General features: G+C 49.1%; 212 protein-coding genes, 2 pseudogenes and 1 riboswitch (1 of these 215 cut by a window edge). Of the genes and pseudogenes, 102 read left to right on the top strand and 112 right to left on the bottom strand.

Translation table 11 applies throughout. The features are described from left to right. The 5 genes from AC0KH7_RS01070 to AC0KH7_RS01050 form a co-directional block, all read left to right on the top strand. Positions 1 to 1,628 carry the 3' portion of a hypothetical protein gene (locus AC0KH7_RS01070; protein WP_472369930.1) on the top strand. The gene continues 130 nt to the left of window position 1, outside the view, so only the last 1,628 of its 1,758 coding nucleotides appear in the window; its start codon lies off the left edge, out of view; the stop codon is at positions 1,626 to 1,628. 2 nt (positions 1,629 to 1,630) lie between these two features. Beyond that, positions 1,631 to 2,188: a thioredoxin family protein gene (locus tag AC0KH7_RS01065; RefSeq protein ID WP_472369929.1), complete on the top strand. Its 558-nt coding sequence runs from the start codon at positions 1,631 to 1,633 to the stop codon at positions 2,186 to 2,188. Between the two features lie 97 nt (positions 2,189 to 2,285). Beyond that, the gene (locus AC0KH7_RS01060; RefSeq protein ID WP_472369927.1) at positions 2,286 to 2,510 is read left to right on the top strand and encodes a thioredoxin domain-containing protein; all 225 of its coding nucleotides are present in this window, start codon (positions 2,286 to 2,288) and stop codon (positions 2,508 to 2,510) included. A 27-nt stretch (positions 2,511 to 2,537) separates the two neighbouring features. Continuing rightward, positions 2,538 to 3,251, top strand: a complete 714-nt coding sequence (locus tag AC0KH7_RS01055) for a DUF6597 domain-containing transcriptional factor (RefSeq protein WP_472369925.1) — start codon at positions 2,538 to 2,540, stop codon at positions 3,249 to 3,251. A 92-nt stretch (positions 3,252 to 3,343) separates the two neighbouring features. Then, entirely contained in the window at positions 3,344 to 3,736 is a 393-nt protein-coding gene (locus AC0KH7_RS01050) for a VOC family protein (RefSeq protein ID WP_472369923.1), read from the top strand. A 44-nt stretch (positions 3,737 to 3,780) separates the two neighbouring features. On the opposite strand, the gene AC0KH7_RS01045 is transcribed toward AC0KH7_RS01050, so the two are convergent. Further along, the gene (locus tag AC0KH7_RS01045) at positions 3,781 to 4,248 is read right to left on the bottom strand and encodes a methylated-DNA--[protein]-cysteine S-methyltransferase (protein ID WP_472369921.1); all 468 of its coding nucleotides are present in this window, start codon (positions 4,246 to 4,248) and stop codon (positions 3,781 to 3,783) included. A gap of 126 nt (positions 4,249 to 4,374) precedes the next feature. On the opposite strand from AC0KH7_RS01045, the gene AC0KH7_RS01040 reads away from it, so the two are divergent. The 6 genes from AC0KH7_RS01040 to AC0KH7_RS01015 all read left to right on the top strand — a co-directional run bounded on the left by AC0KH7_RS01040 (position 4,375) and on the right by AC0KH7_RS01015 (position 8,378). Beyond that, the gene (locus AC0KH7_RS01040) at positions 4,375 to 4,980 is read left to right on the top strand and encodes a Crp/Fnr family transcriptional regulator (RefSeq protein ID WP_472369919.1); all 606 of its coding nucleotides are present in this window, start codon (positions 4,375 to 4,377) and stop codon (positions 4,978 to 4,980) included. Positions 4,981 to 5,051: 71 nt separating this feature from the next. Further along, the gene (locus AC0KH7_RS01035; RefSeq protein ID WP_472369918.1) at positions 5,052 to 5,495 is read left to right on the top strand and encodes a DMT family transporter; all 444 of its coding nucleotides are present in this window, start codon (positions 5,052 to 5,054) and stop codon (positions 5,493 to 5,495) included. A gap of 3 nt (positions 5,496 to 5,498) precedes the next feature. Further along, on the top strand, positions 5,499 to 6,242 hold the full coding sequence (locus AC0KH7_RS01030) for a GNAT family N-acetyltransferase (protein WP_472369916.1): 744 nt from the start codon (positions 5,499 to 5,501) through the stop codon (positions 6,240 to 6,242). A gap of 1 nt (position 6,243) precedes the next feature. Then, the gene (locus AC0KH7_RS01025; RefSeq protein WP_472369914.1) at positions 6,244 to 6,678 is read left to right on the top strand and encodes a methyltransferase family protein; all 435 of its coding nucleotides are present in this window, start codon (positions 6,244 to 6,246) and stop codon (positions 6,676 to 6,678) included. 108 nt (positions 6,679 to 6,786) lie between these two features. Next, positions 6,787 to 7,926, top strand: coding sequence for a PQQ-dependent sugar dehydrogenase (locus AC0KH7_RS01020; protein ID WP_472369912.1), 1,140 nt, complete (start codon positions 6,787 to 6,789; stop codon positions 7,924 to 7,926). A 20-nt stretch (positions 7,927 to 7,946) separates the two neighbouring features. After that, positions 7,947 to 8,378 carry a YqaA family protein gene (locus AC0KH7_RS01015; protein ID WP_472369910.1) on the top strand — a complete coding sequence of 144 codons (432 nt, stop codon included), beginning with the start codon at positions 7,947 to 7,949 and terminating at the stop codon, positions 8,376 to 8,378. Here AC0KH7_RS01015 and AC0KH7_RS01010 read toward each other — a convergent pair. Further along, positions 8,333 to 8,506, bottom strand: coding sequence for a hypothetical protein (locus AC0KH7_RS01010; RefSeq protein ID WP_472369908.1), 174 nt, complete (start codon positions 8,504 to 8,506; stop codon positions 8,333 to 8,335). The genes AC0KH7_RS01015 and AC0KH7_RS01010 overlap by 46 nt on opposite strands. Before the next feature lie 161 nt (positions 8,507 to 8,667). Beyond that, the gene (locus AC0KH7_RS01005) at positions 8,668 to 9,774 is read right to left on the bottom strand and encodes an MBL fold metallo-hydrolase (RefSeq protein WP_472369906.1); all 1,107 of its coding nucleotides are present in this window, start codon (positions 9,772 to 9,774) and stop codon (positions 8,668 to 8,670) included. Between the two features lie 292 nt (positions 9,775 to 10,066). Here AC0KH7_RS01005 and AC0KH7_RS01000 point away from each other — a divergent pair, with 292 nt between their 5' ends. After that, a complete protein-coding gene (locus AC0KH7_RS01000; RefSeq protein ID WP_472369904.1) occupies positions 10,067 to 11,323 on the top strand; it encodes a BtaA family protein in 1,257 nt (418 codons plus the stop codon). A gap of 23 nt (positions 11,324 to 11,346) precedes the next feature. After that, entirely contained in the window at positions 11,347 to 12,546 is a 1,200-nt protein-coding gene (locus tag AC0KH7_RS00995; RefSeq protein WP_472369902.1) for a GNAT family N-acetyltransferase, read from the top strand. Positions 12,547 to 12,567: 21 nt separating this feature from the next. On the opposite strand, the gene AC0KH7_RS00990 is transcribed toward AC0KH7_RS00995, so the two are convergent. From AC0KH7_RS00990 to doeB2, 4 genes are all read right to left on the bottom strand, one after another. Beyond that, positions 12,568 to 13,941, bottom strand: coding sequence for an NAD-dependent succinate-semialdehyde dehydrogenase (locus AC0KH7_RS00990; protein WP_472369900.1), 1,374 nt, complete (start codon positions 13,939 to 13,941; stop codon positions 12,568 to 12,570). Between the two features lie 11 nt (positions 13,942 to 13,952). Continuing rightward, the gene (gene doeA, locus AC0KH7_RS00985) at positions 13,953 to 15,227 is read right to left on the bottom strand and encodes an ectoine hydrolase (protein WP_472369898.1); all 1,275 of its coding nucleotides are present in this window, start codon (positions 15,225 to 15,227) and stop codon (positions 13,953 to 13,955) included. Beyond that, positions 15,224 to 16,477 carry a diaminobutyrate--2-oxoglutarate transaminase gene (gene ectB, locus AC0KH7_RS00980; RefSeq protein WP_472369897.1) on the bottom strand — a complete coding sequence of 418 codons (1,254 nt, stop codon included), beginning with the start codon at positions 16,475 to 16,477 and terminating at the stop codon, positions 15,224 to 15,226. The genes doeA and ectB overlap by 4 nt, the downstream gene beginning before the upstream one ends. An 81-nt stretch (positions 16,478 to 16,558) precedes the next feature. Beyond that, positions 16,559 to 17,731: a N(2)-acetyl-L-2,4-diaminobutanoate deacetylase DoeB2 gene (doeB2, locus tag AC0KH7_RS00975; protein ID WP_472369895.1), complete on the bottom strand. Its 1,173-nt coding sequence runs from the start codon at positions 17,729 to 17,731 to the stop codon at positions 16,559 to 16,561. 346 nt (positions 17,732 to 18,077) lie between these two features. Between doeB2 and AC0KH7_RS00970 the strand changes: the two genes are divergently transcribed. Together AC0KH7_RS00970 and hisI are read left to right on the top strand one after the other, a co-directional pair. After that, positions 18,078 to 19,157, top strand: a complete 1,080-nt coding sequence (locus AC0KH7_RS00970; RefSeq protein WP_472369893.1) for a 3'-5' exonuclease — start codon at positions 18,078 to 18,080, stop codon at positions 19,155 to 19,157. A gap of 12 nt (positions 19,158 to 19,169) precedes the next feature. Beyond that, on the top strand, positions 19,170 to 19,643 hold the full coding sequence (hisI, locus tag AC0KH7_RS00965) for a phosphoribosyl-AMP cyclohydrolase (protein WP_472369891.1): 474 nt from the start codon (positions 19,170 to 19,172) through the stop codon (positions 19,641 to 19,643). A 66-nt stretch (positions 19,644 to 19,709) separates the two neighbouring features. Here the strand turns inward: hisI and truD are convergent, their stop codons facing one another. From truD to AC0KH7_RS00945, 4 genes are all read right to left on the bottom strand, one after another. Beyond that, positions 19,710 to 20,777: a tRNA pseudouridine(13) synthase TruD gene (gene truD, locus AC0KH7_RS00960; protein WP_472369889.1), complete on the bottom strand. Its 1,068-nt coding sequence runs from the start codon at positions 20,775 to 20,777 to the stop codon at positions 19,710 to 19,712. A gap of 71 nt (positions 20,778 to 20,848) precedes the next feature. Continuing rightward, complete coding sequence (locus AC0KH7_RS00955; protein WP_472369887.1) at positions 20,849 to 21,307, bottom strand: hypothetical protein; 459 nt, start codon at positions 21,305 to 21,307, stop codon at positions 20,849 to 20,851. A gap of 95 nt (positions 21,308 to 21,402) precedes the next feature. Further along, positions 21,403 to 22,323 carry a Tim44 domain-containing protein gene (locus AC0KH7_RS00950; RefSeq protein WP_472369885.1) on the bottom strand — a complete coding sequence of 307 codons (921 nt, stop codon included), beginning with the start codon at positions 22,321 to 22,323 and terminating at the stop codon, positions 21,403 to 21,405. 107 nt (positions 22,324 to 22,430) lie between these two features. After that, positions 22,431 to 23,012, bottom strand: coding sequence for a class I SAM-dependent methyltransferase (locus AC0KH7_RS00945; RefSeq protein ID WP_472369883.1), 582 nt, complete (start codon positions 23,010 to 23,012; stop codon positions 22,431 to 22,433). A 166-nt stretch (positions 23,013 to 23,178) separates the two neighbouring features. Between AC0KH7_RS00945 and rep the strand changes: the two genes are divergently transcribed. The 9 genes from rep (at position 23,179) to AC0KH7_RS00900 (ending at position 35,893) form a co-directional block, all read left to right on the top strand. Next, complete coding sequence (rep, locus tag AC0KH7_RS00940; protein WP_472369882.1) at positions 23,179 to 25,212, top strand: DNA helicase Rep; 2,034 nt, start codon at positions 23,179 to 23,181, stop codon at positions 25,210 to 25,212. A 13-nt stretch (positions 25,213 to 25,225) separates the two neighbouring features. Beyond that, on the top strand, positions 25,226 to 26,413 hold the full coding sequence (locus AC0KH7_RS00935) for an iron-containing alcohol dehydrogenase (protein WP_472369880.1): 1,188 nt from the start codon (positions 25,226 to 25,228) through the stop codon (positions 26,411 to 26,413). A 128-nt stretch (positions 26,414 to 26,541) separates the two neighbouring features. Beyond that, on the top strand, positions 26,542 to 27,489 hold the full coding sequence (locus tag AC0KH7_RS00930; RefSeq protein ID WP_472369878.1) for an OmpA family protein: 948 nt from the start codon (positions 26,542 to 26,544) through the stop codon (positions 27,487 to 27,489). 73 nt (positions 27,490 to 27,562) lie between these two features. Further along, positions 27,563 to 28,168 carry a transglutaminase-like cysteine peptidase gene (locus tag AC0KH7_RS00925; protein ID WP_472369876.1) on the top strand — a complete coding sequence of 202 codons (606 nt, stop codon included), beginning with the start codon at positions 27,563 to 27,565 and terminating at the stop codon, positions 28,166 to 28,168. A 64-nt stretch (positions 28,169 to 28,232) separates the two neighbouring features. After that, on the top strand, positions 28,233 to 30,170 hold the full coding sequence (locus tag AC0KH7_RS00920; protein ID WP_472369874.1) for a bifunctional diguanylate cyclase/phosphodiesterase: 1,938 nt from the start codon (positions 28,233 to 28,235) through the stop codon (positions 30,168 to 30,170). 105 nt (positions 30,171 to 30,275) lie between these two features. Continuing rightward, on the top strand, positions 30,276 to 32,495 hold the full coding sequence (locus AC0KH7_RS00915) for a type I secretion system permease/ATPase (protein WP_472369872.1): 2,220 nt from the start codon (positions 30,276 to 30,278) through the stop codon (positions 32,493 to 32,495). A gap of 3 nt (positions 32,496 to 32,498) precedes the next feature. Next, on the top strand, positions 32,499 to 33,860 hold the full coding sequence (locus tag AC0KH7_RS00910; RefSeq protein WP_472369870.1) for an HlyD family type I secretion periplasmic adaptor subunit: 1,362 nt from the start codon (positions 32,499 to 32,501) through the stop codon (positions 33,858 to 33,860). A gap of 48 nt (positions 33,861 to 33,908) precedes the next feature. Continuing rightward, a complete protein-coding gene (locus tag AC0KH7_RS00905; RefSeq protein ID WP_472369868.1) occupies positions 33,909 to 34,517 on the top strand; it encodes a response regulator transcription factor in 609 nt (202 codons plus the stop codon). Positions 34,518 to 34,549: 32 nt separating this feature from the next. Next, on the top strand, positions 34,550 to 35,893 hold the full coding sequence (locus tag AC0KH7_RS00900; protein ID WP_472369866.1) for a TolC family outer membrane protein: 1,344 nt from the start codon (positions 34,550 to 34,552) through the stop codon (positions 35,891 to 35,893). A 48-nt stretch (positions 35,894 to 35,941) separates the two neighbouring features. On the opposite strand, the gene AC0KH7_RS00895 is transcribed toward AC0KH7_RS00900, so the two are convergent. Beyond that, complete coding sequence (locus AC0KH7_RS00895) at positions 35,942 to 36,607, bottom strand: sulfite exporter TauE/SafE family protein (protein ID WP_472369864.1); 666 nt, start codon at positions 36,605 to 36,607, stop codon at positions 35,942 to 35,944. A 26-nt stretch (positions 36,608 to 36,633) separates the two neighbouring features. After that, a complete protein-coding gene (locus AC0KH7_RS00890; protein WP_472369862.1) occupies positions 36,634 to 37,113 on the bottom strand; it encodes a magnesium chelatase subunit ChlI family protein in 480 nt (159 codons plus the stop codon). Positions 37,114 to 37,187: 74 nt separating this feature from the next. Here AC0KH7_RS00890 and AC0KH7_RS00885 point away from each other — a divergent pair, with 74 nt between their 5' ends. The 7 genes from AC0KH7_RS00885 to AC0KH7_RS00855 all read left to right on the top strand — a co-directional run bounded on the left by AC0KH7_RS00885 (position 37,188) and on the right by AC0KH7_RS00855 (position 45,422). After that, the gene (locus AC0KH7_RS00885; protein WP_472369860.1) at positions 37,188 to 37,862 is read left to right on the top strand and encodes a TnsA endonuclease N-terminal domain-containing protein; all 675 of its coding nucleotides are present in this window, start codon (positions 37,188 to 37,190) and stop codon (positions 37,860 to 37,862) included. After that, positions 37,855 to 39,783 carry a Mu transposase C-terminal domain-containing protein gene (locus AC0KH7_RS00880; RefSeq protein WP_472369858.1) on the top strand — a complete coding sequence of 643 codons (1,929 nt, stop codon included), beginning with the start codon at positions 37,855 to 37,857 and terminating at the stop codon, positions 39,781 to 39,783. The genes AC0KH7_RS00885 and AC0KH7_RS00880 overlap by 8 nt, the downstream gene beginning before the upstream one ends. Next, positions 39,780 to 40,691 carry a TniB family NTP-binding protein gene (locus tag AC0KH7_RS00875; RefSeq protein ID WP_472369856.1) on the top strand — a complete coding sequence of 304 codons (912 nt, stop codon included), beginning with the start codon at positions 39,780 to 39,782 and terminating at the stop codon, positions 40,689 to 40,691. The genes AC0KH7_RS00880 and AC0KH7_RS00875 overlap by 4 nt, the downstream gene beginning before the upstream one ends. A 2-nt stretch (positions 40,692 to 40,693) precedes the next feature. Further along, complete coding sequence (locus AC0KH7_RS00870; protein ID WP_472369854.1) at positions 40,694 to 41,827, top strand: TniQ family protein; 1,134 nt, start codon at positions 40,694 to 40,696, stop codon at positions 41,825 to 41,827. A gap of 186 nt (positions 41,828 to 42,013) precedes the next feature. Then, the gene (locus AC0KH7_RS00865) at positions 42,014 to 43,507 is read left to right on the top strand and encodes a PDDEXK family nuclease (protein WP_472369852.1); all 1,494 of its coding nucleotides are present in this window, start codon (positions 42,014 to 42,016) and stop codon (positions 43,505 to 43,507) included. Positions 43,508 to 43,944: 437 nt separating this feature from the next. After that, positions 43,945 to 44,718, top strand: coding sequence for a hypothetical protein (locus AC0KH7_RS00860; protein WP_472369850.1), 774 nt, complete (start codon positions 43,945 to 43,947; stop codon positions 44,716 to 44,718). Continuing rightward, positions 44,715 to 45,422 (top strand): hypothetical protein, encoded by a 708-nt coding sequence (locus AC0KH7_RS00855; protein WP_128384244.1) that lies wholly within the window; start codon positions 44,715 to 44,717, stop codon positions 45,420 to 45,422. The genes AC0KH7_RS00860 and AC0KH7_RS00855 overlap by 4 nt, the downstream gene beginning before the upstream one ends. 75 nt (positions 45,423 to 45,497) lie before the next feature. Here AC0KH7_RS00855 and AC0KH7_RS00850 read toward each other — a convergent pair whose 3' ends face one another. The 4 genes and pseudogenes from AC0KH7_RS00850 to AC0KH7_RS00835 form a co-directional block, all read right to left on the bottom strand. Then, the gene (locus AC0KH7_RS00850) at positions 45,498 to 45,776 is read right to left on the bottom strand and encodes a DNA-processing protein DprA (protein ID WP_472369848.1); all 279 of its coding nucleotides are present in this window, start codon (positions 45,774 to 45,776) and stop codon (positions 45,498 to 45,500) included. Next, complete coding sequence (locus AC0KH7_RS00845) at positions 45,751 to 46,389, bottom strand: DNA-processing protein DprA (RefSeq protein ID WP_472369846.1); 639 nt, start codon at positions 46,387 to 46,389, stop codon at positions 45,751 to 45,753. The genes AC0KH7_RS00850 and AC0KH7_RS00845 overlap by 26 nt, the downstream gene beginning before the upstream one ends. Positions 46,390 to 46,391: 2 nt before the next feature. Next, the gene (locus AC0KH7_RS00840; protein ID WP_128384242.1) at positions 46,392 to 47,855 is read right to left on the bottom strand and encodes an HAD-IA family hydrolase; all 1,464 of its coding nucleotides are present in this window, start codon (positions 47,853 to 47,855) and stop codon (positions 46,392 to 46,394) included. Between the two features lie 475 nt (positions 47,856 to 48,330). Next, positions 48,331 to 48,459: pseudogene (locus AC0KH7_RS00835) on the bottom strand (transposase); the annotation flags it as partial. A gap of 74 nt (positions 48,460 to 48,533) precedes the next feature. On the opposite strand from AC0KH7_RS00835, the gene AC0KH7_RS00830 reads away from it, so the two are divergent. Next, complete coding sequence (locus tag AC0KH7_RS00830; RefSeq protein ID WP_128384241.1) at positions 48,534 to 48,818, top strand: hypothetical protein; 285 nt, start codon at positions 48,534 to 48,536, stop codon at positions 48,816 to 48,818. Between the two features lie 195 nt (positions 48,819 to 49,013). Here the strand turns inward: AC0KH7_RS00830 and AC0KH7_RS00825 are convergent, their stop codons facing one another. From AC0KH7_RS00825 to AC0KH7_RS00810, 4 genes are read right to left on the bottom strand one after another with little or no spacing between them, the layout of a single operon-like run. Further along, positions 49,014 to 50,213, bottom strand: coding sequence for a Wadjet anti-phage system protein JetD domain-containing protein (locus tag AC0KH7_RS00825; protein ID WP_225972362.1), 1,200 nt, complete (start codon positions 50,211 to 50,213; stop codon positions 49,014 to 49,016). 35 nt (positions 50,214 to 50,248) lie between these two features. Then, complete coding sequence (locus AC0KH7_RS00820; protein ID WP_472369844.1) at positions 50,249 to 53,671, bottom strand: SbcC/MukB-like Walker B domain-containing protein; 3,423 nt, start codon at positions 53,669 to 53,671, stop codon at positions 50,249 to 50,251. Further along, positions 53,668 to 54,306: a DUF4194 domain-containing protein gene (locus AC0KH7_RS00815; RefSeq protein ID WP_128384239.1), complete on the bottom strand. Its 639-nt coding sequence runs from the start codon at positions 54,304 to 54,306 to the stop codon at positions 53,668 to 53,670. The genes AC0KH7_RS00820 and AC0KH7_RS00815 overlap by 4 nt, the downstream gene beginning before the upstream one ends. Continuing rightward, positions 54,296 to 55,786 carry a Wadjet anti-phage system protein JetA family protein gene (locus AC0KH7_RS00810; RefSeq protein ID WP_128384238.1) on the bottom strand — a complete coding sequence of 497 codons (1,491 nt, stop codon included), beginning with the start codon at positions 55,784 to 55,786 and terminating at the stop codon, positions 54,296 to 54,298. Before AC0KH7_RS00810 ends, AC0KH7_RS00815 begins: the two co-directional genes overlap by 11 nt. 81 nt (positions 55,787 to 55,867) lie before the next feature. Here AC0KH7_RS00810 and AC0KH7_RS00805 point away from each other — a divergent pair, with 81 nt between their 5' ends. Continuing rightward, on the top strand, positions 55,868 to 56,677 hold the full coding sequence (locus tag AC0KH7_RS00805; RefSeq protein WP_128384237.1) for a BrxR family helix-turn-helix transcriptional regulator: 810 nt from the start codon (positions 55,868 to 55,870) through the stop codon (positions 56,675 to 56,677). A 53-nt stretch (positions 56,678 to 56,730) separates the two neighbouring features. Here AC0KH7_RS00805 and AC0KH7_RS00800 read toward each other — a convergent pair whose 3' ends face one another. The 8 genes and pseudogenes from AC0KH7_RS00800 to AC0KH7_RS00765 form a co-directional block, all read right to left on the bottom strand. Then, positions 56,731 to 57,936 (bottom strand): hypothetical protein, encoded by a 1,206-nt coding sequence (locus AC0KH7_RS00800; protein WP_128384236.1) that lies wholly within the window; start codon positions 57,934 to 57,936, stop codon positions 56,731 to 56,733. Between the two features lie 7 nt (positions 57,937 to 57,943). Beyond that, on the bottom strand, positions 57,944 to 58,951 hold the full coding sequence (locus AC0KH7_RS00795; RefSeq protein WP_128384235.1) for a nucleoid-associated protein: 1,008 nt from the start codon (positions 58,949 to 58,951) through the stop codon (positions 57,944 to 57,946). A gap of 293 nt (positions 58,952 to 59,244) precedes the next feature. Then, positions 59,245 to 59,421 carry a hypothetical protein gene (locus AC0KH7_RS00790; RefSeq protein ID WP_472369841.1) on the bottom strand — a complete coding sequence of 59 codons (177 nt, stop codon included), beginning with the start codon at positions 59,419 to 59,421 and terminating at the stop codon, positions 59,245 to 59,247. Positions 59,422 to 59,488: 67 nt separating this feature from the next. Further along, a pseudogene (locus tag AC0KH7_RS00785) lies at positions 59,489 to 59,611 on the bottom strand (DUF2188 domain-containing protein); the annotation flags it as partial. A 74-nt stretch (positions 59,612 to 59,685) separates the two neighbouring features. Then, positions 59,686 to 59,997 carry a hypothetical protein gene (locus AC0KH7_RS00780; protein WP_128384234.1) on the bottom strand — a complete coding sequence of 104 codons (312 nt, stop codon included), beginning with the start codon at positions 59,995 to 59,997 and terminating at the stop codon, positions 59,686 to 59,688. 21 nt (positions 59,998 to 60,018) lie between these two features. After that, complete coding sequence (locus AC0KH7_RS00775) at positions 60,019 to 61,839, bottom strand: hypothetical protein (RefSeq protein WP_472369839.1); 1,821 nt, start codon at positions 61,837 to 61,839, stop codon at positions 60,019 to 60,021. A gap of 333 nt (positions 61,840 to 62,172) precedes the next feature. Next, positions 62,173 to 63,282, bottom strand: a complete 1,110-nt coding sequence (locus AC0KH7_RS00770) for a YifB family Mg chelatase-like AAA ATPase (protein ID WP_472369837.1) — start codon at positions 63,280 to 63,282, stop codon at positions 62,173 to 62,175. Positions 63,283 to 63,286: 4 nt separating this feature from the next. Beyond that, positions 63,287 to 63,541 carry an accessory factor UbiK family protein gene (locus AC0KH7_RS00765; protein WP_472369835.1) on the bottom strand — a complete coding sequence of 85 codons (255 nt, stop codon included), beginning with the start codon at positions 63,539 to 63,541 and terminating at the stop codon, positions 63,287 to 63,289. Positions 63,542 to 63,699: 158 nt separating this feature from the next. Here AC0KH7_RS00765 and AC0KH7_RS00760 point away from each other — a divergent pair, with 158 nt between their 5' ends. After that, positions 63,700 to 64,764, top strand: a complete 1,065-nt coding sequence (locus AC0KH7_RS00760) for a GGDEF domain-containing protein (RefSeq protein ID WP_472369833.1) — start codon at positions 63,700 to 63,702, stop codon at positions 64,762 to 64,764. A 41-nt stretch (positions 64,765 to 64,805) separates the two neighbouring features. Here AC0KH7_RS00760 and AC0KH7_RS00755 read toward each other — a convergent pair whose 3' ends face one another. The 3 genes from AC0KH7_RS00755 to topA form a co-directional block, all read right to left on the bottom strand. Beyond that, entirely contained in the window at positions 64,806 to 65,510 is a 705-nt protein-coding gene (locus AC0KH7_RS00755; RefSeq protein WP_472369831.1) for an SPOR domain-containing protein, read from the bottom strand. A gap of 44 nt (positions 65,511 to 65,554) precedes the next feature. Next, positions 65,555 to 67,321: an arginine--tRNA ligase gene (argS, locus tag AC0KH7_RS00750; protein ID WP_472369829.1), complete on the bottom strand. Its 1,767-nt coding sequence runs from the start codon at positions 67,319 to 67,321 to the stop codon at positions 65,555 to 65,557. Between the two features lie 187 nt (positions 67,322 to 67,508). After that, the gene (gene topA / locus AC0KH7_RS00745; protein WP_472369827.1) at positions 67,509 to 69,935 is read right to left on the bottom strand and encodes a type I DNA topoisomerase; all 2,427 of its coding nucleotides are present in this window, start codon (positions 69,933 to 69,935) and stop codon (positions 67,509 to 67,511) included. 225 nt (positions 69,936 to 70,160) lie between these two features. Here topA and AC0KH7_RS00740 point away from each other — a divergent pair, with 225 nt between their 5' ends. Continuing rightward, positions 70,161 to 71,069: a response regulator gene (locus AC0KH7_RS00740; RefSeq protein WP_472369825.1), complete on the top strand. Its 909-nt coding sequence runs from the start codon at positions 70,161 to 70,163 to the stop codon at positions 71,067 to 71,069. Here the strand turns inward: AC0KH7_RS00740 and dprA are convergent. Further along, complete coding sequence (gene dprA, locus AC0KH7_RS00735; RefSeq protein WP_472369823.1) at positions 71,066 to 72,187, bottom strand: DNA-processing protein DprA; 1,122 nt, start codon at positions 72,185 to 72,187, stop codon at positions 71,066 to 71,068. The two genes, AC0KH7_RS00740 and dprA, sit on opposite strands and share 4 nt — an antisense overlap. Positions 72,188 to 72,251: 64 nt before the next feature. Between dprA and def the strand changes: the two genes are divergently transcribed. The 11 genes from def to AC0KH7_RS00680 all read left to right on the top strand — a co-directional run bounded on the left by def (position 72,252) and on the right by AC0KH7_RS00680 (position 83,914). Beyond that, positions 72,252 to 72,764 (top strand): peptide deformylase, encoded by a 513-nt coding sequence (gene def / locus AC0KH7_RS00730; protein WP_472369821.1) that lies wholly within the window; start codon positions 72,252 to 72,254, stop codon positions 72,762 to 72,764. Further along, positions 72,761 to 73,732: a methionyl-tRNA formyltransferase gene (fmt, locus tag AC0KH7_RS00725; RefSeq protein ID WP_472369819.1), complete on the top strand. Its 972-nt coding sequence runs from the start codon at positions 72,761 to 72,763 to the stop codon at positions 73,730 to 73,732. The genes def and fmt overlap by 4 nt, the downstream gene beginning before the upstream one ends. 3 nt (positions 73,733 to 73,735) lie before the next feature. Beyond that, complete coding sequence (rsmB, locus tag AC0KH7_RS00720; RefSeq protein WP_472369817.1) at positions 73,736 to 75,055, top strand: 16S rRNA (cytosine(967)-C(5))-methyltransferase RsmB; 1,320 nt, start codon at positions 73,736 to 73,738, stop codon at positions 75,053 to 75,055. 58 nt (positions 75,056 to 75,113) lie between these two features. Beyond that, positions 75,114 to 75,710, top strand: coding sequence for a DUF4390 domain-containing protein (locus AC0KH7_RS00715; protein ID WP_472369815.1), 597 nt, complete (start codon positions 75,114 to 75,116; stop codon positions 75,708 to 75,710). 39 nt (positions 75,711 to 75,749) lie between these two features. After that, positions 75,750 to 76,067: a hypothetical protein gene (locus AC0KH7_RS00710; protein ID WP_472369813.1), complete on the top strand. Its 318-nt coding sequence runs from the start codon at positions 75,750 to 75,752 to the stop codon at positions 76,065 to 76,067. 5 nt (positions 76,068 to 76,072) lie between these two features. After that, positions 76,073 to 77,971, top strand: coding sequence for an ATP-binding protein (locus tag AC0KH7_RS00705; protein ID WP_472369811.1), 1,899 nt, complete (start codon positions 76,073 to 76,075; stop codon positions 77,969 to 77,971). Positions 77,972 to 77,984: 13 nt separating this feature from the next. Next, positions 77,985 to 79,343 (top strand): sigma-54-dependent transcriptional regulator, encoded by a 1,359-nt coding sequence (locus AC0KH7_RS00700; protein WP_472369809.1) that lies wholly within the window; start codon positions 77,985 to 77,987, stop codon positions 79,341 to 79,343. Positions 79,344 to 79,519: 176 nt separating this feature from the next. Further along, complete coding sequence (gene trkA / locus AC0KH7_RS00695) at positions 79,520 to 80,917, top strand: Trk system potassium transporter TrkA (RefSeq protein WP_472369807.1); 1,398 nt, start codon at positions 79,520 to 79,522, stop codon at positions 80,915 to 80,917. Positions 80,918 to 80,937: 20 nt separating this feature from the next. After that, complete coding sequence (locus AC0KH7_RS00690) at positions 80,938 to 82,389, top strand: TrkH family potassium uptake protein (RefSeq protein ID WP_472369805.1); 1,452 nt, start codon at positions 80,938 to 80,940, stop codon at positions 82,387 to 82,389. Continuing rightward, on the top strand, positions 82,389 to 82,982 hold the full coding sequence (locus AC0KH7_RS00685; protein ID WP_472369803.1) for a class I SAM-dependent methyltransferase: 594 nt from the start codon (positions 82,389 to 82,391) through the stop codon (positions 82,980 to 82,982). Before AC0KH7_RS00690 ends, AC0KH7_RS00685 begins: the two co-directional genes overlap by 1 nt. Further along, positions 82,979 to 83,914, top strand: a complete 936-nt coding sequence (locus AC0KH7_RS00680) for a DMT family transporter (protein ID WP_472369802.1) — start codon at positions 82,979 to 82,981, stop codon at positions 83,912 to 83,914. Before AC0KH7_RS00685 ends, AC0KH7_RS00680 begins: the two co-directional genes overlap by 4 nt. Positions 83,915 to 83,961: 47 nt before the next feature. Here the strand turns inward: AC0KH7_RS00680 and thpR are convergent, their stop codons facing one another. The 3 genes from thpR to AC0KH7_RS00665 form a co-directional block, all read right to left on the bottom strand. After that, the gene (gene thpR, locus AC0KH7_RS00675) at positions 83,962 to 84,519 is read right to left on the bottom strand and encodes an RNA 2',3'-cyclic phosphodiesterase (protein ID WP_472369800.1); all 558 of its coding nucleotides are present in this window, start codon (positions 84,517 to 84,519) and stop codon (positions 83,962 to 83,964) included. 61 nt (positions 84,520 to 84,580) lie between these two features. Beyond that, entirely contained in the window at positions 84,581 to 85,492 is a 912-nt protein-coding gene (locus AC0KH7_RS00670) for a lysophospholipid acyltransferase family protein (protein WP_472369798.1), read from the bottom strand. After that, positions 85,489 to 86,310, bottom strand: a complete 822-nt coding sequence (locus AC0KH7_RS00665) for a tRNA 2-thiocytidine biosynthesis TtcA family protein (RefSeq protein ID WP_472369796.1) — start codon at positions 86,308 to 86,310, stop codon at positions 85,489 to 85,491. Before AC0KH7_RS00665 ends, AC0KH7_RS00670 begins: the two co-directional genes overlap by 4 nt. 247 nt (positions 86,311 to 86,557) lie before the next feature. On the opposite strand from AC0KH7_RS00665, the gene AC0KH7_RS00660 reads away from it, so the two are divergent. The 3 genes from AC0KH7_RS00660 (at position 86,558) to AC0KH7_RS00650 (ending at position 90,721) form a co-directional block, all read left to right on the top strand. Beyond that, positions 86,558 to 88,579, top strand: a complete 2,022-nt coding sequence (locus AC0KH7_RS00660) for an EAL domain-containing protein (protein ID WP_472369794.1) — start codon at positions 86,558 to 86,560, stop codon at positions 88,577 to 88,579. A gap of 961 nt (positions 88,580 to 89,540) precedes the next feature. After that, complete coding sequence (locus AC0KH7_RS00655) at positions 89,541 to 89,984, top strand: plastocyanin/azurin family copper-binding protein (RefSeq protein WP_472369792.1); 444 nt, start codon at positions 89,541 to 89,543, stop codon at positions 89,982 to 89,984. A gap of 248 nt (positions 89,985 to 90,232) precedes the next feature. Then, positions 90,233 to 90,721 carry a hypothetical protein gene (locus AC0KH7_RS00650; protein WP_472369790.1) on the top strand — a complete coding sequence of 163 codons (489 nt, stop codon included), beginning with the start codon at positions 90,233 to 90,235 and terminating at the stop codon, positions 90,719 to 90,721. 37 nt (positions 90,722 to 90,758) lie between these two features. Here the strand turns inward: AC0KH7_RS00650 and AC0KH7_RS00645 are convergent, their stop codons facing one another. Both AC0KH7_RS00645 and AC0KH7_RS00640 read right to left on the bottom strand, forming a co-directional pair. Next, entirely contained in the window at positions 90,759 to 91,766 is a 1,008-nt protein-coding gene (locus tag AC0KH7_RS00645; protein WP_472369788.1) for an ABC transporter substrate-binding protein, read from the bottom strand. Between the two features lie 66 nt (positions 91,767 to 91,832). Next, on the bottom strand, positions 91,833 to 94,004 hold the full coding sequence (locus AC0KH7_RS00640) for a TonB-dependent receptor plug domain-containing protein (protein ID WP_472369786.1): 2,172 nt from the start codon (positions 94,002 to 94,004) through the stop codon (positions 91,833 to 91,835). Positions 94,005 to 94,280: 276 nt separating this feature from the next. On the opposite strand from AC0KH7_RS00640, the gene AC0KH7_RS00635 reads away from it, so the two are divergent. Genes AC0KH7_RS00635 through AC0KH7_RS00625 form a run of 3 tightly spaced genes read left to right on the top strand, consistent with a single transcriptional unit; the run spans position 94,281 to position 97,053 of the window. Then, positions 94,281 to 95,063: an ABC transporter permease gene (locus tag AC0KH7_RS00635; protein WP_472369784.1), complete on the top strand. Its 783-nt coding sequence runs from the start codon at positions 94,281 to 94,283 to the stop codon at positions 95,061 to 95,063. Continuing rightward, on the top strand, positions 95,051 to 95,809 hold the full coding sequence (locus AC0KH7_RS00630) for an ABC transporter ATP-binding protein (RefSeq protein WP_472369782.1): 759 nt from the start codon (positions 95,051 to 95,053) through the stop codon (positions 95,807 to 95,809). Before AC0KH7_RS00635 ends, AC0KH7_RS00630 begins: the two co-directional genes overlap by 13 nt. After that, on the top strand, positions 95,806 to 97,053 hold the full coding sequence (locus AC0KH7_RS00625) for an NnrS family protein (RefSeq protein ID WP_472369781.1): 1,248 nt from the start codon (positions 95,806 to 95,808) through the stop codon (positions 97,051 to 97,053). Before AC0KH7_RS00630 ends, AC0KH7_RS00625 begins: the two co-directional genes overlap by 4 nt. A gap of 48 nt (positions 97,054 to 97,101) precedes the next feature. On the opposite strand, the gene AC0KH7_RS00620 is transcribed toward AC0KH7_RS00625, so the two are convergent. The 7 genes from AC0KH7_RS00620 to AC0KH7_RS00590 form a co-directional block, all read right to left on the bottom strand. Further along, positions 97,102 to 97,914, bottom strand: coding sequence for a phytanoyl-CoA dioxygenase family protein (locus AC0KH7_RS00620; protein WP_472369779.1), 813 nt, complete (start codon positions 97,912 to 97,914; stop codon positions 97,102 to 97,104). Further along, positions 97,911 to 98,681, bottom strand: a complete 771-nt coding sequence (locus tag AC0KH7_RS00615; RefSeq protein ID WP_472369777.1) for a heme ABC transporter ATP-binding protein — start codon at positions 98,679 to 98,681, stop codon at positions 97,911 to 97,913. Before AC0KH7_RS00615 ends, AC0KH7_RS00620 begins: the two co-directional genes overlap by 4 nt. 9 nt (positions 98,682 to 98,690) lie before the next feature. Further along, the gene (locus AC0KH7_RS00610) at positions 98,691 to 99,713 is read right to left on the bottom strand and encodes a FecCD family ABC transporter permease (protein ID WP_472369776.1); all 1,023 of its coding nucleotides are present in this window, start codon (positions 99,711 to 99,713) and stop codon (positions 98,691 to 98,693) included. A gap of 275 nt (positions 99,714 to 99,988) precedes the next feature. Continuing rightward, positions 99,989 to 100,918, bottom strand: coding sequence for a heme/hemin ABC transporter substrate-binding protein (locus AC0KH7_RS00605; protein WP_472369774.1), 930 nt, complete (start codon positions 100,916 to 100,918; stop codon positions 99,989 to 99,991). Next, the gene (locus AC0KH7_RS00600) at positions 100,915 to 101,952 is read right to left on the bottom strand and encodes a ChuX/HutX family heme-like substrate-binding protein (protein WP_472369772.1); all 1,038 of its coding nucleotides are present in this window, start codon (positions 101,950 to 101,952) and stop codon (positions 100,915 to 100,917) included. Before AC0KH7_RS00600 ends, AC0KH7_RS00605 begins: the two co-directional genes overlap by 4 nt. Further along, positions 101,952 to 103,052, bottom strand: a complete 1,101-nt coding sequence (locus AC0KH7_RS00595; protein WP_472369770.1) for an HmuY family protein — start codon at positions 103,050 to 103,052, stop codon at positions 101,952 to 101,954. The genes AC0KH7_RS00600 and AC0KH7_RS00595 overlap by 1 nt, the downstream gene beginning before the upstream one ends. A gap of 41 nt (positions 103,053 to 103,093) precedes the next feature. Continuing rightward, entirely contained in the window at positions 103,094 to 105,118 is a 2,025-nt protein-coding gene (locus tag AC0KH7_RS00590) for a TonB-dependent receptor plug domain-containing protein (protein WP_472369769.1), read from the bottom strand. Between the two features lie 211 nt (positions 105,119 to 105,329). On the opposite strand from AC0KH7_RS00590, the gene AC0KH7_RS00585 reads away from it, so the two are divergent. From AC0KH7_RS00585 to AC0KH7_RS00565, 5 genes are all read left to right on the top strand, one after another. Beyond that, the gene (locus tag AC0KH7_RS00585) at positions 105,330 to 105,869 is read left to right on the top strand and encodes a HugZ family pyridoxamine 5'-phosphate oxidase (protein WP_472369767.1); all 540 of its coding nucleotides are present in this window, start codon (positions 105,330 to 105,332) and stop codon (positions 105,867 to 105,869) included. A gap of 124 nt (positions 105,870 to 105,993) precedes the next feature. Continuing rightward, the gene (locus tag AC0KH7_RS00580; protein ID WP_472369765.1) at positions 105,994 to 106,494 is read left to right on the top strand and encodes a ferritin; all 501 of its coding nucleotides are present in this window, start codon (positions 105,994 to 105,996) and stop codon (positions 106,492 to 106,494) included. A 135-nt stretch (positions 106,495 to 106,629) separates the two neighbouring features. Continuing rightward, the gene (locus AC0KH7_RS00575) at positions 106,630 to 107,514 is read left to right on the top strand and encodes a cupin-like domain-containing protein (protein WP_472369763.1); all 885 of its coding nucleotides are present in this window, start codon (positions 106,630 to 106,632) and stop codon (positions 107,512 to 107,514) included. A gap of 4 nt (positions 107,515 to 107,518) precedes the next feature. Further along, positions 107,519 to 108,334 carry a DUF3616 domain-containing protein gene (locus AC0KH7_RS00570; protein WP_472369761.1) on the top strand — a complete coding sequence of 272 codons (816 nt, stop codon included), beginning with the start codon at positions 107,519 to 107,521 and terminating at the stop codon, positions 108,332 to 108,334. Beyond that, the gene (locus tag AC0KH7_RS00565) at positions 108,292 to 108,471 is read left to right on the top strand and encodes a hypothetical protein (protein WP_472369759.1); all 180 of its coding nucleotides are present in this window, start codon (positions 108,292 to 108,294) and stop codon (positions 108,469 to 108,471) included. Before AC0KH7_RS00570 ends, AC0KH7_RS00565 begins: the two co-directional genes overlap by 43 nt. Positions 108,472 to 108,481: 10 nt before the next feature. Here AC0KH7_RS00565 and AC0KH7_RS00560 read toward each other — a convergent pair whose 3' ends face one another. From AC0KH7_RS00560 to trmA, 3 genes are all read right to left on the bottom strand, one after another. Beyond that, positions 108,482 to 109,495, bottom strand: a complete 1,014-nt coding sequence (locus AC0KH7_RS00560; protein ID WP_472369757.1) for a lipid A deacylase LpxR family protein — start codon at positions 109,493 to 109,495, stop codon at positions 108,482 to 108,484. A gap of 91 nt (positions 109,496 to 109,586) precedes the next feature. After that, the gene (locus AC0KH7_RS00555) at positions 109,587 to 110,351 is read right to left on the bottom strand and encodes a sulfite exporter TauE/SafE family protein (protein WP_472369755.1); all 765 of its coding nucleotides are present in this window, start codon (positions 110,349 to 110,351) and stop codon (positions 109,587 to 109,589) included. Further along, positions 110,348 to 111,475 (bottom strand): tRNA (uridine(54)-C5)-methyltransferase TrmA, encoded by a 1,128-nt coding sequence (gene trmA / locus AC0KH7_RS00550; protein WP_472369753.1) that lies wholly within the window; start codon positions 111,473 to 111,475, stop codon positions 110,348 to 110,350. The genes AC0KH7_RS00555 and trmA overlap by 4 nt, the downstream gene beginning before the upstream one ends. Positions 111,476 to 111,747: 272 nt before the next feature. On the opposite strand from trmA, the gene AC0KH7_RS00545 reads away from it, so the two are divergent. Together AC0KH7_RS00545 and AC0KH7_RS00540 are read left to right on the top strand one after the other, a co-directional pair. Then, positions 111,748 to 113,001 carry a diguanylate cyclase gene (locus AC0KH7_RS00545; RefSeq protein WP_472369751.1) on the top strand — a complete coding sequence of 418 codons (1,254 nt, stop codon included), beginning with the start codon at positions 111,748 to 111,750 and terminating at the stop codon, positions 112,999 to 113,001. Between the two features lie 150 nt (positions 113,002 to 113,151). After that, positions 113,152 to 114,282, top strand: coding sequence for a hypothetical protein (locus AC0KH7_RS00540; protein ID WP_472369749.1), 1,131 nt, complete (start codon positions 113,152 to 113,154; stop codon positions 114,280 to 114,282). A 123-nt stretch (positions 114,283 to 114,405) separates the two neighbouring features. Here the strand turns inward: AC0KH7_RS00540 and gluQRS are convergent, their stop codons facing one another. Continuing rightward, positions 114,406 to 115,350 carry a tRNA glutamyl-Q(34) synthetase GluQRS gene (gluQRS, locus tag AC0KH7_RS00535; protein ID WP_472369747.1) on the bottom strand — a complete coding sequence of 315 codons (945 nt, stop codon included), beginning with the start codon at positions 115,348 to 115,350 and terminating at the stop codon, positions 114,406 to 114,408. A 199-nt stretch (positions 115,351 to 115,549) separates the two neighbouring features. Between gluQRS and metH the strand changes: the two genes are divergently transcribed. Further along, positions 115,550 to 119,260, top strand: coding sequence for a methionine synthase (gene metH, locus AC0KH7_RS00530; RefSeq protein ID WP_472369745.1), 3,711 nt, complete (start codon positions 115,550 to 115,552; stop codon positions 119,258 to 119,260). 139 nt (positions 119,261 to 119,399) lie between these two features. Here metH and AC0KH7_RS00525 read toward each other — a convergent pair whose 3' ends face one another. Then, on the bottom strand, positions 119,400 to 120,119 hold the full coding sequence (locus tag AC0KH7_RS00525) for a hypothetical protein (RefSeq protein ID WP_472369743.1): 720 nt from the start codon (positions 120,117 to 120,119) through the stop codon (positions 119,400 to 119,402). Positions 120,120 to 120,756: 637 nt separating this feature from the next. Between AC0KH7_RS00525 and AC0KH7_RS00520 the strand changes: the two genes are divergently transcribed. Then, on the top strand, positions 120,757 to 121,035 hold the full coding sequence (locus AC0KH7_RS00520) for a hypothetical protein (protein WP_472369741.1): 279 nt from the start codon (positions 120,757 to 120,759) through the stop codon (positions 121,033 to 121,035). Between the two features lie 351 nt (positions 121,036 to 121,386). On the opposite strand, the gene AC0KH7_RS00515 is transcribed toward AC0KH7_RS00520, so the two are convergent. Both AC0KH7_RS00515 and AC0KH7_RS00510 read right to left on the bottom strand, forming a co-directional pair. After that, complete coding sequence (locus tag AC0KH7_RS00515) at positions 121,387 to 121,683, bottom strand: type II toxin-antitoxin system RelE/ParE family toxin (protein ID WP_472369739.1); 297 nt, start codon at positions 121,681 to 121,683, stop codon at positions 121,387 to 121,389. 2 nt (positions 121,684 to 121,685) lie between these two features. Further along, positions 121,686 to 121,937: a type II toxin-antitoxin system ParD family antitoxin gene (locus tag AC0KH7_RS00510; protein ID WP_472369738.1), complete on the bottom strand. Its 252-nt coding sequence runs from the start codon at positions 121,935 to 121,937 to the stop codon at positions 121,686 to 121,688. Between the two features lie 130 nt (positions 121,938 to 122,067). On the opposite strand from AC0KH7_RS00510, the gene AC0KH7_RS00505 reads away from it, so the two are divergent. After that, positions 122,068 to 122,364, top strand: coding sequence for a hypothetical protein (locus AC0KH7_RS00505; protein ID WP_472369736.1), 297 nt, complete (start codon positions 122,068 to 122,070; stop codon positions 122,362 to 122,364). 70 nt (positions 122,365 to 122,434) lie between these two features. Here the strand turns inward: AC0KH7_RS00505 and AC0KH7_RS00500 are convergent, their stop codons facing one another. Further along, positions 122,435 to 123,067 carry a CBS domain-containing protein gene (locus tag AC0KH7_RS00500; protein WP_472369734.1) on the bottom strand — a complete coding sequence of 211 codons (633 nt, stop codon included), beginning with the start codon at positions 123,065 to 123,067 and terminating at the stop codon, positions 122,435 to 122,437. Positions 123,068 to 123,170: 103 nt separating this feature from the next. Between AC0KH7_RS00500 and AC0KH7_RS00495 the strand changes: the two genes are divergently transcribed. Then, complete coding sequence (locus AC0KH7_RS00495) at positions 123,171 to 124,250, top strand: acyl-CoA dehydrogenase family protein (protein ID WP_472369732.1); 1,080 nt, start codon at positions 123,171 to 123,173, stop codon at positions 124,248 to 124,250. A 28-nt stretch (positions 124,251 to 124,278) separates the two neighbouring features. Here AC0KH7_RS00495 and AC0KH7_RS00490 read toward each other — a convergent pair whose 3' ends face one another. The 3 genes from AC0KH7_RS00490 to AC0KH7_RS00480 all read right to left on the bottom strand — a co-directional run bounded on the left by AC0KH7_RS00490 (position 124,279) and on the right by AC0KH7_RS00480 (position 126,027). Next, the gene (locus AC0KH7_RS00490) at positions 124,279 to 124,839 is read right to left on the bottom strand and encodes a carboxymuconolactone decarboxylase family protein (protein WP_472369730.1); all 561 of its coding nucleotides are present in this window, start codon (positions 124,837 to 124,839) and stop codon (positions 124,279 to 124,281) included. 123 nt (positions 124,840 to 124,962) lie between these two features. Continuing rightward, on the bottom strand, positions 124,963 to 125,319 hold the full coding sequence (locus tag AC0KH7_RS00485; RefSeq protein ID WP_472369728.1) for a MerR family transcriptional regulator: 357 nt from the start codon (positions 125,317 to 125,319) through the stop codon (positions 124,963 to 124,965). 114 nt (positions 125,320 to 125,433) lie between these two features. Next, entirely contained in the window at positions 125,434 to 126,027 is a 594-nt protein-coding gene (locus AC0KH7_RS00480; RefSeq protein WP_472369726.1) for a cytochrome b, read from the bottom strand. Positions 126,028 to 126,146: 119 nt separating this feature from the next. Here AC0KH7_RS00480 and AC0KH7_RS00475 point away from each other — a divergent pair, with 119 nt between their 5' ends. The 11 genes from AC0KH7_RS00475 (at position 126,147) to AC0KH7_RS00425 (ending at position 136,383) form a co-directional block, all read left to right on the top strand. Further along, positions 126,147 to 126,752 (top strand): DNA-3-methyladenine glycosylase I, encoded by a 606-nt coding sequence (locus AC0KH7_RS00475; RefSeq protein WP_472369724.1) that lies wholly within the window; start codon positions 126,147 to 126,149, stop codon positions 126,750 to 126,752. A 159-nt stretch (positions 126,753 to 126,911) separates the two neighbouring features. Next, on the top strand, positions 126,912 to 127,373 hold the full coding sequence (locus AC0KH7_RS00470) for a DUF2628 domain-containing protein (RefSeq protein WP_472369722.1): 462 nt from the start codon (positions 126,912 to 126,914) through the stop codon (positions 127,371 to 127,373). Positions 127,374 to 127,641: 268 nt separating this feature from the next. After that, positions 127,642 to 128,130, top strand: coding sequence for a YeeE/YedE family protein (locus AC0KH7_RS00465; RefSeq protein WP_068646985.1), 489 nt, complete (start codon positions 127,642 to 127,644; stop codon positions 128,128 to 128,130). A gap of 7 nt (positions 128,131 to 128,137) precedes the next feature. Next, entirely contained in the window at positions 128,138 to 128,671 is a 534-nt protein-coding gene (locus tag AC0KH7_RS00460; protein ID WP_472369720.1) for a DUF6691 family protein, read from the top strand. 196 nt (positions 128,672 to 128,867) lie between these two features. Further along, positions 128,868 to 130,691 (top strand): translational GTPase TypA, encoded by a 1,824-nt coding sequence (gene typA / locus AC0KH7_RS00455; protein ID WP_472369718.1) that lies wholly within the window; start codon positions 128,868 to 128,870, stop codon positions 130,689 to 130,691. 356 nt (positions 130,692 to 131,047) lie between these two features. Further along, positions 131,048 to 132,016, top strand: coding sequence for a prolyl aminopeptidase (gene pip / locus AC0KH7_RS00450; RefSeq protein WP_472369716.1), 969 nt, complete (start codon positions 131,048 to 131,050; stop codon positions 132,014 to 132,016). Positions 132,017 to 132,034: 18 nt separating this feature from the next. Next, positions 132,035 to 132,484, top strand: coding sequence for a D-aminoacyl-tRNA deacylase (gene dtd, locus AC0KH7_RS00445; RefSeq protein WP_472369714.1), 450 nt, complete (start codon positions 132,035 to 132,037; stop codon positions 132,482 to 132,484). Positions 132,485 to 132,603: 119 nt separating this feature from the next. Then, positions 132,604 to 134,694, top strand: coding sequence for a two-component system response regulator (locus AC0KH7_RS00440; RefSeq protein ID WP_472369712.1), 2,091 nt, complete (start codon positions 132,604 to 132,606; stop codon positions 134,692 to 134,694). A 34-nt stretch (positions 134,695 to 134,728) separates the two neighbouring features. Beyond that, positions 134,729 to 135,073: an Hpt domain-containing protein gene (locus AC0KH7_RS00435; protein WP_472369710.1), complete on the top strand. Its 345-nt coding sequence runs from the start codon at positions 134,729 to 134,731 to the stop codon at positions 135,071 to 135,073. A gap of 54 nt (positions 135,074 to 135,127) precedes the next feature. Next, entirely contained in the window at positions 135,128 to 135,739 is a 612-nt protein-coding gene (locus tag AC0KH7_RS00430) for a hypothetical protein (protein ID WP_472369708.1), read from the top strand. Beyond that, positions 135,736 to 136,383: a hypothetical protein gene (locus AC0KH7_RS00425; protein WP_472369706.1), complete on the top strand. Its 648-nt coding sequence runs from the start codon at positions 135,736 to 135,738 to the stop codon at positions 136,381 to 136,383. The genes AC0KH7_RS00430 and AC0KH7_RS00425 overlap by 4 nt, the downstream gene beginning before the upstream one ends. A gap of 52 nt (positions 136,384 to 136,435) precedes the next feature. On the opposite strand, the gene moaC is transcribed toward AC0KH7_RS00425, so the two are convergent. The 8 genes from moaC to AC0KH7_RS00385 form a co-directional block, all read right to left on the bottom strand. Continuing rightward, on the bottom strand, positions 136,436 to 136,924 hold the full coding sequence (gene moaC, locus AC0KH7_RS00420; protein WP_472369704.1) for a cyclic pyranopterin monophosphate synthase MoaC: 489 nt from the start codon (positions 136,922 to 136,924) through the stop codon (positions 136,436 to 136,438). A 20-nt stretch (positions 136,925 to 136,944) separates the two neighbouring features. Then, positions 136,945 to 138,150 (bottom strand): molybdopterin molybdotransferase MoeA, encoded by a 1,206-nt coding sequence (locus tag AC0KH7_RS00415; protein ID WP_472369702.1) that lies wholly within the window; start codon positions 138,148 to 138,150, stop codon positions 136,945 to 136,947. Positions 138,151 to 138,218: 68 nt separating this feature from the next. Next, complete coding sequence (gene moaE, locus AC0KH7_RS00410) at positions 138,219 to 138,686, bottom strand: molybdopterin synthase catalytic subunit MoaE (protein WP_472369700.1); 468 nt, start codon at positions 138,684 to 138,686, stop codon at positions 138,219 to 138,221. Position 138,687: 1 nt separating this feature from the next. Then, on the bottom strand, positions 138,688 to 138,939 hold the full coding sequence (moaD, locus tag AC0KH7_RS00405) for a molybdopterin converting factor subunit 1 (RefSeq protein WP_472369698.1): 252 nt from the start codon (positions 138,937 to 138,939) through the stop codon (positions 138,688 to 138,690). Positions 138,940 to 138,965: 26 nt separating this feature from the next. Next, entirely contained in the window at positions 138,966 to 139,961 is a 996-nt protein-coding gene (gene moaA / locus AC0KH7_RS00400; protein ID WP_472369696.1) for a GTP 3',8-cyclase MoaA, read from the bottom strand. Positions 139,962 to 140,155: 194 nt separating this feature from the next. After that, positions 140,156 to 141,238 carry a c-type cytochrome gene (locus AC0KH7_RS00395; protein WP_472373775.1) on the bottom strand — a complete coding sequence of 361 codons (1,083 nt, stop codon included), beginning with the start codon at positions 141,236 to 141,238 and terminating at the stop codon, positions 140,156 to 140,158. After that, positions 141,225 to 142,586: a sulfite dehydrogenase gene (gene soxC, locus AC0KH7_RS00390; protein WP_472369694.1), complete on the bottom strand. Its 1,362-nt coding sequence runs from the start codon at positions 142,584 to 142,586 to the stop codon at positions 141,225 to 141,227. Before soxC ends, AC0KH7_RS00395 begins: the two co-directional genes overlap by 14 nt. Before the next feature lie 227 nt (positions 142,587 to 142,813). Next, a complete protein-coding gene (locus AC0KH7_RS00385; protein WP_472369692.1) occupies positions 142,814 to 143,260 on the bottom strand; it encodes a hypothetical protein in 447 nt (148 codons plus the stop codon). 123 nt (positions 143,261 to 143,383) lie between these two features. Here AC0KH7_RS00385 and hemB point away from each other — a divergent pair, with 123 nt between their 5' ends. After that, a complete protein-coding gene (hemB, locus tag AC0KH7_RS00380; protein ID WP_472369690.1) occupies positions 143,384 to 144,385 on the top strand; it encodes a porphobilinogen synthase in 1,002 nt (333 codons plus the stop codon). A gap of 40 nt (positions 144,386 to 144,425) precedes the next feature. Further along, positions 144,426 to 145,265, top strand: a complete 840-nt coding sequence (aroE, locus tag AC0KH7_RS00375) for a shikimate dehydrogenase (RefSeq protein ID WP_472373774.1) — start codon at positions 144,426 to 144,428, stop codon at positions 145,263 to 145,265. Here the strand turns inward: aroE and AC0KH7_RS00370 are convergent. The 3 genes from AC0KH7_RS00370 to AC0KH7_RS00360 all read right to left on the bottom strand — a co-directional run bounded on the left by AC0KH7_RS00370 (position 145,262) and on the right by AC0KH7_RS00360 (position 148,387). Further along, complete coding sequence (locus AC0KH7_RS00370) at positions 145,262 to 147,178, bottom strand: putative bifunctional diguanylate cyclase/phosphodiesterase (RefSeq protein ID WP_472369688.1); 1,917 nt, start codon at positions 147,176 to 147,178, stop codon at positions 145,262 to 145,264. The genes aroE and AC0KH7_RS00370 overlap by 4 nt on opposite strands. Before the next feature lie 3 nt (positions 147,179 to 147,181). Continuing rightward, positions 147,182 to 147,724, bottom strand: coding sequence for a gamma carbonic anhydrase family protein (locus tag AC0KH7_RS00365; RefSeq protein ID WP_472369686.1), 543 nt, complete (start codon positions 147,722 to 147,724; stop codon positions 147,182 to 147,184). 198 nt (positions 147,725 to 147,922) lie between these two features. Beyond that, entirely contained in the window at positions 147,923 to 148,387 is a 465-nt protein-coding gene (locus tag AC0KH7_RS00360; RefSeq protein ID WP_472369684.1) for a CopD family protein, read from the bottom strand. Between the two features lie 163 nt (positions 148,388 to 148,550). Next, a riboswitch (TPP riboswitch) is annotated at positions 148,551 to 148,681 on the top strand. 237 nt (positions 148,682 to 148,918) lie between these two features. Here AC0KH7_RS00360 and thiC point away from each other — a divergent pair. Genes thiC through thiD form a run of 6 tightly spaced genes read left to right on the top strand, consistent with a single transcriptional unit; the run spans position 148,919 to position 154,562 of the window. Beyond that, complete coding sequence (gene thiC / locus AC0KH7_RS00355; protein ID WP_472369682.1) at positions 148,919 to 150,808, top strand: phosphomethylpyrimidine synthase ThiC; 1,890 nt, start codon at positions 148,919 to 148,921, stop codon at positions 150,806 to 150,808. 13 nt (positions 150,809 to 150,821) lie between these two features. Further along, positions 150,822 to 151,904, top strand: a complete 1,083-nt coding sequence (locus AC0KH7_RS00350; protein ID WP_472369680.1) for an FAD-dependent oxidoreductase — start codon at positions 150,822 to 150,824, stop codon at positions 151,902 to 151,904. Positions 151,905 to 151,943: 39 nt separating this feature from the next. Beyond that, positions 151,944 to 152,144: a sulfur carrier protein ThiS gene (thiS, locus tag AC0KH7_RS00345; RefSeq protein ID WP_472369678.1), complete on the top strand. Its 201-nt coding sequence runs from the start codon at positions 151,944 to 151,946 to the stop codon at positions 152,142 to 152,144. Between the two features lies 1 nt (position 152,145). Continuing rightward, positions 152,146 to 152,982, top strand: a complete 837-nt coding sequence (locus AC0KH7_RS00340) for a thiazole synthase (RefSeq protein WP_472369676.1) — start codon at positions 152,146 to 152,148, stop codon at positions 152,980 to 152,982. Positions 152,983 to 153,019: 37 nt separating this feature from the next. Next, positions 153,020 to 153,694 carry a thiamine phosphate synthase gene (gene thiE / locus AC0KH7_RS00335; RefSeq protein WP_472369674.1) on the top strand — a complete coding sequence of 225 codons (675 nt, stop codon included), beginning with the start codon at positions 153,020 to 153,022 and terminating at the stop codon, positions 153,692 to 153,694. Between the two features lie 13 nt (positions 153,695 to 153,707). Continuing rightward, entirely contained in the window at positions 153,708 to 154,562 is an 855-nt protein-coding gene (thiD, locus tag AC0KH7_RS00330) for a bifunctional hydroxymethylpyrimidine kinase/phosphomethylpyrimidine kinase (protein ID WP_472369672.1), read from the top strand. On the opposite strand, the gene rrtA is transcribed toward thiD, so the two are convergent. The 5 genes from rrtA to cfa all read right to left on the bottom strand — a co-directional run bounded on the left by rrtA (position 154,528) and on the right by cfa (position 160,055). Continuing rightward, on the bottom strand, positions 154,528 to 155,115 hold the full coding sequence (gene rrtA, locus AC0KH7_RS00325; RefSeq protein ID WP_472369670.1) for a rhombosortase: 588 nt from the start codon (positions 155,113 to 155,115) through the stop codon (positions 154,528 to 154,530). The two genes, thiD and rrtA, sit on opposite strands and share 35 nt — an antisense overlap. An 11-nt stretch (positions 155,116 to 155,126) precedes the next feature. Next, on the bottom strand, positions 155,127 to 155,594 hold the full coding sequence (locus AC0KH7_RS00320; RefSeq protein ID WP_472369668.1) for a YbaN family protein: 468 nt from the start codon (positions 155,592 to 155,594) through the stop codon (positions 155,127 to 155,129). 21 nt (positions 155,595 to 155,615) lie between these two features. After that, positions 155,616 to 156,965: an HlyD family type I secretion periplasmic adaptor subunit gene (locus AC0KH7_RS00315; RefSeq protein WP_472369666.1), complete on the bottom strand. Its 1,350-nt coding sequence runs from the start codon at positions 156,963 to 156,965 to the stop codon at positions 155,616 to 155,618. Positions 156,966 to 156,978: 13 nt separating this feature from the next. Beyond that, entirely contained in the window at positions 156,979 to 158,718 is a 1,740-nt protein-coding gene (locus tag AC0KH7_RS00310) for a type I secretion system permease/ATPase (RefSeq protein ID WP_472369664.1), read from the bottom strand. 155 nt (positions 158,719 to 158,873) lie between these two features. Beyond that, positions 158,874 to 160,055, bottom strand: a complete 1,182-nt coding sequence (cfa, locus tag AC0KH7_RS00305) for a cyclopropane fatty acyl phospholipid synthase (RefSeq protein ID WP_472369662.1) — start codon at positions 160,053 to 160,055, stop codon at positions 158,874 to 158,876. Positions 160,056 to 160,312: 257 nt separating this feature from the next. Here cfa and AC0KH7_RS00300 point away from each other — a divergent pair, with 257 nt between their 5' ends. Further along, the gene (locus tag AC0KH7_RS00300) at positions 160,313 to 161,074 is read left to right on the top strand and encodes a TIGR01458 family HAD-type hydrolase (protein ID WP_472369660.1); all 762 of its coding nucleotides are present in this window, start codon (positions 160,313 to 160,315) and stop codon (positions 161,072 to 161,074) included. 348 nt (positions 161,075 to 161,422) lie between these two features. Here the strand turns inward: AC0KH7_RS00300 and AC0KH7_RS00295 are convergent, their stop codons facing one another. From AC0KH7_RS00295 to AC0KH7_RS00255, 9 genes are all read right to left on the bottom strand, one after another. Next, complete coding sequence (locus AC0KH7_RS00295; protein WP_472369658.1) at positions 161,423 to 162,304, bottom strand: hypothetical protein; 882 nt, start codon at positions 162,302 to 162,304, stop codon at positions 161,423 to 161,425. A 164-nt stretch (positions 162,305 to 162,468) separates the two neighbouring features. Further along, a complete protein-coding gene (locus AC0KH7_RS00290; protein ID WP_472369656.1) occupies positions 162,469 to 163,473 on the bottom strand; it encodes a nucleotidyl transferase AbiEii/AbiGii toxin family protein in 1,005 nt (334 codons plus the stop codon). Further along, positions 163,466 to 164,071, bottom strand: coding sequence for a DUF6088 family protein (locus tag AC0KH7_RS00285; protein ID WP_472369654.1), 606 nt, complete (start codon positions 164,069 to 164,071; stop codon positions 163,466 to 163,468). Before AC0KH7_RS00285 ends, AC0KH7_RS00290 begins: the two co-directional genes overlap by 8 nt. A 146-nt stretch (positions 164,072 to 164,217) precedes the next feature. Beyond that, positions 164,218 to 164,388: a type II toxin-antitoxin system prevent-host-death family antitoxin gene (locus AC0KH7_RS00280; protein ID WP_472369652.1), complete on the bottom strand. Its 171-nt coding sequence runs from the start codon at positions 164,386 to 164,388 to the stop codon at positions 164,218 to 164,220. A 93-nt stretch (positions 164,389 to 164,481) separates the two neighbouring features. After that, entirely contained in the window at positions 164,482 to 166,428 is a 1,947-nt protein-coding gene (locus AC0KH7_RS00275; protein ID WP_472369650.1) for a choice-of-anchor tandem repeat GloVer-containing protein, read from the bottom strand. Between the two features lie 57 nt (positions 166,429 to 166,485). Next, on the bottom strand, positions 166,486 to 167,484 hold the full coding sequence (locus AC0KH7_RS00270; protein WP_472369648.1) for a heme acquisition protein HasA: 999 nt from the start codon (positions 167,482 to 167,484) through the stop codon (positions 166,486 to 166,488). 195 nt (positions 167,485 to 167,679) lie between these two features. Continuing rightward, positions 167,680 to 170,268, bottom strand: coding sequence for a TonB-dependent receptor (locus AC0KH7_RS00265; RefSeq protein WP_472369647.1), 2,589 nt, complete (start codon positions 170,266 to 170,268; stop codon positions 167,680 to 167,682). Between the two features lie 137 nt (positions 170,269 to 170,405). Beyond that, on the bottom strand, positions 170,406 to 171,401 hold the full coding sequence (locus AC0KH7_RS00260; protein ID WP_472369645.1) for a FecR family protein: 996 nt from the start codon (positions 171,399 to 171,401) through the stop codon (positions 170,406 to 170,408). 105 nt (positions 171,402 to 171,506) lie between these two features. After that, the gene (locus tag AC0KH7_RS00255) at positions 171,507 to 172,013 is read right to left on the bottom strand and encodes a sigma-70 family RNA polymerase sigma factor (protein WP_472369644.1); all 507 of its coding nucleotides are present in this window, start codon (positions 172,011 to 172,013) and stop codon (positions 171,507 to 171,509) included. A 212-nt stretch (positions 172,014 to 172,225) separates the two neighbouring features. Here AC0KH7_RS00255 and AC0KH7_RS00250 point away from each other — a divergent pair, with 212 nt between their 5' ends. Together AC0KH7_RS00250 and AC0KH7_RS00245 are read left to right on the top strand one after the other, a co-directional pair. Beyond that, positions 172,226 to 172,747 carry a DsrE family protein gene (locus AC0KH7_RS00250; RefSeq protein WP_472369642.1) on the top strand — a complete coding sequence of 174 codons (522 nt, stop codon included), beginning with the start codon at positions 172,226 to 172,228 and terminating at the stop codon, positions 172,745 to 172,747. 1 nt (position 172,748) lies between these two features. Continuing rightward, a complete protein-coding gene (locus tag AC0KH7_RS00245) occupies positions 172,749 to 173,111 on the top strand; it encodes a hypothetical protein (RefSeq protein ID WP_221173935.1) in 363 nt (120 codons plus the stop codon). 239 nt (positions 173,112 to 173,350) lie between these two features. Here the strand turns inward: AC0KH7_RS00245 and AC0KH7_RS00240 are convergent, their stop codons facing one another. The 14 genes from AC0KH7_RS00240 to mnmC all read right to left on the bottom strand — a co-directional run bounded on the left by AC0KH7_RS00240 (position 173,351) and on the right by mnmC (position 188,458). Next, positions 173,351 to 174,565, bottom strand: coding sequence for an MFS transporter (locus AC0KH7_RS00240; protein ID WP_472369640.1), 1,215 nt, complete (start codon positions 174,563 to 174,565; stop codon positions 173,351 to 173,353). Positions 174,566 to 174,686: 121 nt separating this feature from the next. Beyond that, on the bottom strand, positions 174,687 to 174,830 hold the full coding sequence (locus AC0KH7_RS00235) for a helix-turn-helix transcriptional regulator (protein WP_472369638.1): 144 nt from the start codon (positions 174,828 to 174,830) through the stop codon (positions 174,687 to 174,689). After that, on the bottom strand, positions 174,806 to 175,450 hold the full coding sequence (locus tag AC0KH7_RS00230; protein WP_472369636.1) for a hypothetical protein: 645 nt from the start codon (positions 175,448 to 175,450) through the stop codon (positions 174,806 to 174,808). Before AC0KH7_RS00230 ends, AC0KH7_RS00235 begins: the two co-directional genes overlap by 25 nt. A 386-nt stretch (positions 175,451 to 175,836) precedes the next feature. Further along, a complete protein-coding gene (gorA, locus tag AC0KH7_RS00225; RefSeq protein WP_472369634.1) occupies positions 175,837 to 177,207 on the bottom strand; it encodes a glutathione-disulfide reductase in 1,371 nt (456 codons plus the stop codon). 147 nt (positions 177,208 to 177,354) lie between these two features. Further along, positions 177,355 to 178,098, bottom strand: coding sequence for a glutathione peroxidase (locus AC0KH7_RS00220; RefSeq protein ID WP_472369632.1), 744 nt, complete (start codon positions 178,096 to 178,098; stop codon positions 177,355 to 177,357). A gap of 208 nt (positions 178,099 to 178,306) precedes the next feature. Then, a complete protein-coding gene (locus AC0KH7_RS00215; RefSeq protein ID WP_472369630.1) occupies positions 178,307 to 178,945 on the bottom strand; it encodes an OmpA family protein in 639 nt (212 codons plus the stop codon). Between the two features lie 109 nt (positions 178,946 to 179,054). Further along, on the bottom strand, positions 179,055 to 179,504 hold the full coding sequence (locus tag AC0KH7_RS00210) for a hypothetical protein (RefSeq protein WP_472369628.1): 450 nt from the start codon (positions 179,502 to 179,504) through the stop codon (positions 179,055 to 179,057). Between the two features lie 68 nt (positions 179,505 to 179,572). Continuing rightward, positions 179,573 to 180,772 (bottom strand): BaiN/RdsA family NAD(P)/FAD-dependent oxidoreductase, encoded by a 1,200-nt coding sequence (locus AC0KH7_RS00205; protein ID WP_472369626.1) that lies wholly within the window; start codon positions 180,770 to 180,772, stop codon positions 179,573 to 179,575. Further along, a complete protein-coding gene (locus AC0KH7_RS00200; RefSeq protein ID WP_472369624.1) occupies positions 180,769 to 181,533 on the bottom strand; it encodes a competence/damage-inducible protein A in 765 nt (254 codons plus the stop codon). The genes AC0KH7_RS00205 and AC0KH7_RS00200 overlap by 4 nt, the downstream gene beginning before the upstream one ends. Before the next feature lie 26 nt (positions 181,534 to 181,559). Next, on the bottom strand, positions 181,560 to 184,370 hold the full coding sequence (locus AC0KH7_RS00195) for a PAS domain S-box protein (protein WP_472369622.1): 2,811 nt from the start codon (positions 184,368 to 184,370) through the stop codon (positions 181,560 to 181,562). 138 nt (positions 184,371 to 184,508) lie between these two features. Further along, the gene (locus tag AC0KH7_RS00190) at positions 184,509 to 185,108 is read right to left on the bottom strand and encodes a YfaZ family outer membrane protein (RefSeq protein ID WP_472369621.1); all 600 of its coding nucleotides are present in this window, start codon (positions 185,106 to 185,108) and stop codon (positions 184,509 to 184,511) included. Beyond that, a complete protein-coding gene (locus AC0KH7_RS00185) occupies positions 185,109 to 185,306 on the bottom strand; it encodes a hypothetical protein (protein WP_472369619.1) in 198 nt (65 codons plus the stop codon). Positions 185,307 to 185,318: 12 nt separating this feature from the next. Beyond that, on the bottom strand, positions 185,319 to 186,371 hold the full coding sequence (locus AC0KH7_RS00180; RefSeq protein WP_472369617.1) for a hypothetical protein: 1,053 nt from the start codon (positions 186,369 to 186,371) through the stop codon (positions 185,319 to 185,321). Positions 186,372 to 186,460: 89 nt separating this feature from the next. Then, the gene (mnmC, locus tag AC0KH7_RS00175; RefSeq protein ID WP_472369616.1) at positions 186,461 to 188,458 is read right to left on the bottom strand and encodes a bifunctional tRNA (5-methylaminomethyl-2-thiouridine)(34)-methyltransferase MnmC2/FAD-dependent 5-carboxymethylaminomethyl-2-thiouridine(34) oxidoreductase MnmC1; all 1,998 of its coding nucleotides are present in this window, start codon (positions 188,456 to 188,458) and stop codon (positions 186,461 to 186,463) included. 175 nt (positions 188,459 to 188,633) lie between these two features. Between mnmC and AC0KH7_RS00170 the strand changes: the two genes are divergently transcribed. Then, positions 188,634 to 188,963, top strand: coding sequence for a carboxymuconolactone decarboxylase family protein (locus AC0KH7_RS00170; RefSeq protein ID WP_472369614.1), 330 nt, complete (start codon positions 188,634 to 188,636; stop codon positions 188,961 to 188,963). Positions 188,964 to 189,054: 91 nt separating this feature from the next. Here the strand turns inward: AC0KH7_RS00170 and AC0KH7_RS00165 are convergent, their stop codons facing one another. Then, positions 189,055 to 189,663 carry an ABC transporter ATP-binding protein gene (locus tag AC0KH7_RS00165; protein ID WP_472373773.1) on the bottom strand — a complete coding sequence of 203 codons (609 nt, stop codon included), beginning with the start codon at positions 189,661 to 189,663 and terminating at the stop codon, positions 189,055 to 189,057. Further along, on the bottom strand, positions 189,663 to 191,888 hold the full coding sequence (uvrD, locus tag AC0KH7_RS00160; RefSeq protein WP_472369612.1) for a DNA helicase II: 2,226 nt from the start codon (positions 191,886 to 191,888) through the stop codon (positions 189,663 to 189,665). The genes AC0KH7_RS00165 and uvrD overlap by 1 nt, the downstream gene beginning before the upstream one ends. A 363-nt stretch (positions 191,889 to 192,251) precedes the next feature. Between uvrD and trxA the strand changes: the two genes are divergently transcribed. From trxA to AC0KH7_RS00130, 6 genes are all read left to right on the top strand, one after another. After that, entirely contained in the window at positions 192,252 to 192,578 is a 327-nt protein-coding gene (trxA, locus tag AC0KH7_RS00155) for a thioredoxin TrxA (protein WP_011369549.1), read from the top strand. 130 nt (positions 192,579 to 192,708) lie between these two features. Beyond that, positions 192,709 to 193,968, top strand: a complete 1,260-nt coding sequence (rho, locus tag AC0KH7_RS00150; protein WP_472369610.1) for a transcription termination factor Rho — start codon at positions 192,709 to 192,711, stop codon at positions 193,966 to 193,968. 256 nt (positions 193,969 to 194,224) lie between these two features. Continuing rightward, positions 194,225 to 194,476 carry a type B 50S ribosomal protein L31 gene (locus tag AC0KH7_RS00145; RefSeq protein ID WP_011369547.1) on the top strand — a complete coding sequence of 84 codons (252 nt, stop codon included), beginning with the start codon at positions 194,225 to 194,227 and terminating at the stop codon, positions 194,474 to 194,476. A 170-nt stretch (positions 194,477 to 194,646) separates the two neighbouring features. Continuing rightward, entirely contained in the window at positions 194,647 to 195,480 is an 834-nt protein-coding gene (locus AC0KH7_RS00140; protein WP_472369608.1) for a thermonuclease family protein, read from the top strand. Positions 195,481 to 195,647: 167 nt separating this feature from the next. Continuing rightward, positions 195,648 to 196,712 carry a uroporphyrinogen decarboxylase gene (hemE, locus tag AC0KH7_RS00135; RefSeq protein WP_472369607.1) on the top strand — a complete coding sequence of 355 codons (1,065 nt, stop codon included), beginning with the start codon at positions 195,648 to 195,650 and terminating at the stop codon, positions 196,710 to 196,712. A 35-nt stretch (positions 196,713 to 196,747) separates the two neighbouring features. Next, positions 196,748 to 197,095, top strand: a complete 348-nt coding sequence (locus AC0KH7_RS00130) for a putative quinol monooxygenase (RefSeq protein ID WP_472369605.1) — start codon at positions 196,748 to 196,750, stop codon at positions 197,093 to 197,095. A gap of 73 nt (positions 197,096 to 197,168) precedes the next feature. On the opposite strand, the gene AC0KH7_RS00125 is transcribed toward AC0KH7_RS00130, so the two are convergent. From AC0KH7_RS00125 to mutY, 3 genes are all read right to left on the bottom strand, one after another. Then, complete coding sequence (locus AC0KH7_RS00125; protein WP_472369603.1) at positions 197,169 to 198,371, bottom strand: EAL and HDOD domain-containing protein; 1,203 nt, start codon at positions 198,369 to 198,371, stop codon at positions 197,169 to 197,171. A gap of 207 nt (positions 198,372 to 198,578) precedes the next feature. Then, positions 198,579 to 198,851, bottom strand: a complete 273-nt coding sequence (locus tag AC0KH7_RS00120; protein WP_472369601.1) for an oxidative damage protection protein — start codon at positions 198,849 to 198,851, stop codon at positions 198,579 to 198,581. Then, positions 198,835 to 199,911, bottom strand: coding sequence for an A/G-specific adenine glycosylase (gene mutY, locus AC0KH7_RS00115; RefSeq protein ID WP_472369599.1), 1,077 nt, complete (start codon positions 199,909 to 199,911; stop codon positions 198,835 to 198,837). The genes AC0KH7_RS00120 and mutY overlap by 17 nt, the downstream gene beginning before the upstream one ends. Before the next feature lie 96 nt (positions 199,912 to 200,007). Here mutY and trmB point away from each other — a divergent pair, with 96 nt between their 5' ends. Next, positions 200,008 to 200,763 carry a tRNA (guanosine(46)-N7)-methyltransferase TrmB gene (gene trmB, locus AC0KH7_RS00110; protein WP_472369597.1) on the top strand — a complete coding sequence of 252 codons (756 nt, stop codon included), beginning with the start codon at positions 200,008 to 200,010 and terminating at the stop codon, positions 200,761 to 200,763. A 112-nt stretch (positions 200,764 to 200,875) separates the two neighbouring features. Here the strand turns inward: trmB and AC0KH7_RS00105 are convergent, their stop codons facing one another. Beyond that, positions 200,876 to 201,742 (bottom strand): LysR family transcriptional regulator, encoded by an 867-nt coding sequence (locus AC0KH7_RS00105; protein ID WP_472369595.1) that lies wholly within the window; start codon positions 201,740 to 201,742, stop codon positions 200,876 to 200,878. Positions 201,743 to 201,850: 108 nt separating this feature from the next. Between AC0KH7_RS00105 and AC0KH7_RS00100 the strand changes: the two genes are divergently transcribed. Further along, entirely contained in the window at positions 201,851 to 202,882 is a 1,032-nt protein-coding gene (locus AC0KH7_RS00100) for a YeiH family protein (RefSeq protein ID WP_472369594.1), read from the top strand. Between the two features lie 54 nt (positions 202,883 to 202,936). Here AC0KH7_RS00100 and AC0KH7_RS00095 read toward each other — a convergent pair whose 3' ends face one another. Both AC0KH7_RS00095 and hemW read right to left on the bottom strand, forming a co-directional pair. Then, a complete protein-coding gene (locus tag AC0KH7_RS00095) occupies positions 202,937 to 205,213 on the bottom strand; it encodes an AsmA family protein (protein ID WP_472369592.1) in 2,277 nt (758 codons plus the stop codon). 34 nt (positions 205,214 to 205,247) lie between these two features. After that, on the bottom strand, positions 205,248 to 206,402 hold the full coding sequence (hemW, locus tag AC0KH7_RS00090) for a radical SAM family heme chaperone HemW (RefSeq protein ID WP_472369590.1): 1,155 nt from the start codon (positions 206,400 to 206,402) through the stop codon (positions 205,248 to 205,250). Between the two features lie 104 nt (positions 206,403 to 206,506). Here hemW and pta point away from each other — a divergent pair, with 104 nt between their 5' ends. The 4 genes from pta (at position 206,507) to AC0KH7_RS00070 (ending at position 211,170) form a co-directional block, all read left to right on the top strand. After that, positions 206,507 to 208,600 carry a phosphate acetyltransferase gene (gene pta, locus AC0KH7_RS00085; RefSeq protein WP_472369588.1) on the top strand — a complete coding sequence of 698 codons (2,094 nt, stop codon included), beginning with the start codon at positions 206,507 to 206,509 and terminating at the stop codon, positions 208,598 to 208,600. A gap of 4 nt (positions 208,601 to 208,604) precedes the next feature. Further along, positions 208,605 to 209,744: an acetate/propionate family kinase gene (locus AC0KH7_RS00080; RefSeq protein ID WP_472369586.1), complete on the top strand. Its 1,140-nt coding sequence runs from the start codon at positions 208,605 to 208,607 to the stop codon at positions 209,742 to 209,744. A 107-nt stretch (positions 209,745 to 209,851) separates the two neighbouring features. Beyond that, positions 209,852 to 210,214 (top strand): DUF3302 domain-containing protein, encoded by a 363-nt coding sequence (locus AC0KH7_RS00075; protein ID WP_472369584.1) that lies wholly within the window; start codon positions 209,852 to 209,854, stop codon positions 210,212 to 210,214. After that, a complete protein-coding gene (locus tag AC0KH7_RS00070) occupies positions 210,214 to 211,170 on the top strand; it encodes an HlyD family secretion protein (protein ID WP_472369582.1) in 957 nt (318 codons plus the stop codon). Before AC0KH7_RS00075 ends, AC0KH7_RS00070 begins: the two co-directional genes overlap by 1 nt. A 96-nt stretch (positions 211,171 to 211,266) precedes the next feature. On the opposite strand, the gene AC0KH7_RS00065 is transcribed toward AC0KH7_RS00070, so the two are convergent. Together AC0KH7_RS00065 and AC0KH7_RS00060 are read right to left on the bottom strand one after the other, a co-directional pair. Beyond that, positions 211,267 to 211,476, bottom strand: coding sequence for a YjfB family protein (locus tag AC0KH7_RS00065; RefSeq protein WP_068646893.1), 210 nt, complete (start codon positions 211,474 to 211,476; stop codon positions 211,267 to 211,269). Positions 211,477 to 211,557: 81 nt separating this feature from the next. After that, entirely contained in the window at positions 211,558 to 213,876 is a 2,319-nt protein-coding gene (locus AC0KH7_RS00060; RefSeq protein ID WP_472369580.1) for a fatty acid cis/trans isomerase, read from the bottom strand. Positions 213,877 to 214,020: 144 nt separating this feature from the next. Between AC0KH7_RS00060 and AC0KH7_RS00055 the strand changes: the two genes are divergently transcribed. Continuing rightward, positions 214,021 to 215,322 carry a GGDEF domain-containing protein gene (locus AC0KH7_RS00055; RefSeq protein ID WP_472369578.1) on the top strand — a complete coding sequence of 434 codons (1,302 nt, stop codon included), beginning with the start codon at positions 214,021 to 214,023 and terminating at the stop codon, positions 215,320 to 215,322. On the opposite strand, the gene AC0KH7_RS00050 is transcribed toward AC0KH7_RS00055, so the two are convergent. From AC0KH7_RS00050 to hemC, 4 genes are read right to left on the bottom strand one after another with little or no spacing between them, the layout of a single operon-like run. Next, positions 215,323 to 216,501: a heme biosynthesis HemY N-terminal domain-containing protein gene (locus AC0KH7_RS00050; protein WP_472369576.1), complete on the bottom strand. Its 1,179-nt coding sequence runs from the start codon at positions 216,499 to 216,501 to the stop codon at positions 215,323 to 215,325. A 3-nt stretch (positions 216,502 to 216,504) separates the two neighbouring features. Beyond that, complete coding sequence (locus tag AC0KH7_RS00045) at positions 216,505 to 217,890, bottom strand: hypothetical protein (RefSeq protein ID WP_472369574.1); 1,386 nt, start codon at positions 217,888 to 217,890, stop codon at positions 216,505 to 216,507. Between the two features lie 28 nt (positions 217,891 to 217,918). Then, positions 217,919 to 218,692, bottom strand: a complete 774-nt coding sequence (locus AC0KH7_RS00040) for a uroporphyrinogen-III synthase (protein WP_472369572.1) — start codon at positions 218,690 to 218,692, stop codon at positions 217,919 to 217,921. Then, a complete protein-coding gene (gene hemC, locus AC0KH7_RS00035; protein WP_472369570.1) occupies positions 218,679 to 219,608 on the bottom strand; it encodes a hydroxymethylbilane synthase in 930 nt (309 codons plus the stop codon). The genes AC0KH7_RS00040 and hemC overlap by 14 nt, the downstream gene beginning before the upstream one ends. Positions 219,609 to 219,788: 180 nt before the next feature. On the opposite strand from hemC, the gene AC0KH7_RS00030 reads away from it, so the two are divergent. Continuing rightward, on the top strand, positions 219,789 to 220,319 hold the full coding sequence (locus AC0KH7_RS00030; RefSeq protein WP_472369568.1) for a thioredoxin family protein: 531 nt from the start codon (positions 219,789 to 219,791) through the stop codon (positions 220,317 to 220,319). A gap of 179 nt (positions 220,320 to 220,498) precedes the next feature. After that, positions 220,499 to 221,887, top strand: coding sequence for an argininosuccinate lyase (gene argH, locus AC0KH7_RS00025; protein ID WP_472369566.1), 1,389 nt, complete (start codon positions 220,499 to 220,501; stop codon positions 221,885 to 221,887). Between the two features lie 85 nt (positions 221,888 to 221,972). Here argH and AC0KH7_RS00020 read toward each other — a convergent pair whose 3' ends face one another. Next, positions 221,973 to 222,491 (bottom strand): adenine phosphoribosyltransferase, encoded by a 519-nt coding sequence (locus AC0KH7_RS00020; protein WP_029939369.1) that lies wholly within the window; start codon positions 222,489 to 222,491, stop codon positions 221,973 to 221,975. 138 nt (positions 222,492 to 222,629) lie between these two features. Here AC0KH7_RS00020 and AC0KH7_RS00015 point away from each other — a divergent pair, with 138 nt between their 5' ends. Then, positions 222,630 to 223,076, top strand: a complete 447-nt coding sequence (locus AC0KH7_RS00015) for a hypothetical protein (RefSeq protein WP_472358680.1) — start codon at positions 222,630 to 222,632, stop codon at positions 223,074 to 223,076. A 34-nt stretch (positions 223,077 to 223,110) separates the two neighbouring features. Here the strand turns inward: AC0KH7_RS00015 and AC0KH7_RS00010 are convergent, their stop codons facing one another. Both AC0KH7_RS00010 and AC0KH7_RS00005 read right to left on the bottom strand, forming a co-directional pair. Next, entirely contained in the window at positions 223,111 to 224,484 is a 1,374-nt protein-coding gene (locus tag AC0KH7_RS00010; protein WP_472369564.1) for a protein kinase domain-containing protein, read from the bottom strand. Between the two features lie 126 nt (positions 224,485 to 224,610). Further along, positions 224,611 to 230,538, bottom strand: a complete 5,928-nt coding sequence (locus tag AC0KH7_RS00005; RefSeq protein ID WP_472369562.1) for an Ig-like domain-containing protein — start codon at positions 230,536 to 230,538, stop codon at positions 224,611 to 224,613. Positions 230,539 to 230,686: the final 148 nt, after the last annotated feature.

The following is a 230,686-nucleotide window of genomic DNA, read 5'->3' as shown; positions in this document are numbered from 1 at the left end:
TTTTTGGCTGTGGGTCAGTAGCATTTCCGCCAGAACAACACGAAATTGCTAATAACCTTAGCTGGGGAGATATTGGAATTGGTCACAATGTGGAGCCATACGCTTATGAAGATGGATATTATGCGTCAATTGAACAGTATCAGCGTAATGATAAAGAACCTATAGGTATCAATCTAGTTTTTGAACACTACCAACCCGTGGTTGGCAAAAGAGTATGGATTCTTAATCCAGATTTAATTGTTGCCCTTGGTCTAATCAAAGAAGGTTCCGGCTGGGTAAGACCTGAAGAAGATTTTGCTGTTGTCGCCCGTGAGATAATTGATGACGAAGGAAATCATCAATTAATCGAAATTAAACGTTCATTTCTAATTGATTATTTAGCGGCAAGAAACCTTTCTCTTCGACTCTCTTATTACCGTCAACGAGTAGAGAATGTCGATTCACTTGAAGATAGCCCTTATGAGAGCTTAGAAGAAGTTCAAGAACAACGAGATGATGGGCAATTTGAATTACGGATTAGAACCCTAGAACAAATTTACGGTGGAAACTGGTCTGCCATGCGAATCTGGCGTACTGACGTTGATGAAGAAGACGATGCTCCAGTCATGGGTGTAGAAAACGACGTTAATACTGATTATGAAAAATCATCAGGCTATCATGAAGGTTACTCTGGTACTCGAATAGAAGGAGAGTTTTGGCGTGACGAATGGATTAACCATCAAGGAAAAAGCATTCGTGTTAGACGTGATAACGATGACACCCTTCCTCAGTTTATAGTCGAAACTGATGGGACTCGATTACCTTCTGCAAATTTAAATAATGAAGATGTTGGGCGATGGCTTTGGTTTAACTCTAGCATAGTAACTGAATTGCTGAACCATCGAGGCTTCTACTTAGAGTGGTATACATCTAAAACAGGCAGCATTAAATCCACATCGGGATATCAAATTCATTTTGGGTTAAATGATTCAGATTTAATTACCGTTTATGCCTGTGATATAACCCGCCTTAATGCGTGGGAGCAGCATATCTGGGCTGCCCACAACCTCGTACCCGACGGTAAAGTTTCAAAAGAACTATTAGCGTCTCAAGTTGAAGCCAAGCCTGCATCAACTGAAGCTGTTGAGGTATTGTTACTCGAAGTTATGAAAATGCTGGAAAAAGGTTTCAAAAGAAGATTCAAGGTTGAGCTTTTCTCACACAAGACAAATGAAGTGGAAATAACTCAAAAAATTTCTCGCTTCGTTAGTAAAGATCAACCTTCTTTACTTTCCTTGGCTAAGGAACTTGTTCGCGTGTTTTCAGACCGCTTAAATAAGACTGAACTACGTAAACTAGCAACTCATGAAAAGAAAAAAGAACTGGGTTCAAATAAACTTCTTGAAGATATATTAGCCAATGAAATAGGAGCTGAAAAAGCTCGTGAAGTCTTTGGCATAATTGCTGGTGTTTATGACATGAGGCTTGGAGATGCCCACCCAACAAGCTCTAGAATTGGAGATGCTTTAAAACTTGCTGGTATTGATAGTAGCAAGTCATTTCTAGGTCAAGGAGAGCAACTTATTTCAAACTATGGTCAATCAATTTGGTTGATTGGCAAATTGCTTTTTGAACAAAAGAAGGAATAAATATGGTCAGCCTTACAACACCAGTCTGCGCCTTTGATACGCCAGCAATCGATTTTGAACTACCAGACGTTTACGGGGAAAATTGGACTCTCGAAAAGGCAAAAGGTGCGAATGGCACGCTAGTCATGTTCATCTGTAATCATTGTCCCTACATCAAAGCGATTCTTCCAAGGCTCGTAGAAGACACTACAAAACTGAAAGAAAAATATGGCGTCAACACCATAGCCATTATGTCTAACGATCAGTCTTTGTATGATGAAGATTCGACTGAAAATATGATTCGCATTTCTGAGGAAATGAGCTTTTCGTTTCCCTATCTAATTGACGAATCACAGGCTGTTGCAAAAGCATACGGGGCAGTCTGCACACCTGACTTTTTCGGGCTTTCAAAAGATATGACCTTGCAATACCGAGGACGTTTTGATGCATCAAGAAAAGAAACGGCACCAGAAGGTACGCGCCGAGATTTATTTGAGGCAATGAAGCAAGTTGCTCAAACAGGAAAAGGTCCACTTGAACAAATTCCATCAATGGGCTGTTCGATTAAATGGAAAGAATAACTTCCAAAAAAGTATAGACAAAATTGCAGGTGTAATTAATCTAAAAACGGAAAAAGGCATAGACATTCATCAAAGTCATGGAAAGCCTTATTATTCAATGCCCACAACCATTGTCTATAACCCTGTCTGTTTACCGTGTAGTGTTTACAACGCCGACTTAGGGCTGCAATATCGGGGTCGTCTGGATGCATCACGCAAAGAAACCGCGCCGGAAGACGTAAAACGAGACCTGTTGGACGCAATGATTCAAGTCGCCGAAACCGGACAAGGTCCCGCCGAACAAATTCCCAGCATGGGCTGTTCGATCAAATGGAAAGATTAATTTTCCGCTGATTCAAAGGCATCAAACATGTATCAAGAACTCTCACCACCGCTCGCCTTATCTCAAGTGGTGGATTGCTTCTGGCAAGCGGAAATGCACGCCCAAACCCAGTTGATTGTGCCGGATGGTTGCCAAGACTGGGTTTTTGAACATACAGAACACGCCACCGACGCCTTTCTGATCGGCAGCATGACCGAGGCACAAAGTGTTCAGGTGCAAGGAAGCAAGAGCTTCTTCGGCGTCCGCTTCCGTCCCGGTGCTTTGAGTTTATTGACGGCCATGCCCATGCAGTCGCTCACCAACCAACGTTGTGATTTAAACGACCTGTTCCCGTTCTCTCATTCTCTGAAAGCACTGTTTTCCGCTCCGGAACTTGACTTACCCGCCTTTGCAGAGCGGCTTTCCATCGAGCTGTTAAACAACGTTTCTCGTTTAACCCCAGACAACCATCGCCGTTTGACCTATTTTGCGCAAGCCACCGAAGGTAATATTCAACAGATCGCCGACCATCTCCACATTTCCAGACGCCACTTCCACCGCCTGTTCACACATGCTTTCGGTTACTCACCACGCTTTTACGGCAAGGTACAACGTTTCAACCGTTTGAATGAACGTTTACAACAGGGCAACGCCTTACTTGAAGCAACGCTGGAAGCCGGTTATTACGACCAAGCTCACATGAATCGAGACGTCAAGCAGCTGACCGGACTCACACCAAGAGATTGGCTAAACCTGACCTAAACCAGACGTGAAATGATGACATGTCCCAAACGTACAATTCTTTCTTTTCGGGATGACGTACACTCCATTTGAACTCAACACAGGAGAGACACATGAAATTAAGCTATAGCATTTTGTACGTCAAAGACGTCAAACGTTCGATGGATTTCTATCAAAAAGCTTTTGGCATTGAACCGCGCTTTTTACACGAAGGCGGCGATTATGCCGAAATGGAAACCGGAGATACCACACTGGCTTTTTGCGCCCATGAACTTGCCGAACAAATTATCAGACAACCTTATCAGCACGCCCAGCCGCACCAGCCCATTGCCAGTCAGATTACTCTGGAACCGGATTCGGTCAAACCCGCTTTCGAAGCGGCGGTGGCCGCAGGTGCCACCATTTGTGCCGAACCGGAGGTCAAACCGTGGAATTTCGAAGTCGCCATTCTACAAGACCCGGACGGCCACTTGATTGAACTGGCCAAAAATCTGGCGAAGGGTTAAAAAGCACCTGAACTCAGACGCCTGCTGAAAGCCATTCGCGTCGGCTAAATGCCTTCCAGTGCCAACAACCGTTTTTTCAGCGGTAACCCCGAGCCGAAACCGGTCAGGGAACCGTCGGCGCCGATGACGCGGTGGCACGGCACAATCACCGGAATCGGGTTTTTGCCGTTGGCACCGCCGACGGCTCGAACCGCTTTCGGATTACCGATGGCCATGGCGATGTCTTTATAAGAGCGCACTTCTCCGAACGGAATCTCCGACAGAGCCTGCCAAACCCGTTTCTGAAAATCGGTCCCCTCTGGGTTGAGCCGAACATCAAATTGCTGCCGCTTTCCGTCGGCATAAGCCTGTAATTGCTGCACCGCATCCAGCAGCCATTCATCGCTCTCACGCCAATCTTGCGGCGGCACAAACGGCGTTTCGTCCGCTTTCAAATGCAACGCTCGTATGCCCTGCGCATCACCGATCAAGCGCATTCGACCCAAAGCCGTATCAAATTCAACATAGTTCATATTCATCTCTCCCAAAAGAGTCGTTTACAGAATAAACTCTAGCACGAATGAAAAAACATTTTTTTCATTTGAGGTTCGTATAATAAATTCAACTGGCTTTTGGCGACAACGAAAAAAGGACGCATCGTGACCTCACATCACAATGACATCGAACCCAAACTGGCGGCTTTAAAAGCCCGGCTGGAAAGTTATGCGCCGATTTCAGAAGCGACCTGGCAGCGGTTGCGAGCGCTCTGCACGACACGAACGCTTGGCAAAGGCGAAACCCTCTATGCCACCGGTGAACATCCGACCTCGTTTGCTTTCGTCTATAAAGGGCTATTTCGGGTCTATGCACTCGATGCCGACGGCCGGGAATACAACAAAAACTTTTTCGACGAAGGTATGTTCCCCGGTTCCATGGCCGCGTTATTGACCAATACACCGTCTCAATTCGCCTTCGAAGCGCTGGAAGCTTCCGACGTGCTGTTAATTGATTTTGCGGCCTATCGAAAACTGTTGTTCCAATCCCAAGATTTGATGATTTTCCAAATCGCTTATCTGGAAAAAAACTGGTTGCTGGCCAAAGACGCCCGCGAGGTGGAAATCGTCCAGGAAAACGCCACCCAACGCTATCAACGCTTCCTCGCCGATTTTGCCGACATGAGCGAACGCATCCCGCAATATCACATTGCCTCCCATTTGGGCATCACCCCCACTCAATTGAGCCGCATCCGCAAAAAACTGAATTAATTCGTCTTAAATCCAGATTTCATCAACCTATGTAAATGAAATCGAAGGGCCAAGTACTTTATGCTTGGCTCATGAACAGTTTATCGCTCATCGCATTTTTTTCCGGCGCGGCCATTGCCGCTCAAGCGGGCTTGAACGCCCAGCTCGGTGTTTGGCTGAAAAATCCGTTTCTGGCCACGGTGGTCGCGTTCGCCGCCAGTTTAATGGTCATCGGCCTGTCGGTGCTGCTGACCACTCGGGAATATCCGAGTTGGGAAGCCGTCCGCGCCGTACCGTGGTATTTGTGGTTTTCCGGTGGCGTACTGAGCGCCTTTGCCATCTCAATGTTCTATTTTCTGATTCCGAAAATGGGCATCGGCCAGATGATGGCCTTCGCCTTGAGCGGCCAATTACTCATGGCGGTCATCGCCAGCCATTTCGGCTGGTTTGATATGCCGCAAAAACCGTTAACGCCGAGCCGGTGGCTGGGCATCGTCGCCTTATTGGTTGGCGTGATTCTCATCAACAAGGAATAAACCATGTCCGACATTAAGTTCGCCTCGCAAATCAATTTACAGAACCTAACCGAGCTTTGGCAGTGCATGGGAGCCAAACTCGACAAACGGCCAGGCCTGGCGGGTTTTAAGGTTTGTGATCAATGGCCTTATCGGGCCTGGACGAATCAGCCCCTGGACGATATTTCGCCGGACACTACGGCCGAAGCGCTGACCGCGCTCAATACGCCCGCTATCGTGCCAATTTGGAACGCCGTTCATCAAGACACACACCCATTGGAAAGCGCGCTGATGGCGAATGGATTCGAAATGAAATTTCCGCAAACCGCCATGAACCTGGATTTAACCCAAACGCCCGACGTCACTCTGGACGAAACGGTCGTCATCCGACAAGTCACCTCCGACCAGGATGTGCAGCATTGGGTGGCCGTGGCCTCCACCGCGTTTCAATACGAAATTGACCACTCGGTCATCCAGCGTTTAATGCCGAATCACCGGATTGAACTTTGGCTCGCCTGGCAAGGTCGGCACGCCGCAGCCTCCGCTTTGACATTAAGCACCGACACCACCGTCGGCGTCCATCAAATGGGGGTTCAGCCCTGCTTTCGCGGACGCGGCTTGGCACGTCAAATGATGCAATTTTTAATCCAACGCCATCACCGTAACCACCGACATATGGTGCTACAAGCCTCGTCGATGGGCGAACCGCTATACCGGCAACTCGGTTTCCAACCCGTGTTTGCGATTCGAAATTACCAAAGGAGCTGATATGCCCATCACGCTGTTAGCCGCTTTCACGACCGTGGCCGGTTTAATAGCCGTGTCGCATATTTACTTCTCCCCAGCCTTGTCTCCCTATGCCGGGGCCGGTTTCATTCCGCTGGTCATCGGCCTGGGACTGGTGAGTTGCGGCGCCCGTTTTTACAAGCAAAGCACCGGTCGTTCCTGGTTCAACCAACACGACGGCGAACTGGTGACACTGGGCGTATTCAAACATGTTCGCCACCCGTTTCATCTCGGCGGCACATTGATTCTGGTGGGTGAAGCCTGGCTGACCGGAAGTCACTGGAGCGCCTGGTTACTGGTTGCCGCCTTTGTGCTGTGGCTGGATCGTTGCCACCTTCAAGCGCTGGAGAAACGTTTTCTGGAGCGCTTCGGTCAACGCTATCAGCGCTACCAACAACGCGTCCGGCGCTGGGTTTAAACCACTTACAAACCGATTTCACAAAAAATGTTGAAACGGGCTCGAACCGTTGCAAAGCCGTGACAAGGGTTCTAAACTGATCGGACGAAAACGGTTGGAGACCCGCTTATGAGGTTACGAAAAATACGGACACTATGGCTGAACGGGTTACTGGTATTCTGCCTTGGGTGGAACAGTTTGCCCGCGCAGGCCGATTCGACGGAGTTTAACGTCACCGAAGTGGTCAGCGGTTTGGGCATTCCGTGGGGCATGGCGTTTCTGGACGACAACCGATTGATTTTCACCCAACGCGCCGGCAAGGCGGGCCTATTGGATGTCCGCACCGGGGACATTACCTGGTTAAGGGGCGTGCCATTTGTGTACGACACTGGCCAAGGCGGTTTGCTAGACGTCAAACCCGCGCCCGATTTCAAGCAAAACGGCTGGATTTATTTTACTTACAGCAAGCCCCGGCCGACCACCGCCATCACGGCGTTGGCGCGCGCCAAAATCCAAGGTGACGAACTGGTGGACTGGGAAGACTTGCTGGTCACCAAATCCGAATCTTACCGCAACATCCATTTCGGCAGCCGCATCGCTTTTGACCACCGCGGCCACGTATTCTTCAGCGTCGGCGACCGCGGGCGTCGTCATAAAGCACAACAACAAGACAACCACGCCGGTTCCATTCTGCGCCTGACACTCGATGGCGGCATTCCGAAGGACAACCCGTTTGTCGGCCAAGCCGGCACCTTGCCGGAAATCTGGAGTTATGGCCACCGCAACCCGCAGGGTTTGGCCTATGACGTCCGACATCAGCGCCTTTGGGAAATCGAACACGGCCCGCGCGGCGGCGATGAAATTAACCTCATCCAAAAAGGCGAAAATTACGGCTGGCCGATTGTCTCCCGCGGCAAAGAATACGGCAGCGACGAACCGGTCGGCAAGCCGCATCAAGCCGGGATGATTGAACCGGTGAAAGTCTATATTCCGTCCATCGCGCCGAGCAGCCTGTTGCTGTACGATGGCGAGACATTTCCGCAATGGCGCGGCAACCTGTTTGCCGGCTCGTTGGTGCTGCGACATTTGAACCAGGTGGTGCTGTCCCCGCAAGGCAAAGCCATCGCGGAGCACCGCTTATTGAAAGACTTGAACCAACGCATCCGCAGCCTGGCACAAGATCCCCAAGGCCACCTGTACGTGGCGACGGATTCGGGCAAAATCTACCGCCTCAGCCCGGCCTCCAGCTCCGATTCCTTGCTTGAATAGAGCCCGCTTGCCCGCTCTCTATGGACGCTTATTTATCGCTCTTTGCCTTATCGTTTCTGGCCGCGACCTTATTTCCGGCCGGATCGGAAGTGCTGCTGGTCGGGTTGGCCGCCGCCGGAAAAGACCCTTTCACCCTATGGTTATGGGCCACGGCCGGTAACAGTTTGGGCTCTATGGTGAATTACGGTTTAGGGCGCTACTTATTGCATTTTCAAGACCGCCGCTGGTTTCCGGTCAAACCCGATGCCTTAGCCGAAACCCAGCATTGGTTTCAGCGCTACGGCACCTGGTCACTGTTGCTGGCGTGGGCGCCGATTTTTGGCGATGCCTTGACCTTGGTCGCCGGAGTGATGCGGGTTAAATTCGTTTGGTTTGCGGTATTGGTGGTGACGGGAAAAGGCGTACGTTACGCCATTTTATTGGGGCTGATGGGCTGGCTTGGCTGGGCGTAATTCGCCACGGAATCGCCCACGCTTTCGGCGGCAATGGCCGGACGAGCCACCAGCAAGCACGCGAAGAAAAGTAACCAATAACGTTTCAGGCCGTACGGCTTCAAATGAGCGTGTGTCGCGGGTTTCATCTTCGCCTCCTCAGGGGGTTTGGTGTCATGCTAAGGATTTTCGTCCATAGGTAAAGCACGGAAAGCGGAAAACTTATCCGACATCAATTTTTGCGCCCTGAAAACGCAAAAACCGCCAGGCCTGGCGGTTTTGAGTGTTTTTTTTAAACCGGAAAACCGATTCAGTTTTTCGATTTTTCCAATATCATCTCTTCATACATATGACGGGCATTGGGCTTGGCCAACTGTTCGAAGACCGGGCGATCCTGATATTGCGATTGGTCGATGGCATCCACCTCTTCCAGAGAACCGCCTGCGTCGACAATGGCACGCACCTGTTCTTCCAGATACGCAAAGTAATCGTAGGTTTGGCGTTTTAACGTCGCCAGGTCAGTCGGCGTTCCGTGACCGGGCACCACCACCACATCGTCCGGCACCATCGACACCATCTTATCGAACGATTCCATCCAGTCTTTGTAATGACTGTCGTGCAGCAGTCCCGGCAGGCGCTCGTTGAAGCCGAGGTCACCCGTAAACAGCAGATTTTTCGACGGCACATACATCCCCGTCATGCTCGGCGTATGACCACCACCGAAATTAATCAATTCCACGGTTTCACCGCCACCGACATCCACGATTTTTTGGCCTTCAAAAGTGGTGAAATGTTCGGTGACATCGTAAGCCGGCTCGGTAATGGCTCGCCCACGCCCAGCGGCATAGCGTTCTTTATTGCCAGAAAATTTACCGTGCCACCGTTCATTGGCGGTTTTTTCCGAGTAGAGGTTTTTCACGCCCACACCCCACCAATAACTGGCACCCAAATAGGCATGACCTTGGTCATTTTCCACCGCAAGCCATTTCACCGGCTTATCGGTCAGCCGTTTAATTTGCTGATGAAAGCTGTAAGCCACAGCCTCGTTCGGCCCGGCGTTATACACAAAAACACCATCCGGGAAGATGATTGCGCTGAGGTTATTGTTCAATCCGAAATTGGTCGGAGTACCCCAAATAAAGCTGCCCACCACCGTGTAGACACCGTCCATGACTTTGGTGGCTTTGGGAATCGGCAATTCATCGCCGATGTAACCGGCCTGCTTTTCAACTTTGGCCACTTCTTGAGCGTAAGCTTGAATGGCGTTATCGGCCGAATGATCGCCTTGCAAGGCTTGCACTTCTTTGGCGTAGGTTTCAAAACTGGCGCTGTATGCGTCCTGCGCGTCTGACGCGAAAGCGGTTGATGCGGCCATCGACAAGGCGGCCGTCAGCCAGAGGGAAGGTTTGCGTTTCATAAAATGTCAACGACTCCTTAAGTTCGTTTTATTCAAGCGGATTCTAATGCTCCGTTGAATGAAATTTTAACAAAGCGGTTCCGCCACACTATGCAATAAAATAGGAGTTACCTTACCATCCAGAACCTTGAAAAACGGCCAGGCCTGGGCATTTTTAAAACACCGACAACGGATTAAAACCATTTGAAAATCGGTCATATTTTCATCAAATAAGTTTTACATTACGGTCACTCAAGCGTCATTTTTTCAGGCTAGCATAGCCGAAATATTCAAAAAATGAGCACACGAGACCATGACCACACCTGCGACCACTCAACCGGCCACCAAAGATTTACTCAACTCCGCCGTCAACAACACCCACCTGTTCACCCGCAAAGGCTTTCTCGACCGCCTGTTCACCAAATGGTTCGACCGCTTGGTGTATCCGCAAATCTGGGAAGACCCGGAAGTCGATATTCGCGCACTGGAACTGGACCAAAATTCTCGCATATTCACCATTTCGTCCGGTGGTTGCAATGCCTTAAATTACCTGACGGTGGAACCCAACGCCATTACGGTGGTGGATTTGAACGAAGCGCACATCGCCCTCATCAAACTGAAAAAAGCCGCCCTGAAACACCTGCCGGACCACGAATCCTTTTTCGATTTTTTCGGCCGCGCCGACCGCACTAAAAACCTGGATGCCTATGAAATCCACATCAAGCCGCATCTCGACGACAAAACCATTGATTACTGGGAAAGCCGCGAAACTTTCTGGGGACCGCGCCGCATTGAATACTTCACCGACGGCTTTTACCGTCACGGGTTGCTGGGGCGCTTTATCGGGTCGATTCACTGGGTCAGCAAACGTCTCGGTTACAACATCCGTCAGGTCATGCTGGCCCGCACGCCCGAGGAACAGCAACGCTTGTTCGACGAGCACGTCGCACCGGTGTTCGACACCCGTTTGATGAAATTTCTCTGCAACCGTGCCGTGGTCATGTACAGCTTGGGCATTCCCCCGGCGCAGTTCGACGAAATGGACAAGGAATCCAAACAGGCGCAGCACGGCATGCACGACCTGCTGAAAGAACGCGCCCGACGACTGGCTTGCGATTTCCCGTTGGAAGACAACTATTTCGCCTGGCAGGCCTTCAATCGCGAATACGACATCAAACACCGTCAGGCGGTGCCACGCTATCTTAAGCAAACCTATTTCAACGCCTTAAAGCAGAACATCGACCGCATTCAGGTGCATCACCAATCCATGACCGAACGCCTGAAAGCCATGCCCGCCAACAGTTTGAACGCTTACCTGTTCCTGGATGCACAGGATTGGATGAACGAAACCCAACTGGCGGAACTCTGGAATGAGGTGAATCGCACCGCCATGCCGGGTGCCAAAGTGGTGTTCCGCACCGCTGGCGAAACCTCTCCGTTGGAAGATAAGTTGCCGGAAAGTGTTTTGGCTACTTGGCAGACGGACGACGATGCCAACCGAAACTGGACACGCCAGGATCGTTCCGCCATCTACGGCGGGGTGCATGTTTACAGTCGCCACGCCGAATAATGACTCCATAAGGAACGGATGCCTTGACCTATCGCCTGACATACCCCACAGATTTCATTACCGGACAAAACGCGGCTGATCGCTCAACCGAACCATCAAGTCACCCAATACAGACCCCTTCCAGACACCTTAACCACCCCGTATCGGCGGCGCATCGTTACCTCGAAGCGGTACAAGCCGCCGGAGGCGTGCATCAAGCGATTCGCAACGTCACCACCCGCTTGATGCTGGAACAGATTGAAGATGATTGGGTGCCCGTCACCGTCAACCAAGCAGAATACGACAACAGCTACGTCTGCTCGCCCTACACCGCTTACATTTCCTATGCGCGGGATGAACTGGGTTTACTGAATAATGTGTTTCTGGAAACGGTTCTGAAAGGTGCCATCGGATTGGGCAGCCTGGCACTGAAACAGGCCAGAATCAACCAAACGGTGTCGTTGAATAACTGGCTGGTGTCCACCAATCTGGTGCCCGATTGGTCGACCGCCACCTTGCAAACGCTGGTCGCCGACCTGACCCAACGCTACCCCGACCACAGCATAAGCCTGCGCTCGCTGAACGCCCGCACCGACGGCGATATGATGGCTCGTTTGCAAGCCCAAGGCTGGTTATTGATTCCAGCTCGACAGGTGTATCTGTTCGACAACGAAAACACCGACTGGTGGAAGCGCAACAATTGCAAAAACGACCAACGCCTGTTGCGCAAAACCATCTTGCAATACGCACCGGCCTCCGAACTGGAATACGAGGATTTTGCTGACGTCGAACGGATTTTCACCCAACTGTTCATCGACAAGCATTCGATGCACAACCCGCAGTTCAGTGCCGACTTTCTTTACCATCTGCACAAGTCAGGCCTGGTGGATTTTCACACGTTTCGCGATTCCACCGGGAAAGTGGTGGCCGCCATCGGATTGTTCACGCAACGCGACATTATCACCACGCCGATTCTCGGCTACGACACCCGTTTACCGAAGTCGCTCGGCTTGTATCGTTTGTTGATGGCGGTGCTGTTAAAACACACCTACGAAAGTGGCAAAATGATGAACCTCAGTTCCGGCGCGGCGCAATTCAAACGCATGCGCGGTGGCCAGCCGCACATCGAATACACCGCCTTTTACGTTGAACACCTTCCCAACAAACGACGTCGTCTGATGCAAGGGTTTGCCGCCTTAGTGAATCGAACAGCGCCAAAGCTGTTTGAAAAACATCAACTTTAAGGCGCAATATATCCGCCCCTTTTAGGTTTTGGCTGGCCCCACCCAAACCTGCTGCACATTGACGAATTCCAAAATGCCATGCGGCCCCAGCTCGCGCCCGTAACCGGAACGCTTGATGCCGCCGCTCGGCAAACGCGGATCGGTTTTCACAATGCCGTTGATTGCCACTTGCCCGGCCTCGATGTCCGAGGCCATGCGTTGCGCTTTCGCGGCATCCGCCGTCCAAATCGACGCCGCCAAGCCATATTGGGTGTCGTTGGCGATCCGCATCGCGTCGGCTTCCGATTCCGCTTTCATTACCACCGCAATCGGTCCGAAGGTTTCTTCACAGGACGCCTGCATTTCCGGCGTCACATCCACCAATAAAGTCACCGGGTAGAAAAAGCCCTTTCCTACCGGCATTTCGCCGCCCAATAAACAGCGCCCGCCCTGTTCGACGGTGGTGGTGACTTGACGATGCAAGCCTTCTCGCAAATCTTCCCGTGCAATCGGCCCCACCTGCGTGCTTTCGTCGGCCGGGTCGCCCATTTTCAATTTGGCGAGATGCTGATGAAAGGCGTCGATAAACGCTTCATAGACCGGCGCTTCGACGATGATTCGTTTGGCGGCGATGCAGGATTGTCCGGCATTGATAATGCGTGACAGCGCCAACACTTCCGCGGCTTTTTCAATATCGGCGTCCGCCAGCACCAGACTCGGGTCGGAACCACCCAGCTCCAGCACCGCCGGTTTGATGTGTTGGGCGGCCAAAGACGCGACCTGACTGCCGGCAAAACTGGACCCGGTCAAAGACACCGCCTGCACCGCCGGATGGGTAATCACCTGCGCCACCTGATCGTTGTGCAATCGTAAGTTTTGCATCAGCCCTTTCGGCGCGCCCGCCTTGACGAACAGTTCGCCGATGGCCTCGGCGCAGGCCGGGACATGCGAATCGTGTTTCATCAAACAGGTGTTGCCCGCCATCAAGGCCGGAGCACAAAAACGAAACGCCAACCAAAAGGGCGCGTTCCACGGCAAAATCCCCAACAAAGGCCCCAATGGTAAGTGTTGCACATAACTCAAGCTGGCATCCGACGCCAGCTCTTGAGGCGCGAGATAGCCTTCGGCCTGCTCGGCATAATGACGCGCACACCAAGCGGCTTTTTGCACTTCGCCGTAGGCTTCGCGAATCGGCTTGCCCATTTCCACGGTCATCAAACGCGCCAGGCGTTCTTCGTCTTCGGCCATTAAATCGGCCACTTTATTCAGCAAGGCCGCGCGTTCGGCAAAAGGGGTTTTTCGCCAGGCCTGGAAAGCCGCTTGGGCATCTTCAATGGCCGTCGAAACCGCTTCCGAAGTGTGTGTTGGGTATTGATGAATCACTTCGCCCGTCGTCGGGTTGGTTGCAGTAAACATAATCCTTCTCCTTAGCTGTCTCCGGACGCTTTGTGTTTTTTGACTTTTTTATCTTTCTTACCGCCGACGGGTGCGGGCGGCGCCGGAATCTTTTCATTGGCGGCCTGCACTTTGCCCTGGTCCGGTTTAACGGTGAAATCTTGCGGCACGTCGTCAAAGAAAGACCCGCAGCCGTCTTCGGTAATGTAGAAGGTATCGGAAATCCCGCAGGTTTTATCGCCGTCGATGCCCCACATCCATGGAATGACGTGGAACGTCATGCCCGGCTCCAGCACCGAACTGTCACCCTGGAACAGGCTGAGAATATAGCCTTCATCCCAACTCGGCGGGAAAGCGATGCCGATGGAGTAACCGGAACGGGTAATCAACTTGGCACCGATCTCGTTGTCGGAAATAATATTTCGAATCATGTTATCCACATCCGACACCGTCATACCGGGCCGCAGCATTTTGCGGGTGTGCAACAAGGCCGTTTTCATAATTTCCTGCGCCTTATACATGCTGTCCGGCAAATCGCCGCACATCACGGTGCGCATCATGGCCGTGTGATAGCGTCGGTAAGAACCGGCCACTTCCATAAAGACGTGTTCGCCCGGTTGAACTTCGCGCCCTTCCCAGGAGGCATGACCAATCATGGTCCGCGGCCCGGAAGTGACGTATGGCATGACCGCCGGAATCTCCCCCCCCGCCGCAAACATGCCTTGGCTGATGGCCGCGCCGATTTCGTTTTCGGTCACACCCGGCGCACAGGCCTCAATTCCGGCTTGCATCCCGGCTTTAGTGGCTAAGGCGGCTTTGCGCATCACATCCAGTTCATAACTGGATTTGCACACCCGTCCTTGCTCGACAATACCAAAACAGTCCATTAAGCGACTTTTGGTAAAGGTGGTGTGAAAGGTATCCTGATGATAGGCGGGGAAGAAATAGGAATTTCGTTCGTAACCGATGGATTTGCCCGCCAACCCGAATTCAACCAAGGCCGAAATCAGCATCTGAATCGCATCGCCGGTGTCGGGATAGGGTCGGGTAATTTCCACCCAAGTCCGTGCGATGACGTTGGATTCCTCCAATTTACGTGTCACCATAAAGGGTTCCGATTCCAACGGCACCACCAGCGCTTGGAAAAAGGAATAACCGGTGGTTTGGTAATCGGTCAAATACATCAGATTTTCAGGATCGGAAATAATCACCGCATCCAGCAGGCGTTTTTCCATCCGCTGTCTCAATTCATGAATCCGGCGCTCGTACTCCGAAAAAGGAAAAGTCATGTCATCGCGTTCTCTCATTGCATCGCCTCCACTTGGCGGTCAACCGCCTGAGTCAAGATGTCCAGTCCCGCGTCCAGCTCCTCCGTTGGAATGGTCAAAGGTGGAATCATTTTTAATACCTGGCCCCCGACACCACAGGGACCGAATAACATACCGTGCTCAAAACAATCCTGCGCAATGGCTTTCGCCAAAGCCCCATTCTGAACGTCCAACGCCTGCATCATACCTTTGCCGCGCACGCTGAAATGCGTGTACTTCGCCGCAATCGATTCCAGCGCACGACGCATGACCTCACCCTTTTCCCGAGTTTGCGACATCAACGCATCGTCTTCAAAAAAGCGCAAGGCTTCACGCCCGGCGACAAAGGACAAATTCTGTCCACGGAAGGTGCCGGTATGCTCACCGGGCTTCCAGTGTTTATCATGCTCCGGCTTCACCAGGTTCATGGCCATCGGCGTGCCCAAGCCGCCAATGCCCTTGGCAAGCGTGACAATGTCCGGCTCCAACCCCATGCCTTCGAAGCTGAAATACTGCCCGGTCCGGCCACAGCCGGCTTGAATGTCATCGAGGATCAATAAAGCGCCGGTTTCTTTCGCCAGCGCCTGCAAGCCTTGCAGCCATTCTTCACTGGCGACATTGACACCGCCTTCCGCCTGAATCGGTTCAACGATAAAGGCCGCCGGTTTATCCAACCCGCTGGAAGTATTGCGATACATGGCGGCCAGCGTTTCCAAACTGTCGAGCCCGCCCCCTTCATGGTTTTCAAACGGCCAGTGCATCACATTATCCAGAGACACGCCGGAGACATTGCGGAACACTTCATTGGCCGTGCAGGCCAGCGCGCCCAATGTCATACCGTGGAACCCCTGCGTGAAAGCCACCACTTGGCTGCGCCCTGTCACTTTACGTGCCAGCTTGAGCGCTGCTTCCACCGCATTGGTGCCGGTCGGCCCCATGAACTGCAGTTTGTAATCCATACCGCGCGGTTGCAGAATGGTTTCCACAAAGCCTTGAATGAATTCCCGCTTGGCGGCGGTCATCATGTCCAAGCTGTGCAACACGCCATCCGATTCGATGTACTTCAAAATGGCCGCTTTGAGTTTCGGATGATTATGTCCAAAATTCAGTACCCCCGCCCCGGCATAAAAATCAATGTATCCCTTGCCGTTTTCATCCGTCTGGATAGCATTTTCCGCCTTGACGAACACGGCGGGATAGGCGCGAGCATAGGCACGAATATCCGATTCATAACGTTCAAACCAATCCATCTTTCTCTCCTTCAATAACCAAGAGGTCTTTGCGCAAATCCATGTTTCTGATCCGCACAAGGCCTCAAAACACTTCCGGCCTTAACCGGGGACGGGAACGCCCGCCAAACGACTGAACACTTTAACGACCGTTTCCAAAACACGGTCATTAAACACATATTTGGGGCTGTGACATGGCTGATTAAAACGCCGCGTGTCTTCCGCCCCTTCGGCCATACCAATCAAGGCAAACGCCCCTGGAATTTCATTCAGGTAATAGCTAAAGTCTTCCGATGCCATGAGCGGCATCAGTATGTTTTGGGCTGGGTAATCCGTACCCAATTCGCTTTCAAGCGCTTGACGCACCGCACGGGCTTGCGCGGTATGATTCAGGGTGGCTTCATAGCGTGGTCGGGTTGTCACGTCGGCGACAACACCGTAGCTCGCGGCGGTCTGCTCGGCGATTTCCCGAATCGCTTGATTAATCGGTTGCCGCCATTGCGGGCTGGACAAGCGGATACTGCCCGCTAGAGTGACCTTTTCCGGAATCACGGTGACGTTACTGATGGCGTCAATGGACGTGACGCTGACCACGGCATCGGCTTGTGGCGGCAAGCGACGGCTGACAATTTGTTGCAAATTCAAGGTCACGGCGGCGGCGGCGAGTACCGGGTCTCGTGCCGCTTCGGGTTGCGAGGCGTGTCCGCCACGGCCTTTCAAATGGATTTCAAAGGTGCCGTTACCGGACATCACGGCGCCGTCCGGACAGCAGGCCTGGCCAAATTCGATGGCCGGCCAGTTATGCCAGCCGAAAATTTCATCCACCCCGTCCAAGGCACCGTCTTCAATCATTTTTTTGGCGCCGTGCCCGCCCTCTTCCGCCGGTTGAAACACCAGCGAGATCGGGCCGGACAAAGACGTTTCATGTTGCTTGAACCATTCCGCGCACGCCAGGAGCGCCGCGGTGTGGCCGTCGTGGCCGCAGGCGTGCATTTTGCCGGTTTGACAGGAAACATATTCCACGCCCGATGCCTCTTCAATGGGCAGAGCGTCCATATCGGCACGGAAAGCGCGGTGCGGGCCATCCGCCTGACTTGCCAAGGTGGCGACCGTGCCGTGGGTGGCGCAAACACGCCAAGGAATCTTTAAGGTCGAGAGACGTTCTCGAATGAAGCGAGCGGTATTTTCTTCCTCCCAGGTCAACTCCGGGTTGCGATGCAACCAATGGCGCGTTTCGATGGTGCCTGTCAGGATATCCTGCCAACTACGAGTCATAACCGCTCCTGTTTGGATGTTTTGGGTTGCAAACATTTGCCCCAAAAAAGAACGCCTTTAAAAAGAGGCTCTATAGATACACCCTAAGAGAAAACAACACCAACATACAATAAATATTTTACTTTCAAGTAATTAATTCCATTTATCCCAATCAAACCCATTTGCTAAATGCCCGCCATCTTTCATCAAAATCACCAAAAAGTTTCAAATCGCACCAAAAAAACATGAATTTACGTCACACTTTGTTTTCAAGCAAAATCCGGTAAAGCCAACCACTTTTCATCCACCCCGAGCCACAACCTGATAAAATGACGGTCATTTTTTAAAAAACGCCTACTTTCACATTATGAGCAACGCCCAACTGATCTTCATCGATAAACGCAATCAGCCGATTAAAGAATACATTGTCGCCGTCGCGGCTTCCGACGGACTCGACATCAAAGGCATTCAAGTCATCGCCTCTCCTGCTAAAGGAGAAAAAGCCCTGATCAGCGCGACTTTGCGCATTCCGCCTTTGGAAGATCACCAATTCGACACCGCCAAAATCGTCGACGTCATTCTTGACCAAATGGTGGTGGGCAATGAGACCTTCACCGTCAAACAGCTGATTGAAAAAGCCAGCGACGATGAAGAAGTGCGCAAGGCGTTGAGCAAATCGGTCAAGAAACTGCGCACCAAATTGACGGATCTCATTAATGAATTCACCCGCTCCGAAGTCATTAACCTGATTCAAGAACGTCGTAACGATGCCTTGTTCAAGCTAAAAGAACACGATCAAGCCATCAAAGGCCGCAAGGTAGTGTGCATCGACATCGAAGCCACCGACATTTGCACCAAAGACAACGCCGACATCATTCAGGTGTCCATCTGTGATTTGGACGGCAACGAAGTGATGAACCAACTGATTAACCCGGGTTACGACATTCCGGAAAACGATAAGCACAACATCTGTACCGAAATGGTTCAGGACGCGCCTTATCTGACCGAAGCCTGGGAACAGATTCATACCGCCCTGGCGGAAGCCGACACGGTTCTGGCTTACAGCACCGAATCCGACTTTGCGTATCTGCAAAAAAGCGCGGAAAAGAAAATGCTGACATTTGAGCTGGACTACAACGATTGGCTGGACGTCGCGGAATTGTCCAAAGATTTGGTCGGCGCCCTGCGTTGGCAGTCGGAAAAAATGTACTGGTTCTACAAAACCCCGAAACTGACCGACGCTTATGAAAAAATCATGGGGAAACCCTTTCCGGGTGACGCGCACGATGCCTTGGCCGACGCCCAAGCCACCGCCGAACTTTTCCAGGCCATGCTGTTGCGGGGTCGTAAATCACAAGTAAAAGTGAAAAAACCGGAACCGGTCAAAGAAGAAATTTCCAACAACCCGTTCGCCCAGGCCTTTGCCGCGGCGAAACGTAAGCGCTAATAAGGACTCGTCATGGACTCCACCAAAGCACCGAACACAACCCCCAGTAATGCGCCCACTTTTAAGCAATTAGAGAACGCACACCAAGGCGATACGTTCGACTGGGAGGCCGTTAAAAACCAAGTCAAATACAATGAAGACGGCTTGATTCCGGCCATTGCCCAACAGTTCGACAGCAAAGACGTGTTGATGATGGCGTGGATGAACGAAGCGTCCTTGCAGGAAACCTTAAAAACCGGTCGTGTCTGTTATTGGTCGCGTTCACGTCAGGCTTACTGGCGCAAAGGCGAAGAGTCCGGCCAGATTCAGACCTTGAAAGAACTGCGTTTCGATTGTGACGGCGATGCCATTTTACTGTTGGTCGATCAAACCGGACCGGCATGCCACACCGGTCGCAAAAGCTGTTTTTACGTCGAGGTACACGACGATAAAGCGGAAATACTCACCAATCCGCTCATCGACCCAAACGACTTATACAAAAAATAAGCCCGCACTCATTCAGCCGCCATTCAGTGATTTTCACCAGGCCTGGTGAAATCGTTTATGAGTCTTTTATTCCGACGATTTTGCCAGCTGGACCAGTTCCCGAACCACTATGGTGGCGTAACTGCCGGCCGGCAAATCGAACGACACCGCCAGCGTTTCCGCCTCCGGCCATTGCCAAGTCAATTCTTTGGGCCACACCCGCAAAGCACGGCGCTCTTGCTTCAACCCCAGTTTTTCCAAACCGGCCTGCCAAATCGGATGTTGCGAAATCACCGTTTGTTCCAGCTGAAAGGCTTCACTTTGCGTCGGCAAAACACCTCGCCCGGTCAAAGCCCCGGTGGGGTGCAAATCTAACTGCTCAACGCGCCCTGCCAAGGCCGGATCGCCATCATCGGCAAACCATTTTTGCGACCCTTGTAACTGAAACACGTCGCCCGGCATGGCTTGATTCCAGGATTGTTGCTCAATTCGTTGGCTAAGAATTTCATTGAAGATCCAAGAGCGCGCCGCCGAGATGTAAAGGCTTTTTTGATGACGCTTCGGAGCTTTCAATTGCCCTTGAAACAATTGCGTCGCTTTTGGCAGGTTCTGAAACCCATTGCCAAAGCGTTGTTCACCAAAATAATTCGGCACGCCCTGCTCACGAATGCGTTGCAAACGTGCCTCCAACGCCGCTTTATCGCCCGCCACCTGTCGCAGTGTCAGCGTAAAACGATTACCCGACAGGCCGCCGGTTTGCAGTTTACGGTGATGGCGCTGCTGTTTCAAAATGCGCACGCCGGGAACCGACAAGGCGTCAAGCGCCGGGTCGGCTTGCCCCGGCAGATGCAAACTCATCCATTGATAGGTCACGGCTTGGCGGTCTTTCTTCCCGGCCACACCGATGTTTTTCGGCGCAATACCGGCCCATTTCGCCAACTGCTTCGCCACCCAATCCGTGTTCTGACCGGTTTTTTCCACCCACACCCAGAGATGCTCGCCTTCGCCACTCAAAGTATAAGCCAGTTGTTCTTCCACCACGAAATCGGCCGGGTCGGCTTTCAAAAAAGCCGTCGCCTCCGGTTGGCCATAGGCATAAGCCAGTGCAGACAGGTCGGAAGGGTAAAACTCGGCAGGGTCAGTTGAATTGGGCATTGGGTTCTCTCAAAAACAAAAAACCGCCAGGCCTGGCGGTTTTACAAGCTAGGCTTCCAAACGGGAGGCCATTAAATATTTCGGAATAATTTTTCTTCAATCGGCAACTCGTTACCGGTCGGTTTTTCATCATAAATCTGGATTAACACCTGATTCACATTGCCCGGCACCATGAATTCTTTAATCATCTCACGCACGCCCGGCGGCGAATCCTTTCCGACGTAATTATAGAGGTTGCGCAATTGGCACTTATTATCCGGATCGGACGCCAAAGGGCGCAACATACTGCCACCCTCAATTTTGAACCCCTGATTGGAAATCAGCACCGCATGGTGATAATAATCGGCGCGTAACGGTTCGGTAAAACAAATCTGCAACATGCGGTCGAAGTTGCCTGAACCGCGATCCAGATTATCGACGATCTTCACCGAAGTCAGTTCCACCGGCGGCTTGGAGCAAGCGCTCAATAGCAGCACCAATAACCCGATTACCACCAGGCCTGGGCGTTTTACAAGATTCCATCCCGACACCTTATTTTCCTCCTCAATAAGATTCCGTGCCACTATACTCAATGGCGCCATTTTTGGCAAACCCATTAATTTTTCAAGGGGTTACGCTACGGCATTTAAAGATCGTTCTGTTGAATCCCAGCGATTTGCCAAGGCCCACGCCCTTCCGCCAGACGGCGAATGTGCCAGATTTCATTGAAGGCATGGGCAAAGCCGTCGGCCTCTTCTTTGATAAAGCCGCTGAAGCGTACGCTGACGATGAAGTAATCGCCATCAATCGCCAAATCGGCGATATCGGCATTCAACTCATCCACTTCGGTATGGTTTGTGCCCACTTGCAACTGCGCCATTTCCACCTTCAGGGCGTTATAGAGTTCCGGCGTGCAGTAATCCTGCAATTCTTTGGCGTCCAAGGCATCCCAAGCCTTTTGCACTGCAACGAAATGCGACCGGGCGTCTTCGATAAAACGCGCTTCGTCGAACCAGTCCGGCTTCACCTGCACCGGCTCGGCATCATCCGACAGCCCGGAACCGATGATGCTTTCACCGGTTTGATGGGTGTGCGACGAATAATCCATAGTGGCGGCTTCACGGGTTTGGTAGGGCGACGAAGTTGCGTCATAAGACGACGGTTCTTGTCCGCGGTGACCGGAATAAGCGGTTTGATGCGCGCCGGCACGGCGGCGAAACAGGCTAAACAAAATAAAGGCCAGGAACGCAATCAGCAAAATATCCAATAACTGAATCCCCTCGAAGCCGTCACCGAACAACATGGCCGCTAACAAGCCACCCGCTGCAATGCCGGCCAACGGCCCTAAAAAGCGCGAAGCGCCGGACGTTTTCGCCCCCGCAGCCGTCGTCGTATTGGCCGCCGAGGGGTTAGACGCCGGTTTGGACGTGGAATTGTATTGCTTCGGCGCCACTTTCTTGGAATACCCAAAACTGCTACCACCACCGAAGCGCTTAGCTTCCGCGGTCTGCATGGTGGCAAAAAAGGTAAAGGTCATCATCGACAACCAAAGAGTAATTTTTTTCATGGTAAAACCTATTTTCGTTAAGTCTGCTGTTGATTGTATCGGTAATGCATTAAAAATAAAGCCATCAAACCAAGGGATATTAGCAGAGCGCCGGTGGTATTAATGAATTAGGACGATTTCACGCAACGCGAAATGGTGTAATCCTTACCTTGCTTGACCTTGTCGTAATTGCCGAACACCTCCATGAAATTGCGCTTCATGTATTGTCGCAAGCCGTTGATGGTCACCACCACAAATTGGCCGCCCGGCGCCAGTTGCCGATGCACGTCGTGCAACAGAATGCTGAGCATTTCCTTACCGACTTTAGCCGGAATATTCGACACCACCGTGGTGAACTGCAAGTCCTTCGGCACGGCGCTCAAGCCGTTCGACAAATAAGCCTTGGCGTGCGTTAAACCATTACGCTTCGCGTTTTGATTCGCGTAGTCCACGGCGACAAAATCCTTGTCCACCATATGCACCTCACCGCTGGCATTAGCGGCAATGGCCAATCCAATCGGGCCGTAACCGCAACCGATGTCCAACGCGGTTTCCTGCGGTTGCAAATCGAGGTGCTTTAAAAGCAACAAGGTCCCGGCATCAATTTCCCGCGGGCTGAAAATGCCCCAAGTGGTGTGAAACGTCAGGGGCTTGCCTTTCAATTCCGTTTCAAAAACAATGTCTTGCTTGAGCTGTTCGATGCTACTCATTCCGGTTATCCATCTTTGTCCCGATTTCAGCGCTCGCCACGGCGATGACTTTCGGAAACGCTTTGCATAAAATTATCCGCGCCGAGCGCATTTCTCACCCGAGCACGCGGCGGCATTCTGGTATCATATTGTATCTTTTTTACGGCACGAGAATCGATTTTCCCCGATGTTTGGATTGAACGACAGACAATTAAAAGGCGTCATGCACGTGGAGACTCCAGCGTTGGTTTTGGCTGGGGCCGGTTCCGGCAAAACACGCGTCATCACCGAGAAAATCGCGCACTTGATTCGCAAGCACGATGTTCAGCCACACCACATCTACGCGCTCACCTTTACCAACAAGGCGGCCAAAGAGATGAAGGAGCGGGTCAGCAAACTGTTGAAAAACGACCCGAGCAAAGGCTTGAACGTATCGACCTTCCATAACCTCGGCTTAAACATCATTCGCCAGGAATACAAAGCGCTGGGGTACAAATCGAATTTTTCGATCATGGACGCCACCGACACCAAGCAAATTCTCAAAGAGCTGATGAAAAAACAACAGCTCACCGAGGAAGAACTGGATGGCGTGCAATGGGACATTTCCAATTGGAAAAACGCCCACATCAACCCGCAACAGGCACTGGAGTTGGCGGAAGACAACCTGCAACAAGCGCGCGCCATTCTCTACGACTATTACCAAAAGCAATTGCATGCCTATAACTCGGTGGATTTCGATGACTTGATCGGGCTGCCGGTACGGTTGTTCAATGACAACCCGCACATTCTCGACAAATGGCAAAACCGCGTACGTTACTTGCTGGTGGACGAGTATCAGGACACCAACGCCGCGCAATACGAACTGGTGAAACAGTTAGTTGGCGTGCGCGCCAAATTCACGGTGGTGGGCGACGACGACCAATCCATCTACGCTTGGCGCGGCGCCCAGCCGGAAAACCTGGTGTTATTGAAAGAAGACTTTCCCAGTCTGGAAGTCATCAAACTGGAACAAAATTACCGCTCCAGCAACCGCATTCTGCAAGCCGCCAACGCCTTGATTGCCAATAACCCGCACGTGTTCGAAAAATCGCTGTGGTCGGAAATGGGCATGGGTGACATGCTGCGCGTGCTGGCCTGCAACGATGAAAACCATGAAGCGGAAAGGGTTATTTCCGAAATCATCGTGCACAAATTCAAGCACAAAACCCAATTCAAGGATTACGCCATCCTTTATCGCGGCAATTTCCAATCACGCCTGTTTGAACGCGCCCTGCGGGAACAGAACATTCCCTATAAACTCTCCGGCGGACAATCCTTTTTCGACAAGGCGGAAATCAAGGATGTCATGAGTTACCTGAAACTCATCGTCAATCCGGATGACGATGCCGCCTTCCTGCGCATCGTCAATACGCCACGCCGTGAAATCGGCGCTTCCACCTTGGAAAAGCTCGCCGGTTACGCCACCAAGCGCGACGTCAGCCTATTTGACGCCACTCAGGAACTCGGGCTCAGCACCGTCTTGAGCGACAAAGCTTTGCAACGGGTGCAACATTTTGGCAATTTGCTATTGTCTTGGGCGCAGGAAGCCGATTCGTTGCAAGGCAAGGAAGTGACTTCTTTTGTGCGCCAATTGATCGAAAAACTGGAATACGACAACTGGCTGCACGAAACCAGCAATACGCCGCGCGCCGCCGAAAAGCGCATCGAAAACGTTCGCGACCTGCTGCTGTGGATTGAACGTATCATCGACAAGGCGCTGGAAGAAGACGGCGACGAACTCAAGCTGGAAAAAATCGTCGCCCACATGACCTTGATGGACATGATGGAGCGCAACGAGGAAGACACCGAACCCAATATGGTCACCTTAATGACCCTGCACGCTTCCAAGGGGCTGGAGTTTCCACACGTCTTTCTCATCGGCATGGAAGAAGAGTTGCTGCCCCACAAACAGAACCTGGAATCGCCCGGTTTGGAAGAAGAACGTCGCCTGGCCTACGTCGGCATCACCCGAGCGAAACGTAGCCTAACCATGACCTACGCCAAGAAGCGCAAAAAATACGGCGAACAAACCAAGTGCGAACCGAGCCGCTTTCTGGAAGAACTACCACCGGAACTGTTACAGTGGGAAGGCAAGCCCGGTGTGGAATTATCGCCCGAAGAGCAGAAAATCACCGGCAACGCCCATTTGGACAACCTTAAAGCCATGCTAAACCCCGGATAAACAGGACAACACCATGATCGCCGACTTTCAAATCGCCAACCTACCGAAAATTCGTTTTGGCTGGAGCCTGCGCGACCAATTCGCCGCCGCCATCGCCGAACAGGGCTTCCAATCAGTGGTGTTGATCTCCGGGCGATTTTTGGCCAGGCCTGGCGAATATGCGGATGACCTGATTCAACAATTGCAGGCCGAAAACATCCGCGTATCGGCCTTCACCGTCTCCGGCGAACCCTCTCCGGAGCTGGTGGACGAAATCGTCCAGGCCTGCCCGAGCAACGCGCAAGCGGTATTGGGAGTGGGCGGCGGCAGCGTGCTCGACGCCGCCAAGGCAGTGGCTGGACTCATTCCCAGCCGCACTTCGGTGATAGATTATCTGGAAGGCGTGGGTAAAGGCCTGGCTTTGGAAGGCGATACCTTACCGTTCATCGCCATGCCTACCACCGCTGGCACCGGCAGCGAAACCACCAAAAATGCGGTTTTGTCACGACTGGGCGAATTCAAAAAATCCTTTCGCAGTGAAAAACTACTCGCCCAAGACGTTTGGCTGGATCCAAGCTTTTTGGAAACCTGCCCAAAAAACGTCCTCTACACCACCGGGCTGGACGCTTTCACGCAGCTACTGGAATCCTACACCACGCTGAAAGCCAATCCCATTACCGATGCATTGGCCTGGCAGGGCATGACCTTATTCAAAGGTGCTTTCGAAGCCCTCGAAAAAGGTTCCGAAGCCGAACGCCAAACTGCTTACGGAAACCTGATGTTGGCCGCCAGCTTGTCCGGCCTCACCTTGGCAAATGCCGGACTCGGTGCCGTGCACGGCCTGGCCGGACCGACCGGCGCTTTCTTCGAAGCACCGCACGGCGCCGTCTGCGCCCTGTTACTCGCCCCCATCACCCGAGCCAATATCGATGCCTTGCAGCAATCAAACGAACCGCATGCCAAACCAACACTGGCCAAATATGCCGACATTGCTATCTTGTTCGGCTCCAAAGCACCCCATCAAGCCGAACAATTACAAGATTTAGTCGACCACTTACAACAACTGGCAGGCACCTATATTCCAAACGGCTTGAGCCACTATGGCCTGAACACGGCCAACCTTGGGCCTATTTTAGATAATTGCCGTTCGGGCAGCATGCTGGGCAACCCGTTAACGTTATCGGACAGCGCTCTAAATGCGGCCTTAAATGCCGCCCTTTAACCCAAAATTGACTTGTAACAACCTAAGCTTTTTTGAATTTCTTTTACCCTTTTTTTTACGCAGGCTTTAAGATAGAATCCTGAAAAATACGAAAAAATAAAAAATTTATTAAAAGGTTGCACAACACCATGAAACTCCACATTTCCACCGCGTTCTATCTAGCGTTGACCTCGACACTCTGGGCCTCTCATGTTCATGCAAAAGAGACAACTCAATCCGACGAACCGCCACATGCCATCACCACAATCCAACAGGATGAAGACGCTTCCAAACAAGTTAAAACTTATTACAAAGACCTGGATCAAGACGGTGTGCCGGACCAACTCGACCAATGCCCGAATACCGAATTCGGTTATAAGGTCAATGAACTGGGATGCGAACTCGATTCCGACGGTGACGGCATTTATGACCGCACGGACCAATGTCCAAATACACCGAAAGGCGTTAAGGTCAACTTCCTTGGTTGTGAGGGGGATGCCGATAAAGATAAAGTGCTGGACAGCCAAGACCAATGCCCGGGAACCCCTTTGGGCACGAAAGTTGACAAGGTCGGCTGCAAGCTGAACAACGATGCCGACGGTGACGGCGTCATTGACCAGGAGGATCAGTGCCCGAATTCACCACCCGGCGGCATCGTCAACAAATACGGCTGTAAACCGGAAACACTGGTAGTCACTAACATCGTGTTCAACACCGGCTCTTATGAAATCCGTGCCGACCAGAAACCGATTCTCGACAAGGACATCAGCCGTTTGCGCGCGCTGGACAGCAATGAAATCGTTTTGATTACCGGTTACACCGACAGCCAGGGCAGCGCGGCCAGCAACATCAAATTATCCTGGAACCGAGCCAACTCGACCAAACACTATTTGGTGAAGAGCTTTAATTACCCGGAAAATGTGATTCTCATTGACGGCCAAGGCGAGGCCAGTCCTGTGGCCTCCAATGCCACCGCGGCCGGTCGTCAGAAAAACCGTCGCATCGAGTTCAAGATTATGGATAAGCGCTTAATTCCAAGCGGTGCCAAGCTTGAACTTCCGGAAAAAATGAAGCACTATAACCGCTATCAACAATAGCTTCCGTTTTCCGGACGATAGGATTGCAATGCTGCCCAGATTTAAGCTGATAATACCCATTGTATTTGGCATTATGAGCTTGTCTTGGGCGGCGCCCTCCACATCCCCAACCGTTATCACCCCGGCGGAAATCGAAAAAGCCAAAGAAAAATACGGACTCTTGGCTGCACGCCGCTTAGAGGCCTGGCAAAAACTGGTGGAACACAACATCAACAAGCCTGAACGCCTCAAATTGCAACGTGTAAACGATTTTTTCAACGGGGCCACCTTCACCACCGATAAAAAACATTGGAAACAAGACGACTACTGGGCCACGCCCACCGAGTTTCTGGGAACCGATGCCGGTGACTGTGAAGATTTTGTCATCGCCAAGTATTTCACCCTTCGAGCCATGGGCGTTCCCGAAGAAAAGCTCTACCTGACTTACGTCAAAGCCATTCGCTTAAAGCAGGCTCACATGGTGTTGACTTATTTCAAAACTCCGAAATCGGAACCCTTAGTGCTCGATAACATCAATGACCGCATCATGAAAGCCAGCCAACGTCGGGATTTGATTCCGATTTACAGCTTCAACGGTGATGGCCTTTGGTTATCAAAACAGCGTGGTAAAGGGAAAGCCGTGGATGGCGGAACCGACAAATTGAAAAACTGGAATTCTCTATTGGAAAAGATGCGATGACTCGATTACTCCCATCTTACAAAAACGAATCGAATGCAAATGGCCTTCAAAAAAGGAAAGACTCATGAGCTTAAGTAAACAGATGATTATTTTTATAGCCTCCATGTTGGTGATTGTCTTGCTGGGCACCTTTTTACTCAACTTGAACAATACCCGTTCCTTTTTGGAAGCCCAGCTGCAATCGCACGCACAAGATACCGCGACGTCACTCGGTTTATCCCTCAGCTCCGTCGCCGACCCCGAAGACCCATCCAGCATGGAAACCATGATCAACGCCGTGTTTGACCGTGGGTATTACTCCCACATCACCCTAATTGATGTTGACGACCAACTCATTTACGAACGCGCTAACCCACAAAAAATTGAAGGCATTCCCAACTGGTTCATTCAGTTAATTTCCATCAAAGCGCCCGATGCCACCGCTCTGATTCAATCGGGCTGGATTCCGGTGGGCACACTCACGGTACAAAGCCACCCAGGTTACGCTTACATTGAGCTATGGAAAACCGCCATCAACCTGCTGATTTGGTTTTCGCTGGCTGCGCTGATTGCCATCGGCCTGGCCATTTATGCCCTGAAAGTCATGCTAAAACCCCTGAAAAAAATGGAAACACAGGCCGAAGCCATTGTCCGCAAAGAATATTTATTACAGGACACCTTACCGTCCACCATCGAATTCAAACGGGTCGTATCCGCCATGAACGCGATGGTTCATAAGATGAAAGACGTCTTCGAACGTGACGCCCAAAATGCAGAAAAACTGCAAAAAATGGCCTACCAGGATAGCGTCACCGGCCTGAGTAACCGCTTGCACTTTGAAATGAACGTGGATGCGTTACTGGACGACCAAACTGAAGCCACAGCCGGCGCTATTTTCCTGATCCGCATTGAAGGCTTAAAAGAACTGAATGACCGCTTCGGCTACATGATCGGCGACAAACTGGTCAAAATGCTGGCCGATAAAATGCGTTCGGAACTGCACAGCAAAGATGCTCTATACGCCCGTTTGAACGGTACAGAATTGATTGCGGTCCTACCTTCGTTATCCGGTAAAAGCGTCAAAGCCCCGGCGGAGGCGGTGCAAGCCAGCTTGCCGAATATTTTGGCCGAGCTGAAAGCGGACGAAGCACCCGTCACACTGCTGGCGGCACTGACGGATTATCAACCGGGGGACCGCCGCGGCCAACTCCTGTCCACCTTGGATTTCGTTATTGCGGAACATTGTGGCAAAGAAACCGGTGTTTGCTTCCATGACCAGACCGATAAAAACACCCACAAACACGATGTGGCTTGGCAAGAAATTTTAACGTCAGCGATTGATGAACAGCGTTTCGTGCTCTTCCAACAATCGGCTTATGATGTGAACCGCCAAGTGCACGATCAGGAATTACTGATTCGTCTGAAAGACACCAACGACCACATCCATTCAGCCGGTTATTTTATGCCCGCTGTCGCGGAATTAAACCTCATGGAAAGCATTGACCGCCTGGTCATCGAATTGGCCCTGCAGCATTTACAAAAAAGCACTCAGGCCACCCAAAACTGTTTGGCCATCAATTTAACCGAGTCGGTGATCGAAAACGATCACTTCCAGCAATGGCTTTTAACGGTTTTGAAAGGCGTGCGCCCGAACACCCTATCGTTTGAGATGCCCGAAAACATGATCAGTCACAATAAAGCCCAGACCTGGCCTCTGATTGAGAAACTGAAAGCGCTGTCTTTCTCGTTCGGGATCGACCATTTCGGCAGCCACTTCACCAACATGAATTATTTGCAGGAATTGAGACCCAATTACATCAAACTGGATGCCGCTTTCACGAAAGCCATCGAACGGGACGAACAAACCCGAAACTATGTGTCCAGTCTGTATGAAATGTGCCACAGCCTGGATATCCAGATCATTGCCATGTCGGTGGAAAACGAAGCCCAAATTGCCGCATTCCATGAATTGGGAATCCAACATTTCCAAGGCTACTACTATGGCGCACCAAAACCTTTATAATCAACGATTTTGATGGCAAATTAAGTAAAAAAGCTATACTCTATTCAAATAAAATAAGTTATCTATAATCCGAACGATACCCAGGCACAGGAACTCGAAAATAACGTGGTCGAAAAAACCTCACAACCAACAACGGACATACCGGCAAATGACGAAGGTCTGGCACCCGAAGAGCGCCAGACATCGCAGACGGCCAACGGTACGGATTTTAAAGATCCGTTGCTGGACTGCTTGGTGCTTTACACCAAGCTGAACCGCCGACCGTTTTCCAAAGATGCCCTGCTATCCGGATTGCCGATTGCTGACAAGGAACGCCTGACACCGGAACTATTTATCCGCGCTGCGGAACGCGCGAACATTGTGGCCAGCTTCAAACAGCGCGCGCTGGCGGATATTCCGAACCTGGTGCTTCCGTGTATTCTGACACTGAAAAACGACCAGGCCTGCCTGCTGGAAAAGATTGACTACGAAACCGGTCAGGCGACCATTATTCTGTCGGAATCTCCGGACGGTCGCCGGCACGTCGATATGGACAAGCTTAACGAAGATTACTTGGGCTACGCAGTCTATTTCACCGAAAAATTTCAGCAGGCCTCCAAAAAAGAAAACTTGGTTCATGCCAACAAAGGCCACTGGTTCTGGCATACCTTCTGGGAAAACAAAGGCATCTATCGCGACGTCCTGATTGCCTCCGTCATTATCAATCTGTTCGTGCTGGCCAATCCATTATTCGTCATGAACGTATACGACCGTATTGTGCCCAATAACGCCGTGGAATCTCTATGGGTGCTGGCCATCGGAATCAGCGTCGTCTATATGTTCGATATTTTGCTGAAATTCCTACGGTCGTACTTTCTGGAAATGGCCGGCAAGAAAAGCGATGTCATCATGTCATCCAAGCTGTTCGAACAAACGCTGGGCTTAACCATGGCCAACCGGCAAGGCTCGATCGGTGCCTTCGCAAACAACCTGAAAGAATTCGACAGCATTCGAAATTTTTTCACCTCCGGCACCATCGCCTCCCTGGTAGATTTGCCTTTTGTCATCATCTTCTTACTGGTGATTTTCTACATCGCAGGCGCAATCGTACTGGTCCCGATCATCATCATTGCCTTTATCCTGCTCTACAGCCTGTTAATGAAAGGTCCGATTCGCAAAAGCGTCGAAGCCACTTATGAAGCCTCCGCTCAAAAAAACGCTGTCCTCATCGAAACGCTGACGGCCATCGAAACCATTAAATCCTTAGGGGTTGAAGCCCATTCCCAGTGGAAATGGGAGCAAGCCGTTGGGGAAATTGCTCGCGCTAGCCTGAAATCCAAGATGTTGCAAAGTTCCATCGGACGCATGACCGGGTTCATGCAGCAAATGAGTACCGTCCTGGTGATTCTAGCCGGCGTATACCTCATCAAAGATGGCGACATGACCATGGGCGGGTTGATTGCGGCGGTCATGCTCAGCCAACGCGCGATTGGCCCGATGGGACAATTCGCCAATTTAACGTCCTCTTATCATCAAACCAAAACGGCGTTGGATTCGCTCAATGAGTTGATGAAAAAAGAAGTCGAACGTCCATTAGACAAACGTTTTATTCAGCACCCTGTGTTTGACGGCAGCATAGAATTCGTCGATGTCACCTTTACCTATCCCGGCGAAAGCAAACAAGCGCTGACCAACGTTTCGTTTAAAATCGAACCGGGTGAAAAAGTCGGCATCATCGGTCGCATCGGTTCCGGTAAATCGACCATTGAAAAACTGATTTTAGGTTTTTACCACCCGGATTCCGGTTCCATACTGATTGACGGCATCGACATCACCCAACTCGATCCGGCCGAATTGCGCCGCAACATCAACTATGTGCCACAGGACGTAACATTGTTCAGCGGGGATGTCCGTGAAAACATTGCTTACCGTGCGCCTTACGTGGAAGACGACAAAATCCTGAAAGCGGCACGTCTGGCGGGCGTCGATGATTTCATCAAAACCCACCCTTCCGGCTACAGTTTAAAAATCAACGAAGGCGGCAGCTCCTTATCCGGCGGTCAGCGCCAAAGCATCGGCGTCGCTCGCGCTTTATTGCTGAACAGCCCGATTTACCTATTTGACGAACCGACCAACGCCATGGATGCCAAAACGGAACAAGCGATGATTGACCGGTTGAAAAAAGGCACCATTAAAAACACCAGTATCGTTGTGACCCATAAAATGAGCCTATTGCAACTGGTGGATCGCTTGATCGTAATGGATAATGGCAAAATCATCGCCGACGGTTCGAAGGCGAGCGTACTGGAAGCCCTCAAAACCGGGCGTATCAACAAACAAAGTTAACCCATGACAGAAAAGCAACGTAACCATTCACACAATCATCCACCGCAGGTATCCGATGCGGATTTGGCTTATATGTCGAGCTTAAGTCAGGCCGCCCTGGAAAAGCCGACCATCAAGTCGCAGTTGATTGTCTGGGTCATGTTCCTAGTCATTATCTGGCTGATTATCTGGGCCAATTACGCCGAACTGGACAAAATCGTCCGTGGCGAAGGTAAGGTGGTGCCATCGAGCAAAATTCAGGTCGTACAAAACCTGGAAGGCGGCATCGTCGAAAAGATTTTTGCACACTCCGGCGATAAGGTTAAAAAAGGACAAGTCCTTCTCAAACTCGACAATACCCAGTTTGCCAGTTCTTACGGTGAAACGGAGTCGCAATTATCCGATTTACAAGCGCAAGCGGCTCGTTTGTCCGCGCAGGCATTCGGAAAAGAGTTCAAACTGAACCCGCCATCGGATGACCCGGATGTCATGAGAATGTTTAAGCGTGAACAACAATTATACGAAAACCAGCTCAAACAACTGGAAACCACGAAGCATATCCTGGCCGAAAAAATTAAACAAAATCGTTCCGATTTGAAGGAAGCCTACAACCAGTTTACACAACTTTCCAAATCCTACGAGTTACTGAAGAAAGAAATTGAAATCATGCAACCGCTGGTAAAAGATGGCATTGCCTCAGAAGTGGACTTGCTTAAAACGCAACGTGAAGCGACGGATGCTTACTCGAAACTCCAAACCACGGAAAATTCAATCCCGCGACTCAAGTCGATTATTGAAGAATCCATCAACAAACGAAAAGAAGCCGAACAAAAGTTCCGCAACGACGCACAAAAAGAACTGAACAGCGTCATGGCCAAACTGGAGCAACTCGATAACTCGAAAGCCGCTTTGGAAGACCGCGTGCGCCGAACCAACATCACCTCGCCGGTCAACGGAACCATCAGCGAGCTTTTGGTCACCACCATCGGCGAAGTTGTGCAACCGGGAAGCGATATTGTCAAAATCGTACCGTTGGATGACTCCCTGGTTCTGGAAACCAAAATTCTGCCTTCTGATATCGGTTTCGTCTACCCTGGGTTGAAAGCGAAAGTGAAATTCACCGCCTATGACTTTGCCATTTATGGCGGGCTGGAAGGCGTGGTGGAAAAAATTTCCGCCGACACCATTCAGGATGAAGAAGGCAACAGTTTTTACATCGCTCGGATCAAAACCGACAGAAACTACTTAGGCACCGAACAGGACCCTTTGTCTTTATTGCCGGGCATGACGGCCACCGTGGATATTGTGGTGGGCAAACATACGATTTTGGAATACCTGATGAAGCCGATTATCAAGGCAAAAGACTTGGCGTTACGAGAATCTTAAAAAAGCCAACACATAAATATAAGAATGAATGAGGCCAGAGACACGCTCATGAAACAGTTGCTACTCTATGTACAAGATCCACATGCGTTAAAGAATTGGTCCCAGGCCACAGACCTGACCAAAAAAATTCTTTACACACTGGATATCAACCAAGAGGAATTTGAAACCAATTCAAACCTTTTGCTGATCCAGCTTACGGAGTCGGAAGAAGAACGACAAAAGATTGAAACCATGCTTAATCATGGCTTTCAAATCATCTTGTTTTCCAACATGCCGTCACCGAAAGAAGGGGTTCAATGGTTTCAAAAAGGTATCAAAGGCTACCTGAACACCTTTGCCCAGACTGAACGCATCAACCAAGCTATCGATACGGTTTTAGCGGGTAACATCTGGTTAGGACAAGGCGTGATGCAATCTTTGATTCAAGCCGTTTCCACCCAGAAAAATGCGCCCGACAACTCGTGGAAAGCGTTATTATCTGAACGGGAAATCGAAACCATGGAATCGGTTTTACTCGGTAAAACCAATCAGGAAATCGCCGAACTCATGCATATCAGCGAACGCACGGTCAAAGCGCATATGCACAGTATTCTTGAAAAACTAGAGGCCAAAGATCGCTTAAACTTAGTGATTAAAATTCAAAATTGGCCCAATTAAAAATGCACTTTAAACTTTAAAAATACAAAGAAATGACAATTATGATTCAGAAATACAAACACTCCATCCGGATATCCGCTCTCAGTGTGGTACTTATGAGCTTATCCCCACAAATTCAGGCCATTACCATCAAAGAGGCTATTGAAGACGCCATCATTCACAACCCGGACTTCCGCCAAGAAGTCAAAGGCTACCGAGCGATTGAAGCCGAAGTCAGGGGAGCCCAAAGCGGGTATTATCCAAAGCTTGATATTTACGCGGGATACGGCTATGAAGAAGTCGACAAACCGGGCCTGAACAACCAAGGCGACGGCCTCATGCGTCGCGAGGCACAGATTTTATTGACACAAAACCTGTTTGAAGGCTTTGGCACGCAAGATGAGGTGGCCCGTCAGAAATACCGCTTGGATGCACAAGCCTACAAGGCCATTGCCAAGGCCAACGACATCGCCTTGGAAATGGCGCAATCCTATGTCAATCTGCTCAAAGAGCAGGAATTGTTGCAGTTGGCGCAGAGCAATCTGGACACCCATTTGAAAATTTTCGACCAGATTAAAAAACGCGCCGAAGCGGGTATCGGCAACCAGGTTGAAGTCGACCAAGCACAGGCCCGTCTTGCCTTAGCACAATCCAATTATGGTGCCGCCGAAAATAATTACTATGATGCACGCGCTAAATTTCGACGCATTTTAGGCCGCCAACCGGATAACGACTTAATTAAACCTCAATTCCACGCCAAGATGCCGAAAAACATCGACGAAGCTACGAATACAGCCTTACTGGATCATCCAACGCTGAAATCGGCCAATGCCGATATTGGCGAAGCGCGCATGCAATATGAAGCGTCCGGGAAAAATTATTACCCGAAAATCGACTTGGAAGTGGGGCAACGGCTCGATCACAACATCGACGGCATTGAAGGGGAAAACAACAACCTTCAAGCCATGGTTGTCATGTCTTACAACCTCTATAACGGTGGTCGAGATGCCGCCACGCGTAAACAAACGTCCAGTCAGTATCACCAAGCCACGGAAATTCGCAATAACACACGCCGTCAGGTAATCGAGAATTTACGTTACGCTTGGAACGCCAACGAATACATCGGCGACCAATTGGAATACGTCAATCAGCACATCAAGCTGACGCATGAAACCCTGCTTGGCTATCGTAAGCAGTTCAGCCTAGGGCGCCGTTCCTTACTGGATTTGCTCAACACCGAGAACGAATACATCAGTGCGATGCGAACGCTGATCACCAACGAAGCGGATCAACTCAACGCTAAATACCGAATTCTGGCGGGAACAGGACATCTGCTCGATCAGTTGGGAATCAAATACAGCTTTATTGAAGCGGAAGAAAAACATACCGAAGAATAAAAAAAGCCCCTTTCGGGGCTTTTTACTTTTCCTGTCACACAAAAGCGCCTAGGCGACTTGCACACTGTAGGCCAAATACAACTGCCCCAAGCCCATCAAAACAACCAACCCACCGGCCACTTTACGCACTTTGTCATTTCGAGCCAAACGCGTGAAGAAAAATACAAACGTCCCCATCAGCAAGAGATTTGGCAAAGTTCCCAGGCCGAACGCCAACATGACTAATCCCCCTTGCAACGCCCCGCCAGCACTCAACGCCATAATCAACATACTGTACACCAAACCGCAAGGTAACCAACCCCAAACCATTCCATACAGCCAGGCCTGGCCAATTGTGCGAATGGGCATCATCTTTTGCGTTAAAGGCGCTAAACGCTTCCAAATGCCTTGGCCGCCTTTTTCAATGACCACCAAACCATTCCACCATCCGCCCAAATACAACCCAAGCACCACCATAAAAACTCCGGCGACCACCTGTAAGGACTGTTGCAATGGCAAAAAGCTCGCCAGAGACACCAACGAACTGCCTAAAAACCCGAATAGCGCGCCAATCAGAACATAGCTACTGATGCGTCCCAGATTATAGCTTAACTGGTACGGCAACATACGCCACCAGCTCAGCTGAACTTCCGGTCTCAAGTTAAAGGTCAAGGCACCAACCACTCCGCCACACATCCCCAAGCAGTGAACACCGCCCAGCAGACCGACAATCAAGGCCGTTAAATAAATCGATTCGTCATTTACAAGGATTTGTCCATACTGCGGTAGGAAATAGCTTCGGCCAGATGCGACGCTTCGACGTCGGTCTGTCCTTTCATATCAGCCAGGGTTCTGGCCACTCTTAAAATTCGGTGATACCCTCGGGCCGAAAGGCCCAAACGGTTCATGGCTTGTTCCAAAAGCTGTTTAGAAGCCGAATCCAACACCACCAAGCCTTCAAGCTGCTTCGACGTCAAAGCGGTATTTAAACAGTCCTGACGCTCATACTGCAAAGCCTGGCATTGCTGCACTCGCGCTCGAATTTGCGCGCTGGTTTCAGCGCCCGCTTCCGGCTGGCCGCTCAAAGCCTCAAAGTCCACCGGTGGCACTTCCAAATGACAATCAATGCGGTCCAACAAAGGCCCGGAAATTTTCTGCCGATACCGACTGATTTGCTCCGGAGTGTCGGAACAGCTGTCAAATACAAAATTAAATGATAATATCGGGAGTAAAAATGCCATTTTCTACAAAATTAATTGATAATCTGAGTTAAAAGATAGTACAGAAACCAAAAATCCTACAATAATAAATGAGAATGCTTGCCATGCCAGCCAGAAAAATTCCATTAAGTTATCGTAACATTACCGGCCATGTACACAGTAATAAAAGTGATGAATATACTCACTTTGAATCTGGCCTTGAACGCAAAGCACTTCTGCTATGTGAGTTTGATGACCAAATTGAAAAATTCAAAACTCAGCCAAGGCGATTTGAATTCATTCATGATGGTAAAAAAAGACATTATACGCCTGATATTTTGATTAAGTTTAAAGATGGAAGATTGCTGTATATCGAGGTGAAATACAGGAGCGACCTCAAAAAAGACTGGGAAAAACTAAAACCAAAGTTTAAAGCTGCTATACGGGAATTAAAATCAGAACCCAACACACGATTTAGGATATGGACTGAACAAGAGATTCTCTCCCCATTCTTACAAAACGTCACCTTTCTCCTCCCCTACAAAAACCGCCCATTCGAAAAATACCAACTTGCAACCATTCAAAAGATTTTATCCAGAGGTCAACCAACCCCAATTAACGAACTATTAGCTCTTTGTTCAACCGATGAAATGGAGCAAGCAGAGTTCCTAAATACACTCTGGTATGCCGTCTCAAACCAACTAGTCACCACCGACTTATCAACCCCGCTCAACATGAATCAATTAATCTGGGTAAAACCTGAATATTCCAAGGATGAAAACAATGAGTGAAACCCATTTTGAAATCGGCGCCGAAGTATTTCATGGTAACTCACGCTACAGGGTAATCGGAGTGCTTGACCTGGAACACGTATCTGTCCGCAGCTCGTTTACAGGTACCGTTAAAAAGTTACATGTTTCTGAATTATCATCTCAACCGGCAGACCCCGAAAAGCCTATTGAAGTTATCCCCGCAACAGAACTGTTAACCATTCCGGACGAAGATTGGATTAAGGCCAACAATAAAGCCATGCTGTTTAATCAAGTCATGCAGGTTAACGATGAAGTTGAAAGACGGGCAAAACTCCAAGAAGTCGCCGGCAAACTAGGCATCTCCGAACCGACGGCTTACAAACAGTTACAAAAATACAAAAAATCAAACGGAAATCCGTTATCCCTACTCAGAAAAAAACGAAAAGAATATGGCCGTTTGCAGCCCGAAGTTGAAGAGTTAATACAGAAATACATTGGAATTTATCTAAGCCCGATTCAACCCAGAGTGACGAATATTTATCGTGACTTAGCATTAGAGATTTTTGAAATTAACAAAGAACGAAAACTACCTGGTCTCGAACTACTTTCTACACCTCATATCAACACTCTTAGAGTTCGTATCTCACAACTTAGTGCATCGGAAGTCGCCACCAAAAGAGAAGGCCGAAAAGGTCGTGAAAACTTCAGGCCTATAACCGGAAAGTTTCCAAGAATAGACAAGCCTCTTGCTGTAGTACAAATTGACCACACACCTATGGACTTAACTATTGTCGATGACGAGTACCGTCTTGATATAGGGCGCCCAATCATAACCTTGGCAATCGATGTTTACAGTCGAATGGTCGTAGGCTTCTATATTTCATTGGAAAAACCAAACACCCTTCTGACTGGACTTTGCTTAGCTCATGCTATTCTCGATAAAAAGCAATGGCTACTTGATCATGACGTTAAAGGAGATTGGCCAGCCTTCGGAATTATGGATGTCATCCATACCGATAACGGTAAAGAATTCCACAGTAATTCACTAAAAAAAGCATGTGATACCTATCAGATCAGCATGACCAAAAGGCCGTCAAGAACACCCCGTTATGGGCCTCATGTTGAACGATCATTCAAGACATTTAATGATGCTGAGCTTCATACGTTACCAGGCACCACTAAATCCAACATTCAAGACAAAAAGGAATACGATTCTGCTGGAAATGCTATTTTTACATTATCAGAATTTGAACAATACTTCACCGAATTTTTAGTGAATCATTACCATCTCGAGAGGCATTCCGAAATCGGCATGTCACCTCTCCAAAAGTATAAACAAGGCATTCTCGGCGATGGTAAACAGTTAGGAAGGGGCATCCCGCCAAAAGTCGACAATCCACTTAAGTTGAAGATTGATTTTCTGCCCTACGTAGAAAGAAGTGTCCAGAAATATGGCATCCAGTTATTCGGCATTGACTACTTTCATGATGTATTACGTAAATGGATTAAGCAACCGGACAAAACGCGAAAGAACGTTCAAAAGTTCATTGTGCGCTATGACCCGCGGGATTTGAGCTCGGTTTTCTTTTACGATCCAGATATGGAGTCCTATGTCGTGGTACCGTACCGTGACACCAGTCACCCGGCGATTTCACTTTGGGAGTTGAGAGAGCTGAAACGCCGTGCGAAAGAAGCTAATCCTTCACAAAAAGCGGATGAAGAGGCTATATTCGAAGCCCGAGCCCGATTGAAACGGCTGACTGAGCAGGCCAAAAAAGAAACCAAGCATGTCCGGCGCGCCAAACAAAAAGAAGCCATCCGACAAAAAGAGTCCATTCCTTCTCTAGCAACCCAAGCTGGAGATGATTACAGCATAGGTTCAATACTGACTCCTTCAATTGAGAGTATTGACGATGAGGATTTTGACGACATCCAACCATTTGAGGACATTGAACAATGAGTCAATACAATCACTTGTTAGACAAGGCCTTTGATTTATTAGGTGCGCCAAAAGAGGAACGCATCGAATACATCAATCTCGACAAATGGATTGGGTACCCAAGAGCACAACAAATTCTTGAACGGATAGAAGATTTCATCTCTTATCCAAAAGTCGAAAGAATGCCGAACCTATTAATTGTCGGTGACAGCAATAATGGCAAGACACAAATTCTGAAGCGCTTTGCCAACCGCTACCCTTTGACGACGGATGAAGAAGACTATACAAATCGCCAGCCGGTTGTCTTTATCTCAGCTCCGGCCAAACCGGATGAAAACGCTTTTCTAATCCGGGTGTTAGAAGAAATGATTGTGCCTTACGCGAAGAACGACAGCCTGGAGGTCAAGCGCCAGAAAATTATTCGAGCTATGAACGCACGGGAAACCCGGATGTTGATTATTGATGAAATCCAACACATCATCGCCGGCTCCTACAATGCTCAAAAAGGCTTCCTCAATAGCATTAAGGACTTGAGTAACGCTTTAAGAATTCCAATTGTCGGTGCCGGCATTGAGGATGCTTTTCACGCAATACAGGTAGACTCACAAATGGCGAACCGGTTTCAGGTAGAAGTGCTGGAACGATGGGCGTTTGATTCCAAAGAAAACCGTAAGGCTTTCGCCCAATTAATTGCTACCATTGAAACAAGGCTTCCTCTGCCGGAACCATCCTTTCTATACAAAAAGCCATTTATTGAACAGCTGCATTATTTAAGTGAAGGCTTGATTGGCGAGTTGATTTTAATCATCAAACGTTTGGCCGTATACGCAATTCGTCATGACTTGCCTTCCATTGATGAATCGGTTTTCGGAGACTTGAACTTGGTACCGGCGTCGAAACGAAAGGACTTGCTCAAACGGATGCGTTAGATATGAGACGGTACATTCTTGACCCACCATTTAAAGATGAACTGATGACATCTTGGATTGCCCGAAATGCTTTGTTGTATGGAATGAAGCCAACTCAATTAGCGACCCTGATTACCAAAGATGTGGAGTCTTGGAAAAGTGATCTTGATGTATTCTTAAACGAGAAAAGAATGTCGTCCATTCTTGAAAGAACAGGACTGAATGAAACACAAATCCGGCGCTTACCGTTTTATGGCTCCTGCGAGTATTTTTACAACCAGACTGGGAAGACAAACCAGGTCAAATGGGTAATGCCCCTTGGCATAAGACAGACAGGGAAAAAGTTATTTAGCTTGCAATACTGCCCTTGCTGTCTGGCAGAAGACGGTGACAGGCCTTATTTTCGAAAGCACTGGCGATTAGGGTTTATGACAGCCTGCCCATACCATTCCGTACAGTTACATGATCGATGCCCTAAGTGCCGTAACCCGATTGATCTGAAACGACTGCAAAAACATGAAGAGGAAGTTCTTTACCAGCCGCTCGATATCGTTCACTGCTCAAAATGTGGTTTTGATTTGCGCGAGACCGAATTTGTTCCGACCATTGGCGATGAATATGAAATCAATTGCATCAATTTTTTGCAGTCCTCTCTCGGGTATGGCCATGCCGGAGATCTGGAGTTTAACTATTCAAATCTGTATTTTGAGGGCATCCGGCGTTTGTTGTCGTTTTTGGTGTGCAGCCCAAAGGGCGAAGAACTGTTTATGCACTTGCGTCAAAACTTGGGTTTGGAGCAAATATACCATCGAGAATTGATTGGCCACAATGTTGAACCAGAAAGGCTTAATATTAGTTTACGGCGCACCGGATTAATCATGATTTATTGCTTATTACAGGACTGGCCAGAGGGCTTTATAAAAGCATGCAAAGCAACTAATACGTCAACTCACTTGATTAAAACTCCCTATTTAGAATTTCCGTTTTGGGTAACTGATACGCTGTTTTTTCATATCAAGCAATACAAATATTTCGCGTGCGACGAGGAAAAATCGAATATCGTTAATTTTTTCAAGAGACGGTTAAAGAAAAAGATTAAGCCAACACAGATACAACGTTACTTAGAATACTATTTTAGAGGTATCCGCAAAAGTTAAAACAGCTTTTCTTAACGCCAGCTCTAAAGAAAAACTGTGACAACCAATATTATAAAAAACATGTTTAATTCAATATAACACGTTGATTTATAATAACTTAATTTTAGACATGAAAAACATCCTCTCAACATTATAGTAATATTATAAATAGCGCAGTGTGACAATAGGGATCTGGAGGTCTAATTTATGTCAACTTTATCCATACCATACCTACTAAAAAAACATGGGCCATTACCATCTTCAAAAATCAAGGCGTACTTAATAAAGTCAGGTGTAAGTGATGCATCAGCTAGACAGAGAATTTCTAGAGCATCTATGGGAAAAATAAACAAATTCACCTCTATTCAATTACCGAGACGAGAATCATTTTTATATCTGGAAGACCAATTTGGAACCCCTGAGTTTTGGAATAACCTATACAAGGCACACATAGAATCAAACACGGCTTACGGCCTTGCCATTAGCTCTGTGATTTCAAAGGGGGGCTGGATTCCTAAAAATCATTTTGAAATCATTAGCGGAGCTCCAGAAAGGTTAAAAAAACATTTATCAAGCGATAAAGTTATGGAGCAACTAATCAAATCAAAAATATTACTGGAAGAAATAGATCCAAGCTACGGTTCAATCTTAAAATTAACTCCCTTTTTCTTTGAATACAACAATGACATCAACAAAAATCAGAAAATCCTAGATGACATACTAGTAGATGCAATAGCAGATTGGGTCCAAAAAACCGGCTTCGGCAGTTACAATGCAATCAAGAAGAGAACTATTGATGACATTCCTAAATTTGGTCAATTTGGTTGGGATATTACAGCGCCATGCTACTTACACCCCTTCAGACACTTCAACTCAGGAAAGCTTACTCCAGGATTTGTAGTAATTGATGCCACATACTCTGCCATAGATGAAAATGCTGCAAAGTATTTTATTAAGAAGTGTGAAGCCAATCGATCTATAAAACAAATCAGGCCTTTCTTAAGCATCTTAATGGCCGAGAGGTTTACTAAAGAAGCATTTATATTAGGCAAATCTTCAGGCCTTGTATTTACAACACCTGAAATCATGTTCGGTTCTGAGGTTGCTAAAAGCTTGCATTCTTTGGCAAACACCCTTGAAAACGCTAGTGCATTAGCAGCTACAAACCCTGATCAATTGTATAAATTACTGAACTCTTTAAGCAAAATTGAAGGGGCAGCCATAAATGTTCGAGGAGCTTTATTTGAGCTACTTGTAGGGCACATTGTTCTAAAGGCGGAAGGAGATACCATCGATATTGGAGTGAAGGTTCATAATTTAGATAACCAAAAAGCTGAAATTGATGTCCGAAGAATAAAAGGTGACCACGAGGTCGCTATTTATGAATGCAAAGGATACCAGCCAAACAGAGAAATTCAGATTGCCGAAATACAAACATGGTTTAAAAAAATAGGCATCATTTACAAAAGCTTAAAAGAACAACCTTTCTTTGAGCATAGGGCAATAATCTTTGAATACTGGACAAGTGGAACCTTCTCTTCAGAAGCTAAAGAATATTTAAAGACTCGACAAGAAAAAATAAAAAAATACAAAATCGACTGGAAAGATGGTGCACAAATTATAAATTATGCAAAATCCAAAAGGCTAACCAGCATGGTTGATACACTTAACGAGCACTATGCAAATCATCCTTTATGTTAAGGAGTTAACTTATTTTGTAATTTTATGAATTCCATTTAAAATCCCGTAACTCCTCCCCTAAAAATAAATCCTTAATAGTTCCACCCCGAACAATTCTTAAGAAGAACAATAATCCTGAAACCGACATAATGGGAAAATACCTTTTTCTCTAACACCTCATACTACACAATAATCACTTGCAGTAAAAAAACTTTTCAGACCCAACATTTACATATCGCAGGCCAAAAGCTTTACATCCCTAACGATATTTTTACCTTTATGGATTAACTCTAAATTTAATTTAAAAAAACTCAATAAGATTTGTGCAATATGCTCAAAACAATATTTAAATTTTTAATAAAAACAGAAAATTAGTCGATAAAGACATAGTGAGTTGCAGTACGTTTTTTGTTAAAGTAAAATCCTTCAAATTTTTAATTTTAAAGGTCTAAAAAACTTTGTCGTATAACGAAAAGAATATAGATTTAATAATCCAATATGCCTTATTAACTGCTGGGCAGGGTGATGATTATCTCTCTCGAAGACTGGGACCTATACATTTAATTAAGTATGTATATCTTGCAGACCTTTATTATGCCCAAAAACACAATGGAACCTCATTTACAGGAATTAATTGGCAATTCTTTCACTTTGGGCCATGGTCATTCCAAGTAAACAATAGAATAGATGCTGCGACTTCAGCAATACTAGCTAATAGACACTCATTTGATTCTCACTTTAAAGATGAAGACGTAGTCCGTTGGGAGATATCCGACGATGACTTATTAAAAAGAATGTCTAGAGAGGTTCCTTCTGAAATTACCATCAAATTAAAAAACAATATTAGAAAATATTCTTCTGATACTGAGGGGCTTCTTGGTTTCGTTTATCAAACTGAACCTATGTTAAACACTGCTCCAAATGACTATATCGACTTTTCCATTTACACTGACCAAGATAAGGTTCCTATAGAAAAGGTCATGCTAAGATTTGAACAAATTTCAAATAAAAAAAAGAAAGCTTTTAGTCAGAAAATAAAAGCACTAAAGTTAGCTAGAACATTCGGCAAGAAAAAATTAATTCCGGTCACAACACCAAGGCATGATGAAATTTATAATGATGGAATAAACTGGCTAGATACTTTAGCTGGAGAAGAGTTCCCTACAGGCAGACTAAAAGCTCAGTTTTCTACAGATGTCTGGGGTTCAGATACGAGAAAAGGGAAGCAATGACTTATCCTGATGACTGTATACAAAATCTATCAAACAACTGGTGGATTGATCACCCAGAGAAAAATTTAGTTAGGGGGGCACTAATCAAGGCTTTCATCCCTCATGTAGATCATAGACCATACTCCTTTGAACCCATTGGAAGAACAAACGCTACTGATCACAGTGGGGCTGACATTGTTATTAAGCCCTTATCTGTAGGACAAAAATTTAAAGCTTCCTCTTTACCTGTTGCTGCAATGACAAAACCTGACTCAGAGATTTGGGCTGCATATAGAGCTAAAAGAAGGTATTGTTTGGTTATAGGAAATGCCAATCCAGTAGATATTGATAAAAAACTAACACAAGGCAAGCCAAACCATTCCACCTCTCCAACCGTTTTAGTTTCACCGTATTATGGTGCCTCAAAAAAAGACTCAAGGGCTGGCTATTCAGAAGCATTTGTAGAAAGAGTTAAGCATTGCGAATATCCACAGTTTCAGTGGGATCACCTTCCGATAAAAAATGGGGAATCATCGATTTTAAGACTGGATCACACCCAAGCAATCGGTGCTCACTCAATGTCGTATGAATTTACGGGATACAAACTATCAGATGAAGCTTTGGAAATACTGGATGATCATTTCAGTTGGCTTGTTTATGGAGGAGCACCTGAAAATAGTCTCCTACATGATTTCAGGTCTTTGATAGAAGAAACAATAACTTAAACAATAAATAATAAGTTTTTACTTTGAAATATCTTCCTCGCAACCTAAACTCTATTCCCTAAAAAAGCTCTTTATTCAAATATTGAGACTCAACGCCGTACTCACCATAAAGAGGCCTTTTAACCTTTGACTTTTTTCCCCATTTATCAGTAATTCATTAGCCATAATATTTGGTTCTTGATTAGCAACATCGGTTTTTGACTGCCCAACTACAACTAAATATCTACCATAATTAATTATCGATCTTGAGGCATGCAAACTCCCACCATTTAAACCGGACTGAACAAGCAGAACTGCTTTTGCTAGGGCAGCTTGGATACGATCTCTCTCAAACAAAATTGGATTTGCCAACATACGAGTTATACCCGTATTCCGTTACTAAAAGTCCATTTGACGAAATAATTTCTTCAGCTAACGCTCTGTTTTCTGCTGGATATATTTTTTCCAAACCATGAGCTAACACTGAAATTGTCTTTCCGCCTCGTTCTAAGCATGATTTATGCGCAATTGTGTCTATCCCTTTCGCAAGCCCACTAGCAATTACCCAGTTATTTTCTACAAACCAATCAGTCACTTTTTTTGCAATATATTTCCCATGTTCGGTAGGAGACCTCGTTCCAATAACAGTGACAATATTTTCTTTTAGGATAGATAAATTTCCTGCACAAAATAATACAGGTGGAGCATCTGACAACTCTTTCAGTGAATCTGGATACACATCATCAAGCTTAGATATAATGTTGTGCCCCATTTCCTCTGCTATACGTATCTGCTCTTTAGCTTTCTCATAAGCCTCTTGCACTTCAGTAGCATCAAATTTACCTTGCCCCAATTTACTGGAAAAAAAAGCGCTTTCTACTGAAATGCCTGCTATCTCAGCCGATAAAGATATCTGATTTAGATACTTTTTCCCAACGCCCTTCAAAAACCGCAATGCGAGGAGGGATTCCGTATTTTTTGAAGCCATATTTACCTATAACTCTCAACATATGAACACGGGTTTGTTTTGTCCCTAAATCCCTCGCACCCAAGAAACACCTTGTTTTCTTTTGAGTTATATTGTTTGGCCATCTTCCTTCCACAACTGGGACAATCTTTAACCTTTATGGACTCTGTGTGACTACACTTATTTTCTGCTTCAAAATAGCCAGTACAACCATAAAAATGAATACCAGATCCATCTTTGCGCTTTCTAACTCGCATCTGCCTGCCGCACTTCGGACAAATAGGAGCGTCTTCATATGTACTAACCGTCTTTGCTAAACATGCTCCGAAGGTAAAACTTACCCCTGCCCCTTCAAGAAGAGAAAATATATGGCTAAATGTAGCGCCAGTTGTAATAACATCGTCAATAATCAGAATAGATTTTCCATTCACCAAACCAATATGCTTTTGTTTTATGCTTAGCGTTTCGTGAAGTGCTCTTTCTCGATTTGCTTTTGCTCCCAAAGTTTTTAAACTCGGTGCACCTTTCGAAAACTCAAATAAATCCTCAATAAAAATCGATTCTGAGCTATTCAATTTAGCAACCCTTTTGAGCATATTTTCAAGCCTAGGATTCTTTTCTTTTTTGGCTGGTACAACTGTAACTATATCAAAAACTTTTCCCGTTCCCCTGAACAAATACAATGGTAATTGCTCTACCACCCTTGCAATTAAATTCACATAATATTGAGGAATAACATATGTCTCACTTTCTTCCTTTGCAACAATATCCTTTGATAACTGATGACTTTCATGTAATTTTGCGGTTAAGGCTGATTTTTGGCTGAAGTACCTTCCAAAGGTAATAAGCTTGATTTTATTTTTTTCAATTGGCACAAGATTACCATCTTCATTTAACGGCATGAAATTCATTTGTTTCTTAGGGAAATCAAACGCCTTGTGCTTCGCTGTTCTATCGGCAATCAGCTTTAATTCTTCATAATCGCTTAAATTATCAATGAGAGTAGAAGAGCTAATAATCACCGCCGGTATTTTTGAAATTGGATTTCTTTTTGCCCATGAAGGGGCCAGGGGTTTTATTCCAGCTTCGTAAGCGGCCACGAAGTCATTATCGTGGTCTCCTATATAGACAGCCCTATCTCCATGCTCAAAACCTAATTTTTCTAAAGCTAACTTAATTCCATTAGGTGATGGTTTCATGCCAACCTGACCAACATCGTCATAGCAAACCACTGCATCAAAAATATCAATCTCATGATACCTTAATAACTTTTCTGCATACCATCTAGGAGAGTTAGTGACCAGTCCTAAAGGTAAACCACGGTCTTTTATTGCTTGAAGCATTCCTTTCACTGGCTTAAATAATACAGATTTATGTATATTTGCATCTAAGCCCTGCCTATCGCCTTTTACTCTATAGTCCTCCAGTGTGCTAGTAGCTACTAAAGTATCATCTAAATCAAATATTACGGCTCCGATGCTTCTCATAAAATTAACCTTATATGCCTTTTAAAAAACCAGACTTTAAATCACTCATCTTCAAAACTTTTCAAATCGCACCATTTAATTATAAAAGTATTTGGGAGCATTAATTTCTTTTCTCCGGGCTCTACTAGGTTATTTCGTACATAATTCTAATGTCCAAAGCTATTAATTTTTAATAAACTTTGACATAACCGAATAGAGTATTGTCGCCATTTTTTTTGAGTAGTAAAAATTTTCATAACGGAGGTGTATTTTTGCAATTCCTCCAGTGAACTTACTAAATTAGTAGCAATTCAGATGCTTCAGCTCTTCATTAACATCAACCTTTAACTGAATAGCCGCTTTAAAAAAAGGTTCGTGATACTCACTAAACAGATTTAATATGCTGGCGTCACTTCCGGAAGCAATAAAAAAGGAATGTTGTTGGTTTTGAAGAAAAGACCTTAGCCTTTTCAAAAATACTTTACCTGGAGTTAATCGCTTTCCAGTTGTAGTAGGTGGCGTCCGAGATACCATAATCCCGACAAACCTCTTTGACCAGCCGTCCGGCTTCGACCTCTTTAAGAATCTTGACGATCTGTGTTTCGCTATAACGTGACTTTTTCATGATGCTCTCCGTTTTGCTCAGTATAAACCGGAGAACTCTAATTTAATATGCCCCTATTTTAAGGGAGGGTCACAATGCTTTATCATTTATTGCAGGGCTGGCCGGAAATCTTTGTGAAGGCCTGTCAAGTCACTAATACGTTTAGCTATATGATTAAAACGCCTTATTTGGAGTTTCCGTATTGGGTGGAGGATGCGTTATTCTTTCGAATTCAAAAGTACAAATATTCTGCTTGTGATAAAGAGAAATCGAATATTGTTAATTTTTTCGATAAGCGATTGCAGAAAAAGATCAGGCCGGAGCAGGTACGGCGATACTTGGCTTATTATTTTGAGGAGAGGAGTCGGGCACTTGATTAAAATATCTAGATGAAACCAACAATAAGGTATTCCACGAAAAGACAAAGACGTACATTTTCTATTAAGTTTAAACATGAAGCAGCCGAACTGGTTTTTGGGAAGGATTGAACATTCTTACTGTTCAATCTATCTTGAATGAAACAACAATATAAAGGGGATCAATCGAGAGTGCTCAGAATCTTCACACCCTCCCATTTAATCATTCGGAGAAACCCAGTCGATGAATTCTTGCTCCTGAAAAACTGGGGAATTCTGCAGTCCTTCGGCTTCCTTGCTCCATCCGTAGTTCTTACATATTGTTGATACTTCTTCGATTTTCTTTTGTGGAGCGGTTTTTTGCTGGCCTGTAACTACCTCTAAGGGATTCATTCGCCAAAGATCAAGAGTGTAGCCCATAGTTTTGACGCTATCGGCCAACCTTGCCGCAATCCTAAACCCTCCTAGGTCAATGTCGCCCCAGTGCAGTATTTTCGTGGGTTCTAACGATCCAAGTATTCGATTGTATGCAGCAAGAAAAGATGGTGTAGGGTTACCAGCAAGATAAACGATCAGCAAATCCTTCGCGTTTTCTGAGCTGTCAGCTGCTTCGTTGAAGCTAGCAAGATTCTCAATGGTAAGAACACGCCGAATACGATCACTTGAACAAATCAGACCTCTAATATTGTCCGGCCTGACGCCTAGATAAGGGTACGCCAGTGGAATGGCCTCCCCATCAATTTGAATTTTGCAACCCGTTGGACCACTCAGAAGCATAGGTTGAGGATGTTTTACCAAACCCAACCTTGCAAAAACATCCTCTTGTTCGCTTTCTGTAGGTTCTCCAAGAAGAAAAGCAAGCTGACGAGAGAGCGCTTCTATCCTTTTACTATCGTGGAATAGTCTGGCGCTCAGCTTCCGGAGCAAAACATCTTGTCCACCTTCAGAAAGTTTCTGCGCCGCATCAATGATATTCATGCTATCGACCAGTTGATTCGCACGCTCGGCTGCCACTCCGGCAGGGGCCTTCCCACGACGCCAGTCATCAACAATCCGGTCAACATTAGGAAGCCCTTCTCTAGCGACAGATTCTATTTTTGCAATGGCCCGCGATGCGACTTCCCAAGGTAATTCTTCACCAAGGATATTCACTACTGCTTTAGGGTCGAGTAGCGTTACTCTAGCAAGCTGGCCTCTATCTCCTGCACCGAGGTCCCAATCTACCGCTATCGCTTTTACCTTTGAGTAGATCTGAAGTCGCGCGTGATACTCCTCTCTATCTGCAAAGCGCTCAAGACGATAGTACTCCTGCAAGCTCGATTTCGTTGCTGGCAAACTCACCGAAAACTTTTCCACTGATGGTTCCAGTGCGCCATCTGCGAAAATAGCACGCGCAGCCTTTTTGATAAGACGACGCATACTCTTATCACATGCATCCCCTCCTGAGCCCAACATCATTGTCCACCATCATTGGAAAGTGCATATTCTGTTGGCTGTTCAAGTCCGAGTTGCTGATACGCACCTTTCATAATTTCAGGGTTCTCGTCAGGCATATCACTTACCATCAGCTTGTTGGCTGCCTCCTTGAACTTGGTCCGTTCCATTTGTAGATCCAAACCTTCTCGATCCAGGTCATAGATAGTCTGAGTTACAGGTGCCAGCTTAGTGCGTTCAAGCTCCGGCCCCGCCATAATGAGCTGCAAGCCAATGCTTTGTAGGAAACGTGCTGTAGCTATAGCGTTGATTGTGTCCATGCCATGAAAAGCCTCATCAAGGCAAATAAGTCCAATACCGCGTTGCTTCCCTTTGTTACTGTGGAGCCGATAAGCCTTTGCAAGAGCTGCGCCCGCAGCAACATACATAGGTGCTATATGTTCACCATTGGATCCCGCCCCTTGCCGGTTACTCATTCGATCGACTCTTTTACCATCGACTAGGATGTCTAAATCAAAAGTATAAAACTGTCGATAATCTAGAACCCCACTTGCGTTACCTGAGTCAGCCGCGGCTTCTACGAGATCGCGAAGTGTTTCATTAATCTCATCGGGATTTTCTGCAAACAAAGAAAAATTGTTGTCGTCTTGAGCAATTTGGTTGATATATCGCACCAATGCTTCATATTGTGGCACAACCTTAGCCGTAAACTTGTAACGTTCTCCGCCAGTGAATGAAGGACAAGACTCAAGTATTTTGTTTCTCTCCCGGCGCTCCAACTCCATTTCTTTGAATCTATCATGGAGAGACATGGCGATGTCCGAGCGCAGCGTTTCCTCAGACGCCTGACGGGCTAGCTCAGCTTCCTCTTCGTACCGATGCAATTCCGTATCAAAAAGCTTCATTTTCTCCTCTAGAACCCAGTCGTAACGTTCATGCCATTCCATATCTGCAACTTGAACATCTAGACGCTCGTCCTGAACATAACGGGCAAGCTCAAGAGAGGCTTTTTCCTCGGCATTCCTCAAGCGAGGAGTGTGATAGTCAAGTTTCCTATCCACCTCTTTAAGTCGCAAATCATAGCTGGTTTCGGCGCGCTCAATCTCGTCTTTCATACTGTCCAGCCACTCTTTATTGACCAAAGCGTTGGTTACAGCTTCATGTTCAGCTTGGCGTATTGCTGGGAACTGTCGTTCCTGTTGCTTTTTCCGTTCCCAACATTGCCCTATTTGCTCTTTTAATCCTGCCGCAAGTCGATCGTGCTCCGTATATTGTTTGTCATACTCTGAATGTTTCGAGACAGCAGTATTAAGAAGAGACTTCAACTCGTCTAGGTGTGAAACATCTAGACTCTTGAGTTTCTGGTTTGCCAGGTTAATCACCTCATTAGCTTCAGCAAGTTTCTCAGTGACACCTTGTCCGTCATCGTTGGCGTTGGTAAAAAGAGCTTGTTCGAGCCCTTCCACACGTTTCCTGTGCTTTTCAAACTGTTCCAGCTCTCCCTGGAGCTCCGATGCATGTCTCGTTAACAGAGATGTGTCCTGGACTTCCTTACCTATACGAAGATCACTAATAGGTACGATACGGATGGATTTGGTCAAACCTCCCTGACTCAGCATTCCGTCACGGGTAATTGCTCTTGGATGAGTTTCGAGCTCCAGTTCCGTATCGACTAAACGCATGCTTCCGAACTTCTGCCAAACGAAACGGCGCGCCGTTTCGTCATCTGTCTCAAAAACACCCAATGCGAATTCCTCACCTTTAGCGGAAGTGTCAATATTGCGGAGATGAAATGGCTGGATGATTGCCGCACCGCTTACCTGAATGCCACTCTGCCTCGCCTGGCGTAAGAGTTTGACCGCCTCACGGGTATTTCCTTCCGTGATAATCAGAGCATCACGGTCGCCACCTAAATAAGCCTCCAATGCCGGAGCCCAGCTTGGATCCGAAATACGTAGTAACGCCGACAGAGGCTTAGCCTCCATACCGGCGTGATTAAGTATATCTAGTAACCGCGCTGCACCATCATTCAACAAGCGTCCTGTTTGAGCTGCCGCTGAAATCCGACGTCGAATTGCATCACGTTCCTCGGTCAGTTCATTTTGCTTTTTTTGGATCGTAGTCAGATTAGACTGGGAAAAGATGCGAATTTGTGAAAGGTTTCCGTCGTGCTTCCAAATTGATTTGCTCAACGCGCTTCCCGGGTCTTCGCTTCCCCGAGCCTCTACCAACGCATCAACCACTGTACTCATAAGACTGCGAATAGCAGAAAAACTCGGTTCGTCGATCAATTCTCTTAACGAACTGATAAGGCGGTTGGCCCGAGATATCTCCGGATGTTGGTAGGCAGTGATTAGTTCGCGCTGGGAGCTAATCTGATCTTCAAGACGTTGCCGAAGTTGCTCTTTGTGGTCGCTCTCCAAGCGAACCTTCAGTTGGGTAATTTCATCTTGTTTGAGATCTCGCTGTTCCTTCGCATAAGCTGCAAGGCCTTCTGCAGTTTTTATCTGGAATTTGAGTGTATCAATCTGGGTTTCAATATTGTCAATCTTCTCTCCTAACCATTCGACATTGAAGACCGCCTTTATGGCTTCAAGAGTTGCGATTCGACATTCTGCCTGCTGTGCTCTATCAAAGTCAGTAATGATACCTTCAAGCTGTGAAATTCTTGCCTTTGTTCTCATGATCAGATCACGTAAAGCGATAAATTGCTCGACCTGCTTGCGAAACGTCGCAATATCAACTGGATTAGATTCAACGACGTAATCTCGGACAAATTGATCAATCGAATCGACATTCTTCAGAGTCATCGACTTCACAAAAGACGACATAAACTGTCGGGAATTGGGCATTCTTTCGCCATTCAGCGAATATAGCAACTCCTGGACATATTCACTCGACTTATCCGTAAAGATAGGAGTTCGCCCGCTCTTCCGAGCTTGCTCGCGTGCATTTTCTCGAAAGTCTGCAAATGGAATAGGGCGCTGATCACTACCATCATAAACAATACAGTCGTCAGCCTTCAGAGCTATCCCCGGAAGTACAAAAAGGCCTTTAACCTCATGCTCATCAGTTTCTGAATCAGCTTCAATGCAGATTCCAGCAGAAACCCATTCAGTCTCCATATCGTTGCCAAAGACTAAAACGATGTAGGTCCTAGCCTCGTCACGCGCCCGTCCAATCACTTCACTATCTTTCTCTGGATTGCGAAGCATACCAAGGCAGTATCCAGCTAAGCTACGCCGCTGCTTCGCTGATACTGACTGAGTATTAAACCGGATATACTGCTGATTGCCTCCAAGCATAGCGATCTGTATAGCATCAAGTGTCGACGATTTACCTGAGCCATTTGGTCCCAAGAAGGCAGTTGCTCCTTCTACCTCGATATCAACTGCTTCATGGAGATAGAATTGAACCAATGAGATGCGTTTGAGCTGTTTCATAAAGAGCTCTCCTTTTGTTGTTCTTTATCATCCAAACCATCAGGCTCATACAGAAATTCGGCATGTGATTTCAGCATGACGAGAGTTCTCTCGTTGATCAGGCTCTGAATTCCAGGAAGAATCTCTGCAAACCATGCTGCCTCTCCTAAGTTCTCAGTTCTGACCAAGCGAGCTATCCCCCACCTCTTCATCGCGTCCATCATCCCTAGCAGCTCCGATTGGGGCTTCATTGGCAATTCTCGCCCTGTTGATTCCTGGAATGCCGCTTCGAGTTCAGGCAAGCTAACTCCAGCAATGCCTGCGTGAAGTGACCCACTATTCATGTGATGGTCATAAAGTTTTCGCAATACTAAAGCTAACAAAGTGTGCATCAGAGGAATCTTGCTCACCTCGGTGACCGTTGGAACGCAAGCTGCGTATCGCTCTTGAACATTGAGATCAAGCATGCAGCCAAATAGATCCAGCGCTTCTGCAAAGACAATTTCATGTGTCGCCACCAAATCATAATCTGCTCTCTGCTTCGGGTTTGCTTGGTACAATACTTGGTCAACAATCAGGCGTTGCGCCGCTTTTTGAAAATCCCGAACAGTGTAAGCTTCGTCTTGTTCTGCAATACGTTTCCAACTAATAGGCATTGTTTGGACTCCCTTTTTTCCGGCGGCGTATCCTTACTACAGGCGCTTCTAAGTATTCGTTTTCAAAGCGTTCACCTGTGAGCTCAATCTCAATATGTTCGCTGAGTTCCTCAAATAATTTCGGGCGTAAAATACCTTGGCGTGTATTCCTTTGCGTTCGTTCAGCTATCAACCCCAGTCGAGTGAATGCTGCCAAGATGCATAGATCGTTGATGCTACCCACTTCCATAGAACTGCTTTCTAGAACCCCTCCGGGGTCTACGTGATGGTCAATGTACTGAATAATCCGCGTTTCGGAAACTTCCCGGTTGCCATTCATAATTTGGCGGACCAAACGTCGAACTCTTTCCTCTGGTGATAACTGACGTTTCTGGATGACTGCTCCTTTGCGTTTTTTCGGCTTCTTGGTCGGCATCTTCAATGCTCCCTCACTCAAGAGCCTTCCTTGCGACCAGCCTATCGGTAAAGATAAAGGTTCGTCGTTAGGCCAAGAATCAGCAGCCCGCACAACTGCTTTTATGACCTGATCGGTCTTAATATCGAAATTACCCTGAGAACGTACTTTATACTGGAGATAGCCAAGGGCTTGGTCATTTGCGCGGGTTACTGCATCTTTCAGACGTGCGAGCAATCGGTCGACTTCGCGCAATGCCAATACGCGAGAAGTATCACTTTCAATCCATGCATCCGCTTCCTCGTTAGAGCGGCAACGTAGGTTTTTGCGATACCATCGACGCAATTGCTCCCGACTTTCTGGTTCTTCGGTAATTCGGGAAGCGAGATCAACGATATCCCAGCGTGATGCGAGTGGATGATTACGGGAAAAGAGGTCTGAATAATCTCCGATATAGAGACTAGAGATGTAATCTCCAAAGAATTTCTCTAGGAATAGGTTTGCTGATTCCTGGGTACGCAAATATTCGCTGGCCTCGCGAACCCGCATGCGAGTGGTGTTCAACATTTGAAGAAGCGCAGAGCATTCTTTGGCAGCAACTTGAAATACAGCAGCGTTCTTTTCAGGGTCTGCCTTTACCTGCAGCAAGTTATTCCGGACCGATTGCACACGCCCACCAATAAACTCGGGTCCTTGCTCAGCAAATGTTTTGAGCAACTCAAAGAGGCTTTGGACAGTTGGGCGCATAATCACAAATTGTGTAAAACCAACTCGATCAATGGTAAGCCAACCACTATCCAGAAAGCTTGAAAGAGCATCATGTGCGCGTACGTTTACAGGAGCCCCTCGTTGCTCAAAATTAGTTTCATGCTCATCATCCCATCGAACTAAAAATCGCTCAATCGAAGCCACCACGCGTTTTTGTGACCAGCCTTCACCTTCCGGTGGGTCAGCCTCAGGGGCAAAAAAATCGTTATACAGGTGATTTAGAAGCGACCAATTGCGACGCGCGTGCTCATGAGCCCCAAGCGGTCTGAAAATGTGCTCCGGTAAACGATCAAACAAGTTGTCCGGTTCTTCAGGCATTGTTCACCTAATCCATCTAGACTATTAGTTAACATTAATGTTAAATTAACACTTATGTTAATAGAAATCCAGTAGAGAGTTATGACATTGGGCAACCGAACGCGACTGCAGTTTGAGTTCATAGAGATGTTACTAGCATACGAAGGCGAGATAACTAATCAACGCCTTAGAGAAAAGTTTGGCGTAACCAGCGTGCAGGCCTCACGGGTATTGGCTTCCTATCGGGATGCATTCCCGTACAATACGAAAACGCTAAAAGGGCAGGGCCGTGGGCGCTATGTTCCCACGGCTCGATTCAAGCCTGAAATCGCCGATCTTACTATCGAAGCCTATTTTCGGTCGGTGAAGGACCAAGTAACTCATGTCAAAGTTGAGGACACCCAGAGAGACTTTACCAACGTTGATCCCGCCTTATTTCGAGTAATTCATTCAGCTATGGATCAGTGTTCAGCTACCAGAATTTTCTACAGGTCTATGAATAATCCAGAGGGCATTGAACGCGTCGTCCATCCCAAGGCTTTTGTCTTCGCTGGGAGAAGATGGCATGTAAGGGGGTTCGATGAACTCACCGAACAGCACCGCGATTTCAATCTTGCTCGAATATCGCATGCGGGGTCAGCTTCTAAGGGTGTAGACACCCCTACTGATGTCGAATGGGAAGAAAAGGTCCAACTTGAGTTTCGACCACATCCATCATTGACCGAGGGACAAGAAAAACTGATTCGAGATGAGTTGTTCAAAGGCACCGTTGGGAGGCGTATTACAACTCGGCGTGCCTTAATAAGATATGTCTTGAGAGACTTAGAAGCTGCGGAAAACCCTGAAACTCAACACCCACCAGAGTTTCAAATTTATCTATTCCGAACAAAATCACTGCGAAAGGAGCAGTGAGTGAGAGCTGTATGCCCAATATGTTGCGATCCAAATCCATAATCTATTATGGATTATTCACAAGGATCAAATAACCTAGTAAACCAAACTATGAAAGAATCCAAACTTATATCTTGGCTCTGAATCGTAAACATAATAATTACAGTGACAAGAATAAACCAGATTGATTTCATTACAATTTTAAGCAATTTTTTTTGTTTGATATATCGACACTCAAGGTCATTAAAAACCTTATCAAGCTGATTCGAAAGTGAATCATCATACTTCTTTTTAAACTGCTCTCTGGTGTGTTGCAGTTCGGTATGCAAATACTCAAGGATGGAGCGTTGATTGGAAACTAACATCCGCATGAAGCCAAAAAATATCAGTCCGGCAATTAATACTGCAACATTCTTAAGGGATAATCCTGTTTTTTGAAGTTGGCTCGCTATAAGAATTACCGCAACAGGTATTGTTAATAATTGATTTTGTATATTTGATAAGGTATCGCTAAACTTACTGACGAATTCAATCTTTTTTTCATGCAACTCATCCATGACGCTTTCTACAGAGAACTCGGATACATAAACCTTATAATTTTCAAGATAGCGGTCATAAATCTGATCAAACTGGTTTATAAGTTTTTTAAAACGGCCTTTCTTTTGCGTTCGTGATAATTGATCCAATAACACTTTTTTGAAAATTGCTTTTCTCTGCTCTAGATGCAATTTATCCGAAAGGTGATTTTTAAATTCATCTACCTCGCTTAGCTCTGTTAAATCTTCAACATCGTATTCAATAGTGATTTCTAACTTTTCACCCTGAAGAAAAATGAGTGAGTTAGTGCTAGTATGGTCAGCAATACTCTTAAGCACATCAATTAAATCAATTAACGCCAAATAATTTTTGACTTGTTGATCACCACATTGATCTACTTCATCAGGAAAAAACAAACCTTTATCTTGTAAATACCAACAACTGGGCTGCTTTTCTTGTGAAAAGTCTTTAGCCAATAAATCATTAATATTTTGAGCAAAAAAGCAGTCCTGTCTTTTAGGCAGTTGAATAGATATTTCTGGGCAACGACTTAGTGAACCAAATGAATAACGATCCGAATTAATAGCAATGAGCGCCTGGATTTTCTTATCATTTTCGGGCGAATTTGAAACCTCACCTTCTACATAATCGTTTTCATATTCTGGGTTTTGCATACAAGCGATAACATCAAGAATCGCCTTGATTTCATCTTTACAAGTTACCTGTATGCTTGACTCAGACATAATTTATTTAGTTGGCTTCAGTGAGTTCTTTGATTTTTTCTGGGGAGAGTTTAACACGAATAAATTCCTCGCCCTCAGTATGAGTTACAGACTTACCTAAATCGCTTGCATTAAATGACAAGGCAATTGTTCCATCTCTTATGGTACGTCTCTTCAAACCTCTGTAGGCACTTTTGTTAGGTTTAAAGCCGTCAGATAATTCAATTTCTTGAGCATACATGTAAGAGGTAAACCTATCAGGAGTTTCCGGATCTAGTCTAGTTGCTAGGTCATGGACTTTAAAAACGCCATTCGATTTATAAATTTCTTCCATATAGTTATGCGTAATTTCCAATATCTCAAGCTTGCGCTCTTCACTTAGGGGACCAAACTTTGCATAAGCCTTACATGCGCTCACGACTTCTTGAGTGAGTTGATTTTCCTCTTCGAATTCATCACACCCAATAAACTCTCTAAAATAGCGACTAAAGCTTCTGTCTGCATTTTGTCGTTTTTTCGCAAATGAAAGATAACGACCTTCATTTCCTAAGTGCCACTTAGTGGTATCAATACGAGCCATTTCATGCAAATGTTCTAAATCAATATGCGGCTGATTATCCAAATCCAGATTATCATCAAAGATAAACCCGTCTTTGTCTTTAAGTGATACAACTAAAACAATTTTGCTTTGGCGGTGTTCGTATTCAATAAATAAGATATATCCACCAGTCGCTAGGCCCTCACCATCAATTCTGGACTTTAATAAATCCATAGCAGAGAAGGTAAACGCAATAAAATCAGTGTCAACTTCCTCACTCTGAAAATCTGACAGTAATTTGCTAAATGGATAGCTGACATTATCACTGTAAAACTTGCCATAACCTCGCCCGGTTTTTTCATTATACAAAGTGATAATGTAGCCAACTAACTGCTCGAGGTTTTCGTTTACCTCGAGCGGCGTTTGGCGAGGAAGAACATTTGACTCTTGATGAAGCTCTTTTTGTAACTTATGAACAATCGCGTGATTTATTTGCATACTCAACCCTAATTTATTACTAATTCGCACCAATCAACCTTAGCTCCACCGTCATTACCTTACAGCAAAACCATTCAAAATAAGACTTTCTCCCAAGTCTCAAACCATCAAACCGATACATCCATAAGGATGCGAAAATATTTTCCCCTGTCAATATTTTGTAATTGAATTATTTTGGCACCCCGAATCAGCTGAGCAATGTGCCGTTTAGCTTTTCTTGCCAACTCTTTTTCTTTCTAACATTTACCTCGAAGTTCTGGTGTATCAATACCTTTAACCCGAATAGGAATCCTTTACCCAATAATCGCCAGCCAATCATTGATATTGACTCGAAAAGTATCACCGTCATAAATGCTAGTTACCTCATCTACAACAACAGCGCCGAAATTCCGATTATCGGCAACAGATATACCAAATACTCCCAAGCTCAAAACAACCAAAGCAAAGAAATACCTAAATAATCCAAACATATCAACTCCTTTCTTTCCAGCAACCAATGACTTCTATGGAACTTCGACACAATAGAAATTCCATATTTTAAAGTTTGAAGGCAACACTTTTCCCATGCCTGTTATGAATCAGCAATTCGGTTTCCTGATTTTGGCTGCTTTCTCTAGCATGAAACTCCGCTTCCTTTTTGGTATCAAAATGCGCAGAAAACCTCTCCGAGCCAGACTAGCGAATGTCCCTCTTTATTGGGTGCCACATGTGTGCTTTTTCGTTTGCTTGAATTATTAATCTACACGCCTATCAAATAAATCAATCAGAAGATCAAGCATTTCCGAATTCTCATAATAAACTCCCTTGGAAGCATAGTAATCACCCGTAGTTGTTTCCAATATCTGACAATTAACCTTAAAGTACCCATTCTGATAATCCGAGATAAGAGTAAACCCTTTATAAATATCCCGACCGTCCGCGACACAACGCTCGGTAGCGACTAGAGCCATATCACCGCCAAATAGGATTTTTTCTTTAGGTGACTCAGCATCCGTAACACCACTGGTTGCAATCAAAGCTGCGATAGCAATCTCTTTAGCCGGCATCAAACCACCCTCTAATCATTTTTAAGCATCCTCATCGTCTTTAAACACCCCATCAATAGCACGATGCAACCGATCCACAAAGCTATCATTATCGCTTTCGGTATGCTTCATACTAGTCACAACAAAGTCCTCCAGGATCCCATCTTTAATCTTAGAACCTGAAGAATCTGCTATTTCAAACATCAACGACCTGGCACCGCCGAAATAATCAAGACCCTCATATTGATCTGCTCTAAAAAGAAACAACGAAAAGCTGACCTCTCCTTTACCTTCAATCTCCAACAAGTAAACCGTTTGGCCACTTTGGTTCGAGATAGCCAAAAACAAGGCTCTCCGGCTTCTTTCTCCAACCATATTCCAATCATATCGAGCATTTTTACCTGCCGGCCGCTCAAAACTGTAAAGCCCAAAAGGTAAGGTATCATCGACACAATTGACCGGTAACGCCTCAGCAAACCAACTACTCTCCCTTTCAAGAACAGTTGCCACTGCATTTGATACCGTGACCAACCTTTCGGAGATAGGGATCGGTTCAGAATCTATCGCTCTATTATTCCAAGGCTGAAGATCGTTATCTTTTCGGTAGTCGCCAGGCAAAGTACTTCCATCATCTGAATTGGATTCTTTTTCTTGCTGATAATAGCGTTGCTTTTCCTTTTCAGATACCTTTTCGACCTTTTCAACCTGAACATCTTTTAGGTGGCTGAACCGCCGCATCATGAACTTCAACTCTTCAGGAGCAATACCATCGGTCGGCCTTTCGCCCTCGGTATAGTTTGGTGGCCTAGGATCACTATCTTCATCACGTTTTCTTCTTGGTTTTGATGGCTTCGGATCTTCATCCTCATTAACCTCTCCACTGGATTGATAAGAATCAACCGATTCAATTCTGATTTTCTTGAAGGGTAGTGGGTGATCGCAATCCTCGATAGTTCTGACCATATATTCTGTGAATTCCGTTTCACCATCTTTTCGTGGTAGCCACTGCCCCAGAACTTCAAGATTGGTTGCTCCGGAGAATGGAAGACTTGTTCTTGGGCAGACTTCTGGGATTATGTCGCCATCCTTAGTCTTAAAATTTGTTTTTGCATGTACCAGAGAAGCGTAGATATAGCTCATTGCATTCATTGCGACTTCATCAGCCAGACCGCGGGCAATCATGAAAGCATCCGAATCGAAACAATTCCTTTTTAACCAAATATAAACGCTTTCGTTAGCTTCATCGAACTCATATTTAAAGAAAAGTCTAGTGGCTTCACCAGAGTTATTAAAGCTTTTCAGCGCACCATTAAACAACTCTCTCGTGAAATAGGTTGAACCCGAAAAATAATAACGGATGATTTCAGTTGTAGGGATCAAAACAGTGATCGTCTTGTCCTTGACTTTTGAATTGGGAAATTTCAGAAACTGGACATTTTTTCTACCATAGAGGAAGGGCATTTTAGTTCCAAGTTTACTTTCACTATAAGAAGAAACCATGCTTGCTTCAGATTGATTAATGCAGACATTGGTTAATTCAGTCGACTCCCACATTGAGGCGCCATTTCTCCAGACGGTGCCAGGTTTTAAAAAAATCAGATTAGTTACATCAACATCAATGGCCAGGTTGGCTGTTTTGTCGATGTAGCAAGACTTGAAAATGTCTTTAGCTGGAATGGATCTTATTTTGTCGAGCGACTGATATTCACTGGAATAACAAGAGAAATTAACAATGACTGACTGGAAGGGCATCGTAGGGTCGTAAGCTTTTTCGAATGAAACACCCCTAATAATATCAAGCCGATAAAACTTGTCAGGTTGACACTGTTCTGCAAAATTTTTAAGAGTAAAAGCCCCCGCCACTCAAACTTTCTCCTTTACCTAAAACACCCTTATCAACAGGCAAAAAGCGTTTCGCAAGCAAAACGCTTGCGCCAATACAAGTAAATTGCTTGCGTTCAATACAAGTAAACTGCTTGTATTCAGAAATTTCATGGCAGGAGATTATTTTGAAACAACTTTATAGACAGTCCTTTACCTAAAAGTTTAATAACATCCATTAATACATAAAAATACAGTTAAGAATCAAAAGAGAATATTTGAAGTTTGTTACTTTTACTGCCTTGAAAGAAACTTCATTATCATTTAATTTTGTAGATTCTCATTTAATTTTGTAATTATCAAATAATTTTGTAGTTAACAACAGCGTCCCAAAGCATCGTCTGGGAAAAATCCGGATGGCGTTGGATTCATGGCGCACACCAGTTGCACTCTGGCCGGATAGGTCACTTGTTGGTTCACGCGAGCAATTTCCACGCGACCGGTTTCCAACGGCTCCCGCAAAGCTTCCAGCACGGCTCGATTAAACTCCGGCAATTCATCCAAAAACAAAATCGAACGATGCGCCAACGACACCGCACCCGGCTTAGGGTTGGAGCCCGAACCACCGCCTACCATGGCGGCGGCCGTCGCGGTGTGATGCGGTTGAACCAGTTGCCGCTGCCGAAAACGATCCACTTCCACCGTTTTACCGGCGACCGAATGCACGGACGCCACCTCGATCGCATGTTCCAAAGGCAAATCCGGCAACAGCGTTACCAACCGCGAGGCCAGCATGCTTTTGCCCGACCCCGGCGGCCCAACCATTAACAAAGAATGTCCCCCGCTTGCACAAATTTCCAACAAACGCTTGGCCTGCTGTTGTCCGCGAATATCGGCCATGTCTTCCAGGTAAGAAGCGGAAGTAAAGTCAACGGTTTCCGGTGCCTGTAATTCGGCACGATTGTCCGCCAGGTAATGGCACACCGACAATAGGTTCTCCGCACCCAATACCCGCACCCCTTCCACCAGACTCGCTTCGGCTAAATTCGCCATGGGCACCACGACCGTACGCCCGGCCTGAGCCGCTTGCATCACGGCCGGTAAAACACCGGGAACCGGGCGCAAAGCACCGTTTAAGCCCAGCTCGCCAAACCACTCCAGTGTTGATAAGTCTCGGACAGGTGCAAGCTGACCTGTCGCCACCAAAATACCCAAGGCGATCGGCAAGTCATAACGCCCACCCTGCTTAGGAATATCGGCTGGTGCTAGGTTAATGGTCATCCGCTTCGGCGGCAATTGAAACCCGGCCCCCATCACCGCACTGCGTACCCGGTCTTTACTTTCCTTAACCGATGCTTCCGGCAATCCGACAATCGACAAGCTCGGCAACCCGTTAGTGGCATGCACTTCAATTTGCACCTCCGGCGCTTGTACGCCGGACAAACCACGAGATAACAGCGTTGCGTATTGGCCCGTCACTGTCATGTGCTTAGGAATCCACCGACTGCTTAGCTTCCAATTCGGCCACCTGTTTTTCCAACGCCTCTAATTTGGCACGGGTTTTGGCCAACACGCCCGCTTGAATATCAAACTCCTGACGTGATACCAAGTCCATCTTTTCTAGGGTACTGGCCAGCGTCTGTTTCAAATTCTGTTTGGCATTTTCCGGCAATTCGCCCAGGCCTGGCGGCAAAATATCGCTGATGTTTTCCACCAGCGACTCAATGTGTTTCGGATTAATCATGGGGTCTCCTCGGCATTTTGCCCGCAAATATGTAAAAATTACTATACTCCATCCGCTCTTTTTTTTCTATGAACGCGGTCGGAATTCTGGTGTAAAATGGCAGTTCAAACACAAACAAACGCTTTCAAACCACAAAGTCGATTGGTAGGAATTTCAGGATGTTGTTAGACATTAAAGACGCCCCCGAAAAGGCTCAACGTATTTTCGTTCAGCTCATTGATATTTTCGAAGAACAGGGTATCAATCCAACTCCGCTCAATTACTTTATCTGGTATCAGTACTACAAAGGCAATCACCCAAAATTCCGCCAGGAAATGGACAATGCCTTACAAGACCCATTCGGCTACAACGACCGACTCGGGCGTCGCCTTTACGATGAGTATTTTGCCGACGACGAAAGCGGCAACGACTTTGACCGCGCCTTCAAACGCCTGATCAATCTGGTCGTTAAGCGCATGAACGCCTGGAGCGACAAACTCGAACAGCACACGCAGGAGCTCGACAGCTACACCAATACCTTGTCCACACAAGACATGGATGCGGAAACACTGAAAGAACTCACCCATTCGGTGTTAAATACCGCTTCTTCGATGAAAAAATCCAGCGAAGAATTCCATCGTGAAATGATGGACAGCAACGATGAAATCCTGCGTCTTCGCCAAGAACTCATCGAAGCGCGAGCCGAAACCCTCACCGACGAACTGACCGAAATCGGCAACCGAAAAGCCTTCAATAACGCGATTCGCGACCTGGTCGATGAAACGCAAGACTCACCCGAACAACTGGCTTTGATTCTCACCGATATCGACCACTTCAAGCGCTTTAACGACACCTTTGGTCACTTGGTCGGCGACAGTGTACTGCGCTATTACGCCAATTTAATGAAAAAAACCAAAGGCGATACCGAAACGCTGTGCCGTTACGGCGGAGAAGAATTTGCCGTGCTGTTATCGCATTCCGACATAGAACAAGCCGCACAACGTGCCGAAGACATCCGGCACGGCATTGAAAACGCTAAATTGAAACGCAAAGATTCCGAAAAAAACTTAGGGCAAATCACCGCGTCCTTTGGTGTAGCGGTTTATCGTGGCGAAAATCAGGAAACCATCGAAGACTGGATTAAACGGGCCGATGATGCCCTTTACAAAGCCAAAACCCAAGGACGTAATCGGGTGGTCACCGAGCAGGACTTGGAAGACGTGGAAAACGCTGCGCAAGACTGACGACAACGTCAATACAATACGCGTGAGAACAACCACCCGGATTACCCGGCCGCATCGGTTTTCGGGCGGGATTTAATCAGCAGAGTATCCACCCCAAGCGAACGCAATTCATTACGTTTTTTGTTCATTTCCAAGCGGTCATCATAAGGCCCAACTCTTAAACGATAATAAACCCGTCCTTTCCAGGTAACCGTCGAAATCGTCAAATCCTGACCGTGCGTTTTTAAACGCGCTTGTTCTTTTTGTGCCATGTCTCGTGACCCGAAGGTGCCGGCCTGAATATAATAAGGGGCATTGAGTTTTACGGAAATCGGTTCGACATCCACCACCACTTCAGTCTTCGCCAGGCCATCGTAAAAAGTGTATTGCAACGGCGTTTCCGCTTCAGCTTGCGCTTTGGCCATCGGCAAACTTTCCACGACCAAAGGCACTTCCGTTGATTCGTCTGCGACCTTCTCAGTGAGTGCCCCGGATTCCTCAGCCGGCGGTTCCGGCGACACCGATTCCGTCACCGTTTCAACAACCTCCGTGACTGGCGACTCGGATTTTACCCCATGATGTGCAAAGTGTTGCACCACGAAAAAACCGCCAAACAAGGCCACGGACAGCAACAAAGCCAACCCCCACACCCATTTTGACGAGGTCTGCGGCGCCTCCGTTTCCGGTTCGGCCATCTGGGATTTTCGCTGATACGGTTGACGCGTCTGGCTGTGACCATGACGATAATCCCGAGTATATTGCCTCATAACCGTTTATCCTACCTTCTGACCAAAGAACGTGACGTCCATGATCACATTTTTTCCGGTGCCGATACGCCCAATAACGCCAACCCGTTTCGCAACACCTGACGCACAGCCAAAATCAAGGTCAAACGCGCATTGCGCATCTCGGCCTCCTCCACGATAAACGGGGTCGCGTTGTAATAGGAGTGCAGCCCATGCGCTAAGTCTTTCAAATAATAGGCGATTTGATGCGGTTCATAAACCTGAGCCGCCCGGCCGATGATTTCCGGATATTTCGCCAATTGCGTTGCCAAATCGGCTTCCGCTTCCGAGTCCAGTTTCGTTAAATTGGCCAGGCCTGATGCCTGGTCATAAACATACCCACGTTCCTCGGAGGATGCCATGACCTGACAAATCCGCGCGTGGGCGTACTGAATGTAATACACCGGGTTTTCATTGGATTGCGACTTCGCCAAATCCAAATCGAAATCCATATGCTGTTCCGATTTACGCTGTACGTAGAAGAAACGTGCCGCATCCGACCCCACCTCGTCTCGCAGTTCGCGCAAAGTCACGAACTGACCGGAACGCGTCGACATCGCTAACTTCTCGCCGCCACGATATAAAATCGCAAATTGCACCAACAAAACTTCCAAGGCGTCCGGGTTGGTGTCCAGCGCCTGCATCGCCGCTTTAACTCGCGGCACATAACCGTGGTGGTCCGCCCCCCAGATGTCAATCAACACATCGAAACCGCGTTCTAGCTTATTAAAATGATAAGCGATGTCGGACGCAAAGTAGGTTTTCAGCCCGTTTTCACGCACCACCACACGATCTTTTTCATCACCGTAATCGGTGGAGCGGAACCACAAGGCGCCGTTTTGTTCATAAATTTTGCCAGCTTGCTGTAATTTTTCCAACGCAGCGTCAATGACACCGGAATCCATCAGAGAGCGCTCCGAAAACCAATTGTCGAACTCGACACCAAACCCCGACAAATCGTCACGAATATCACCCAGAATACGGTTCAGTGCCACTTCAAAGACCGCGCGATAGTCGTCCGGCCCCAACAACGCTTTGGCATTTTCAATCAAACCGTCAATGTGTTTTTCTTTGTCACCGTCTTCCGCCGCGCCTTCATCCGCCGGAACATTCGCAAAGGCGTCTTCCGCCGAACGCTGATAGCGCCCCCCTTCAGCGTCCTTCAATGTCTGCGCGATTTCATTAATATAATCGCCTTGGTAACCGTTGCTCGGAAAGGTCAGCTCTTCGCCACAGGCCTGCAAATAACGCAACCAGGTGGACGCCGCCAGTATGTCCATTTGACGACCAGCATCATTGACGTAATATTCTTTGGAGACATTGAACCCGGCGACCGACAGCAAATTCGCCACACAAGCGCCATAAGCCGCGCCGCGACCGTGTCCGACGTGCAAGGGTCCAGTCGGATTGGCGGACACATATTCCACCAACACGGAACGGCCTTGGCCGACGTTGCATTGGCCGTAAGCCTCGCCGTTTTTCAACACGGTTTCGACCACGTCAAACTTGGCGGCATCCTGCACAAAGAAATTGATGAAACCCGGCCCGGCGATTTCCACCTTCTCGACAAAGTCGGACGCCGGCAAGCGATCGATGATCATCTGCGCCACCGCGCGTGGTGGCTGACCAACCACTTTGGTCAACATCATCGCCAGATTGGTCGCAAAATCGCCATGTGATTTGTCTCGGGTGTTTTCAACCGTTAGGCGGGGTTGAAAATCCGCCTCCAGTACGCCGTCTTGTTTCAACTGCTCAATCACTTGCGACAAAATTTCTGCAACCTGCTGCTTCATGCTCTTTTCATCTCTTTAGTTACGGTAGGGGGTTATTCTTGAATTCTATGGGGTATTTTACTGTAATCGAAACGACAATCGGAAAATTCATCACCAAACGAAAACCCGGCCATAAAAACACCAAAACCGACCAGGCCTGGTCGGTTTTGGGTTGAATTAGGCGTCAAGATTCTCGGTTAAAAACCGGCTATTTTTTCGCCTTCGTCTGAGTACTTTTCTTGGCGGGCGCCTTTTTCGCCGGCGCTTTTTTCGCGCCACCACGGCCCCGCTTTTTCGGTTCCGGTGCTTCGTCCAAACGCTTCTCGCACTCTTCCAGCGTCAACGCCAAGGCATCTTCATCCTTTTGAATTTTGGCATTTTTCTTGGTGGACACGTCGGTAATATACGGCCCCCAACGCCCTTTCAGAATTTTCACATCCGTGCCCGAAAAGACCTTAATAATCTTATCCGCTTCGGCTTGAATTTTCGCTTCCACCAAGGCGGCCGCCTCTTCCAGCGTAATGCTCAACGGATCGAAGCCTTTAATGGGGGCATATTTTTTCGGACCGTATTCCAAATAAGGCCCGAAAGGTCCTTGTTTGGCAATCAGAATTTGCCCCTTTTCCACCAAAAATTCGGTACCGTCCACCGCTTTGGCCGAGAAAGATTCCGGCATTTCGCCGACTTCACGTGGCAACTTAAACAGCTCCAACGCCTCTTCCAGCTTCAAGGTGTCCATTTTCTGCCCTGGCATCAGGCTGGCAAACGTCGGCTTTTCGTCGTTTTCACCATCGCCCAATTGTACATAAGGGCCGAAACGCCCGATTTTGACAAACATCGGTTTGCCGGTTTTCGGGTCGGTTCCCAAGGCACGGGATTGCCCGGCTTCTTCACGCGACACGTCTTCCGCCGCATCGACACGCGGGTGGAACTGTTGGTAGAACTTAGTCAACATTTCCTGCCAGGATTCCTGCCCCTGTGCAATGGTGTCAAATTCCGACTCCACCAACGCGGTGAATTGATAATCCAACACATCGCCGAAATGCTTCACCAGAAAGTCGGTGACGATACCGGCAATGTCAGTCGGGAAGAGTTTGTTTTTCTCGGTGCCGGTGGTCTCGGTCAAGTCTTCTGCCACGATGCCATCCGCCGACAAGGTCAATTGTCGGTAATCGCGTTGGCGGCCTTCGCGGTCTTCCTTCACCACATAACCACGCTGCTGAACCGTGTCGATGGTGGGTGCGTAAGTCGAAGGCCGCCCGATGCCCATTTCTTCCAAGGTGCGTACCAAACTGGCTTCGTTATAGCGCGCCGGTGGCCGGGAAAAGCTTTGACGGACCGACAAACGCCCCAGACGCAATGCCTGGCCAATGCTCAACGGCGGCAACTGCCCCTCTTTGGCCTCATCGTCCAGGTTATAGACTTTCAAAAACCCGTCAAAGGTGATGACTTCACCCTTTGCCGTTAACTTTTCATCCGGCAAGTTGGAAATTTGGATATCGACGCTGGTACGCTTCAATTGCGCATCCGACATTTGCGAAGCAATCGCGCGACGCCAAATCAGTTGATACAAACGCTGTTCATTGCGTTCGCCAGTGACTTCCTTAACGGAAAAATCCGTCGGACGAATCGCCTCGTGCGCTTCCTGTGCATCGGCATTTTTGGTTTTGTAACGGCGCGGGTTCGAATAATCCGCACCGTAATCGCCGGTAATGGTCTGCTGCGCTTTGGCAATGGCTTCTTCCGACAAATTCACCGAGTCGGTACGCATATAAGTAATTTTCCCGGACTCGTACAGGCGCTGTGCAATCATCATGGTCTGCTTAACGGAAAAACCGAGCTTCGACGAGGCTTCCTGCTGCAAAGTGGAAGTCGTAAACGGTGCCTTCGGGGATTTTTTGGCCGGTTTCTCTTCCAGCTGCCCCACCGACAAAGCGGCCTGTTTCACCTGTTCCAGGTAAGCCTTCGCTTCGTCTTCGGTTTTGAACGCCGCACTGCGCTTGACTTCAACCGTGCCAACCGCCTGTTGATTGTCATCCAAAATCGTCAATTCACCCGCCAAGCGGTAAACGAAATCCGATTCAAAGGCATCGATTTCACGCTCACGTTCGACAATCAAACGCACCGCGACCGATTGCACGCGCCCGGCCGACAAGCCGGTGCGGATTTTTTTCCACAAAATCGGAGAAAGTTCAAAGCCCACGATACGGTCCAGAATTCGCCGGGCCTGCTGTGCTTCCACCAAATCCATGTCCACCGTACGCGGTTCGGCAATCGCTTTTTGAATCGCCGACTTGGTAATTTCATGGAACACGATGCGTTTCGTGGTATTCACATCCAGTTTCAAGGCTTCCGCAAGGTGCCAGGCAATCGCCTCTCCCTCGCGGTCCTCATCCGTTGCAAGCCAGACAGTTTCCGCATCTTTGGTCAGTTTGCGCAGCTCGGTGACGGTTTTTTTCTTATCCGGCGAAATTTCATAATTCGGCAGAAAACCGTTCTCGATATCGATGCCCATCCCTTTTTTCTGAATATCGCGGATGTGGCCATAGCTGGAACGGACGGTAAAGCCTTTGCCCAGATATTTCTCAATTGTCTTAGCTTTAGCGGGAGACTCCACTATCACCAAATTCGTCATATTTTTTCTCTGTTTTCAGTCACGTTATTTTTTTAAGAGTGCAAAAAAAGCCTAATAATTGCAATCTTTTATTTGAATGTTTTCAAACGCATGTTCATCACTACGTCTAAATACGACCTATTTATCACTGGTCGCCTTCACCCGAAAAGTGTTAAGCTAGCCAAAATTCGGTATTCCGCCAACAATTCACCAACCGGAAGGGTATTAGTCAATTAAGGCCAGCACATGAAAAAAGCCAACCTATTGATCGTTGAAGACGACCTGGTCAGTCAAAAACTGCTTCAAAGCTTCCTCAAAACCGAGGACGTCAACCTGTTCCTGGCCAATGATGGCGAAGAAGCCTCACAGCTCATCCGTCGGAAACCGCACGATTTTTTCCACTGCATCATTTCCGACTACCTGATGCCCAATAAAGACGGCATCCAATTACTCGAAGAGCTCAAACAGCACGCCGAGTACAAAAAAATTCCCTTTATCCTGCAAACCACCGCCAATAGTGAAGCGGAAATTCAACGCGGGATTAATGCTGGCGCATTCTACTACCTAATCAAACCAATTACCAAGGAAACCTTGATTTCGGTTGTTAATGCGGCGCTAAAAGACTTCCAAAATCATAAAGATATCCTGACCACCCTCAAAGGCATTCACAAGGCCTTTCCGCTGATTACCGACGGTCGTTTCGAGGTGCGCACCATTGACGAAGCTAAGCACCTCTCCAGCTTCATCGCTTTACTGACCGATGACCCGAACAGCATCGGCATCGGCTTTCTGGAGTTGATGGTCAATGCCGTTGAACATGGCAACCTCGGCATTACATACGATGAAAAAACCGAGTTGATTCGGGAATGCCAATTGTCCGACGAAATCAAACGTCGCTTGGCCTTACCGGAAAATGCGACCAAATTCGTGTCCGTGGATTTACGCCGCAATCAGGACGCTTTGACCGTCACCATTACCGACATGGGAAAAGGTTTCGATTTTGAAGAGTATCTGGAATTCTCACTGGAACGTGCCATGGACAACCACGGGCGCGGTATTATGATGGCCAACAAACTGAGTTTCGACGAACTCACCTATCTCGACGGCGGACGCCAAGTGCGCTGCCTGACCCGAAAGCTCAAGCACCCGGCTTAACGAAGGCGCCGCCAGCGCCCGGCAGACAAGGCTTCGATGTCGCCACTCAATTCCAGCATCAACAACTGGCTTTGAATGTCCGACACCGGCAATTTACTCAGCACAGCCAATTCATCTAAACCAATGGGATCGAACTCAATGTATTTCAGCAACCCCTGTTGAGATGAAACCGCTTCCGTTTCCGACGCAAGCACGTCTTCGGGAAACAATGCGGGCTGTAACATGGGAGACAATTCTTCCAAAATATCCTGCCCCGACTCCACCAACTTAGCACCTTGACGAATCAATTGATGGCAGCCCTTTACTTGAGGGTTATTAATGGAACCGGGCACGGCAAAAACTTCCCGCCCTTGTTCCAACGCCGTCCGCGCCGTAATCAGGGAACCGCTTTTCAAGGCCGCTTCCACCACCAAAGTGCCCAAACTCAACCCGGAAATAATGCGGTTACGCTGCGGAAAAAAATGCGCCAAAGGCTGCGTGCCCAGCGGGTATTCCGACACTATGGCACCGGTTTCGGCCACCCGATGCGCCAGTTCGCGATTCACGGCCGGATACACTCGATCCAACCCGGTCGCCACCACCGCGATGGTCGTGCCTTGCGGCCCGCTCACTTTGGTTTGCGCTTTCAAAGCACCTTCATGCGCCGCTTTATCAATGCCGGACGCCAAACCGCTGGTAATGGTCAACCCCACGCTGGCCAAGTACTGAGCAAAGTCTTCCGCCGTCAACCGCCCCTGCTTGGACGCATTACGGCTGCCCACTATCGCCAACTGCGGGTCGGACAACAGCGTTCGGTTTCCACGCACATACAATACCGGCGGCGGATCGGGAATCTGCTTCAATAACGGCGGGTAATCATCACTCGCCAGGGTCAATATATGCTGATTCGGCTGTTCGACCCATTCCAACGCCTGAGTGACCTTTTCGGCCAGGCCTGGCTCAAACAACCGGTCCAATTGTTTCTCTTTCAACACTTGGGCCCCACGCCAAGCCGATTCCGGCGCGGAAACCGCCTGTTCCAAGCTGCCGAAAAAAGCGTCAATTTCCGACAACTGTTTCGCGTTGATACGCGCAAAATGTAAAGTCAGCCAAGATGTTAAACGGTCTAAATCAGACATAAAGACAACAATCCGCTATAATTTAAGGTCATTGTTTCAAATTTCAAAAAGTATACCTTGTATTATGGATAAACTCGATATTGTTCTCTATCCGGACGAAGGCCTTCGGGACGTCTGCCAACCGATTCCGGAAATGACCGACGAACTCGACAAACTCATCGACGATATGTTTTACACCATGTACGACGCCCCCGGAATAGGTTTGGCCGCGCCGCAGGTAGCGGTTCAGCAGCGCCTGATTGTTGTCGACATTTCCGAAACCAAGGATCAGCCCATCGCCCTTTTGAATCCGGAAGTGGTGAAAAGCGCCGGGCACATTACCTGGGAAGAAGGCTGCCTATCGATTCCGGGCATCTATGCCAAAGTTAATCGTCCGTCCGAAATACTGGTGCGAGGCATGGATCGCGACGGCAAAATGATTGAATTCGAAGCCGACGAACTTTTAGCGGTGTGCATTCAACACGAAATCGACCATCTTAATGGCAAGCTCTTTATCGACCACCTATCCGGTTTGAAACGCACCCGAGCCCTGCAAAAATACAAAAAAGAACTCGCGCAACAACAGGCCGACGCATGACGCTCTCTTCGCCCTCTCAACCGCTTCGTATCATTTTCGCCGGCACGCCGGATTTTTCCGTGCCGCCGTTACAACGTCTGCTGAACTCCCCACATGAGGTGGTAGCGGTTTACACCCAGCCGGATCGCCCGGCGGGCCGCGGCCGTAAACTGACGGCCAGCCCGGTCAAACAGCTGGCGCAACAACACGACCTGCCGGTGTATCAACCGGTCTCGCTCAAAGACCCCGACGCGCAAGCCGAACTCAAGGCTCTGAACGCCGACGTCATGGTGGTGGTGGCCTACGGCCTGATTCTGCCAAAAGCCGTGCTGGACATGCCGACTTACGGTTGCTTCAACATCCACGCCTCCTTATTACCGCGCTGGCGCGGTGCCGCGCCGATTCAACGCGCCATCCAGATGGGCGATGCCGAAACCGGCGTGACCATCATGCAAATGGATGTCGGCCTGGACACCGGCGACATGCTCACCATTTTGAAAACCCCAATTACCGCGGACGACACCGCCCAAAGCCTGCACGACCGCCTCAGTGAACTCGGCTGCGACGCCCTGATGCAGACCCTGGACGACTTACAAGCCGAACGCTTGAACCCCGTCAAACAAAACGAGGCCGAGGCCACTTACGCCGAAAAACTCAATAAAGCCGAAGCGGAAATCGACTGGTCACAACCCGCCGACACCTTGGTACGCCTGATTCAGGCTTTTAATCCCTGGCCGGTGGCCTTTACCCAATACGACGGCCAGCCGCTCCGGCTTTGGCATGCCAAAATGGGTCAGAAAACGATTGTTGAAAAACCACCAGGCCTGGTGATTTCCGTCACCAAAGACGGCGTTGAAGTCGCCACGGGGAAAGGGTCGCTCATCCTGGAACAATTGCAACCGGCCGGTAAAAAAGCCATGGCCGCCTATGATTTTGCCCAAGCACGCCAACTCACCGGGCAGATGCTGGGCACGGAACAGGCGCAATAAGCCATGGCCGTCAACAGTCGCTACATCGCCTTGAAAATCTGCCTCACCGTCATCGAACAAGGCCGCTCCTTAAGCCAAGCACTGGCCGAAGGGTTGGCCCAGTTCGATGACCGGCGCGAACGCGCCTTCACTCAAAACCTGGTCTTCGGCACCCTGCGCTGGCAGGAACGCCTGGAAGCGATTCGCAGCCATTTGCTCAAAAAACCGCTCAAAGCCAAGGACGAAGACGTCAACCAGTTGATTTTGCTCGGACTCTATCAAATTCTGTATATGGACACGCCCGAGCACGCAGCGGTATCGGAAACCGTCAATCTCACCAAATCGCTGAAAAAACCTTGGGCACGAGGTCTCGTCAATGGGGTTTTGCGCTCATTTTTGCGTGAAAAAGACGCCATCTGCGAAGAAGTCGATAAAAAACCGGCCTATCGTTTCGCCCACCCGCAATGGTTTACTAAAGCCATGCGCAAAGCCTACCCGGACCACTGGGAACAGATTCTTTCCGCCAATAACGAACCGGCCCCCCTGACCTTACGCGTCAATCCACGCATCCAGACCCGAGAAGCCTTTCTGGCAGGCCTGGCCAAAAACGACATTGAGGCTGACGCCCACCCGAAAGCGCCGTTTGGCGTCGTGCTGGCACAAAGTCAGGATGTCACCCGCCTGCCCAGCTACGACAACGGCGGTTTCAGCGTGCAGGACGCCGCCGCACAACAAGCCGGAACCCTACTGGCGCCTCAGGCTGGCGAACATATCCTGGACGCCTGCGCCGCCCCCGGTGGCAAAACCACCCATTTGTTGGAACTGAGCGACGACCAAGCCCAAGTATTCGCACTGGAAAAAGAGCCGGAACGGATGGAACGCCTATCGGAAAACCTGTTCCGCCTCGATTTGCACGCCGATCTGGATGTCGGCGATGCCGCCCAACCCGACGACTGGTGGAACGGCGAAGCCTTCGATAAAATTTTGTTGGACGCGCCCTGTTCCGCCACCGGCATTATCCGCCGCCACCCGGACATTAAATGGCACCGCACCCCGGAAGACATCGACGCCTTGGTGACCACGCAAGCGGCGATTCTCAAAGCGCTTTGGCCGTTACTCAAACCGGGCGGACGCTTGCTGTACGCCACCTGCTCGGTGCTGCCCGCCGAAAACCGCGACCAGATGAGCGCATTTTTACAAGCCACCGACGACGCTCGGGAAATTGCCATCGATGCCGATTGGGGCCTGATAATCAACGACGCGCCTGGACGCCAGATTCTGCCAGGCCTGGACGGAATGGACGGATTCTATTATTGTTTGCTTGAAAAAAACTCATCCGAATGACTTTAATAGAGATACTGACAGAGATACCGATAGAGATACCGAGATGGAGTAAAGCGATATGACGACTTGGCAACGCGCACTATCCACTGTCGGATTCGTCAGTCTGAACTTTCTTCTCTGCTTTTCCGTCAAAGCGGACACACCGGGCATCCAAATCCTCTATCTCAACGATTACCAGGAGGATCAGCAATTGGTGGTGGACGCCAGTGCCAAATTTCACTTCCCGCCCAAAGTGCTTGACGCCATCCATCATGAAATTCCGTTGACCTTCACCACCGAAATCGAGTTAAATGAAATTCGCACCCTGCTGGGCATCCCTTTTTCGCGTAACCGAACGCTAATCACCTACAAAACCGAGTTGCAATACGTCGGCTACAACCGAACTTACGTCATTGCCAATAAACGAAACCAGAAAGTCCAGAGCTTCGACAGCTTAAAAGAGGCAATGAAAACCCTCGGCACCTTGTCCAACTTCCGAATATCGGATTTGGCCGACCTGCATCCGGACACGCTCTATGCGGTTAAAATGCGAATTTCCTTGGATCAATGGCAACTGCCCACGCCGTTAATTATTGATACCTTATGGTCGTCGGACTGGCAATTGGACAGCGGCTGGCGTAGTATCGAAATTCAATCGCCAAAAAGCTGGCTTTAAACACGTCACCAACATAGGAAACAGGATGGAACCGAGCGCATGTTATCGCTGAAACACTCCAGATTCATCAAACAATACGGTTGGTTGATCCTGCTTTCCAGCTTGGTACTCATCGCGCTCATCGTGATGAGTCAAATCCTGCAAAATGCCGCGCAATTCGCGCAAACCTATTCCACCTTGTTGTTTGTTTCGTTTGTGGGGATGATCTGGCTGCTGACCATGCTGGTACGCACCCTGATGAAATTACGGCAGAATTACCGCAACCGCGTGCCCGGCTCCAAAATCACCGCGCGCCTGACCGGAATACTCAGCTTAATTCTTGGCATCCCCTTGGCCATCATTTTCTATTTTCAATGAGCTTTGTGCATCAAGGCATCGACCAATGGTTCGACGTCAAAACCGAAACGGCGCTGGAAAACGCGGTCAAACTGGTGCAAATCACGCTCGACGACCAAACCCGCCGCAACCTCAATGCCACGCAGAAAGCGCTTGCCATGAATCAGGACACCTTGTTTATTACCCCAGTGCTGACACTGAATCAAATCGGTGAACAACTCAACACCCGTGAAGTGTCACTGTACCGTAGCGACGGTCAACTCATCGCCTACAGCAGCCAGGAAAACGTTAACATCCTGCCTAAATCGCCGGAGTTACGTCTGTTCCAACAAATTCGTAAAAAAATCAGTTACGCCGCAGTGGAAACCAAAGCCGGTTTGAACAGTGCCTACCAAGTGATTCGCATCATGCTGCCGGTCACCGACATTCAGAGTAACAAACTCTACGCCTTGCAAGCCGTGTTCCCAATCCCGGAACAGCTCACCGCTTTAGCCAATACCGTACGCGTTTCCGCCGGCCAGTATCAGGAACTGTCCTATTTGAAAGGCCCTCTGAAAACCAGTTTCACCGTCATTTTGAGCATGGTTCTCTTGCTGACGTTAATCAGCGCCGTGCTGTTCACCATCCAAACCATCCAGAACATGACCCGCCCGATTCGAACGCTGGCAAAAGGCACCAAAGCCGTTGCCAAAGGGGATTACGCCATTTCGATGCCGGTCATTCAGGACGACGAAATGGGGCAACTCATCCAGTCTTTCAACGACATGATTCAACAAATCGCCAAGGCGCGTAACGACATCAAGTTCGGGCATCAACAAACCGAAATGCAGAAACTTTACCTGCAAGCGATTATCAAAAACCTCAACAGCGGGGTCATCACTTTCGACATGAACCTGCGCCTGAAAACCATTAACGACGCCACCAACAGCATTCTCAACACCGATCTTTTCCGTCAGCTCGGCAAACCGTTGGATGAAGTCCTTAAACAGCCCGATACCCAACGTCTCAAACCGTTTTTCGACGCGATTTTTCCGTTATTCAAAAGCGAATCCAAACCCTGGAGCGAACAATTTACCTTCGACTGCAAAGAAGGGCAAAAAATCTTACTGGTACACGGTTCGACCTTGCCCAGCTTGGATCAAAAGGTCGGCGGCTTTGTTATCGTTATCGAAGACATCACCCAACTGGTTCAGGCGCAACTGCATGCCGCCTGGAGCGATGTCGCACAACGCTTGGCCCATGAAATCAAAAACCCGCTGACACCGATCCAGCTCTCGGCCGAGCGTTTAAACTACAAGCTCTCCAACAAACTCGATCCATCGGATCAAAAACTGTTAAATCGCATGACCGACACCATTATCGAACAGGTGACCACCATGCAAAACCTGGTACAGGCCTTTACCGAATACGCCGACACCCCGGAAATCGAACTGCACCAAGTCAACCTCAACACACTGGTCAAGGACGTCGTCAGCATGTACCAGACACCAAAAGTCACCTGGAAAGTCAGTTACGATATTGACTCGGATTGTCCGATCATCACGGCCGATGCGTCCAAACTGCGGCAGCTATTGCATAATCTCATCAAAAACGCCATCGAAGCCTGTGAAGATCGGCCCGACACCCAAATTAAAGTCAGTACCCGTTACCAAAAACAGCAGGTTGAACTGGCGATTTGCGACAATGGGCCGGGCATTCCGGAAAAGGCTCGTAACTGGATTTTCGAACCCTACTCCACCGACAAACCCAAGGGCACCGGATTGGGCTTAGCCATTGTCAAAAAGATTGTCGATGAACACCAAGGCAAAATTCAGGTAGAATCAGAAACTGAACAAGGTACTTGCTTTTTGGTACAGTTGCCGCAACATAACATGAGCGAACCGAAACCCTCGGCCCTTTTAACAGACACGAGCAGTAAACCCTAAATCGAACACACCTATGAAACCCGGTAAACTCTTAATCGTTGATGATGAAAAAGACATTCGTAACCTGATGGAAGAAATTTTTTCCGAAGAAGGTTATGACGTCCTCGTGGCCGCCAACGGCCAACAAGCTCAAACCATCTGGCGAGACATGGCGCCCGACCTGATTTTCCTCGACATCTGGATGCCCGATATCGACGGCATATCCTTACTCAAAGAAATGATCGAGGAAAATGTTTTACAACACAGCTGCGTCATTATGATGTCCGGGCACGGCACCATCGAAACCGCCATTGAAGCGACCAAGCTGGGCGCTTACGATTATCTGGAAAAGCCCTTGTCGCTCGCCAAGCTACTGATTACCGCCGAGCGCGCCATGGAGCACTTGCAGCTACACAATGAAAACCGGCACCTGAAACAAAAACTACCCGATCAGATTCTGCCGGTCGGCAAGAGTAAACTCATCGCAGAACTGCGCGATTCCATCAAACGTCTAGCAAAATACTCCATGCCCATTCTGGTGAAAGGCGAACCGGGCACGGGCAAACACCGCGTCGCCGAAGCCATCCATAAACTCAGTGATCGCAAAGAAAACACCTTCTTCCAAATTCACGGCGCCGATTTCGACGATCAGGAAACCTTAATCCTCGGTCAGGAGACCGAAACCGGCACCTCGCCGGGCGAACTGATTCACGCTACCGGCGGCACCCTGATGATTTCCGACCTGGAACAATTGAGCACCAAAGGCCAAAATTTCCTGGCCCAACTGATGTTCGACGGCGCGTTCATCCGCCCCGGGTCGAATAAAAAAATCGCCGTGGATATGCGGATCATCGCCATCACCAAAGGCGGTCTGGAAGACATGGCCAAAAACAACCAGTTTCGTGAAGACCTGTTACAACGCCTCAATGTCATGCCACTCGACGTGCCGTCTTTACGACAACACACCGAAGATATCCCGGAACTGATCGACTATTTCCTGGATTATTTCCTCACCCACGAAGGTTTGGAATACCGAGGCTTCGATGTGGGCGCCATCAATGTGCTGCGCCAATACAGCTGGCCCGGCAATTACCGCGAACTGCAAAACCTGATTCAACGCTTACTGATTCTGGGCGAAGGCGACGTGACCGACGACGAAATCCGGCGCACTTTGGAAAGCAGCAAACGCAGTGAAGACGCCTCCATGACGGGCATCGACACCACAATCAACCTCAAGCAGGCCAAAGAGCGTTTTGAAGCGGCTTATTTAAGCCAACTCCTACGCGAAACCGGCGGAAATGTGACCGAAACGGCCCGTCTATCGGGCGTGGAAAGAACCAACTTGTACCGCAAACTCAAGGCGTTGAACATTGACCCCAAAAACCCGAAGTAACACGGTTAACAAGGGGCACGCCAAGAATAAAGCGTAATAAAGGTTAATTTCCGTCCGAATCCAGCGTAGAATAGCAACCAAACCATAAATCTACCGAAAACCAAAAGTTTACGGTGTAATTGCAAACCCTGCCCACAAGGTCGCGGGCACAACGGGCACAATTTAGATAACGTCATATGAACATTATTATTCTTGGCGCGGGACAAGTTGGAACCTCATTGGCCGAGCTACTCGCCACCGAAAACAACGACGTCACGGTCGTGGACCTTGACCGAACTCACCTTCAGCGATTACAGGATCGTCTCGACATCCGCACCGTCGACGGCCACGCTTCCAACCCGGACGTGTTGGTTCAGGCCGGACTGGAAGAGGCCGATATGCTGATTGCCGCCACCCAAGTGGACGACACCAATATCGTGGCCTGCCAACTGGCGCACATCATGTACAAGACGCCGACCAAAATTGCCCGAGTTCGAAGCCCAAGCTACCTGAACCACCCCGAGCTGTTCGACCGTTATCAAAACACCAACGCCATTCCCATCGATGTCCTGATCAGCCCGGAAACATTGGTTAAAGACTATATTCTGCAGTTAATCGAATACCCCGGTTCCCTACAGGTCGTCGATTTCGCCGACGGAAAAGTGCGTTTAGTGGCGATTCGTGCTTATTCCGGTGGCATGATCGTTGGCAAAAAAATCCGTGAAATCAAACAATATATGCCGGACGGCGTGCAACACCGAATTGTGGCGATCTACCGACGCGACGAAATCGTCATCCCCACCGGCGACGTCACCATTCAAGTCGGCGACGAAGTTTTCTTCCTGGCCGAACCTTTCAATATTCCAAAAATCGTTCAGGAACTCCGCCGTCACAAATTGCGGCCATCCCGCAACATTATGATTGCCGGCGGGGGCAACATCGGTTTTAACCTGGCCAAAGAGCTCGAAAAACAACACCAGGTCAAGATTATCGATCACAACATTACCCAGGCCCGGCAAATTTCGGAACAATTGAAACAGGCCATCGTCATTCGCGGCGACGTGGCCGACAAATCGTTGCTGATCGAAGAAAATATCGACGAAATCGACTTGTTCCTCGCCCTGACCAACTCCGACGAAGCCAATATCATTTCCGGCATGCTGGCCAAAAAACTCGGCGTACGACGGGTTATTGCGCTGGTCAACAACCAGTCCTATGTGGACCTGATTCAACTCAACAGCATCGATGTGGCCATCTCCGCCGACCAAATCACCACCAGCCGCCTGTTACACTACATGCGCCAAGGCGACACGGTGAAAGCCTTTACCCTACGCCGCGGTGCCGCCGAAGCAATGGAAGTCATCGTTCACGGCAGTGAAAATTCGTCAGAGCTGATCGGCAAAACCATCGGCGAAATTCAATGGCCGAGCAGCATCACCATCGGCTGTGTCGTGCGTGAAAATGCGGTGCATTTTTCGCACCGCGACCTGACCATCGAGGCGGAAGACCACGTGATCCTATTCCTGAACGATCCGACTCAGGCCGCCGAAGTCACCGAACTTTTCACACCGAAAGAAAAGAAAGCTTGGTTCTAGAGGTGAAACCCGGATAGGTTATGCACACAAAAATCATTCTAAAAGTTCTGGGAATCCTACTGATGGTCTTCAGCTTAACGCTGATTCCACCCTTTATCATTTCATTGATTTACCACGACGGCGGTTCTTCCGATTTCGCTTTGTCAGGCCTGGGCCTTTTTTCGCTTGGCTTATTGCTCTGGCTACCCAACCGTCGAGAACGTCACGAGCTGAAAATCCGTGATGGCTTTTTGATTGTCGTCATGTTCTGGACCGTGCTCGGCTTTGCCGGGGCGATTCCGATGTATTTCGCGTCCAATATCTATATCTCTTTGACCGACGCGATTTTCGAATCGTTTTCCGGCTTGACCACCACCGGGGCCACCGTCATTAATGGCCTCGACGCCTTACCGCATTCCATGTTGTGGTATCGCCAGCAACTGCAATGGCTGGGAGGCATGGGGATCATCGTTCTCGCCGTCGCCATTTTGCCAATGCTCGGCATCGGCGGCATGCAGTTGTATCGTGCCGAAATGCCCGGCCCAATGAAAGACACCAAACTGGCGCCGCGTATTTCCGAAACGGCCAAAGCCTTATGGTACATCTACCTTGGGCTGACATTGGCTTGCGCGTTGGGCTACTGGCTGGCGGGCATGGACTGGTTTGATGCCTTCGCGCACAGTTTTTCCACCGTTGCCATTGGCGGCTTTTCGACGCATGACGCCAGCATAGGCCATTTCGACAACGTCGAAATCGAGTTGATTGCCATGTTCTTCATGTTCCTGGCCGGCATCAACTTCGCCCTGCACTTTTCCGCTTTCCGAAACCTCTCGGCCCGCCCGTATTTCGGAGACCCGGAATTCAAAATCTATGCACTGCTGATTTTAGTCGGCATCCTAGTCAGCAGCAGTTACCTGTTCTTTCATGACGTCTATTTATCGTGGGAAGATGCTCTACGTTATGGCGCGTTCCAAACCGTTTCCATCGCCACCACCACCGGTTTCGCCAATACCGACTTTACCGTTTGGCCCGCCTTTGTGCCGGTGATGCTGATCATGATGACGTTTATCGGCGGCTCGGCGGGCTCCACGGCCGGGGGGATGAAAGTCATCCGCTTCATTCTGCTCGCCAAACAAGGCAGTCGTGAGATTCGTCGGTTACTGCACCCCAACGCTTTGATGCCGGTAAAACTGCATGGCAAAGCGATTCCCGATCGCGTCATTGCGGCGGTTTGGGGCTTCTTTTCGCTGTACGTGGTATCGTTCATTTTCATCATGTTGCTGCTGATGGCACTCGGGCTCGACCAGATCACCGCCTTCTCCACCGTCGCCGCGACCATCAACAACCTCGGCCCCGCCCTCGGCCAAGCCTCGGCCAACTACCAAAGCCTGTCCGATCCGGCCAAGTGGATTCTGACCTTTGCCATGCTGCTGGGCCGTCTGGAAATCTTCACCTTACTGGTGCTGTTCACGGCGTCTTTCTGGAGAAAATAATGTCGGAAACCGCCAAAAAATGGGATCGCAAGTATGCGGAGTCCGACCCGAAACAGCCGGTTCGCCCGGCTTGGGTACTGCAACAACACCTTAAAAAACTGCCCCTGAAAGGCCGGGCACTGGATTTGGCCTGTGGTTTGGGAGGCAATGCCCGCCTGATGGCGCAATGCGGCTTAACGGTGGATGCCTGGGATATTTCCGATGTGGCTTTGACGCACCTCAATAACTGGGCTGCCGTACACCGACAGCCAATTCACTGCACCATCAGCGATTTTGACCAGATGCTGTTTCCGTATCAACAGTACGACGTCATCACCCTCAGCCGCTATCTGAACCGCTCGCTCTGGCCACAAATCGCTCAGGCCCTGAAACCGGGTGGGAAAGTGTTTGTGCAAACCTTTTTGGGCCCGGTGCAGCCCAACGGCCCGCAAAACCCGGATTTTTACCTGACCCCCGGCGAACTGGTCAAGCTGACCGAAAACGGCCAGGCCTGGTCGAATTTCAAGGTCGACATTCAAGGCGAAGGCTGGCTGGCCGACGGCAATGCATCCCACCGTTATGCCTGGATGATTGCCACGAAACCCGCATTATGATTCGAGCTTTCACTCAATCGCCGAGCGGAATCGGTTTTTTTCTTGCCATCTTCGGCACCGCCTTGTTTTCCCTGAAGTCCATCCTCATCAAGCTGGCCTATGCCGAAGGCCTCAACACCGACAGCGTGTTGATGTTACGCATGGCGATTGCTTTGCCGATTTACTTAGCCATTCTGGTCTGGCTGGCGCGAACGCCTGGACGTCATCCGGACAACCGTTGGGAAAAATTCGGCTGGATTTTCTTTCTCGGCTTTATCGGATATTTCCTCTCCTCCTGGCTTGACTTGAAAGGCTTGGAAATGATTTCCGCGCAGTTGGAGCGCTTAACGCTGTTTACCTATCCGATTCTGGTGGCGCTACTCGGTGCCTTGTTCTTCAAAACGCCCATCACACGCAAAATTTTCCTATCACTGCTCATCACCTACGGCGGTCTTTGGCTGGTGTTTAACCAGGAACAGTCCATCGCTGAAAAACTGGGCAGCGACCATACTTGGCTGGGCACCTTGCTGGTGTTTTTGGCCGCGCTCAGCTTCTCCTTTTATGTACTGTTCAGTAAAAAGATCATTCACCAAGTCGGTAGTCTCTGGTTTACCAGCCTGGCGATGAGTGTTTCCAGCTTTTTCGTGCTGGCGTATTTTGCCGGGCTCATCGGTTTCGAGCATTTGAATGTCACGCCCATGGCTTGGTTGTGGCTGATTCTGCTGGCGATTTTCAGCACCGTCATCCCCAGCTTTATGATTGCCGAAGCCATTGCGCGGATCGGACCGGCACAAACCGGCATCATCGGGACCTTGGGGCCCATCGTCACCATCGGCCTGGCGGTTTGGTTACTGGGTGAACCCTTCAGCGTTTATCACGCCATCGGCATCTCGCTGGTGATTGCTGGCGTACTGGTGCTGACGGTCAATAAAGGGCAGAAAACGTCGTCCTGACGGACACCAAAACGTCAGTAGGTTCAATTAGGTTTCAATAAGTCTTTTCAATAAGTCTCTAAGGGCAGGCTATTCAAAAGGCGATATTCCGGCGGCGAAGATTGCGCCAAAACGCTCTGATAAAGATTCAAGCGATCCACCCGCAGCTGAATCGGCTCCAATGGCTCGTCGGTTGTTGGAAAGTCATCGGACGCACCTTTCCATTTCCCCAGCGTGATGTGTGGCCGAAACGCATGCTTGCGCTTGGCGAAGCCCAACGGTCTCAAGTGGTCGTCGATTTCCCGAACCAACGATTGCATCATCAAGGTCGCATCCAACTTCGCCACCCAGAAAGGGCCGGTTCTAGAATTGGGAAAGCCGCCCAGCGTCAGCAGTTCGGCGTCAAAATAGCTCATGCCTTCCGCGAACCAATCCGACATTGACTGCCGAATCGCTTGATAATCCGCGTCCGACACCTCGTCGAGAAACGACAAGGTCAAATGCCAGTTCGGCGGCGGCGTCCATTTCATTGCGCCCATTTCCGGACGGGCCTGGAACGCCGCCAGCCGCATTTTGAGTTGTTCCGTACAGGCCGCATCGACTGGAATCGCAAAAAAGAGTCGCATTCATTCCTCCCCTTGGCTATCGCCCGCATTCAACAAAACGCCCAGGCCTGGCTACTTTTGACTATTGTTTGTAAACATCAGCCACGCCTTCCGGCGGATGCTTGTAGCGTTTGTAGTTCCACTGATATTGTGTCGGTACGCGCCGGGCGCAGGCTTCTACGCCTCGATTCAAGGCTTCGGCGGCGGTTTGTTCGTCACGATCGGCGACGCCTGTATCGGCCGGCAGAATGTTCAGACGATAACCACGCCCTTTCGGCAATCGCTCGGCAAAGGTGAACAAGACATCACACTGCGCTTTGGCCGCCAAACGCGACACCAACACCATTGTCCGGGCCGGGTGCCCGAAAAACGGTGCATAGACACCACCGCTTTTGCCCGGGTCCTGATCGGGCAGGATGCCGACCATTTCATTCTGGTTCAAGGCTTTGCGTAAGGCTTTCACGCCCGATAAATCGGTCGGCACCAGCTTGGCACTGCCTCTTTCCCGCACATCGCGCATAAAGGTTTCAATCGACGGTAAGTTCGGCGGACGATACAAGCTGGTAATCGGGTATTTACTCGACCAATAAAAGCCCATCGCTTCCCAGGCACCAATGTGCGGCGACAGCACGATGACGCCCTTGCCTTTATCAAAGGCCGCCTGTACCAGTTCTTCGCCGTCCACTTCCTGAATCAGATTCAGCACCTTTTGGTTCGGCCACAACCAAAGCGGGCCAAGCTCCGTGGTGGTTTTGCCCAACTCGATGAGGCTTTGCTTCAGTAGCGCACGGTGCTCGACTTCGGACGCGTCCGGAAAAGCGATTTTGAGATTAATGGACGAGATGCGTTTCGGCGAATTCGGCACCCACCACAGCAGGTAACCGATGGCGGCACCCATGGCATGATTAACACGCAACGGCCACCAGGCGAAAAACCGTAACAGTCCGATGAACAATCGGCCGCGCCAATCCTGTTTCGGAGCATCCGCCATCATCCGCCCTCTTCTTCATCCGTTAACTGCGCCGCGCCGGCATGATTGTCGTCCGCCACCAGCGGTTGCATGGCATGCCAAAGGTTGGCGTAAAGGTGTTTGTTGTGTTGCTCCTGCTCCCGCAGCAACTCTTTCATGCGCTGACGTTCCTGTGGTTTGGCGTAACAGGCCGGGCAGTTGTCGGGAATAATCGGCAACCCGGCGGATTCGGAAAAATCCCGCGTTTGGTTTTCGCGCACCCGCACCAGCGGCCGGATAATGCGGATGTCTTTTTCATTATTCAGGTAATGCGCTTTCATGGTCCGCAATTCCCCGGCATTGAACGCCGACATCAACAGGCTTTCCGCCAAATCGTCTAAGTGCTGCGCCAACGCCAAAACGTTATAACCTTCACGTCGGCAAACCGTATAGAGTTTGCCGCGTTTCTGACGCGCGCAGAAACTGCAAAAGGAGTTGCCTTTCATATGCGCATCCGCCAAGGCGACCAGATCTTCGGATTCATAAAAATAAGGAATTTCCATCGACGCGACCCACTCTTTCAACGGCGACGGATCGAACCCTGGGATTTCCGGGTCGATGGTGCAGGCCGCCAACTCGAATTTGATGGGCGAATGGCGTTGCAAATGCTTGAGAATCACCAATAACGCCAGCGAATCCTTACCGCCGGACAACCCGAGCAAAATGCGGTCGCCTTCCCGGATCATCTGGTATTGTGCAACGGCGCGCCCCACCAATTTCAGAATGGATTTAGGCGGTTTGATCCAATCCTTTTTGGCTTTTTTCGGGGTGGATTCGGTTGGCGATGTTTCGGTGTCTGACATGATAAAACGGTCTGTAAGTTCTGCAAATGTAATCTGTCGGTTATTTTACACCCTCACTTTTCCCCTGTGGGCAAACTTGAGGGAAATTCCACCCAGCGTGGTGTTACCGACCGGGTTCGTAAAACATCGCTAAACCCTTATATTTAAAGCGGCTTATTTTACTCTACCCGTGGCATGGGATAAAATGGCATTATTCATCTAATTTAACGCGGCTTTAACGACAAGGTCGTCATTACTGGAACTTTCCATGCCACCACTGAGTTTCGAAGCCTATCTGAATCAAGCGCCCTATGCGTTTTTTCGATGGCAGAACACCGAAAACTGGCCGGTTATCTATGCTTCGGAAGCCACTGAACGACTGCTGGGCTATGCTGTTTCGGACTGGACGACTGGAAAGGTTCAATACGCCGACATCGTCCACCCGGAAGATCGACAACAGGTCATCGACGAGCTGAGCCAGGCCGCGGACGAAGGCCTGGAAAGCCTGATTCATGTACCTTATCGGTTGAAAACACAAGACGACCGCTGGATTTGGATTAAAGATCACACCCGAATCATCCGCGACGACCAAGGCCACGTCATCGAATACTACGGTTTCATCGAAGACCTGACCGACTTCCTCGCCTATAAAGCCCAGGCGAAAGCGACGCAACAAATCAACGACCAGATGAACAATGCTCTCGATCAGAGCAATCTCATTTCCCGCTCGGATCAATACGGCAGCATCACCTACGTTAACAACAATCTGCTGAACCTCACCGGCTACACCCGTGACGAGCTCATCGGCCAACCCCACAGCATCCTGCGTCATCCGGATACCCCGACCAATGTGTTCAAGGAAATGTGGCAAACGATTCAATCCAACCGGGTCTGGAAAGGCACTTTGAAAAACCGCAAGAAAAACGGCGAGCCCTACTATGTGGAAATGACATTAGTGCCGCTGGTAGATGATCAGGGACGGTTCATCGAATACCTCGCCATCCGCCACGAAGTCACGGCGCTGATCACCAAACAGATGGACTTGGAAACCGCCGTCAAAACCTCGCGTTTACTGAACATCCCGAACCGAGTGGCCTTGCTGGAAGCCATTGACACCCTCAAACACCCGCAACTGGCGTTGTTCGATCTGGACAATTTCAAGCAGGTCAACGAGTATTTCGGCCACCAGTTCGGCGACCAGATGCTCATCAGCACCCTGCTGCACCTTTTCCTTTATAAACCGCTCGACACTCACGTATACCACCTTGGTTCCGATCAATTGGTGCTGACCTCGGACGAACCGGACGCGAAGCGATTCGAGCAACAGATGATTCAGCTGCGAAACCGCTTGTCGAACCATAAGATCACCGTGCAATCGCAAGATATCTACATCAACCAAACCCTGGCCCTGAGTTTCGAACCGAAGGAAAACCTGCTGAACTCACTGGAAGTGGCGATGCGTCACGCCAAAAACACCCACCAAGACGTGTTGGTGTATTCGCCGGCTATCGACACCTATCAACAGCGTGCCGACAACCTCATGTGGTCGGAAAAACTGAACCAGGCCTTACTGGAAGACCGCATTACCACCTTCTTTCAGCCGATTCTGAACTTACGTAGCGGCCGCATCGAGAAACACGAAGCCCTGGTGCGCATGCTCGAACCGGACGACAAGGTGATTTCACCGTTTTTCTTTTTGGAAGTCTCCCAGCAGACCAAAAAATACCCGCTACTCTCGAAGCGGGTCGTCGCCAAGGCTTTCCAAGCCTTTAAGCGTTCCGAGCAAGCTTTTTCCATCAATATTTCCGCCACCGACATGACCAATCCGGATTACGTCGATTACCTGCTCAAACACGTTGAGCAATTCAGCCATCCGGAACGCATTACCCTGGAAATCCTCGAGTCCGAAGAAATCACCGACTTCGTCAAGGTGGAAAAGTTCATCGACCAACTGCGAGGGCTCGGCTGTAAAATCGCCATCGACGATTTTGGTGCCGGCTACGCCAATTTCGAGAACCTGCTGAAACTGCACGCCGACTTCATCAAAATCGACGGCTCACTGATCAAGCAACTGGCGGAAAATCAGGACGCCTACGACATCGTCGAGTCCATCGTCTCCTTCGCCAAGAAAAAAGACATCCAGACCATTGCCGAATTCGTCAGCAGTGCCGAGATTCTCGACGCCGTGAAACGCCTCGACATCGACTTCGCGCAAGGGTATTTCATTGGCGAACCCGCCAAAACCCCGGTTACGCTAGACAAGGTCTTATCCACGCCAAACAGAACATGATCAAAACCGCCAAGCCGGATTAAAAGTTAAACTACAAAATAATATTGATAATTATTATTATTTAGTATAGTATTTATAATTAAGTGAAATGACGCTTATTTTTGCGAGCGTTTTGCCGATCTCTGCTTTTTCTCTCCTAAGCATAAGAGCTGGGTCGGATTCATTTTGCTCCTCCTAGATTCGAGCGGCGTTTTCATGCGGCGCTCTTTTTTTCTAAATTATTCCCATTTTTACTCGGGCATCCACCTCCTCCTCAGGCGAAAGGTTCAATTTATCACCTTGCATTAACACAACTACCATAAGTTTAAGCATTGACGATACTCTAAGAAATGATTGCATTTCATTGACTTTTTTCGACGCTCCCATCATTGCTTGACGTCGTTTTTGATATAACGCCACCAACCGATTCCACTACTTCTCATCCAAGGTTTGGCGCATACGTTTGACACAACGGGCTTTCAGATCAATCAAATCCGCGCGTTTCTTTAGAACCTCGCGATTATAACCCTCAACCTCGGCATCCGTTGCACCCTCCAATACAGCATCATTAAATTCGGTATGGGTGTGGCATATTTCACTTTTTGTATGTTTGACAGTCCGGCAAGAGACATACTCGAGACCGTTAAAAGCCCCCACAGTAAAACGACATTCCCAAGTTTAAAGTTGCTAAACGAAAAAAACGGATCCGTTTTTCGATCAATTCTGTCATGGTTCATTCCTTATTTTAATAAGACCCTTATACGCGTCAAAGCACGAAATAAAGCCCTCCACCTATTTTTCACCCGCGGCCCTCAGCCTTTAAATCAAATAATCCAAAAAAATTTTTAACATTTTTTTAAATAATAGTATTGATAACAATTATCATTAATGATAGCATTCTCTAAAGATTACGATAAAACGAAACAACCAACCCCATTATGGCAAGACCATAAGGATTTAAAAAACATAAGGAAAAACACTTATGAAACGCAGCAGTTTTCTAAACCTGCTCCTAACCGCCGGACTTTTGTCTGCCTCCACCAACATTTATGCCGCCGAGCATGAAGTAAAAATGTTGAACTCCGGTGCGGACGGCATCATGGTCTTTGAACCGGGTTACCTGAAAATAGCACCGGGCGATACCGTTAATTTTATTGCCGTGGACGCTGGACACAACGCCATTTCGGAAGTCACGCCAGACGGATCAAAGTGGGAAGTCGGGTTCGATGGTGGCAAAGTCAAATTCGAACAGGAAGGCATCAATATTTATTACTGTTTACCGCATAAGTCCATGGCCATGTATGGAGTGATACAAGTTGGAAACGCCACCAATAAAGACGACGCTATGAAACAGGCCGACACCATTAAAGCTGGGTTCGCCATGAACCAAGGGCGTTTAAAAAAATACATGGCTGAAGTGAACTGACTTCTGCCGAACCAGTTTAAGCTGGCATTCACCTATCTCTCTCCTCGAAGATGCCGGCTTAATTTTCTTGCTCCTCCGCTTAGAGTAGTGCTCCTCACACTACTCATTTTTTAACCTTCACAATGGTTTAAAGGAGTCTTCATGTTGTTTTATGTGGCGCTCTACTACTATATCCATCTATTCCTAACCTGGGCCTGAAACCGTAATTTCCAGCCCAAATAACCGATTAAAAAGCGAGGTGATTCACCATGAAAAACGCTCACGTTTTTCCCACACATCCCAATCAAGCCAAACACCTGTTGAACGAAAACCGTCGACTGAAACAGGAACTGCAGGCCGCGAAACAAACCATCGCGGAATTAAGGGCACAGTATCAAGCCTTGGAAGAAGATTACCTACACGTTCTGGACAGCCAACAACCGCCGAACCTGAACGGTCGAAAAATCGCCTATGTCGGCGCATCTCCGGAACTGATCAAAGCCTACAAAGCCATTGTGCAACATTACCACGGCGAGCTCATCACTCCCGAAAGTGATCAAATTGAAGCCGTCTGCGAAGCGATTCAACAAGCCGACGAAGTCTTTTGCCCGGACGACTGTCCGAATCAAGCACTCTGCCACGCCGCACGTTCCAGTTGCACCGTGTTCAATAAACCTTTAAGAACCGTTGAAAACAGCTCCCCCAAAGTGTTGCAGGAAACGCTGTCGCACATCGAAATTGAAGTGACGCCATCCTGATTCGGATGGCAAAAATGATATGAAATGAAGACTGGCGTTAAGGCGTGTAGTAGAAGCCGTTATCCGGCAACTTACCCCCGACCAGGTCTGGTAAATTTTGCATCAACTGCCGGTAAAAGAACTCCAACTCCGCTTTTGCCTGTAAAGCCGGCACCACGTCAAACTTCGTGATTTCGATGGAATCCGCCACCGCTTCCGGCGTCAGCAACGCAATGTGTTTCGCCACCATCACTCCCGCCGCTTTCGGATTGTCCAGACACCATTGCATGGACTCGGCGTAGGCTTCATTAAACCGTTTCAGCAACGCCGGCTGTTCAAGCACACTTGGCATTGCCGTCATCCCGGCTTCGGGAACCTGCGCTTTGCGCTTAAATACCCGGCCCCACTCCGCCTGCAAATCGACACTGCGATACAGATCGGGCGCAATCACACTGATGGGAAACGATTTCGTTTTCCGTAATGCCATGGAAATGGCCGGCTCCGGCAAGAGAGCATGATCCACCCGACGCATGATCAACAACTGCATCGCATCCAATGGGTGCGGCGTATAACGCAGTTTAAAATCTTTTTTAGGGTCTAAGCCTTCCGCTTTCACCAATTGCTCAAACAGAATATCCGGCATATCCCCCCGGAACGGCATGGCAATTTCCTTGCCTTTGAAATCGGCTAAGGTCTTGAGATTATTGTCACGCGACACCATCCACAAAATGCCCCACACCGAAATATTCATCAGTTTCAAATCCACCCCTCGGTTGTACAGGTTGGCGGCCACATTGGAAGGCATGGCAATGAAATCGGCTTGAAAACTCCCTTTACCCAACGCCATCAACTTCAGTTGATCCGCACCGTTCCAGGGTTTAAATTCCACTACCTCGGCAAACTCTTTTAAAGCACCGGTTTCCACCATGTGAATCAAAGGGTTGGACACCCCGGCGAAGGGACCGGACAACACCAGTTTCGGCAATTTTTCCGCGGCCATCGTCATCATGGAAGCTGCCACCAATAATAAAGTGAGCGGCCAACGTACCCAGCTTTTGAACATCATATGATTTGTTCCTTATCCGTAAGCCGGCGACCTACTTCGCCGGCATATTTATCATCAACGTAGGGGTTAAAAACCGACTCTCACGCCAGCAAAATAATAGGTACCGACATTGGAACCGATGACTTTATCGACTTTTTGGTCAAGCACATTGTTGATCCCCCCGTACAAATCGATTTGCTTGCTTTCACCGAAGCGGTATCCGCCGGTCAAATTCGTCAAGGTATAAGGGTCGGTGTAATGACCTTGCGAGTCTTCAACGTAATATTGTTCGCCGGTATAGACAGCATAAGCACCCAATCGGAAACGACTGGTCACATCCCAATCCAAGCTCAATTCAACGACACGATCCGGGTTAAACTCCAATTGTTTGCCGGTATCTTTGTTTTCGGTACGCAACTCGGTCCAGAAAAACCGCCCTTTTAAATTGTTCAAGAACTGGTAACCGAGATTCAATTCCATCCCTTTGGTTTCGGCATCGCTCACATTCTGGAAAGTATAATAATCCGTCTTGTTTCCGGCCACGCTCACCTGCTGGATTTTATCGTTTATCTGGTTCAGGAAGGCCGTGACACTGTATGAGAAATCACTGGTCGCACCATTAACACCCAACTCATAACTTAAGGTTTTTTCCGGCTTCAAGTCATAAGCGTCCTTGCCCTGGCTGGTGTCCACTGTTTGTGCGCCTAAGAGCTGGCCCGCCGGCGTTTGTTTTTGAATATACAATTCGCGTAAATCCGGTACTCGGAAACCTTGCGCCACATTCACACGCGCATTCAAGAGCGGATGAAAATTTTTCAAAACGCCAAGGCGGAAAGTACTTTCGGAATCGGTTGAACTGTCATGATCCAGGCCATTTTGGTCGGTGTAAGCGGCCTGATCATATTGATCATAGCGTCCACCGGCGGTCAAAGACCAGGTATCGCTCAGAGTAAAATCGTCCTGCAAATAAATCGCCTGAGACGACACTCGGCGCGTGTCCATGTCGCTGGATTGGCTGAAGACGGTCGCTTCACGTTTTTCCTGGCGATATTCAACGCCACCGGTCAACAGATGGTTTTCCACCGGTGCCCAATTCGAACTCAATTCATAAGAAGTGACGTCCACATTGGCGTTCATGCCGTTGGAAGCCGACGCCGATTTGCTCGCATAACCAAAATCCTGATAGTGCTGCAACGTCGTGGTATTACGCTTAGTGTAATAAGAGCGATAAACGCGGAAATCAATGTCCAAATCATCGTTGACGAAATACTGAGCATCCACCGCCATATCATAACGTTCGTTTTCATCTTTAGAGTTCACTGGCACATCATAGGCCGGAATGGCATTACCTTTCATTTTATAACCCGTAGGATGATAGGTACCGCGATAGGAACCATAGCGTTCTTCGTCCATCCAGTACACTTCCGCTCCCACGGTCAAATCGTTGGAGACATCATATTCGCCTCGCCCCCCCACCGTCTTAACGGTCGCGTTCTCACGATAACTGACATCGACATCGTAACTGTCCTGAATATTATTCAGCGGTGCCGGGCGCGTGGACGGCTTGACCTGGTTTCCGGTGACGGTGGTATCCGTCTGTTCTTGCTCATAGTAAGCGCCGGAATCGGTGACCGACATAAAGAATTTACCGCGAAAATCACCCACACCGCCGCGCACATTGGCATTGACCTGTTTATTGGAGCCCTCACCTTCCCCATTGGCACCGCCGGACACACTCACATCCGCCACAAATGTATCCTTCGGCTGCTTGGTAATGATATTAATGACGCCGCCGACGGCATCCGCACCGTAAAGTGCCGACATAGGCCCTTTAACGATTTCGATGCGTTCAATCATGGCGGCCGGAAAACGATCCATATCGTAAGGATTGTTCACCTCACCCGCCAAGCGACGGCCATCCAGCAACCACAGGGTACCGGTCGTGCCTAGGCCGCGAATATTCACCGAACTTTTCGAAGCCGAACTGCCGGATGGAAAAGTGCCATATTGCAATACCAGGCCTGGTGTATTTTGGAACACATCTTTTAAGGTGATGGCCCCCATCTTCTCGATGTCATCCTCGGTAACGACGTCCACCGACGCCGTAACCTTATCAATCGATTTCTCGGTTTTTGTCGCGGAAATAACCACAGTTTCAAGCTTTGTCTCGGCCTTTGAGCGTTCTTCAGCCCATACAGGGGCGGCATACGCCGCCCACATGGCTGAAGAAAGTAAAATCGTCTGTTCTTTCAGTTTCATTTTGGTTCCTAATTTAACTTTCACCAGGCAACCAACCTCATCAATTCCTTTTAATTAGCGAACGATGCCTGAAATGGGTTTTATTCGTTTTGAATGTCGAAAAGCGCCTAAAATAGGTCGCCAAAGCGATATCAGCATTCTATTATAGAACATAATTATAAACAATAATTATTATCATTAAGATTATTAAACTCCACCTATTTAGTTTTTAAATGGCATCAATCATGTTTACAGTTATGCTAATATTTTCGCCATTCCCGTTACGAAAACCGCATCATGAACGCACTTGCACAAATCTTAAAAGAATTTCCTCGTTACCTTTGGAGCGGCTGGGGCGCTCTGGCGAGTATCTTTCTGTTTCTGGCACTTTGGGATCTCGGTCATCAATTCAACGGCAGCTTGATTCTGCCCTCCCCGAGAGAAACGCTTCTTACCCTGTGGCAGATGGTGCAGTCGCCCGAACTTTGGCAGTCACTCTGGATTACCGTTCAACGTGCCCTTTGGGGATTCGGCATCGCCTTATTGCTGGGCACGTCACTCGGGATGCTTGCCGGCACTTTTGTAACGGCCGCCATGATGAGCCGCCCTTTGATTACCATTATCATGGGCGTCCCGCCGATTGCATGGATTGTCTTGGCGATGCTCTGGTTCGGTATGACCGATGAAAGTGTGATTTTCACCGTCGTCATTGCTGCCTTCCCGATTATCTTCATCGGCGCATTACAAGGCACACGGACACTGGAAGGCGATTTATTGGAAATGAGCGACAGCTTCCAACCGCCGTTTTGGATGAAACTCACCGACCTGGTATTTCCGCACCTGTTTTCCTATGTATTTCCGGCTTGGATTTCGGCTTTGGGCATGAGTTGGAAAATTGTCGTCATGGCCGAACTACTCACCACACCGGACGGCATCGGTGCGGACCTGGCGGTGGCACGCAGCCATTTCAACTCTGCCGATGCCATGGCGTTGATTACCGTGATGGTGCTGGTATTACTGGTCGTCGAATATTTATTGCTGGAACCGATTAAACGAGAGGTGGAACAATGGCGCAACTGAACGTATCCCACCTCAGTCACCGCTTCGGCCCGACCGACATTCTGGCCGACATCCACTTCTCGTTACGGCAAGGCGAAGTGGTTTCGATTGTCGGCCCAAGCGGCGGTGGTAAAACCACTCTACTGCATCTTTGCAGCGGCTTATTGGAAGTGGAAAACGGACATATTGACAATGAATTTTCCTCCCAGGCTTTTGCCTTTCAGGAAGCCCGTTTACTGCCTTGGAAAACCACTTTGGATAACATCGCTTTCGGCTTGAAAGCCCGCGGTTTTTCGCGCCAGGAACGGTATAAAAAAGCCCGCCGCATCGCATTGGAGTTCGGTTTAAAAATCAGCGACCTGGACAAATTCCCGAAAGACCTCAGCGGCGGCATGCGCCAACGCGTCTCTTTTGCCCGCGCCTTGGTGCTGAAACCGGAAATTCTGTTTTTGGACGAACCCTTTTCCGCGCTCGACATTGGCTTGAAACAAGAACTGCAATCAATTTTGATTGAACAAGTTACCCAACACAACCTGTCGGTTCTGTTCGTCACTCACGACTTAGCCGAAGCCATTAAACTCAGCCATCGCATACTGGTGCTGGGTCATTCACCGGGTCGCATCGTCTGCCAAATCGAACTGACCACATCCTTGAACACACGCACGGATGATGATATCCATAAGGGACTGCGTCAATTGCTGAGTGACCCCTGCATTATCGACACCTTTGAACTCAACATCACCCAGCGAGGGAAACAAACTGCATGAACTGGCTTTCCTCTTCCCGTTTTAATGACTTTCTCACCAGCCTGACCGGACCGGCAAACCATCCAAAACCAATTTTCGCCTACGGTTTTCGGCCATTTTTCTGGTTGGTTCCTTGGGGGCTGACCTTGAATGCCTTCTTGTGGGTAGCGTTTTGGATCGGCTGGTGGCCGGTGTCGTTTCCCTCTTCGCCGCTGAATTGGCATATTTATGAACTGTTGTTCGGCATCACTTCCGGCATGATGGCCGCTTTCATTATGACGGCTGTACCGGAATTTTTCGACGGCACACCGCCCGTGAACGGACGAACCTTATTCGGACTCGTCGCACTCTGGCTAGCCGGACGCCTAGCCTTTTGGGGAATGGATGTCATTGGTGTCTATGGCGTCGCCATTATTCATCTGGCTTTTCTACCTTATGTGCTTTGGCTGGTCGGGAAACCGATCCTCACAGACCCGCTGAAACGACAATGGGGGCTTGCGCTCGCCTACGGACTAATCATTGTCTGCCAGGCCCTGTTTTTTGCCGCCGAAGCCGAATGGGTTCCACTGTCGAGTTTTGCCGTCCTGCAAGCCTCCATCGGTGCATTTATGATTTTGGTTTTGGTCGCCGTGCGTCGCATCGCCACCCAATCCATTAATGAATGGTTTGCACAGGAACACATTGACGAGCGTTTCTTGGCCAGACCGCCCGCTTATAATCTGGCCATATTCAGCCTTTCGGTCGCGACCTTAACGGAACTGTTGTTTCCCGGCAATTCCGCCCAGGCCTGGTTGAATCTGGCGGTCATGGCCGCTCTGTTCAACACCTTGAATGATTTTTTCCGAACCGACACCTTCATTCTCAAATTCCCGACGGTTTGGCCGATTATGATTCTATTGACGTTATTTGGTGCCGGATACGGTCTTATGGGATGGGATGCGTTGCAAGAAAACGTTCAAATATCCGCTCATTTCCGACATTTTTTGACTATGGGCGCACTGGGTCTGGCTTACTTTATCGTTTTAATGGTTGTCAGCCACATTCACACTGGCCGTCCGCTCACCCGGCTCGGCTGGCTAAAAATGGGCGTGGTACTGATTACCGCCGCCACGCTGATTCGCGGCCTCTTGATTCCGGCGTTTCCTGAGATGCAAAACGGGCTGTACGTACTGGCGGGATTACTTTGGACAGGTGCCTTTATCGGCTATTGGTGGCGTTATCACACTTGGCTCACCCAACCCAGAGCCGACGGCCTGCCGGGTTAGAAAATCTCGGAGGTTGGAGAAGCTCTGTTAGGGAGGGGAGCCTTTAAGTTAATCTAGAGTTTTTTTAAAAGCACTAGGCCTGGTCAGAACCCGATGAATAATGTCCGAAAAGGATTGACCGCTGGTGGCGTCCCCGCAATTAATGTTGCTATCCACACCCCGTCGACTAAGCTGCACAATGAGGAAGTTTCGATCATTTTCCGAACGGTTCGGCCCGCCACCATGCAACAACATCGGATGAATCCAAACAGCATCTCCAGGCACCATGTCTAACCAAAACGGTGCTCCGAGAGCCTCCAGCTCGGATCGAATCGGCAATGAAGTGGTGCGACGGTGACTGCCTGGAAAAACCCCTAAGGTGCCGTTTTCTTCTCGACTAACATCCAACGGAATCAAAACCCGCAAAAAAGCATCACCGTTCTGAGACGAAATATAGCGATTACCCATATCACGATGCCAATTCATATTCGGCCCGATACGCGGCGCTTTACGCGTTAAATTCGAAAAATCATAAACCAGATCGCCTACCGAACATTCCAGTAAACTAGCGGTCAAGGCCTGCAGAGCTGACAAACCAATCACATCAAAAGCACGTGGAAAATAACGATGCAAATCTCCTAGAATGAACAGCTCCTCCTGCTCGGAAGGTGTTAACGAACCCCCCGGGGTTCGAGAGGCATCCAACTCACCCAGCACAACAAAATCCTGACGACTTGCACCGGATTCGACAAAGTCACGAGGCGACCATTCCGCCAGAAATTCGTCCCATGCCCGACGAACAGCCAGAATTTTTTCAACAGGGAAACACTTGCGGATAAGACAAAACCCATCCGATTCGAAATCATCCTGAGAGCCGATCACGCCGGAATCACCATCGGCCAGCCTTTGGGGTGGGGCGTGACTTTCACCGGATACCCATAGACATCCGTGATGCGCTCTTCTTGCAACACCTCATCCACCGTTCCCTGACTGACGATTTCCCCTTGGTTCATCAACACCAGACGGTCCGAATACTGTGAGGCCAAATTTAAATCGTGCAACACCATAATCGCGGCGATGCGATGCGTTTTCACCACCTCGGTCACGACTTCAAACACCTGGTGCTGATGCGCCAAATCCAAGCTGGAGGTGCATTCGTCCAGAAACAGATAACGATTGCGGTCGTCGGCTTTATGGGTAATCTGGGCAATAACCCGTGACAATTGCACGCGTTGCTGCTCGCCGCCGGACAGCGTCAGATAATTGCGGTCTTTCAAATGGGTCACATCGAACATCGCCAAGGCGCGTTCGACGTAGGCGGCACGTTCGTAATGCGACACCGCCGTCAGCAAACTCATTTCAATGACTTCCGACACCAGAAACGGAAAGTCCAACTGAACCGACTGCGGCATGACCGCCCGATAATTGGCGAGTTCCGGCACCGAATATTCTTTCAGTTTGCGCCCTTCCAGCATCACCTGATTCAGACCATCCGAAATGTCGCCGCTCAGGCTTTTCATCAAGGTGGATTTCCCAGCGCCGTTCGGCCCGAGAATCGACACGATGGAACCGGGCTCGATCATCAAATCGATGTGCTTGAGAATCGACTGCCCTTGCAAGGTAATGTTTAAATGTTCGGTAATCAGCATAATCGTCCTTTAAAATCCAACACGTGATCGACGTTGAATTAACAGCCACAGGAAGAAAGGCCCGCCAATGGCCGACATGACAATGCCAATCGGCAGTTCCGCCGGCGACAGGACCGTGCGCGCGAACATATCCGACGCCACCACCAGAATCGCCCCGACCAAAGCACTGCCCGGCAAGACCCAACGATGATCCGGCCCCAATATCAGTCGCACGATGTGCGGTGCCACCAGGCCAACGAAACCGATCACGCCGCTGACCGACACCGCCGCGCCGACCGATAAGGCGGTGAGTGCAATCACCCCCCACTTCAATTGTTTGACGTTGAACCCCATATGCGAGGTCACCGCCTCACCCATCAAAAAGGCATTCAGTGGACGAGCGAAATACGGCAAGATCACCACAGCGACCAGAATAGGAACCGTCGCAATGGCCAGATCTTGCCAAGAAGCACTGGCCACAGACCCCATAGTCCAAAACGTCAGGGTGCGCAACTCCTCATCGGTGGCGAAATACGTCAGAATACCGGTGGTAGAACCGGCGATGGCGTTGATGGCAATCCCCGTCAACAGCATCAAACCGACATCGGTACGACCGTTTTTAGTCGCCACGCGGTAAATCAGCCAAGTCACAAAAAGGCCACCCAAAAAGGCCGCTATTGGCAACGCAAAAAAGCCCCAAAAAACCACCCACTGACTCAGAAAGGAACTGCCGAGGACAATCACCGTCACCGCCGCTAAAGCCGCGCCACTGGAAACACCTACCAAGCCTGGATCCGCCAGCGGATTGCGAAAAAGCCCCTGCATCGCTGCCCCGGCAACGGCAAGCCCAGCGCCAACCAATAAACCAAGCAATAAACGCGGCAAACGGATTTCATTCACCACTAAAGCGGTTTGAAAATCGTCCTGCCAACCGCCTAATGCAGAAATAACCTGTAGGCTGTCGACCGAAATGGCCCCTACAGTAAGCGAATACAGACTCACAATCAATGTCAGAAATGCCAACATAAAAAGCGCCAAAACTGGCGAGTTCATCAACCTCACAAATTTTCCTTTTTCTAAACAAGTCTTAAAGACCTTTGCATCCTAGGAACCTAAGCACAAAACAGAGATACCGAACAAACTATAAAAACCACCGTGTGTCCGTTATACAGTCAGCCACTATGATTCACTACGTTTTTACAATCCAACCAGCCAGTTTAAGGGGCCTGTCACGCCTTATTTGTGCAAAACCTCTTTATATAACAAAAACCTTCATTTGCGATTTCAGTCTTGCTGACAACCACATTAACATCTTTAACATAATTAAATTATTCGGTCGGATAAACTTGTTGCACCAAAGATTCAATCGCTTCACCGAGCCGAGGGCCAAAGGTTAAAAAACCATCGTCCATCACCACAAGACGCTTATGCTTACCCGCTTCGGTCATTTGAATCGCAGGCGCATTCAGCATCTCATCTTTGCCGCCTGCTGAACTGACGCCATGCTTCATCGTTAACAAATAATCCGGATTATACTGTACGGCGGCTTCCGCCGTCAGTGGCTTATAACCGTTGAACTGCTCGGCTGCCGGGTTCACAATACCGGCCAATTGCATCATATTGTCCGCTCGGCTGTGCTTTCCGGCCACCATCATATTACCGCCGCGCATATTCAACACGAAAAGCGCCTTAGCCGGTTTTCCTTGTTGTTTAACCGTTTTTTCGACATAAACCCTAGCATCCTCAACCGACTTTCGAACTTTCGCCGCCAATTGCTCACCGGCTGTCTGAGCATCAAGCACCTCGGCGATTTGCTTAATTTTAGCCTCTACACCTTCCGGCGTATAGACGTTGTCAACGATTTCAACATGCACTCCGGCGTCTTGCAAACGGGTCAGGACATTTTGCGGTTTGGCATCTTTTGTCGCCAGCACCAGCGTCGGCTTCAACGACAAAATGCCTTCTGCCGATAACTGGCGCATGTAACCGACACTTGGCAGCTTGGCCGCCTCTTCTGGGTAAGTGGTGGTGATGTCACGCCCAACCATCAAATCCCCTTTTCCCAACGCATAGACGATTTCGGAAATGGAACCGTCAATCGCCACCACCCGCGGCTTTTCAGCGGCATGCGCTGTGCCGGTCATCAGCCACAACAAGGCCAACATGGCATAAGCGGTGAATACGCCACCCAACACCAAAAACGGCCAGGCCTGGCGGTTTTCCGCCATTGTCACACGCGATAACATTTGTGGTTTCATACGGCCACCTCTTCTAATTTCAAAGATTTCAAAAAGCTTTCCCAGCGCCCGGTCATCTGAGACGAACGCGCTTCAGGGTGCAAATACACCATCATCACCGCTTTGTCGTCGGCGTCGAACAACTCCATCGAGGCCACCGGCTTGGCATCGGTTTGCTTGTAAACCAACCAGGCCTCGGTCACCAGTTCTAAATTGGCGTGCATATTGAACTTGGGATCCAGCACATTGAACCAAGGCCCCATTTCCATCAATTTATGCACCGTACCATTATGAATTTGCGTGGCACTGCCATTCGGCACGAACATCAATAACGGCCAACTTTCCTCGGCCGCTTGCTCAAGCAGGGATTTCAAGGCATCCTTTTGCAAGGCCATGGCATTGTCACCCAAATGACGATAAGCCTGGGGGCGCGTCAGACCGTAAGCTTTGAGCAAGGCATTGACGTGGTGGGCGCTTTCCAACGCTTGCCAATCTTTTTGAATCGCCTCGGTTTCCACCTTCGGCATGGCCGACGGTCCGGAAGATGGTTTGGTGCGAACACTCATCTGCTCAAAACCGTCCTCCGTGCGATATTCCGCCACCAAATCGTCGTAAACGGTTTGGTCGGACGCATCGGTCATGTAGATTTTGTGGGCCGCCTGGCCGTAAGCATCGAAAAACTGCAAACTCCGACGCCCGTTTTCATCCACCGCAAAACCGTATTTCCAAGCCGTGACCTTCAAACGCAAGTCCATTTCCGGGTCGGTGAAAATCACATGGTTGTGCTTAACCACTGGGTTACGATAAACGCCGTGATGTTCCAGCACCACCGCATCATTACGCGTCAGCGCCATGACTTGGCCGGCACGATGCAATGCCTGCAGAATCGAGACGAACGCATCCCGATCCAACATCACCGAAGTGTCTCCACAAGATAACGCTACATATTCCGCTTCACTAACGCCCAGCCGCTTGGCGGCTTCCCGCGCTCTTGGCGGTTTATCGCCCGCCAGAAGCTCGGATTTTTTACGTTGTAATTCCGCCAAATTCGACATTACTCAAGCACCTCTTCATAACGGATATATAGATTTCCGCTGGCGAGGGAACCATCGGAACCATAATTACTGACCACTTGCGCTTTGTAATAACGATCGCCATCCTTAAACAGATAAACGGCAAACGTTGGCCACATATCATGATTATCACCACCGACTCCATATTCGAAAGCCCCGTAAGTTCCCGGGCTAGTCATCGGTCCAGAGGCAGAATCACCAAAATATTTATAGACTTGATTGGTATCCGATGGATCCGTCACAGCATCTACATTCGCCACTTGCAGGGCACTGCCGACTCCGGCATCACCATCCCCAGAAACGCCACCGTTTACAAAAATTTCGGTCGAATACCCCACACGCTCAAGCTTCAAGTCCCAACCATCCATTTCGGTTGTGCTACTCGTGTTAGTTTCCATATTCCAATACACGGTGCCACCAGAAGAATCTAAAGGACCGGTCGAAACGGCCGTTTGAAAAGTTTGCGTATTGTTATCCCATAATTCACTATCAAAAGTGATACCGTTGGCATCATAAGCGGTCGCCTTTAAACGGGTATAAGCATAGTTTCCGTTACCGTCATCTGTTGAAGAACGTACGATCCATCCGTTAGAATCATCCGTATTGACCGTTATCACATGGGTACTGGAATCATAGGTGTACCAATCTTTGAACTGAGACGTGGCGCCATCCGTACTGAAATCGGTACAGGATGTTCGAGTCACCGCATTGAAATCGGCAATTGTGTTATCTTTATTCAACGCCATAAATTCATCTTTAACCGCGTCTCCGTTTCCATCGTACAACTCGTCATATTGTTTAGCGATACAGGCTTCAATACCGTCATCACTATTGATGGAAAACCCAACATATTTTTGATAAGCCATTTGCCAAGGATCCGCTTCGGAAACAGTATGACCAGAAGCCAAATCCAAATAGGCTGCCGAAGCCGAATCGGTCGCATCCAATGGAGCATAAGACGCCGTATCCGAAACGGGAGAACCCCCATCATCGGAAGATCCAGATGACGAGCTGCCGCCGCACCCCGTCAAAGTTAGCATCATGGAGGCGAGAATCGATAAACCTGTTTTCGTGTATTGCATCTTTAAAACTCCTTTTTCATTTAACTGTCTTGCGTGAACGGTCAGTCTTCATACTGAAAACGAACCCCTAAATAAAAATAGCGACCGGCTTCCGGTCGGAAGTCGGTTCCATCGAATTTGCGCTGTACGTCGGTTAAATTGTCGATTCCGCCATACAGCCGCCAATCTTGATTAATGTCGTAATTCACAATGGCATCCCAGGTGGTGAAGCCAGGTGAAACCGTGTTATTAGCTTCATCCAGATACTGGTCTGACTCATAATTCATCTTCACGGTTACCGTCACCACTTTCCATAAATAGGTGTCCAACCCCAACTTCGCTTCGTGCTCAGGGCGCTCGACCAACACTTTTTTCGTATCGACATCGCGTGCATTGAGGTAGTTGTAGCTGGCATCCAAACGGAAATAGGAACCCAACGGTTTTCTGAACACAACTTCAACGCCTTCCGTCATGGCTTTTTCGATATTTTGATATTCATAAACCGCCGCGCCATTCGGGCCGACCTTATTCGGGTTAAGCGCTTCGGCAATCAGATCATCGATGTCATTGTGAAATAGACTGACGCCCAAACTGCCATCGTCGGGAAACACCCATTCCAGCCCGAGTTGATAACTGATGGAACTTTCAGGTTTTAAATCCTTATTCCCCTGTACCACATAACCAAGCTGGCTATGATCAAACAGGTAATAAAGCTCTTTAAGATTCGGAGTGCGGTAACCGTTACCGACACCGGCTCGAATATTGACCCGGCCGGGTAACCAGTCTTGGCGGCTGTACATGGCGTTCAACATCGGCGCGAGATGCGAACCGTCACGGGAGTCATTGTGAAAACGAGCACCGGGCAGCACTTCAAGGTTCGGGGTCACAAACCAACTGTCCTGAGCAAAAACCGACGTTGACTCTTTGGTCTCATCCGCCACTTCCTGAGTACCGGTCGAAAGGTTTTTGACGTCCATATAGTCATATTGAAATTCGGCCCCTACCGTGACCAAATGCGAATCGCCAAATGGCATATCCAATTGCGCCGCGGCCTCGGAGTGGTCGGTAAAGGTTTTACGATGGGAGGCTTTATTAGAGTCATTATCGAAGCCTTCCCACATCGCGCGAACCTTCCAGTTCCAATCATTTTTCAGACGTTGTTCGACCACTGTAGCGATATTAGTCACTTGGGTTTTATCACGATACTCATCCGTCGTATTCCCCACACCGGGAACATAATCGTTAACTAAGGTAGCCGCATCTTCATCGAAATACCGCGGCATCAGAGTGACCTTTAAATCGTTGTCGAACGCATATTGAAACTTGCCGGAAACCGTATTTTTATGACCATTCCAGCCTTGAGTCGACTCGCCTGCGGTGTCGGGCGCTTTAAAACCGTCCGACTCGGTCAAGTCGGCAATGACCTGGCCATACCATTTGTCTTGTTTGGTCGACACTTCAAAATTGCCGTGTTTTTTTGCAAGCGGATTATCCTTTTCGCTTTGCTCTCCCCAGTTCCCGCCCGACACATCCGCACTCACGCGAAAATTCGCCGTCGGTTCTCGGGTAATGACATTGACCACCCCGCCCATCGCAGAAGTGCCGTACAAAGCCGAGGTCGCCCCTTTAATGATTTCAATGCGCTCCACGTCTCCAATCGCCACCTGAGTCACATCCACCGTGGAGCCCGTGCTGGGTGACACCGGATTGCCGTCCACCAGAATCAAAACCCGATCCGGATCGAACCCTTGAATCCAAACCCCTTTACCGGTCTTGCCATGAATCGGCTTGAGTTGAACGCCGGGCACATACTTCAAGGCTTCCGCCAAATTCTGAGCATGGGTTTTCTCGATGTCATCCCGCGTCACCACCGTGGTTTGGACCGGCACCTCATCCAAACGTCTGGGGGTTTTGGTGGCGGTTGTCACCTGAACGGTCTCCAGACTGGTTTCACCGGATGGCTTCGCCGGTTCCGCCCAAACAACCTGCGAAAACGCAGACAAACACATCGCGGGAAGCAGCAAACCGCCATTTCGAATCGCGGCTTTATAGAAAAATGCACGAGTGCATTGATTGAATTTCATCATTGGATTTCAAACTTCTTGCTTTAGATTTAAACTTAAATAATATCCAAGTCATTATTGATAACTATTTTCATTCTCTTTATAATTAACCAACTGTCAAGATGAAATTGATAAAAAAATTTGAGTGATTTTTCGAGCGACTGATTGCACAATGTCCATCAGGCAAGGCTGACGCGTCACTTAGCGACAACCAAAATTCAATGCGGAGAAGACGATGAGTACAGAAACAAAGAAACCTTTAAGCAGCATCTACAATGAATTCAACCGATTCATCGATAGCCACCAAAGCGTGGTCATGGCCACCATCAACAAAGCCGCAGAGCCGGAAGCCAGCTATGCTCCAGTGATGCGCCACGATGGTCATTTTTACGTTTACATCTCGGAACTGTCGAACCACACCTTTAATCTGATGGAAGACCCACAAGCCAGTTTGCTGTTCATCGAGCCCGAAAACGACGCCAAACACCTGTTCGCCCGCAAGCGCGCCACTCTGAAGGCTACGGCCAAGCACATTCAACGCTCGGAAGCGGAATGGGAAAGCATTATGGATAAACTGGAAGAGAAATTCGGTGAGATTATCAAAATGCTCAAGCCGCTGGAAGATTTCCACCTGTTCGAATTGACCCCGCTCTCAGCCGGGTATGTGCGCGGTTTCGCTCAGGCGTATAAGTTGGAAGGCGAAGACCTATCGGATGTTACCCACCTCAACGAAGGCGGGCACGGGAAAAGTAAAAAAAATGATAACGAATCTTGAAAAGATTAAATTATTGAAAAATCAATAAGTTAATACTTTTCAATTTGCGTTCACAAGTACACTTAATCTAGAATGAAACACTTAAACACATCCAAAGAATATGGAAAAACCGGGAGAAAGCATCATGTTAAAACCTGAAATAGCCGAACTGCTTAATAAGCAAGTCAATGCCGAATTTTATGCATCCAACATTTACCTTCAATTGAGCGCTTGGTGTGAAGACAATGGATTGGAAGGGGCCGCCAAGTTTTTCCGTGGCCACAGCCTGGAAGAACGCACCCACATGGATAAAATCTTTGATTACATGGCCGAGTGCAGTGCACCGGTAACCCTGGAAGCCATTCCGGCCCCGCCAAACAGCTTCGACAACCTCATGGAAGTCATCAATGCGGCTTACCAGCATGAATTGAAAGTCACCGCCATGATCCACGACATTGCCAATGCGGCCTTTGATATCAAAGACTACACCACCTTCAACTTCATCGAATGGTTCATTGCCGAACAACACGAAGAAGAAGTCCTGTTCGGAAAAATCCTATCCAAAGCGGAAATGCTGGGCTTTACCGGCCAAGCCGGCCAGCAATTGCACATCATGGACAACTACCTGCGCTTCATCAAAGAATAAACCGCAGCCACACCGAAAACGGCCAGGCCTGGCCGTTTTTGTCTTTGCGCCACATCTTTTTTCCACCCGACACCATTACGCCGCCTCGCCGGTTTCCGCTATACTGTCTACATTGACAACAACATCCGATCCGTCATGAAAAACCTACGTTCGATTACCACCGTTGATACCCTGTCGAAAAACGACTTCCTCACCCACTTCAAACACCCTGAAGTTCCGGTCAAGTTCGAACACCTCTCTGACGATTGGCCCGCTCGGAAGAAGTGGTCCATTGACTATTTCAAAAAAGTCGCTGGCGATCGAATCGTGCCGTTATACGACAGCCAACCCTCCAAAAACCGTAAACACCAACATGCACCGGCCGCACAGATGCCGTTGGCCGACTATCTGGACAGGCTGCAAGCCGGCGAAAACGATTTGCGCCTGTTTTTTTACAACATTCTGCAAGAAGTACCGGAACTGACCCGGGATTTCGACTACCCGGACATCGGCCTGCCGTTTTTCCGCAAACTGCCGGTGCTGTTTATGGGTGGCACCGGCGCCAAGGTGCAAATGCACTACGACATCGATTTGGCCGATATTTTCCTGTGCCACTTCGGCGGCAAAAAGAAAGTCATGCTGTTTCCGCCCGACCAAACGCCTTATATGTACAAGGTACCCTTTTCGTTCAGCAGCCTGTTCGACGTCGATTACCGCACACCGGACATCGAAAAATACCCGGCGCTGCAATACTTGCAAGGCTATGAAACCGAATTGAACCACGGCGATATCCTGTATATTCCGCCCGGCTGGTGGCATTACATTGAATACGAAGAACTCAGTTTTTCCATGGCGTTACGCGCCTTTCCACGCCGCCCGAAAAACCTCGCGATTATGCTGAAAAACTTACTGTGGACCCGCAGCATCGAAGGCCTGATGCGTAAAACCATCGGCCAAGCCTGGAACGACCGCAACGAAAAACGCGCGGTGCAGAATACCCATCGTTATCTCGCCAAACACCACACCTCCCCAAAAGGATGACGCCATGCGCCCCTTCTACACGGTCATTTTAATGCTTGCCACCTTCACGGTTTCAGCGGCCGATGAAGCCCCTCAAATTCAAGGTCAGCTGTCCATTGACCCGGACAATATCAGCGGCCTGGTCATCACCGACCGCTTCATGGCGCTGGCCACCGACGAAGGCACTGCCCTGCAAATCCTACCGAAACGCAACGGCGTTTATCTGGCGGAACCGCCCGGTAAACTCACCCTCACCAAATCGTCGGATGAACTGGATCTGGAAGGCCTGGCCTGGCGAAAACCCTATCTTTACGCCATCGGCTCCCATTCCAAAAAGCGCAAGAAAATCAAACCCGGTGCCTCGGACAAAAAGAATCTGAAGCGTCTCACGCCCATTTACGACGAACCGTCACGCAACGTCCTGTTTCAAATTCGGCTGAACGATGACTTGCAAGCCACCTCGGTTCGAAAGCACTCATTAATGCCCCTTATTCAAAATAACAAAATGCTCGCCCCCTTCAGCGCTTTGCCGAGCAAAGAAAACGGCATCGACATTGAAGGCCTAGCCGTCACGAAGCAACATCTCTACGTCGGTTTTCGCGGTCCGGTATTTCGGGGCAACCTCGCCGCCGTCTTGAAACTGGATTTGGAAGCAAACACCTTTGAACTGAGCGATCCGAAACTACGGTTGGTGAATTTAAACGGTCTGGGGATTCGAGACATGGTGGCCGACGACACCCAGCTTTATCTGCTGTCCGGTCCGGTCAATGAAGTGCCGAACCGCTATCAGGTGCACGTTTGGAACGGCAAACCCCGTTTTCGGCATGGCCGCCACGGCTAACGCTGGAAAGTCCAAAAGGCAAACCGGAAGGCTTGGTGGTGCAGAAACAACCGAAATCACCAGGTCTGGTGATTTTCATTGCGCAAGACGGTTTATTGAACGGCAGTTTAAAACGCTACGAATCAACACTGAAATAAACCGAAAGCTTTAAATTTCGAACCCAACCACCAAGGAAGCGAAACGAAACGCCTCCTCCGGTTGGTCACGATAAAATTGTCCAAACACCGAACCGGCAAACAGCACATAAAAACCATCCCAGGCAATCGCCCCACCATATTGACCGGACGGAATCAAGTAGTTGGCCGGTTTCAAACCGGTGTCGTCGTCGGTAAACAAGCGACCGTCACGAAACACATTGTAGATTTGATATTGAACCGACATATCGACAAACACGAACCAGCCAAACTCCTTTCCGACATTCATCACATGATTGAAGGTGTTAAAACTCATCACCGGTCTCGCACCATCGCCATAATAAACGCCCACCCCTGCATTCAAATTGGTTTCCGGTGAACCGACCATCGCGGAAAAGGAACGGTACATCTGAAAATGTGGTTCAAGCTGAGGGTCAAACAAAAAATGCTGGTTATCGAAACCGATTTGCAACGTCGGTTGATTGGGCAGTTGATTGTCCCAACCGGAGGCATTGGAATTACCGATAACGGAGTGAATGCCGTCCTGAATCTCGCGTCCGCCACTGGCCGGGCCCAGCCAACCTACGCTGAAGCTCAACAAAGATTGATGACGGCCGTAATGATAAAATCGCCGCCAATCGAAATGGGTCCAAGCGGTGTTCCCCGCGCTTTCCAATCCCGAATCGGTGCGTTTTTCCAACGTAAAAATTTGAGTGGAAAGTTCCAGTTGATCGGTCTGCTGGAAGAGCCGTTCATCCTTTTTGGGCAAAGCGGCTTTTTCAATCGGATCAATCAACCAGTTCACCAGGCCAATGCCGTTTTCATCGGTCCAACGGACATTCAAGCCCCCGGTATATTGCCGGTCGGTGCCATAGACAATGTCGTTATCCGCTTGAAATGATAACTCCGAAGCCAATACCGGCAGAGCCGCCATCAACATTGAAAAACCGAACAGAAGGAATTTCAAGCGCTTCAAACAGCGTTCTGCTACACATACCGAATGATCCAGACGAGCTTTCCTAGCCAAGAGAAGCGTCTCCCAATAAAAAAATGTTACTAAATTGTAACACCCATTACTCCAGTACCGAAAGACCTTCACCCTCGATACCGGAATGGCTTTACAGCAAATTCGGTAAATTTTTGTACAGAATAAACAGCCCGATCAACACCAGGAACACCGAGAAAATTTGCTTCAGCAATCCCTGGTCCACTCGGCTGCTGACCTTGTGCCCCAGCCAGCCTCCGACAATCCCGATGAGCGAGAATAAACCAATGACGTGCCAATCAATGCTTAACTGCAACGCACTTAGCACATTCAGATATTCGTAGAAACCGACAAACGACTTGGCGGCAATAATCACCAAACTGGTGCCCACCGCCAGACGCATCGACAAGCCACCAAGCAGCACCAACGCCGGAATAATCAAAAAGCCGCCGCCGACACCGACCAGACCGGTCACCCCGCCGACCAGCAAACCGTCAATCGCAATTTTATACACCGCGCGTTCCTGTGTCGGGGTGTCGTCTTCAAGTTTGACCGGACGGAACATCAAATAGGCCGCTGTCAGCAGCAAGACCGAGAAAATCAGCATCTGCACCGCATCGGAAACATAATGTGCACCATAGGCCCCCAGGTAAGCCCCCAGCATCCCCGGCAAACCAAACACCACCACGGTTCGCCATTTCACCAAACCCTGGCGCGCATAAGGTAAGACAGAGAAGACACTGATAATCCCGACAATCATCAAAGAACCGGCAATGGCCACCTTCGGGTCCTGCCCCACCAGATATATCAGTACCGGCACGGTCAAAATCGAACCACCCGAACCGAGCAGCCCCAAACTCACACCAATCAGTAATGCACCTATCCAAGCTAGTATCATTTGGCTTTCCTTTTTAGATATACACCGCTTTCAATATGATGGGTGTAAGGGAATTGATCAAACAGAGCGGTTTCGACCACGTCATGAGTACGGCCAATGTCCGCCAAATCCCGCGCCAGGGTTTCCGGGTTACAGGAGATATACAGAATATGCTCAAACTCCGTCACCATTTTGCGCGTCAAATCGTCCAGCCCCGATCGCGGCGGGTCCACGAAAATGGTATTAAAGTCATACGACTTCAAATCCACATCCTTAAGACGAAAAAAGGCCCGCTGGCCTTCCAGTGCGGCGGAAATTTCTTCCGCCGCCATTTTCACAACCCGCACATTGTCCGTGCGGTTCGCGTCAATATTGAATTCCGCCGACGCCACCGAAGTTTTGGAAATCTCCGTCGCCAACACTTGATTGAAATGCGACGCCAGCGCAATCGAAAAATGCCCGTTACCGCAATACAATTCGATCAAATCCTTGGATTGGTCCGGGTTGGCCAGCGCGGCCATTTTGCGCGCCCAATGCAACATATTTTGCGCCATTTCGGCGTTCGGCTGAGTAAAACTGTTTTCCACCTGCTGATAAACAAACGACTGTTCATCCACCTGCAAACGTTCGATGACGAAGTCCTGATCCAAGCACACCTTTTGTTTCCGTGCTCGGCCAATGATGTGGGTAATCGGCAAGGTTTTGCGCAGGGTTTGTGCCGCTTCCAGCCAGGCCTGGTCGGTTTCGGTCTTATCACCGTTTTTTTGCTGTAACGGGCGTCGGTAAATCAAGGTCACCAGCATTTCGCCACTCAAAGTGGCCAGAAAATCGACTTGAAACAACTTGGTTCGCAACGCAGGCTGGCGCATGATTTCCGCCATCAAACGCGGCATTAAATTCGCGATGCTTTCCAACGCCATCGGACAGGACTCAATCGCCACCTTTTCCTTGGTATCCGGATTGAACATGATGTAATCGGTGCGGTCACCTTCATGCCACACGCGGAATTCCGCTCGGGCACGGTAATTAGCCGGGCGGGATGCAAACACCGTCATCGGTTCGGATTTCGGTAACAACGCCGTTAAACGATTAACTTTTTCGTCCAGCTGCGTTTGGTAACGGTCGGGAAAAACATCGCAGAGCATTCAGGGGTATCCAGGGTTTTAAATCGAAATGCACGACTCTCTTGCTTTGAGCCGGAAGGTGATCGTGCAATTTTTATCAGGTTTTTTGAATTTTGAACGAAGTATATCACCAATCCGCCCTAAAAGCGGCTTCGAAACAACGCCTTAATCAAATAGTCACACTCAAAATGGGAATTTATTCAAAAAAACTTACTCCGTCACAAAAAAATCATGTAAGGTTTCGTACGCACAAATACAATAATGATATTAAACAACTTTTGCACTCAACCACCATGACAAACATGACAAACGAATGCTTTCTGATTATTGAGGACCAACCCTCAATGGCCAGTTTATTGAAAACCGAACTTCAAAAACTGACATCGCTCACCATTCACACCTGCCACTCACTGGCGGAAGCCAAAAACTTGATTGAAAGCGGAATCGAGGTTGCTGTCTGTTTAAGCGATTTGCAATTGCCCGACTCCTACAATGGCGAAGTCATCGAATACTTAAAGCACCACCACATCACCACCGTAGTGCTCACCGCCTCGTATAAAGAAGAAACCCGCGAAGAAATGTTCCGCCTCAAGGTCGCGGACTACGTCATCAAAGACAGCTTGTCCTCCATCCGCTATGCGGTACAAATTACCGACCGGCTGTATAAAAACGCCCAACGCATGGTATGGATGCTCAGCTGCGGATCGCGTTACAGCTCCAAACTGCTTGGCATGCTTCGCAACCACCGCTTTCAAGTGCGGCTTTACGAAAGCTGCTCGGAGATGGACGCCGACCTGAAAGAAGCCTTACCCAGTCTGATTCTGCTGGACAGCGCCCAAAACGTCATCAACAACAACACCTTCGATTTCACCAAAAACATCCGCAACCGTTATTCGCAAAGCCAGTTGCCGATTATTTCCTGCGAAGCCAGTGAAAACATCTCTTCCGCCATCAAATTGATGAAATACGGCGTCAACGACTTCTTCAACACCAACTTCACCCCCGAAGAATTCTATGTGCGCGTCAACCAGAACATCGAACAGGCCGAAACCTTCAAAGAAATCGAACACATTTCCCAAACCGACGGCCTAACCGGGCTCTATAACCGCCGCTTCTTTTTCCACAAGGGCGGCCAACAGTTCACCGACATCAAAGCCCAAGGCCAATATTTCTTCACCCTAATGGGTGACATCGACCACTTCAAAAACGTCAACGACACCTACGGGCACCAAACAGGCGACGAAGCGATTATCTTTACCGCCAATTGCATCCAAGACACCTTCTCCGATTACTTGGTCGCCCGTTTCGGCGGCGAAGAATTCTGTGTACTGGGCCAGGTTGAAGACACCAGCGAAATCGAAGCCCTCTGCGAAACCCTGCGCCAAACCATCGAAACCGAATCCGAAAACCAAACCGGCGTACGCTTCACCATCAGCCAAGGCGTCACCTACTCCGGCGAGACCCTAGACGACGCCATCAGCAAAGCCGATAAAGCCCTTTACCAATCCAAGGAAAGCGGACGAAACAAACTGTCGGTCGACTTTTAATGCGAACTAGTACTTACAAAATTTCCATTTTTATTTATAATAAAACTCTAATATTTAAAGGACGAGTTTTATTAACATCACTCCTTTGCATAAAGCGCACTTATCTAACCTTATTAATTGCTCTCAAATTTAAAGGAAATATAATCAAAAATGAATTTTTTTGTACTCATAACAACTTTTGCACTGTCTATCCTTTTAACAGCCTGCGGCGGTTCCAGCAGTAGCAGTAATACAGATACAAGCAACCCAGAAACAAGCAATATTTCTGTAGACGTAAAAACTCTGCAAGACCTTTACGAAAATGGCGTTTATGAATTTCAGGACTTTCATGCTTATATAGACACTGACTCTGGCGAACCGTCTGGAAGCCTAACAATCGTAGCATTCGTTAGCCAAGATAATAAATTAAATACACTGTCTTACTATTTCAGCACTTTTTATGGCGATAATTGGCAAACAACTTATGGAAACGACCAAACAGATGACGAACTACTGGTGTACAAATCTTCTCATGGAGGTTGGCAATCCATCATAGGCAATCATTTTCGTTATGAAACAGCGGAGTTTTACCCTTCTGAAATACTTGAACTAAAAGAACCTGTATGGGCCAATATGCAAATATCCCTTCATGAAGAAATTGACTTAGACGGAAAACAAATTCAAGACACTCTGCTGGAGTTTCAAGCGGAAGGAAGAGATCCTTATTTACTTTCTTTCACTAGCGATGTCACAGGAGACTTATTTGCAAACCAAGCATTTAATCCCGGTTCAAAAGCCATAACGCTCAAATTCAAACACACCCAAGATGCCGTAATTGCACGCGGTCTGGACAGCCCCTTAGGGGAAGGTTTCGCTGGTCCCCTTTTTTCAACCCTTGAAGAATGGATTCAATATCAGCAAGATTCCAACCGGGAATTTTATGTAGAAGATAAAATCAATAACAAATCGCTAAAACTACTCTTTCAGTCGCAGCCACTTGAAGCCAATCAAACTCAAGGCGATTTTACAGTCATTGATATTGTCACAGGTTTAGAGGTAAACGACGTCACCGCCTCATGGGAAATTCTGAATATCAACGGTAAAAGAGTTTTAAGAACTCAAAGCGAATTCAATAAAGAGACCAGCATTGGGCCCGAACTTTTAGAGCATGAAGGTCGAATTTATTACGCCAGTATCTTCCTAAAAGATACGGAGTACACAATGTTCTACTTCAATAAAGAAGCAAAAGACAGTGTTCAAGAATTCGTGGATTTCAATAGCTTGAGCCAACAGGCTATCTAAATTTGTTCTTAAAGGCCCTTAATTAAATAGGGCCTCTTACCTCATCAAAATAAATCAGATTCTTATACAGTCAAACCTAAACGCTTTTCAGCGTTTATTAGGTAAGGTACCCTTCATACCTCTCTAAACAACTTTCTTGACCTTTGATAGCTGCCAAGTCTCCACCGCCCAATCCCAAAGCGGAATCAGGGTGTTGAGTTCTTTAGGTGGAGAATGGTTCAAAAACGTCAAGGCGGCGCGCAGGGTTTCGGCGGCCTCGTCTTTTCGGATGGCCGGGGCGCGGCTTTTTTTGCTGAGTTTAATGCCTTCACGATTGGTCACCAAGGGGTGATGCGCATAATGCGGCGGTTCGTGTCCTAACGCCAGCATAATGGATTGTTGGGCAAAGCTGCTGGTGAGCAAGTCCGCCCCCCGCACCACTTCGGTCATGCCCATTTCAATATCGTCCACCGCACAGGCCAGATGGTAACCGATCACGCCATCCGCCCGTTTGACCACAAAATCGCCCAACTCGGCGGCCACTTCCAAACACTGCGGCCCTTGTACCACATCGTCAAAACACAAACGCCCGCCGTCCGGTTGGAACCGCCAGGCAGCTTCTGGCTGCATGGCTTCGACATCCGGTTTCACGGCGTCGTGACGACAATAAGCATCGTACAACCACGGTGTTTCCGGTTGCCGTTGCTGCAATTGTTTACGGCTACAACCGCAGACATACAACCGCCCCGATTCGTTCAACGCATCCAAAGCCTGTTGGTAAATCGCGTCCCGTTCGGACTGATAGACTTCCGGCCCGTCCCATTCAAAACCATAAGCTTCCAAGGTTTTGACAATGCTTTCACACGCGCCGGGCGCTACACGAGGCCCATCGATATCGTCAATCCGTAATCGCCATTCACCGCCCTGCGATTTGGCATTCAAATAACTCGCCGTCGCTGCAATCAAAGAACCGAAATGCAACGGCCCGCTGGGCGTCGGCGCAAAGCGCCCCACCACTTTTTGTGCTTTTTGCGCGTTTTGCGGTGCCGAGGGCGATTTGGATGTTGTGGAAGTTGGGTCAATATTCATACCCTTATCTTAACCGACGATTCCCGGCAAGTGAATGTTCTATCCTTCCGCGTGATGCCCGCCTTCGAAAACCCGAAAACCACCAGGCCTGGGCATTTTTACTCAAGGTCTCACTCGCCAAAATTACGTCTGATGTCAACGGCTTATTGAGTTAAAATACACGGTTCTTATATTTTTGACAGACAGAATGGTTTTATCTATGACGGATCGCGCAACTCGGATTTCACAACTCAAATCGCTTTTGGCGGAACGCATTGTCATCCTCGACGGTGCCATGGGGACAATGGTGCAGTCCTTGCAGCTCAGTGAAGACGACTTCCGTGGCGAACGTTTTGCCGATTACCACATGGACATCAAAGGCAACAACGACATTCTGGCCATGACTCAGCCGCATTTGATTCGAGACATCCATTTGTCGTTCCTCAATCGCGGCGTCGATATCGTCGAAACCAATTCTTTCAACGCCACCACCATCGCGCAGGCCGATTACGACATGCAGGACATCGTCACCGAGCTGAACATCGCTGCCGCGCAAGTGGCGCGCGAAGCCTGCGATTTGGCCGAACAAAACGACGGCCAGCCGCGCTTCGTCGCCGGTGTTTTAGGGCCAACCAACCGCACCGCTTCCATTTCGCCGGACGTCAACGACCCGGGTTATCGCAACACCTCCTTCGATGAATTGGTTGAGACTTACAAGCAAGCCACGCACGGCCTGCTGGAAGGCGGAGCGGACGTTATTCTGATTGAAACCATTTTCGACACCTTGAACGCCAAGGCCGCGATTTTCGCGGTGAAAGAAGTGGAAAACGCCATCGGTTACGAAGTGCCGATTATGCTGTCCGGCACCATCACCGATGCTTCCGGTCGAACCCTTTCCGGCCAGACGACCGAAGCGTTTTACAACGCCGTCGTCCATGCGCAACCGCTGTCGGTCGGCCTGAACTGTGCCCTAGGGCCGGAAGAACTGCGCCCTTATGTGCAAGAAATGAGCCGCGTGTGCGAAACCTATGTGTCCGTTCACCCCAACGCCGGTCTGCCGAACGAATTTGGCGAATACGACGAAACCCCGGAACAAATGGCGGCGGAAATCGCACACTGGGCGGAACACGGTTGGATAAACATCATCGGCGGCTGCTGCGGCACCACGCCGGATCATGTGGAAGCCATGGCTAAAGCGGCTTTGGCACACCCCACCCGCGCCCTGCCGGCAATCGCCCCGGCCTGCCGCTTGTCCGGCTTGGAGCCGCTGAACATCGACGAAAGCTCCCTGTTCGTCAATGTCGGCGAGCGTAACAACGTCACCGGTTCCGCCAAGTTCAAACGCCTGATTATCGAAGAAAACTACGGCGAAGCCATCGACATCGCCGTCAAACAAGTGGAAGACGGCGCGCAGATTATCGACGTCAATATGGACGAAGGCATGCTGGACGCCAAAGCCTGCATGGTCAAATTCCTCAATTTGCTGGCCTCCGAGCCGGAAGCCTCCCGCGTACCGATCATGATCGACTCCTCCAAATGGGAGGTCATCGAAGCCGGTTTGAAATGCATCCAGGGCAAAGGCGTGGTCAACTCCATTTCCTTGAAAGAAGGCGAAGAGGCCTTTATTCATCATGCCAAACTGGTCAAGCAGTACGGCGCGGCGGCGATTGTGATGGCCTTTGACGAAGACGGCCAGGCCGACACTTTGGAACGCAAAATCGAAATTTGTGAACGCTCTTATCGCGTGCTTGTGGATAAAGTCGGCTTCTTGCCACAAGACATTATTTTCGACCCGAACATTTTCGCCGTTGCCACCGGCATCGAAGAACACAACAACTACGGCCTCGACTTCATCAACGCCGTCACCTGGATTAAAGCCAACCTGCCGCACGCCAAAATTTCCGGCGGGGTCTCCAACGTGTCCTTCTCCTTCCGCGGCAACAACCCGGTGCGCGAAGCCATCCACTCCGTGTTCCTCTATTACGCCATCCAAGAAGGCATGGACATGGGCATCGTCAACGCCGGGCAAATGGCGATTTACGACGACCTGCCGGAAAAACTCCGTCAAGCCGTGGAAGACGTCATCCTCAATAAAGACCCGGAAGCCGGCGAACGCTTATTGGAAGTGGCCGAAGAATTCCGTGGCGACGGCCAAGCCGCCAGCAAAGTCGCCGACACCGCCTGGCGTGAACAAAGCGTGGAAAAACGCCTGGAACACGCGCTGGTCAAAGGCATTACCGACTACATTGAAGAAGACACCGAAGAAGCCTACCAAAAACTCGGCTCCGGTCTGCACGTCATAGAAGGCCCGCTGATGGACGGCATGAACGTGGTCGGCGACCTGTTCGGTTCCGGCAAAATGTTCCTGCCGCAAGTGGTCAAATCCGCCCGCGTCATGAAACGCGCCGTCGCCTATCTGGACCCCTATCTGCTGGCCGCCAAAACCGAAGGCCAGGCCAACGGTAAAATCGTCATGGCCACGGTCAAAGGCGATGTTCACGACATCGGCAAAAACATCGTCGGCGTGGTATTGCAGTGTAATAATTTCGAAGTGATTGATTTGGGCGTCATGGTGCCCGCCGAAAAGATTCTCGACACCGCCGTCGAACAAGGCGCCAATGTCATCGGCCTGTCCGGCCTGATTACGCCCTCGCTGGAAGAAATGGTCAATGTCGCCAAACTGATGAAAGAACGCGGCATGGACTTGCCGTTGCTCATCGGCGGCGCCACCACATCCAAAGCGCACACCGCCGTGAAAATCGAACCGCAATACGACCACCCGGTGGTGTACGTTAAAGACGCCTCTCGCGCCGTCGGCGTGGCGCAAAGCCTCATTTCCAACGACCTGAAAGTCGATTTCGCCGCCAAAATCCGCGCCGAATACCAACAGGTTCGCGAAGAACGCAAAGCCCGCGCCCAGCAGGTCAAGCGTATCCCAATCAAACAAGCGCGCACCAATCCCGCCTTAACCGACCAGGCCTGGCAGGAATTCACCCCCGTGAGACCAACATTCCTCGGCAGCAAAGTGCTGGACAACTTCCCGTTGGAAAAACTGGTGGAACGCTTTGACTGGTCACCTTTCTTCCAGGCCTGGGAGTTACACGGAAAATACCCGCGCATTCTCGACGACAAGGTCGTCGGCGAAGAAGCTCGCAAAGTGTTTGCTGACGCCCAAACCATGCTTAAGCAAATCATCGACGAAAAATGGCTCACCGCCAAAGCCGTGTACGGCTTCTACCCGGCCAACCGCGTCGGCGACGACATTGAAGTCTATACCGACGAAAGCCGCACCCAAGTGCGGCACACCTTCCATCACCTGCGTCAGCAGGCCGAGAAAAAACGCGGCGGCGCCAATAACTGCCTGTCGGACTTCATCGCCAGCAAGGAAAGCGGCGTGGCGGATTACATCGGTTTCTTCGCCGTCACCGCCGGCATCGGCATTGACGAGCACGTGGAACGCTTTGAAAAAGACCACGACGACTATCACGCCATTATGCTCAAAGCCTTGGCCGACCGCTTTGCCGAAGCCTTTGCCGAAACCCTGCATGAAATCGTGCGTAAGGACGATTGGGGCTACGCGCCGGACGAAAACCTCGACAACGAAGACCTCATTAAAGAGCGTTACCAAGGCATTCGCCCCGCCGCCGGTTATCCGGCCTGCCCAGACCACACAGAAAAAGGCACCCTTTGGGAACTGCTGAAACCGGACGAAACCATCGGACTGGACATTACCGAAAGTTTTGCGATGACGCCGACGGCCGCTGTTTCCGGCACCTACTTCGCGCACCCGGAAAGCCGTTACTTCGGCGTCGGCTCACTCGGCCGCGACCAAGTGGAAGACTACGCCCACCGCAAAGGCTGGAGCATCGAAGAAACGGAAAAATGGCTGGCACCGAATTTGGGGTATGACCCTGAGGATTTTGCTCAGTAAACAAGTTGCCTAGATTGACACCCATGTGGAGATCATTAGGAACCAATAATGAACAAATCATGGCCGTATAAGCATTAGACGATTTTACTTTAGCCATTACGTTTGTTTGACTTTGGTGAAAATCAATCAGGAGGCATTATTACTCTGCATTATTTGGAAATAACAACTTTTTGGCTTGTTGCAACCTTTTTGGATTTCTTAAAACATCTTGATAACGTTTTGCCTTTTCGATGATTTCCATTTCATTTTGCAGTCCGGCGAGCAGATAAAGCTTTTCGAGGTAACCCTTTGCCAAAGGGTCGTAGTCATATTGGCGGCTGAAATCAGATAAAAGTGCGTAACCAATACCAGGGTGGTTTTGACTTAAGCAAACCTCAACCGCCAGAATGGCAGCCAGCGCATCGCCATAAGCGGCGGCTTCAACACTCAGAGTAAAAGCCTTTTTAGGCTGAGCACTTATCAACCTAGCGGCCCAAGCCGTTTTAGCCAAAAGATCTCCCGACTCTGAAAGAATTGCTAACTTTTCATCGCTAAATGTATTGTATTCTGATCTACTCGTCTCAATCAGTTGCTTTGTTATCAACGTATCGTCCTCGGATGGGAAATACGTTTCGTTATTGATTCGAAAGCCTCTTTCAATATAAGGACCAGCATTAATGGAAGTGGAATCGACGACCGTAGGACTCGGACTTGGTTGAACTATTTTTTGTTCGGCTAAATTATGGGGCGTTAACGTTATTTGCATTTCATCCTGCTTTTCATTCTTTGTATTAGTTTCAGTTTTGTTATCCGCAACATCAGGCAATAAAACAAAATAAACACATAAACCCATTATGCTTACAAGAAGAAAAAATTTCATACACACCTAAGATAGTTAGTGACAAATTCCACAATATCCCGTGCCATTGTTTGTTATGACAACAGGGGCATGAGGATCGTAAATAAAATCACCGTTAGGCGTTGCGGGCCATTCCCCATAACCAGCAGCAGGATTGAATAAAATTACGTTATAATATAATCTATCATAAGTATTAATTACCCCATCTCCAGTCCAATCCTGTATTGCTTGATAGTTATACTCAACTGCATATGCCGTAAAACCCCCCGCTAAAAAAAGCAAACTTATTCTTACCCAGCTCCGAAATACTCTAGAAAAATCGGTTTTGCTATCCTACCGTTCATGGCTGACGCCCCTGTTCAACGTTGAAAAGTTAACTTTAAAATAACCTAACACACGAAGCAAATAAAAACAATAATAATTATCATTAATAAAAAGTATACCTATTTAGAAAAGAAGAAAGCGCCCCCTCTTTAATTAAATTCAGCTTAATTATTTGTCTTACTGGGTAAATAACAATTAAGTGACTTTTATATATGGAATAATTTAGGGTCGGAATAAAATTAAATCCTAGCTGATTAAAGTGCTATAAAATTCGACACCAAACTGCCCTTATCATTTAAAGTGAATCCTTTGAGATAAAGCAAGGTAGGCTCAAATGACCATCCATTACACCATCCAAACATTTGATAACCAGGAACCCCCGCACCTTCTAAAAACCATTAAAATTAGAAATGCGCTGGCTTTGCCTTCGGTTAATCACATTGTGAATATTGATTTTGATGACTACATCGTACAAGAAGTCCGGCACCGTGTGGCCTACAAAACGGAAACCTTTACCAGTGAACAGGGGATTCAAAGCGCTTACCAAGAAGTGGACGACATTGTCGTCATCGCTCGCAAAAAAGAGGGCGAGACCACTTATTCTTTAAAATAAAACGCTTAAGATTCACGGTTTCAAGTCGCGATTTCAAGAAATAAAAGCCGTCTCAAATGAACGAAACACTGTCTCGGCCACTTAACAAAAACGACTAGCAGCCTGTCGGACTTAAACGATCGAAGCGAAAAAAAGTCTGATTTGAGACAGTTTTTGTTCAATTTTGAGGCGAATAGCCCGCTATTTAACGAAAAATTGGGCCAAAAATGGCCAAATTCAGCTTTTTTGCAGCCGGTTGGCTTAAGTCCGGCAGGCTGCTAGGCCGGGTTGTTGTTTTTGTGATTTTCAATCCTCAGCTCACAATCGAAACCGAAAGAGCCCCCGAACCTTGAATTTCGAGAAGAACCAGATTCAACTATTTTCCAGCTGACTGTCAATATCCATACTTTGATGAAGTAGTCGCACAATATCGATGCCGTCTTCTGTTGGCAAATAGACAATTAAATGGCTTTTATAAATATGCAGTCTAACAGCAGGCGTCAATTCTTGATATTGCCAGCCCATTTTTGGGTTTTCTGCAATCAAATCAAAAATAACCAGCATTTCATCCAGGTAGTGGTGGGCCTGTTGAACACCCCAGTTTTCAGCACTATACCGCCAAATTTTTTCGAGGTCTTTTTCGGCGGCGGGCGTCAGTTTATAACGCACGTTCACTCAACCCTTTCATCAAACTCGTTCACCATTCTTTCTTTGAAGGCGTTCGAATCAAAAGGTTGCGCAGCGCCACTTTCAAGCCCTTCATTAATCGCCTGTTGTAAGGCTTTAACTTTTTGCATCCGCAGCTGATCCTTGCGAATTAAATCACGCACATAATCGCTACTGTTAGCATAAAGCCCTGTATCAATTTGACCTTTTACCCAATCTCGCATTGGATCAGGAAGTGAAATATTCATTGTCGCCATAACCCACTCCAAAAAATGAACGAAACAAAAAGTAAAAATTATTATGCCAATTAATGGCAAACCTTGTCAAAAAATCATGGCCGAATAAAATCAATCGACAGGCTGTACACGAATCGTTAAACTCAACCTCATGAAAAATTTATTGCTAAAACTCTTCTCCCCCATTCTCAATCCATTGGAAAACGCGGATGGGCATTATGAATACAGTCCGTCGCACCGCAAAGTGTTAAAGATAATGGGCTTTTTGTTTATCACGCTGGGCGTTGTCGGTTTGTACTTTTCCATTCTCGCCAACCAGATTGCGGGCCTGTTTCCGGTGATTCTGTTTTCCGTCATCGGTTTGATTTGCTTGGTGGTGGCGTTTCTCGGCAGCGACAAAGCGGTGTCCAAACTATGGCGCAACCGCAATGAAGGCGCGCCGAAATAAGATTGAATTAACCGCAAAACGCGCTGGTCAAACCGGCCTATTGGTTGCCATTTAACCAAAGCTTATTCAATCAGGTCCAAAGGCTGAGTGGCGGGTCGGTGGCAATGGTTTTAATCAAATCGGTGCGAGTGACAATGCCGACAATGGCATCTTTTTCATTAACGACCGGCAGCGCCGTCAAACCATAATCCGCCATCACTTTGGCGACACGGCGAATATCCGTCACCGGATCGGCGGTAATCACCTCTTTAATCATGACGTCTTCAATGCTTTTTTCCGGCAAGGTGAACACGCGTTCGCCATCGGTTGAAATAATGTGCATTAAATCCAGCAGCGTGAGCATGCCCACCAGAAAGTGTTTTTCATCAATCACCGGCAATTGGGTGTAACTGTGTTTTTGAAAAAACCGAAAGGCGGTTTCAATGGGCGTGTCGATGGGAATCGTCACCACTGGATGCCCCATAATTTGATTGACGTGCAACACCGGCTCGCGATGGTTGGATTCAATCATCTTTTGATAGGCGTTGACACCTTTGGAAGCCAATCCACCGTTGTCCGGCGTTCCCTGCACAATCAAGGTTTCGTCTTTACCGACATCCTGCTGAAAATCCATCTTTTCAGCCGGTGACGGTTGTTTCACGCGTTTTAATTCTTCCAGACTGTTACGAAACGAACGGCCCTGGATATTATAAATTGCAAACATCTTCCCCTCGCAACGGTATTGTTCTGGTAACTGTTATACCATATTCATATGATAACCAACACTCAGTCGTCCCAAGACAACAGACACGCAACGGAGCCGCGCCATGCCGCCAAAAACCGATAACCGACTCCAACAACTGGAAACGATTTTACCGCTGATTCGCGCCGAGGCCGCCACCGCGGAAAAGCAGGGGCATCTTACCGATGCGGTTTTGGCCGCCTTATTCAAACAGCGCCTTTTCCGCCTGTTTATTCCCGAATGCTATCAAGGCGAAGCGACCGACTTGCCAACCGCCTTGAAAGTGTTTGAGCGAATCGCCTACGCAGACGGTGCCACCGGCTGGCTGGTGATGATCGGCGCGGGCGGCGGGTTATTTTCCGGCTTTATGGCGGAAGCGGCGGCGCGGGAAATATTTGAACCGAAAAACGCGGTCATTGCCGGTTCCGGCATGCCATCAGGCCTGGTAAAAACGGTGGGAAACGGTTTTGAAGCCTCCGGCCGTTGGGCTTATGCCAGCGGTGCGCAGCATGCCAGTTGGTTCACCGCCAATTGCACAGTGGACGACACCGACGACATTCTCGCCATTGCCGTTCCCGCCGCCGAGGTGACCGTGCATTCAACCTGGTCGGCCTTCGGCATGAAAGCCACCGGCAGCCACGATTTCAGCGTGGAAAAGGTAACTGTTCCACGCGATTTCACCTTTTCGCTGGCGGACGCCCCCGTTTTGAATGACCCGATTTTCCATTGTCCGCTGGAAACCCTCGCCAGCGTAACCTTTGGCAGTGTCGCCGTCGGCATCGCCCAACATGCTCTGGAGGCCTTTCAAGACTTTGCGCAACACAAAACCCTTTACGGCCAAGACGGCGTGCTGGCCGACAAACCCGCCATTCAACAATGCACCGAACAGGCACAAACCCAAATTGAACACGCCCGCACGCAACTGTATGACTTGGCCGATACGATTTGGCAAGCCTGCGAGCACGGCCAGACGCCGGACGAAACGTTACGCACCCAAGTGCAAACCGAGTGCATCACACTGGTACAAGACTGCCTGCACGCCGCCGACAGTCTGAAAGCCCGCGCCGGAATGATGGCGGTGTTCAGCACCTCCGAATTCGGCCAGGCCTGGCGGGATTTGCATGTTTTAAGCCAGCATGTGATTTTATCGCCACCACTGGATTAAACCTTTGCGCTTAAAAGATTTTCAAGGTTTACGCCTCGGACGATGGTTTTTCAATCAACCCGCGTTCCAAAAGCACTTCTTCGGCCGCAAAGGCGCCATTCAAAGCGGCCGGAAAACCGGCATATACCGACATTTGGATAATGATTTCCATAACCTCGGTCACGGTACAACCCACGTTCAGCGCGGCATGAATGTGCACTTTGAGCTGAGGGGCCGCATTTCCCATCGCCGTTAAGGCGGCGACGGTGGCGATTTCCCGTGATTTCAAATCCAAACCGGGGCGGCTGTAAACGTCTCCGAAGGGATATTCAATCGTATAACGCGCCAAATCGGGCGCTACTTGTTGCAAAGAGCGGATAACGTTTTCGCCGGCTTGGCCGTCGATTTCTTTCAGTTTTTTAAGCCCGCGTTGAAAACGTTCGGTGTCGGGTGTTGTCATGGTTTGTTCTCCTTTCGGTTTTGAAATAATGGTTTTTTCGTCTGCGAAAACAGACGAAACGGGGCCGCTGAATGCACAGCTCAGCGCAGACAACTGAATGAAATGACGCCGGCTGAGCGTAAAAGCATGAATGGAAGGTTTGACTGGCATCGTGAAGCTCCTGATGTCGGGTTCAAAAGCAGTCTACAACTTAGAGTTAACTCTAAGTCAAGCGAAAATGTAGCGTGATTAAAATGTTAATAGAACGGTATTTTAGGCGGGAAAGTTGGATATTCAGTCCACAAGGTCTTGCTTGTACAAATCAATTTTGTCGTTGAGTTTTTGCAAATGCGTACGCAACTGTTCAATGTTTTCGGACAGGTCTTGCGCATGCTCTTCAAGCAGGGCCTGACGCTGGGCGACGGTGTCTTTACCTTGCTCCCTCAACGCCGCATAGTGACGGATTTTATCCAACGGCATACCGGTGTGTTTGAGGCGCAACACAAATTCCATCCAACGGACATCTTTGTCGGTGAAATGGCGGTGACCATTCGCCAAACGTTGCACGGACGACAGTACGCCGTTTTTTTCATAAAACCGGATGGTATGCGAGCTGACCCCGACTCGCAGGGAAAATTCTTTGATATTCATAAGTTCACTCAATAAACCAACAACACAAAAACCCAGTAAAAAAACCGCTCATCACGCGGCCTTTTCTGATTTAACGATACCATGATCGCTTACGAATACTCTAGTCGATTTCATTCAACTTTTCAGCGTTGTCATACGCTTCAACGTATCGTCTTTTTTCACGTAATGATGATACAACGCGGCCAGAGCGTGACCCAGAATCAGCATCCACACCAACAGTGCGCCGCCAATATCCTTATGAATAAAGTCGAGCGGTTTTTCAAATTCTTTAAAGGTGATGCCAAACCAGTATTCTTCAATCACATTCGTATACAACCAGGTATCGGAGAATTTTGGAATCTCAAACAAATAGAAGAATTGCGTGTTGGCACCGGTGCCCATATAGCCGGTCACCACCATCACCGCAATCATCAAATACAACAGCCAGTGTCCCGATTTGGCGGCCAAATGTGCAAAATCGGAACCGGGAACCGGATTGGGTTTACGGTCATACAACACCCAAAGCAGGCGTAAAATCAAAATCACACCAATGCTGATACCGATTGAAAAATGCAGCTGAATGGCGATGATGTTTTCCGGTGTATCCCGTTCGGTAAACCACTGCCGATAATAGACGGTCACATAAGCCAGCAGAAATAAAAGCGCCGTTAACCAATGCAGGGTTTTCGCCACCGTGCCGTAAGCGATTTGACTGTTGCGTAATGCCATTTTGCTCTCCCAAGATTCAGTCCGGTTTTGTTTCGTTTTCTTAGCCTGATGTTGTACGGTAAAATACTATCGATTTAATCACTGCACAATTTGAATAAATTAAGCAAAAAGGATATTCCATGAGTCAAACCGTTCCCGGTCCAGATAATTTGCCGCGTTGCGCCTGGTGCGGCCAGGTGGAAGCGTTTTTCGATTACCACGACCAAGAATGGGGCTTTCCGGTGGCGAACGACATTCGCTTGTTTGAAAAGCTGTGTCTGGAAAGTTTTCAAGCGGGTTTGAGTTGGCGCACCATTCTCGATAAGCGCGAGAACTTTCGCCGCGCCTTTAAACATTTCGACTTCAACCAAGTCGCCCAATTCACCGAACAGGATGTGCAGCGCCTGTTACAGGATGCGGGCATCGTACGGCATCGCGGCAAAATCGAGGCCGTCATCAACAACGCCCAGCGCGCTCAGGAACTCGTGGCACAACAGGGTTCGCTGGCGGCGTATTTCTGGCAATACGAACCGGACGAAGCCACTTTGCCGCCGCCGCAAAGCGTCACCACCTCACCGGAATCGGTGGCCTTGTCGAAAGCTTTGAAAAAAATGGGCTGGAAATTCGTGGGGCCAACCACCGTGTACGCCTTTATGGAAGCCATGGGGCTTATCAACAACCATGTGGAGGGTTGCATCACACGTTCGAAGGTCGCCAAGGCCCGCCAAGCCTTTCAGCGGCCTTAATTCAAAGCCCGAAACAAACGTCACAACACATTAAAATCCGTATAAACACTTAGCATTGAGCAAAAAATTTTTATCACTTAAAGGCGGTTCTTGGTATTTAATAGTTAAACGAAACTTTTCGATAAACCTTCATCTAAAAGCAAAAAGGAACAAACCCGGATGAGTGATGACAAGCACCATGACGAACAACTATTAACGGCCTTTATTCAAAAACCGGAAAAAGTGCCTTATTACCAACGCGGCTTGAACAAAATGCAAATCGGCCATGTTTTCAGTTTCAAGTGGCATTGGAGCTGGTGGGCTTTCTTTTTCGGCTGGGCCTTTTTACTGTATCGAAAAGCCTATCTGCCCGCACTGGGCGCGTTTATCGTCGCTTTTATTATGGGCTTTATCCCATTTTTCGGCTGGCTCATCACGTCCATTGTACTGGGCGGTGTCTCCCCTTATTTTGTGCTGAAAAAGTATCATGACATCAAGTCGCAAGCGGGTGACAATGAAGAAGAACAACTTCGTGCCATGCAAAACTTCGGTGGTTATCACAGCTGGGTTGTGTGGGTCACAGTCATTTTCTATGCGCTTATCTTCCTGTTTGTATTCGCCGCTTTCTTACCGAACAGCTAACGTACTACACCATTTATTCAGGTGAGCCGCGCCGGTTTTCAACATGAAACGGCGCGCCACTTGAACGAAAGCGTCTTCCCACATTCTCAAAAATGCTTTTCCCCAAAACGCCCAGGCCTGGGCGTTTTTCCATATTAAAACAACAACCATTTACATTCTTAATGCTTCATAAAATAATTTTATCCGCACGCAAAAAACCTCTCTTTGACTCGGGTGTAACATTCTTTGAAAATAGGCTTAATCAAACGAATTTATTATAGGATAAGCGATGGAAGTCATTGTTTGGAGCGCCTGGATTGCCGGCATTTCAATGGGGTTATTCGTGGTTTTTCACTTTTGGCTCATGGGGAAACCCGCCGGCTGCTCAACCGGTTACGGTAATTTCTGCGGCATGATGTTCAAACGGGTGGAATATTTCCGCACCGGGGAATACAAAAATATCAATAACTCGCGTTTATGGTTCCTGCTGGGCATTCCCATCGGCGGGCTGTTGAGCGCGCTGCAAGCGCCGGAGCCGTGGCATTTCAGTTTTGACATGGGGATGTATAACGACATTCTGCCGCAAACGCTGGCCGGGAAAGCCATCTGGCTGACGTTCGGCGGCGCGTTGTTGGGCTTCGGCGCACGGTTGGCCGGGGCTTGCACCACCGGGCACGCCTTGGTGGGCGGCGCGATGCTGAATCCGCCAAGCTTATTGGCGGGCGTTATTTTCTTTATGAGTGCGTTTGTGACCACGCACCTGTTGTTCGGAACCTGAGGAGTCAATGATGGAACATAAAATGCCACCGTTAAAAAGCATCCGCCTGTACATCATCTCGTTCATGTATGTGTACCGCAACAACATTTTCGGTTTTCTGATGGGCATCACCTTCGGCTTCTTGATGAGCCACGCCGGGGCGACCACTTACGATTACCACGCCAAGATGTTCCTGTTCGAGGATTTCCAACTGATGATTGTCATCGTCACCGCCGTGGCGATTGCGATGGTGGGGGTTTTCTTGCTCAAACGCTTCAAAGTGCGTGCCATTGCGACCGGCGCTGAGGTGGATTTCGTGAAAAAGCCGTACCAGAAAGGGTTAATGATCGGTGCCATGCTGTTCGGCATCGGCTGGGGGATGACCGCCTCCTGCCCCGGTACCATTCCGGCGATGATCGGCGAAGGCAAAATCGCCGGGCTCTTTGCCCTGCTCGGTCTGCTGATCGGCACCATGGCCTATGGAATTCTGCAAAGTTACATTCGCTTGGAAAAGGCGCAAAGCCAGAGCCAAACCACGGATCCGACCAGGCCTGGCCAATAACTGCATTCTCCGTGAATGCCTGATTGCCGGGCCGATTTTTCGGCTTGGCGATTTCACACTCCAACCGTTCTGACACCCTGCAAACGGTTTTTACCCCGTTATCGTCGATATTTTCCAATCATTTCAGCAGATTACGCAAACTCGCCCTGCCTTTTCAGTATAATACGCTTTTTTTGAAAGTTAAGAGAGTCCCTCCATGAGTACAGATCATATTCGCAACATTGCCATTATTGCGCACGTTGACCACGGTAAAACCACCCTGGTAGACCAGCTTCTACGGCAATCCGGCACGTTTGACGAAATCCGTAAAGACATGGGCGACCGTGTCATGGATTCCAATGATCTGGAAAAGGAACGGGGCATCACCATCCTGTCGAAAAACACGGCAGTCAACTGGAACGATTACCGCATCAACATCGTGGACACCCCGGGCCACGCCGACTTCGGTGGTGAAGTGGAACGTATTTTGTCGATGGTGGACTCGGTCCTATTGTTGGTGGACTCTGTGGAAGGGCCGATGCCGCAAACGCGTTTTGTAACGGAAAAAGCCTTGAAACAAGGTTTGAAGCCGATTGTGGTCATCAACAAAATCGACCGTCCGGGCGCGCGTCCAGACTGGGTACTGGACCAAACCTTCGACTTGTTTGACCGTTTGGGTGCTACCGACGAGCAAATGGATTTTGACGTTATTTATGCCTCCGGTTTGAACGGCTTCGCGGGGCTGGATGAAGACGTTCGTGAAGGCGACATGACGCCGGTCTTCGAAATCATCACCCAAAAAGTTCCGGCACCGGACGTTGATTTGGGCGGGCCTTTCCAGTTGCAATGTATCTCTTTGGACTACGACACTTACAAAGGCGTGATCGGCACAGGACGAATCAAACGCGGTTCCGTGGAAGTTGGCATGGCCATCACCATCATCGATGCCGAAGGCAAAGAGCGTAAAGGGAAAGTCGGTGAAATTTTCGGGTATCACGGCTTGGAACGTGTCAGCGTGGACGAAGCCCACGCCGGTGACATCGTGGCCTTTACCGGGCTGGACCCATTAAACATTTCCGACACCTTGTGTGATCCAAACCACGTTGAAGCCTTAACGCCATTGACCGTGGACGAGCCGACCGTAAGCATGACCTTCCAGGTCAACGACTCGCCATTCGTCGGCCAGGACGGTAAGTTGCTGACCTCTCGCCAAATCCGCGAGCGTTTGGACAAAGAACTCCTGACCAACGTGGCCTTACGTGTCGAAGACACCGAAGATGCCAACAAATTCCGTGTTTCCGGTCGTGGTGAACTACACTTGTCGGTGCTGATTGAAACCATGCGCCGCGAAGGTTTCGAAATGGGTATTTCCCGTCCGGAAGTTATCTTCAAGGAAGAAAACGGCGAAATTATGGAACCTTATGAAAACCTGACGGTGGACATTCCGGAAGACGCGCAAGGTTCCATTATGGAAAAACTGGGTGAGCGTAAAGCCGAAATGCAAGACATGGTGCCGGACGGACACGGTCGTGTGCGTATCGACTTCATCATCCCGTCTCGCGGGTTAATCGGCTTCCGTACCGAATTCATGACCGCCACCCAAGGGAACGGTTTGATTTTCTCCAGCTTCTCGCATTACGGACCGAAATTCGCCGGTACCTTGGGTGAGCGCAACAACGGCGTGTTGATTTCTCTGGGGCAAGGTAAAGCCTTGGCGTTCGCTTTGTTTAACCTACAAGATCGCGGCCGTCTATACATCGGCCACGGTGAAGAAGTGTACGAAGGCATGATTATCGGTCTGCACAGCCGCGCCAACGACTTGACGGTGAACCCGTTGAAAGGTAAGCAGTTGACCAACATGCGTGCCGCCGGAACCGACGAAGCCCTGACTTTGACGCCGCCGATTCGTTTCTCGCTGGAACAAGCGTTGGAATTCATCGACGACGACGAGCTGGTCGAAGTCACACCGAACAACGTCCGTATCCGTAAAAAACTGTTGACGGAAAACGAACGTAAAAAAGCGGGCCGTAGTAAGGCTTAATCCCCTACTCGACGTCGCTTTTTCAAAAACGCCCAGGCCTGGGCGTTTTTTTTATTTTCCTCTTTTTTCCGGTTTCCGCTAAAATCTCCAGTGTAGTGCCCTAGATTATTTGGCGATTTTAGAAGCCACCCAAATTTTTCAAGTCAAGGCGCTGTTTGCAGGCAATGGTCAGCCCTTAGCAAAAACAGCAACGCAGGATTGGGAAATTTGGGGGCTTACCTTCGGGCGAATCAGGAAAACGCCTCTGCGTTGTTTCGCCCCTTGTAAAGGGCACACCATTCACTGCGGGCCGCGCCTAGCAGAGAACATTTTCCTGACTCGCTAAAACGTCAAAAAATCTAGGACACTACACTAGCATGAACTTGGAACATCTACTTTATCCGAACATCAAACCTTACACCGAGCACAGTTTGCAGGTGGATAACACCCATACCTTGCACGTTGAAGAAAGCGGGAATCCGCTCGGCTTGCCGGTGCTGTTTATCCACGGTGGACCGGGCGGCGGTTGCTCGCCGACGCAACGGCGCTTTTTCCATCCGGACCACTACCGCATCATTCTGTTCGACCAGCGCGGTTGCGGTAAATCTCGCCCCCATGCTTGCCTGACCAACAACACCACCGCCCATCTGATTGAGGATATCGAAAAAATTCGCCGTCACCTCAATATCGACCGTTGGGTGCTGTTCGGCGGCTCCTGGGGCTCGACCTTGAGCTTGTTATATGCGGAAGCCTATCCGGAACGGGTGCTGGCGATGATTCTGCGCGGCATTTTCCTGTGCCGGGATGAAGACACCCGTTGGTTTTATCAGCAGGGTGCCGACCGCTTCTACCCGGATTATTGGCGAGATTTCATCGCGCCGGTGCCGGAAGACAAACGCGACGACATGATTGAAGCCTATTACGAATTGCTGACCAGCGATAACGAAATCGCTCGTATGAGCGCCGCCGAAGCCTGGTCAATTTGGGAAGGACGCACCTCAACCTTGAAAACCGACGACGATTTGGTCGATCATTTCGGAGACCCTTTCCATGCTTTGGCGATGGCACGCATCGAGTGCCATTATTTCCGCCATCATGCGTTTATCGAACCCAATCAGATTCTCGATAACATCGGTTACATTCAAACGATTCCAACCACTATCGTGCAAGGGCGTTACGACATGGTGTGCCCGTTCAATCAAGCCTACGCCCTGGCCGAAGCCATGCCAAAAGCCGATTTGATTGTCTGCGACCACGCCGGGCACTCCGCTTTCGAACCGGAAATTGCCGAACAGCTGGTGGAAGCGACCAACCGGACGTATCAAAGCATTGAACTCAATGCATAACTCGGCCGTGCAAAACTTATGATTTGTTTATTGCAACGTGTCACCCAAGCCGAAGTCCGTGTCAGCGGCGAGGTGATTGGACAGATTTCACCAGGCCTGGCCGTTTTATGTGGATTCCAACCGCACGATGACGCCGATTCCTTGAAACGCATGGCGCACAAGCTGCTGCATTACCGTGTGTTTGCCGACGATAACGACAAAATGAACCTCAATGTTCAGCAAATCCACCAAGGCAAAGGCGGCGATGTATTGCTGGTGCCGCAGTTCACGCTGCCGGCCGATACCCGCAAAGGCTTACGCCCCAGTTTTCATACCTCCGCCCCGCCGGCACAAGCCGAAGCGCTGTTCGACCAATTCGTCCAGCGGGTGACCGACGCTTACCGCGCCCCGCAAACCGGCCGTTTCGGCGCGGACATGCAGGTTTCATTGACCAACGACGGGCCGGTAACTTTCTGGCTGGAAAATTAATTCTCCGCAGCACCGTTTCAACACCTAAAAACCACATTACATCCATAGGGATAAAGGTTTTCATTTTCCCCAAAAGCGGCTAAACTAGAGCGTATAACAACTCTAAAAACGGACTTCGAATGGTGCTCTCGGACGGACAGGCGAACAAACAGGAATCGGCTTTGATTCTGGTGGTTGAAGACGATGACGTCACCCGTTTGACCTTATGCAAAGTGCTCTCAAAATCCGGTTTCCGCGTCATTGAAGCCGACAACGGCCAAGACGGTTTTTCGCTGTTCATCAAAGAAGCCCCGGATTTGATTTTGATGGACGTGATGATGCCAATCATGGACGGTTATGCCGCCACCGAAGCCATCCGCAACTACGAACAAGAACGCGCCGTACCGATTTTGATGCTGACCGCTCTGGACGATATCAGTTCCATCGACCAGGCCTTCGACATCGGCGCTACCGATTTCATTACCAAACCCATCAACTGGTCACTCCTGAGCCAACGCGTTAAATACGCCATCAAGTCCTCGTTGATTGAAGACCAATTGCGAATGAGCCAATCGCAACTGATTTACGCCCAAAAGCTGGCCAAACTCGGTTATTGGGAATGGGATGCGGCGTCGGATCAGGTCACCGGTTCCAGTTCGGCGTTTGAACTGTTTGGCATCCCGAATCAAGCGGATGTCACACTGGAACAGTTTTTCTCGAATATCATCCCCAAAGACCTGCCCTTAATCCAACAGGCGATTGCCGATGCCACCCAAGGGTATAACGACATCCAAGTCAGCTTTCGGGTACTGCACCATGACGGCTCCATGTCGCACATTGACTGTCTAGGGGAAGTCAGTTTCGATCAGGACGGCGAAATATTGAAAATCACCGGTTCGGCGCAGGACATCAGCCGTTTGCACAAGGCCGAAACCCTAATTGATTACCAGGCCAGCCACGATAAGTTGACGGATTTGGCGAACCGTTCCTTTTTCAGCAAAACACTGGCAAGCTTCATCAAGGAAGCCAACCCGAAAAAATACAGCGCCACCGTCATTCTCGACATTGACCGCTTTAAAAAAATCAACGATAACCTCGGCCAGGAAAACGGCGATGCTTTACTTCGCACCGTCGCGCAACGTTTGAAGAAGGTGACACGCGAAGACGATTTCGTCGCTCGACTGGGCAGTGACGAATTCGCCATCCTGATTAAAAACGCCGAAGACGCACAAGAACTGAATTTATCCCTGAGCCGTATTTTCCACGACATTTCCAAAGCCTTCAATATCCGCAATCAAGAGCTGTTTATCACTTTCTCGATTGGGGTGAGCATTATCCGTCAAGACGGCACCCGAGCCAGCGAACTCATTGCCCATGCCAACATCGCTCGAAGCCAGGCGAAGCAACAGGGCGGCAACCAGTTCCTGTTCTATCAAACGGAGATGAATGCCGAATCCAAAGAACAATTACTGTTGGAAAACGATTTACGCAAAGCCTTGGACCGAAATGAAATTGAGGTCTATTTCCAACCGCAGGTGGACGGCCAAACCTTGAAACCGTATGGGGCCGAAGCCTTGGTACGCTGGCATCATCCCTCGGAAGGTCTGGTGTCGCCTGCCGTATTCATCCCGATAGCGGAAAACAACGGGATGATTGTCGAAATCGGCCAATACGTCTTACAAAGCGCGGTGCAGGAAGCGGAAAAATGGCACCGGGAAGGGTTTGCCATACACATTGGCATCAATTTGTCCGGCCGCCAATTCTCCAGTTCCAACCTGATGAAAGACGTTCAAAATGTGTTACAGGGGTCTTCTTTGCCCGCTCAATATCTGGACCTGGAAATCACCGAAAGCCTGGCCATGAGCAATGCCGACCACAACATCAGCATTCTAAAAGGCTTGAAAGCCATGGGCGTGACACTGTCCATCGACGATTTCGGTACCGGGTATTCGTCTCTGGCGTATCTGCACAGCTTTCCGATTGATGCCATTAAAATCGACCGCTCATTTATTAACAACTTGGAAACACCGCAAGGCCAAGCCATTGTTCGAACCATATTGGCCATGGCCGAAAGCTTGGGTCTCAAAGTCGTGGCCGAAGGGATTGAAGATGAATTCCACGTCTCTTTCCTGCAAAATAAAAATTGCGATGTCTTCCAGGGCTTCAAATTCGGAAAACCGATGCCCGCTGAAGAGTTTCAACAATATCTTAAAAGTCACAACACCCCTTAGTGGGCTATAATAACGCTATCGCAAAGGAACTGGCATGTCTCAACCTGTGGATACCGACAACTTGGAAATGCTCAAAGAAATCATCGGCGATGACTTGAAAGACATTTTAAAGAGCTTTCTGGAGGTCGCGCCGGGCACCTTGTCGGACATCAAACAAGCGATTGAAAGCGGTGATGCTGACGGACTGAGATTACATGCACACACTCTCAAGGGCAGTTCCGCGAACATCGGTGCCACCGAATTACCCACTTTGTGTCTGGCACTGGAAAACCAAGGCAAAGACGGCATCACGACAGGCCTAGAAGCCCAGTTTGAAGCCGTTGAATCTGAAAGCGACAAGGTATCCAAGTTCCTAAAGCAGTATCTCGATGCCTTTTAAACCCGGTCGATGATCTGACCGCAGATTGATCTTCCTACTCAAAGAGACGATACAATGCATTATCAAGTAACCCCTGAAGAAACGCATCTGGCCAAAAACCCACACCATATTTTCAACATCAACATCATCATCACCCATTTATTCATTTCCATGATCGTGCTTGAAATTGGCAGTACGGCCATGCTGTTGGCGGTTCCGATCATTTCCAGCCTGGTGATTGCCTATATTTATCGTCATCGAAAAGAAGTGCAGAAACGCGGTTCCTGGTTCGTGTCGGCACACTGGGAACTGGCTTGGCGCCGAAGCCGCATACTGTTGATGAGCTACGCAATTGCCATTTTAATGGTCGTCGTCTATTTGCTGATTGATCAGGTTTTCCCGGGCGGTTTCTCTATGAATGACTTTTCGGATGAAGGGTCGCAAACCAATCTGGGCGAAATCATCACCGTTCGCTTTGCCGCTGTCGTGATTTTCGTGGCCGTATTGATTACGTTTATGCAAACCGGCATTTCGGTGTACGATGCCGGGAAAGGCATCCTCGATCCAAAAATCGCAAAATTCGTACCGCGCGGTGAAAACGCCAATGCCGAATTGGGCGAAGGCGATGATGAAGTCCATCACGATGGCCAAAAGCAAATGTCTTCTTCAAAAAGCGATCAACCATGAGTGACAGCAAACAACGCCGTTTTCCGACTTTTTTGATTGTATTGCTGGCGGCGGTCGGTTTGACCGCCGTATTCATCCTGATTCCGCCGAACCGCGAAGAAGTGCCGGATAGGTTATTGCCGTGGAACAGCCACTTTAACCAAGCCAGTCAGCTTGAAGCGTTGGGTCTGGTGTTGAATCAAAGCACTCCGAACGATGCCACCCATCTATTTGGTAACGATGTGGAAGTGAAAATTTTCTCGAAAAAAGATGAATCCGGCAAAGCGGCCGAAGTCTATTTTCCCTCCATGAACATCGCCACCATTCGTGGCGCTGTGGCTTTGAGTCTGGATGTGTCGAAAGACGAACTCGACACCTATTACTCACAGGGTGTTCAAACCACCGTGACCCAAACCGGCAACCGCCAAGTCACTCCAAACAGCGAAAACATCGAAAAACTGATGCAGAAGCCCATTAAACTGGTGACATTGATTCCCCGAAAAAACCTCACCAAACGCGCGATTGAAATGCGTTTTGGCCAGCCACAACGTGTCGAAAAACAATCCGATGGCTTGGAACATTGGTTTTACCCGGATAAAGGGCTGGAGCTGCTGTATGACGAGGAAGGACCGGATGCTCTGCAATATGGGCCGAGCCTCCAGTAAAAACGGCGTAAACGCTTAGAACAAAGCCGACGAGAGCGATTTAATGCATCGCTCAGGCTTCTTTTTTCCAATGACCGCTCTTGCCGCCTGTCTTTTCCAATAACTGAACCTGATCGATGACCATGCCTTTATCAACGGCTTTACACATGTCGTATAAGGTTAAAGCGGCGGCTGAAGCGGCGGTCAACGCTTCCATCTCCACCCCGGTCTGGCCGACCAGCTTACAAGTCGCATACACTTCCACGCAACTCTTGTCTTCGTCAGGAATCAGTTCCACTTTGACGGAGGTCAGCATTAACGGATGGCACATTGGAATCAAGTCCGGCGTGCGTTTGGCGGCCATGATGCCGGCAATGCGTGCCGTAGCCATAACATCACCTTTTTTATGCTTGCCTTCCAGAATCATCTGCAAGGTTTCCGGTAACATCTTAATGACTGCCATGGCACGCGCTTCGCGCGCCGTATTGTCCTTCTCGCTGACATCCACCATTCGCGCCTGCCCTTTGGCATCCAAATGCGTTAACTCGAGTTCTTTCGACATTTCCACCCTTCCTTGTATTGTTAAACCATTTCCGCGAACGGATAGAATTTGACCCTATCGCCTCTGGCCATGGTTTGATCTTCTGGAATGACCACAAAGCCTTCGGCCCAAACCGTTGAGGTCAACACGCCGGAACCCTGCTTCGGATACACCTGCACCACAGTTTTCTGTTCACCTTCGGGAACCGTGATTCGAGCACGAGCAAATTCGCGACGGAAATTGGCTTTCGGCCAATCGAAATCGGCTTCCAGCCAGATCGGCGTGATGCAAATGTTCTTAACACCCTGCATTCGCATCAAATACGGACGGGCAAACAAATTGAAGGTCGCAAAGGCCGACACAGGATTGCCCGGCAAACCAATAAACGGCGTGCCCTGAATTTGCCCGAAAGCCAGAGGTTTGCCCGGCTTCATTTTCACTTTCCACATTTCCAAGGCACCCAAGGATTCGATGGCGGGCTTAATGTGGTCTTCTTCCCCGACGGACACCCCACCGGTTGTCATGACCACATCCGCTAACTCGGCCGCTTTCCTCATGACCTCGATGGTCTCTTCCAAGGTGTCTTTGACACGCCCGAGGTCAATCAGCTCGAACCCTAACTTCGGTAGCGCCCCTGCCAAGACATAACGGTTGGCATTGAAAATTTTTCCAGGCTGCGGCGCTTCGCCGGGTTCCAGCAGTTCATCGCCCGTGGTGAAGGTCGCGATTTTGAGCGGCTTATAGACCGTGACTTCGTCAATACCAATGGAGGCAATCAAGCCCAAATCTTGCGAGCGCAGCCGATGGCCTTTTTCCAGAATCGCCGTACCGGCTTCAATGTCCTCACCGGTTTTACGAATACTTTGACCAGGCCTGGTGGTTTTTGCCATAATGCGGACCTTGTCACCAACCATTTCCGTTTCTTCCTGCATGATCACCGCATTGGCACCTGCCGGAATCGGTGCACCGGTAAAAATGCGTGCGACCGTGCCGACTTCCAGTGGTTCCGGGGCGGCACCCGCAGGAATACGTTGACTGACCCGGAAAGTGTCTTCGTGGGTCAAATCCATGCGGTCAATGGCATAACCATCCATTTCACTGTTATCGTGTGGCGGAACCATGACACTGGACACCACAGGTTGGGCTAGAACACGGTCCATGGCTTCAGCGATCGGAACGGTTTCGGTTCGGCCGGTCTTCTTGGCTTGGCTGACCAGATAAGACAGCGCTTCATCAAATGTCTTCATAATGTTTACTCTTAAAAAAAATCCCCGCTTGGCGGGGAAATCTGACAGATAGTGTGTTCGTTAAAAAGTTATTGCAGCCAACGTTGCTCGGCTTCCTTATCGGAAATCCGGGCATCCACCCAGCGGGTTTCACCATTCGGGAACGTCTCTTTTTTCCAGAAAGGTGCGTTGGTTTTCAAATAATCCATAATAAAATGGGCCGCTTCAAACGCGGCTTCCCGGTGACGGGAGGTGACCGCTACCAGAACGATTTGATCGCACGGCATCATTTGGCCGATGCGATGAATGATTAAACTGCTTTGCAACGGCCAGCGATCATGCGCTTCCAAACGGATTTTTTCCAATGCTTTTTCCGTCATTCCCGGGTAATGCTCGAGTTCTAAAACGGATATATCATCGCCTTCGTTGATGTCACGAACCGTACCGGTAAATGACACCACGGCCCCGATGTCTTTATGACCGGTTCGGATGGCTTTGATCTCTTCTGAAAGATCGAAATCCTCTTGCTGGATTCGAACAAACGGAAACTCATTCAATTCAGCCTCCCGTCACCGGCGGAAAAAAGGCGACTTCGTCACCGGCTTTTAACTCGGTTTTGCGATCAGCCACATCATGATTAACGGCAATTTGCAGATTGAGGTTATCCTTCAAGGCCTGCTGCCAAACCTCACCGCGTTGGGCCAAGGCATTCAGGACACAATCCACTGTCTTATAAGACTCTAGCGGTAACTGTTCCTGGCTCTTTCCAAGGGTTTCTCGAAAGCTGGCGAAATACAAAATCTCTAACATATCTTTACTCCTAAAATGCCGACGGCTTACCCGCCTAACGAGACCATTTGTCTAAATTCGATGTTATGAACGTTTTCATTGAAAAAGTGGCGTTCCGGTTTTTTCTTCATGGCTTTGACAATCATTTGCTTAAGCTCCGCATCGGAAATGCCGTCACGAATCGGTGTGCGCAGGTCAACGGAATCTTCCTGCCCAAGGCATAACGCCAGTACGCCCCGTGCAGTCAGGCGAACACGATTACACGATTCACAGAAATGATCGGACACGGCCGAGATCACACCGACTCGGGTATCGGTGCCTTTTATCAGGAAATTCTTGGATGGCCCATCATGGCTTTTTCCCGTGGACGGAATTAAATCCGTTCCCACATGTGCTTTGACGCGCGCCATGATTTTGTCCATCGGATAATGCTGGTCCATCAAACTGATGCCCGCCTCACCAATCGGCATGGTTTCGATGAAACGCACCTCCACGCCTTTATCAATCCCGTAATCCACCATGGATTCGATCTCACCGTCATTCGTGCCTTTCATCACCACCATATTGAATTTAATCGGGTTTAGGCCGGCTTCCAGACCGGCATCGACACCGGCTAGGACTTTACTCAAATCCCCACCACGGGTAATTTGCTTAAACAAGTCCGGCTTCAAAGAGTCAATAGAAATATTGGCTCGTGTCACACCCGCTTCTTTCAATGCCACGGCATGTTTTGACAAGTGATGCGCATTGGTCGATAAAGCAATTTCTTTCAAACCCTCATAAGGACTGATTTCGGATACAAAATCCGACAAACCTTTCCGCACCAGTGGCTCCCCTCCGGTGAGGCGAACTTTGGTGACACCCAATTCGACAAAGGCTTTGATAATACGAGCCAATTCGTCAAAATCCAGATACTCCGTATGACGGCCTTCGGGGTGCGCTCCCTGTTCCGGCATGCAATAACCGCATCGATAGTTGCACTTATCGGTCACGGACACTCTCAGGTATTCAATCTTTCGGTTAAACGGATCAATCAACGCCATAAAAACTTCGTTATTTCTTTGTGGGAAGAACGCTATATTCTACTGGATTTTAACGGGATAGCAAGGGTAAAAAATCATTTTTTAAGGCATAAAACCCTTTGTTTTTAAAGGCTTTATGCGTTAAAAGACGCAATAAAAAAGCCCGCTAAAAAGCGGGCTTTTCATCTTAGTGTCAGACTGGGTCCGACATCAGATTACATACCTGCGTGACCAACACCTGGTGGGTCTTCGTGCATACGCTGAGGAACGTTATATTGAGGCGTTCCGTCAGGTAGGCGACGTGCTTGTACGTAGTTTTGAACATTACCTTTACCGTCACCAACCATGTAGTCAGGACAGTCTTTCATGCAACGTTCGTTATGGATAACCGGACGGTGATCACAGAAGAAGTTACCTTGGTTCTTCATGAACTTGTTTTGCTTCATCAACAACTCAGAGTTGTAGAAAGCGTCATCTTCAAGTTCAATTGGGTCACCATTTTCGTCAATTCCAATAGGAATGTAGTTTGACTGCATGATGTAACCAACCATCCCCAGGTAACCTTTATCACCGATAAACGGTGCATTAGGCGTCCAGAAAGGCATGGTACGACGGATGTAGTCGAACAAGGTTGTTGCATAAGGCCAGTAGTTACCTACGGTCTTCATCGGAGCCGGATCACGGAAATCAGAAGTCACTAGATTTTCGTCAACCGCTAGAGGAAGATAGCCTTTTGCACCTTCACCGAACTCACCATGACACATGGCACAGAACTGAACGTAAACGCGACCACCTTCTTCAACCGTCATACCAACGGAAGGATCCGGTAGACCATTACCGTCACCATCGACTGTAATATTCCACTTGGACATGGCCGCTTCTGAAATCGGCGTACCGAATCCATTAGCTACGAAATCGCCGTCGTCATAGTAGTTTTTCGCAACACTTTCGTGTACTTCAACGAATGCGGCCGGAATTTTACACTGCGCATTACCGTGATTACCGCCATCGATGCTGTCATCCACTTCGAAGGAATATGGATTGGCCGGGTCTAACTTACCTTCCAAACCAGCACGACCGTAAGCCGCATCTTTACCCAAGATTGCTTCGATGACTTTCGAATCTAGGTATTTACCATCATTTTCTTTGATGATTTCAACGTAGTTCGCCGCGTATTTGCCGTCGATCTTACCAGCGTCACCGCTGTTGCTACCGGAGTTACCACTCATAGCATAAGCTGTGCTGGCTGCAACCAATGCAACTGCACCGGCTAGGATTGTTTTCTTAGTACTGAACATTTTCAATCATACCTCCGTTTTTGCCGTTATCCCAAGCGTGAATACGCCAAGTAACCATCGCTGTACGGTGGTAAACGTTGTTCGTACCTTCTAGTTTACGCATTTGAGGCATAGGTGGCTGAACGTAACCGGTTTCATCGGTTACACGGCTCATCATAAAGGCTTCGGAACCATCCCAGTCCCATTCAACTTCAAAACGGGTCCAAGCTTTGTCCAGAACCGGCGAGGTGAAGTGCGCTTCTTTCCAGTTTTTACCACCGTCGAAAGAAACATCAACATGGGCCACTTTACCGCGACCAGACCAAGCCAAACCGCGAACGTAGTATTTACCAGGTCCTTGCATCTTGAAGTCAGGTGATGGGTAGGTGATAACGGAGTTGGCTTCCATATACCAAGAGAAACGCTGAGCCGTACCATCAGGCATCAGTTCAGTATACTTAGACGTTTCTTCACGGTGTTGAGCCGGAACATCGTGTACTTGGATACGACGTAGGTATTTAACCCACATGTTCGCTTCACAACCCGGTACAACCAAACGAATTGGGTAACCTTGTTCACGACGCAGCGCTTCACCGTTTTGAGCGTAAGCGACAAAACAATCGTCCATGGCCAAATCAATTGGAATGGAACGTGTCATCCCAGAAGCATCCGCCCCTTCAGGAATAATCCATTTACCTTCTGGCTGGATACCGGCTTCTTTCAATAGGTCAGACAGACGAACACCTGTGTATTCAACACAAGACATCATACCGTGTGTCCACTGAACCGAGTTCAACTGAACCCCTTTCCATTCCATCGCGCCGTTCGCAGGACATTCGATGAAGTGAATACGAGAGATGGATGGGAAACGTTTCAAGTCATCGACGGTGAAAATCAATGGACGCTCAACCAAACCGTGAATAACCAAACGATGGTTGGCCGGATCGATGGTTGGTACACCACCGTGGAAACGTTCGAAGTGAAGACCGTTAGGCGTGATGATACCGTTCAAGCTTTGCAGCGGAGTCATCGTGATGGATGCCATAGAATCCGGCGTCAACCATTCCAATGTACGACGCTGAACTTCTTTCTCGTATGGAGAAGGCATCCCGTATGGGTACTTACGAACACCAAACCCTAGAGACTTACGGGCTGGGCCATCTTCAAGCACCTGTGTAATTTCTTCTTTTCCAGCGTAAGGCGCAACCGCTTTCGCAGGATCATATTTACCAGCCTCAGCTGCAGAAGCGGCTTTCGTAAACAGAACGCCCCCTGCAACAGCCGCACTTCCCTTTAGGAAGGCGCGACGGCCTTGGTTGCGGCTATCATCAGACTGAACTGCAACCTTTTCAACGATTTTATCTGTCATTTATTGCTCCTTGATTGGCATTTCAATAAAAATGCCTCAGATTCAAGAGTTTAACCATTTATAGTAGCTTATATATCTATGTGCTCGACTGCACAAGCATAGCCAAGCACAGTTTTGCTAACGTGTAATAATATGTTTTATGGCTTTTGACTGCAACCTTTAGCCCCTGAAAAATTAGGATTTGCTTATATAAATTTTTTATGGGTTGCTGGCGAAATTCTATGCTGTCAGAGCCCCGGCAAATTTTCACGGCGACAAATCGGTCCCGCTTTCGGGTTTTCAATGTCTTCGGCCACTTGCGCCAAACATTTTTGAACCTCGTCAATGGAGAGCACCGACAGCACTTTATTCATAATCGTCGGATGGATCGCCACGGTCGTGAATTCACCGGACGCCAACTTAATTTGCACCCCACACGCATCCGCGGTAGCACCCTCTTCGTTGCCTTCGATTTGCGCCGCCTGATCGCCGAACAACAGATCGGAATACAGTGCTTCCAACTCTTCGGCCGCATCATCACTCAATTCACCATCGATTGACACCGAATAAGAAACCTCGCCATTCCCCTCTTCCTCACGAGCGACTCTAGCGGTGAGCCCCTGACCTTCGACGGCTTCACAAAAACGCTTGGCAATGGGTTCGTCGAAAAAGGTGTATTCAAAATTATCTAACATGACGTTTCCTTTTCATTCTAGTCGGCCGAACGCACGTTGCGACGGCGCTGGCTTTATTTTTGCAACCGACAGGTGTATCATTTCGAATCACCCCATACATCATAGTAATGACAGGAGTTCTCCATGATCGAACGTCAGTTCCCGATCACGCGTATGCGCCGCATGCGCAAAGACGCTTTCTCACGCCGCCTGATGAGTGAAAATGTTCTCACCACTCAAGACCTTATCTATCCGATGTTCGTGATTGAAGGCCATAATCAACGGGAACCGGTCAAATCCATGCCGGATATCGAGCGATTGAGTATAGACCTTTTGATCTTGGAAGCTCAAGCATTATTTGAACTCGGGATTCCAATGATTGCACTGTTCCCGGTACCGAACCCGGACACCAAAACGTTGGAAGCCACCGAAGCTTATAACCCCGACGGTTTGATACAGCGTGCGGTACGCGCCGTCAAAGAAGCGGTGCCTGAAATGGGTGTGTTGACCGATGTGGCACTGGACCCTTACACCACCCATGGCCAAGACGGCATCATCGACGAAACGGGTTATGTATTAAATGACGACACCATCGACGTTCTGATGAAACAGGCCCTCTCACACGCCGAAGCCGGAGCCGATGTCGTTGCTCCCTCCGACATGATGGATGGCCGAATTATCGAAATTCGTGAACTTTTGGAAGAGCAGGGACATATCCACACCCGCATCATGGCCTATTCCGCAAAATACGCCTCGGCTTATTACGGGCCGTTCCGTGACGCGGTAGGCTCCTCCGTCAATCTCGGCAAAGCCGACAAAAAAACCTACCAAATGGACCCAGCCAACAGCGACGAAGCGTTACATGAAGTGGCCATGGACATTAATGAAGGTGCCGACATGGTCATGGTCAAACCCGGCATTCCGTACCTGGACATCGTTCACCGTGTCAAACAAGAATTCAAAGCCCCCACATTCGTCTATCACGTCAGCGGCGAATACGCCATACTCAAAGCCGCCGCACTCAACGGCTGGATTAACGAACGCGACGTTGTATTGGAAACTCTGCTGAGCTGCAAGCGCGCCGGTGCGGACGGCATCCTAACGTATTATGCCAAAGTGGTCGCCCAATGGCTGGCCGAAAAATAACCACTCAACGCCACTGAACCGAACGGATGACCGATTGCTTATGACCGATTATTATGCCGTGGTGGGCGATCCCATCGCCCACTCCAAATCCCCGTTGATTCACCGACTGTTCGCCGAACAGACCGATCAAGACCTAGTGTACGAAGCCATTCGTGTCGATACCGAAGACACCACCTTTCAATGGGCCATGGCGGACTTAAAAGCCCAGGGGTATAAAGGCATTAATATCACCGTGCCCTATAAACTGGATGCTTTCGAATACGCGGACGAACTGACGGAGCGCGCCCAGGTCGCGCATGCCGTCAATACCTTTCAATTTCAGGGCGGAAAAACCCTCGGCGACAATACCGACGGCGTCGGCTTGGTCATGGACATTGAAATCAATGCCGCTTGCCCGTTTCAAGGCAAGCAGGTTTTGATTCTCGGCGCCGGCGGGGCTGTGCAGGGCGTGCTGCAACCCATTCTGGAAAAACAACCAGGCCTGGTGCATATTGCCAATCGCACCGCCAAACGTGCCGACGTTCTGGGGCAACGTTTTGACACCGATATTCCCGTCACCGCCAGTGGCTGGGAAGACATTCCTTGCCCGCCCGGCGGGTACGACATCATTATCAACGGCACCTCGGCCAGCTTGGACGGCAAATTACCGCCGGTGAATGGAGACGTCGTCGGGGCCACCAGTTTGGTGTACGACATGATGTACGGCACGGAACCGACCGTTTTCATGGATTGGGCGAAAGGATTGCAACCCGAGTGCACCACTCGAGATGGGCTAGGCATGCTGGTCGGCCAGGCGGCCGAAGCGTTTTATCTATGGCGCGGTGTCCGGCCGGAAACCGCCAGCGTCATCGACGAGGTACGGCGTTTAATGAACGCTTAACCATTCTCTTTTTCCAGGCCGGTGCAATTCATATACGGGCAGAAATCGGCTTCCGACATCGGTTTGGCCAATAAGTAACCTTGCAAGATATCACACCCGGCTTCCGCCAATATCGTTTTCTGATTGTCGGTTTCCACCCCTTCCGCCACCACTTGTAAATTCATAATATGCGCCATTTGGATGATTTCAGCAATCAGCGCTTTTTCCTGTTCGTTTTCGGCAATGTTCTGCACAAAGGATTTATCGACTTTCAACATATCGATACACCCTTCTTTTAACACCGCAAAAGCCGAATAGCCGGTACCAAAATCGTCCAGCGCAATGCCAATCCCTAGGTTGCGCAGTTCGGTTAAGACATTAATGGCCTGCAGATTGCCACCGATGAACAACGACTCGGTCACTTCAATCTTCAATAATCTCGGCGGCAATTGATGACGATCCAGCAACGCTTTCATATTCTCAACGAAACCGATTTCCGACAGTTGATATGGCGACGCATTCACCGAAAAGTACACATTCTTTTGAGCGCAACGTTCATGCAGGGTTTTCGCGATAATAATGGCATGCTCCAAAATCGAATCGCCCAACTTACCGATCAGATTGGCGGTTTCCGCCAAAGGGATAAATTCGTCCGGCGAGACCCAACCCAGTTCTTCATCATGCCAGCGTGCCAAACACTCCACCCCCATTAAGTGGCCGGTCCGGGCACAGAATAACGGCTGATAAAACGGTTTGATACGGCGCTCTTCCACTGCTTTGCGCAAGCGATTTTCAAGCAATAACAAGCGTTGGTGATGGTCATCCACATGACCGGCATAACGTAAATAAGACACGCCCTGTTTTTGTTTGGCCATATGCATAGCGGCATCGGCGTACCGAATCAAAGTTTCCACATCCTGTCCGTCCTCCGGCGCCAACACCCAGCCAAAAGACGCCGAAACGTGCAGGTTTAAACCATTTAGTTTCATCGGCCGTTCCACCGCGCTCAAAAAGCTTTCAACCAACCCCTCAACCTTCGTTTCATCGGCGACGTCCGGTAAAATCACGACAAACTCATCACCGCCAAACCGGGAAATCAGCGAACCATAAGGGGCAATCAGCTCCAGACGGTCACGCACTTTTTTCAACATCAAATCCCCAACCGAATGCCCCAACGAATCGTTAATGGTTTTAAAACGATCCAGGTCCATCATCATCAAGCAAAAACGGGCACCCGAGTTTAATAAGCGATCCGCCTCAGCACTGAGGTGACGACGATTCGGCAAGCCCGTCAAAGGGTCCTTCAGCGCCAACTCTTTCATCGTGGTGGATTGGTTCACCTGTTCGGTAATTTCCGCATTGGTTGAACTGTACCCGATGATTTTTTTGCCATCTAAAATCGGCCGGGTCACATGGCGTACCCAAATCAACCCTTTATGCTTCGTGGTCAGCCTTACTTCAATTGCATCCGGCATTTGGCCGGCCGCCACCGACTTTTCATAAGCCAGCCACTTCGGAAAATCTTCTTCATACACCAAATCCGCAAACAGGTTGGGCGTTTGATAAAACGTCTTTACATCGTACCCCGTCATATCGGTGATGGCGGATGAAATGTAACGGTAACTACGATCAAGATTTTGCAGGTAAGCAGCTTCTTCGGCCATTTCCACCAATGACGCAAAGGTCATGTTTTTAGCGCGCACTTCGTCGCTGAGAATTTTTTGGCGAGCGATGAAAAAACCCGCTACGATGCCAACCAGACTGGGGATGACCAGAAAACGCGGTCGAAAGGCCTCTTCATACAGAAAATCCAACTGAACAGCCGCCAACAAGATGACCACCAACCAGCCCATGAAGGTATAGCGAAAGTATGTTCCGAGTTCTGCCCGCCAGGCATTCGGGTGGCCGAGTTGACCATTTAAAGATGCATTCATGATTCAGAGTTCGTCACAACCCGCCTGTTGGAAATCGTTTTTCAATTTCACATAATGTTCCGCGGAGTATTTGAAAAACGCTTTTTCGTCATCGGTTAAAGGGCGCAACTTTTTCACCGGCGAGCCGACATACAAGTGGCCGGACTCCAGCACTTTACCGGCCGGCACCAAACTGTTGGCCCCCACCAACACATGCTTCTGCACCACCGCATTATCCAGCACCACCGCGCCCATACCGATCAGGCATTCGTCCTCGATGATACAGCCATGCAAGACCGCATTGTGCCCCACCGTCACATCAGCGCCGACAATGCAGCGCGACCCTTTGGTGATGGGCGAATCATGTGTGGTATGGCAAACGGTGCCGTCTTGAATATTGCTGCGAGGCCCAATTTCAATGGCATTCACGTCGCCACGCAAAGTGGCATTCGGCCAGATGCCAACGTCCTCGGCCAAAGAACACTGGCCAATCACCACGGCAGACGGGTCCACCCAGGCACTTTCGTCAAGGCTGGGGGTATGATTCTGATAACGACGAATCGACATAAATCTTTCGACTCCAAAGCTACGCAATTAATCTGAATGATTTAACACTATAACGGGTTTTCAGCCCTTTTAAAATCGCTTGTTTTAAGAATTTTTTTATCCGGTTATCAAGCGTATTACAAAGTCCTAATAAAATCATAACGATATCAAAAACGCCCAGGCCTGGGCATTTTCCTTTAACGCCCTTAACGCCGGCGCTTACCCCCAATAAGGCCCGGAAGCACCGATTACCGCTTCCAACACGCCCAACGACAGATTGATGGCAATCACCGGACGCATTTTACCGTTCATCACCTGCCCAGCTTCGGCAAACTGCCCCGCCTGCACATAATTTCGAAACGTTTTGAAAGGGCCGAAGTACAGCCAAGCGAACAAACCGATCATCAGCCAACCCACCCATTGCATGGCATGCAAGTAGAGCGGTACGACGTTCAAATCGCCGAAGCGCGTCACCCAATCCCAATAACCGGAAATCACCAGCAAGACGATAAAGCCCCACACCCAAGGGAAAAAGCGACCGAACACATCGGCCCACAGCGTCAAACGCTGTGGCGGTTCCAACGTCATCGCCGCCGGGCGCAGCACCCGATAAGCCAAGAAAATACCGCCTACCCATAAAACCGCTGCCACCGTGTGCAATGACGTCGCAATAATCGTATCCATATCCCTTTCCTGAACTCTTTTTATAATGAGTGACTTTCTAATCTTCCCCCATTATCCACACCCCCCGAATTTGTGCAATAAAGTTTAACTCTATGATAAAAAAGCTATTTTTTAAGTGTTTTTAATTTAACTCGTTTTTACATTCGCTTCTGATACAATGGCGTTTCATCTCTCGGGGTGCACACCTAAGTGCTGAGACGACTAAGCGGAAAGGGCAATTCGCCCCTCCCGGCTGTCGGGCCCGTTGAACTTGATCTGGTTAAAGCCAGCGTAGGGAAGAGAAGATTTCTTTGGGAACGAACGCCCTTGGCGAACGTGCCCCTTTGATTGCTTTGGAACCTGCGTCGGACTGTCCGAATCGCACCCGTGTCGCCGAAGCAATCGTCCGACCTGCCGATTCCAAATTTCCGACCTTACTCCGAGCAAAACATCTTGTTGAATCGTGTTCACTGAAACGGCTTAGCCGTTGCGGTTTCACGCCTGATTACGCTGTGTTTTTCCCCCTTTGAACGCAACAAAAGCGAGGAAAACATGACTGCATTTAAACACGCCCTGCCGGCGTCCAATGACATTCTGACCCGAGAGCCGTTACCGGCCTCCCAAAAAACCTATACCCCCGGCGATATCCATCCGGACATCCGTGTGCCAATGCGCGCCATTCAACTTACCAACGGTGAAACCGTCACCGTTTACGATACCTCCGGCCCTTATACCGACCCGGCCATCGAGATTGACGTCGCCCAAGGCATTCCTGCCATCCGCAAACCTTGGATTGAAGCCCGTCAGGACACCGAAGCCTATGACGGCCGCATTATCGATCCGAAAGACAACGGTTACAGCAACCGCAGCCAAATGGAAACCGCCATTGCCGGTGCTTCCAGCCTGATGCGCCAACCGTTGCGCGCCAAAGCCGGACAAAACGTGACCCAACTGCATTATGCCCGCCAAGGCATTATCACGCCGGAAATGGAGTTCATCGCCATCCGCGAAAATCAGCGCCGTGAACTCACCCGTCGTTACCTCAACGACGCCGAGCGCGAACACCGCTTGAAAGGCGAACATTTCGGTGCCAATCTGCCGGAAGACATCACACCGGAATTTGTACGCGACGAAGTCGCCGCCGGACGCGCCGTCATTCCATGCAACATCAACCACCCGGAATCCGAACCGATGATTATCGGCCGCAACTTTCTGGTGAAGGTCAACGCTAATATCGGCAACTCCGCCACCACCTCGTCGATTGCCGAAGAAGTCGAAAAAATGGTCTGGTCCACCCGCTGGGGCGCCGATACCGTTATGGACCTGTCCACCGGCAAAAACATCCACACCACCCGCGATTGGATTCTGCGTAATTCACCGGTGCCCATCGGCACGGTACCGATTTATCAGGCACTGGAAAAGGTCAACGGCGTCGCCGAAGACCTGACCTGGGAAATTTTCCGCGACACCCTCATCGAGCAGGCCGAGCAAGGTGTGGACTACTTCACCATCCACGCCGGTGTCTTGCTGCGTTACGTACCGATGACTACCAAACGCGTCACCGGCATCGTTTCCCGCGGCGGTTCGATTATGGCGAAATGGTGTATCGCACACCACCAGGAAAGCTTCCTTTACACCCATTTCGAAGACATCTGCGAAATCATGAAGCAGTACGACGTTTCCTTCTCACTGGGTGACGGCTTGCGCCCCGGCTCGCTGGCGGATGCCAACGACGAAGCGCAACTGGCGGAACTCGAAACCCTCGGCGAATTGACGAAAATCGCCTGGAAGCACGATGTCCAAGTCATTATCGAAGGCCCAGGCCACGTACCGATGCACATGATTAAGGAAAACATGGACAAGCAATTGGAATATTGCCACGAAGCGCCTTTCTACACGCTTGGCCCTTTGACCACAGACATTGCACCCGGTTACGACCACATCACCTCCGGCATCGGCGCCGCCATGATCGGCTGGTTCGGCACCGCCATGCTGTGTTACGTCACCCCGAAAGAACATCTGGGCTTGCCGAATCGTGACGACGTCAAGGAAGGCCTCATCACTTATAAACTGGCCGCCCACGCCGCCGATGTCGCCAAGGGGCACCCCGGCGCGCGAGCGCGAGATGACGCCCTTTCCAAAGCCCGTTTCGAATTCCGCTGGGAAGACCAGTTCAACCTCGGCCTCGACCCGGAAAAGGCACGCGCCTTCCACGACGAAACCCTGCCGCGTGATTCCGCCAAAGTGGCGCATTTCTGCTCCATGTGCGGGCCGAAATTCTGCTCGATGAAAATTTCGCAGGAAGTGCGAGACTACGCCGAACAACAAGGCCTATCTCACCAGAAAGCGGTGGAACAAGGCATGGCGGAAATGTCGCAGACCTTCAAGGAAAACGGCAGCGAAGTCTATGTGAACGTCGAAGACATCACTTTGTCCAGCTAAGCCGGAGGCTGCCATGAAACACGTCACTAAGCAACACCTCGGCATTGCCGGGGCCGGCCTCGTCGGCCGGGTGCTGGCGCTGAAACTGTTGGCGCAAGGGCATCGCGTGACCTTGTTCGAAAAGGATTCCGACGAATCCGAAAACGCGGCTGCACGGGTCGCCGCGGGCATGCTGGCGCCATTTGCCGAACTGGAAACCGCCGAATCGGATATTTTCGATCTCGGACAGCGTTCCATCCAAATTTGGCCAGGCCTGCTCGAACAACTCGGCATTCCCGACGCCCTGCAACAGGCCGGCAGCGTCATCACCGCTCACCCGGCGGACATGGCGGAACTGGAACGGTTTATGGCGCAATTGCGCGCCAAAGCCAAATCGCCCGACGCCGCCGAGTCGATTCAAGCGCTGGACCCAAATGCCCTTCAGCAACTGGAACCGGATTTAAGCCATCATTCGCGTGGCTTTTTCCTGCCGAGCGAAGGTCAGGTCAATGCCCAACGCTTTATGGATCGAAGCCGAAGCTACCTGCGTGAACACCCGGAGGTCATTTGGCACACCCACGCCGAAGTCACCGGTCTGAAAGACGGATGCATTCACGTCGATTCGAACCCCTTCACATTCGATTGGGCATTCGACACCCGCGGGCTCGGTGCAAAAAAAGAGGTCACCGACTTGCGCGGCGTACGCGGCGAAGTCTTCTGGTTGGATGCTCCCGATGTCAAACTGACCCGACCGGTGCGCTTAATGCACCCGCGTTACCGCATTTACATCGTACCGCGCCCGTCCGCCGATACGCCGCACCGTTACGTCATCGGCGCCACCGAAATCGAAAGCGAGGACATGAGCCCCATGTCGGTACGTTCCAGTCTGGAACTGCTGTCGGCGGCCTACAGTTTGCACCCCGGTTTCGGCGAAGCACGCATCGTCAACAGCCTGACCAACTGCCGCCCGGCATTGGACGATAACCTGCCGTCGATTCGGCATGAACCGAGAATTACTCGAATCAACGGATTGTATCGCCACGGCTATCTCCTGACGCCCGCCGTGGTGGAACAGGCGCTGATGGAAAGCGGTTTTGCCGGCGCGGATGCCGCTTAAGACGGCTGAATGCGAAAACGCACAGAATAGGAAACAACTATGACACTTTTGATTAACGATCAACCGCATGCTTTCGATATTCCGCCGAATTTGCAAGCGTTACTGGAACAACTCGGCTACCAACCGAACCAGTTTGCCGTGGCGGTCAACGAAACCTTTGTCCCTCGCGGCCAATACCGCGAAACAGCTTTACAAGACGGCGACCGCATTGAAATCGTCGCGCCGATGCAAGGAGGTTGAGATGCCGGCACAAACAAGTTCAACACACACCCTTTCCACGCAAAACGAGATGACTTGGCACATCGGAGGCGAAACCCTGAACAGCCGCTTGTTGATCGGCTCCGCCCTGTATTCATCACCTCAGGCGATGCAAGCCTCCGTGCACGCTTCCGGTTCGGAAATCGTCACGGTGTCCCTGCGCCGTCAGGCGGCGGGTGATGCCGCTGGACAGGATTTCTGGCAACGCATTCAAGACCTGAACGTCAAGGTCCTGCCGAATACCGCCGGTTGTCACTCCGCCAAAGAAGCGATTACCACCGCGCAAATGGCACGCGAAGTCTTTCAAACTCACTGGGTGAAACTGGAAGTCATCGGCGACCAATACACGCTGCAACCCGACCCTTTCGAACTGGTCAAAGCGGCGGAAGCGCTGGTCAAGGACGGTTTCGAGGTATTCCCATACACCACCGACGATTTGGTGTTGGCGCAAAAACTGGTCGATGCCGGTTGCCGGATTCTCATGCCGTGGGGCTCACCCATCGGCTCGGGCAAAGGACTGATGAACCCTTATAACCTGAGCATCTTACGAGAGCGCTTTCCGGAATTGAATCTGATTGTGGACGCCGGTATCGGCAAACCGTCCCATGCGGTTCAAGCGCTGGAAATGGGTTACGACGGTGTTTTACTCAATTCCGCCGTGGCCTTGTCACCGCAACCGGAAAAGATGGCGCGCGCCTTCAAAGCGGCGGTGGAAGCCGGTTTTTACGGCCGTCAAGCCGGCACCATGCCGGAACGCAACCTGGCGGCGCCGTCCACTCCGGTGGTCGGCACGCCTTTCTGGCACCAAGATCAATCTTAGATCTAGTGTCATCCTAACGAAAGCAGGCCTGGTCAAAATGCAGTTTCCATCTTGCCAAATGCCCGAGCAACCGCTGGGGCTTTATCCGTTGGTCAACCGCGCCAAAGACGCCGCTTTGCTTTTCCAAAACGGCATCACCACTCTGCAAATTCGCATTAAGGATTTGCAGGGTGAGGCGTTACGCCAAGAGCTCGCCGCCACCGTACGCTTGGCGGAAACCTACAATGCCCGTTTGTTCATCAACGATTACTGGCAAATCGCCATCGAACTGGGCGCTTACGGCGTTCATCTCGGCCAGGAAGATTTGCACACCGCCGATGCCCAAGCCCTGTTTAAAGCCGGTTTACGGCTTGGCGTCAGCACCCACAATCCGTCGGAAATCGAAACCGCCTTACCGTTACAACCGTCGTATCTCGCCATCGGCCCGATTTTCGGCACCCAAAGCAAACAACTCGATTATCCGGCGGTCGGTTTGAATAACCTAACCCATTGGAGCCGTTCGCTGCCAATACCGGTGGTCGCCATCGGCGGCATTGGGTTGGAACAACTCGGGCCCGTGGTGCAGGCCGGTGCGAATGGCGTGGCGATGATTCAAGGGTTACAATTGCATCAAGCCGACTGCGCCGAACACCTCAACACCCTGCAAACCCGGTTTGCCGAAAACTACCAGGCCTGGTCGAAAAGGCCCAATGACGAGACAACCTTTCGATAAGGAATAAACCTGTATGCGTCCCACCACACCAACCGTTTTGACCATTGCGGGTTCCGACCCTTACGGCGGTGCCGGCATTCAAGCCGATCTGAAAACCATCCACGCCTTGGGCGGTTACGGTTTCAGTGCCATTACCGCGGTGACGGCACAAAATTCACAGGGCGTACAGCAGGTGGAAGCCTTATCGGCGGAGGCATTACATCACCAATTGCGGGCTTTGTTCGAGGATGTGCAAATCGACGCCGTCAAAATCGGCATGCTTGCCAATGCGGAATTGATTGAGGTAGTGGCCGCGACGTTGCAACGCCATCCACCCAACGCCGTGGTGCTGGATACGGTACTGGTCAGCTCCAGCGGCCACCCGTTGTTGGCGACCGACGCCGTCAGCACCCTAGTGGAAAAATTGTTTCCGCTGGCCGACGTCATCACCCCCAATTTACCGGAGTTGAATCACCTGTTGAACCGTGCGCCGGAAACGCCGGTAGACGACCTGATTGAAATCGAAAAGACATTGTTTGACATGGGGGTTCAAGCCGCCGTCCTCAAAGGCGGCCACAGCAACGACGCCGACACGGCAACCGATATTCTGATTCAGTCAACCCGCGGCGTTAAGTCCGAACCGAAACGCTTCTCCAGCCCGCGGGTGTCCACCACCCACACCCACGGTACCGGCTGTGTATTTTCATCCGCCATCGCCACCGGCCTGGCGCAAGGCCAAACATTGGAAGAGGCCGTCGGCAACGCCAAACGGCATCTAACCGATTGGTTGAGTCAGTCGGAGGACCTGCGTTTTCAATATCATTCTCAATCCACAGCCAACCGAAAAGAGCCCATCAATGTCGTTTGTTCAGATAAGCTTCAAACATAATCCACACGGCCGCTAACCCTAAGCCATATAGGTGAGCAATGCTAATCACTTGACCTCCGATGAGTTTTTGTTCCGCAGCTGGGACCCCGAATTTCCATTGCCATAACGCCCAGAAAAAAATACCGACAAGCATCAATAAAGAAAACAAATCTTCTCGTAAAGGCCAAAGCGCCAGCAAAAACAGTCCATACAAAACGCCTGAAAATCCGACATATTGACTCACTTCGTGATTAAATTGCCAAAGCAATATACTGATACCGAGGCTGAGGAACGCCAATTGAGCCAGCAATTTCAGACGGAAAATCTTCGGATTCAATAGGCCGCACACACTGAGTCCCGCCACGTTCAACCAAACGTGCGGCCAGCTCAAATGCACAAAATGGGCAGAAACCAGACGCCAAATTTCACCGGATGCCAAACCCGATTGCGAATAGGATAAGGGGGCCTGCAATTGCCATAACTGTAAAAACAACATAAAAACCACCAGCCCAATCCAACCTAACCAAAAGTCGAACGTAAACGGTGCTTTCCGCAAGGCTATCGAATCCTCCATACACTCTTCCTTTAGGTTAGTTCAAGCTCTTCGCCCGGTTCCGGCTTTAACCACAACCAAACAAGCACACCGGCCATGCAAAGCAAGGCTAAAGTTCCCCACACACCTAACGGGAAATGAGTCACGATCATCAAAACGGCTGCCAAACTCATCGTAAAAGTAGCCATCCATTTTGCCTTGCGTGGTAATTGCCCCTTTTTCCAGTGTTTCAATAATGGCCCCAATTGTTTATGTTCGACAATCCAACGATACAATTTTGGAGAACTCAAACTTGCCGCCCAAGCGGCCAATAAAACAAACTCGGTGGTGGGTAAGCCGGGCAAAAATAATCCGATAAAACCGACTCCTAAACTGATTAGAGCTAACCCCATTAACAACCAACGCACCGGAGCTGAAAATCGCTCCGCCTGAATGGCTATCGAATCACTCTCGGTGTCGAGCATCCCGTCTTGTCTTTTAATTTCACCTTCTTCGCGCATCAGCATCACTCCTTAAAATGGTTATTTTTCAACAAGAGCCGTTCTAGTTCGATCTAACATCGGTTTAAACAGATACGACATCAATGTCCGTTCGCCCAGGCGAATAAACACTTCCACCGGCATGCCGGGGCGTAATTGCTGCCCCTTCAATTCCGCCATACCCTCGTTGTTGACTTTAGCCTGCACTCGGTAATACGGCTGCCCGGTCTGGTTATCCACCAAGCGATCTGCCGAGACCATTTCCAACTCAGCCGGAACCTGTGGCGTCACACTCTGGTTAAACGCCGAAAACATTAAGGTAACCGGCAAGCCGGGATGTACTTTGTCGATTAAGTTCACCGGAACCTGTGCTTCCACTTGCAATTGATCTTGGGCTGGAACGATATCCAATAAATGCGCTCCCGGATCAATGAATCCGCCTTCGGTAAACACACTCAAGTTCACCACGGTTCCAGAAGACGGCGCGACAACACGGGTATTGGCCAATTCATACTGTGCCGCGTGCAACTGCTGGGTTAAATCCTGAACTTTCACCTCCGTTTCAGCCAACATATCGTGCACCTCCCGCAAAAACTCTTCTTTTTGGGATTGTTTATTCAACTTCATTTGTTGCAACTGACGTTGCAATTGACCAATCTGCCCAATATCTTCCGAAATGGCACCGTTAATCTGTTCATGCAAACGCTCCATTTCTAAAATGCGGTTTTTGGCGACATAACCTCTAGATTCCAGTTCGTACATGCCCTGCAACTGCTCTTTCAAGGCTTTACGTTGCAGTTCTCGACTGACTTTACTTTCTTTAACCCCCTGGAGTTGCGAGCCGTAACCGGCCATCAATTCATCAAAACTGGCTAAACGTCCGGCCAAAATCCGTTTTCGGGTTTCAAACAAACGTTTTTGCGAACGCATGATTTCACGCGTTTCATCCCGTCCCTGCAAAGCCTCTGGAAAATGAATCCCTTCCAAGCCTTCGCTTTCCGATTTCAACCTCGCCAACAACGCCAGATTTTTATCCAGTTGTAAGCGCAACCCTTCAACTTTAGAACGTGCCCGCGTGTCGTTCATACGAATCATGAGCTGCCCGGCGGTGACCGGCTCGCCATCATTCACCAAAATGGCTTCAATTTGGCCACCATCCAAGTGGTGTACGGTTTTAGTCCGCCCTTCGACAATCACGGTCCCCGTGACGGAAACCCCTTTGTCCAAGGGCGCGAATGCCGACCAACCGAGAAAACCGATAACACCGAACAATACAATCATCCAACCGGTCACCACATAGGGCTTCGGATCTTGTGGCAAACTCGAAAGCGCTTTTGAGGAAGAATTGACTTCTTTTCGGGACACGCGGCGAGGAAATTTAAATAACGTCATGAGCATTCCTTCGTTAAGATTGGGCATACGCCATCTTATAAGGGCTGGCAGCCGGTTTGGAGGCCCTTTTTTCAGGCCGATTAGCCAATTTGGATAAGACATCTTCCGCGGGACCGAAAGCGACCACTTTGCCTTTTTGTAACATCAGCAAATGCGTAGCGGCCTTCAAAATAGGCTGTCGGTGTGTAATGATCAAAACGGAACAATGACGTTCTTTTAACCGGCTAACGGCATTCAGCAAAGCCGCCTCGCCGGCTTCGTCCAAGTTTGAATTTGGTTCGTCCAACACCACCAGCACCGGATTACCATAGAGTGCGCGGGCCAAGCCAATGCGTTGCTTTTGTCCGCCCGATAAACCAGCTCCGCCGTCTCCCAGTTGGGTGTCATAACCTTGCGGGAAGTGCAAAATCAAGTCATGAACGCCAGCCAGTTGCGCCGCTTCAACCACCTTTTCCGAATCCACCTCTCCAAAACGGGCAATGTTCTCGCTGATGCTGCCGGCAAAGAGTTCTACATCCTGTGGCAAATAACCGATGGCACTGCCCAGCTCTTCTTTATTCCAGCGGTATAAATCCGCCCCGTCGAGCCGAACCTTACCGGAAACCGCCGACCAAATACCCACGGCCAACCGCGCCAAAGTACTTTTTCCCGACCCGGAGGGTCCAATCACGCCCATCACTTCCCCCGGGTTTAAACGGCAACTGACTCCGGACAAAACCAACGTGCGACTATCTGGCGCAACCGCGGTCACGTTTTCGATTTTTAACTTGCCAGTCGGGCGCGGTAGCGAGAGCTGCTTTTCTTCAAGCGGAAACGCCGTTAACAACTCATGCAACCGCTGGTAGGCTTGTCGCGCGCCACTCCATTGCTTCCAGGCACCGATCACACTTTCAATCGGGCTCAGCGCCCGCCCCATTAAAATGGACGCGGCAATCATCATGCCGGCACTGATTTCACCTTCTAAAACCAACAGTGCCGCCAGCCCCAAGACCAGCGATTGCAAGGCAATACGAGTGCCTCGGGTTGCCGACGTTACGGAAGTGGATTTTTCACTGGCAATCCGTTGTTGATCCAAGAAGGCTTCATGCTTGTGAAACCAACGCTTTCGTAACGCGGGCAACATACCCATAGCCTCAATCACCTCGGCATTTCGCAAAGTCGATCCGGCAATTTGATTGGATTGAATCGATAATTCTTCTGCAGACTTCAGCGGCTTGGATGAGAGCCACTCATTCAAAAAAGCCAACCCGATCAACACTATGGTTCCACCCAATGCAAACCACCCCAGCAGAGGGTCAAACAAAAAAATGACCGCTAAATACACCGGAAACCAAGGCGCATCAAAAAATGCGAACAATGCCGACCCGGTGATGAACTGCCGAAGCGTTGTGAGATCCCGCATGGCCTGAGAAGCATTGAAATCACCGCTTTTCAAATTGGCTCTAAAGGCCGCGGTATAAATACGGCTGTTCAAATCCATATCGAATTTCGCTCCAATTCGAATCGCCACCATGCCTCGAATACGCTCGATTAAACTCATCAACAAAAACAGCCCGACCATTATCAACGTCAACATAAGAAGCGTTGTTTCATTGCGAGACACCAGCACCCGATCGTAGACCTGCAACATGTAAATGGCCGGCACCAACATCAAGATATTCACAACGGCACTGAAAGCACCAATCGACAAAAAAGCCGATCGGCTTTTCTGAATAGCTTCAAAAATTTCGTTCACCGAACTTTTATTCGACATACCACTTCCCAGTAAAAATAGGCTTCTATTTTAAATAAAAACAAAAAGAATTATCATTAATATATAGAAAGACGAAGAGACCGGATTATTTTTTCATGAAAACCAGAAAACGCCGGCCAAAAAAGACCGGCAATAAAGAAAGGAAACGGTTTAAATTAACGTTTGCTGTGGTAGGGGTCCAGCGGCGTCAGGCGTTTTCGCAGCACCACTTGATAGAGTTGTAAGGAGCGGCTTCGGAAAGCCCCGGCGGAAATTTTCAGATAATAATTCCACATCCGATAAAAACGGCTGTCGTAACGGTCTTGCAAATCCGGCCAGGCCTGGTCGAAATTGCGTTGCCACGCCATCAATGTCCGGTCGTAATCCGGCCCGAAATTGTGCACGTCTTCCACCACAAAATAAGGCTCCGCCGCCTGATTGATTTGCGCCAACGACGGAATGGAACCGTTGGGGAAAATGTATTTGTGAATCCACGGATTAGTGCCGTAAAACGACTTGTCGCTACCGATGGTGTGCAGTACGAAAATGCCATCGTCCTTCATCAAGTCGTAAGCGGTGCGCATATAGGTGTCGTAATTTTTTGGCCCGACGTGTTCGAACATGCCGATGGACACCAGCTTGTCAAACGTGCCTTCCATTTTACGGTAGTCTTTGAGTTCAATGGTCACCGGCAAGTCTTTGCAACGCTGTTCGGCGAGCTGTTGCTGTTCACGCGAAATGGTCAATCCGGTAACATGCACGCCGTATTTACGCGCCGCCAATTCGGCGAAACTGCCCCAACCACACCCAATATCAAGCACCGTTTCATTGGGTTGCAACTCCAGTTTCTGGCAAATCAAGTCCAACTTGGCTTCTTGGGCCTGATGCAGGCTGTCGGCGTTTTTCCAATAACCGCAGGAATAGGCCATAGTCGGGTCCAGCATGGCTTCGTAGAGGTCATTGCCGACGTCATAATGTTGCTCACCAACTTGATAGGCGCGCTTTTCCGATTGCATATTCGTCAAACGCGCCATCAGCCAATGTTTGATGAAGATCCAGCGCCCGGTCAAGGATTCGTCCAGTTTGGCGGTCATGGCGCGGGTAATCATTTCGTCCAGTTGTTCGCAGTCCCACCAGTGATCCATGTAACTTTCCCCGGCCCCGAGCGTGCCGTCGCGCAACACCCGCCAGTAGGTTTGGGCATTATGGATTTGCGGGTCCCAGGGGTTGGAACCGTTCACGGTGAGACCGGCTTTCGCCAGTTGAGATTCGAGAAAATCCGCCGCTTTTCCTAAGCGGCCGGAAACCAAAGTACCAGCACGAACTTCCTTGTCGGCCAAGACAGTCGAGTGACGCATGCTTGCCTCCTATGAAAGCCAAAACGGCTTATCAACCAATGGATACCTTTATCGGTGCTCTCGTCTTTGAGAAATGCCTTGAGTTACGTAAACAATCGTATAAAAAACAATACAAACAGTTTTAACAGATTAATGAAAATGATATTTTTTTCAAGCGAAAACTATGACAATGCCTTGAAATAGCAGTAAAAAACTTTTTTATAGCGGACACTTTGGTACCATAAAAACTTAGAGAAACCATCCAACCGGAGGTGTCTATGACCGCTCGATTTTCGTCCGCACTCAAAGCCATTCTGTTCGACCTCAGCGGCGTGCTGTACATCGGCACCCAAGCTATTCCGGGCGCCGTTGACGCCATCCGCCGAGCACGCGAACAAGGCTACACTCTGCGTTTCGTCACCAACACCGCCAGCCAATCGTCGGAGATGATTCTGCAACAGCTCCATACGCTCGGGTTCGACTTTTCACCCTCGGAATTGTTCACCGCGCCGAGAGCGGCCAAAGCGTATATTCAACAGCACCAACTGCGGCCTTATTGCCTAATTCACCCGAATCTGAAAACCGAATTCACCGACATCGACCAAACTGACCCCAATTGCGTGCTGCTGGGCGACGCCCAAGACGGTTTGAATTATCACACCCTCAACCAAGCTTTCAATTTGGTGGAAGCCGGTTTTCCGTTAATCGGCATCGGCAAGAACAAATATTACAAGGATGCCGAAGGCTTTAAACTTGATGCCGGTGTGTTCATTCATGCGTTGGAATGGGCCAGCGGCGTGGAAGCCATTATTATGGGCAAACCCGACCGGGCCTTTTTCGAACAGGTGGTGGCCTCCACCGGATTTCAGCCGGAAGAATGTTTGATGATCGGCGACGACGTCATCGGCGACGTGCAAGGCGCGATTGATGCCGGGCTGCAAGCCAGCTTGGTGCGCACCGGGAAATACAAACCCAGCGATGAAGCTCTTTTACCCGAAAACGCCCACATTCTCGACAGCATCGCCGACTTACAATTTTGACCAGGCCTGGAGATTTTGACTGTTGAAAAACTAAAGACCCGGTAAAAACCGGGTTGTTTGCATAATTTAAACGTTAGCGATTGTTAATTTCAAACGCTAAGCTTTTTAAGCCGCTAGAGTCATATCCACATGCAAGACGCGCATTACTCGCGCAACCTCCGGTTTATATAATCCAGCTTAAAGGTGATGCGAACCTTCATTACACAATTCATCTTATTGTTCGTCAACTATTCGCTTAACGTCAAGACCAAAAGGCTTTAAGTAATTGATGAAGGGATTCAAATTCGTAAACATCAACTTTATCTTCTATCTTCTATCTTCTATCTTCAAAATGTTTGTTGTCCCAGGTTATTTTTTAATTACAAAAATATGGTCACTAGGAATCGCAAGACTTTCCTGATCATTGGCTTTATTAACCCTTATGACAACATCCTTTCCAAAACCGTGAAACAATACCAAAACGTTGTCCAGTTCTATATAGTCAGGGCCAAAGCGGCTTGGTTTACTTTTGGCCCCATATTCCAACACATATTTATCGTATGGAGCTTTAATATGAACCGTAACATTGTTTTCCCTGACATTCACCAAATCCATTGAAGCGGTAATTAGTGTCGAGGTAATTCCTTGTCCCAAGGCAATTGGAACTATCAATATTAAAACAATCCAAAGCAAAGGATATTTATTGACCTTATTGATTTGAGTCGACTTGTTAAGATTTTCCGAAGGTGCATTTTCTTTGTCAGCCGATAACTGCTGTACATTCTTCAGATAGCCACTCCAAAAGGCTGCCAAGGCAAAAGCCAATACTGCCCACATCACCCAAGTAGTGCTCCCGAAACCTAACCCCAAAATCAATACCACACCCAAAATAGCAAAAACTACACTAATCCACAAAGATGGTGTTTCAATTCTAAGTTTAGAAAAAGAATCTTTTATTTTTTCTGGCATTTTCGTAGAAAGCTTAAATCGCTTAACAAAATAATCAATAGTACGCTGTATCGCATACCAAACAACCCGTCCCAGATTGGTTAAAGAAACGATAAAAAATAAATACACAATACCAAAGCTCATTGCAAACATAATGAACATCAAACCATCGCCAAAAGTAATGTCTCTTGGCGTATAGCCAATGCCCCAGCTGTAAAAAATCATGACGGCGACTCCCGTCGTAATACCGATCTTAAACAACAAGCTAAGAGCTTTGCTGAACGTTTCAAGTTTTTTATCCATAAAATTAACCTCTTAAAACTTAAGATTTTTAGGGCGCTACATTGAATGATGTAAACCGCATGATTACCTGCTCTTTCAGCCGCTAATCACGGATTTTTTGTGAATCAGCCCTGATAACTAAAGATTATTAGTGCTAAAAAATAAATCACCACTAATTTTCTAAGCTATCCAGCGTTAATGATCTTTTCAATTTCTTGAATAGTCGAAACCACTTCATCGAATGAAAGTGCGTTTTCATAAATCATCCCGGCATCAATCATTCTTTGATAATCCAGTTTGAGCTCGCGCAAACTGTCTGCTTCAGGCAAAAGATTAAAACACTGATTCAAGCAAGCATCATAATGAGCATAACTTGCATTGAAGAATATTTTCTTATGTTGAACCACATCTTCAAGCAACCCTCGATTTCGTATTGCGTTCTGACCACAATCATGCCTAAACAGCATCACCAAATCATAGCAATGGCGTGATAAACGTTGCGCATTTTCCCTAAGTTTGTTCCGGTTGCATTCCACATGTATCAGTGTCGCCTTTTCCCAAAAAGTTCTTTCGGAAGACAGAACGGTAACCAAACCCTTTGGAAAAACAAGATCAGGTATTAGAGGTGATACATAGGGCTCAACGCTGTGGCACTCATTCGGATCAATGACATTTCTGCCACCCAACTCAATTAAAACCTGACTTTTCAGGTATTCATCCCGCGCTTCAATAACAGACGGATAACTCACCCATATTTTTTCACCCGTATCATCAACTTCAATCGAACACATTTCTGAAAAACCCAGTCTGTTCAGTTCTGTTTGAATAAAAGGAACAACCACATCATTCGCATAATGTTTTACATAGTCTTTCAAACGTTGGCTAAACTTTTTCAACTGAGTGTTACTTGTCGCCCCCGAAAAAGGATCAAACGCCTCAAACGAACGATAATCCAGCGTAATATCTATGTCTTCGGAAAAGCGATTAATCGCGTCATACACTTTAGACAGCGACGTACCACCTTTAAAGGCCATTGGGCGAGCATCCGGAATTGAAAACAACGCCCCCAATACCCAACAAACCCAAATATCCTTTTCCAAAACAAGTGCGTCACGCCCTAATTTCGCAGCGGAAAATTGTAAAATTTCCTTTTGCTCACCAGGTGTTAAATCAAAATAATGCTCAGGCATTTAGCGCCTCACTCGTATAAACCTCAATCTTATCCTTCATCCAAGCCGGCATATCCAGACCGCATAAGGTTTCAAATTCACCCTCGGTTAATCCTTTTCTAACCCGCTCAATAGCCTCTAATGTTAGATTTTTTGCACCTAAATACCAAAGCGCAGACAAGGCCAATCCTGGTTTTTTACCGGCACACTGAAGCTTTCTTCGGCTATTCGTATGCATCAATTTCACTTTAAGGTTTCCAACCTTGATAACCCTGGCCGAACCACTGGTGTAATACACAGGAATCGTCGGAACCTGCATCGTCAACTTAAAACGCCTAGCCGCCTCAGCACCATGCAATTGAACCGTTTCACCATGTTCCTTTGCGATCGCTTCAATCACATCTGAAACAGCCGGTGTCACGCTCCCAATAAAACGATTTTGCTTAGGGCGAACATATACACCTCTTGCAACACGTTGAATAACACCCTGCTTAACCAATCTAGATAGAGACTGGTCCACAGCCGCACGAGAACCCAGCTTCAAAAAGCGAACATTTGTAAAAGGTTCTCCCAACTCTATTTGATGAATTTTATTTTTAATAACACTTGTTACTTGCATAAAACCGCTCTCCATTTGTCAGAAAAAATATCACTTTTTCTGACAAAAGTACAGCATGATCCAAATAAATAATCGATTTTTAAATACGCAAAAAACAAAAACCCCGGCTTGCCGGGGTTGGGTTTGAATAAACAGGATGAAAAGCGTTACTGTTGACTGTTTGCAATTAATCGCTGATATTCTTTATGAGACAGCACCACCGCCGCCCGTTTGCCGTAATAACTAATGACAATGGGTTGATGACGAACCACGTCCATTAACATTGTTAATTGATCGCGAAACTGAGAGATACTGAAAACAGGGATTTTAGATTTCATAATAAATCCTTTAAAAGAGCTTAAAAGCCCCCTAAAGCGCTTAAACCACCAGGCCTGGTGGTTTAAGGATTTAGAGGTTAATGAAAGGCTTCGTTACACTCGACGACGACGGATGGCCGCCAGTAATGCCAGCGGCAACAGCATAAGCGGATTAAAGGCTCCGCCGCCTCCACCGCCTGAGCTGGCGTTTATGGAATCGCCAACTTCGACCGTAATCGTCAGTGGCGTAGCCGAAACTTCATCGCCTCCTAAACCGGTACAAGTCAACTCATACGTGTACTCACCCGGCGCTCTTGTGATTTCCTCGGAACCGCTGGCGGCCTGTTCAGTATTCAAAGTCCCCCAGTTGGTTTCACAACTGGCGGCATTTTCGGTTTCCCAACTAATGGTAAAGCTTTCACCTTGCTGAACGTCGTACAAATCGGAACGGAAATCAATAATCGACACTGGGTCCGGAATACCGGAAGCCAGCACTCTTAGCGTTTGAGTTGTTTGTGCCGTACCGTTATCACACGTCAGCGTAAATTCATTGGTTCCCTCTTTACCAATATTAACGGTTTGAGAGGCATCGGTAAGCTCCGACAAGGTACCGCTCCAATCGCCACCGGCACTGCACGTCACAGCACTCAAATCACCTGACGGGTTAGTGACATTCCAATTCAAAGTGGCCTGCAAAGCCCCTGACTCCCAAGTCAACTCAGGCGTTTCCGTCCAAAAGGCGGTAATAACCGGTGCGGTTGGGGTAATATCGGTATCAACTTTAAACACCGTACTGCCTGAAGCGGTGTTGGTTGGACCAAAAAAGTTACCGTCAGGACTGACAGGGCTAAGACTGCCCGGAAATGCCTTTACATCGTTTTCAGAACTAAATTCATAGAGGGTTTCAAATGTGTCGGTTACGGGGTCGAGCCTATATAAGGTTCCCTCACCGCTAGAGTTTGTTGTTATATTGCTTCCGCCCTTATAAGTGGTGCCATAAATCATTCCATCCATGCCCAATTGCAAATTACGCGGTGAATTACCCATTGGCGAAGAAGTGCCCTCAAAATCCACAACCTTTACCCAGGAAGCATCAATGGTCGCGGCATCCCCGGAAGATAAATCCAGGCTATTGAGTATTCCATCACCACCATCGACAACCGGATGACCATCGGTAATATAATAAAGTTTATCGTTAGTGGTGGTTAACCATGCTCCAGAGTCTAAACTTGGGTCTTCCAGAATATAAGCCTGGCGGAGTACCGAATAGTCATAATTATTGGCGGTATCGATTTTAAAAATGGTTCCAACTCTAAAAGTGGTGCCACCGCTTTCAAAACTTTTATTGCCCCCCTCGGTATTTATGCCGTAAATCGTTTGTCCATCGGCATCGATGAATAAGTTGACGGGTTCATAGCCTTCTGCAAAGGCGGTAGCTTCATTGTCGCCTTCCGCGTCCACAACAAATTCTTTGATAATATCCAGTTCGCCTTCGGTGCTTAAACGGTAAATACGAGTAACTGGCTCGATTTCTGAATCGCCACTTGCTTCACTGATAAAGTAAAGATTATCGTCGTTATCCACCACCATATTACCGGTTGGGCAAATGGCCGCGCCCAGATTGGTCGTCATATCCACCATTCTTTCCGAAGCCTCTTCCGCCCAAGGGGTGTATTTCATAATGGCACCATAGGTTCGGCTGCTAATTTCACCCGATCCATCATCACGGTACTCAACATCAGGACAGCTACCTTCCACTGTGTGCCCCAAAAAAATCTGCCCGCGATGATTGCGGACCAAAGGGGTGGCAGAATTACCGTAAAAGTCGGCTTCATCCAATTGCGGGTCACTGCCATCGGGTTCCATCGATAAAATAGAGAGGATAGATGAGGATGAGTCGATATATTTGCCGTAAAGACGGCCGTCTGAACCGTAAATAAAATTGGTGAGTACAATATCCGTTTGATCGGTGGAATAAACTCTCTCAACCGAGGGGGCAGCCTGCAAACTGAAACTGATTCCCGTTAATAACAGAGTGCTGATTATACGTTTGGAAAACATATTTCTTCTCCAGAAAATAAAAAAGGGCCGCCTTAAAAAGGCAGCCCCAAAGGTTAATTAAACAACAAAGTTATCCGTAGTTAGGCCAGATGAAACACCCGTGATTTCAACTGTATGCGCCGTGAACCCTTCATAATAAGTAAGAAGCGCATTACCAGGGTCAGTATCGTAGTCAACCGCAGTAACAGCAGCGGCCGCATTTGCGAAACTGTTGATGTCATCAATATTAATAACATCGCCGCCGGAACCGACTTGGAAACCGGCATTGATAAGATCATCGCCGCCGCCCAAGATAAAGGTATCTTGAGCATTGTATGGATCGAACTCTTCATCAACATTTGTTCCTTCGACTTCGGTACCATAGTCATCAAATGCATCCTGCAGAGCATCGGTGCTGGCAGCACCACCTTGACCACCCATAAGACCGTATACGATATTGTGGGTCAGGTTATCACCATTGGTATAATCGTTAACCGCATCGTAAATACCATTTGCGTTGGTATCCAATAGGCCGTAGTTATCGGCGGCATCACTGATGTTTGAGATAGTTAAGTGAGGATCGGTTACGGTATATTCACCGCCGCCAGTTGCCCAATCAACACCAAAATCGATGCTTTCAATGTTTCCCCACAGCGTATGTTCCGGTGAACTGAATAAGCTATAGGCAATATTGTCCAGCGTATAGGTATTGGCTGCAATTTCTGAGCCGGTTCCATTCCAGACATCAGCAACATCTCCAGCTTGAATAACCCAAGAAACGACTGGATCGTTCAAAGCATCAACATTCTGACCGGCATATTGATTGTCGTTAACATAAGCGGCACTGGTTGTTGAACCAACTGTCACTGAACTAGAGTCGGCGGTGCTGAAACCGCTCGTCGTGGCATGTTCAGGATCAGAATAATTGGCTTCTACCCAGTTTAGATAGCCTGAAAGACCGTTTACACCTGTTCCGGAAAAATCCCCGTAATTGATATTAATCGCCATAATTAAATCTCCTTTGAGTAAGTTAATGGCTAAAGTTTGGTCTTTTTTGACAGAATCGTTATAATTCACCTCAATCTCATTTCCGATAAATGTGAAAGATTGGCGTGCTTTAACGTTTAATCAAAATCGACCGATTCGTTTAAGGCCACATGGCCTCGGTTAAAACCTTGCAAAATGCAAGGCCGTTTTTGCATAAGGCGGGCGCGGCAACGCCTGCCTGATTGCAAACCTTTCTCAATCCTTTTCTGTATTCAAAACCTTTCATTAAAAGTTCCATTGCATATGTGCGGTTAGAGCTCGTCCGGGAGCGTAAGTTTTAACAAGTGCATCACCACTGGCCATAATATATTGGCGATCCATTACGTTTTTGAGGTTGAAGCCGGCACTTAAATCTTGATTGATTTGCCAGTCGCCATATAAATCGAGTACCCAAGATGAATCGATATATTCATAGGTTTCAAAATCCTTTCCAGTTGGAGAACCGGATTTATCGGTATAGCGAAGCTGCATTCCCAAATCGACGGTTTGTGAAAACAAACGGGTTCCCAAAGTGAGTGCGCCAGTGTATTCAGGTGGCAATGGATAGTACATAGAAGAGTCGACCCAATTGTTCACATAATGTTCATCGGGCGCCCCGCCTGCCGGATAGTAAGTGGTTACTAAATCGCCTTCACGTTCCATACGGGTGATTTCCAAACCGGTATACCAAACACGGGCATCGTAATTAAGACTGAGCTCTTCGCCTTTAAAGGTGATGGTGTCCAGAGAATTGGCAAACATGCTACTGAACAGGCTTGGCATATTGGCACCCGGTGTGCCAATGCCACTGGCTAGAAAAATATAGTTTTCAGTATCGGAATTGAAGTGCACCAGCTTGAATTTAAAACTGTCTCTGGCCGTAAAAATTCGATCAAAATTAAGGTTGAAACCGACTTCCCAGCTTTGGGTTTCTTCTGGCTTCAAATTCCAATTAGGATAACTGGTGACTGCAATGGAATGCCCGGGCGCTGCACCAGAAATAAGTGTTTCGGTAATGGCGGGAGGGCGCCACCCTAGGCCTGCATTGGCAAATATTTGCAAAGGCTGCCAAGGTGTAACGGCGATTCCTAACGTCGGAAGCCATTTTCCTTGCGTATGATCAACATCCACACTGTAATAATCGTTTTTTCCAGGCGTTTGATAATTTGTCACGCCCCAAAGTCGATAATAGTCGTAACGCACGCCAGGCGTAACTTCCAGCCAATCGGAATAATGCAAAGAGGCGCTGGTAAAAGCACTGATAATATAACGGTTACCTTTTGGCGTAACGCCATTTGCCGCTGTAATCTGATCTCCGGTTAGGGTTGTGGAATCTGTTGAGGGCGTTGTGGTATCCCGAAACCCTTCAATACCGAACAACCAATCCATATCGGTTTGTTCGCCCAATTCAAAGTAGGTGCTGTTTTTAGCAAAACCACCAATGGTATCGGTCTGGGTTTTGGTGTGGACGCTTTGACTGACGGCTTCATAGTCGTTTTTAGTGGTAACGAAGTAGCCTTTAGCGGCCAGATCAATATAGGGACTGTTTCCTTGGTATTGATAATCCAAAGCATAATTTTGGTTTTTTACTTTATTGGTGCTGGAAATGGGATAGACATCTTCGGGGTCGTATTCAAAATCGTCACAATAGCCTGCATCAATATAGAACTGTTTTGTACACGTATAAGCTTTGTAGGCTTGGCTGTTGTTTTGTTGAGCACTTTCTTTATAATTTGCTTCAGTATTGATAAACGTAAATTTAAGACGTTGGTATTCTGTAAGGTCCCAGCCAGCTTTAAAGAGAATAGATTCCATATCCTGGCCTGTACCATTGACAACATTAGCTGGTACGTCATAACCAGCAGTTGTACGAATGGCATTGCCTTCTTTTCCCGGTTCATATTCGCTGGAATTTCTCTGGCTGTAAGCCAACAGAACATCCGTGTTTTCAGTTGGTCTGGCAGCTAACGCCAAACTGCCGGAAGGTTCCTGCCCGTTAGCCCAACCACCAACGCCGGTATTGGCTCTTAAACGGCCACCGATACGCTCATCACTGGCAATTACATCATTGGCTTCTATGGTTCTAAAGGTTGCCACACCACCGGTTGCACCCGCACCCCCTACATCGGAGCTGGGGCCCTTGGATATTTCAACCATGGAAAGAAACTCCGTATCGAAAAACATTTCGCCATTGCGTTGCTGGTGTCCGCTACGCTGAAAGTTCTGGCGCATACCGTCAATATTCATATTGACGCGACCGAAGTCTTTTAATCCACGAACTTGAACGGCAACGCCTGGATTTTGTTCATTGGTAACCGTTGCAACGCCCGGCGTAGTTTGAAGAATTTCAGAGACATGCCTAGGACCGTTTCGATCCATTTCAGTACGTCCGATAATACTTGTACTACTGGGTTCATCGTATATCTGTTGGTGCAGGTCTTCTTTTTCCTGAACGAAAACAGTGCCGAGTTCGGTAGAGCCATCACTTAGAATAGAGGTACGAGATTTCGGCGCTTCAACCAAAATGGTTCCATTATCGGTGTAACGCCATTTCAAACCGCTTCCGGAAAGTAATTGCGAAAGCGCGTCTCCAGGCAAACGCTCTCCTTTAATTGCAGTCGCGTTCTTTCCAGCTACAATGCTGGCGTCCAGCGAAACCTGCAAACCGGACTGGCGGGCAAAATCTTTTAATGCAGAAGCCAGTGGTTTGGCTGGAATGTCGAAGTTCACGACTTGATTTTTTCCCGCCGCATAACTCATCGTAGGTTTTAAAATCAGTATCAATGCCAAAATTAAAAGTCTGACATTGATGATTTGAATTTTTCTTGCGCCCATATCGGCAAATGTCCTTCATTTTTCCTAAATATAAATGAGAAATATTTTCTTTTTTATTTAAAGACGAGAGGACAGACGATTTTTTTCACAAGAAAATGTAAAAAAATAAAAAATTATGATGGGTTATTTACGAAATATCAGAGCGTAACGATGCTGATGAGTTCGGGAACACGATGCACATGAGCCTGGAAAGGTGCTACCAAAGCATGTAAGGCCTTTTCCGGCTGTTTTAGGTTATAGACCCCAGTGATTTTTTTGTATTCCATGCTTGAGTCGGCTAATACGATTTCACCGGGATAATAGCGTTGTAAGATTTCAATGGCTTCTTTAACGGTGGTTTCTTCTAAGAACAAAACGCCTTCCCGCCAAAGCGCCACATCACGAGGATTAATTTTAGACAATAGGGTTTGACCGGTCGATCTTTGCACCGTCAATCGCTGACCGGCTGACAGCTGGAAACGATTATCCTCCTGCCGCGCCGGTGATTCGATACTAACCTGTCCGTTTTGAACGGTAATGGCATACACGGAATCACTTTCCCGCACATCAAAGGCGGTTCCCAACACCGTCACTTGCAAACCATCCATTTCGACCACAAAAGGCTTTTGCGCATTATGGGTGATTTCGAAGAAGGCTTGCCCTTCCAGTAATTTAACGGTTCGTTTATTGGCGTGAAAGTCGGTTGCAATGGCACTGGCTGCACTTAAATAAACTTTACTGCCATCTTCGAGTTCGATTTGCTGGATTTTTCCGGTTGAGGTGATGTAATCGGCCGTTAGGTGCAACTTCAGGGTTGGCAAGGTAAAAATCGCCAGGCATGCGGCCATCCCTAGAGCAAACCAACTTTTTTTATGTTGCGACCAAGGGGTTGGGGTTCTTTTTGATGCTGCTGCTATCGAAGCGGAGGCAAGCGATTTTTGTGGTTCAAGCTTGGGCAATTGTGCCGTAAGACGCCAGGTTTTTTCGGCTTTTTGCCAGGCCTGAAGATGGGACTCACTCTTTTCCACCCAATTTGACCAGGCCTGCTTTACGGCATCGTCATCCGGCTGGGCTTCAAGCTTAATGAGCCAATCAAAAGCCTCTTCCAGAGCTTGTTTGTCGACCTTTTCAGGTTTGTGTTTGTCCGTATTCATGCTGTATTGCGCTTAAAAACCGTAGAAAGCTTGGCTGTATTGTATATTAAGACGTTTCAGCCTTGGTTTTTTTTCATATCGGCAGGAAAAAGGGGGGATCCGTACTTAAGACTCGTCGTTTTCAAGCATTTCCTGGGTGACTTTAACCATGGCGTCGCGCACTAAACGATGAATGGATGAGATAGAGAGGTCAAGTTCTTCGGCCACCTGTTCCAGTGTCAGCCCTTCAATACGATAAAGCTCTACAGCTCGACGGCTCGTTTCAGGGAGCCGGTCCAAAAGTTGGAGGATATGATGTAGTTCATCTTGATTTTGAAGTGTTCTTTCCGGCTGCGATATCGCCATCGGCACCACCCAAGGAATAGAATCTTCCTGCGTATGACGCGTTTCAATCGAGACCCGCCGAGTCAAATCCAACGCGAGATTTCGTACCGTTCGATATAAATAAGCGACTGGCTGACTTGGCGACTCCGGTTTTAAGACAAACCGAAAATACGCTTCTTGCACCAAATCTTCCGCCACTTCTCGGCAGCCGGTGATTGAGGTCGCATAATCAACGGCTGAGGACCGGTGTTGCAGATAGGTTTTCAGTTTATCATCAACATTTGTCATTACACAGTTACCGAAAGTAATCTACTTTGGATTTTTAAATTAGATTGGATTGAGTGATAGAATCTATCATAATTGATATTTATTATCAAATGATAATAAATTATTAACGTTAAAAACCCATTATAAATTTCATGTTTTTTGCGCATTATGACCAAATACACCAAGCTAAAATACAATGGATTTTAATGATTATGATTCACAGGAGAAAAATCATGGCCTCCCCCACGCAAACCCTTAAAACACTATTAATCGGTTCCGCGCTCAGCTTGCTGAGTTTTCACACCCTGACGGCCCAGGCCGGAGACGTCAACCTCAACAATCAGGCGGCTTTGAAGGGTATTACCGAGATTTACACCCTCTACGATGTGCGCAAGGCGAACCCAAATGTCATGCTATCTTACTTAAAAGGGATTGAATCCAATTACAATAATCTGCTAAAAGAGAAGGTGAAACCGCACCTTCGGATTATCTTTATTTCATCGGCGGTGCAGTTCATTACCACCAAACCGGCCGACAACATTGAAATGGAATACGGCGACACTCTAAAAGGCATTGCAGACCAAATCGCCCGTTTAAAAGACATCGGCGTGAAGATGGAAGCCTGCTCAACTGCGACGGCCTATTTCAATGTGGACAACGACACTCTGCTGCCGGGCATTGTGCCGGTACGTTCTGGATTTCTATCGGTAATGGGCTGGCAGGCGCAAGGTTATTCGTTGGTGCCGGTGTATTAATATGACCGCAACCGTCTATGGAGGCATTCCCATGCGTACGACTTTCATCGGTTTGATCGTGAGCCTATTGGTCTTCAGCCTTATTGCCTGCACGTCTCATTCAAATCCCGGTCCTTTGGCCGGAACCTGGCAACTGACGGGCCATGCCGACATGGTCATCACCTTTCGGGACAGTGAAACCGAAGCCAACGGCATCGTGGAAAAAGTGCGTTACGAAGTCCGCGACCAGACCGTACTCGTCACCTACCTGGAAGGCATGGCCAAAGGCATGACCATGCATTACACTCTCACCGGGCCGGATACGGCCGTGACCAACCTCGGAACACTGAAGCGCATTTCGCCGGACAAAACACCCCCTTCTTAAAGTCAGCTCTTTAAAGCGCTCAGCCTTTAAGACTTGCCTTTGCAACAATGGCATAAATGCACTTCAATAATCGGATGGAGCAAGCCGGCCACGACTTTAGCAAACATGACGACCTTAACCAAAATCATTGCGATGATGAGTTTGCTTGAATGTTGGGCAATTGGATTGCCAAGAATGTTGTGTGGCTGTCATGGTCAAGACTTTTTGGATCAAAATGAAAAAATACCAGGCCTGGTGTTTTAGGCCTCTTTCTGAAAAACTTCTTCGGCTTCTTCTTCCTGATGTGAGGGTTTGTGCAATAAAGCCAGAACCGCCAATAACAAAAGAAAAATGCCGCAAAGCACATAGGGGAAGAAAGGCGATACATCATAAGCAAGCGTTGCAATTATGGGCGAAACAACCATGCCGAACCCTTGTGCCATGCCCAAAGTGCCAGCAGCGACCCCCTGTTCTTTTGCGGTGACCGAATTGGCCGCCATGGCTTGCATGGCGGGAAATATTAACCCAAGACCGATTGCGGCGTAACCGTAGACCAGAATCAAATGAATTGGTTGCGAAACTTCCAGCATCAAAAATACTGCCGTAGCGGCCAAAAATGAACCAATCGCCAACCAGACTTTTGGGGTGATGTGCGGCATTTTTGCCATCACAATCTGCACAAACACCAATACGACGCCAACAGCCGTCATGGCATAACCGGATATTCTAGCGGCTTCCGCGCCCGATAGCTTCAACTGATCAATAGCAAAAAAACCGACTGAAATTTGAGCGGTAATGACGGTACTGATGGCAATCATGGCTGTGACCATCGGTAGTCGTAAACGGGCGTCCAATAATTTAACCGTTGGCACCGGTGCCGATTTTTCAACCGTTTCGTTGGGTAAACCTTTCCAAACGACAAATAAAGCGATTAACGGCAACAAAGCCGCCAAATACATAGGGGCGGCCAATGAAATAGTCACAACCAGGCTGGCGGCCAAGGGGCCCAAAATCATGCCGAATGCATTTCCAGCGCCCAAAACCGCCATTTTGGATGTACGTTCTTTAGCCGAGAAATGATCGGCAATCAAGGCGCTACTGACGGTGGGAATGGCCGCATAAAAACCGCCGATTAAACCTCTCAAGACAGCCAGACAGATCAAAGCCATGACCACACTGACGGAAGACGCTACCGCATAATCGATAAACACCGCTAAAAGCAAATAACTGACGGCAAATCCGGCGATGGCATATATTAAAATGGGTTTTCGCCCACAACCATCGCTGGTGTTTCCCCAACGACGTGCACTCATTAACCAGATAAGCCCGGCAATCGCCACCAGCAAACCGCCGTGCCATTCTTGCATGCCCAGTAATCTTACAATAGGGCCGATAATGACGATAAACGACATCATTGCAGCAATACTTAGGACGTTGATTAAAAATAGCGGCGTTAGATTAAGTTCTTTCTTCATTAGAATCTCATCAAATCAATAAAAATAAACCATAATCATTTTATTATTTCGCGCTACTCATAAAAAGAGTTTCAGCCAGGGCTTACTAAAGCCTATAAAAAACCGAAGGCTTTCCTTCTGGCTACCAACGAAACTTAGACGGAGAGCAGCCGAAATATTTTTTAAAGGCAACCGAAAAATGGCCGTGGTTTGAATAGCCGACCTGATACGCAACGTCAATGATTGGACCCGTTTGCTCTATCAGCAGCTGAGCCGCTTTTTGCATGCGTAATCATACAGATATTCAAATACGGTTTTTTGGTTCAGGAATTTAAATCCTTTTTTCAATTTAAAATCGTTCAACCCGATTTGTCTGGCCAATTCAACTAAAGTGGGCGGGGCTTGCAGGTGACGAGCTAAAATGTGCTTGACCGCTTCCAGACGTTCGATATCCTCTGGAGTTAAACGAAAAGCCGTTTCTTTGAAGCCGGCAGACTGCTGCAAAAGCGCATCCAACGTTAAATCCAATAATTCGTATATTCGTGCCTGATACTCAAATGTCGTCATTGCTTTTTGAGTTGAATCATGTAACGACCTTTTCATTTTCGGCGTCATACGCCCACTTAACAATAAGGCTTGGGGAGTGTCGGGCAAAATTGGTGCAAATAGCCGCTGGATTTCCCGACGCGGGTCTTTGGAAATAAAATTTCGAAATATCTCTAAGCCAATTTGAATACCCTGACCACGCGATGGCATCCGTTCACGATACTCGGAAAACCCGCTGGTCGTCGGTGAATAAGTAACACAAAAATGGCCCTCAGTAAAAACTTCCGTGTGACGCCAGCCTTGTATCCAATATAAGCTTCGACCTGATTCAATATACCCGAACGACAAAAAGTCCAGCATCCATTCGCTTTCCCTATAGAGCCGGATGGGCCGACAAAAATCGCACTCAAATGTTGAACAATATAGCTGCGGAGATAAGTATTCGGAGACCAGTCTCAGTCGTCCAAAAGACTCCGAAACGTCCAAACCTTGCAAGTCCTGGTCGTTCAAGCAAAGCTGACTGGGCTCAGGTGAAGTTATAATCGCCGTCGATCTCATGAAATGAGAATCATTAATATTAAAATCCAATAATACCGCTTATTAATCCGATGTACAAGTATTTGATTTAACAGTCGGATTTCAACACTTAGCACCTAAAAACAAGAAAGGGAAGGGATTATGACACCAAGGCAGGCATAAAAAAAGCATGCACGGAGGCATGCCCAAAACTTAACTAAAAAAGAAAACTACTTCAAAATCATTGGACGCATGGTCACCAATTCTTCCGACGAGCTCGGGTGAATGGCGATGGTCGCATCCAAATCCGCTTTGGTCGCGCCCATTTGCACGGCCACCGCGAATCCTTGCAGCATTTCATCCGCGCCGTCACCGACGATGTGAATGCCGACCACTTTTTGCTCTTCACCAACACAAACCAGCTTCAAAGCCGTTTTGATCTGATGACCGGTAAAGGCATAACGCATCGGTGTAAACACCGATGAATAGACCTGAACATTGTCGTGACCGTATTCACGGCGCGCATCATGTTCGGCCAACCCAATGGTCCCGACCGGCGGATGCGAAAACACCACCGTCGGCACTTTGGACAAATCCATTTTCAACTGCGGCTGGTTGTTGTACAACCGTTCTGCCAGATAACGCCCGGCACGGATGGCCACCGGCGTCAACTGCGCCTGCCCGGTGACATCACCGATGGCATAGATATTCGGCGCATCGGTCTGGTGATAGTCGTTAACGTCGATAAATCCACGTCCGTTGACTTCCAAACCGACCTTGTCCAAGGCCAACGGCTCAGTCAAGGTCTGGCGTCCGACGGCCCAGATCACTTCATCAAAGCCTTCTAGGTGCTGACCGTCTTCCGATTCGATAATCAAGGTCTCGTCTTCGGCTTTGATCAGTTTCTTGACCTTGAAGTGATATTCCTTATGAATACCGCTTTCGATCATCGCATCGGTCAAAGTTTCACGCACCATGTCGTCGAAACCGCGCAAGACCAAATCCTTACGACTGATTAAGGTGGTTTCGGTGCCCAACGCCTGCAAAACCCCGGCAATTTCCACCGCGATGTAACCGCTGCCGATGACCGCCACTTTTTTCGGCTGCTCCTGCAAAGCGAAAAAGCCGTCGGAAGTGATGCCCAAGTCGGCGTTTTCGGTCTCATTCGGAATCAGCGGCGTGCCGCCCGGCGCAATCACAATGGTTTCGGCGGTAACGATTTTTCCATCCACCGACACAGTGTGCGCATCGACAAAACTGCCCCAGCCTTCCAGAACATCGATCCCCAAATCCTTCATGTAACCGCCATACCAGGTGGTGATATTGGAAATGTAGTTTTCACGACGCTTTACCAATTCCGACCAGTCGAACCCTTTGCGTTCCACGTGGAACCCGAAGTCCGGCGCATCACGGAGCGCTTCTGCAATATGAGCACCAAACCACATTACTTTCTTAGGCACGCACCCGATGTTCACGCAGGTTCCGCCCATTTTTTTGGCTTCCACCACGGCACACTTCTTACCGTACTCGACGGCGCGTTCCACGACGGACAAGCCGCCGCTGCCGGCACCGATGGCGATCAAATCGTAATCATATTGCATCTTGCGTTTTCCTCTTCCTGAAAAAATGTCTATCTATTCGAATCCATAAATAGGCATTCTTATAATTCTGTTATAAGGCTTTACGGGCCTTAAAAGGCAAAAAACCACCAGGCCTGGTGGTTTTTTGCATCCATCTACCTGTTTGGTTTATTTGTCCAAATAGGTTTCAAGGTCGTCGGAACCACCGACGTATTCGCCCTCGATGAAGATTTGCGGAACCGTATCCGCATTGGCCACTGCACGAAGCGTACGTGACGTGACACCGTGATTGGAAATACCGATTTCTTCATATTCAATGCCGGCATCTTCCATTGCCGCTTTCGCTTTGGCACAGAAAGGACAACCCGGCTTGGTGAAAATGGTCGCCACTTTCGCCGCTTGCGCGTTCGGGTTGATGTAATTCAGCATGGTATCGGCATCGGAGACTTCAAACGGGTCGCCCGGGACATTCGGCTCGATGAACATTTTCTCAACGACACCGTCTTTCACCAACATGGAATAACGCCATGAACGCTTACCGAAACCAAGGTCGTTTTTATCAACCAACATGCCCATGCCTTCCGTGAACTCGCCGTTCCCGTCCGGAATCAAGGTCACGTTATTAGACTCCTGGTCTTTCGCCCATTCGTTCATAACGAAGGTATCGTTTACGGACAGACAAACGATTTCGTCCACGCCGTTTTCAAAAAATACCGGGGCAAGCTCGTTGTAGCGAGGTAAGTGGCTTGAAGAACAGGTTGGGGTAAAAGCCCCCGGAAGCGAGAAAACGACAACCGTACGACCTTTGAAAATATCATCACTGTTAATGTTTACCCATTCGTTGTTCTGACGCGTTGGCCAGACAACGCTTGGGACCGTTTTTCCTTCACGATTTTCCATTGCTTGAGACATCTGTTTCTCCTTGGTTTAGTGATTGCAGTTCTTATCTTATCGCACTACAACAGCTTAAAAAATGAATTCCTTTTGAATACAGAATCTATTCTAGGCAAACTCTACCATTAAGTAAAATTAATTGTTTTAACTAAAATAATAGTTTTTTACTATTAAAAGAGCGCAAAAAAAGCGGCTTTCGCCGCTCAAAAGGAAGTTCACTTTATCATTATTCTGTAACTGTCAGCTCCACGCGACGGTTTTTAGCACGCCCATCGGCTGTCGCATTATCCGCAACCGGATATTTCTCACCTTCACCAATCGCTTCCATACGTTTCGCATCCACATCTTTGCTTTCAAGATAATTTTTAACGGCATCCGCGCGTTTTTGCGATAGTTTTTGGTTATAAGCCGCGGAACCTTTAGAGTCGGTAAAACCGCGAATTTGCAAGCCCGAATCCGGGTTCGCCTGTAGATACTCGGCGTAATCATCCAGTTTTGATTTGGCTTTGTCAGTCAGTTCAAAGCTGTCGGTTTTGAAAAAACCGCTAAAGTCGGACGGCTTAGCCACTTCCACCACCGCAACTTCTTCAACAACTGGCTCTTCGGCGGCTTTAGCGACCGGTTCGGCTTTTTTTGGAACAGGCGCTGCCGCTTCTACTGTGGCTTTCGGTTGACCACCGCAAGGTACCGTGTCTTCTTTCCAGTGGATGGTTCTCACACAATTACCGTCTCGGTCACGGACGACATTGCCGTAAGAATCCCAGACATAAGCCTCGTTTTTTTGATGAGGAATGTCTTCAAACGCCTGCGCGCCGGTCGCTATTAATGTGGCAGAGATAAAAAGAAAGGGTAAACGTAACGTCATTTTGCATCACCTTAAGTTAAGTTAAATAGTCATTTGGGGAATTACAAACCACTATAAAACTTCTCAGTCTCAAAACAAAGAGTAAACTTAATTGACTGGTTTATTCAGTTTATTGAATGGGCGCATCCTGCAATTCACGCATAAAGGTTTCCAGGTGACCGACTTCCTGGGCGTATTTCATAATCACACCCAAAGCGCCTTGGTCTTCCTGGCGAGAAGCGATCCGCGCCGCCAATTGAAATTCACGGTCGGTCACCCCACCCTGAAAGGCATTGGCTTCCAACAATGCGGCCAGCGCACCGACATTGTTCAGCAAACACGCTGCTTGTAATGGCTTCACCGATTCACCGGCCGCGTCCTTAGCGACTTCCTGTTGCGGCGACACAAAATGCTCTTGAATCAATACTTTCAGCATCCAATAGTTCATTTCCGGCGCTTCTTCACTTTCCAACACATTCATAAAAATTTCGTTCGGATCAATTTTATGCTTCTGAATCAACGTCTGAACGGTTTTGGAAAAAGGCGCACGGGTGTCTTCGGGTAGATTGAGTAGGTTCATAAAACGCTTGTTCGCTCTCGTTTGTTTTTTTGAAAAAATTATTATACGGCATTAGACCCAAATCTTGGTCAAACCGATTGCCCGGCCGCAAACCCCGACGACCAGGCCCATTGAAAATTATAGCCCCCCAGATGCCCCGTTACATCCAGCACCTCACCGATAAAGTAAAGTCCCGGCGCGTTTTTCACTTCCAGGGTTTTCGAGGAAATCGCATCCGTGTCAATCCCCCCTAAAGTCACTTCCGCTTTGTCGTAACCCGCGGTATCCGATGGGTAAAGCGTCCACTCGGTCAGTTGTTCGGCATACTGCCTCAGGCGGTCGTCCGGCAGCTCCGCCAACGGTTCAGGCAAGGAGTATTTTTCCAGCCAGGCCTGGGTAAATTTCTTGGGCCAGAAGCCGTTTAACCACTTTTTCAACCCGGCATTGTCGCGTTTCAATTGCAACAAGGCTTCGGCGACTTTCAGGCCGGGCAGCAGATTCACCCGAATCGCTTCGCCCGGCCGCCAGTAATTGGAAATCTGCAAGACACCCGGGCCGCTGATGCCCTGATGGGTAAACAATAAGGCTTCTGAAAAGGATTGTGTGGTGTCTTGATTGCAGAGGGTTACATCCAGCGACACCCCAGCCATGGCGGCGCAAAAGTCGCGCATTTTGCCGTCAAACACCAAAGGCACCAGGCCTGGACGTTTCTCTGTCACGGCCAAACCGAACTGCTCCGCCAGACAATACCCGAAACCACTGGCTTTCAACTTCGGAAACGACAAGCCGCCCGTCGCCACCACCAGCGATTCGCATTCGATGATGTCTTGATCGGTGACGACACGAAACCGCAAGGGGCGAGACGATTCTTCTAGGGTTTCGATCCGTTCGATTCCTGTGTTTAATTGGAATTCGACGCCAGCCCAGTCACATTCGGTGCGCAGGATTTGAATTAAGTCCCCCGCGCGATCCAGACAGAAAAGTTTGCCCAGTTCGCGTTCTTCATACGCCAGACCATGACGATCCACCAGGTCGATAAAATCCTGCGGTTGATAACGTGCCAAGGCGCTTTTGACGAAATGCGGATTGCCGCACAGATAATGTTCCGGCCCAACCGCCCGGTTGGTAAAGTTGCATTTCCCGCCGCCGGAAATGCGGATTTTGGCGGCCGCTTTGGGCGCATGGTCAAGCACTTCGACCCGCCGGCCACGATAACCGGCGGTGGCCGCGCACATTAAACCGGCCGCCCCCGCGCCCACCACCAGGACATCCGTGGCACGCGATTTCAAAGGACTTCAAACGTCGCTTGACGTTTTTCCGCTTCGGCAATCAACACTCGCAGTCCGGCTTCGGCCTGGGCTTCAAATCCCTCAACGCCCAGTTCAATGGTCCGTTCCCCATTGGACGAAATACTGGGGAGGCTAAATAGACGCAAATCCGGGAAACGCGCTTCGAAATCTTCCATAAAGGTAATCCATTCCGATTCCTGTCCATCCTTCAGACGAATGGTTTTCTCAACGGTCGGTTCAAAGGTCATCTCGGCATAATAAGTGTTCAGCACCCACTCCATCATGGATTTCGCCATCATCGGAAAGCCGGGCATAAAGTGGTGGTCGCCCACCGAAAAACCGGGAACACGGTTATAGGCGTTTGGAATAATGCGTGCACCCTGCGGGTATTCGCCCATGTGAATGCGCTGCGGGTAGGCTTCGTCACCAAATTGCGCTTCGATTTCTTTAACGGCCTCAGGGTGGCGCTCAATCGGCACATTCAGCGCTTTGGCCGCCGACTGACGCGTACGATCGTCCGGCGTCGCACCAATACCGCCGAATGAAAACACGATATCGCCACTGGCAAAGGTTTCTTTTAAGGTCTCGGTCAAAAATCGCGGCTCATCCCCCAGAATGCGTACCCAGGAGATGGCCAAACCGCGCGGGCGCAACAGACTGTTGGCCTGCACCAGATGTTTGTCCTGCCGTTTACCCGACAACACCTCGTCTCCAATAATAAGGAGCCCGATTTTCTTTTGCGTTGCGTCGTGTGATTCCATCTTCTTAATACCTGTTGGGATTACCATTAAGTCTGAGAGGCCGTCTGTTGTCGTAAATAAAATGTGACTTTTTCCGCCAGTTGCTTCGGATCAATCGGCTTGGTCATATAATCGTCCATGCCGACGGCGTAACACTTTTCGTCGTCCCCTTTCATCGCATTGGCGGTCATGGCGATAATCGGAATATGCTGACCGGTGCCTTCTTCAAGCTGACGTATTTCCCGAGTGGCCTGATAACCGTCTTTCACCGGCATCTGACAGTCCATTAAGATTAAATCATAAGAAGCCGACTGCAATCTGTCCAGCGCCTCTTGACCGTTGACGGCCACATCGGCTTCATAGCCCATCTTCGCCAACAAAGCCAACGCCAGCTTTTGATTGACCAGATTATCTTCCACCATCAAGATACGATGTTCAACGGCCGTCCCGGTTTCGGCCAATGCTTCGTGGTCATCGGAGGGTTCCATAATATGATAAATTTCTCTTTCAACCTTATCCAGATTGCCCGACTCAATCAGATGGGCATTCCGATGCAATAAAGAAATTTTCACCGGTTTCATCAAACAGTAGGCCTGGTCATTTTCCAGATAAGGGCGATAGACCGAATCCTGGCGCTGCTGGCGAGTCACATTCCATATAATTCGGCCGCCGGTATCCAGCAAGTCCTGCATTTTTTTCAGACAAAGTTCCGAATCGATGAAAGTGCTTTCCAGGGTCGATAAATCGACACCAATCAACGTTTCGGAATCCACTTGCTGGACCGCCTTATAAAAGGCCTCAAAGTCGTCAAACGGCGTCACAGAAAAATTCAAGTCCGCCATCTGCTGCACAATCAGGTCGGTGACCCGGTCGGCTTCGGAAAATAAAATACCTTTCATCGTATGGGTAAATTTCTCCAGGCAGGTTTCGTCCCCCACCGGCTGTAACGGCAAACAGAAAAAGAAATGTGACCCTTTCCCAACTTGGCTACGCAAACGAATACGCCCACCCATCAAACTGACCAATTGTTGGGAAATGGCTAAGCCCAAACCGGTTCCGCCATGCAGTCGAGTGGGCGACCCGTCCACTTGTGAAAAGGCGCTGAACAGCTTGGCTTGTGCCTCTTCAGCAATTCCGATACCTGTGTCCTCGACTTCAAATATCACTTCACGGCGGTTCTGCTCGGACTTGGAGTAGACACGTAAAACCACATATCCGCTTTCGGTAAACTTAATCGCGTTACCAAGCAGGTTCACCAGTATCTGTCGCACCCGAACGTTGTCCAACAATAACTGCTCCGGCAAATCGGGATCGACGAAATAATCAAACCGCAGCCCTTTGGCAAAAGCCAAATCCGCCACCACACTCGTCGCGCTTTCAATGGTCGGCAATAATGGGCACGGTTCTGCATGAATTTTCAACTTTCCGGCTTCGATTTTCGAGAAATCGAGAATATCATTGATAATCTGCAACAGGTTCGACGCACTGGACGATACGGTTTCTGCCAAGGCACGCTGTTCCCTCGACAAAGGGGTATCCAGCAGCAAACCTGTCATGCCCATCACACCATTCATCGGTGTTCGAATTTCGTGACTCATATTGGCCAGGAATTCCGATTTCAGTTGAGCGGATTGGATGGCCTGATCCCGCGCTTGCGCCATGGTTTCTTCCACCGCGACCTGTTCGGTAATGTCTCGAATCACGCCTGTGAAAACAATGGTGTCATTCAATTGCACTTCACTGACCGACAAATCAATCGGGAAACACTCGCCGGATTTTCGCATCCCATCCACGCGGCGTGTGCGGCCAATCACATTTTTTTGGCGTGTTTTTAAATAAGTGGCCAGATAGCCATCGTGCGCTTCACTGTATGGATTCGGCATCAAACAGCTGATATTCTGGCCGAGAATCTCATCCATTTTATAGCCAAACATTTTTTCAATGGCGCGATTGACCTCAATCACAATGCCTTTGGCATCGATCACGATAATCACGTCGGTGACCGAATTCATCACCGCACGGGTTTTATTCTGGCTCATCACCAGCTCTTCGGTCAGGCGTTTTCGATAGTCGGCTTCGGTATTAAGCTGGTCATTGGCATCGGACTGTTCTTCCAGCAATTGACGGGTTTCCTGCAAGGATTGTTTCAAACGGCGCATCATCACCGCCAATAAAAAAAGAGTAATCAGCGCCAGACCCACCATAAACAAAAAAGAACGCCAAGCGTGCTTTTCATCCGCGACCCCATAGCTCAACGGACGCTGCACTTCCAAAATGCCCCGCACATCGCCCGTTTTCCAATCGGTTTTTGGCGTGCCGGGGTAGGTATTGTGGCATTCAACGCAACTGGGCTTTAAAACATCCGCACGAGCATAACGCAGCACTTTTTGCCCACCTTCTTGCACGATCTTCCAATACGATTGATCAGGGTGCTGACGTAAATACGCCATAGCGTCGGTTTCAAACGCATCCAAATGTTTAGCATGCTCGCTCCAGGCAAACGGCTGATCACTGTAGAGCTTGACCTTATAGCCATTGTCGCCCGATGACAAATAACGCCCAAAATCCTTAGCGAAAGTCGCCGGTAAAGGGGCCGCGCCCTCCGGATTATTTTCGAAATCATGTGTAATCGGCACACCGCGCTGCACCAGGGAAGGTAAGATTTTTTTTGCGTAGTAATTGCGGAACCCAACCACGGAAATGGAAAAGTTCCGCGCGTCTTCCAAAGCGATTTCACGACTGACTTGTTGGTGTTCTTCATAGTTCTGCCAGAAGACAAAACCAATCCCCGTCAACAGAGAAAACGCTAACAATGGAAAGAAATAAGACGTGGCAAACAAGTCGTTTGTAGGTTTCATGTGATTATTTTACTCAATTCCAAATCGAAGCACCCAGCTTTCTCTCCTGAAAAAACCCCATTCCTTTCCTCCTAAACGGACAGGCTACAAACAAAAAAAGGGCTTAAAAGCCCTTTTAAAAACGGTATCGTCGGCCAATCAATAAAAGGCGATGCGAACGCCAATATGGGCATTGCCGTCTACTTCATGATAGCCTGTCTTCGGGAATTTGACCTGGAACTGACGGAAACCGATATAAGCCACTGCGCTCGGCAAAACGCGCATTTCGGCGCGAATATTGAACTCGTAAGCGTTATCGGCATCGCCAAAGGTGACAATCGATGGCGCATAAATATACTCGGCGGCAATGGCCGACGGCACAGACGTCGGCAACCAGTAACGCCCTAAGGCCCCCAACATCAAACCATAGCCGTTGTTTCCGTCTTTATCTTCATCCAGATAGAAGACTTTGCCCTTCAGGCCCAGTTCCAGATTTTGATTACCCATCAATCCTTTACGGGCAATGCTACCAAACAGGTCCAACACACGGTCACCGTCATTGTTAAACATGAAGTCGATACCCAGATTGGTTAACTCTTGCGGTGTCTCACGTAAGGAATACAAACCGACATTAGCGGTGTCATTGGATAAAGACAAATCCAGTCCGGCATTTCCGTCAATGGCGGCATTCGCTGCTGTGGCCAGCCCAAACAATCCCCCAATCAAAATGCTTTTACGCAACCGCTTCCATAACATCATTTACTTTGCTTCCTTTTTTACTTCGTTCAATTCTTGAATGGTTTGGGAAATAGTGTCTCCTGTTTCTTCAATTTTGTCCACCGCACCTTGTGTCGCTTCCACACCACTTTGTGCAATGTCTCGGCTGCCGAACCAATCAAACATCACGGCCAGCACCCCAAACACAACCACCAGCAATAACAACAACAGTTTTTTCATGTCATCCAACCCTTAACGATTGTAATTTACCCGATTGACCTTGTTCATATAGTCCACCGAGCTTTTCACAATCGTCTCGGTCGCCTCATCGGCAAATGCCATCAAAGCGGCATCGGTTGCCGCTGGCTTCATCTCGTTCATACCTTGGTATTCGTTGCTGACCGTCGCCATCGTCACGCCCAAATCATTCACCATTTCCAAATCGCCGATCAGGCTGATTTTATACAACGTCTCTTCTTTCGACTCCGTGCCTTCAATGAAGTACTTGAACGTCAAATCCGGTTTTCGAGCCGTCATATTAAACCCTTCGGAAGCCAACGCCTGGCGAAAAGCCTTTTCATACGCGGCGGTGTCTTGGGTACTGGCATCCAAGTTGATGACAATCTGATCCACCAATGTATCCAAACGTTTTTGCAACAAACCGGCCAACTGGTCGTGCGGCAAAGTGATTTTTTCACCTTTAAACGCTTCCATGCGAGCTTTTAATGCCGCACGCGCTTCAACCGTTGGCATGGCCGGCAAAATCGACCACAGTTGCGTTAACTTACTGCCTTTACTGCTCACATGCAGATAATCCGTTAATTGATTATCCAACGCCTGCAAACGCTCCATCATGGCATCATCAATGGAAGCTTTCGGAATCTTAGCCAAGGCAAACACCGTACCGGCGTCCTTGTCGACATACACGGTATTCGCATCGGGTACCATCACCTGATAGTTTTTCACTTCCGCCCGAATCGCCTGGCGCAACTTACTCTCAAACGGCGTTTCGGCGATCACGGCTATTTGTTTCGTAGACGGCATGGCTTCCATGCGCCCATTCACCAACGCCGCCAGGTTTTGCTTCGCGCTGGCTTTGGCCTGCTCAACCGCTTGCTCCTGATCTTCCGCCAAAGGTGCCTGACCTTTGGCGTATAAATAATTACTGTCTTCATCTTGAGTCGACACAATCCACGATGGTGCAACCTTTTTCAGCGTCGCATCGTTTTCATTGACCATGGATTGCGAACAACCGGACAGACCCCACACTGACAACACAAATAGAAAGAGTGCTTTTTTCATCATAACAACCACTTATTTTTAATTATTAACATTATTTTTTATGCAACTGACGGTCACCATAATACTCCATTTAACGTAGAGATAGAAGTCCATTAGTATGACTTTTTACCGCTGCGCCAGGCTCGAATATCGAAGCGCGAAGGGTGGACGGCATGATACAGGTTTTGCGGCATAACCGCCATCTCGCCGGACACCATCCGACCGATCATTTCCGCGCTGAGAAAGACTGACATCAAGCCCCGGGCACCATGGCCATTACTGACAAACAACCCGGTTTGATAACGTTGCGGCGAATAGGTATGCAACGCCTTCGTGCGCGGTTGCGTTAAATAGGCTTGTTTCATCCACTCCGGATCCGGCACAGCCCCAACCAGCGGCAAATGATCGGCAACCGCGGGGCGAAACCCGATATTGCCGTGCAACCCGGTTTCTTCACCCAGCCAAGCCGGTAATGCTTCGGTCACCATGGCACGATTTTCGGCCTGAGCGGCCTCGGATAACTCGGTGATGGAATCGGCGCCTTCAAAAGTCGCACCGGTAACGGCAGCATAAGACGTATCACCGCCAAAATCGCCATTAACCGTATAACCGCGATGCGTCACAGTACAATGCAACGGCGTCCGAATCTCGTCCGCCGACAAATGCGTTACCTGCCCTTTCACCCGACGAACCGGCAAGCCCAACTTTCGATTCAGACGTTCATCCAAAGCTCCCGTGGCCACGACCAGTACGTCGGCTTCCAGCTGCGTTTTATCCGTTAAAATCGACCAGGCCTGGCCGTTTTTCGTAAAATCCACCACCGTCTCATCCAAGCGCAATTCGATGGCATCATGCGCCAAACATTTTTCCACCACTGTCGAAGGACGCACCCAACCCCCTTGCGGAAAAAACAATCCTTCAAACGGCGTCGTTTGTCCAATGCGCTCTCCAGCTTGTTCGGCATTACACCAGACCGCAAATTCCGGCGGCAATCCAACGCGCTTTAAACACTCCGTCAAACGCGTATCGATGGTATCGGTCACCGCCAACTGCATCAAGCCATTGAGTTCGCCCACAATTTCTTGCGCTTCCAACCAAGGCCGCAGCCACTTCAACGTGGTTTCGAACCCTCGCAAATAAAACTGGCTGCGCAAATTCCAATCTGCGGTCACCAGTGGATGAATGGCCCCGGCCAAATTACCGGACGCCTGCTGTGCGGGTTGCGCCGCCGTCTCCAGTAATTGCACCGACCAACCTTGCTGTGCCAGCTGGTGCGCCACCGTCGCCCCGGCCAACCCGGCACCCACCACGATTGCCCGCCGCCCGCGTGTAACAGTAACAACAGGGTCGGGCCCCTTAAACCAGGGAGTTTTAGACGCAAATCCTCGCACCTGAGCCAAATGACCATGACACATTTCGCGCTTATATTCATAGCCCGGCGCCTTCTCCACTTCAAAACCGGCTTTTTGCAACCCACGACGCACATCTCCCGCAACGGTAAAGGTGGAAAATGTGGTTTCGGAATGGCTTAATCGCGCCATATTGGTGTATAAATTCGGCGCCCACATATCCGGGTTTTTACTCGGCGTAAAGCCATCCAAAAACCAAGCATCCACGGAACAATCAAACTCAGCCAATCCTTGCAAAACATCGCCGAACCAAACAATTAACCGAACTTTTCCGTCAAATAGCCGCATTTCATGCCAGCCGGGCAAGCGAAGCGGATAAACATTCAGTAACGCTTGCGATAAAGTCCCTAATTCATCAAAGGCCAAGTGCGCTTTTTTTAAATCTTCGACACTCAATGGGTGCTTTTCAAAAGAAATAAAACACAGTTCAGAACTTTTAGGAGCATTTTCAAACCAGGAACGTACCGTCTGTAAAAAATTCAAGCCGGTGCCAAAGCCGGTTTCCGCCACGGTAAACACCGTCTCTGGCGACAAGGCCGCAAAGCGTTCCGGCAAACGGTTTTGCTGCACGAACACATAATCGGACTCGGCCGGACCGCTGCGAAGCGAATAGTAGATATCGTCAAAATCCACGGCTTTGGGCACGCCTTCAGGTGTCCATTCAAGATTGGCTGAAGTAATCAGTTTTTTGTCATCGCTCATAGAGGTATTTTAAACCAAAAGTACGGCCGAACGCCCGATCCATTCACATGAACCACTTCTTAATCAATACGCTGTTTCATTTTTCATAAAACCGAAACACACTGAAAATCTTTTGCGGTAAGATAAATTTGTCTGTCTAAGTAAAACGACTTGTCAACATTCGAGGAGATACACCATGGAAAGATTACAGGAAACCGGGCAATTAATGGGGCGCCTAATGCAAGATATGCCCGATCAACTGAAAGAGTTCAGCGCCTTTATTAAAATCGCTGAAAAAGATGGGGCGCTGGATGAAAAAAGCAAACACCTGATTCTATTATCACTGGCCATTGCCTTCCAGTGCGCCTGGTGCATTGCTGTGCACACCAAAGATTGTGTCGGCGCCAAGGCCACCAAAGAAGAAATTCTCGAAGCTGCGATGATGGCGGTCGTCATGGGCGGCGGACCTAAGCTAATGTATATGGAAATTCTGTACGAAGAACTGGATAAATACTTCGACAAATAAACCGCTCAAACTTTCCGGCCATTGGTCGGCTTCAAGCTCGATTGTCAAAAGCGGCGTTCGACAATGCTCTAAACGCTCTTCCAAAACGGGATTACGAAGCCGAAATTTTCGACAGCGTCAATTGCCGGGAAGCCAGTCTTTCAGCCTGCGCCGGATCGTGCGATACCCAAACCGCACACCCTCCGGCCTCGGCTAAATACCGCTGCACCAAGGCTTCTACCGCCAAGGTCGTATTCGGTTCCAGATTGGCCGTCACTTCATCCAACAACAACACTTTCGGCCGAAAGGCCAGCCCGCGCAACAACGCCAAACGCTGTTTTTCGCCACTCGACAAAGCCGTCACCGCCTGCTTCAAAATCGATTTTGACAACCCCAAAGCCGACAAACCGGACAATAACCAGGCCTGGTCATTTTCAATAGCGGCTTGCGGATAATGCGCCAAAACAGCGTCTTCCCACCAGGCCGTTTCCGCCGGAAACCACATCACCCGACGCCGCCACACCGGCGAGGGAAAGGCCGCCTGCTCTTCCAAATTCAACCAGGCCTGGCCGGAATGCGGCTCCAAGTCGGCCAACGCGCGCAACAAAAGCGACTTACCCGAACCGGACACGCCGGACACCATTAAAATTTCTTGTTCGGCCAAAGCAAACGATACCGGCGCCAACAAGGACGAAATGCCCAATTCCTCGACGCGGAACATCACAACTTCTCCAGCTTGGCGAAAGCCGCCACCAGCCACTTAGTGCCCGCATGGTTGAAGTTGACCTGAATACGAGCATGGTCGCCCGCCCCTTCCGTGGCCAACACCATGCCTTCACCAAATTTTTGATGAAACACCCGTTCTCCGGCCTGGTAACCGCTTTCATTCAAGGTGGCCGACGCGCCGGCGCCAAATCCGGCACCAAATCCGCCGCCATACGACGACGTGGTCGCCTGTGCCGATCCTTTTAAACGCACATGCTGTACACAATCCTCAGGCACTTCTTTTAAAAAGCGCGACGGCAACGGATAAAACTCCGAACCGTGCATCCGGCGACGATTGGCATAGGAAATCATCAACTGCTTTTCTGCCCGCGTGATCCCGACATAGGCCAGACGACGTTCCTCCTCCAATCGATAAGGGTCTTCCTGCGATTGTTGAGACGGGAAGAGTCCTTCTTCCAAACCAATCATAAACACCAGCGGAAACTCCAACCCTTTGGCGGCGTGCAACGTCATCAACTGCACCGACGACTCCCAATGATCAGCCTGTTGCTCACCGGCCTCCAACGCCGCCTGCGCCAAAAATTCCGCCAAGGGGTTGTCAAAATTCGGTTCATCAAACGCATCACTCGGCAAATCAGCCACACTTTCGTTTGTGCGCATCGGCTTGAATTGACTGACGGCGTTAATCAATTCGTCGATGTTTTCCAAGCGGCTTTGGCCTTGCTCGGAGGTGTCTTTTTCAAAGTGCAATTGCAAACCGGAACGCGACACTACTTGCATCACCTGATCCTGCAAATTTTGCCCTTCGGTGCTTTGATCCAGCGCTTCAATCAAGGTCAAAAAACCGTTGACCGCGGTTTTGGCGCGCGCCGTCAAACCGGCTTCCACCAGTTGGTTGGCCGCTTGCCAGAGCGAAATTTCTTCCATCCGTGCCACTTCACGAATTTGGTCGGCGGTTTTATTGCCGATGCCGCGCGGCGGATGGTTGTACACCCGCTCAAAGGCAGCATCGTCTTCGCGACTGATCAACAAACGCAAATAGGCCAATACATCTTTGATTTCGGCACGGTCGTAAAAGCGCAGGCCACCATAAACACGATAGGGAATTTGCGCCTGCAGGAGCGCCTGCTCCATCACCCGCGATTGCGCATTGGAGCGATACAGCACAGCAATTTCCGAACGGTTGCCGCCCTGCTCGCACCAGGTCTCAATTTGGTTACAGATGTAACGCGCTTCGTCCTGCTCGTTGAAGGCCTCATAAATTTGAATCGGCTCGCCGTCTTCTCCGGCGCTCCACAGATTTTTGCCCATGCGGTCCTGATTATGAGCAATGAGCGTATTCGCCGCCTTCAAAATCATATTGGTGGAACGGTAGTTCTGCTCCAGGCGCACGGTTTTGACGTCGGAAAAATCTTCGTCAAACCGGCGAATGTTCTCGATCTTCGCCCCTCGCCAGCCATAAATGGACTGGTCGTCGTCTCCCACGATAAACAGCTTGCCGGTCGCACCCGCCAATACGCGCAACCAAGCATATTGCAGCGTATTGGTGTCTTGAAATTCGTCCACCAGGATGTGGCGATAACGATTCTGATAATGCGCCAGCACTTGCGGGTTCTTCAACCAAAGCTCATGGGCGCGCAGCAGCAATTCGGCAAAATCCACCAGGCCTGCCCGCTTGCACTGCTCTTCGTAAGCTTGGTAAATTTGCACCATTTTACGCACATAGGGATTGTGTCCGGCGTCAATATGATGCGGACGCCGACCTTCTTCCTTTTCACCATTAATAAAGGCCTGCACCTGTTTATGCGGCCATTGTGCCTCATCCAACTCCAGCGCTTTTAATAAACGTTTAATGACCCGCTTCTGGTCATCGGCATCGAGAATCTGAAACGCTTGCGGCAGACCGGCTTCCTGATAATGGGTCCGCAACAGTCGATAAGCGATGCCGTGAAACGTTCCCATGGTAATGCCTTGCGACTGATTACCAATCAACGCCTCCACGCGACCACGCATTTCACTGGCGGCTTTATTGGTGAAGGTAACGGCAAGGATGTTATAGGCCGAAAACCCCATCACCTCCGTCAACCAGGCAATACGATGCACCAGCACTCGGGTTTTGCCGCTCCCGGCGCCGGCCAGAATCAACGCATGGCGGTCGTCTACCGTCACCGCCTCACGCTGGGCGTCGTTTAAATCATTTAATATATGTGAAATATCCATAAAAACTAAAATCGAAAACCAAAATCATGTCAATCGTGAAAAGGGATAGGTAATGCGCATATCCTAAGGGATTTTGGCACTTTGAGCATCTTTTATTGAAACCGCCACCCCTTCAATGAAAAACATTTCAGATTTTGCTTGCATTGAAAACTGAAACAATGTAATAATTATCCAAATTTCAAAAATTTAATCTTCATTCGACGTATACATAAACGGGTTCCGCCGCAACGGAAAGCCCAATAAAGAATCGGATGATAATTCTTATCTCGACCCTGATTGCTTCCCATACGACTTTCTCAACAACCATTTGGGGATGCGTGTAAGCATCACAATCGAGATACTTAAAACGTAAGGAGTTACCTAATGAGTGACAACATGATTGCAACCTCTGATGCAAACTTTGACAGTGAAGTACTACAGTCCGACGTTCCTGTTTTGGTGGATTTCTGGGCCGAATGGTGTGGTCCTTGTAAAATGATCGCGCCAATTTTGGACGAGGTTGCCGGTGAATACGCAGGGAAAATCAAAGTCGCTAAATTGAACATCGACGAAAACCCAGCGACACCGCCAAAATATGGCGTACGCGGTATTCCGACATTGGTTCTATTCAAAAACGGTGAAGTGGACGCCACTCAAGTTGGCGCACTTTCTAAGTCTCAGCTGTGTGCATTCTTAGACGGTAACCTATAATCCTCACGGACTTCCCGTTCAAAACCGCCCGACGTCAATGGGCGGTTTAGATTCACAATCACCCGATCATCCCCCAACATTTAAACACCCAAAACCCCGTTCAACCTTACTCAAAGACAGTTATAACCATATGAACTTAAACGATCTTAAAAAAATGTCTGCGGCCGCTTTGCTGGACATCGCCGCGGAAAAAGGCCTGGAAAACCTGGCCCGTCTGAAAAAACAAGACATCATTTTCGCCATTCTGAAAGCGCACGCCAAAAACGGTGAAGACATTTACGGTGAAGGGGTGCTTGAAATTCTGCCGGATGGTTTCGGCTTCTTACGCTCCGGCGACGGCTCTTATTTAGCTGGCCCGGACGACCTTTACGTATCGCCAAGCCAGATTCGCCGTTTCGGCCTGCGTAAAGGCGACACCATCCAAGGCAAAATCCGTCCGCCAAAAGATGGCGAACGCTACTTTGCGTTGTTGAAAGTTGAAAAAATCAACTTCGAAGACCCGGATGTCGCCCGTAAGAAAATCGCCTTCGAAAACCTGACACCATTACACGCGCAAGAGCGTTTGAAAATGGAACTAGGGAACGGCAGTACGGAAGATATTACGACGCGTATTATCGACATTGCCGCACCGTTTGGTAAAGGGCAGCGTGGTTTGATTGTGGCGCCGCCAAAATCCGGTAAGACCGTGATTTTGCAGCAAATCGCCCAATCCATCGCCGAAAACCACCCGGAAGCCTATTTAATCGTATTATTGATCGACGAACGCCCGGAAGAGGTGACCGAAATGCAACGCACCGTTAAGGGTGAAGTGATTTCCTCCACTTTTGACGAACCGGCCACTCGCCACGTTCAGGTTGCGGAAATGGTGATCGAAAAAGCCAAGCGCTTGGTGGAGCACAAAACCGACGTGGTCATCTTGTTGGATTCCATTACCCGTTTGGCTCGCGCTTATAATACGGTTGTGCCGTCTTCCGGCAAAATTCTGACCGGGGGCGTGGACGCCAACGCTTTGCACCGCCCAAAACGCTTCTTCGGGGCGGCGCGTAATATTGAAGAAGGCGGTTCCTTGACCATCATCGCCACAGCCTTGGTGGACACCGGTTCCAAAATGGACGAAGTCATCTTCGAAGAATTTAAAGGCACCGGTAACATGGAACTGCATCTGTCACGCAGCATCGCTGAAAAACGCACCTTCCCGGCCATCAATATCGAGAAGTCCGGTACGCGTAAGGAAGAGTTGCTCACCACACCAGATGAGCTACAAAATATTTGGATTTTACGCCGTTTCTTACAGGGCTTAAATAACGAAGTTGAAGCAATTGAAACCTTAATTGATCAACTAAAAGTAACCAAAACGAATGAAGAACTCTTTACAGCGATGAAACGATAATTGCATCGCAAGGCCTGCGAACGCCTTATAACGGCCACTAGCAGGCAAAATCTGCAGTAAATTCATTAATTAATTGATGATTTTTCTTGCAATTTAGTTTTTTAGTTCTATAATTTCGCTTTCTTTTTTAAACATAGTGGCTATTCAGCTTTGCCTGATTGCGAGTGATTCACTTAGTTGGTTAACCAACCTAATCACTTAGCAAAAATGATAAAAGGTAAGTCGAAAGCTACAATAAATACAATGGACCGTCATCATGCAAGCAGGCATTCATCCAGAATACAATGAAGTGGTTTTCCAAGACATCTCGACTGGTGAAACCTTTTTAACTCGTTCTACGATTGAAAAGACTTCTGGCGACACCATTACTTTAGACGGCAAAGAATACCCACTAGTTCGTATCGAAGTTTCTAGTGCTTCACATCCTTTCTTCACTGGTAAGCAATCACTGGTCGATACTGAAGGACGTGTTGAAAAATTCCGTCAAAAATACGGTATGCGCAAGTAAGCACTTCACACTGTTATTTTGTTGCGAAACAAAATATCCCGAAAAAGGCCGTTTCAAACGGCCTTTTTTATTTCTACGATTCCCTGACATCCCATCGATTTTCCTCACGCTCTTGGCTTGGCCTTTGCTACAATCTTTCTCATCCTTTTCAACCCAAGACAATGAATGACATGATGAATTTCTCGATGACCGCCTTGAAATCCTGTGCTAAGTGGCTGCCGATCTGCCTGTTGCCCATCGCTTTTACGTCTCAGGCTGACGACTGCGCCCCCCAGAAGATCGATACCTGGGTCAAAGCCAGCTTTGCCTTAAGCGGTGATACCGTCATTATCCAAAAAAACGAATTCCGCCTGATCGGCATTGAAGCCCCGCAAATTCAAAAAAAACAGAAATTCTATACACGTGGCCAACCGCTGGCCAAAGAGTCGCAAACCCAGCTCAACAAGCTGCTCGCCAATCACGACCTGGAAGTCGGAGTGGAATACGATCAACTGAAAATCGATGACTTTTACCGTAATTACGCCCACCTGTACATCAAGCAGGACGGTCGTATCGTCAACCTGCAAAAACTGATGTTGGAAAGCGGCCTGGTATTGGCGAAATCGGAACCGCCAAATATGAAACACCAAAAGTGTTACTACCAAGCGGAAAAAACCGCACGAGAACGACAGGTGGCTCTCTGGAGTCTAGCCAAAAAACGGCCAGACCTGCATTACCCCATCGCACCCTCTTCGGAAATCGATACCGAAGATGAGGGCTACCACATTTTCAAAGGCAAAATTGTCAAGGTCGACAAAAGCTCCAACAATTACATTCTCAATATGGACACGACCGGCATTCGCATCCGAGAAGCCGATTGGGAACGCTTTGATTACGATAAACTCAAAACACTGGAAGGCAAAACCATCGAGGCCCGCGGTTTTGGTTTCCTGTACGGTGGTTCTATGTTCGTCAAGGTGCGCTCTCCCTTTGCCATCGACTTACTGAACCCCGTCAACGAATAAACGACACTCACACTCCAGCGCGGCTATCGAAGCTTCTCCACCCTACGCCGCCCGTTTTTCTAAGGCTTTGATTCCTAACCGGATTGAAAACCGGTTTTTTTGTGACATTTGGCCGTCTCGCCGTTAAAATAGCTCTTTCGATTCAAATGACATAAAAAGGATTTCCGATGGCGGAACTACAAAACGACCGTTTTTTACGCGCACTTTTAAAAGAACCCGTGGATCGCACCCCCGTTTGGATGATGCGTCAAGCCGGTCGTTATCTGCCAGAATACCGTGAAACCCGCAAAGTCGCCGGTTCCTTTATGGACTTATGTCGCAACAAGGAACTGGCCTGCGAAGTCACCTTGCAACCCTTGGAACGTTTTCCGCTGGATGCCGCCATTCTGTTCTCCGACATTCTGACCATTCCGGATGCCATGGGACTGGAATTGCGCTTCGCCACCGGTGAAGGGCCGATTTTCGACAAACCGGTTCGCACCTTGTCCGACGCGAAAAAACTGTTTGTGCCGGATATGGGCTCCGACCTCGGTTACGTGATGGATGCGGTCAGCACCATCCGCAAAGCCTTGGACGGGCGCGTGCCGTTAATCGGTTTCTCCGGCAGCCCTTGGACCCTGGCCACTTACATGGTTGAAGGCGGCTCCAGTAAAACCTACTCCAAAATCAAAGCCATGATGTACGACGAACCGGCCACCTTGCATCACATTTTGGATGTCTTGGCCGATTCCGTCATCGCTTACCTGAATGCACAAATCGAAGCGGGCGCCCAGGCGGTGCAGATTTTCGATACCTGGGGCGGCGTTTTAACGCCACGCGACTATCAGGAGTTCTCACTGCGCTATATGGCGAAAATCGTCGACGGCCTAAAACGCGAAAACGACGGTCGTAAGGTGCCGGTCATTCTATTCACCAAAGGCGGCGGTCAATGGCTGGAAAAAATGGCCGAAACCGGTTGTGATGCGCTGGGCTTGGACTGGACCACCGACATCGACGACGCCCGCGCCCGTGTCGGCGACAAGGTCGCGCTGCAAGGCAATATGGACCCAAGCATTCTATACGCCTCACCGGCGCGCATTCGCGAAGAAGTGGCAACCATTTTGGAAAAATACGGCCATGGCACAGGCCACATCTTCAACTTGGGTCACGGCATCCACCCGGAGGTCAACCCGGAACATGCCGGTGCCTTCATCAAAGCCGTAACCGAATTAAGTCCAAAATACCACGGGTAAACACCATCGACGATTCGATACCGTCAGGAGGAAACATGTCTCAACGCGTTTATTGCATCGCGCAATTCCAACCGAAACCCGGAAAGGAATCCGCGCTGTTCAAAGTGCTCCAGGCACTGGAGCCGAATACTTTACGTGAAGACGGCTGCCTTCAATACCGTGTCACCCGTCAAATTCAAAGCCCGTTTGCCGATGGGAAAAGCATGCCAATCGCGTTTAACGAAATCTGGCGAGATATGCCCAGTTTTGAAGCACATTGTCAGCGCCGTGAAATCGTGGAGTTTTTCGAAACCTACTGTCAGGCCGACGACGGCCTGGCAGCCGATTGGAACGTCTGCGTTTATTCCGATGAACCCGAGGACTACGACGCACCGGTTGTGTAAAACCAAAAAACCGCCAGGCCTTTATACTCTTTAGGGTGTGGCGGTTTTTTATAATCCGAATAACCCCCTTCGATTAGCCCAAATCGACCTTATTGGCGAATTCCATCGCTTCCAGATACAATTTCGACAAATCTGACGGCGTCAGTCCTTCAGGAAGCTCAAAATCCGTTTTGCCCTGCTCCATTCCCTTAACCGCCGCCAAAGCCACGCCTAAAGCTCCATGAGAGGCCACCAGCGCCTGTTTGATTTTCGGGTCAAAGTTCAACTGCGCCAGTAGTTCTTCCAAAGAGGCATCCATCACGGCATCCAAGGTGGAGAAAAGCCCGACGGTAAAATAGCTGTCCTTAGAAAAATCGCCCACCTGTTCGCCCACCAATTCACAAAACTTAGCGCGAATCAATGAGGTATGAAACAACTCGCGTGGCTTATCATCCACACCCGACAGCACCATCATGCTCGACCAGCTTTGCAAACGCTTTAAGCCAAAGCGCAACACCGCATCGTGAATGGAGGTAATCTTATGGTTGCCGCCCGCCGTGGCCACAAAACGTAACAGCTTTTGGCTCAACGCCACATCCTGACGAATGATATTACTGAGAATCGTCATATCGATGTCGGGGTCATAGACATTGGCCAGCAACTTCATGGTCGATAGTTTATTGGACGGCAGACTACGGCCTTGCAAAATTTTCGGTTTGGAAAAAAAATAGCCCTGAAAATAATCGAAGCCGATTTTTTGACAAAACTCGAACTGCTCACGCGTCTCGACCTTTTCGGCCAACAGACGAATGCCTTTTTCCTTCAGGCGGCCCACGTGTTCCAGCATCTTCTTGGGCCCGACTTGTAGGATATCGACCTTGATGATATCCGCACAGGCTTCCAGTTCGGCTAACTTTGGATTGAAGATGTAATCGTCCAACGCCACTTCATACCCTTTCGCACGCAAGTCGCTCAAGGCGTCAACGATTTTAGGCGTCACCTGCACGTTTTCCAGTACTTCAATGGCAATTTGCTTCGGCGGAAAGAAAGGCTTGTTTTCACTCAACAACAACCCTTCTGTGAAATTGATAAACGCTTTATGACGGCCGACCACTTCCTGAAACCCCATATCGCCGAACAGGTTCATCATCACCTGAGCCGTGGCATGGTCGCCACCGAGGATGCGGGCATGGTTGTCTTCGGAACCGGAGCGGAATAGCAGTTCATAGGCATGAACGCGCACGGACGCGTCGAAAATCGGCTGACGGCCGATGTAGATATCCACTAATTGCGACATGATTATCTCTATTTTAATCGCTGAAAATCGGTGCCTGAGAAAACCATTTCTGCTTTCTTAGGCACCCGTTTTCATTTTAGCACAAGCGGATTTTCGGCCGAATCAATCGTCTCTATCCCAGTGATAAGTTTCTCCGATGAAACCGAACAGACCAGCATTGCGCTGGCCTTTCATCGGTGTTAAAAGAGATTAAAAGAGAAGTGCCCGTTAATCAACGGCGCTAAACTCATCCGGCAATTCAATATCTTCACCGCCAAACAGGAATTTTTGCATTTCGTCTTTCAAGAAATTTTGTGCTTTCGGGTCCAGGCTGGACAGTCGATATTCATTAATCAGAATCGTCTGTTGCGCCAACCATTGTTTCCAGGCCTCTTTAGACACATTGTCAAACACCTTTTGTCCCAATTCGCCCGGAAAAGGTGGAAAATCCAAGCCTTCCATTTCTTCGCCCATTTTGACACAGTTAACCATTCTCGCCATTGTGACTCTCCAGTTGTTTGATGAGTTTTCGAATCGGTGCCGGCACGCCTCGCGTCAAGGCCTCCGCCACCGGCAGCCATTCGCCGTCCAGATCAGTCGAGCGCACCCGGTCCACCAAAATCGGTTGAATCATCAGGTGATAATGACTGAAAGTGTGTTTCAGAAGGGGCCATTTTATCAAATCCCCAGCGCCGTCACAGACGGTTTCAACCTTGTTTTTTATCAGGTTTTGCACCGCTGGCTCCGGCGATTCCGGCAGGCTCCAGAGCCCGCCCCAAATGCCGTTTGTTGGGCGTTTTTCCAATAAAATATCACCGGACGGTTTCCGCAGCAGCAACATCGCCACCGCTCGCGTCGGCTTTTCGGTTTTCGGCTTGGAATACGGAAACGCCGTCACTCGGCCTTGCTGCCAGGCCTGGCAGTTTTCGCTAACCGGGCAAACATCACACTTCGGCTTGCTGCGGGTGCATAAGGTCGCCCCCAAATCCATAATCGCCTGAGTATAGTCTTCAAACCGGATTTCCGGCGTCAACGCCTCGGCTCGCTGCCAAAGCTTAGCTTCAGTCCGTTTTTCGCCCGACCAGCTTTCCACTGCATCGTAACGGCACAGCACCCGTTTGACATTACCGTCCAAAATCGGATGCCGCTGCCCACAGGCAATCGACAGAATCGCACCCGCCGTGGAACGGCCAATGCCCGGCAAAGCCATCATCCCTTCCAAATCCGACGGAAAGACACCCCCCAATTCATCCACCACCACTTTCGCCGCTTTCAGCAAATTGCGCCCCCGGGCGTAATATCCCAACCCCGACCAATGGGCCAACACGGCTTCTTCCGTAGACTGGGCCAAGGCTTCCACCGTCGGGAAAGACGCCATAAATCGCTCGTAATACGCGATAACCGTCTGCACCTGAGTTTGCTGCAGCATGATTTCCGACACCCAGACCCGATAAGGGGTCTTATCCTGCTGCCAAGGCAAATCATGACGGCCCGAAACATCGAACCAATCCAACAAGGCCTGTGAAAAAGAAGGTTCGGTTATTGCCTGTCGTTTATCCAATTCGCTTTTCCGTTATAATAAGTCAAAAATTTAAACACTAGGGCAGCGAGATTCCCCTCAGGGTAATCAAGCGGCCCACATATTGTACTAAACACCATGACCGAAAAAACAACCGAAACCGCCCAAACCCAACCGTCGTCGGAAATACCGGCGGACAGACCAACCGACATCCCACCCGAAAAACGTCGCATCAAAAGCTTTGTCCTACGCCAAGGGCGCCTTTCCAAGGCACAACAAAACGCGCTGGACGCCATGTGGCCAAGCTATGGACTGGAACAGGAAGATAAACTCTTGGATCTCACCGAGCTGTTCGAGCGTGATGCGTCGACCATTGTCGAAATCGGTTTCGGCATGGGCACCAGTCTGGCCGCTATGGCAGAAGCGCATCCGGAAAACAATTACATCGGTATCGAAGTGCATCGCCCCGGCGTCGGCGCTTTGTTGAAACTGGTTCAGGAGAAGGGCCTCACCAATGTACGCGTTTTCAACGACGACGCGGTGGAAGTGTTAAACAAACAGATTCCAAAAGACAGCCTGTCGGCGGTGTATCTGTTCTTCCCCGACCCTTGGCACAAGAAAAAGCACAAAAAACGCCGCATCCTGCAAGCGGAATTTGCACACACCATTGCCCAACACCTCAAGCCCGGCGGCCACTTCCACATGGCAACCGATTGGGAGGATTACGCCGAGCAAATGATGGAGGTGATGACTGCGGCACCGGATTACACCAACACCGCCGGTGAAGGCCAATTTACGCCGCGCCCGGATTATCGCCCCTTGACCAAATTCGAACAGCGCGGCCATAAGCTGGGTCATGGCGTATGGGATTTGATTTTCGAACGTCGTCCCTAGTTTCGTTCCTAATTTCGTCCTCATGTCGCCCCTAATAGATCATAGGTTTCATAAACGAAGGCGAGTCTTTTCATTGTCCGAGCAGAACTTTTAGACAATGTGGCGGAGAAAACTAACGAATAAAGGTTCTAATCCAATGGCTATGATCTCCCAGCTCCGGTAACAATAAAGACAAAGGGCGAATAATTTTATCGTCCTCGGTTAAGTGCCGCCAATGTACTGTTGGCGGCAAGGTTTCCACCGCCAACTTAGACACCAACGCAACGCCCAAGCCAACTCTGACGGCTTCTTTAATCGCTTCAGTCGTGTAAAGCTCAATCACCGGTTGGATCTCAATGCCCGACAACTTGAACGCCAATTCGGTCATTTCCCGTGTTCCGGATCCCTGCTCTCTCAAAATGATGGGACAATCGGTTAAATCCTTTAAATGAATTTCCGCACACTGCGTCAGCGGGTGACTTTCAGGCATGAGTACCACCAACTCATCCTGCTTCCAGATCGTTGGATAATAACCGGTATTTTGAATTCCCTTCACCCGTCCTTCAACAAAAGCCGCATCCAAAGACGGCAAGTTTTGCAGAATTTTCTGTGTATTACCGACCAGCATTTCCACTTTAATCATCGGATAAGCTTTCTGAAACCGTGAAATAAGGGATGGAATAGCATAATTCGCAATGGTGGTGGAAGCCCCTATTTTGAGCACGACCGTCTGATCGTATTCAATATGATGCCGAAACGTTTCCACATCAATCAGCAATTTGGCCTGCCGTTGTGCATAAGGCAACAACGCCAGTCCCAACTCGCTCAACTCAACCCCCGCCCCTTTTCGGTGATACAGAGGCTGCGTAAATTCCGCCTGAAGCGCTTTCAACTGGCCCGAGATAGCTGGCTGAGAACGATGCAACGCTTCAGCCGCCAACGTAATATTTTTCAACTCCGCCACCTTTGCAAAGGTGACAAGGTAACCGGCCTTAATCATCGGTTTTTCCAATAAACTGTATAAGTAAATAAGATTTTACTATGGTTTGACCTTTTTACAATAGCCGCTAAAGAACCTCTCTCACCTTTTCAACTCAGGAGAAATACGATGTTTCATAGCGCAACCCGAGGACACACCCTTAACGGCTTATTGTTAGTGGCTTTATTTGCCACGGCCGCTCAACAACTGGCCAGCAGTGCCTGGTTATTGCCGCTGGGATTGAGTCCGTTGATTATTGGTATTGTGCTCGGCACCGCCTATGGCAATACACTGCATCAACACATCCCGCAGGAATGGCATGCCGGCATCCATTTTTCAGCCCGAAAGATATTACGCCTGGCCATTATTCTGTATGGATTCTCCATTACCCTACAAGAAATTGAATCCATCGGCCTCCCCGGGCTGCTGATGGCTATCACAGTGGTGGCCACCATTATTATCAGTGGCTTTTTGATTGGAACACGGCTTTTGAAAATGGACCCTCAAACCGCATTATTAACGTCTGCGGGCAGCGGTGTCTGCGGTGCCGCGGCGATTTTGGCTGTTGAACCGGTTGTCAAAGCCAAAAGCCATCAAACGGCCGTGGCGGTTGCTACCGTGGTCGTCTTTGGCACCTTGGCGATGTTTTTATATCCCTTTTTAAACAGCCTTAACCTATTTTCATTGAGTGATTTCGGTAAAGGCCTCTATTTTGGTGGGACCCTACATGAAGTGGCGCAGGTTGTCGGCGCATCGAGCGTTCTGAGCGAAACCGCCCAGGAATATGCCGTCATTGAAAAAATGACACGGGTATTGATGATCGTTCCCGTGATTCTGGTCACGGGTTGGTTTGTCGTTCGCCAAGCGACACCGCAAAACAACCAGCCAAAGGTTCCGTTTGTGAAAACCATTCCATGGTTTGCTGTCGGGTTTCTGGGTATCGCGGCTTTTAATTCACTGCAATTATTGCCTGTCTATTGGGTCGAGACAATTCATCAAATCGACACCTTTTTACTGACCATGGCGATGGTTGCGCTCGGGATGGAAACGCAACTGAACAAAATGAAACAAGTCGGCTCTAAGGCATTTGTTTTAGCCGGGATACTGTTTATGATGCTTCTGTTCGGTGGCTACCTGCTTGCCAAAACCCTGACGCTTTAAACGGCCAATCTCCAAACCGCCCAGGCCTGGGCGGTTTGATGTATAGACAATCGTTCAAGATTGAAACAGCTGCTGCAAGCCTTGCAGCAGCTTTTGCTGATTATCCGGATTGTTCAATAAGGCTTTCATGTCAACCGACCATTTCAGTTGATCCAAGGGCCCTTTCAGATAGACCGGCACTTTCATGCCCTTCAAAGAACGTAACGACTTCGGTGGGTTCTGGTAAACCGTGTACAAAGTGCTGTCAAGCAAGGTCGAGGTCAACTCCAGCGAACCACTGCCGGTGGCGGAAAAACGTTGGCTTTTCATGTTAAAGTCCTTCGTTTTCAAAATGCCTTTCCGAATATTTCCCGTCAGACTCAATCGACGGAATTGCGTGGCGTCCTGTGGCTGGGTTTTCTGCCCGGCCAGCAACTTGTTCAAGTCCATGCCCACAAAGGCCCCATCATTCACCTTGGCCGTGATGCGACCATTCATGTTCTGGCGCAACAAATAACTGTTGACGCCGCGGGTGTGTAAATCAAAATTTCCGCTGTAAGCGCCATCCAACTGATGATATTGCCAGCCATCGGCCAAAAAGGGCTTCAACTGAATGCCTTCCATCGTACCTTTCCAGTCATACGCCGGGGTTTTACCGGTGACGTCCACCGCCAATTCGGAACGCAGCTTGCCTTGGTACAGATCTGCATTCAGCGGTGCCAGATTCAACTGGCCGTCCTTCGCCGCCAAAGTCAAATCGAAGTGGGTGAACACCATCTGCCAAGCTTTCAACTGCCCGATGGTCAAATGGCCTTCGGCATCCAAGTCTTTCAAGGTATTGACCGGCAAGGCAATCGGCAGATAGGTTTCCGGCTTTTTGCCCGAAGCGGTTTGGGCGGTTTGAACCGGCGTGGTGGGTTTAGGCTCAGCCGCCGTTTCCGCTGAGCGACGTTTTTTCGGCGGCGGATTCACATAGGCTTCGTACTGGTCCATGTCCAATTCGGATACCGCGATGTCGAAACGGTATTGATCCGGTCGGCCCGCCTGTTCCTTGCGCTGAAGATGACCGACAATTTTGGCGCCGTCCACTAACATTTCCAGATCATCGATATTCAACTGACGCGCCGTCTGTTTCCAACGGAACGCCGCCGACACATCCCTCAATACCTTGCGGTTAACGAAATGCGGATACTCGATGCCGGAATGGCGGAACCATTTACGCAAATGAATATGCTCCGCCTTCACCTCGCCTTCGGTTTGTGGGTGCGCGCCGTATTGGCCTTGCATGGAGGTTTCGATTTGGGTTTTCAACGAACTCAATTTGGCCTGCTCCACGTGGAACGTCTTCCGCTCCATGTCCAGATCAAACACTTTACCAGCGGTTTCCACCCGCACTTCCGGCACTTTTGTTTCCTTCGGCAGAATCATACGGATATTGCCGTTCCAATCGGCCAATTGCCATTGCTTCAAGGCTTCATTCACCGTCAATTCGGTCGATAGATTGACGTGGAAACGGCTTTTGACCACATTGGTTTGATAGGCGAAATTAGTCAGCAATTTGAACGGTTCGTCCGGCGCGATATCGAACGCCATCAAGTCGAAATCGTCTAACAGGAAGGTATGACCGTTTTCTTCATTACGCCATTCCAGCACGGCGTTTTGCGACACGAAACTGTTCAAACGCCAGTGGAAACTCGGCGGATTGCCCTGACGACTTTCCGCGCTGTTGACCACCGGTTGATAGCCTACGCTTCGAAAAGTCGCTTTTGGTTCCGGCAAAAAATACGACAGCATCGGCATGCCGTGCCAATTGCTACGCCCGTTTTTATCGGTTTCAAGGTACAGGTGCGCGCCTTCCAGTTCGACGCCGAGAATATCCAGCTTACGATTGATGAATAAATCCCACAGCGAAAACTCCACTTGAATACTGTCGATTTTCGCCAGGTCTGGGCGTTCCGGGTCGGTTTTGTCTTGCATCGCTACCTGACTGGCTTGCAACGCAAACGGCCAGACCGACACGTCCAACTCGCCTTCGATGTTCAAAGGATAACCGGTGCGCGCCTGGAATTCGCTTTCGATGGTGGGTTTGTACTGGTTGAAATCCATAAAGGTAATGGCCCCGATAAAGGCCAATACCACAATAATCGGAATCACCGCCAAGCCCATCACCAAACGACTGGTCCATTTCACGGCCGGATGCGCGGGTGGGCGGCGCTTTTTCGCCATGCGCGCTTCTTTGATCGGGCACACATGGTCGTCGGAATACACCCGTTTTTCCGGGTTCAAGGCCTCTTCAATGCCGGCGACGTCTTCCGGGGTGGCATGCGGTAATGGGTCTTTTTTGGATTCCATAATCTTTCCTTTTCCGTTACAACCTGGCATGGCGTTATAAAAACGCCTGCAGCACGTCGTTTAAATAGGTTTGGCCGGTGCGGGTCAAACACACCATTTCACCGTCAAGCGTCAACCAACCTTTGTCCGCCAAATCCTGTAAGATGGGCTCAATTGTATGCAATGGCAAGCCGGTGCGCAAAGTAAACAAACTTAACTCGAAGCCATCCTGCAAACGCATGGCATTCAGCATGAACTCAAACACCGCATCGCTGTCGCCCACCTTTTCCAGCCGTCCGGTCTTGCCCTCAGCCATCATGTTCATATAACCGCCCGGCGAGGCCGGCATTTGGGTGCGCCAAATCACCCCTTGCGGCGGGTCGGTGATTTTGCCGTGCGCGCCCGCACCCAACCCGATGTAATCACCGAATTGCCAGTAATTCAGGTTGTGTCGGCAGGCCTGGCCGTTTTGCGCGTAGGCCGACACTTCGTAATGATGATATCCGGCTTCCGCCAAACGTTGCTGACACGCCAGCTGCATCTCCCAGGCCTGGTCGTCTTCCGGTAATTCCGGCGGTTGCTTATAAAACGGGGTGTTGGGCTCCAGCGTCAACTGATAGTGCGACAAATGCGGCGGCTGCAACCCAATGGCGGTGTCGACATCGTGCAAAGCCTGTTCCAGATTTTGATTCGGCAAGGCAAACATCAAGTCGAGATTGAAGTTGTCGAACCCGGCGCTTTTAGCCGTTTCCACGGCGCGATAGGCTTCATCGGCCGAGTGGATTCGCCCTAGGGCGTGTAATTTTTCGTCGTCAAAACTTTGAATGCCCATCGACAAACGGTTTACACCGGCTTGACGAAACCCGGCGAATTTTTCAAAATCGACCGTGCCGGGATTGGCTTCCAAGGTGATTTCAATGTCCGGTTGAAACCCCAACAAGGCTCTGGCGCGAGACAAAAAACTGTCCAGCCCGGCTTCGGACATTAAACTCGGCGTGCCTCCGCCGAAAAAAATCGACTGAATCGGCCGCCCCCAGACCATCGGCAAGGTCAGTTCCAGTTGCCGAATCAGTGCGTCGAGATAAGCGGTTTCTTGGTCTGCATCCAAATTATTCGAGGTATGCGAATTAAAATCGCAATAGGGGCATTTTTGGATACACCAAGGGTAATGCACATATAAACTGAGCGGAACGGGTTGGGTAAACTGCAAAATAATCGGCGCCTGTCGATGGAAAACCATTATTTTAATGGAAATTACATACGCAAGTGTTAAGCTTGCATGTAATTCAACCAGCTTTTATAAATGAATTCGGTATGGAACCCAACAGTCTCTTCATTGCCCCCCGCGAGCGCCACGCCGGCAGTTTGCTTGTTTCACTCGGTTTGATGTCTCTGCTGCGACAACGATTTGAAAAAATCGCCTTTTTCCGCCCGCTGGTCACGGAAGCCGACGACCCGGACAGTCGCTTTATCCACGACTTCTTCCAACTCGACATTCCCATGGAGCAGATGACGGGCGTGACATTATCGGAGGCGACCCAGAAACTCAGCGACGGCCGTAAGCACGAGCTGTTCGAACAACTGGTGGCGCAATACCAAACCCTGCAACAGGAATACGATTTCGTATTGGTGCACGGTATGGAAATGACCCGTCACGCCAGCGGCATCGAATTCGACATCAACCTGGCGTTAGCGAAGCACTTCAACAGCCCTTACGTGCCGGTGCTGAACGGGCAAGACAAAAGCCGTGCCGACATTGAAACCGAAATAGAAATGGAATTGCACGCCAGTGCCGGCCACGACCCGTTTGCCTTCTTTGTTAACCGTATGGCGTCGGCTTTGCATGACGACAGCGAAGACTTCAAAAAACACCCAGGCCTGCCGGTGTTTTACCTGCCGGAACTGGACGACTTGAACACCCCAACCATTAAAGAAGTGGCGGATGCCTTGAACGGCCAATTCCTCACTCCGGAAAAACAAGGTTGGAACCGCTTGGTCAAAGCGCCCATCGTCGCCGCCATGACCATCGAAAACTATCTACCGCGCGTCAACGAGGGCGATTTAATCGTCGTTCCCGGTGACCGAAGCGACATCTTGATTGCGTCCATTATGAGCCTGTTTGCGCGCAACATGCCCAATATCGCCGGCATTCTGCTCACCGGCGGCCTGATGCCCAAACCGGTGATTCAAGACCTGATCATCAATTTCGAAGGACGTGACCTGCCCATTGTCTCCGTTCAGACCGACACCTATCCATCGGCCATGGACGTCGGCCGCGTACGCGCCAAGCTTAACGCCAACAACAGCCGCAAAACCCATCTGGCGCTCGGGCTGTTCGACCGTCACGTTGACCGCGACTGCTTGATGAAGCGCATTTTGCAACGCGCCAGCGACCACAGCCGCGACATTACCACGCCGATTATGTTCGAATACCGCCTGTTTGAAAAAGCCCGCCAGAACCTCAAGAGCATTGTCCTGCCGGAAGCCACCGACGAACGCATCTTACATGCCTGCGACGTGTTATTACAGCGCAAAGTGGTCAACCCGATTCTGCTGGGCCACCCGGAAGAAGTGCTTTATCAAGCCAATTTACTCGGTCTGAACCTGGAAGGGGCGCAAATCATCGACCCGGACACTAGCCCCTGGCAGGAAGAGTTCATCCAAACCTTTTTTGAAATGCGTCAACACAAAGGCATGACGCTGGACCTGGCCCGTGACTCCCTGTCCCATGTCAGTTATTTCGCCACCATGATGGTGCATCTCGGTTACGCCGACGGCATGGTGTCCGGCGCCACCCACACCACCGCAGACACGGTGCGTCCCGCCCTGCAAATCATCAAAACCCAACCGGACACCTCGCTGGTTTCCAGCGTGTTCTTTATGTGCTTCGACACCCGTGTACTGGTCTACGGCGACTGTGCCGTCAACCAAAACCCGACGGCGGAACAACTGGCGGAAATCGCCATCGGGTCCGCCGACACCGCACGGCATTTCGGCATCGACCCGAAAGTGGCACTCTTGTCCTATTCCACCGGGGAATCCGGCCACGGCTCCGAAGTCGATAAGGTTCGACAGGCCACGCAACTCGCCCACCAAAAACGGCCAGACCTGCTGTTGGAAGGGCCTTTGCAATACGACGCCGCCATCGACCCAACCGTCGCCCGCCAGAAAATGCCCAATAGCAACGTGGCGGGGCAAGCCACCGTGTTCATCTTCCCCGACCTCAATACCGGCAATAACACCTATAAGGCGGTGCAACGCGCTTCCGGCGCGGTCGCCATCGGTCCGGTTCTGCAAGGGTTGCGTAAGCCGGTCAATGATTTGAGCCGGGGCTGCAGTGTGGCGGACATCGTCAACACCGTCGCCATCACGGCCATTCAAGCACAAGCCAACGACACAAAAGAGTAGCCGTATGAAAATTTTGGTTTTAAATGCCGGCAGTTCTTCGATGAAATACAGCCTGTTCAACGGCGAAGACTCCCACCAGATCGCCCACGGCCTAGTCGAACACATCGGCGAAACACCGGAGCGCGACGTGGCGTTCGCCTTACATCAGGTGGAAACCGAACTGCAGCAGCAAGGACTGATCGAACACCTTGGCGACTGTGATGCCGTCGGCCACCGCGTGGTCCACGGCGGCGAAGATTTCCAACAACCGGTCATCGTCACCGAGGACGTCATGGAAACCATCGACCGCTTATCGGAACTCGCCCCCTTGCACAACCCGGCCAATCTGGCCCCAATGCGACTGTTGGCCGAAAAACACCCAGGCCTGGTGCAAACCGCGGTATTCGACACCGCCTTTCACCAGAGCATGCCGGCCTATGTATACCATTACGCCATTCCCAAACACCTCTACGATGACCATTTGATTCGCCGTTACGGCTTTCACGGCACCTCGCACCAATACATTGCCAAGCGTGCCGCCGCTCTGCTTGGCAAACCGTTAAACCAACTCAACATCATCTCCATGCACCTCGGCAACGGTGCCAGCGTGTGTGCCATCCAATACGGCAAAAGCATGGACACCAGCATGGGCTTTACCCCGCTGGAAGGCCTGGTGATGGGCACACGTTGCGGTGACCTCGACCCGTCGATTCCGCTGTATATGATGCGCGAACTGGGTTACACCGCCGAGCAGGTCGACCACCTACTCAATAAAGAAAGCGGGTTGCTGGGGTTGGCCGGGCAGAATGATATGCGAGAACTGATGCAACTGGCCTACGCCGGCGACGAAAACGCCGGACTCGCGCTGAAAATTTTCATTTACCGTTTGATAAAGGTGGCGGGCAGTTATATGGCGATTATGGACGACTTGGATGCCATCGTGTTCACCGGCGGCATCGGCGAGCATGCCGATAAAATCCGCTATCGGGTGGTCAATGACTTTTCCAAGGCGTTCGGGTTTGAAATCGATCCGGTCGCCAATGTCAAAGCCAAGGGCGAAAGTTGCATCACTCAACCGGCCAGCCGAATTCCAGCTTGGGTGATTCCCACCGACGAGGAAAAGGAAATTGCTCAGCAGACACTGGCGTTGCTGTCGGACACCTGAATGCATGCGCCTCAACAACTCAATAATAAGTTTCTTTTCAGCCTTTCGGTTTCGTATAAAATGAGCACAAATCGTAATCGTTTTTAAATAAGCACTTTGGATACCCCATGCACGAGTTTTTGAATTATTTTTCACTGTTTCTGCTGTTTTTCGTGGTCGTCGTACTTTTTTACGGAATCATCGCCATTCACGACATCCCCTATAAAATCGCGCAAAAACGTAACCACCCGCACCAGGATGCCATTGAAGCCGCCGGCTGGGTCAGTCTGTTTATGCTGCACGTCCTTTGGCCGTTTTTATGGATATGGGCCATGACCTACCGGGAAGAGCGCGGTTGGGGCTTTCACTCCAATACTTCAGGCACCGATGAAGACAAACAAACCCTGGCACAACTGGAATCCAAACTCACCGCACTGGAAACCGAAGTGCGCGGTTTAAAAAGCGATACGACTAACGGAGGTCAAGACTGATGGATATGCTGCTGATTTTGACCTACACGGCGATTTGTATCGTACTCTTCAAACTTTTCAGAGTGCCCGTCAACAAATGGACGGTACCGACGGCGGCACTGGGCGGTGCTTTTTTACTGGGCGGCATTTACGGCGTGATGAACTACAGCCACCCTTATTCCAGCCAGGCCCGCGAATATTTTTACGCCACCCCCATCTCGCCGACGGTAAGAGGCCGTGTCATTGAGGTTCCGGTCCAACCCAACGTACCGCTTAAAGCCGGTGATGTGCTGTTTAAAATCGACCCGAAACCCTTTCAGGATAAAGTGGACGAACTCACGGCCAGATTGAAAGAAGCAAAAAAGAACCTAGGGCGCTATCAGGAAATGATGCGTAAAAACCTGGGCCGACAATTGGACGTCGACCAGACCCAATCTCGCGTGGATGCCTTGCAGGCCGAACTGGCCAAGGCTGAATTCGACTTGGATCAAACCATTGTCCGCGCACCGACCGACGGCTCAGTGACCCAGCTTTTCCTGAAACCGGGCATGATTGCCGTGCCGATTCCGCTACGGCCGGTGATGGTGTTCATCACTCAGCAACAGGATATGTTCGTCGGCTGGTTCCGACAAAACAACCTACTGCGCGTGCGGCCCGGCTTCGAAGCCGAAGTGGCATTTGATGCCATTCCCGGGCGTGTCTTCAAGGCCGAGGTCTATGGCGTCCAACCCTATATGGCGGAAGGGCAGATGCAACCCAATGGCGTCTTGTTAACCGATAACAACCGCGTCAGCGGCATGGTGCCGGTGAAACTGAAGATCACCGACCCGGCGTTTGCGGAATACCGCGATCAGTTGCCCGGCGGTTCTTACGCGCAAGCGGCGGTTTACTCGGATAAATTCGAGGATTTGTCCATTATTCGGAAAGTGCTGTTACGCATGGCGTCTTGGATGAATTACATCTTCCCGATTGATTGACGGACGTTTTTCAATGCCCGAAAACAAAAAACCGCCAGGCCTTTATACCCTTTAGGGTGTGGCGGTTTTTTCGTTTAAGCGACTCCGTTACGGGAATCAGGCAGTGACATTGATATTGTTACCGAGATTCGCTGGTAGCCCTTGGGTGGAAGGTGTCGGAGCAGGCAAGGCTTCAATCAAAGACAAGGCACCTTGAGTTTGCACGTCCATCGCTTTTTTCAACATCGACACCTGCACTTCTTGCTGAGTGTAAGCTTGTTGCTGTTGCATCGCCGCATTGACGGCGGCATTGGCTGAAATTTCCATTCAAGCCTCCTTCAAAATAAATGAATTCAAAAACGTTATCGACCAAATTTACTAAAACTTAAGCCAAAAAACCGTTTTTTTTTAATCATTCAAGTAACGATTCAAATCAAAAATACCCCAGGTCACCGGCGCCACTTTTTGCTGATAAAACAACAAATCATCGGAAAAATCCCAGAAAGCCGGATCGGTTCGGCGCACGCCATAGGCCTTTACCCACCGCTGAAGCTCCGATTTATTTTTCACTCGAGAGGCCAAGGCCAAAAACACATTGACGTCTTGCTCATCCACTTCGAAAAACATCCCTGGATAACTGGTCCGCAAGCCCTTAACCACCGTGACGGTGTTTTCTTTCGGAGCGCGGTTATATTGATCGAACAGCAAGGACGTCACATTGTAATAACCGCGGTTCAAAAACAGTGTATACCAGGATTCCTGATCGTTAAAGCGGGTTACCCGTAAAAAAGAAACCTCCGGCCAGCCTTCTACTGTTTGGCCGTTCAAATCGGCCAGTTGTTGCAGGAATTTTTCGATACGGGCGTCCGGGTCCCCGTCTTTAAACGGCAGATGAGGGCGGTTAATCGGGTCGGAGTTGAGTACATCTCGAAACTCTTCCAGTTGCACTAATCGATGGAAAAATTCTTTTTTAGGATGATCCGTCAGATAGTGAATCGTGGTTTTCGTTGAAGGAATATCACTGCGCACCATTTCGTCCGAGGTTTTACGATACCAATAGTCGCGCAATTTCTCACGCGTATCAATCGGTAAGAAGCTTAGAAAGTTGTTTTCCCCTTCCATGCGCAGAAAGTCCATGTAAAGTCGGGTATTGAGCTGATGGCCGACATTGCCGTAAACGTCAAACCCGGACACCAACAAATACTGAATACGCTCCAATAAAGGGTAATCAATCACCCAAGCCGTTTTAGGGATTTTGCCGTGCAGGCCTTTGAGCACCGTTGCGGAATCCTGGTTTCGAAACACCGTTAACAGCGCATTACGGTTATGACGGTCTCCGTCCCAAATTCGACCGAACCCATGACGTACTTGGCGTTCTTTTTTGGAATGCAACAGTTTTTGTTTGGCATCCAGGTACAAACGTTGTTTGTTTTGATAGGTGGTGGACGTGGCCAGCATCCGAAAGGTTTCCACCCCTTCGGCGGATGGCAAAGCCAAGTTATCCGCCTGCTGCGCCAAAAAGGCCGTGTCATTACTGACCACATCTTCGTCCGGGTCAAAAAACATCACCCAAAACTGCTCCTCGATGACGTTCAACGCCACCTGGCCACGACAGACCGGCCCTTTAATAAAGCCTTCAATAATAAATTGCGCTTGATCCAGCAGAAAACGGTAACGTCCAGACGCCGGCATCGCCGCAAAGGTTTTGAATGGATTGGCCGATGTCTTTGGGTCGTAACCGGGCAGTTTCATCACTTCGTAATCCGGGAAAATAAACCAGGCCTGGTACTTTTTATAGGTATTGGCATCGGCGTGATACACCAAATGGTCTTTATCGACGATGCTCGACTTCACGGCGCGCAAACGGTAATACACTCGATCCACGCCGGGATCATCATAAGGCCGAGTGGTATGAATCACCTCAATCGGTTGGCCGGGCGGGGTTTTAGAACGCACCAGCTGGTAAAAAGTACGCGGTGAATTATCGGCAAAATGAATGTGTGCCAGAAACAAGTGTTCGTAAACATAGCGCGCCATCAAACGATGTTTGAAGGTATCAATATTGAGATATTTCTCATAAAAACTGGCTTGCTCGGACAAATTGACCGAATTCAGGTCTTCCAAGGTCCCTTGCGCGCCCTGTTTGGCCCAGTTCAGCAACGTCAAATATTCGTCTTTGGGCAAATTCGGCATGGCATATGGCATGCCCCAGTTAGGGTGATTCAAAGCAAAGTCATCGAACTCATCCGCTTTCGGGCACACCTCTTTACGGTTCAGCCCCAATGTATAATTTTCGGGCAACCGGCCATTCACCGGTTGAGGATGGTCTTCTTTCAGCATCAACATTCGATACAAAACCGACGGCTCGCCATCCTGCTGTGCCGTAATCAGAGAGTAAAAGCCTTTTTCTCGCCACTCTTCAATGGTTTGCGCATCCATAAACAGCCGAGTGGGTTGGGCGGCGGAAATCCGCTCACCATCGTACACTTTTTCTTTACTGCCGCCACGCGCAAGTCCGGTATAAGAAGACAGTTTAAGCTGACAGGGCGCATCGTAACAGCCATGACACACAATACAGCGCTTTTCCAAAATCGGTTTGACGTCGGCATATCCGACTGACGATGCTAACTCAGCCTCCGAAGAAGTCTCTGCCTGAGCGGTCGCCAGCAACGCCGCCCCCATAAAAAACACCGCCAAGGATCTGACGTAGCCATAAAACATATCCATTATTCTGCTCTGTTGGTCACATTAAACTTCAATACGCATTTGCGTGTATTACTTAATAAATCGTGTATTACTTAATAAATCTTGAGTGCTCCCATATAAGAGCGTAGGATAGAAACATCAAGTATGAAAAGGAGTGGGGGGTTCATGAGTCAACGCCAAACACACCCTGTAAGTTTTCGGGTTTTTGCGTTCAAAAAGTTCCTATGGGTTTCGATATTCGCCTTGTTAGCCTCCCTGACCATCACCGCGCTGGTCAGCGGTACTCTTATCACCGTCGCCTACCACAATACTGTTTCAAACTTACCGGATCGGTTGCAACAAACCTTTTCGGATTTGCCGGCGGCCGATAACCCGACCGATCAAGCCGAAATCATTTTAGCGCAAATACGCCACAAAAACCTGCAAAACCATTTCACGTTCATTCCAGCCCAAAAAATCAATCCCGAAACCGTTCTCTTATCTGAAAAACAGCGGGAATATCTCAAAACAGCCAAACAAACCAACCGACTCAACCACCAATTAAATATCCTATCAGCCGAAGTCAACGGCGGCCTCCCCATTTATTTTCGCCCCGGTTGCAACACTTGCAACATCTTAGCCAAGCAGGGAAACTATCTCGGGACGCTGTTATTTGACCTTCCCCTAACCAACCCCTTACTGACGTTCGGAACCTTATGGGCCTTTTTTATTCTGTTTATGCTGAGCTTTTTCATTATCGGGGTCGTAATGATGACCCGCGTACTGGAAAAAGACTTCATCAAACCGCTTCGAAACCTGACAGAGCGTATGCACCATATTCGTTTGGAAGACGACGAGATTCTTTGGGAACGAAAAGAGCAGGAGATTGCTGAAATTGATTTAATCGACCAGTTAATTACCGAAAATATTCAAACGCTGAAGTCCATTTACGTCAAATTGGACGCCTTAATGGTGACAGAACATCAGACCGGTTTTTTCCATCAGGATCGTTTTAAAGAGGCTTTACAGTTCGAAGTTTACCGGTCTGACCGTTATCACCGGCCATTTTCGATTCTGGTCATCAAACTGTTGAAAGCCTCCCCTTCCCAAGATGAACAGGCGACCAGTACCGTCGATTCGGTGCAGTTGTTTGCCGACACCATCAACGAGTACACCCGCAATATCGACCTGCCGTTTCGTATCGGCGAGCGCTTGTTTTTGATTATTTTGCCGGAAATGACCGAAGAGGAAGTACCGGTTATGTCACAAGTATTACGGAAACGTTTTGCCGGAAGAACCGAAACCGAAGACGCGGAATCCCCCCGCTATCAATTCGATGTTCAAATCGGCTACGCGACCTACCGTTACGACACGCAAAATATTAAGGAATTGACCGCGCTGGCCATTGAACGAATGCACCAAGCGTATAAGAGTGAGACGAAAGAGACGGCACAGCCCGAAACGCCTAAAACCGAGCACACCGACTGATTAGGCTTTCTTCTCCAATTGCAGGATGGCTTCTTTATAGGTCAACGCCGCTTGCGCCTCCAGCCCTTCCGATTCGTAGCATTTCGCCAAGGCATGGAAGGTTTCCAGCTCCGGCCGCAATTTCAAACTTTCCTGGAAGTAATGACGTGCTTGCCCCCATAATTGACTCATGCAAGCCAAACGTCCCAACGTGAGCAATAAAACCGGATTATCGGCATGACTCGACAACCATTTTTCAGCTTTTTTCAGGCGCTCGTAGGCGGGGCCTAACTCGATTCGACCGTATTGATACACCAATCGATCATCCCACTGCTTGGAGAGGCTCTTGGCAATCAAATCCGCCAAGCCTTGCTCTTTCCCCCAACCCATGCGTTGTTCCACAAACTCCGCCAAAATGGCGGGATTCAACTGCTGACGCCCGGAAAGTGATTGCCAGAGTTTTTCCAAAACTTCCGGATTTTCGGCACGAGCGACTTTACCGGCCAATAACTGCACCTCCAATGCTTGGATCTCAGCCTTGTCCAGTGCTTTGAACTTCTTCACCTCGCCAAGGATGTCTTCTAGACGTGCCCAATAGTGTTGTTGCAGCAACAGATGCGCGTATTCCGCCAAAATGGTCTTATTTTTAGGGCTTTGCTGGTGCAATTCACTCAAGATCACCAGCGACACGTCCGGTTCCGAATCCTTCAGTAATCGCGCCTCCACCAATCCAATGGTCACGCTATCGTTTGGAAAACGTTGCCTCGCCTCGGCCAGATATTGATCTCGACGACTAAACGCCTGCTGATTATGCGCCATTTTGGCCGCAGTCAAATAATGTACCAAGCCGGAATCGGAGTGTTTCGCCATTTTGATCAACTGCTTTTCCGCCAGTTGCCAATCGCCGTATTCCAAGGCAATCATCCCTTTTGCCATGGAGTTTTCCGCTTTACTGTAACGTTTCAATTGACGTCGATTACGCCAATAGGCCGGAAAATGCCAAAGATTGATCACCAGGCGCATCAACAGATACAAAGATCCAAAGCCGATGACGGCGGCCGCCAGTGCGAATGTCAGACTGGTTTCAATCACCCAGTCGTGCCATACCATCGATACTTGCCCGTTATCGTTCAACGCCAAGGCGGTCAACCCGGTGGCGACCACCAGAAAAATAGACCATTTGAGAATGCGAGAAATCATGTTTTAGACCCCTTCCGCAATATCCAGCGGCTGTCTTGGTGAAAAAGTCACCTGCTGTAAGGGAGCCAATGTCGCTTTGACCGCTTCAGCCTGCTCTGGGAAATGGGCCGCCATAAAGTCGTTGAGCGATTGCTGAGCTTTGTCCAATAGCGGTTTTGACTCCGAATCCAGCGCCCATTGCAAACGATCCACCAACAGCAATCCACGCTGAATCAAGACATCATGCAACATCAAGCTTTCCACCTGCGTCAGCTGCTCAGCCGATTCGCGTTTGCGTACTGAAAACAGGGCTTCAAATTTACTCTGTAACTTCTGCCAAGACGAGTCCGTCGTGGTTTCTGACGGTTCCGTCGTCTGACCGGATGCTTCAGGAAGGGTTTCATGTGAAACTTTTTTCGCTGGCGGTAGCTTTTGAATTTGATTTCGAAGTGTCTCAAGCACCGGTGTCACATCCGTCGCCGAAGAATTCGGTTGTGTATCAATTCGAGCCAAATCCTGGCCAATCCGGCGGATGAAATCATTTTTGCCTTCCATCGCGCTGGCCCCAACGGCTTTTTCCAATGCCAACAAGTGCTGACGGGTCTGCACGGCATTGCCGGTCAATAACCACTGCGTATTGATTTCCAAGGCCCATTGATGAATTTGTTTTGCCGATAATGCTTCAACCGAAACGGCCCCTTCCGTCGCCGATTCCAGTTTGGAATCCTGCTGTTTTTGCCATTCGTTGCGCTCTTGTTGTTCCTGCTTGAAATCGAACAATTCGGACAACTGTTGCCCCATTTGTTGCAACTGATTGTTCACTTCATCGCCCAACGCTTTGGCTTTGGCCTGCAACTCCGGTGACGGTTTGACGGCTTCGCCCAGCTTTTGGGAGGCCTCACCGGCCTGTTGCGACATGCCTTTCAACTGCTGGGTCACCTCGGCTAACTTGTCCTGAACATTGGTCTTAAAGGTTTCCAGTTCACTTTTCACCGCGTCAACATCCCCCTGACTGAGAACGGGTTGGTTTTCCGGTGACGCCAGTTTCGCGGTCAAGGCTTCTTTCAATTCGTTCTGGCTGCTTTTGAGGGTTTTGGTTTCCGTTTTCAGCTGACCGACATCACTCTGCAATTGATTGATTTTTTCGACCTGCCAATCCTGCTGATTGGTTTTCATCGCCAGATAGGTGATGATGCCAACCAATAGCAACACCAGCAACAACGCCATTTTCTGCATAAAGGTTTGCGGCCACCAGCCGGACCAGTCGCGTTTGGCTTTTAACGGTTTGTCATCATCGGACGAGCCTTTTCGATTTTTATGCTCGGATTTGGCGTGACCACCCTTCACCACTTCCCCGTCCAGCACGCGTTGATCGGCTTTTGGGGTAATCGGTTCTTCAGAAGCTACCATAATCGTATCCTTTTACGGCTTTGCCGCATTAACTCTGCATTGAGATCTGTTTCAGCGCGCTCAGTACGCCGTCATCACTTTGTTGGGGCACCACAAAAATCCGGCCCTGCCACCCTTGTTCACGAATAGCCTGTTCGATGCGTTCACTGAACACAATTATATCTTGTAAAAACAGCCAGGCCTGGGCGCTTTCCGACATCATCGCCACTAAGTTCGACCAGGCCTGCAAACTGCTGGCCAGCACCACCGGATGCGCGGCGGATTGAAATTTCGACCAGGCCTGGGCACACAATGCCGCCGGGCGGCGGCGATAAATCAACCATTCTTCAACATCCGCTCCGGCCTTTTCCAAACCGGCTTTCAAGGTGGGTCGTCCGCCTTCGCCTTTGACAATCAGACAACGTTGCCCCTGCAAGTCTTTTAATGCTTCCGTCGCCAGCAAGTCCTCGCTGATAAATTGGTCAATGTCCAGCGAAGCCACAGGCCAACCTTGCGCTTGCAACGCCTGCTGTGTCGCCTGACCAATCGCAAAACACCTGGCCGACTCGCCAAACGTCGGCGATGCCTGCCCGGCGGCTTGAAATAAATCGTTTAAAACCGCGACCGCATTGCGACTGACAAACACAATTTTATCAAACCGACCGAAACGCGTAACCGCCTCCGCCGGCAAAGATAACGTTTCAATTTCGATACTTGGGCAAGTCAGTACCGTCACCCCGATATTCTCGGCCAAGTGCGTCAGATGCGCGGCTTGGTGTCGCGGTCGGGTATTGAATAACGTCAGCCCATCAAGCTTGGTCATACACTTCTTTTAAAATGGCTCCGGCGCCCTGTTCAAGCAAGTCTTCCGCCACACCAATGCCTAAAGTTTCCGCGTCGGTTTGAGGCCCGGTGGCTTCGGCACGGATGATTTCCGAACCGTCCAAAGCCCCCACCAGCCCTCGCAAGTAAATGTCGTCGCCTTTCAATTCGGCATAGACGCCGATCGGTACCTGACAGCCACCTTCCAAGCGATGGTTCATGGCGCGCTCGGCACGGGTACGAATTTCCGTATCGCGGTGATTCAGTACTTGAATCAACGCCAAGACGTCCTCATCTTTTTCAAAGTATTCAATCCCCAAAGTGCCTTGCGACACGGCCGGCAAACAGGTTTCCGGTTGCAGTTCATGACGGATGCGCTCGTCTAGTTCCAAGCGTTTCAAACCGGAGGTCGCCAACACGATGGCATCGTATTCGCCGGCATCCAGTTTCCCCAGGCGTGTGCCGACATTGCCGCGCAAATCCTTAACCACCAAGTCTGGACGAGCGGCCATCAACTGCGCCTTACGACGAAGACTGGAAGTGCCTAAAACCGCGCCCTGTGGTAAATCGTCAAAACACTCATAATGATTGGACACAAAAGCGTCGGTCGGCTCGTGGCGCTCTAAAATCGCACCCAATGCAAACCCTTCCGGCAACTCCATCGGAACGTCTTTCATGGAATGCACCGCGATATCGGCTTCCCCCGCTATCATGCGATCTTCCAGCTCCTTGGTGAAGAGCCCTTTGCCGCCGATTTTCGCCAGCGGCACATCGAGAATTTTGTCGCCTTTGGTCGACATCGGCAGCAATTCCACGGCCAATCCGGGATGCGCCTTTTCAAGTTCGGCTTTGACAAATTCGGCCTGCCACATGGCCAGCGGGCTTTTTCGCGTTGCGATTCTGAGGGTTTTCTTCATGGATCCTTCCGAAAGTTGAATATGAATGGTTGCACATACGCTTCCTGCTCATTAATTTCCCTGAAAACAGTCGGTGTTTGTGCATGATTGTTCCCCATTTTACTCAAAATGACGGCTGTTTTTTCGATAAAATGGGGGTCTGAGTGAATGCCTAGCCTCGGGCAAGGAAGGAGAACGGATTTGAATTTGAAATTACTGGCGACAATGCTGACAGCCATCTTATTTTTAGCGGGCTGTGACAAAGCCGCCAACGCTTCCGGTTATGCGGCGAATTCGAAGCTGAAAGAACTGACCAATCTGCAAGAACTGGCGGCTGAGGCACGGGAACGCAATCTGCCGATTATGCTAACCGTCGGGGCCGAATGGTGTGAATTCTGCCACATTCTGCGCGAAGAGGTGCTTGACCCTATGGCTCTGGGCGGCGATTACGACGGCAAAGTGGTGTTTATGCGTTATTTAAGCATCGACGAACACCAACCGATTCCCGATGTGAACGGCCAACCGATTCGTAAAGATGAACTGGCACGCCGCTACAAAGCGGACCTGACGCCGACGGTGATCTTCATCGACGGAAACGGCGAAAAAGTGGCGGACAATATCGTTGGCATCGCCAATATCGAGCTCTACACCACCTTGATTCATAAACACCTGAATCATGCTTATCAAAAAATGGGCAATCCATTGCGTCTTGACGCCATGCCGGGACAATAACGCCGATCATTCGCTTTCTTTCTGCCCGCCGACCTTTCAAAATATCCTGCCCTCCTGGCGTGGCAGGATTGGATGGCAAATTGAGTGCCGCAAGCGGGCGCGGAAATCTTTATAATAGACGGCAAAACCAACTCTCAAATTGGAATCCTTTAACACGCATAAACAGCAAAGAAAAAACTATGAGCAATCAACACAACCAAGAAAAATTGTCCAGCGCCCGTTTCAGTGAAGCCACGGATGCCTTCGTCGAAGAGTTTACCGCCTCGATTCAATTCGACAAACGTATGTATCGTCAGGACATTCAAGGGTCGATCGCTCATGCCAAAATGCTGTGCCAAGTCGGCCTGCTGACCGAACAGGAACGGGAAGACATTATCCAGGGACTCGGGCAGGTTCAAGACGACATTGAAAGCGGCAAAATGGAATGGTCGATCAAGCAGGAAGACATTCACATGAATATCGAAGCCCGTTTGACCGACCTGATCGGCATCACCGGTAAAAAGCTGCACACCGGCCGTTCGCGTAACGATCAGGTCGCCACCGATATCCGCCTGTACCTTCGGGACGAAATTGATGCGATTCTGCCGGAAATGACGCGTTTACAGCACGGCATCCTGTCTCTGGCCGAAAAAGAGGCCGACACCATTATGCCGGGCTTCACCCATTTACAAACCGCTCAACCGGTGACTTTTGGCCATCACATGATGGCGTGGTTTGAAATGATTAAACGCGACGTCGAACGTTTGGAAGATTGCCGCAAACGCGTCAACACCATGCCGTTGGGTTCCGCGGCCCTGGCCGGCACCACCTACCCAATCGACCGGGAAATGACGGCTGAACTGCTGGGCTTTGACCGCATTTCACAAAACTCTTTGGACGGCGTGTCCGATCGTGATTTCGCCATTGAATTCACCGCATTTGCCGCCACTTTCCTGATGCATTTGTCGCGTTTTTCGGAAGAGCTGGTGCTGTGGTCATCCGCGCAATTCAATTTCATCGATTTACCGGACCGTTTCTGCACCGGTTCTTCGATTATGCCGCAAAAGAAAAACCCGGATGTACCGGAATTGGTTCGCGGTAAAACCGGTCGCGTTTATGGCCACCTGATCAGTTTGCTGACGCTGATGAAATCCCAACCATTGGCGTATAACAAAGACAACCAGGAAGACAAAGAACCGCTGTTTGACACCGTCGATACGGTACGCGGCAGCTTGCGGGCGTTTGCCGACATGGTGCCGGCGATTATTGTCAATCGTGACGTAACCTATGAAGCGGCCAAACGCGGTTTTTCCACCGCCACCGATTTGGCGGATTATCTGGTCAATAAAGGCTTACCGTTCCGCGATGCGCACGAAGTGGTCGGCCTGGCCGTGGCACATGGCTTGCAAACCCGCCAAGATTTATCGGAAATGTCGTTAGAAACCTTACAGGGATTCCACGCCAGCATCACCGATGATGTCTTTGAAGTGTTGACCTTGGAAGGCTCGGTGTCGGCTCGAAATCATCTGGGCGGCACCGCGCCGGAACAAGTCAAGGCCGCCATTGCGCGCGCCAAATCCGAGCTTTAACGCATCCCATAGCCTCTTTTCGTTCCATACAAAAAACGCCCAGGCCTGGGCGTTTTTGATAATGGCATGGCCGGAAACGGAAATGTCAGTCGTCGAACTGAATCAAGGAACGGGCTTTCATACCGTTATACTCGAAACTGTTCAACGCTTTCAAATCCACTAGGCAACCGATGCCAATCACCTCATAGCCGACTTTCTCACACAGTTTCATCGTCGCTTGCAGGGAACCGCCGGTTGCGACCAAATCGTCGAACAAAAACACTTTTTTGCCATCGCCTTTTTGCATTTCCAGTTTATCGGACCCATACTCCAAACCGTACTCCATCGACGAATGCACATTCGGCAATTTGCCCGGCTTGCGCACTTTGATAAAGCCTTTATCGTGCTTGTAAGCCAATGCCGAGGCAAAAATAAAACCGCGAGACTCAATGCCGACCAGATAATCCACTTCGGCCCATTCCGCCTCGGTAAAAAGACCGGACATGGCATCGATGGTTTCCTTGAAATGCGTTTTCAATAAAGGCGATATGTCCTGAAACAAAATGCCCTGTTTCGGAAAGTCGGGTACGGCATCTAAGTATTGTGCGAGAGGGTGCTGGCTCATAGTGACCTGTCTTCAATGCGTTGGTTTGCTATCCAGTCGGTTGGATGACGTTATTTATGTAAAGTTATCCTACCGAGTTTTGAATTGGTAAAATAGGTTTATTGATTTGAACTTTTTGCATTATACAAGACTTTTTCCATGCCTTTAATCGAAAACCAATTCGAACAAACTCTGCTTCAAGAACTCCCGCCTCATGCGCGCGACATTGCGCTGGACTTTATGGGAACCTATTCTTTGGGTGAACTCTTGATGGCTCTGCAAACGAATGAGCCGGACAAGGAGTTGCTACAACGTAAAAAAGTGCCCTCCAGCTATTGGGAACCGATTCTCAAAGCAACATTATTGGCAAAGTGTACCTACTTTATTCCCAACCCGGAGTTTCGTCAGGAAGAGCGGTTATTTTTAATTAAAGCCGCGTGTATGAGCGCCGATTATCCGCTGTCATCTTTCAGCTTAGCCGAGGTCATCGAAATCAGCCACCAAAAAATGCCGGTACTGCACCAATGGCTGAAGCGGTTAACGGAAGATTTAAAAGAAAATAACGCTTTGTTTAGAGAAGACAAAAACGCTTTGGCAACACCTTAAAAAGGCCGCGAAAACTGAACACCGTTCAGAAGCGCTATACCGCTCGGCGATTTTCCATCAGCAATCGACGAATATTCTGCGAGGCCACCTCATTACCATAATGAGCGGCCATCCCAAACCAGAACCGAGCTTGAACCACATCAACCTCGACGCCCCTGCCGTCGAGGTAACATTCACCCAATCGATTCTGAGCGGCCAGATGCCCACGCATCGCCGCATACTTATAAAGCTGATAGGCTTTTGGAAGATTCACATCGACCCCCCAACCTTTTTCGAAAATATAACCAAGATTGTAAGCGCCGTAAGGGTTTCCTTTCTCATAAGCTTGGTAAAACATATTCATCGCTTTAATGTACGATTGACGAACCACTTTACCTTTTTCGTACATCAGGCCTAAATTGTTTTCGGCCCGAGTATAACCACGAAAAGCGCAAGTCTCATACAAATTAAACGCGGATTCGGCATCACCGGAGGCATCGTACAAAGTCGCTTTTTTGAACAATGCATACAGGTAATGAGAATCGGCTAACACCGTCAAGCTATCCTCGGGAAACCCTTTGACGTTTTGCGGCTTCTGTTGACGAATCTCTTTCGGCACACTTTCATCTTTCAACCATTGTTGCAAATCGGCCAGGCCTGGCCGATCTTTAGGGGATTTTTGTGTCATCCACACAATCAATTGACGCCAGAACACCGGTAATAAATTCAGTTTTCTCGGGGTATGAAACGCGTGGGCATACAACTGATCAAACGAATGCTCAACCTTATTCAAGCGGTAAATATGCTTGCCGGTTAACGCAAAATATAATACACAACCTAATAGATAAATATCCCCCGACGCCTCATATTCACCGTTTAACCGCTCTGGAGGGCAGTACTTCTGGTCACCCAGCAAGACTTCGGTCTCAAATGATGGCAACGCGGGGATGGTGCCACCCCAATCCACCAGGTAATAATGCTTTTTACCTACAATGATATTTTCCGGGCGAATACGTGTATGCACAAACCCAACGCCATGCACTTTATCCAGCGCTGAAACCATGTGCTCCAACAGGGTTTTCGCTTCTTCCGAAGACAAAACGCCTTTTTTCTTAACAACGTCCTTTAAGCTTTTTTTACCGACAAAATCGAAAAATTTCAGGTAACTGAAACCTGCCTTGCGGATTTCATTAAACTTGGGGAAATCGTCTGGGAATTTATTAAGGTAATGCAGCAGGTCTTTTTCGCGTTTCAACGCGTAATGATTATGGATATCCGTCAAAACACGCACTGTCTGCTTGCCAGTCTTATCTTCCGATGTCTGCTTAGCCGAAAAAACCGACAAAGAACCTTCTTCACAAATCAATTTAATATCCGATAAATCATCCTGAATGTAAATCGGATTTTTGACAGACCGGGTCTGAGACATATCAAGCGAACCTACGCAATTTTAGGAAATTTCATATTATCAAAAAAGTCAGGACAAATTAAACTTTTATCAACTTCCCGAGTTCTTGAGCACGGAATAAAAAAGGCACCTTACGGTGCCTTATAATCATTCATTTTGATAATCGATGTTCTGATCGTCAATTTGAATGTTCAAGTCGGTATTGGTGTCGACATAAGTATCCAACACTACCTGCGTCTGCTCACCGGTATTGGTGTCCCCGTCGCCATCAGAGTCGATATTGACCGTAGTAGTGCCATCGCCATTATCAATCATATTCAGATAATTGCTTAGGTCGTCGGCATCCACCGGTGTATCGTCGATGACTTCACTTAGATCCAAGGTGTCGTGTTCAATATCGAAATTTTCGATCTCGACGGTTTGAGCCTCATCACTGACAATAAAATGCTCGGCTTCATTATCGTCACCATATAGGAAATGTACTTCGTCTTCATTGACTTCGGTGGTTTCGGTATCGCCGCCAACCGCTTCCGTCGCGGTAACCGCGGCATGCACATCCGACAGCTCCGGTTCGGTCAACTCACGATTAGAAGACAATTTAACATCGTCCGCTACGGAGCCATCCTCTTGCAGAGCGACCAGATATGTGCCATCTTCCTGAGGAGTTACTCCCGTACCTTGAACAACAACACTACCGTCTTCTGGTAAACCAGACACGGTAATATCAGACAAGGTTTCAGACCCATCGGTATCTGCCAGGCTGGCGGAAATATCTAAATCATATTGATATAAAAAGTCATTGCCTGATTCGTTCGAAGCATTACCAATGGTAACCGTTGAATCGTTAAACTGGACTCTCTCTACATCATCAACCGTCACTTTAAAATGATCCAAAGGCCAAGAGCTATAGTCGTTATATCCGATTTTTTCAATAGTATAACTACCATCTGAATTGCCCGTTATTTCATAACGATAACCATTTGATAATAGTCCTGGTTCATCCTGCTGGACATCATCGATAAATAATGTATCTAAACCTGAACCACCGTGGATTTTACTATCTGTACCATAGTTATTAAACAAACCGGTTTCCATATTAATAATATCATCGCCAGCGCCAGCTATAACCGTCTTATTATCCCCTCTTCCAACATTAATGATGTCGTTACCATTGGTTCCAGTGATAACTTCATTATCCGTCCAATAACTGTTTTCACTATTGATAATCGTATCGGGAATAACCTCCGCCGAAACACTCGTAATTTTAAAATTACCACTCGATTCTGACTTGATTTTCACACTATCAAATGCAACTGCGCTTGTAACCTCAAAAGTATATGCTGTATTACTTTCTCCGGTTGTCAGGGTATCCAAATCGAACTGTTCTACAATTTCACCATTTCGGTAAAGAACCACCAGACCCTCATCACTAGAATCTTTATAACTTTCGATACCAATCGCAACCGAATTCGTTGAACCACCTAAGTTATAAACCTCTGATTCAGAACAGTGATTGAAATTATAAATATGATTGTTTTCATAAACCTGAGTGTTCACGACTCTTTCTTCATCACCGATGTTCAATGAAAGGTTCGGAACAGAAGCCTGGTCGTCAACATTAACCTCAATGTTGACATTAAAGCTAACGGTTGCCCCGTCTTCATCCTGTGCATTGACCGTAAAGGTTTTGACGACATCCGAATCAAATTCCGAAGCGGATGCCGTGTAGGTATAAGTTCCGTTTGCAAAATCGACACTTAATTGACCGTCGCCATCCAATGCAATGGTTTGGCCATTGGCAAAGTCGGATGCTGTATAAGTCACACCCGCAATACTGATGGATGTAAAGGAAACATCACCTTCCTGATCCGTGACATTATCAGTCAAATCACCGGTCACGGACAAAGTGGTTCCAGCAGGGGTTAATGCCACATCCAGTTCGGATGCATTTCGCACTTCAATCACATCAGAAACATCGTTACCGGCACTGGCTAGGGTTTCTAGGTAAGACAAATCCGAAATACCGTCACCCAAGGCCACCACATTCAAACTATCCACGTACTGGCTGACAAAAGCATTCCAACCATCTTGCGCCCATCCGCTCAAGTAGTCGTAGTCGCCGTCATAGGCGGTTTCGGCTGTCGGCTCACCGTCAGAGATAAAGTAAGCGACCGTTTGATCCGCTTGTGGTTCGGAATAATTATGATACGTTTCGTACACCGCGTCTTCATAGTTAGTTGAACCATTCGCATCCAAACTATCAATGACATTAATCGCCTCTTCCGCGGTCATCCAAACTTCGCTTTGGGTATTGGTTTGCACTTCACCAGACGAATTGAATGTCACCAGTTTCACATTGACACTGCCTTGGCCGTCATATGCATTGATCGTGTTTTCCAGCGCGTCTTTCGCCAATTCAAGACGATTATCGCTGTCCATACTGCCGGAAATATCCAGCGTAATCACAACGTTGGTGGTGATGGATGTTGTATCACCCGATTCCGAAGCGGCTTCAAAGTCCATTCCAACCGTTTCGTCGTGGGCCACTGGTACATCATTGACCGGCAAGACGTTAACGGCCACCGTTGCGGTATCCGTACCGCCATGCCCATCACTGATAGTGTAATCGAACGATGCCGTTCCATAGAAGTCCGCTGCCGGAGTAAAGGTCACGGAACCATCCTCATTGAGAATCACCTGGCCGTTTTGCGCATTACTGACGCCTGTAATGGCTAACGTATCGCCATCTGCGTCCGTGTCATTCGCCAACAACTGCTCTGGAGCAATCTCCAAAGTATTGTCTTCAGCGACAATCAGTCCATCTGACGCATTCTCTGTAGACAGTAAGCTAGACGGATCCAACGTCGAATAGGTCTGACCGCCGTCCGAGCTTAATTCAGGCTGGAAGACATAGCTGCCACCTTGATCCCACCAAATCATATCAATGGAGTGATAGCCGGTTTCCGTGACGGTGAAGGCGGCGTGCGTTTGAGTGGTCGAAGATTGGTTATGGTCAACTTCAGCCACCGCATTACCATCAATCATGATCTGATAACCATCGTCCGCATTGACTTTAAAGTTGTAGGTTCCCGCTTCAAGATAAATCGAACCGTACAAATGGATACCCGCATCAGACGTATTACCCGGATCGTTGCTCAAACTGTCGGCATCACTTCCTAGGAAAGTTTGCAGGTTGGTGCCACACCCGACATCACCCGAACCATATTGGTAATCAATATTTTGGGCTTTAAAGGTCGCATCCGGTGAGTTGTTCTCAACCAACTCTCTAAACTGAGAAATATTCGACAACTGCGTGTTGGTGCCGAAGTATTCACCCTGTAGACCAAAGAACAGAGGAGATGAAATCGTACCGTCATCCTGGGCATCCGGTGCGGTGTTTTCGATTACATCGTACGTTCGACTGCCTTCACTCTCCACTTGGTTACCATACGCATCCGAAGAAAGCACATTTGCAGTGATCGTCAAGTCGGCATCAGCGGCCAAATCACTTCCGCTAACATCAATACTCCAACGCCCATCGCTGCCGACCGCTGTTGTATATTCCTGGTCATTGACGGTAACCGTCACTTCATCACCGACTTGGATATCTCCACCAGAAGCTGTCCCTGAAATAGGCACCATTTGAGTAGTTTCATCCGTGTCCACCGCATTATCATCCGTCACGCTATCAATGGTAACCGTGCCAGGTGTTGCTTCAGTATCCACACCATAGACTTCCGTGGTACTGGCGGTGAAAGAATTACCGGCCGAATCCGTCGCAATGACAACGGCTTTTAATTCCGGTATGACTTGATCGGTTTGAGCCAGGACAGAGCCTAGAACATCGATGCTAAAGGAGTACAATCCTTGTTCATTCGTGTCACTGGACACCGTACCCTCAGCAATCACCTCTCCGTCCAAATACAACTTAATCGGATCGCCAGGCTTCGCATCCCACTGAACATAACCGGTCACTGGAATATTCTGTGAAAGCTCCGACGAACTGATCACATTGTCCGGCGAAATGGTCAATACATCAATATGTGCCCAGGCCTGAGTATCAACCGAATGGGTTGAATTTCCAGTGGTCGTGACACTGTTACCCGCTGCATCGTTCGAAACCACATTGACGTCGAAAGCCGTATCGTTGGCCAAATCAGAACCACTCACATCGACATGCCAATTTCCGTCGGAATCGACACTGGTTGAATAATCGGTTCCATTAATCGTCATGACCACCATATCGCCTTGACTGATATCGCCACCCGTTGCCGTACCTGAAACGGTAATAATTTGACCGCTTTCGATCGCATTCACCACATCATCGTCGGTAATATTATTTACCGTCACAACGCCGGCTTCCGCTACTGTATCAACCGTGATGGTTTGAGTGGTTATGGCTTCGTTTCCATTTACATCTGTCGCCGTTACGGTTAAGACTTGCTCTCCATCTGGCAGTACAGTGGTTGTTATCGAATAATTTCCATACTGATCAGCCATACCCTGACCGATAATGTCACCGGACGAATTCGTAATCACCACCGTGGCTCCAGATTCAGTCATACCCGTAATCAAAGGCGTGTTATCCTTCGTCAAATCGTCGGAAGCACTCTCTCCTGTATCACTTGAAGCGGCTAAATCAGCTGTCACATCAATTTTATTTTGAAGTTCAAAATTCGTGTGCATGACAATATCATTAAAGTCAGCATCGCCTAAATTCAAATCTTCAATTGATATGGTCGTTCCGCCCTGTCCATCATTTTCCAAGATGAAATGATCTTTACCGTCTGGATTAAAGGACGGTGTATCATAATAAACAGGTTGTGTCGTTTCGTTGCCATCGATAAGCAATACAGGTTTGCCACTCGATACATCAAATGTAATCGTGCTATTTTCATTAACTGCATTTGCCGCATTCGAAATGATAAAGAAACCATACTCTTTACTTGGATCCAAGTCTGCCAAGTGAGTGCCGCCTGTCATACCATTTTGATTATCAATAACAACTGTTCCCTCTCCAACAGGGAGGCCATTTTCATCCACTTCAAAATAACCAACAACATTATGGTAGCTGGCCGCTTCAGAAACATAGGTCAAATCATTGTTCAAACCTTCCACATTTATGGTCAATGTTGCATCGGCTGTTGCCCCTTGATCGTCTGTAACCGTTACCGGAATAATGATCTGTTGTGTTTCACCTTGGTCTAAATCGTCATAACTAGATGCATCAAAGGTATAAGAACCATCACTATTAAAAGTCAAACCTTCCACATTGGCAGTCGTGCTGAATGTTAGGTTCTCACCCGGCGGTAAATCCACATCCGTCGCATCCATTTGCCCCGTAATAACAGCGTCTTCATTTAACGTCACTGTGTCATCGACCGCCACCGGCGTGTCGTTGTCTGGGTTGACCGTCAGGTTGACCGTCGCCGTATCCGTACCGCCATTGCCGTCACTGACCGTGTAGGTGAAGCTGTCAGTACCGTTGTAGTCCGCATTTGGCGTGTAGGTCACGGTCCCGTCTGTGTTGATTTCCACCGTTCCATGCGCCGGTTGCGTCACGCTTTCTACACTTAGCTGATCGCCATCCAGATCCGTATCATTGGACAATACATCTATCATCACTGCTGTATCTTCTAACGCCTGAACCGTATCATCTTCAGCTTGAGGGATAAAGGTTGCGTTTTCGATGTCATAAATGCCATTGTCGAACTGAATAAATTCAAAATCTCGTAATTCGTTTACGCCACCTACTTTTACGGTATCGCTATCGACAACTTCGATATTCATTTGGTTCGGATCATAATCACCGAGGAAAATCGCTGTATCAGTACCTGCGCCTCCATCTGCAACCAAACGGCCGTTCACATCATTACCATTAATGGTCAACTGATCATTACCGGAGCCCATTAACACAAAGTCATCACCGACTTCTGTATCTGCCGTTGTCCATTCCCCATGCCAATAATGCACAATGTTAGAGTCATCACTGACATTTCCGGAAGCATCACTCTGAGTGGCTTTAAAGAACTCATTATCATTTACAGGCGTATTTGGCAGACTCGAAATATCCAATGTCCAATTACCGTTACTATCCACCACAATCGGCGCATCTGTAACGATGGGTACATAGCCATTTAAATTAGTACTATTTCCATTAGTTGTACTACCTTCTTTACTGTAAAGCGTAATAATCGCACCCGGTTCACCCGTTCCATGCAAA

This window comes from Hydrogenovibrio sp. (assembly GCF_965140365.1).
GTDB lineage: Bacteria > Pseudomonadota > Gammaproteobacteria > Thiomicrospirales > Thiomicrospiraceae > Hydrogenovibrio.
This window is presented reverse-complemented; position numbering and strand designations above follow the sequence as displayed.

Excerpts from the sequence above, each read along its gene's own strand:
- AC0KH7_RS01065 (WP_472369929.1), top strand. The coding sequence starts at position 1,631 with ATGGTCAGCCTTACAACACCAGTCTGCGCCTTTGATACGCCAGCAATC.
- AC0KH7_RS01060 (WP_472369927.1), top strand. The coding sequence starts at position 2,286 with ATGCCCACAACCATTGTCTATAACCCTGTCTGTTTACCGTGTAGTGTT.
- AC0KH7_RS01055 (WP_472369925.1), top strand. The coding sequence starts at position 2,538 with ATGTATCAAGAACTCTCACCACCGCTCGCCTTATCTCAAGTGGTGGAT.
- AC0KH7_RS01050 (WP_472369923.1), top strand. The coding sequence starts at position 3,344 with ATGAAATTAAGCTATAGCATTTTGTACGTCAAAGACGTCAAACGTTCG.
- AC0KH7_RS01045 (WP_472369921.1), bottom strand. The coding sequence starts at position 4,248 with ATGAACTATGTTGAATTTGATACGGCTTTGGGTCGAATGCGCTTGATC.
- AC0KH7_RS01035 (WP_472369918.1), top strand. The coding sequence starts at position 5,052 with ATGAACAGTTTATCGCTCATCGCATTTTTTTCCGGCGCGGCCATTGCC.
- AC0KH7_RS01030 (WP_472369916.1), top strand. The coding sequence starts at position 5,499 with ATGTCCGACATTAAGTTCGCCTCGCAAATCAATTTACAGAACCTAACC.
- AC0KH7_RS01025 (WP_472369914.1), top strand. The coding sequence starts at position 6,244 with ATGCCCATCACGCTGTTAGCCGCTTTCACGACCGTGGCCGGTTTAATA.
- AC0KH7_RS01020 (WP_472369912.1), top strand. The coding sequence starts at position 6,787 with ATGAGGTTACGAAAAATACGGACACTATGGCTGAACGGGTTACTGGTA.
- AC0KH7_RS01015 (WP_472369910.1), top strand. The coding sequence starts at position 7,947 with ATGGACGCTTATTTATCGCTCTTTGCCTTATCGTTTCTGGCCGCGACC.
- AC0KH7_RS01010 (WP_472369908.1), bottom strand. The coding sequence starts at position 8,506 with ATGAAACCCGCGACACACGCTCATTTGAAGCCGTACGGCCTGAAACGT.
- AC0KH7_RS01005 (WP_472369906.1), bottom strand. The coding sequence starts at position 9,774 with ATGAAACGCAAACCTTCCCTCTGGCTGACGGCCGCCTTGTCGATGGCC.
- AC0KH7_RS01000 (WP_472369904.1), top strand. The coding sequence starts at position 10,067 with ATGACCACACCTGCGACCACTCAACCGGCCACCAAAGATTTACTCAAC.
- AC0KH7_RS00990 (WP_472369900.1), bottom strand. The coding sequence starts at position 13,941 with ATGTTTACTGCAACCAACCCGACGACGGGCGAAGTGATTCATCAATAC.
- doeA (WP_472369898.1), bottom strand. The coding sequence starts at position 15,227 with ATGAGAGAACGCGATGACATGACTTTTCCTTTTTCGGAGTACGAGCGC.
- ectB (WP_472369897.1), bottom strand. The coding sequence starts at position 16,477 with ATGGATTGGTTTGAACGTTATGAATCGGATATTCGTGCCTATGCTCGC.
- doeB2 (WP_472369895.1), bottom strand. The coding sequence starts at position 17,731 with ATGACTCGTAGTTGGCAGGATATCCTGACAGGCACCATCGAAACGCGC.
- AC0KH7_RS00970 (WP_472369893.1), top strand. The coding sequence starts at position 18,078 with ATGAGCAACGCCCAACTGATCTTCATCGATAAACGCAATCAGCCGATT.
- hisI (WP_472369891.1), top strand. The coding sequence starts at position 19,170 with ATGGACTCCACCAAAGCACCGAACACAACCCCCAGTAATGCGCCCACT.
- truD (WP_472369889.1), bottom strand. The coding sequence starts at position 20,777 with ATGCCCAATTCAACTGACCCTGCCGAGTTTTACCCTTCCGACCTGTCT.
- AC0KH7_RS00950 (WP_472369885.1), bottom strand. The coding sequence starts at position 22,323 with ATGAAAAAAATTACTCTTTGGTTGTCGATGATGACCTTTACCTTTTTT.
- AC0KH7_RS00945 (WP_472369883.1), bottom strand. The coding sequence starts at position 23,012 with ATGAGTAGCATCGAACAGCTCAAGCAAGACATTGTTTTTGAAACGGAA.
- rep (WP_472369882.1), top strand. The coding sequence starts at position 23,179 with ATGTTTGGATTGAACGACAGACAATTAAAAGGCGTCATGCACGTGGAG.
- AC0KH7_RS00935 (WP_472369880.1), top strand. The coding sequence starts at position 25,226 with ATGATCGCCGACTTTCAAATCGCCAACCTACCGAAAATTCGTTTTGGC.
- AC0KH7_RS00930 (WP_472369878.1), top strand. The coding sequence starts at position 26,542 with ATGAAACTCCACATTTCCACCGCGTTCTATCTAGCGTTGACCTCGACA.
- AC0KH7_RS00925 (WP_472369876.1), top strand. The coding sequence starts at position 27,563 with ATGAGCTTGTCTTGGGCGGCGCCCTCCACATCCCCAACCGTTATCACC.
- AC0KH7_RS00920 (WP_472369874.1), top strand. The coding sequence starts at position 28,233 with ATGAGCTTAAGTAAACAGATGATTATTTTTATAGCCTCCATGTTGGTG.
- AC0KH7_RS00910 (WP_472369870.1), top strand. The coding sequence starts at position 32,499 with ATGACAGAAAAGCAACGTAACCATTCACACAATCATCCACCGCAGGTA.
- AC0KH7_RS00905 (WP_472369868.1), top strand. The coding sequence starts at position 33,909 with ATGAAACAGTTGCTACTCTATGTACAAGATCCACATGCGTTAAAGAAT.
- AC0KH7_RS00900 (WP_472369866.1), top strand. The coding sequence starts at position 34,550 with ATGACAATTATGATTCAGAAATACAAACACTCCATCCGGATATCCGCT.
- AC0KH7_RS00890 (WP_472369862.1), bottom strand. The coding sequence starts at position 37,113 with ATGGCATTTTTACTCCCGATATTATCATTTAATTTTGTATTTGACAGC.
- AC0KH7_RS00885 (WP_472369860.1), top strand. The coding sequence starts at position 37,188 with ATGCTTGCCATGCCAGCCAGAAAAATTCCATTAAGTTATCGTAACATT.
- AC0KH7_RS00880 (WP_472369858.1), top strand. The coding sequence starts at position 37,855 with ATGAGTGAAACCCATTTTGAAATCGGCGCCGAAGTATTTCATGGTAAC.
- AC0KH7_RS00875 (WP_472369856.1), top strand. The coding sequence starts at position 39,780 with ATGAGTCAATACAATCACTTGTTAGACAAGGCCTTTGATTTATTAGGT.
- AC0KH7_RS00870 (WP_472369854.1), top strand. The coding sequence starts at position 40,694 with ATGAGACGGTACATTCTTGACCCACCATTTAAAGATGAACTGATGACA.
- AC0KH7_RS00865 (WP_472369852.1), top strand. The coding sequence starts at position 42,014 with ATGTCAACTTTATCCATACCATACCTACTAAAAAAACATGGGCCATTA.
- AC0KH7_RS00855 (WP_128384244.1), top strand. The coding sequence starts at position 44,715 with ATGACTTATCCTGATGACTGTATACAAAATCTATCAAACAACTGGTGG.
- AC0KH7_RS00850 (WP_472369848.1), bottom strand. The coding sequence starts at position 45,776 with ATGTTGGCAAATCCAATTTTGTTTGAGAGAGATCGTATCCAAGCTGCC.
- AC0KH7_RS00845 (WP_472369846.1), bottom strand. The coding sequence starts at position 46,389 with ATGGCTTCAAAAAATACGGAATCCCTCCTCGCATTGCGGTTTTTGAAG.
- AC0KH7_RS00840 (WP_128384242.1), bottom strand. The coding sequence starts at position 47,855 with ATGAGAAGCATCGGAGCCGTAATATTTGATTTAGATGATACTTTAGTA.
- AC0KH7_RS00830 (WP_128384241.1), top strand. The coding sequence starts at position 48,534 with ATGCTTTATCATTTATTGCAGGGCTGGCCGGAAATCTTTGTGAAGGCC.
- AC0KH7_RS00825 (WP_225972362.1), bottom strand. The coding sequence starts at position 50,213 with ATGCGTCGTCTTATCAAAAAGGCTGCGCGTGCTATTTTCGCAGATGGC.
- AC0KH7_RS00820 (WP_472369844.1), bottom strand. The coding sequence starts at position 53,671 with ATGAAACAGCTCAAACGCATCTCATTGGTTCAATTCTATCTCCATGAA.
- AC0KH7_RS00815 (WP_128384239.1), bottom strand. The coding sequence starts at position 54,306 with ATGCCTATTAGTTGGAAACGTATTGCAGAACAAGACGAAGCTTACACT.
- AC0KH7_RS00810 (WP_128384238.1), bottom strand. The coding sequence starts at position 55,786 with ATGCCTGAAGAACCGGACAACTTGTTTGATCGTTTACCGGAGCACATT.
- AC0KH7_RS00805 (WP_128384237.1), top strand. The coding sequence starts at position 55,868 with ATGACATTGGGCAACCGAACGCGACTGCAGTTTGAGTTCATAGAGATG.
- AC0KH7_RS00800 (WP_128384236.1), bottom strand. The coding sequence starts at position 57,936 with ATGTCTGAGTCAAGCATACAGGTAACTTGTAAAGATGAAATCAAGGCG.
- AC0KH7_RS00795 (WP_128384235.1), bottom strand. The coding sequence starts at position 58,951 with ATGCAAATAAATCACGCGATTGTTCATAAGTTACAAAAAGAGCTTCAT.
- AC0KH7_RS00790 (WP_472369841.1), bottom strand. The coding sequence starts at position 59,421 with ATGTTTGGATTATTTAGGTATTTCTTTGCTTTGGTTGTTTTGAGCTTG.
- AC0KH7_RS00780 (WP_128384234.1), bottom strand. The coding sequence starts at position 59,997 with ATGCCGGCTAAAGAGATTGCTATCGCAGCTTTGATTGCAACCAGTGGT.
- AC0KH7_RS00770 (WP_472369837.1), bottom strand. The coding sequence starts at position 63,282 with ATGACAGTGACGGGCCAATACGCAACGCTGTTATCTCGTGGTTTGTCC.
- AC0KH7_RS00765 (WP_472369835.1), bottom strand. The coding sequence starts at position 63,541 with ATGATTAATCCGAAACACATTGAGTCGCTGGTGGAAAACATCAGCGAT.
- AC0KH7_RS00760 (WP_472369833.1), top strand. The coding sequence starts at position 63,700 with ATGTTGTTAGACATTAAAGACGCCCCCGAAAAGGCTCAACGTATTTTC.
- AC0KH7_RS00755 (WP_472369831.1), bottom strand. The coding sequence starts at position 65,510 with ATGAGGCAATATACTCGGGATTATCGTCATGGTCACAGCCAGACGCGT.
- argS (WP_472369829.1), bottom strand. The coding sequence starts at position 67,321 with ATGAAGCAGCAGGTTGCAGAAATTTTGTCGCAAGTGATTGAGCAGTTG.
- topA (WP_472369827.1), bottom strand. The coding sequence starts at position 69,935 with ATGACGAATTTGGTGATAGTGGAGTCTCCCGCTAAAGCTAAGACAATT.
- AC0KH7_RS00740 (WP_472369825.1), top strand. The coding sequence starts at position 70,161 with ATGAAAAAAGCCAACCTATTGATCGTTGAAGACGACCTGGTCAGTCAA.
- dprA (WP_472369823.1), bottom strand. The coding sequence starts at position 72,187 with ATGTCTGATTTAGACCGTTTAACATCTTGGCTGACTTTACATTTTGCG.
- def (WP_472369821.1), top strand. The coding sequence starts at position 72,252 with ATGGATAAACTCGATATTGTTCTCTATCCGGACGAAGGCCTTCGGGAC.
- fmt (WP_472369819.1), top strand. The coding sequence starts at position 72,761 with ATGACGCTCTCTTCGCCCTCTCAACCGCTTCGTATCATTTTCGCCGGC.
- rsmB (WP_472369817.1), top strand. The coding sequence starts at position 73,736 with ATGGCCGTCAACAGTCGCTACATCGCCTTGAAAATCTGCCTCACCGTC.
- AC0KH7_RS00715 (WP_472369815.1), top strand. The coding sequence starts at position 75,114 with ATGACGACTTGGCAACGCGCACTATCCACTGTCGGATTCGTCAGTCTG.
- AC0KH7_RS00710 (WP_472369813.1), top strand. The coding sequence starts at position 75,750 with ATGTTATCGCTGAAACACTCCAGATTCATCAAACAATACGGTTGGTTG.
- AC0KH7_RS00700 (WP_472369809.1), top strand. The coding sequence starts at position 77,985 with ATGAAACCCGGTAAACTCTTAATCGTTGATGATGAAAAAGACATTCGT.
- trkA (WP_472369807.1), top strand. The coding sequence starts at position 79,520 with ATGAACATTATTATTCTTGGCGCGGGACAAGTTGGAACCTCATTGGCC.
- AC0KH7_RS00690 (WP_472369805.1), top strand. The coding sequence starts at position 80,938 with ATGCACACAAAAATCATTCTAAAAGTTCTGGGAATCCTACTGATGGTC.
- AC0KH7_RS00685 (WP_472369803.1), top strand. The coding sequence starts at position 82,389 with ATGTCGGAAACCGCCAAAAAATGGGATCGCAAGTATGCGGAGTCCGAC.
- AC0KH7_RS00680 (WP_472369802.1), top strand. The coding sequence starts at position 82,979 with ATGATTCGAGCTTTCACTCAATCGCCGAGCGGAATCGGTTTTTTTCTT.
- thpR (WP_472369800.1), bottom strand. The coding sequence starts at position 84,519 with ATGCGACTCTTTTTTGCGATTCCAGTCGATGCGGCCTGTACGGAACAA.
- AC0KH7_RS00670 (WP_472369798.1), bottom strand. The coding sequence starts at position 85,492 with ATGATGGCGGATGCTCCGAAACAGGATTGGCGCGGCCGATTGTTCATC.
- AC0KH7_RS00665 (WP_472369796.1), bottom strand. The coding sequence starts at position 86,310 with ATGTCAGACACCGAAACATCGCCAACCGAATCCACCCCGAAAAAAGCC.
- AC0KH7_RS00660 (WP_472369794.1), top strand. The coding sequence starts at position 86,558 with ATGCCACCACTGAGTTTCGAAGCCTATCTGAATCAAGCGCCCTATGCG.
- AC0KH7_RS00655 (WP_472369792.1), top strand. The coding sequence starts at position 89,541 with ATGAAACGCAGCAGTTTTCTAAACCTGCTCCTAACCGCCGGACTTTTG.
- AC0KH7_RS00650 (WP_472369790.1), top strand. The coding sequence starts at position 90,233 with ATGAAAAACGCTCACGTTTTTCCCACACATCCCAATCAAGCCAAACAC.
- AC0KH7_RS00645 (WP_472369788.1), bottom strand. The coding sequence starts at position 91,766 with ATGATGTTCAAAAGCTGGGTACGTTGGCCGCTCACTTTATTATTGGTG.
- AC0KH7_RS00640 (WP_472369786.1), bottom strand. The coding sequence starts at position 94,004 with ATGAAACTGAAAGAACAGACGATTTTACTTTCTTCAGCCATGTGGGCG.
- AC0KH7_RS00635 (WP_472369784.1), top strand. The coding sequence starts at position 94,281 with ATGAACGCACTTGCACAAATCTTAAAAGAATTTCCTCGTTACCTTTGG.
- AC0KH7_RS00630 (WP_472369782.1), top strand. The coding sequence starts at position 95,051 with ATGGCGCAACTGAACGTATCCCACCTCAGTCACCGCTTCGGCCCGACC.
- AC0KH7_RS00625 (WP_472369781.1), top strand. The coding sequence starts at position 95,806 with ATGAACTGGCTTTCCTCTTCCCGTTTTAATGACTTTCTCACCAGCCTG.
- AC0KH7_RS00615 (WP_472369777.1), bottom strand. The coding sequence starts at position 98,681 with ATGCTGATTACCGAACATTTAAACATTACCTTGCAAGGGCAGTCGATT.
- AC0KH7_RS00610 (WP_472369776.1), bottom strand. The coding sequence starts at position 99,713 with ATGAACTCGCCAGTTTTGGCGCTTTTTATGTTGGCATTTCTGACATTG.
- AC0KH7_RS00605 (WP_472369774.1), bottom strand. The coding sequence starts at position 100,918 with ATGAAACCACAAATGTTATCGCGTGTGACAATGGCGGAAAACCGCCAG.
- AC0KH7_RS00600 (WP_472369772.1), bottom strand. The coding sequence starts at position 101,952 with ATGTCGAATTTGGCGGAATTACAACGTAAAAAATCCGAGCTTCTGGCG.
- AC0KH7_RS00595 (WP_472369770.1), bottom strand. The coding sequence starts at position 103,052 with ATGCAATACACGAAAACAGGTTTATCGATTCTCGCCTCCATGATGCTA.
- AC0KH7_RS00590 (WP_472369769.1), bottom strand. The coding sequence starts at position 105,118 with ATGATGAAATTCAATCAATGCACTCGTGCATTTTTCTATAAAGCCGCG.
- AC0KH7_RS00585 (WP_472369767.1), top strand. The coding sequence starts at position 105,330 with ATGAGTACAGAAACAAAGAAACCTTTAAGCAGCATCTACAATGAATTC.
- AC0KH7_RS00580 (WP_472369765.1), top strand. The coding sequence starts at position 105,994 with ATGTTAAAACCTGAAATAGCCGAACTGCTTAATAAGCAAGTCAATGCC.
- AC0KH7_RS00575 (WP_472369763.1), top strand. The coding sequence starts at position 106,630 with ATGAAAAACCTACGTTCGATTACCACCGTTGATACCCTGTCGAAAAAC.
- AC0KH7_RS00570 (WP_472369761.1), top strand. The coding sequence starts at position 107,519 with ATGCGCCCCTTCTACACGGTCATTTTAATGCTTGCCACCTTCACGGTT.
- AC0KH7_RS00555 (WP_472369755.1), bottom strand. The coding sequence starts at position 110,351 with ATGATACTAGCTTGGATAGGTGCATTACTGATTGGTGTGAGTTTGGGG.
- trmA (WP_472369753.1), bottom strand. The coding sequence starts at position 111,475 with ATGCTCTGCGATGTTTTTCCCGACCGTTACCAAACGCAGCTGGACGAA.
- AC0KH7_RS00545 (WP_472369751.1), top strand. The coding sequence starts at position 111,748 with ATGACAAACATGACAAACGAATGCTTTCTGATTATTGAGGACCAACCC.
- AC0KH7_RS00540 (WP_472369749.1), top strand. The coding sequence starts at position 113,152 with ATGAATTTTTTTGTACTCATAACAACTTTTGCACTGTCTATCCTTTTA.
- gluQRS (WP_472369747.1), bottom strand. The coding sequence starts at position 115,350 with ATGAATATTGACCCAACTTCCACAACATCCAAATCGCCCTCGGCACCG.
- metH (WP_472369745.1), top strand. The coding sequence starts at position 115,550 with ATGACGGATCGCGCAACTCGGATTTCACAACTCAAATCGCTTTTGGCG.
- AC0KH7_RS00525 (WP_472369743.1), bottom strand. The coding sequence starts at position 120,119 with ATGAAATTTTTTCTTCTTGTAAGCATAATGGGTTTATGTGTTTATTTT.
- AC0KH7_RS00520 (WP_472369741.1), top strand. The coding sequence starts at position 120,757 with ATGACCATCCATTACACCATCCAAACATTTGATAACCAGGAACCCCCG.
- AC0KH7_RS00510 (WP_472369738.1), bottom strand. The coding sequence starts at position 121,937 with ATGGCGACAATGAATATTTCACTTCCTGATCCAATGCGAGATTGGGTA.
- AC0KH7_RS00505 (WP_472369736.1), top strand. The coding sequence starts at position 122,068 with ATGAAAAATTTATTGCTAAAACTCTTCTCCCCCATTCTCAATCCATTG.
- AC0KH7_RS00500 (WP_472369734.1), bottom strand. The coding sequence starts at position 123,067 with ATGTTTGCAATTTATAATATCCAGGGCCGTTCGTTTCGTAACAGTCTG.
- AC0KH7_RS00495 (WP_472369732.1), top strand. The coding sequence starts at position 123,171 with ATGCCGCCAAAAACCGATAACCGACTCCAACAACTGGAAACGATTTTA.
- AC0KH7_RS00490 (WP_472369730.1), bottom strand. The coding sequence starts at position 124,839 with ATGCCAGTCAAACCTTCCATTCATGCTTTTACGCTCAGCCGGCGTCAT.
- AC0KH7_RS00485 (WP_472369728.1), bottom strand. The coding sequence starts at position 125,319 with ATGAATATCAAAGAATTTTCCCTGCGAGTCGGGGTCAGCTCGCATACC.
- AC0KH7_RS00480 (WP_472369726.1), bottom strand. The coding sequence starts at position 126,027 with ATGGCATTACGCAACAGTCAAATCGCTTACGGCACGGTGGCGAAAACC.
- AC0KH7_RS00475 (WP_472369724.1), top strand. The coding sequence starts at position 126,147 with ATGAGTCAAACCGTTCCCGGTCCAGATAATTTGCCGCGTTGCGCCTGG.
- AC0KH7_RS00470 (WP_472369722.1), top strand. The coding sequence starts at position 126,912 with ATGAGTGATGACAAGCACCATGACGAACAACTATTAACGGCCTTTATT.
- AC0KH7_RS00465 (WP_068646985.1), top strand. The coding sequence starts at position 127,642 with ATGGAAGTCATTGTTTGGAGCGCCTGGATTGCCGGCATTTCAATGGGG.
- AC0KH7_RS00460 (WP_472369720.1), top strand. The coding sequence starts at position 128,138 with ATGATGGAACATAAAATGCCACCGTTAAAAAGCATCCGCCTGTACATC.
- typA (WP_472369718.1), top strand. The coding sequence starts at position 128,868 with ATGAGTACAGATCATATTCGCAACATTGCCATTATTGCGCACGTTGAC.
- pip (WP_472369716.1), top strand. The coding sequence starts at position 131,048 with ATGAACTTGGAACATCTACTTTATCCGAACATCAAACCTTACACCGAG.
- dtd (WP_472369714.1), top strand. The coding sequence starts at position 132,035 with ATGATTTGTTTATTGCAACGTGTCACCCAAGCCGAAGTCCGTGTCAGC.
- AC0KH7_RS00440 (WP_472369712.1), top strand. The coding sequence starts at position 132,604 with ATGGTGCTCTCGGACGGACAGGCGAACAAACAGGAATCGGCTTTGATT.
- AC0KH7_RS00435 (WP_472369710.1), top strand. The coding sequence starts at position 134,729 with ATGTCTCAACCTGTGGATACCGACAACTTGGAAATGCTCAAAGAAATC.
- AC0KH7_RS00430 (WP_472369708.1), top strand. The coding sequence starts at position 135,128 with ATGCATTATCAAGTAACCCCTGAAGAAACGCATCTGGCCAAAAACCCA.
- AC0KH7_RS00425 (WP_472369706.1), top strand. The coding sequence starts at position 135,736 with ATGAGTGACAGCAAACAACGCCGTTTTCCGACTTTTTTGATTGTATTG.
- moaC (WP_472369704.1), bottom strand. The coding sequence starts at position 136,924 with ATGTCGAAAGAACTCGAGTTAACGCATTTGGATGCCAAAGGGCAGGCG.
- AC0KH7_RS00415 (WP_472369702.1), bottom strand. The coding sequence starts at position 138,150 with ATGAAGACATTTGATGAAGCGCTGTCTTATCTGGTCAGCCAAGCCAAG.
- moaD (WP_472369698.1), bottom strand. The coding sequence starts at position 138,939 with ATGTTAGAGATTTTGTATTTCGCCAGCTTTCGAGAAACCCTTGGAAAG.
- moaA (WP_472369696.1), bottom strand. The coding sequence starts at position 139,961 with ATGGCGTTGATTGATCCGTTTAACCGAAAGATTGAATACCTGAGAGTG.
- AC0KH7_RS00395 (WP_472373775.1), bottom strand. The coding sequence starts at position 141,238 with ATGTTCAGTACTAAGAAAACAATCCTAGCCGGTGCAGTTGCATTGGTT.
- soxC (WP_472369694.1), bottom strand. The coding sequence starts at position 142,586 with ATGACAGATAAAATCGTTGAAAAGGTTGCAGTTCAGTCTGATGATAGC.
- AC0KH7_RS00385 (WP_472369692.1), bottom strand. The coding sequence starts at position 143,260 with ATGTTAGATAATTTTGAATACACCTTTTTCGACGAACCCATTGCCAAG.
- hemB (WP_472369690.1), top strand. The coding sequence starts at position 143,384 with ATGATCGAACGTCAGTTCCCGATCACGCGTATGCGCCGCATGCGCAAA.
- aroE (WP_472373774.1), top strand. The coding sequence starts at position 144,426 with ATGACCGATTATTATGCCGTGGTGGGCGATCCCATCGCCCACTCCAAA.
- AC0KH7_RS00370 (WP_472369688.1), bottom strand. The coding sequence starts at position 147,178 with ATGAATGCATCTTTAAATGGTCAACTCGGCCACCCGAATGCCTGGCGG.
- AC0KH7_RS00365 (WP_472369686.1), bottom strand. The coding sequence starts at position 147,724 with ATGTCGATTCGTCGTTATCAGAATCATACCCCCAGCCTTGACGAAAGT.
- AC0KH7_RS00360 (WP_472369684.1), bottom strand. The coding sequence starts at position 148,387 with ATGGATACGATTATTGCGACGTCATTGCACACGGTGGCAGCGGTTTTA.
- thiC (WP_472369682.1), top strand. The coding sequence starts at position 148,919 with ATGACTGCATTTAAACACGCCCTGCCGGCGTCCAATGACATTCTGACC.
- AC0KH7_RS00350 (WP_472369680.1), top strand. The coding sequence starts at position 150,822 with ATGAAACACGTCACTAAGCAACACCTCGGCATTGCCGGGGCCGGCCTC.
- thiS (WP_472369678.1), top strand. The coding sequence starts at position 151,944 with ATGACACTTTTGATTAACGATCAACCGCATGCTTTCGATATTCCGCCG.
- AC0KH7_RS00340 (WP_472369676.1), top strand. The coding sequence starts at position 152,146 with ATGCCGGCACAAACAAGTTCAACACACACCCTTTCCACGCAAAACGAG.
- thiE (WP_472369674.1), top strand. The coding sequence starts at position 153,020 with ATGCAGTTTCCATCTTGCCAAATGCCCGAGCAACCGCTGGGGCTTTAT.
- thiD (WP_472369672.1), top strand. The coding sequence starts at position 153,708 with ATGCGTCCCACCACACCAACCGTTTTGACCATTGCGGGTTCCGACCCT.
- rrtA (WP_472369670.1), bottom strand. The coding sequence starts at position 155,115 with ATGGAGGATTCGATAGCCTTGCGGAAAGCACCGTTTACGTTCGACTTT.
- AC0KH7_RS00320 (WP_472369668.1), bottom strand. The coding sequence starts at position 155,594 with ATGCGCGAAGAAGGTGAAATTAAAAGACAAGACGGGATGCTCGACACC.
- AC0KH7_RS00315 (WP_472369666.1), bottom strand. The coding sequence starts at position 156,965 with ATGACGTTATTTAAATTTCCTCGCCGCGTGTCCCGAAAAGAAGTCAAT.
- AC0KH7_RS00310 (WP_472369664.1), bottom strand. The coding sequence starts at position 158,718 with ATGTCGAATAAAAGTTCGGTGAACGAAATTTTTGAAGCTATTCAGAAA.
- cfa (WP_472369662.1), bottom strand. The coding sequence starts at position 160,055 with ATGCGTCACTCGACTGTCTTGGCCGACAAGGAAGTTCGTGCTGGTACT.
- AC0KH7_RS00300 (WP_472369660.1), top strand. The coding sequence starts at position 160,313 with ATGACCGCTCGATTTTCGTCCGCACTCAAAGCCATTCTGTTCGACCTC.
- AC0KH7_RS00295 (WP_472369658.1), bottom strand. The coding sequence starts at position 162,304 with ATGGATAAAAAACTTGAAACGTTCAGCAAAGCTCTTAGCTTGTTGTTT.
- AC0KH7_RS00290 (WP_472369656.1), bottom strand. The coding sequence starts at position 163,473 with ATGCCTGAGCATTATTTTGATTTAACACCTGGTGAGCAAAAGGAAATT.
- AC0KH7_RS00285 (WP_472369654.1), bottom strand. The coding sequence starts at position 164,071 with ATGCAAGTAACAAGTGTTATTAAAAATAAAATTCATCAAATAGAGTTG.
- AC0KH7_RS00280 (WP_472369652.1), bottom strand. The coding sequence starts at position 164,388 with ATGAAATCTAAAATCCCTGTTTTCAGTATCTCTCAGTTTCGCGATCAA.
- AC0KH7_RS00275 (WP_472369650.1), bottom strand. The coding sequence starts at position 166,428 with ATGTTTTCCAAACGTATAATCAGCACTCTGTTATTAACGGGAATCAGT.
- AC0KH7_RS00265 (WP_472369647.1), bottom strand. The coding sequence starts at position 170,268 with ATGGGCGCAAGAAAAATTCAAATCATCAATGTCAGACTTTTAATTTTG.
- AC0KH7_RS00260 (WP_472369645.1), bottom strand. The coding sequence starts at position 171,401 with ATGAATACGGACAAACACAAACCTGAAAAGGTCGACAAACAAGCTCTG.
- AC0KH7_RS00255 (WP_472369644.1), bottom strand. The coding sequence starts at position 172,013 with ATGACAAATGTTGATGATAAACTGAAAACCTATCTGCAACACCGGTCC.
- AC0KH7_RS00250 (WP_472369642.1), top strand. The coding sequence starts at position 172,226 with ATGGCCTCCCCCACGCAAACCCTTAAAACACTATTAATCGGTTCCGCG.
- AC0KH7_RS00245 (WP_221173935.1), top strand. The coding sequence starts at position 172,749 with ATGACCGCAACCGTCTATGGAGGCATTCCCATGCGTACGACTTTCATC.
- AC0KH7_RS00240 (WP_472369640.1), bottom strand. The coding sequence starts at position 174,565 with ATGAAGAAAGAACTTAATCTAACGCCGCTATTTTTAATCAACGTCCTA.
- AC0KH7_RS00235 (WP_472369638.1), bottom strand. The coding sequence starts at position 174,830 with ATGCAAAAAGCGGCTCAGCTGCTGATAGAGCAAACGGGTCCAATCATT.
- AC0KH7_RS00230 (WP_472369636.1), bottom strand. The coding sequence starts at position 175,450 with ATGCTGGACTTTTTGTCGTTCGGGTATATTGAATCAGGTCGAAGCTTA.
- gorA (WP_472369634.1), bottom strand. The coding sequence starts at position 177,207 with ATGCAATATGATTACGATTTGATCGCCATCGGTGCCGGCAGCGGCGGC.
- AC0KH7_RS00220 (WP_472369632.1), bottom strand. The coding sequence starts at position 178,098 with ATGTCTCAAGCAATGGAAAATCGTGAAGGAAAAACGGTCCCAAGCGTT.
- AC0KH7_RS00215 (WP_472369630.1), bottom strand. The coding sequence starts at position 178,945 with ATGACGTTACGTTTACCCTTTCTTTTTATCTCTGCCACATTAATAGCG.
- AC0KH7_RS00210 (WP_472369628.1), bottom strand. The coding sequence starts at position 179,504 with ATGAACCTACTCAATCTACCCGAAGACACCCGTGCGCCTTTTTCCAAA.
- AC0KH7_RS00200 (WP_472369624.1), bottom strand. The coding sequence starts at position 181,533 with ATGGAATCACACGACGCAACGCAAAAGAAAATCGGGCTCCTTATTATT.
- AC0KH7_RS00195 (WP_472369622.1), bottom strand. The coding sequence starts at position 184,370 with ATGAAACCTACAAACGACTTGTTTGCCACGTCTTATTTCTTTCCATTG.
- AC0KH7_RS00190 (WP_472369621.1), bottom strand. The coding sequence starts at position 185,108 with ATGATGTTATGGAAGCGGTTGCGTAAAAGCATTTTGATTGGGGGATTG.
- AC0KH7_RS00185 (WP_472369619.1), bottom strand. The coding sequence starts at position 185,306 with ATGAAAAAACTGTTGTTGTTATTGCTGGTGGTTGTGTTTGGGGTGCTG.
- AC0KH7_RS00180 (WP_472369617.1), bottom strand. The coding sequence starts at position 186,371 with ATGATGAAAAAAGCACTCTTTCTATTTGTGTTGTCAGTGTGGGGTCTG.
- mnmC (WP_472369616.1), bottom strand. The coding sequence starts at position 188,458 with ATGAGCGATGACAAAAAACTGATTACTTCAGCCAATCTTGAATGGACA.
- AC0KH7_RS00170 (WP_472369614.1), top strand. The coding sequence starts at position 188,634 with ATGGAAAGATTACAGGAAACCGGGCAATTAATGGGGCGCCTAATGCAA.
- AC0KH7_RS00165 (WP_472373773.1), bottom strand. The coding sequence starts at position 189,663 with ATGTTCCGCGTCGAGGAATTGGGCATTTCGTCCTTGTTGGCGCCGGTA.
- uvrD (WP_472369612.1), bottom strand. The coding sequence starts at position 191,888 with ATGGATATTTCACATATATTAAATGATTTAAACGACGCCCAGCGTGAG.
- trxA (WP_011369549.1), top strand. The coding sequence starts at position 192,252 with ATGAGTGACAACATGATTGCAACCTCTGATGCAAACTTTGACAGTGAA.
- rho (WP_472369610.1), top strand. The coding sequence starts at position 192,709 with ATGAACTTAAACGATCTTAAAAAAATGTCTGCGGCCGCTTTGCTGGAC.
- AC0KH7_RS00145 (WP_011369547.1), top strand. The coding sequence starts at position 194,225 with ATGCAAGCAGGCATTCATCCAGAATACAATGAAGTGGTTTTCCAAGAC.
- AC0KH7_RS00140 (WP_472369608.1), top strand. The coding sequence starts at position 194,647 with ATGATGAATTTCTCGATGACCGCCTTGAAATCCTGTGCTAAGTGGCTG.
- hemE (WP_472369607.1), top strand. The coding sequence starts at position 195,648 with ATGGCGGAACTACAAAACGACCGTTTTTTACGCGCACTTTTAAAAGAA.
- AC0KH7_RS00130 (WP_472369605.1), top strand. The coding sequence starts at position 196,748 with ATGTCTCAACGCGTTTATTGCATCGCGCAATTCCAACCGAAACCCGGA.
- AC0KH7_RS00125 (WP_472369603.1), bottom strand. The coding sequence starts at position 198,371 with ATGTCGCAATTAGTGGATATCTACATCGGCCGTCAGCCGATTTTCGAC.
- AC0KH7_RS00120 (WP_472369601.1), bottom strand. The coding sequence starts at position 198,851 with ATGGCGAGAATGGTTAACTGTGTCAAAATGGGCGAAGAAATGGAAGGC.
- trmB (WP_472369597.1), top strand. The coding sequence starts at position 200,008 with ATGACCGAAAAAACAACCGAAACCGCCCAAACCCAACCGTCGTCGGAA.
- AC0KH7_RS00105 (WP_472369595.1), bottom strand. The coding sequence starts at position 201,742 with ATGATTAAGGCCGGTTACCTTGTCACCTTTGCAAAGGTGGCGGAGTTG.
- AC0KH7_RS00100 (WP_472369594.1), top strand. The coding sequence starts at position 201,851 with ATGTTTCATAGCGCAACCCGAGGACACACCCTTAACGGCTTATTGTTA.
- AC0KH7_RS00095 (WP_472369592.1), bottom strand. The coding sequence starts at position 205,213 with ATGGAATCCAAAAAAGACCCATTACCGCATGCCACCCCGGAAGACGTC.
- pta (WP_472369588.1), top strand. The coding sequence starts at position 206,507 with ATGGAACCCAACAGTCTCTTCATTGCCCCCCGCGAGCGCCACGCCGGC.
- AC0KH7_RS00080 (WP_472369586.1), top strand. The coding sequence starts at position 208,605 with ATGAAAATTTTGGTTTTAAATGCCGGCAGTTCTTCGATGAAATACAGC.
- AC0KH7_RS00075 (WP_472369584.1), top strand. The coding sequence starts at position 209,852 with ATGCACGAGTTTTTGAATTATTTTTCACTGTTTCTGCTGTTTTTCGTG.
- AC0KH7_RS00070 (WP_472369582.1), top strand. The coding sequence starts at position 210,214 with ATGGATATGCTGCTGATTTTGACCTACACGGCGATTTGTATCGTACTC.
- AC0KH7_RS00065 (WP_068646893.1), bottom strand. The coding sequence starts at position 211,476 with ATGGAAATTTCAGCCAATGCCGCCGTCAATGCGGCGATGCAACAGCAA.
- AC0KH7_RS00060 (WP_472369580.1), bottom strand. The coding sequence starts at position 213,876 with ATGGATATGTTTTATGGCTACGTCAGATCCTTGGCGGTGTTTTTTATG.
- AC0KH7_RS00055 (WP_472369578.1), top strand. The coding sequence starts at position 214,021 with ATGAGTCAACGCCAAACACACCCTGTAAGTTTTCGGGTTTTTGCGTTC.
- AC0KH7_RS00050 (WP_472369576.1), bottom strand. The coding sequence starts at position 216,501 with ATGATTTCTCGCATTCTCAAATGGTCTATTTTTCTGGTGGTCGCCACC.
- AC0KH7_RS00045 (WP_472369574.1), bottom strand. The coding sequence starts at position 217,890 with ATGGTAGCTTCTGAAGAACCGATTACCCCAAAAGCCGATCAACGCGTG.
- AC0KH7_RS00040 (WP_472369572.1), bottom strand. The coding sequence starts at position 218,692 with ATGACCAAGCTTGATGGGCTGACGTTATTCAATACCCGACCGCGACAC.
- hemC (WP_472369570.1), bottom strand. The coding sequence starts at position 219,608 with ATGAAGAAAACCCTCAGAATCGCAACGCGAAAAAGCCCGCTGGCCATG.
- argH (WP_472369566.1), top strand. The coding sequence starts at position 220,499 with ATGAGCAATCAACACAACCAAGAAAAATTGTCCAGCGCCCGTTTCAGT.
- AC0KH7_RS00020 (WP_029939369.1), bottom strand. The coding sequence starts at position 222,491 with ATGAGCCAGCACCCTCTCGCACAATACTTAGATGCCGTACCCGACTTT.
- AC0KH7_RS00015 (WP_472358680.1), top strand. The coding sequence starts at position 222,630 with ATGCCTTTAATCGAAAACCAATTCGAACAAACTCTGCTTCAAGAACTC.
- AC0KH7_RS00010 (WP_472369564.1), bottom strand. The coding sequence starts at position 224,484 with ATGTCTCAGACCCGGTCTGTCAAAAATCCGATTTACATTCAGGATGAT.